Source organism: Actinoplanes lutulentus, assembly GCF_003259845.1.
In the GTDB taxonomy this organism is placed as follows: Bacteria; Actinomycetota; Actinomycetes; order Mycobacteriales; family Micromonosporaceae; genus Actinoplanes; species Actinoplanes lutulentus.
Genome location: NZ_QLMJ01000008.1, coordinates 1 through 228,202 on the forward strand (window position 1 = coordinate 1; position 228,202 = coordinate 228,202).

The 228,202-nt window shown below is 69.2% G+C and carries 206 protein-coding genes, 1 rRNA gene, 3 pseudogenes and 1 riboswitch (1 of these 211 cut by a window edge); of the genes and pseudogenes, 96 read left to right on the forward strand and 114 right to left on the reverse strand.

Features of this window, described 5'->3' with window-relative positions:
• Positions 1-64 (reverse strand): 16S ribosomal RNA (locus B0I29_RS18415); the annotation flags it as partial.
• A gap of 474 nt (positions 65-538) precedes the next feature.
• On the opposite strand from B0I29_RS18415, the gene B0I29_RS18420 reads away from it, so the two are divergent.
• The gene (locus B0I29_RS18420; RefSeq protein ID WP_220091340.1) at positions 539-3,181 is read left to right on the forward strand and encodes an ATP-binding protein; all 2,643 of its coding nucleotides are present in this window, start codon (positions 539-541) and stop codon (positions 3,179-3,181) included.
• 97 nt (positions 3,182-3,278) lie between these two features.
• Positions 3,279-4,061, forward strand: coding sequence for an alpha/beta hydrolase (locus B0I29_RS18425; protein ID WP_111650258.1), 783 nt, complete (start codon positions 3,279-3,281; stop codon positions 4,059-4,061).
• Positions 4,062-4,064: 3 nt separating this feature from the next.
• Here B0I29_RS18425 and B0I29_RS18430 read toward each other — a convergent pair whose 3' ends face one another.
• On the reverse strand, positions 4,065-4,496 hold the full coding sequence (locus B0I29_RS18430) for a universal stress protein (RefSeq protein WP_181557862.1): 432 nt from the start codon (positions 4,494-4,496) through the stop codon (positions 4,065-4,067).
• Between the two features lie 164 nt (positions 4,497-4,660).
• Here B0I29_RS18430 and B0I29_RS18435 point away from each other — a divergent pair, with 164 nt between their 5' ends.
• On the forward strand, positions 4,661-6,547 hold the full coding sequence (locus B0I29_RS18435) for an MFS transporter (RefSeq protein ID WP_111650260.1): 1,887 nt from the start codon (positions 4,661-4,663) through the stop codon (positions 6,545-6,547).
• Positions 6,548-6,634: 87 nt separating this feature from the next.
• Here B0I29_RS18435 and B0I29_RS47450 read toward each other — a convergent pair whose 3' ends face one another.
• The 3 genes from B0I29_RS47450 to B0I29_RS18455 form a co-directional block, all read right to left on the reverse strand.
• Positions 6,635-8,623, reverse strand: a complete 1,989-nt coding sequence (locus B0I29_RS47450; RefSeq protein ID WP_111650261.1) for a TPM domain-containing protein — start codon at positions 8,621-8,623, stop codon at positions 6,635-6,637.
• 195 nt (positions 8,624-8,818) lie between these two features.
• A complete protein-coding gene (locus B0I29_RS18450) occupies positions 8,819-9,541 on the reverse strand; it encodes a class F sortase (protein WP_111650263.1) in 723 nt (240 codons plus the stop codon).
• Entirely contained in the window at positions 9,541-10,377 is an 837-nt protein-coding gene (locus B0I29_RS18455) for a DUF4397 domain-containing protein (protein ID WP_111650529.1), read from the reverse strand. The genes B0I29_RS18450 and B0I29_RS18455 overlap by 1 nt, the downstream gene beginning before the upstream one ends.
• Before the next feature lie 184 nt (positions 10,378-10,561).
• Here B0I29_RS18455 and B0I29_RS18460 point away from each other — a divergent pair, with 184 nt between their 5' ends.
• On the forward strand, positions 10,562-11,140 hold the full coding sequence (locus tag B0I29_RS18460; protein ID WP_111650264.1) for an RNA polymerase sigma factor: 579 nt from the start codon (positions 10,562-10,564) through the stop codon (positions 11,138-11,140).
• Positions 11,094-11,822, forward strand: coding sequence for an anti-sigma factor (locus tag B0I29_RS18465; RefSeq protein ID WP_111650265.1), 729 nt, complete (start codon positions 11,094-11,096; stop codon positions 11,820-11,822). The genes B0I29_RS18460 and B0I29_RS18465 overlap by 47 nt, the downstream gene beginning before the upstream one ends.
• Before the next feature lie 97 nt (positions 11,823-11,919).
• Here the strand turns inward: B0I29_RS18465 and B0I29_RS18470 are convergent, their stop codons facing one another.
• Positions 11,920-13,128: a sensor domain-containing phosphodiesterase gene (locus tag B0I29_RS18470; protein ID WP_245972607.1), complete on the reverse strand. Its 1,209-nt coding sequence runs from the start codon at positions 13,126-13,128 to the stop codon at positions 11,920-11,922.
• Between the two features lie 44 nt (positions 13,129-13,172).
• On the reverse strand, positions 13,173-13,535 hold the full coding sequence (locus tag B0I29_RS18475) for a MerR family transcriptional regulator (RefSeq protein WP_111650266.1): 363 nt from the start codon (positions 13,533-13,535) through the stop codon (positions 13,173-13,175).
• A gap of 59 nt (positions 13,536-13,594) precedes the next feature.
• On the opposite strand from B0I29_RS18475, the gene B0I29_RS18480 reads away from it, so the two are divergent.
• Positions 13,595-14,302 carry an SDR family oxidoreductase gene (locus tag B0I29_RS18480; protein ID WP_111650267.1) on the forward strand — a complete coding sequence of 236 codons (708 nt, stop codon included), beginning with the start codon at positions 13,595-13,597 and terminating at the stop codon, positions 14,300-14,302.
• On the opposite strand, the gene B0I29_RS18485 is transcribed toward B0I29_RS18480, so the two are convergent.
• A complete protein-coding gene (locus tag B0I29_RS18485) occupies positions 14,299-15,393 on the reverse strand; it encodes a DNA alkylation repair protein (protein ID WP_111650268.1) in 1,095 nt (364 codons plus the stop codon). The genes B0I29_RS18480 and B0I29_RS18485 overlap by 4 nt on opposite strands.
• A gap of 275 nt (positions 15,394-15,668) precedes the next feature.
• On the opposite strand from B0I29_RS18485, the gene B0I29_RS18490 reads away from it, so the two are divergent.
• A complete protein-coding gene (locus B0I29_RS18490; protein ID WP_111650269.1) occupies positions 15,669-16,916 on the forward strand; it encodes a low temperature requirement protein A in 1,248 nt (415 codons plus the stop codon).
• Here the strand turns inward: B0I29_RS18490 and B0I29_RS18495 are convergent, their stop codons facing one another.
• Positions 16,917-17,405 (reverse strand): PRC-barrel domain-containing protein, encoded by a 489-nt coding sequence (locus tag B0I29_RS18495; protein WP_111650270.1) that lies wholly within the window; start codon positions 17,403-17,405, stop codon positions 16,917-16,919.
• A gap of 128 nt (positions 17,406-17,533) precedes the next feature.
• Here B0I29_RS18495 and B0I29_RS18500 point away from each other — a divergent pair, with 128 nt between their 5' ends.
• Positions 17,534-18,550 (forward strand): alpha/beta fold hydrolase, encoded by a 1,017-nt coding sequence (locus B0I29_RS18500; RefSeq protein WP_111650271.1) that lies wholly within the window; start codon positions 17,534-17,536, stop codon positions 18,548-18,550.
• Here B0I29_RS18500 and B0I29_RS18505 read toward each other — a convergent pair.
• The 3 genes from B0I29_RS18505 to B0I29_RS18515 all read right to left on the reverse strand — a co-directional run bounded on the left by B0I29_RS18505 (position 18,526) and on the right by B0I29_RS18515 (position 21,566).
• On the reverse strand, positions 18,526-19,332 hold the full coding sequence (locus B0I29_RS18505; RefSeq protein ID WP_111650272.1) for an alpha/beta fold hydrolase: 807 nt from the start codon (positions 19,330-19,332) through the stop codon (positions 18,526-18,528). The two genes, B0I29_RS18500 and B0I29_RS18505, sit on opposite strands and share 25 nt — an antisense overlap.
• A gap of 66 nt (positions 19,333-19,398) precedes the next feature.
• The gene (locus B0I29_RS18510; protein ID WP_111650273.1) at positions 19,399-20,901 is read right to left on the reverse strand and encodes a molybdopterin-dependent oxidoreductase; all 1,503 of its coding nucleotides are present in this window, start codon (positions 20,899-20,901) and stop codon (positions 19,399-19,401) included.
• 32 nt (positions 20,902-20,933) lie between these two features.
• On the reverse strand, positions 20,934-21,566 hold the full coding sequence (locus B0I29_RS18515) for a fasciclin domain-containing protein (protein ID WP_111650274.1): 633 nt from the start codon (positions 21,564-21,566) through the stop codon (positions 20,934-20,936).
• 187 nt (positions 21,567-21,753) lie between these two features.
• Here B0I29_RS18515 and B0I29_RS18520 point away from each other — a divergent pair, with 187 nt between their 5' ends.
• The 6 genes from B0I29_RS18520 to B0I29_RS18545 are packed head-to-tail and all read left to right on the forward strand — an operon-like array spanning position 21,754 to position 27,255.
• On the forward strand, positions 21,754-22,434 hold the full coding sequence (locus tag B0I29_RS18520) for a DUF1684 domain-containing protein (protein ID WP_111650275.1): 681 nt from the start codon (positions 21,754-21,756) through the stop codon (positions 22,432-22,434).
• Positions 22,435-22,466: 32 nt separating this feature from the next.
• Positions 22,467-23,981 (forward strand): ABC transporter substrate-binding protein, encoded by a 1,515-nt coding sequence (locus B0I29_RS18525; RefSeq protein ID WP_111650276.1) that lies wholly within the window; start codon positions 22,467-22,469, stop codon positions 23,979-23,981.
• Entirely contained in the window at positions 23,981-24,937 is a 957-nt protein-coding gene (locus tag B0I29_RS18530) for an ABC transporter permease (RefSeq protein WP_111650277.1), read from the forward strand. The genes B0I29_RS18525 and B0I29_RS18530 overlap by 1 nt, the downstream gene beginning before the upstream one ends.
• On the forward strand, positions 24,934-25,746 hold the full coding sequence (locus tag B0I29_RS18535; RefSeq protein WP_111650278.1) for an ABC transporter permease: 813 nt from the start codon (positions 24,934-24,936) through the stop codon (positions 25,744-25,746). Before B0I29_RS18530 ends, B0I29_RS18535 begins: the two co-directional genes overlap by 4 nt.
• A complete protein-coding gene (locus tag B0I29_RS18540; protein ID WP_111650279.1) occupies positions 25,743-26,531 on the forward strand; it encodes an ATP-binding cassette domain-containing protein in 789 nt (262 codons plus the stop codon). Before B0I29_RS18535 ends, B0I29_RS18540 begins: the two co-directional genes overlap by 4 nt.
• Positions 26,521-27,255, forward strand: coding sequence for an ABC transporter ATP-binding protein (locus tag B0I29_RS18545; RefSeq protein ID WP_111650280.1), 735 nt, complete (start codon positions 26,521-26,523; stop codon positions 27,253-27,255). The genes B0I29_RS18540 and B0I29_RS18545 overlap by 11 nt, the downstream gene beginning before the upstream one ends.
• Here the strand turns inward: B0I29_RS18545 and B0I29_RS18550 are convergent.
• From B0I29_RS18550 to B0I29_RS47455, 3 genes are all read right to left on the reverse strand, one after another.
• Positions 27,252-27,974 (reverse strand): tetratricopeptide repeat protein, encoded by a 723-nt coding sequence (locus B0I29_RS18550; RefSeq protein WP_111650281.1) that lies wholly within the window; start codon positions 27,972-27,974, stop codon positions 27,252-27,254. The two genes, B0I29_RS18545 and B0I29_RS18550, sit on opposite strands and share 4 nt — an antisense overlap.
• The gene (locus tag B0I29_RS18555; protein WP_111650282.1) at positions 27,971-28,762 is read right to left on the reverse strand and encodes an MBL fold metallo-hydrolase; all 792 of its coding nucleotides are present in this window, start codon (positions 28,760-28,762) and stop codon (positions 27,971-27,973) included. The genes B0I29_RS18550 and B0I29_RS18555 overlap by 4 nt, the downstream gene beginning before the upstream one ends.
• 116 nt (positions 28,763-28,878) lie before the next feature.
• Positions 28,879-29,400 carry a DUF6174 domain-containing protein gene (locus B0I29_RS47455; RefSeq protein WP_260329963.1) on the reverse strand — a complete coding sequence of 174 codons (522 nt, stop codon included), beginning with the start codon at positions 29,398-29,400 and terminating at the stop codon, positions 28,879-28,881.
• Between the two features lie 131 nt (positions 29,401-29,531).
• Between B0I29_RS47455 and B0I29_RS18565 the strand changes: the two genes are divergently transcribed.
• The gene (locus B0I29_RS18565) at positions 29,532-29,840 is read left to right on the forward strand and encodes a hypothetical protein (RefSeq protein ID WP_111650284.1); all 309 of its coding nucleotides are present in this window, start codon (positions 29,532-29,534) and stop codon (positions 29,838-29,840) included.
• A gap of 2 nt (positions 29,841-29,842) precedes the next feature.
• Here B0I29_RS18565 and B0I29_RS18570 read toward each other — a convergent pair whose 3' ends face one another.
• From B0I29_RS18570 to B0I29_RS18590, 4 genes are all read right to left on the reverse strand, one after another.
• Positions 29,843-30,298: an SRPBCC family protein gene (locus tag B0I29_RS18570; protein WP_111650285.1), complete on the reverse strand. Its 456-nt coding sequence runs from the start codon at positions 30,296-30,298 to the stop codon at positions 29,843-29,845.
• Positions 30,299-30,495: 197 nt separating this feature from the next.
• On the reverse strand, positions 30,496-31,179 hold the full coding sequence (locus B0I29_RS18575) for a hypothetical protein (RefSeq protein WP_146616811.1): 684 nt from the start codon (positions 31,177-31,179) through the stop codon (positions 30,496-30,498).
• A gap of 248 nt (positions 31,180-31,427) precedes the next feature.
• Complete coding sequence (locus B0I29_RS47725) at positions 31,428-31,964, reverse strand: STAS domain-containing protein (RefSeq protein WP_111650287.1); 537 nt, start codon at positions 31,962-31,964, stop codon at positions 31,428-31,430.
• A gap of 28 nt (positions 31,965-31,992) precedes the next feature.
• Entirely contained in the window at positions 31,993-32,175 is a 183-nt protein-coding gene (locus B0I29_RS18590) for an antitoxin (protein WP_111650288.1), read from the reverse strand.
• A 168-nt stretch (positions 32,176-32,343) separates the two neighbouring features.
• Here B0I29_RS18590 and B0I29_RS18595 point away from each other — a divergent pair, with 168 nt between their 5' ends.
• The 4 genes from B0I29_RS18595 (at position 32,344) to B0I29_RS18610 (ending at position 36,461) form a co-directional block, all read left to right on the forward strand.
• The gene (locus B0I29_RS18595) at positions 32,344-34,593 is read left to right on the forward strand and encodes a catalase (protein WP_111650289.1); all 2,250 of its coding nucleotides are present in this window, start codon (positions 32,344-32,346) and stop codon (positions 34,591-34,593) included.
• A 199-nt stretch (positions 34,594-34,792) separates the two neighbouring features.
• Positions 34,793-35,458, forward strand: a complete 666-nt coding sequence (locus B0I29_RS18600; RefSeq protein WP_181557864.1) for a hypothetical protein — start codon at positions 34,793-34,795, stop codon at positions 35,456-35,458.
• Entirely contained in the window at positions 35,455-35,871 is a 417-nt protein-coding gene (locus tag B0I29_RS18605) for a phage holin family protein (RefSeq protein WP_111650290.1), read from the forward strand. The genes B0I29_RS18600 and B0I29_RS18605 overlap by 4 nt, the downstream gene beginning before the upstream one ends.
• A complete protein-coding gene (locus B0I29_RS18610) occupies positions 35,847-36,461 on the forward strand; it encodes a DUF3618 domain-containing protein (RefSeq protein ID WP_111650291.1) in 615 nt (204 codons plus the stop codon). The genes B0I29_RS18605 and B0I29_RS18610 overlap by 25 nt, the downstream gene beginning before the upstream one ends.
• A gap of 89 nt (positions 36,462-36,550) precedes the next feature.
• Here the strand turns inward: B0I29_RS18610 and B0I29_RS18615 are convergent, their stop codons facing one another.
• The 7 genes from B0I29_RS18615 to B0I29_RS18645 form a co-directional block, all read right to left on the reverse strand.
• Complete coding sequence (locus tag B0I29_RS18615; protein ID WP_111650292.1) at positions 36,551-37,153, reverse strand: hypothetical protein; 603 nt, start codon at positions 37,151-37,153, stop codon at positions 36,551-36,553.
• Positions 37,150-38,022, reverse strand: coding sequence for an ATP-binding cassette domain-containing protein (locus B0I29_RS18620; RefSeq protein WP_111650293.1), 873 nt, complete (start codon positions 38,020-38,022; stop codon positions 37,150-37,152). Before B0I29_RS18620 ends, B0I29_RS18615 begins: the two co-directional genes overlap by 4 nt.
• 66 nt (positions 38,023-38,088) lie before the next feature.
• Positions 38,089-38,865, reverse strand: a complete 777-nt coding sequence (locus B0I29_RS18625) for an amino acid ABC transporter ATP-binding protein (protein ID WP_111650531.1) — start codon at positions 38,863-38,865, stop codon at positions 38,089-38,091.
• Between the two features lie 5 nt (positions 38,866-38,870).
• Entirely contained in the window at positions 38,871-39,665 is a 795-nt protein-coding gene (locus B0I29_RS18630) for an amino acid ABC transporter permease (protein ID WP_111650294.1), read from the reverse strand.
• Complete coding sequence (locus B0I29_RS18635) at positions 39,665-40,492, reverse strand: basic amino acid ABC transporter substrate-binding protein (RefSeq protein WP_111650295.1); 828 nt, start codon at positions 40,490-40,492, stop codon at positions 39,665-39,667. The genes B0I29_RS18630 and B0I29_RS18635 overlap by 1 nt, the downstream gene beginning before the upstream one ends.
• Before the next feature lie 80 nt (positions 40,493-40,572).
• Positions 40,573-40,944 (reverse strand): hypothetical protein, encoded by a 372-nt coding sequence (locus tag B0I29_RS18640; protein WP_146616813.1) that lies wholly within the window; start codon positions 40,942-40,944, stop codon positions 40,573-40,575.
• A gap of 167 nt (positions 40,945-41,111) precedes the next feature.
• On the reverse strand, positions 41,112-42,461 hold the full coding sequence (locus tag B0I29_RS18645) for an AI-2E family transporter (RefSeq protein WP_111650297.1): 1,350 nt from the start codon (positions 42,459-42,461) through the stop codon (positions 41,112-41,114).
• A 260-nt stretch (positions 42,462-42,721) separates the two neighbouring features.
• On the opposite strand from B0I29_RS18645, the gene B0I29_RS18650 reads away from it, so the two are divergent.
• The 8 genes from B0I29_RS18650 to B0I29_RS18685 all read left to right on the forward strand — a co-directional run bounded on the left by B0I29_RS18650 (position 42,722) and on the right by B0I29_RS18685 (position 47,723).
• Positions 42,722-42,976, forward strand: coding sequence for a hypothetical protein (locus B0I29_RS18650; protein WP_111650298.1), 255 nt, complete (start codon positions 42,722-42,724; stop codon positions 42,974-42,976).
• Positions 42,977-43,071: 95 nt separating this feature from the next.
• Positions 43,072-43,479: a DUF2752 domain-containing protein gene (locus tag B0I29_RS18655; protein ID WP_111650532.1), complete on the forward strand. Its 408-nt coding sequence runs from the start codon at positions 43,072-43,074 to the stop codon at positions 43,477-43,479.
• Positions 43,480-43,491: 12 nt separating this feature from the next.
• The gene (locus B0I29_RS18660; protein ID WP_111650299.1) at positions 43,492-43,962 is read left to right on the forward strand and encodes an RDD family protein; all 471 of its coding nucleotides are present in this window, start codon (positions 43,492-43,494) and stop codon (positions 43,960-43,962) included.
• 117 nt (positions 43,963-44,079) lie between these two features.
• The gene (locus B0I29_RS18665) at positions 44,080-44,652 is read left to right on the forward strand and encodes a Dps family protein (protein ID WP_111650300.1); all 573 of its coding nucleotides are present in this window, start codon (positions 44,080-44,082) and stop codon (positions 44,650-44,652) included.
• A gap of 32 nt (positions 44,653-44,684) precedes the next feature.
• Positions 44,685-45,605 carry an acyl-CoA/acyl-ACP dehydrogenase gene (locus tag B0I29_RS18670; RefSeq protein ID WP_181557865.1) on the forward strand — a complete coding sequence of 307 codons (921 nt, stop codon included), beginning with the start codon at positions 44,685-44,687 and terminating at the stop codon, positions 45,603-45,605.
• On the forward strand, positions 45,599-46,321 hold the full coding sequence (locus B0I29_RS18675) for a PIG-L deacetylase family protein (protein ID WP_111650302.1): 723 nt from the start codon (positions 45,599-45,601) through the stop codon (positions 46,319-46,321). Before B0I29_RS18670 ends, B0I29_RS18675 begins: the two co-directional genes overlap by 7 nt.
• Complete coding sequence (locus B0I29_RS18680; protein ID WP_111650303.1) at positions 46,318-46,941, forward strand: class I SAM-dependent DNA methyltransferase; 624 nt, start codon at positions 46,318-46,320, stop codon at positions 46,939-46,941. The genes B0I29_RS18675 and B0I29_RS18680 overlap by 4 nt, the downstream gene beginning before the upstream one ends.
• Complete coding sequence (locus B0I29_RS18685) at positions 46,938-47,723, forward strand: glycosyltransferase family 2 protein (protein WP_220091342.1); 786 nt, start codon at positions 46,938-46,940, stop codon at positions 47,721-47,723. The genes B0I29_RS18680 and B0I29_RS18685 overlap by 4 nt, the downstream gene beginning before the upstream one ends.
• Here B0I29_RS18685 and B0I29_RS18690 read toward each other — a convergent pair.
• Positions 47,649-48,422 carry a tyrosine-protein phosphatase gene (locus tag B0I29_RS18690; protein ID WP_111650305.1) on the reverse strand — a complete coding sequence of 258 codons (774 nt, stop codon included), beginning with the start codon at positions 48,420-48,422 and terminating at the stop codon, positions 47,649-47,651. The two genes, B0I29_RS18685 and B0I29_RS18690, sit on opposite strands and share 75 nt — an antisense overlap.
• Before the next feature lie 151 nt (positions 48,423-48,573).
• Between B0I29_RS18690 and B0I29_RS18695 the strand changes: the two genes are divergently transcribed.
• A complete protein-coding gene (locus B0I29_RS18695; RefSeq protein WP_111650306.1) occupies positions 48,574-49,191 on the forward strand; it encodes a TetR/AcrR family transcriptional regulator in 618 nt (205 codons plus the stop codon).
• Here the strand turns inward: B0I29_RS18695 and B0I29_RS18700 are convergent.
• A complete protein-coding gene (locus B0I29_RS18700) occupies positions 49,188-50,537 on the reverse strand; it encodes a ferredoxin reductase family protein (protein ID WP_111650307.1) in 1,350 nt (449 codons plus the stop codon). The two genes, B0I29_RS18695 and B0I29_RS18700, sit on opposite strands and share 4 nt — an antisense overlap.
• Before the next feature lie 84 nt (positions 50,538-50,621).
• Positions 50,622-52,022 (reverse strand): FAD-binding oxidoreductase, encoded by a 1,401-nt coding sequence (locus B0I29_RS18705; RefSeq protein ID WP_220091343.1) that lies wholly within the window; start codon positions 52,020-52,022, stop codon positions 50,622-50,624.
• A gap of 138 nt (positions 52,023-52,160) precedes the next feature.
• Here B0I29_RS18705 and B0I29_RS18710 point away from each other — a divergent pair, with 138 nt between their 5' ends.
• Together B0I29_RS18710 and B0I29_RS18715 are read left to right on the forward strand one after the other, a co-directional pair.
• The gene (locus B0I29_RS18710) at positions 52,161-54,089 is read left to right on the forward strand and encodes an AfsR/SARP family transcriptional regulator (RefSeq protein WP_111650309.1); all 1,929 of its coding nucleotides are present in this window, start codon (positions 52,161-52,163) and stop codon (positions 54,087-54,089) included.
• 280 nt (positions 54,090-54,369) lie between these two features.
• Positions 54,370-54,921, forward strand: coding sequence for a type 1 glutamine amidotransferase domain-containing protein (locus tag B0I29_RS18715; RefSeq protein ID WP_111650310.1), 552 nt, complete (start codon positions 54,370-54,372; stop codon positions 54,919-54,921).
• 52 nt (positions 54,922-54,973) lie between these two features.
• On the opposite strand, the gene B0I29_RS18720 is transcribed toward B0I29_RS18715, so the two are convergent.
• A complete protein-coding gene (locus tag B0I29_RS18720; RefSeq protein WP_111650533.1) occupies positions 54,974-55,888 on the reverse strand; it encodes an alpha/beta fold hydrolase in 915 nt (304 codons plus the stop codon).
• A gap of 81 nt (positions 55,889-55,969) precedes the next feature.
• Here B0I29_RS18720 and B0I29_RS18725 point away from each other — a divergent pair, with 81 nt between their 5' ends.
• The 6 genes from B0I29_RS18725 (at position 55,970) to B0I29_RS18750 (ending at position 61,486) form a co-directional block, all read left to right on the forward strand.
• On the forward strand, positions 55,970-56,917 hold the full coding sequence (locus B0I29_RS18725) for a helix-turn-helix transcriptional regulator (RefSeq protein WP_245972608.1): 948 nt from the start codon (positions 55,970-55,972) through the stop codon (positions 56,915-56,917).
• An 82-nt stretch (positions 56,918-56,999) separates the two neighbouring features.
• Positions 57,000-57,917, forward strand: a complete 918-nt coding sequence (locus tag B0I29_RS18730; RefSeq protein WP_111650312.1) for an ABC transporter ATP-binding protein — start codon at positions 57,000-57,002, stop codon at positions 57,915-57,917.
• On the forward strand, positions 57,914-58,675 hold the full coding sequence (locus B0I29_RS18735; RefSeq protein ID WP_111650313.1) for an ABC transporter permease: 762 nt from the start codon (positions 57,914-57,916) through the stop codon (positions 58,673-58,675). The genes B0I29_RS18730 and B0I29_RS18735 overlap by 4 nt, the downstream gene beginning before the upstream one ends.
• Positions 58,676-58,761: 86 nt before the next feature.
• Positions 58,762-59,373, forward strand: coding sequence for an HIT family protein (locus B0I29_RS18740; protein ID WP_111650314.1), 612 nt, complete (start codon positions 58,762-58,764; stop codon positions 59,371-59,373).
• 83 nt (positions 59,374-59,456) lie between these two features.
• On the forward strand, positions 59,457-60,677 hold the full coding sequence (locus B0I29_RS18745; RefSeq protein WP_111650534.1) for an MFS transporter: 1,221 nt from the start codon (positions 59,457-59,459) through the stop codon (positions 60,675-60,677).
• 50 nt (positions 60,678-60,727) lie between these two features.
• The gene (locus tag B0I29_RS18750) at positions 60,728-61,486 is read left to right on the forward strand and encodes a response regulator transcription factor (RefSeq protein WP_111650315.1); all 759 of its coding nucleotides are present in this window, start codon (positions 60,728-60,730) and stop codon (positions 61,484-61,486) included.
• A gap of 64 nt (positions 61,487-61,550) precedes the next feature.
• On the opposite strand, the gene B0I29_RS47730 is transcribed toward B0I29_RS18750, so the two are convergent.
• Complete coding sequence (locus tag B0I29_RS47730) at positions 61,551-62,654, reverse strand: cellulose binding domain-containing protein (RefSeq protein WP_220091345.1); 1,104 nt, start codon at positions 62,652-62,654, stop codon at positions 61,551-61,553.
• Between the two features lie 175 nt (positions 62,655-62,829).
• Between B0I29_RS47730 and B0I29_RS18760 the strand changes: the two genes are divergently transcribed.
• Positions 62,830-63,594: an alpha/beta hydrolase family protein gene (locus tag B0I29_RS18760; RefSeq protein WP_111650317.1), complete on the forward strand. Its 765-nt coding sequence runs from the start codon at positions 62,830-62,832 to the stop codon at positions 63,592-63,594.
• Positions 63,595-63,698: 104 nt separating this feature from the next.
• On the opposite strand, the gene B0I29_RS18765 is transcribed toward B0I29_RS18760, so the two are convergent.
• Genes B0I29_RS18765 through B0I29_RS18790 form a run of 6 tightly spaced genes read right to left on the reverse strand, consistent with a single transcriptional unit; the run spans position 63,699 to position 72,087 of the window.
• Positions 63,699-65,459, reverse strand: a complete 1,761-nt coding sequence (locus B0I29_RS18765) for an ABC transporter ATP-binding protein (protein WP_111650318.1) — start codon at positions 65,457-65,459, stop codon at positions 63,699-63,701.
• Positions 65,456-67,141: an ABC transporter transmembrane domain-containing protein gene (locus tag B0I29_RS18770; protein WP_220091346.1), complete on the reverse strand. Its 1,686-nt coding sequence runs from the start codon at positions 67,139-67,141 to the stop codon at positions 65,456-65,458. Before B0I29_RS18770 ends, B0I29_RS18765 begins: the two co-directional genes overlap by 4 nt.
• On the reverse strand, positions 67,138-68,172 hold the full coding sequence (locus tag B0I29_RS18775) for a FecCD family ABC transporter permease (RefSeq protein WP_111650319.1): 1,035 nt from the start codon (positions 68,170-68,172) through the stop codon (positions 67,138-67,140). The genes B0I29_RS18770 and B0I29_RS18775 overlap by 4 nt, the downstream gene beginning before the upstream one ends.
• Complete coding sequence (locus tag B0I29_RS18780; protein WP_245972609.1) at positions 68,169-69,212, reverse strand: FecCD family ABC transporter permease; 1,044 nt, start codon at positions 69,210-69,212, stop codon at positions 68,169-68,171. The genes B0I29_RS18775 and B0I29_RS18780 overlap by 4 nt, the downstream gene beginning before the upstream one ends.
• Positions 69,209-70,204, reverse strand: coding sequence for an ABC transporter substrate-binding protein (locus B0I29_RS18785; protein ID WP_111650320.1), 996 nt, complete (start codon positions 70,202-70,204; stop codon positions 69,209-69,211). The genes B0I29_RS18780 and B0I29_RS18785 overlap by 4 nt, the downstream gene beginning before the upstream one ends.
• 20 nt (positions 70,205-70,224) lie before the next feature.
• Positions 70,225-72,087 (reverse strand): siderophore-interacting protein, encoded by a 1,863-nt coding sequence (locus tag B0I29_RS18790; RefSeq protein ID WP_111650321.1) that lies wholly within the window; start codon positions 72,085-72,087, stop codon positions 70,225-70,227.
• An 80-nt stretch (positions 72,088-72,167) separates the two neighbouring features.
• Here B0I29_RS18790 and B0I29_RS18795 point away from each other — a divergent pair, with 80 nt between their 5' ends.
• Positions 72,168-73,790: an AraC family transcriptional regulator gene (locus B0I29_RS18795; RefSeq protein ID WP_111650322.1), complete on the forward strand. Its 1,623-nt coding sequence runs from the start codon at positions 72,168-72,170 to the stop codon at positions 73,788-73,790.
• Between the two features lie 64 nt (positions 73,791-73,854).
• Positions 73,855-74,787 (forward strand): SDR family oxidoreductase, encoded by a 933-nt coding sequence (locus tag B0I29_RS18800; protein ID WP_111650323.1) that lies wholly within the window; start codon positions 73,855-73,857, stop codon positions 74,785-74,787.
• A gap of 140 nt (positions 74,788-74,927) precedes the next feature.
• On the opposite strand, the gene B0I29_RS18805 is transcribed toward B0I29_RS18800, so the two are convergent.
• A complete protein-coding gene (locus B0I29_RS18805) occupies positions 74,928-75,719 on the reverse strand; it encodes a hypothetical protein (protein WP_111650324.1) in 792 nt (263 codons plus the stop codon).
• Positions 75,720-75,835: 116 nt separating this feature from the next.
• On the opposite strand from B0I29_RS18805, the gene B0I29_RS18810 reads away from it, so the two are divergent.
• Positions 75,836-76,390, forward strand: a complete 555-nt coding sequence (locus B0I29_RS18810) for a GNAT family N-acetyltransferase (RefSeq protein ID WP_111650325.1) — start codon at positions 75,836-75,838, stop codon at positions 76,388-76,390.
• Here the strand turns inward: B0I29_RS18810 and B0I29_RS18815 are convergent.
• From B0I29_RS18815 to B0I29_RS18865, 11 genes are all read right to left on the reverse strand, one after another.
• Positions 76,387-76,851, reverse strand: coding sequence for a hypothetical protein (locus B0I29_RS18815; protein ID WP_111650326.1), 465 nt, complete (start codon positions 76,849-76,851; stop codon positions 76,387-76,389). The genes B0I29_RS18810 and B0I29_RS18815 overlap by 4 nt on opposite strands.
• Before the next feature lie 67 nt (positions 76,852-76,918).
• The gene (locus B0I29_RS18820; RefSeq protein WP_111650327.1) at positions 76,919-77,911 is read right to left on the reverse strand and encodes an ornithine cyclodeaminase family protein; all 993 of its coding nucleotides are present in this window, start codon (positions 77,909-77,911) and stop codon (positions 76,919-76,921) included.
• On the reverse strand, positions 77,908-79,164 hold the full coding sequence (locus B0I29_RS18825; RefSeq protein WP_111650328.1) for a M24 family metallopeptidase: 1,257 nt from the start codon (positions 79,162-79,164) through the stop codon (positions 77,908-77,910). The genes B0I29_RS18820 and B0I29_RS18825 overlap by 4 nt, the downstream gene beginning before the upstream one ends.
• Positions 79,161-80,189: a sugar phosphate isomerase/epimerase family protein gene (locus B0I29_RS18830; RefSeq protein WP_111650329.1), complete on the reverse strand. Its 1,029-nt coding sequence runs from the start codon at positions 80,187-80,189 to the stop codon at positions 79,161-79,163. The genes B0I29_RS18825 and B0I29_RS18830 overlap by 4 nt, the downstream gene beginning before the upstream one ends.
• Entirely contained in the window at positions 80,186-81,607 is a 1,422-nt protein-coding gene (locus B0I29_RS18835; RefSeq protein WP_111650330.1) for an FAD-binding oxidoreductase, read from the reverse strand. Before B0I29_RS18835 ends, B0I29_RS18830 begins: the two co-directional genes overlap by 4 nt.
• Positions 81,604-82,635, reverse strand: a complete 1,032-nt coding sequence (locus B0I29_RS18840) for a sugar phosphate isomerase/epimerase family protein (protein ID WP_111650331.1) — start codon at positions 82,633-82,635, stop codon at positions 81,604-81,606. The genes B0I29_RS18835 and B0I29_RS18840 overlap by 4 nt, the downstream gene beginning before the upstream one ends.
• Positions 82,632-83,435: an ATP-binding cassette domain-containing protein gene (locus B0I29_RS18845; RefSeq protein ID WP_111650332.1), complete on the reverse strand. Its 804-nt coding sequence runs from the start codon at positions 83,433-83,435 to the stop codon at positions 82,632-82,634. Before B0I29_RS18845 ends, B0I29_RS18840 begins: the two co-directional genes overlap by 4 nt.
• The gene (locus B0I29_RS18850; protein ID WP_111650333.1) at positions 83,425-84,363 is read right to left on the reverse strand and encodes an ABC transporter ATP-binding protein; all 939 of its coding nucleotides are present in this window, start codon (positions 84,361-84,363) and stop codon (positions 83,425-83,427) included. Before B0I29_RS18850 ends, B0I29_RS18845 begins: the two co-directional genes overlap by 11 nt.
• The gene (locus tag B0I29_RS18855; RefSeq protein ID WP_111650334.1) at positions 84,360-85,205 is read right to left on the reverse strand and encodes an ABC transporter permease; all 846 of its coding nucleotides are present in this window, start codon (positions 85,203-85,205) and stop codon (positions 84,360-84,362) included. The genes B0I29_RS18850 and B0I29_RS18855 overlap by 4 nt, the downstream gene beginning before the upstream one ends.
• On the reverse strand, positions 85,202-86,215 hold the full coding sequence (locus tag B0I29_RS18860; RefSeq protein WP_220091347.1) for an ABC transporter permease: 1,014 nt from the start codon (positions 86,213-86,215) through the stop codon (positions 85,202-85,204). Before B0I29_RS18860 ends, B0I29_RS18855 begins: the two co-directional genes overlap by 4 nt.
• A 12-nt stretch (positions 86,216-86,227) precedes the next feature.
• Positions 86,228-87,790 (reverse strand): ABC transporter substrate-binding protein, encoded by a 1,563-nt coding sequence (locus B0I29_RS18865; RefSeq protein WP_111650335.1) that lies wholly within the window; start codon positions 87,788-87,790, stop codon positions 86,228-86,230.
• A gap of 196 nt (positions 87,791-87,986) precedes the next feature.
• Between B0I29_RS18865 and B0I29_RS18870 the strand changes: the two genes are divergently transcribed.
• Positions 87,987-88,667, forward strand: coding sequence for a GntR family transcriptional regulator (locus B0I29_RS18870; RefSeq protein WP_111650336.1), 681 nt, complete (start codon positions 87,987-87,989; stop codon positions 88,665-88,667).
• Here B0I29_RS18870 and B0I29_RS18875 read toward each other — a convergent pair whose 3' ends face one another.
• Entirely contained in the window at positions 88,668-89,753 is a 1,086-nt protein-coding gene (locus tag B0I29_RS18875) for an ROK family transcriptional regulator (RefSeq protein ID WP_111650337.1), read from the reverse strand. It lies immediately after the preceding gene.
• Between the two features lie 52 nt (positions 89,754-89,805).
• Here B0I29_RS18875 and B0I29_RS18880 point away from each other — a divergent pair, with 52 nt between their 5' ends.
• Together B0I29_RS18880 and B0I29_RS18885 are read left to right on the forward strand one after the other, a co-directional pair.
• Complete coding sequence (locus B0I29_RS18880; protein WP_111650338.1) at positions 89,806-91,056, forward strand: MFS transporter; 1,251 nt, start codon at positions 89,806-89,808, stop codon at positions 91,054-91,056.
• A 95-nt stretch (positions 91,057-91,151) separates the two neighbouring features.
• Entirely contained in the window at positions 91,152-92,813 is a 1,662-nt protein-coding gene (locus B0I29_RS18885) for a hypothetical protein (protein WP_111650339.1), read from the forward strand.
• A gap of 21 nt (positions 92,814-92,834) precedes the next feature.
• Here B0I29_RS18885 and B0I29_RS18890 read toward each other — a convergent pair whose 3' ends face one another.
• From B0I29_RS18890 to B0I29_RS18905, 4 genes are read right to left on the reverse strand one after another with little or no spacing between them, the layout of a single operon-like run.
• A complete protein-coding gene (locus tag B0I29_RS18890; RefSeq protein ID WP_111650340.1) occupies positions 92,835-93,683 on the reverse strand; it encodes a hypothetical protein in 849 nt (282 codons plus the stop codon).
• Between the two features lie 36 nt (positions 93,684-93,719).
• On the reverse strand, positions 93,720-94,847 hold the full coding sequence (locus B0I29_RS46295) for a WXG100 family type VII secretion target (RefSeq protein ID WP_111650341.1): 1,128 nt from the start codon (positions 94,845-94,847) through the stop codon (positions 93,720-93,722).
• Positions 94,847-95,125, reverse strand: coding sequence for a hypothetical protein (locus B0I29_RS18900; RefSeq protein WP_111650342.1), 279 nt, complete (start codon positions 95,123-95,125; stop codon positions 94,847-94,849). The genes B0I29_RS46295 and B0I29_RS18900 overlap by 1 nt, the downstream gene beginning before the upstream one ends.
• Entirely contained in the window at positions 95,122-95,337 is a 216-nt protein-coding gene (locus B0I29_RS18905) for an SAV_915 family protein (protein ID WP_245972610.1), read from the reverse strand. Before B0I29_RS18905 ends, B0I29_RS18900 begins: the two co-directional genes overlap by 4 nt.
• Positions 95,338-95,572: 235 nt before the next feature.
• Here B0I29_RS18905 and B0I29_RS18910 point away from each other — a divergent pair, with 235 nt between their 5' ends.
• Positions 95,573-97,510 (forward strand): ABC transporter ATP-binding protein, encoded by a 1,938-nt coding sequence (locus B0I29_RS18910; protein WP_111650344.1) that lies wholly within the window; start codon positions 95,573-95,575, stop codon positions 97,508-97,510.
• Between the two features lie 14 nt (positions 97,511-97,524).
• Here B0I29_RS18910 and B0I29_RS18915 read toward each other — a convergent pair whose 3' ends face one another.
• Positions 97,525-97,869, reverse strand: a complete 345-nt coding sequence (locus B0I29_RS18915; protein WP_146616814.1) for a hypothetical protein — start codon at positions 97,867-97,869, stop codon at positions 97,525-97,527.
• 92 nt (positions 97,870-97,961) lie between these two features.
• Entirely contained in the window at positions 97,962-98,720 is a 759-nt protein-coding gene (locus tag B0I29_RS18920) for a peptidoglycan-binding domain-containing protein (protein ID WP_220091348.1), read from the reverse strand.
• A 320-nt stretch (positions 98,721-99,040) separates the two neighbouring features.
• Between B0I29_RS18920 and B0I29_RS18930 the strand changes: the two genes are divergently transcribed.
• Positions 99,041-100,657 carry a cellulase family glycosylhydrolase gene (locus B0I29_RS18930; protein ID WP_111650346.1) on the forward strand — a complete coding sequence of 539 codons (1,617 nt, stop codon included), beginning with the start codon at positions 99,041-99,043 and terminating at the stop codon, positions 100,655-100,657.
• A 37-nt stretch (positions 100,658-100,694) separates the two neighbouring features.
• Here the strand turns inward: B0I29_RS18930 and B0I29_RS18935 are convergent, their stop codons facing one another.
• Positions 100,695-101,099 carry a winged helix-turn-helix transcriptional regulator gene (locus B0I29_RS18935; protein WP_111650347.1) on the reverse strand — a complete coding sequence of 135 codons (405 nt, stop codon included), beginning with the start codon at positions 101,097-101,099 and terminating at the stop codon, positions 100,695-100,697.
• 112 nt (positions 101,100-101,211) lie between these two features.
• Between B0I29_RS18935 and B0I29_RS18940 the strand changes: the two genes are divergently transcribed.
• The gene (locus B0I29_RS18940) at positions 101,212-102,114 is read left to right on the forward strand and encodes an NADP-dependent oxidoreductase (protein ID WP_111650348.1); all 903 of its coding nucleotides are present in this window, start codon (positions 101,212-101,214) and stop codon (positions 102,112-102,114) included.
• A 91-nt stretch (positions 102,115-102,205) separates the two neighbouring features.
• Positions 102,206-103,318, forward strand: coding sequence for an oxidoreductase (locus B0I29_RS18945; RefSeq protein WP_111650349.1), 1,113 nt, complete (start codon positions 102,206-102,208; stop codon positions 103,316-103,318).
• Between the two features lie 88 nt (positions 103,319-103,406).
• Here the strand turns inward: B0I29_RS18945 and B0I29_RS18950 are convergent, their stop codons facing one another.
• The 7 genes from B0I29_RS18950 to B0I29_RS18980 are packed head-to-tail and all read right to left on the reverse strand — an operon-like array spanning position 103,407 to position 114,852.
• Entirely contained in the window at positions 103,407-105,014 is a 1,608-nt protein-coding gene (locus tag B0I29_RS18950; RefSeq protein ID WP_111650350.1) for a carboxylesterase/lipase family protein, read from the reverse strand.
• A 2-nt stretch (positions 105,015-105,016) separates the two neighbouring features.
• A complete protein-coding gene (locus tag B0I29_RS18955; protein ID WP_111650351.1) occupies positions 105,017-106,171 on the reverse strand; it encodes a glycoside hydrolase family 1 protein in 1,155 nt (384 codons plus the stop codon).
• Between the two features lie 58 nt (positions 106,172-106,229).
• The gene (locus tag B0I29_RS18960; protein WP_111650352.1) at positions 106,230-109,304 is read right to left on the reverse strand and encodes an alpha-L-rhamnosidase; all 3,075 of its coding nucleotides are present in this window, start codon (positions 109,302-109,304) and stop codon (positions 106,230-106,232) included.
• On the reverse strand, positions 109,301-110,551 hold the full coding sequence (locus B0I29_RS18965; protein WP_111650353.1) for an ABC transporter substrate-binding protein: 1,251 nt from the start codon (positions 110,549-110,551) through the stop codon (positions 109,301-109,303). Before B0I29_RS18965 ends, B0I29_RS18960 begins: the two co-directional genes overlap by 4 nt.
• 25 nt (positions 110,552-110,576) lie before the next feature.
• Entirely contained in the window at positions 110,577-113,108 is a 2,532-nt protein-coding gene (locus B0I29_RS18970) for an alpha-L-rhamnosidase (protein WP_111650354.1), read from the reverse strand.
• Positions 113,105-113,926 carry a carbohydrate ABC transporter permease gene (locus B0I29_RS18975; protein WP_111650355.1) on the reverse strand — a complete coding sequence of 274 codons (822 nt, stop codon included), beginning with the start codon at positions 113,924-113,926 and terminating at the stop codon, positions 113,105-113,107. Before B0I29_RS18975 ends, B0I29_RS18970 begins: the two co-directional genes overlap by 4 nt.
• Positions 113,923-114,852 carry a carbohydrate ABC transporter permease gene (locus B0I29_RS18980; protein WP_111650356.1) on the reverse strand — a complete coding sequence of 310 codons (930 nt, stop codon included), beginning with the start codon at positions 114,850-114,852 and terminating at the stop codon, positions 113,923-113,925. The genes B0I29_RS18975 and B0I29_RS18980 overlap by 4 nt, the downstream gene beginning before the upstream one ends.
• Positions 114,853-115,118: 266 nt before the next feature.
• Here B0I29_RS18980 and B0I29_RS18985 point away from each other — a divergent pair, with 266 nt between their 5' ends.
• On the forward strand, positions 115,119-116,147 hold the full coding sequence (locus B0I29_RS18985) for a LacI family DNA-binding transcriptional regulator (protein WP_111650357.1): 1,029 nt from the start codon (positions 115,119-115,121) through the stop codon (positions 116,145-116,147).
• Positions 116,144-116,992, forward strand: coding sequence for an alpha/beta hydrolase (locus B0I29_RS18990; RefSeq protein ID WP_111650358.1), 849 nt, complete (start codon positions 116,144-116,146; stop codon positions 116,990-116,992). Before B0I29_RS18985 ends, B0I29_RS18990 begins: the two co-directional genes overlap by 4 nt.
• A gap of 18 nt (positions 116,993-117,010) precedes the next feature.
• On the opposite strand, the gene B0I29_RS18995 is transcribed toward B0I29_RS18990, so the two are convergent.
• Positions 117,011-117,721, reverse strand: coding sequence for a glycosyltransferase family 2 protein (locus tag B0I29_RS18995; protein ID WP_181557866.1), 711 nt, complete (start codon positions 117,719-117,721; stop codon positions 117,011-117,013).
• Between the two features lie 144 nt (positions 117,722-117,865).
• Between B0I29_RS18995 and B0I29_RS19000 the strand changes: the two genes are divergently transcribed.
• Entirely contained in the window at positions 117,866-118,258 is a 393-nt protein-coding gene (locus B0I29_RS19000) for a winged helix-turn-helix transcriptional regulator (RefSeq protein WP_111650360.1), read from the forward strand.
• A gap of 14 nt (positions 118,259-118,272) precedes the next feature.
• Here the strand turns inward: B0I29_RS19000 and B0I29_RS19005 are convergent.
• Both B0I29_RS19005 and B0I29_RS19010 read right to left on the reverse strand, forming a co-directional pair.
• A pseudogene (locus B0I29_RS19005) lies at positions 118,273-118,431 on the reverse strand (RidA family protein); the annotation flags it as partial.
• A 61-nt stretch (positions 118,432-118,492) separates the two neighbouring features.
• Entirely contained in the window at positions 118,493-122,137 is a 3,645-nt protein-coding gene (locus B0I29_RS19010; protein ID WP_220091349.1) for a S8 family serine peptidase, read from the reverse strand.
• 147 nt (positions 122,138-122,284) lie between these two features.
• Here B0I29_RS19010 and B0I29_RS19015 point away from each other — a divergent pair, with 147 nt between their 5' ends.
• Positions 122,285-124,576, forward strand: a complete 2,292-nt coding sequence (locus B0I29_RS19015) for an AAA family ATPase (RefSeq protein WP_181557867.1) — start codon at positions 122,285-122,287, stop codon at positions 124,574-124,576.
• On the opposite strand, the gene B0I29_RS19020 is transcribed toward B0I29_RS19015, so the two are convergent.
• Positions 124,540-125,286, reverse strand: a complete 747-nt coding sequence (locus tag B0I29_RS19020; RefSeq protein WP_245972611.1) for a hypothetical protein — start codon at positions 125,284-125,286, stop codon at positions 124,540-124,542. The two genes, B0I29_RS19015 and B0I29_RS19020, sit on opposite strands and share 37 nt — an antisense overlap.
• 81 nt (positions 125,287-125,367) lie before the next feature.
• Entirely contained in the window at positions 125,368-125,883 is a 516-nt protein-coding gene (locus B0I29_RS19025; RefSeq protein WP_220091350.1) for an SMI1/KNR4 family protein, read from the reverse strand.
• A 31-nt stretch (positions 125,884-125,914) separates the two neighbouring features.
• Here B0I29_RS19025 and B0I29_RS19030 point away from each other — a divergent pair.
• Positions 125,915-126,972, forward strand: a pseudogene (locus tag B0I29_RS19030) (alkaline phosphatase D family protein).
• Between the two features lie 42 nt (positions 126,973-127,014).
• Here B0I29_RS19030 and B0I29_RS19035 read toward each other — a convergent pair.
• A complete protein-coding gene (locus B0I29_RS19035; protein ID WP_111650362.1) occupies positions 127,015-127,887 on the reverse strand; it encodes an MBL fold metallo-hydrolase in 873 nt (290 codons plus the stop codon).
• An 11-nt stretch (positions 127,888-127,898) separates the two neighbouring features.
• A riboswitch (guanidine-III (ykkC-III) riboswitch) is annotated at positions 127,899-127,965 on the reverse strand.
• Positions 127,966-128,036: 71 nt separating this feature from the next.
• On the opposite strand from B0I29_RS19035, the gene B0I29_RS19040 reads away from it, so the two are divergent.
• The 5 genes from B0I29_RS19040 to B0I29_RS19060 all read left to right on the forward strand — a co-directional run bounded on the left by B0I29_RS19040 (position 128,037) and on the right by B0I29_RS19060 (position 132,496).
• On the forward strand, positions 128,037-128,597 hold the full coding sequence (locus tag B0I29_RS19040) for a DUF1345 domain-containing protein (protein ID WP_146616815.1): 561 nt from the start codon (positions 128,037-128,039) through the stop codon (positions 128,595-128,597).
• A gap of 304 nt (positions 128,598-128,901) precedes the next feature.
• On the forward strand, positions 128,902-129,783 hold the full coding sequence (locus B0I29_RS19045; protein ID WP_111650364.1) for a hypothetical protein: 882 nt from the start codon (positions 128,902-128,904) through the stop codon (positions 129,781-129,783).
• Between the two features lie 231 nt (positions 129,784-130,014).
• A complete protein-coding gene (locus tag B0I29_RS19050) occupies positions 130,015-130,479 on the forward strand; it encodes an SRPBCC family protein (RefSeq protein WP_181557868.1) in 465 nt (154 codons plus the stop codon).
• A gap of 259 nt (positions 130,480-130,738) precedes the next feature.
• Positions 130,739-131,533 carry an RNA polymerase sigma factor SigF gene (locus B0I29_RS19055; protein WP_111650365.1) on the forward strand — a complete coding sequence of 265 codons (795 nt, stop codon included), beginning with the start codon at positions 130,739-130,741 and terminating at the stop codon, positions 131,531-131,533.
• Between the two features lie 543 nt (positions 131,534-132,076).
• Positions 132,077-132,496 (forward strand): peptidase inhibitor family I36 protein, encoded by a 420-nt coding sequence (locus B0I29_RS19060; protein WP_181557869.1) that lies wholly within the window; start codon positions 132,077-132,079, stop codon positions 132,494-132,496.
• 299 nt (positions 132,497-132,795) lie between these two features.
• Here B0I29_RS19060 and B0I29_RS19065 read toward each other — a convergent pair whose 3' ends face one another.
• The 7 genes from B0I29_RS19065 to B0I29_RS19095 form a co-directional block, all read right to left on the reverse strand.
• Positions 132,796-133,830 carry an alcohol dehydrogenase catalytic domain-containing protein gene (locus B0I29_RS19065; protein ID WP_111650367.1) on the reverse strand — a complete coding sequence of 345 codons (1,035 nt, stop codon included), beginning with the start codon at positions 133,828-133,830 and terminating at the stop codon, positions 132,796-132,798.
• A 111-nt stretch (positions 133,831-133,941) separates the two neighbouring features.
• Entirely contained in the window at positions 133,942-134,295 is a 354-nt protein-coding gene (locus B0I29_RS46305; protein ID WP_220091353.1) for a Rossmann-fold NAD(P)-binding domain-containing protein, read from the reverse strand.
• Positions 134,292-135,797 (reverse strand): aldehyde dehydrogenase (NADP(+)), encoded by a 1,506-nt coding sequence (locus B0I29_RS19075; RefSeq protein WP_111650368.1) that lies wholly within the window; start codon positions 135,795-135,797, stop codon positions 134,292-134,294. Before B0I29_RS19075 ends, B0I29_RS46305 begins: the two co-directional genes overlap by 4 nt.
• Entirely contained in the window at positions 135,794-136,924 is a 1,131-nt protein-coding gene (locus B0I29_RS19080; RefSeq protein ID WP_111650369.1) for an L-talarate/galactarate dehydratase, read from the reverse strand. Before B0I29_RS19080 ends, B0I29_RS19075 begins: the two co-directional genes overlap by 4 nt.
• Positions 136,925-136,928: 4 nt before the next feature.
• A complete protein-coding gene (locus B0I29_RS19085; protein WP_111650370.1) occupies positions 136,929-138,251 on the reverse strand; it encodes an enolase C-terminal domain-like protein in 1,323 nt (440 codons plus the stop codon).
• On the reverse strand, positions 138,248-139,165 hold the full coding sequence (kdgD, locus tag B0I29_RS19090) for a 5-dehydro-4-deoxyglucarate dehydratase (protein WP_111650543.1): 918 nt from the start codon (positions 139,163-139,165) through the stop codon (positions 138,248-138,250). Before kdgD ends, B0I29_RS19085 begins: the two co-directional genes overlap by 4 nt.
• Before the next feature lie 63 nt (positions 139,166-139,228).
• Positions 139,229-140,116 carry a LysR family transcriptional regulator gene (locus B0I29_RS19095; protein ID WP_111650371.1) on the reverse strand — a complete coding sequence of 296 codons (888 nt, stop codon included), beginning with the start codon at positions 140,114-140,116 and terminating at the stop codon, positions 139,229-139,231.
• A gap of 102 nt (positions 140,117-140,218) precedes the next feature.
• On the opposite strand from B0I29_RS19095, the gene B0I29_RS19100 reads away from it, so the two are divergent.
• From B0I29_RS19100 to B0I29_RS19120, 5 genes are all read left to right on the forward strand, one after another.
• Positions 140,219-141,208, forward strand: a complete 990-nt coding sequence (locus B0I29_RS19100) for a Bug family tripartite tricarboxylate transporter substrate binding protein (protein WP_111650372.1) — start codon at positions 140,219-140,221, stop codon at positions 141,206-141,208.
• A gap of 77 nt (positions 141,209-141,285) precedes the next feature.
• The gene (locus tag B0I29_RS19105; RefSeq protein WP_220091354.1) at positions 141,286-141,747 is read left to right on the forward strand and encodes a tripartite tricarboxylate transporter TctB family protein; all 462 of its coding nucleotides are present in this window, start codon (positions 141,286-141,288) and stop codon (positions 141,745-141,747) included.
• Between the two features lie 18 nt (positions 141,748-141,765).
• Positions 141,766-143,391 (forward strand): tripartite tricarboxylate transporter permease, encoded by a 1,626-nt coding sequence (locus B0I29_RS19110; protein WP_111650374.1) that lies wholly within the window; start codon positions 141,766-141,768, stop codon positions 143,389-143,391.
• On the forward strand, positions 143,388-143,807 hold the full coding sequence (locus tag B0I29_RS19115; protein WP_111650375.1) for a universal stress protein: 420 nt from the start codon (positions 143,388-143,390) through the stop codon (positions 143,805-143,807). Before B0I29_RS19110 ends, B0I29_RS19115 begins: the two co-directional genes overlap by 4 nt.
• Positions 143,808-144,001: 194 nt before the next feature.
• Complete coding sequence (locus tag B0I29_RS19120; protein ID WP_111650376.1) at positions 144,002-144,286, forward strand: hypothetical protein; 285 nt, start codon at positions 144,002-144,004, stop codon at positions 144,284-144,286.
• A 90-nt stretch (positions 144,287-144,376) separates the two neighbouring features.
• On the opposite strand, the gene B0I29_RS19125 is transcribed toward B0I29_RS19120, so the two are convergent.
• Positions 144,377-144,880: a tetratricopeptide repeat protein gene (locus B0I29_RS19125; RefSeq protein ID WP_245972612.1), complete on the reverse strand. Its 504-nt coding sequence runs from the start codon at positions 144,878-144,880 to the stop codon at positions 144,377-144,379.
• A gap of 6 nt (positions 144,881-144,886) precedes the next feature.
• On the opposite strand from B0I29_RS19125, the gene B0I29_RS45230 reads away from it, so the two are divergent.
• Positions 144,887-145,069, forward strand: a complete 183-nt coding sequence (locus tag B0I29_RS45230) for a hypothetical protein (protein WP_146616816.1) — start codon at positions 144,887-144,889, stop codon at positions 145,067-145,069.
• Here B0I29_RS45230 and B0I29_RS19130 read toward each other — a convergent pair.
• From B0I29_RS19130 to B0I29_RS19150, 5 genes are all read right to left on the reverse strand, one after another.
• Complete coding sequence (locus B0I29_RS19130) at positions 145,029-146,483, reverse strand: pectate lyase family protein (protein ID WP_111650377.1); 1,455 nt, start codon at positions 146,481-146,483, stop codon at positions 145,029-145,031. The two genes, B0I29_RS45230 and B0I29_RS19130, sit on opposite strands and share 41 nt — an antisense overlap.
• Before the next feature lie 24 nt (positions 146,484-146,507).
• A complete protein-coding gene (locus B0I29_RS19135) occupies positions 146,508-147,959 on the reverse strand; it encodes a pectinesterase family protein (protein WP_111650378.1) in 1,452 nt (483 codons plus the stop codon).
• Positions 147,960-148,028: 69 nt separating this feature from the next.
• On the reverse strand, positions 148,029-148,916 hold the full coding sequence (locus B0I29_RS19140) for a carbohydrate ABC transporter permease (protein WP_111650379.1): 888 nt from the start codon (positions 148,914-148,916) through the stop codon (positions 148,029-148,031).
• Positions 148,917-148,927: 11 nt separating this feature from the next.
• On the reverse strand, positions 148,928-149,839 hold the full coding sequence (locus B0I29_RS19145; RefSeq protein ID WP_111650380.1) for a carbohydrate ABC transporter permease: 912 nt from the start codon (positions 149,837-149,839) through the stop codon (positions 148,928-148,930).
• A complete protein-coding gene (locus B0I29_RS19150) occupies positions 149,836-151,155 on the reverse strand; it encodes an ABC transporter substrate-binding protein (protein WP_111650381.1) in 1,320 nt (439 codons plus the stop codon). Before B0I29_RS19150 ends, B0I29_RS19145 begins: the two co-directional genes overlap by 4 nt.
• Positions 151,156-151,304: 149 nt before the next feature.
• Here B0I29_RS19150 and B0I29_RS19155 point away from each other — a divergent pair, with 149 nt between their 5' ends.
• Genes B0I29_RS19155 through B0I29_RS19175 form a run of 5 tightly spaced genes read left to right on the forward strand, consistent with a single transcriptional unit; the run spans position 151,305 to position 157,184 of the window.
• On the forward strand, positions 151,305-152,150 hold the full coding sequence (locus tag B0I29_RS19155) for a DUF6807 domain-containing protein (protein WP_111650382.1): 846 nt from the start codon (positions 151,305-151,307) through the stop codon (positions 152,148-152,150).
• Positions 152,147-153,628 carry a glycoside hydrolase family 43 protein gene (locus tag B0I29_RS19160; RefSeq protein WP_111650383.1) on the forward strand — a complete coding sequence of 494 codons (1,482 nt, stop codon included), beginning with the start codon at positions 152,147-152,149 and terminating at the stop codon, positions 153,626-153,628. The genes B0I29_RS19155 and B0I29_RS19160 overlap by 4 nt, the downstream gene beginning before the upstream one ends.
• Positions 153,625-155,097 carry a pectinesterase family protein gene (locus B0I29_RS19165; protein ID WP_111650384.1) on the forward strand — a complete coding sequence of 491 codons (1,473 nt, stop codon included), beginning with the start codon at positions 153,625-153,627 and terminating at the stop codon, positions 155,095-155,097. Before B0I29_RS19160 ends, B0I29_RS19165 begins: the two co-directional genes overlap by 4 nt.
• A gap of 15 nt (positions 155,098-155,112) precedes the next feature.
• Positions 155,113-155,952, forward strand: coding sequence for a DUF6807 domain-containing protein (locus B0I29_RS19170; protein ID WP_111650385.1), 840 nt, complete (start codon positions 155,113-155,115; stop codon positions 155,950-155,952).
• Entirely contained in the window at positions 155,949-157,184 is a 1,236-nt protein-coding gene (locus tag B0I29_RS19175) for an ROK family transcriptional regulator (RefSeq protein ID WP_111650386.1), read from the forward strand. The genes B0I29_RS19170 and B0I29_RS19175 overlap by 4 nt, the downstream gene beginning before the upstream one ends.
• A gap of 52 nt (positions 157,185-157,236) precedes the next feature.
• On the opposite strand, the gene B0I29_RS19180 is transcribed toward B0I29_RS19175, so the two are convergent.
• Together B0I29_RS19180 and B0I29_RS19185 are read right to left on the reverse strand one after the other, a co-directional pair.
• The gene (locus tag B0I29_RS19180) at positions 157,237-160,821 is read right to left on the reverse strand and encodes a glycoside hydrolase family 3 C-terminal domain-containing protein (RefSeq protein WP_245972613.1); all 3,585 of its coding nucleotides are present in this window, start codon (positions 160,819-160,821) and stop codon (positions 157,237-157,239) included.
• Between the two features lie 167 nt (positions 160,822-160,988).
• Complete coding sequence (locus tag B0I29_RS19185; protein ID WP_111650388.1) at positions 160,989-161,996, reverse strand: hydroxyacid dehydrogenase; 1,008 nt, start codon at positions 161,994-161,996, stop codon at positions 160,989-160,991.
• A 259-nt stretch (positions 161,997-162,255) separates the two neighbouring features.
• On the opposite strand from B0I29_RS19185, the gene B0I29_RS45770 reads away from it, so the two are divergent.
• Genes B0I29_RS45770 through B0I29_RS19195 form a run of 3 tightly spaced genes read left to right on the forward strand, consistent with a single transcriptional unit; the run spans position 162,256 to position 165,679 of the window.
• A complete protein-coding gene (locus B0I29_RS45770; RefSeq protein ID WP_245972614.1) occupies positions 162,256-163,143 on the forward strand; it encodes an ABC transporter permease in 888 nt (295 codons plus the stop codon).
• Positions 163,140-164,021: a carbohydrate ABC transporter permease gene (locus tag B0I29_RS45775; RefSeq protein WP_245972615.1), complete on the forward strand. Its 882-nt coding sequence runs from the start codon at positions 163,140-163,142 to the stop codon at positions 164,019-164,021. The genes B0I29_RS45770 and B0I29_RS45775 overlap by 4 nt, the downstream gene beginning before the upstream one ends.
• Before the next feature lie 20 nt (positions 164,022-164,041).
• A complete protein-coding gene (locus B0I29_RS19195; protein WP_111650389.1) occupies positions 164,042-165,679 on the forward strand; it encodes an extracellular solute-binding protein in 1,638 nt (545 codons plus the stop codon).
• Between the two features lie 3 nt (positions 165,680-165,682).
• Here B0I29_RS19195 and B0I29_RS19200 read toward each other — a convergent pair whose 3' ends face one another.
• Both B0I29_RS19200 and B0I29_RS19205 read right to left on the reverse strand, forming a co-directional pair.
• Positions 165,683-166,756, reverse strand: a complete 1,074-nt coding sequence (locus B0I29_RS19200) for a LacI family DNA-binding transcriptional regulator (RefSeq protein ID WP_111650390.1) — start codon at positions 166,754-166,756, stop codon at positions 165,683-165,685.
• Positions 166,757-166,801: 45 nt separating this feature from the next.
• A complete protein-coding gene (locus B0I29_RS19205; protein ID WP_181557871.1) occupies positions 166,802-168,592 on the reverse strand; it encodes a DUF2264 domain-containing protein in 1,791 nt (596 codons plus the stop codon).
• Positions 168,593-168,667: 75 nt separating this feature from the next.
• Here B0I29_RS19205 and B0I29_RS19210 point away from each other — a divergent pair, with 75 nt between their 5' ends.
• Entirely contained in the window at positions 168,668-171,436 is a 2,769-nt protein-coding gene (locus B0I29_RS19210) for an exo-rhamnogalacturonan lyase family protein (protein ID WP_220091355.1), read from the forward strand.
• A gap of 13 nt (positions 171,437-171,449) precedes the next feature.
• Positions 171,450-172,103, forward strand: coding sequence for a ThuA domain-containing protein (locus B0I29_RS19215; RefSeq protein ID WP_111650392.1), 654 nt, complete (start codon positions 171,450-171,452; stop codon positions 172,101-172,103).
• Positions 172,104-172,179: 76 nt separating this feature from the next.
• Here the strand turns inward: B0I29_RS19215 and B0I29_RS19220 are convergent, their stop codons facing one another.
• Positions 172,180-173,238, reverse strand: a complete 1,059-nt coding sequence (locus tag B0I29_RS19220) for a rhamnogalacturonan acetylesterase (protein ID WP_111650393.1) — start codon at positions 173,236-173,238, stop codon at positions 172,180-172,182.
• Between the two features lie 139 nt (positions 173,239-173,377).
• Positions 173,378-175,354, reverse strand: a complete 1,977-nt coding sequence (locus B0I29_RS19225; RefSeq protein WP_220091356.1) for a rhamnogalacturonan lyase family protein — start codon at positions 175,352-175,354, stop codon at positions 173,378-173,380.
• Positions 175,355-175,780: 426 nt separating this feature from the next.
• Between B0I29_RS19225 and B0I29_RS19230 the strand changes: the two genes are divergently transcribed.
• Positions 175,781-177,658 (forward strand): sigma-70 family RNA polymerase sigma factor, encoded by a 1,878-nt coding sequence (locus B0I29_RS19230; protein WP_181557872.1) that lies wholly within the window; start codon positions 175,781-175,783, stop codon positions 177,656-177,658.
• Positions 177,659-177,665: 7 nt separating this feature from the next.
• Here B0I29_RS19230 and dgoD read toward each other — a convergent pair whose 3' ends face one another.
• From dgoD to B0I29_RS19245, 3 genes are read right to left on the reverse strand one after another with little or no spacing between them, the layout of a single operon-like run.
• Positions 177,666-178,796, reverse strand: coding sequence for a galactonate dehydratase (dgoD, locus tag B0I29_RS19235; protein WP_221402936.1), 1,131 nt, complete (start codon positions 178,794-178,796; stop codon positions 177,666-177,668).
• A gap of 26 nt (positions 178,797-178,822) precedes the next feature.
• Entirely contained in the window at positions 178,823-179,575 is a 753-nt protein-coding gene (locus tag B0I29_RS19240; RefSeq protein ID WP_111650396.1) for an SDR family NAD(P)-dependent oxidoreductase, read from the reverse strand.
• A 4-nt stretch (positions 179,576-179,579) separates the two neighbouring features.
• A complete protein-coding gene (locus B0I29_RS19245; protein ID WP_111650397.1) occupies positions 179,580-180,854 on the reverse strand; it encodes a cellulase-like family protein in 1,275 nt (424 codons plus the stop codon).
• A gap of 166 nt (positions 180,855-181,020) precedes the next feature.
• Here B0I29_RS19245 and B0I29_RS19250 point away from each other — a divergent pair, with 166 nt between their 5' ends.
• Positions 181,021-181,722 (forward strand): FadR/GntR family transcriptional regulator, encoded by a 702-nt coding sequence (locus B0I29_RS19250; RefSeq protein WP_111650398.1) that lies wholly within the window; start codon positions 181,021-181,023, stop codon positions 181,720-181,722.
• On the opposite strand, the gene B0I29_RS19255 is transcribed toward B0I29_RS19250, so the two are convergent.
• The 3 genes from B0I29_RS19255 to B0I29_RS19265 are packed head-to-tail and all read right to left on the reverse strand — an operon-like array spanning position 181,719 to position 185,645.
• A complete protein-coding gene (locus B0I29_RS19255; RefSeq protein ID WP_111650399.1) occupies positions 181,719-182,654 on the reverse strand; it encodes a sugar kinase in 936 nt (311 codons plus the stop codon). The two genes, B0I29_RS19250 and B0I29_RS19255, sit on opposite strands and share 4 nt — an antisense overlap.
• Positions 182,647-183,291, reverse strand: coding sequence for a bifunctional 4-hydroxy-2-oxoglutarate aldolase/2-dehydro-3-deoxy-phosphogluconate aldolase (locus B0I29_RS19260; RefSeq protein WP_111650400.1), 645 nt, complete (start codon positions 183,289-183,291; stop codon positions 182,647-182,649). The genes B0I29_RS19255 and B0I29_RS19260 overlap by 8 nt, the downstream gene beginning before the upstream one ends.
• Complete coding sequence (locus B0I29_RS19265; RefSeq protein WP_220091357.1) at positions 183,288-185,645, reverse strand: beta-galactosidase; 2,358 nt, start codon at positions 185,643-185,645, stop codon at positions 183,288-183,290. Before B0I29_RS19265 ends, B0I29_RS19260 begins: the two co-directional genes overlap by 4 nt.
• Before the next feature lie 170 nt (positions 185,646-185,815).
• Here B0I29_RS19265 and B0I29_RS19270 point away from each other — a divergent pair, with 170 nt between their 5' ends.
• The 5 genes and pseudogenes from B0I29_RS19270 to B0I29_RS19290 all read left to right on the forward strand — a co-directional run bounded on the left by B0I29_RS19270 (position 185,816) and on the right by B0I29_RS19290 (position 192,731).
• Complete coding sequence (locus tag B0I29_RS19270) at positions 185,816-186,667, forward strand: SMP-30/gluconolactonase/LRE family protein (RefSeq protein WP_111650401.1); 852 nt, start codon at positions 185,816-185,818, stop codon at positions 186,665-186,667.
• Positions 186,668-186,683: 16 nt separating this feature from the next.
• Positions 186,684-189,308: a carbohydrate-binding protein gene (locus B0I29_RS19275; RefSeq protein WP_111650402.1), complete on the forward strand. Its 2,625-nt coding sequence runs from the start codon at positions 186,684-186,686 to the stop codon at positions 189,306-189,308.
• A 5-nt stretch (positions 189,309-189,313) separates the two neighbouring features.
• The gene (locus B0I29_RS19280) at positions 189,314-190,093 is read left to right on the forward strand and encodes a hypothetical protein (protein ID WP_245972627.1); all 780 of its coding nucleotides are present in this window, start codon (positions 189,314-189,316) and stop codon (positions 190,091-190,093) included.
• A gap of 407 nt (positions 190,094-190,500) precedes the next feature.
• Positions 190,501-190,656: pseudogene (locus B0I29_RS47795) on the forward strand (DapH/DapD/GlmU-related protein); the annotation flags it as partial.
• 1,088 nt (positions 190,657-191,744) lie between these two features.
• Positions 191,745-192,731 (forward strand): hydroxyacid dehydrogenase, encoded by a 987-nt coding sequence (locus B0I29_RS19290; RefSeq protein ID WP_111650548.1) that lies wholly within the window; start codon positions 191,745-191,747, stop codon positions 192,729-192,731.
• Positions 192,732-192,819: 88 nt separating this feature from the next.
• Here B0I29_RS19290 and B0I29_RS46310 read toward each other — a convergent pair whose 3' ends face one another.
• Positions 192,820-193,104 carry a hypothetical protein gene (locus B0I29_RS46310; RefSeq protein ID WP_220091358.1) on the reverse strand — a complete coding sequence of 95 codons (285 nt, stop codon included), beginning with the start codon at positions 193,102-193,104 and terminating at the stop codon, positions 192,820-192,822.
• Positions 193,105-193,191: 87 nt separating this feature from the next.
• Positions 193,192-194,280, reverse strand: coding sequence for a hypothetical protein (locus B0I29_RS19300; RefSeq protein WP_111650404.1), 1,089 nt, complete (start codon positions 194,278-194,280; stop codon positions 193,192-193,194).
• A gap of 462 nt (positions 194,281-194,742) precedes the next feature.
• Between B0I29_RS19300 and B0I29_RS19305 the strand changes: the two genes are divergently transcribed.
• The 11 genes from B0I29_RS19305 to B0I29_RS19355 all read left to right on the forward strand — a co-directional run bounded on the left by B0I29_RS19305 (position 194,743) and on the right by B0I29_RS19355 (position 208,001).
• Positions 194,743-195,783, forward strand: a complete 1,041-nt coding sequence (locus tag B0I29_RS19305; RefSeq protein WP_111650405.1) for a rhamnogalacturonan acetylesterase — start codon at positions 194,743-194,745, stop codon at positions 195,781-195,783.
• 10 nt (positions 195,784-195,793) lie between these two features.
• Entirely contained in the window at positions 195,794-197,113 is a 1,320-nt protein-coding gene (locus B0I29_RS19310) for a right-handed parallel beta-helix repeat-containing protein (protein ID WP_111650406.1), read from the forward strand.
• A 12-nt stretch (positions 197,114-197,125) separates the two neighbouring features.
• Entirely contained in the window at positions 197,126-198,961 is a 1,836-nt protein-coding gene (locus B0I29_RS19315; RefSeq protein ID WP_220091359.1) for a family 43 glycosylhydrolase, read from the forward strand.
• A 282-nt stretch (positions 198,962-199,243) separates the two neighbouring features.
• A complete protein-coding gene (locus B0I29_RS19320; RefSeq protein WP_111650407.1) occupies positions 199,244-200,596 on the forward strand; it encodes an extracellular solute-binding protein in 1,353 nt (450 codons plus the stop codon).
• Positions 200,593-201,540, forward strand: a complete 948-nt coding sequence (locus B0I29_RS19325) for a carbohydrate ABC transporter permease (RefSeq protein WP_111650408.1) — start codon at positions 200,593-200,595, stop codon at positions 201,538-201,540. Before B0I29_RS19320 ends, B0I29_RS19325 begins: the two co-directional genes overlap by 4 nt.
• 23 nt (positions 201,541-201,563) lie before the next feature.
• Entirely contained in the window at positions 201,564-202,457 is an 894-nt protein-coding gene (locus B0I29_RS19330; protein WP_245972628.1) for a carbohydrate ABC transporter permease, read from the forward strand.
• 6 nt (positions 202,458-202,463) lie between these two features.
• The gene (locus B0I29_RS19335; protein WP_111650409.1) at positions 202,464-204,326 is read left to right on the forward strand and encodes a glycoside hydrolase family 127 protein; all 1,863 of its coding nucleotides are present in this window, start codon (positions 202,464-202,466) and stop codon (positions 204,324-204,326) included.
• Positions 204,323-205,267, forward strand: a complete 945-nt coding sequence (locus B0I29_RS19340; protein WP_111650410.1) for a glycoside hydrolase family 43 protein — start codon at positions 204,323-204,325, stop codon at positions 205,265-205,267. Before B0I29_RS19335 ends, B0I29_RS19340 begins: the two co-directional genes overlap by 4 nt.
• Positions 205,268-205,321: 54 nt before the next feature.
• Positions 205,322-206,389, forward strand: coding sequence for a Gfo/Idh/MocA family protein (locus B0I29_RS19345; RefSeq protein ID WP_111650411.1), 1,068 nt, complete (start codon positions 205,322-205,324; stop codon positions 206,387-206,389).
• Positions 206,386-207,267, forward strand: coding sequence for a DUF6807 domain-containing protein (locus tag B0I29_RS19350; protein WP_111650412.1), 882 nt, complete (start codon positions 206,386-206,388; stop codon positions 207,265-207,267). Before B0I29_RS19345 ends, B0I29_RS19350 begins: the two co-directional genes overlap by 4 nt.
• Positions 207,267-208,001: a cupin domain-containing protein gene (locus B0I29_RS19355; protein WP_111650413.1), complete on the forward strand. Its 735-nt coding sequence runs from the start codon at positions 207,267-207,269 to the stop codon at positions 207,999-208,001. The genes B0I29_RS19350 and B0I29_RS19355 overlap by 1 nt, the downstream gene beginning before the upstream one ends.
• A gap of 109 nt (positions 208,002-208,110) precedes the next feature.
• On the opposite strand, the gene B0I29_RS19360 is transcribed toward B0I29_RS19355, so the two are convergent.
• Positions 208,111-208,719 carry a TetR/AcrR family transcriptional regulator gene (locus tag B0I29_RS19360; protein WP_181557873.1) on the reverse strand — a complete coding sequence of 203 codons (609 nt, stop codon included), beginning with the start codon at positions 208,717-208,719 and terminating at the stop codon, positions 208,111-208,113.
• Positions 208,720-208,877: 158 nt separating this feature from the next.
• Here B0I29_RS19360 and B0I29_RS19365 point away from each other — a divergent pair, with 158 nt between their 5' ends.
• Positions 208,878-210,023 carry an alpha/beta hydrolase gene (locus tag B0I29_RS19365; RefSeq protein ID WP_111650415.1) on the forward strand — a complete coding sequence of 382 codons (1,146 nt, stop codon included), beginning with the start codon at positions 208,878-208,880 and terminating at the stop codon, positions 210,021-210,023.
• Positions 210,020-210,178, forward strand: coding sequence for a hypothetical protein (locus B0I29_RS45780; RefSeq protein WP_181557874.1), 159 nt, complete (start codon positions 210,020-210,022; stop codon positions 210,176-210,178). The genes B0I29_RS19365 and B0I29_RS45780 overlap by 4 nt, the downstream gene beginning before the upstream one ends.
• Position 210,179: 1 nt before the next feature.
• On the opposite strand, the gene B0I29_RS19370 is transcribed toward B0I29_RS45780, so the two are convergent.
• Together B0I29_RS19370 and B0I29_RS19375 are read right to left on the reverse strand one after the other, a co-directional pair.
• Positions 210,180-211,688, reverse strand: coding sequence for a glycoside hydrolase family 43 protein (locus B0I29_RS19370; RefSeq protein ID WP_111650416.1), 1,509 nt, complete (start codon positions 211,686-211,688; stop codon positions 210,180-210,182).
• Positions 211,685-214,342 (reverse strand): alpha-L-rhamnosidase, encoded by a 2,658-nt coding sequence (locus B0I29_RS19375; RefSeq protein ID WP_111650417.1) that lies wholly within the window; start codon positions 214,340-214,342, stop codon positions 211,685-211,687. The genes B0I29_RS19370 and B0I29_RS19375 overlap by 4 nt, the downstream gene beginning before the upstream one ends.
• Positions 214,343-214,455: 113 nt before the next feature.
• Here B0I29_RS19375 and B0I29_RS19380 point away from each other — a divergent pair, with 113 nt between their 5' ends.
• Complete coding sequence (locus B0I29_RS19380; RefSeq protein ID WP_111650418.1) at positions 214,456-215,058, forward strand: TetR/AcrR family transcriptional regulator; 603 nt, start codon at positions 214,456-214,458, stop codon at positions 215,056-215,058.
• 9 nt (positions 215,059-215,067) lie between these two features.
• Here the strand turns inward: B0I29_RS19380 and B0I29_RS19385 are convergent, their stop codons facing one another.
• From B0I29_RS19385 to B0I29_RS19410, 5 genes are all read right to left on the reverse strand, one after another.
• The gene (locus B0I29_RS19385) at positions 215,068-215,979 is read right to left on the reverse strand and encodes an alpha/beta hydrolase (RefSeq protein ID WP_111650419.1); all 912 of its coding nucleotides are present in this window, start codon (positions 215,977-215,979) and stop codon (positions 215,068-215,070) included.
• A complete protein-coding gene (locus tag B0I29_RS19390; protein ID WP_111650420.1) occupies positions 215,979-217,190 on the reverse strand; it encodes a family 1 glycosylhydrolase in 1,212 nt (403 codons plus the stop codon). Before B0I29_RS19390 ends, B0I29_RS19385 begins: the two co-directional genes overlap by 1 nt.
• Before the next feature lie 28 nt (positions 217,191-217,218).
• On the reverse strand, positions 217,219-218,910 hold the full coding sequence (locus tag B0I29_RS19395) for an MFS transporter (RefSeq protein WP_245972616.1): 1,692 nt from the start codon (positions 218,908-218,910) through the stop codon (positions 217,219-217,221).
• The gene (locus B0I29_RS19400; protein ID WP_181557876.1) at positions 218,831-219,250 is read right to left on the reverse strand and encodes a penicillin acylase family protein; all 420 of its coding nucleotides are present in this window, start codon (positions 219,248-219,250) and stop codon (positions 218,831-218,833) included. Before B0I29_RS19400 ends, B0I29_RS19395 begins: the two co-directional genes overlap by 80 nt.
• A gap of 554 nt (positions 219,251-219,804) precedes the next feature.
• Complete coding sequence (locus B0I29_RS19410; protein WP_111650424.1) at positions 219,805-220,218, reverse strand: DUF6193 family natural product biosynthesis protein; 414 nt, start codon at positions 220,216-220,218, stop codon at positions 219,805-219,807.
• Positions 220,219-220,352: 134 nt separating this feature from the next.
• Here B0I29_RS19410 and B0I29_RS19415 point away from each other — a divergent pair, with 134 nt between their 5' ends.
• Entirely contained in the window at positions 220,353-221,096 is a 744-nt protein-coding gene (locus B0I29_RS19415) for a phosphotransferase (protein ID WP_111650425.1), read from the forward strand.
• A gap of 91 nt (positions 221,097-221,187) precedes the next feature.
• Here the strand turns inward: B0I29_RS19415 and B0I29_RS19420 are convergent, their stop codons facing one another.
• Positions 221,188-223,155 (reverse strand): penicillin acylase family protein, encoded by a 1,968-nt coding sequence (locus B0I29_RS19420; protein ID WP_425452327.1) that lies wholly within the window; start codon positions 223,153-223,155, stop codon positions 221,188-221,190.
• Between the two features lie 248 nt (positions 223,156-223,403).
• On the reverse strand, positions 223,404-223,565 hold the full coding sequence (locus B0I29_RS19425; protein WP_111650427.1) for a helix-turn-helix transcriptional regulator: 162 nt from the start codon (positions 223,563-223,565) through the stop codon (positions 223,404-223,406).
• Positions 223,566-223,834: 269 nt separating this feature from the next.
• Between B0I29_RS19425 and B0I29_RS19430 the strand changes: the two genes are divergently transcribed.
• Positions 223,835-224,080, forward strand: coding sequence for a hypothetical protein (locus B0I29_RS19430; protein WP_111650428.1), 246 nt, complete (start codon positions 223,835-223,837; stop codon positions 224,078-224,080).
• A gap of 109 nt (positions 224,081-224,189) precedes the next feature.
• On the opposite strand, the gene B0I29_RS45785 is transcribed toward B0I29_RS19430, so the two are convergent.
• From B0I29_RS45785 to B0I29_RS19460, 7 genes are all read right to left on the reverse strand, one after another.
• The gene (locus B0I29_RS45785; protein WP_181557877.1) at positions 224,190-224,336 is read right to left on the reverse strand and encodes a hypothetical protein; all 147 of its coding nucleotides are present in this window, start codon (positions 224,334-224,336) and stop codon (positions 224,190-224,192) included.
• Between the two features lie 46 nt (positions 224,337-224,382).
• Positions 224,383-225,126 (reverse strand): GAF and ANTAR domain-containing protein, encoded by a 744-nt coding sequence (locus tag B0I29_RS19435; protein WP_111650429.1) that lies wholly within the window; start codon positions 225,124-225,126, stop codon positions 224,383-224,385.
• 36 nt (positions 225,127-225,162) lie between these two features.
• The gene (locus tag B0I29_RS19440) at positions 225,163-225,846 is read right to left on the reverse strand and encodes a GAF and ANTAR domain-containing protein (protein ID WP_111650430.1); all 684 of its coding nucleotides are present in this window, start codon (positions 225,844-225,846) and stop codon (positions 225,163-225,165) included.
• A gap of 236 nt (positions 225,847-226,082) precedes the next feature.
• Positions 226,083-226,841, reverse strand: a complete 759-nt coding sequence (trhA, locus tag B0I29_RS19445; RefSeq protein ID WP_245972617.1) for a PAQR family membrane homeostasis protein TrhA — start codon at positions 226,839-226,841, stop codon at positions 226,083-226,085.
• Positions 226,842-226,852: 11 nt separating this feature from the next.
• Positions 226,853-227,101, reverse strand: a complete 249-nt coding sequence (locus B0I29_RS19450; RefSeq protein WP_146616817.1) for a hypothetical protein — start codon at positions 227,099-227,101, stop codon at positions 226,853-226,855.
• Positions 227,102-227,461: 360 nt separating this feature from the next.
• Positions 227,462-227,761 (reverse strand): hypothetical protein, encoded by a 300-nt coding sequence (locus B0I29_RS19455; RefSeq protein ID WP_111650432.1) that lies wholly within the window; start codon positions 227,759-227,761, stop codon positions 227,462-227,464.
• 148 nt (positions 227,762-227,909) lie between these two features.
• On the reverse strand, positions 227,910-228,202 hold the 3' portion of the coding sequence (locus B0I29_RS19460) for a SigB/SigF/SigG family RNA polymerase sigma factor (protein WP_111650433.1). Its footprint extends 529 nt past the window's final position; 293 of the gene's 822 nt are visible here — the last part of the coding sequence; its start codon lies beyond the right edge, outside the window; the stop codon is at positions 227,910-227,912.

Below are 228,202 nucleotides of genomic sequence, written 5' to 3' on the forward strand. Positions count from 1 at the left end.
CGACTTGCATGTGTTAAGCACGCCGCCAGCGTTCGTCCTGAGCCAGGATCAAACTCTCCAACAAAATCTTTGGAAAAGCGTCCCGGCAACAAAAAAGTTGCCAAAGGAATTTCCCTACCCATCCCAAAGGACAGGCCGGGGTAATGCCATAAATGGCACTGGCTTATCAAGCACCCTGTTGAGTTCTCAAAGAACAACCGCACACCATCGAAAGAACCACCGTTTCGGCGGCCCGTTCCCCGGGGCACTCGTTCAACTTTACTCTCTCGTTTTCCGCCCCGTCAAATCCGCGTTTTCAGCGAATCTGAAGAATGCGAGAAACCGTTCGAGCAACCTCCGGAACTGTACACGATGAAGCACCGTGACCATTTCGAAGGGTTCCTCCAGGACGGCCGCTCCGGGCCCCTTGCGGGTCCCGTTCGCTCGCCCGTCTCCCTGGCGGCTCGGAAAACATTACCCGGCCCTCCGCACGCTGCCAAATCGGGGTCCGGCGACCTGAGTCACAATGATCAGGACGCGAAAAGCCTAAGGAGCCGGCGTGGCACGCGAGCAGTCGAATTCCCTGGTCGGACGGGCGCATGAGCTGGGCGTACTCAAGGGGCTTGATGGGTCTTTGATCTTGCGTGGGCCTGCGGGAGTCGGGAAGAGCGCGCTGCTCGACGCTCTTGCCACCGACGCCCGGGCTAACAACGCGCGGGTGTTGCGCGCGGCGGGAGTGCAGGCGGAGACCGATTTTGCCTATGCCGGGCTGCATCAGCTGCTGCATCCGCTTCTCGGGCAGGCGTCGGAGATGGAACCGGCGCATCGGGCGACGCTGACCGCGGTGCTGGGTGGGATTCCGGAGCGGGCGCCGTCGGTGATGGCCCTGGGTGTGGCGGTGCTGGATCTGCTGTCGGTGGCGGGTGCCCGGACGCCGCTGCTGTTGATCGTTGATGACGGGCAGTGGTTCGACGTGCCGAGTGTGCGGGTGTGCGCGTTTGTAGCGCGGCGCCTCGACGACCTGCCGATCCGGGTGGTGGTGGCGGTTCGTGACACGGACCCGTCGGGGTTCGACGACGCCGGGTTCAACGAGCTCGCCGTCGCGCCGCTGTCGCCGGAGGATGCCGCCGAGCTGCTCGACAACCGATACCCCGGGCTGAGCGCGGATACCCGGAGGCAGACTCTGGAGTACGCCGACGGCATCCCTCTGGCCCTGGTCGAGCTACCCGGGAACGGGCCGGGCGCCGACCCTGGGACGCTGTCTCTGCCCCGCCGGTTGGAGAAGGTCTTCGCTGATCGGATCCGGGCGCTGCCCGACGCGGAACGCCGTGAGCTGCTGTTGATGGCTCTCGACGGCGCCGGCAGGCAGCAGGCTCACGGTCCGCACTACATACCGGAGATGACGACCGCGGCACAGGCCGCCGGCCTGCTCCTGGACGCCGAGCCGGCCTTCCGTCATCCCCTGGTCGCCTCCGCGGTCGTACAGACGGCGTCACCGAACGAACGCCGGGCCGCGCACGCGGTCCTCGCCGGGTTGTACGCCGCCGACCTGGAACGACGTGCTGCGCACCGGGCCGCCGCGGCCGTCGACCCGGATCCGGAGATCGCCGGTGAGCTGGAGCGTGCCGCGCGGTCAGCGGTACGCCGAGGTGGTGCGACCACAGCCGTGCAGTGGCTGACCCGCGCCGCCGAGCTGCATCCACGGCCCAAGGAGCGTGCCCGGCTGCTCGCCGACGCCGCCTATGTCGCCGGGCAGGCCGGTCTGCTGGAGCGCGCCGAGATCCTGGTGGCCGCTGCTGATCAGGCCGGCGGCCGGGTGTCGTCGCCGGATGCGGTGCTGACGGCCGCGTACATCGCGCTCTATCGCCACGGTGACGTGGCGATGCACGGTGTGGTCGCCGGGGTTGTCCGTGCCCGGCACGCGGAGCTCGACGATGTGATGCTGACCCGGCTGGTCAATCTGTTGCTGGCGCTCAGCCTGTTCGCCGGCGACCCGGCGGCGTGGATGATCACCGACGAGGTGACCGAGAAGGTTCAGGACCGTCTGCCGCCGACGACCCTGCTGTGCCGGGACGCCTGGAGTGACGTGGTCCGCAGAGGCGCCGGCCTGACAGACCGTCTTCGGGAGGCGGTGACCGATTTTGCCGAGCCCTGGGATCTCATGCGGCTGGGTGTCGCGGCGTTCTGGGTCGACACCCTCGCGGACTTCCGGCCCTATCTGCGGCGGACCGCCGAGCGGGAACGGGACTCCGGCGCGGCGTCGTCGCTGATGACGATCCTGCAGTTGGTGATGTTCGACGACATCGCCGCCGGACGATGGGACGAGGCGGTACGCGTCGGCGAGCAGGGTCTCGCGCTCACCGAGGAGCACGGGTACGACCTGTTCGGCCACCAGTTCCGGGTGTTCCTCGGCATCGTCGCCGCCCAGCGGGGTGACAGCGCGCGGGCCGCCGAGCTCCAGGCCGTCGTCGACGCGTGGGCGCGGCCCCGGCGGGTCGGATTCCTGATCCAGTTCGCCGAGGAGATCGGGCTGCTGGCCGCGTTGAGCAGCGGTGACTACGAGACCGCCTGGACGTACGCGATCGGCATCACCAGCCCCGGGACCTTCCCGCCGTACGTTCAGCACTCGTCGCGAACGCTGTTGGATCTCGTCGAGGCGGCGCTGCACACGGGGCGGGATGGCATTGCGCGTACCCATGTGATCGCCGCGAAGCGGGAGGGGTTCGCGGAGGTCTCGCCGCGCCTGGCCTTGCTCGTGGCCGGAGCGGAGGCGATGACCGATCCTTCCCAGGCGGCGTTCGCGGCCGCGGCGGAGTTGCCGGGCGGGCTGGACTTCCCGTTCGAGCGGGCGCGGATCCGGCTGGCCGAGGGTGCGTGGCTGCGACGGCAGAAAATGATCAGCGAGGCGCGGGTGGCGCTGAACGATGCGGCGGAGACGTTCGAGCGGCTCGGCGCGCACCGCTGGGCGGAGCGGGCGAGGCGCGAGCTAGGGTCGGGATCTCATTCGGGAAAGCCGGACCATCAGCAGCTCACCACGCAGGAACGGCTCATCGCCGAACTCGCCGCGACCGGGCTCAGCAACAAGCAGATCGGCGCGCAGTTGTTCCTGTCGCCGCGGACGGTCGGCGCCCATCTGTACCGGATTTTCCCGAAGCTGGGGATCACCTCCCGGGCCGCCCTGCGGGACGCGCTCGATGACTGAGTCACCGGGTTAGGTCGAACGACTGATTTCAAGGTCATGACTGTCGAGCGATGCTTTTGTCATCGGCGAACGCCGATCGACAAAGAGGAGCTTCACGATGACCACCCCCGTCGTTTTCATCCACGGTCTCTGGCTGCACGCGTCCTCATGGCAGCCGTGGAGCGACCTTTTCGCCGAGCGCGGTTACGACCCGATCGCGCCCGGCTGGCCCGGCGAGCCGGAAACCGTCGCCGCTGCCCGCAGCAACCCGGAAGCGGTCGCCGGATTCGGCATCGACGACGTGACCAACCATTACGCCGCCATCATCCGCGGCCTGCCCACTCCGCCGGTCATCATCGGCCATTCGTTCGGCGGGCTGATCACCCAGAAACTGCTCGGACTCGGCCTCGGCGCGGCCGGCATCGCGATCGACCCGGCGCAGATCAAGGGTGTCAAACCGCTGCCGTTCGCGCAGCTCCGCTCAGCATTCCCGGTCCTCTCCAACCCCGCGAACCGGCGCAAGGCCGTCTCACTCACCCTTCCGCAATTCCGGTACGGGTTCGGCAACGCGATTCCGGCCGCCGAGTCGGACGAACTGTTCGAGAAGTGGACCATTCCGTCGCCGGGCCGGCCGTTGTTCGAAGGTGCCCTCGCCAATTTCCAGAAGGACTCGGCGGCCGCGGTGAACACCGGCAACACCACGCGCGGCCCGTTGCTGCTGATCTCCGGGCAGCAGGACCACACCGTTCCGGACGTGGTGACCCGCGCGGCCTACAAGCTGTACGGCGACACGGCCGCGACCACCGACCTGAAGCAGTTCCCGGACCGCGGCCACTCACTGACCGTGGACTCGGGGTGGCGCGGGGTCGCGGATTACGCCCTGGAATGGCTGAAGCGGTAGCTGTCAGCGGACCACGGTGACGGTGCATTTGGCGTACGCGGAGACGTGCTGGCTGACCGAGCCCAGCACCAGGCCCGCGAAGCCGCCGTGGCCGCGCTGGCCGACCACCAGGAGTTCCGCGCCGGCGGACTCCTCGATCAGCACTTTCGCCGGGCTGCCCTGCTTGACCATCGGCTGGACCAGCACCGGCGGCTGTTCGCCGAGTTCGTCCTTGATGACCTGGAGCAGTTCGTCGGTGGTGCGCTGGCTCTCGTCCGGCACGAACCGCTCGGAGACGCTGACGCTGCCGGCCGGGGGCAGCAGCGTGTGCTCCCACACGTTGATCACGATCAGTTCGGTGCGGTGGGCCGCTGCCTCGGAAGCGGCCCAGTTCAGCGCCTTGCGGCTGCCGGGTGAACCGTCGACGCCGACCACGATGCTTCGCCAATCACTCACCGTCGTCCCCTCTCCTCCCCTCTCAGCCTCGTCCAGATCTTGGCCGGCCGCCATCCCCGGCGTTTCGCACGGATCAGCGCTTGTCGTCACGTCAAGTTGCGAGCGTGTTACAGCGGGCATAGCTTCCGCTCAATGGTCTGACGGCCAACAAGGGGGTCTCCCGTATGACCACCACGCTTACCGCCACCGTCACGACAGACGCCGAGCGCAAGCCGCTCATGTCGGGTCCCGCCCTGCTGATGATGAACCTCGGGTTCTTCGGGGTTCAGTTCAGCTTCGGCCTCACCCAGTCCGCGGTGAACCCGCTGTTCCTGCTCATCGGTGCCTCACCCGAGCAGTTGCCGATCCTGAACCTGGCCGGTCCGGTCACCGGTCTGATCATCCAGCCGCTGATCGGCGCGATCAGCGACCGGACCTGGCATCCGCGGTGGGGCCGGCGCCGCCCGTTCATCACGGCCGGGGCGCTGCTCTGCGCGGTGATCCTGTTCCTGTTCCCGTTCGTCGGCATCCTGTGGCTGGCCGTGGTCTGCTTCTGGTTGCTCGACGCCGGCAACAACACGTCGATGGAGCCGTACCGGGCGTTCATCTCCGACCGGCTTCCGAAATCACAGCTGGCGCGCGGCTTCCTGACCCAGAGCATGTTCACCGGGGCGGGCGCGGTCCTGGCGAACCTGTCGCTGTTCCTGCTCGAAAAGGTCGAGCCGCTCCAGAAGACCGCTGGCAACGGTATTCCCTACTGGATGTACGTGTGCTTCATGATCGGCACGTTCTGCATTCTGCTGACCGTGCTGACCGCGATGGCGCGTACCCAAGAATTGGTTCCTTCGGACGCGGACCTCGCGGAAATGCGGGCCGCACCGAAAGGGCTCCATCATGCGATCCGCGAGATCGCGGACGCGGTACGCGTCATGCCCGTCGCGATGCACAAGATCGGCGTGGTGTTCCTTTTCCAGTGGTACGCCATGTTCATCTACTGGCAGTTCGTGGCGGTGAGCCTCGGCGAGACAGTTTTCGGCACCACGCCTCAGGAGGGCGGGCCGGCCTGGGAAGAGGCGATCGGCTGGAGTGGACTCCAGAACGCCTCCTACAACTTCGTCACCATGGTCTCCGCGCTGTTCCTGGTCGGTTTCGCCCGGCGGATCGGCGCGAAACGGGTGCATGCCGTGGCGCTGGGAATGGCCGCGTTGTCGCTGGTGTGGCTGGCGCGGATCGACAATCAGTACGTCGCGCTCATTCCGATGATCGGACTCGGTGTGTTCTGGGCCAGCGCCGTCGGTGTGCCGTACCTGATGGTGGCCAGCATGGTCCCGGCCAAGCGCACCGGGGTCTACATGGGCATCCTGAACATGATGATCGTCGTCCCGATGCTGATCCAGACGGTGACTTTCGGCTGGATCTTCGAGCATCTGCTCGACGGCAAGGGCAGTAATGCGATTCTGCTGGCCGGGGTTCTGCTGGGCATCGGCGCCATTGCGATGCTGTGGGTGAATCCGCCTGACGAGGCTGACGAGTCGCCGATCGTGCCGTTGGGCAGCAAACGCAGCATCACGGTTTATGACCGGGTTGTCGTCGGGTCGGACGGGACTCCCACCAGTCTTTATGCCGTTGACCGGGCGGCCGAGGTGGCGCAGGCGGCGCAGGCTCGGCTGGTTGTCGTCACTGCTTATCGGGAAGGGTCGTCCGCTCCTACCGAGCCTGGGGCACATCAGGATCTGTACGGCGTTGACGTGGCTCGCGATGCCTTGTCCAAGTCGGTCACCGGCTTGACCAAGGAACGGGCCCGTTATATCGATCAGCGGCTGGTTGCCGGCGATCCGGCGCAGGCTTTGCTGGATGCGGTCGGGGCTGATCCGGCCAATCTGATCGTTGTCGGGAACCGCGGGCTGGGTGCCAGTCACGGGCAGTTGCTCGGATCGGTGCCGGCTGCGGTGGTGAAGAACGCCATCTGCGACGTGCTGGTGGTGCAGACGGCGGCACTGGACGAGGAACGGATGTTCTCCGCGGCCGATCGGGCCGATCGGGATGATCCGTCCGGGGACCAGTCGTCCTGAGCGTCACACCCACTGCGGGTGTAGTGACACCCGCAGTGGGTGTGGGCCGAAAAGACTTAGGCCTGGGAGCGCCCGCCCGGCTTTGGTCTAGAAGCGCCCGCCGCCCCCACGACGACCACCTCCGCCGCCACCACCGCCTCCGGTTCGGCGAGCCCTCGACCCGCTCCCCCCGAACCCGCCATGTCCGAAACCGCCACGGCTCCCGCCACCGGACCGCATCGCGCCGGAGAGGATTCCGCCGAGCACCGCGCCGGCGATCTGCCCGGCGTCGACACCTCCGCCGCGACCGCCGCCGCTGCTCCAGCTGTTCACATCCGCCTGGGCGGCATGCCCCGCCGCTGCGGCCAGTTGGCGGGCCTGCGCTACCTCCTGCGCAGCGGCGTGCGCGTCCGTGACGGCCAGCTGTTCGGCCAGCGCCAGATGCCGCAGCGCCTCGGACAGCCGGACACGAGCGTCCGGGCCGACCGCTCCGCGACGCGTACCGATGAAGTCGTTGGCGGCAGCGATCTCAGCGCGAGCGAGCGGCAGGGTCTGCGCGAGCACGGCCCGGACCCGGGCGTCCCGTTCCGCCTGGTCGACGGCTGCGGCGAGGGCGGCGTCCAGCACGGCGTCGGCGGCTTGAAGGCGAGCCACGACCACTACCGGGTCGGGCCGCGCCGCGCTCAATCCCGCCCGGGCCTCCGCCAGAGCCTGCTCACCACCGGCGACCGCGGCCGCAAGCCCGCCAGGAGAAACACCGGCCATCGCCGCCCGGCCGGCCGCGATCTCCGCCGTGATCTCGGCGATCAACGCGTCAGCGGCGGCCCGAGCGGCCGGCAGATCAACTGCCGCCTTGTTCACCGCGGCGACGAGTTGCTCCGCCTGGTCAATGGCCTGCTCCGCGGCCCGCACAGCGAGAGCGGCCTGAGCAGGCCCCGCCGGAACAGAACCTGAAGAAGACCCCGCCAAGGCCTCCCGCGCCCGGCCCAGCGCCTCCCCCGCGAACGTCAACCGCTCCCGCGCCTGCCCCACATTTCCGGCAACGCCGCTGACTGAGTCCCCGCTGTACCGCTCCCCCAGCTCCCCGACGACCCGGCCCGCCTCAGCCAGCCCCGCTTCCACCACGTCACGCTGCCGTGAAAGCGACTCAGCGACCTCCCCGGCCCGCCCTTCGAGGTCCCGGAGCTGGTCGAACGCCTCCGACTCGGCGTCGAGACGAGCATCGGCGGCCTCACAGAGTTCGATGATCCGTACCAAAGTGGACCGTCGCACTGCCGCGCCCGGCGCGGGCTCCTCCTCCAAGGTCATCCGCAACCGGAAGGCCTCGGCCACGTTCTCCCGCGCGAACGCCAAGGCCTCCTGGAACCGCCCGGTGGCAGCAGGGCCGTACTGCGCGCTGGCCAGCGAACCCTCCCGCTCGCTGGCCCGCAGATCATCGTCGAGCTCGATGAGCAGGGCGTTGGCCCGGGTGGCGAGCTCGTCCAGGCTGGGTCCGGCAACCTCTACCGGAGCCGGCTCCACCCGGCGGCCTCGCCGCCGCAGCATCACCCACACCAGCGCGCCCACCAGAATCAACGCGATGAACAGCACCGCCCAGACAAGCCCGCCCCCACCCTTCGCGGCGTCCTGGAAACCGGCCGCACCGGCAACCACCGCACCGGCCCAGTCCCCCTGCGCGAGCGCGGGCTCGATGTCGTCGCGCGCCACGTCCGCCAGCTCGCTGTCGCTCAGCCGCGAGTCGTCCGGAAACGAATAGGCGTAGGAACGGTCAACGGTCGCCACCGCCAGCAGCGCGTCCCGGTCACCCAGATCGCTGAGCTGCGCGGTCTCGTCGGTCCACTGCTGCGCCGGCACCCCGTCGAACGACTCGACGAACACCACCCACAGCTGAATCCCGGTCTCCCGCTGCAACTCCGCGAGCGCGTCGTCGATCGGGGCACGGTTGTCGACGGCATCAGCCCGGTCGATCACCTGCATCTCCAGCCGCAGCGGCGCATCAGCGCGTGCCACACCAGGCCCCACACCGGGCCCCACCAGCAGAGCGGCCACCAGCACCACGAACGGCGCGACCAGAGCCCGCCACCTCGAAACCGTCACTACCCCAACCTAGTGGGCGCGCTCTCCGCGCCACTCCAGCCCTTCCTTGCGTACGCACAAAGCTCTCACCGAGAGTGAGAGAAGGACCCTGGATTGAGTTTCGCGAACCCCTCTTGTCGCTGGTAGGGGAAGTAGGGGTACGGCGCGATGCGGTCACTGGCCGCATCCAGGCAGCGGCCCGGGCCGGCGCCTACATCACCGGGCCGTGATGACCACGTTGTCGCGGTAGTGCCGCGTCTTCGCGTCGAAGGTCCCGCCACACGTGATCAACGTGAGCCGCACCGAACCGTCCCGGGCGAAATACTGCTCCAGCGGAACAGCCACCTTCCGGTACCGCTCGCGCGCCACCACCTCGAAGTCCCTGGTCACACCACCGAGACCGGTCAGCGTGACGACATCGCCGGCTTTGAGCGAACCGAGCCGGAAGAACACCCCTTTGCCCTGGTCAGCGGCATCCACATGCCCGGCCACCACGATCGACCCGGCGACCGCCTCGAACCCCGGCCCGAACCGGTACCACCCGACCCGCCCCACATCCGCCGGCACCGCGAAGTCCCCGCTCCGCGCGTCGATGCCTACGGCCTCGACAGCAGCGTCCACCCCGAGCGCCGGGATGCGTAGCCGGCTGGGTGCCTCAGCCGCGGCAACTGCCAGGTCAAGGCCGTCATTGATGGGTACGCCCACCGAGCCCGACGGCCCCTGCGAGGCGGAACCGACCGAGGCCGAAGCAACCGAGGCCGAAGCAACCGAGGCCGAAGCAACCGAGGCGGATATCGGCGGCGCCCCGAAATCAGCGGCCGGCCGCGACCGCAGCATCACGACGGCGACCACCGCCACCAGAATCACCCCGGCAGCCACGATGAGCAGGGCACGCCCCGGCCGGAACCGGGACGCGCCCCCGTGCCCACTGATACTCATCAACGGCCGGCAACGACCCGGCGCCCGCGAGCGAACCGCGCCAGTCCGGCCATCATCAGCAGAATCCCGGCCGCTCCGACGCCGTACCACGGCAGCGCGACCCCCTGGTCGGCCTGCCCGCCGTCGCCACTGGGCACTCCGCCCGGCGCCGAGTGCAGCCCGCTGATCGTCTGCGCCACGATGTCGAGGGTCTTCGCCTCGGCCGAACCCACCGCGTACACGATCGTCGCGGTCCCCTCCTTCAGGTCGAGGTCGGCGGGCCCCAGGACTCGGGTGTCGGTCCCGGCCAGCACCACGTCCGCGGAGATCGAACCGGCGTCCACATCGGCCTTGGCCTCCTTAGGGTTGGTCAGCCCCTCGAACACCGGCGAACCGGCCGCCCGGACATCAACCGCCGGCGCCGCCGCGGTGTGCCGCACGATCAGCCGAGCCTTACCCGCCGCCAGCTTGGCGGTGTCGTTGACGAACGGCGTCAGCACCGGCTTGCCGTCCTCACCGAGGTGCGCCACCAGGCTGATGTTCGCGTCACCCGGCACGTCGGCGTCGTTGACGGTGAGCAGCGCGTCGCCGATGGCGTCACCGGGTTTGGTGAGCGCGATGTCGTACTGACCGGCCGCGAGACTGAGCGGACCGGCGACCTTGCCCGGCTCGAAGCCTTCGATCGTCTTCTCGCCGTTGACGTAGACGTCCACCGGCTGCCCCGGAATGCCGTGCACCACCGAGACTTTCGCATTTGCCCGTCCGGCGAACGCGAACGCTGGTGTGGCGGCCGTGCCGAGAGCGATCAGGACGACCGCTCCGGTTGCGGCCGCACGGCGAAGGTGAAGGATGCGCATCGGGACTCCCTCGAACACATGGTTGGGTGTTGTCCAGTCCTTCGCCGCGACAGCCCCATTTGGATGCGCCCAGAGAAAAGCCGGAGAAAACCTGGAGAAAACCCGGAACAACGGCAATCCGGTGCATCCAGCCGGGGTCCGCCGAACGAACCACTGGGAGAACCTCTGTGCGGAAGGGAGGTCGATGGGCTCCGACGACGAGCTCGCCGAACGGTTACGCGACGGCGACGAGAAGGCTTTACGGACGGCCTATGACCGACATGGATCAGCCGTGCTCTACCTCGCCCAGCGGATGCTGGGCAACCGGGCCGATGCCGAGGACGTCACCCAGGTGACGTTCGTGGCGGCGTGGGCGGGCCGGGACACGTTCGATCCGCAGCGTGGCACGATGCTGGGCTGGCTGCTCGGTATCGCACGGCGCAAGGCCGTCGATCGCTTGCGCTCCGCCGCGCGCGACGAGCGAGTGACCGAGACGGTACGCGCACAGCTCGCCCCGCCCGACGACAAGGAAACCCCGGAGCGGGTCGTCGACCGGCTCGTGGTCGCCGACGAGCTGGGCCGGCTGCCGGACGAGCAGCGGCGAACCCTGGAGCTGGCGTTCTTCGACGATCTCACCCACCCACAGATAGCCGCCGTCACCGGATTGCCTCTCGGTACGGTCAAGAGTCATATCCGCCGTGGAATGGCTGTCCTGCGACGTCGTTGGGAGGTGGACGGTGCAGCATCTGGATCCCGATCGGCTGGTCCTTCTCGCGCTCTCTGAGGAGCAGTTCGACCTCGACGAGTCGGATCATCTGGCTCAGTGCGCCGGCTGCCGGTACGAACTGGACGCGTTGCGCGACGTCGCCGAGATCGGCGCCGAGGTTCAGGGGATGCGTGATCTGCCGGCCCCGCCGGAACGGGTCTGGCGGGCAATCGAGGCCGAGGTCACCGTTGCTTCGACACGGCCACTGCGGTCGGTTTCGGACAGTGCTTTACGCGTACCGCAGGGGGTTGAAAGGCGGAAGCGGGCCGCCTGGCTCAAGCCGGTCCTGGCTGCGGCGGCAGCCGCAGTGCTTGCGGTGGCGGGGACGGTGACCGTGACGCGGTTGCTGGACCGGCCGGCGGCCGAACAGGTGACCGCGCGGGCGACGCTGAGTCCGCTGCCGGCGGTGAACGCAGCCGCAGGTGGGAGTGTGCGGGTGCTCTCCGACGGGGTGATGCGCATCGATGTACGGAACCTGCCGCTGACCACCGGTTTCCACGAGGTGTGGCTGATCGATCCGGACGATGTCACGAAGATGGTGGCTCTCGGCACGCTGCCGGACGCGGCCGACGTGGTGCTGCCGGTGCCGCCCGGGACTGATCTGAATCGGTATCGGCTTGTCGATGTCAGCGACGAGCCGCACGACGGCGACGCCACGCATTCGGGGCGAAGCCTGCTGCGGGGAACGTTGACCTATTAGCGGCAATGGCGGGGTGGGCGTTGTCAGTCCGCCCCGCCCAGGCCGCCCACCACGCCGACCGCATCTCGGCGGCACTGGTCAGGATGCTCAGCCGCCGTCAGGCCGCCGAAGGCGTGACAGGCAACTCCGCGGGCCGCGCGAAGTGATAGCCCTGGGCGCAGTCCACACCGATCTCGGCGAGCCGGGCGCTCTCCGATGGGGACTCCACACCCTCGGCGATCAGGGTCGCGCCGATCCGGACGGCGAAGTCGTTCAACGACCGGGCCAGCGCGATCTTCACGATGTCGGTGTCGACGTCACGGACCAGGCTGATGTCCAGCTTGATGATGTCGGGCCGCAGCTTGAGCACATGATGCAGACTCGCGTACCCCGCCCCCGCATCGTCGATGCTCAGCCGGATCCCGGCCCGGCGCAGCGAGTCCAGCGCGCCGGTCAGCAAGTCGTAGTTCTCCACCTGGGCGTGCTCGGTGATCTCCACGGTGAGCCCGGTGCCGGCATGCGCCAGAAGGGTGTCGCGGACCTCGGCGTCGAGCAGCGCCTCGGCGGATAGGTTCACCGCCAGCCACGTGCCGTCCGGCAGATCGGGCAGCCGGCGCACCGCCTGACGCAGCGCCAGCAGCTCCAGGGCCACGCCGAGTCCGCATCGCGCCGCCTCCGCGAACGCGATGTCCGGCCGCGCGAACACCTCCGGATCGAACCGCGCCAGCGCCTCGAAACCCACCGTCTCACGATCACGCAGCCTGACCACCGGCTGAAAAACCATCCGGACCGATTCACGATCAAGAACATTTTGTACGGTCCTGCGCGCCACCGCCGCGGCATGCCGTTCCTGCGCGACCGGGCTGCTCATGTGGTCACTGATCACGTCCGCGATCAGGCCCATGTACCGCACCGACTGGTCGTCGAGCGACGGATCGGGATACCGGCTGATGCAGCACAGCATGCCCGCGACGTCGCCGTCCGGCCCGCGCCACGGCACGCCGACGTAGGAGCCGATCCGCAGGTCACGGGTGGAGGCGAGGTCGCGGGCCACCGGATGCCGGCGGGCGTCGTTGACGACACCGGGAAGCGCGCCGGAGAGGACCCGCTCGCAGTACGAGTCCTTGAGATCCCGGCCCTGCCCGACCTGAACGCGCATCGCCTCGACCGCCCCGGTCGCCGCACAGATCATCTGCTGGTCGGCGACGAACGCCGAGACAAAAGCAACGTCAACCCCGAGATGCGTCCGTACGAGGTTCAGCAGGCGGTCGACCTCGGCGATGTCGGCGAGACCGGGCTGCCAGGGCGTGGTCTCGAGTGTTTGCACGGGTGCACTGTCGGCGGGGCCCGCACCGGTCTGAGGTTTTCCGGTCAGATCTTGACGCAGCCGCTCGCCGGGTTCTCCGACAGCTCGATCACCGCGTCCAGGCGGTCCCGGGTGCGCGTCAACCCGGCGATCTGCTCGTCGATCCGCGCCCGCTCGGCGGCCAGCCGAGCCCGCGACTCCGGCGTGTTGACCTGCGCCTCGACGCAGGGCAGCAGCTCGACGATGGTTTTGCTGGACAGTCCGGCCTCGTACAGCATCTGGATGAGTTTCACCCGCTCGATCGCGGGCGACCGATAGTGCCGCTGCCCGCTGTCACTGCGACCGGCGGTGATCAGGCCCTGCTCCTCGTAGTAGCGCAGCGCCCGCACGCTGACGCCGGCCTCTGCCGCCAACTCACCGATACGCACTGTGACCCCCACCATAGAACTTGCCTCTGACGTCAACGTCAGGTTCTAGCGTAGCTCCCATGCAGATCAACGGAGCAAACGTCCTGGTCACCGGCGCGAACCGCGGCCTCGGACGGCAGTTCGCCCAGTCCCTTCTCGCCCGCGGCGCCGCCAAGGTCTACGCCACCGCGCGCCGCCCGGAGCTCATCGACGTACCCGGAGTCATCCCGCTACGCCTCGACATCACCGACCCCGCGTCGGTGGCGGCCGCCGCGGCCGAGGCCACCGACGTCCAGATCCTGATCAACAACGCCGGCATCTCGACCGGCGCCAACCTGATCAGCGGCGACCTGGCGGTGATCCGCAGCGAGATGGACACCCACTTCTACGGCACGCTGAACATGATCCGCGCGTTCGCACCCCAGCTGGCCGGCGGCGCGATCCTCAACGTCCTGTCCGCGATCTCCTGGCTCGCCTACGACGGGGCCGGCGCCTACCACGCGGCGAAGGCTGCCGAGTGGGCGCTGACCAACGCCGCCCGCCTGGAGCTGGCGAAACAGCGAACCCTGGTGACCGGCCTGCACCTGGGCGCCGCCGACACCGACATGATGGCCTGGTACGAAGGCGACAAAACCGCCCCGGACGTGGTGGTGAAGGCCGCCCTGGACGGCATCGAGGAGGACCGGCCCGAGGTCCTCGCCGACGCGTGGAGCCGCCAGGTGAAGGCCTGGCAGTCCGAGGACCCGAGCGTCATCTACCGCGAGGCCGCGGCAGCCCTCACCGCTTAACCCGCGGTCAGCTCGAACTCGGCGCGCGCCGACACCACCCCGTTCACCTGCAACGCCACCCCGTGCGGCCCGGCGTAGTAGCGCCGCGTCGTGATCGGCCGGAACGAGTGCTCCCGCACGACGCGCAGCTCCTCGCCCGGCTCCAGCGTGCGGGTGGTCAGCTTGAACGTCTTCCCGCTCTGCGACCCGTCGGCCTTGCGGTGGTAGATCACGTAGTCCACCGCGATCCGCGCCGCCTCCGTACCCGTGTTGCGCAACACGACCGAGAAGCCCAGTACCCCGCCGACGGCCACGGTCGCCTCTTCCAGGACCGGTCCTTCGACGTCGATCGTGGCAGGAGCAAACCCGAGCGTCGCTAACGCTCCCGGGTGGCCCTTCTTCACGAGGGTACGCAGACCGCGCCGCACCACCGACGCCGTATGCGCGTCAGCCGCGGCCAGCCACCGGCCCGCCGTCTCCACGACGAGCTCAGGCTGGTCGCGGCTCAGATCGTTGAGGTGGTTGCCGACCGAGCGCCGCACGTATTCGCTGTCGTCGCGATACAGCGCGTCCAGGATCGGCACGGTCACCCCGGCCCGGCTGATCACCTCGGGCACCCGGATCGACCAGGGCAGATAGGGCCGCGTCCCCTCGGAGGCGAGCCGCCGCACGTCCAGGTCATCGGAAGCGGTCCAGCCCTGCACGATCTGCAGGGCCCGGTCCAGGTCGTGCCGCAGCAGCGTACGAATCGCGAACTCCGCCGTGAGCCGCCCGGTCAGCTCCGCCAGCAGAGCCATCGCGTCGTCGAAGGCGTCCTCGCCGCCGTCAGCGACGGCTTTCGCCGCGACCGCGCTGGTCACCGGCCAGACCATCCAGCCGGTCAGCAGCGGCGCACTGCCCCGGACGATCTCGGCGAACCGCGCGTAGTCCCCGGGCAGATCAGCGAGCAGGGCGTCCCGCAGCAGGTCGGCCCGCTCCCGCAGCGCCAGCCCGTCCAGCCCGCGACCGGCCTCGGCCAGATGCGTGAGCCCCGCCGACGGCACCACACTGCGGACAGCGCCGATCAACCCCTCAGCGGCCCGAGCATTGATCAGCTGATCTGCGAACGGCATGGCGAAACGTCCTCCCAGCTGGATTCCGGCGACACCGCCGGATGCCCACCATGATCTCCCCTCACCGCCCTGAAGAAAGGCACCACCCCGTAGTGCGACAGCCCCGGCGCCACCGCCGACTCGCCGGGTCCTCGCCGCTCCAGGATTCAACCCGGCTGGGTCCGGAACCGAGGCCCACGATCACGCAGGCCCGGCCAGTGTGTCGATTTCGGGTTCGATACGCGCCCCAACTCGACACACGGTTGGTGGCGGGCTCGCGGGGGTAGCCCAGTGCCGTGCCAGCCGAGCAGGAGTCTGAAACCGCGTCCGGACCGTCGTCCGAGGACCGTGAACGCCTTGACCGCGAGGATCGGGAGGAGCGGGAACTCGTCCGCGAACCGGATGAGAATCACGAGACGAATCGGTCGGCGACCCGGCTCGAGCTCTTCTTCGACCTGGCGTTCGTGCTGTTCGTGGCCGGCTGCGCCAACATGCTGGCCAAGGACGAGACGGCTGCCGGCGGGCTGAAGTTCGCGGCAGTGCTCGCGGTCGGCTGGTGGGCATGGGCCAGCGCCACGCTGTACGCCAACCGGTTCGACACCGACGACGCGATCTTCCGGCTGCTCACGCTGATCGGCATGGGCGGCGTGATCGTGATGGCCGCGTCGGCCGATCAGGTCACCGGATCGGCCGGCGCGTGGTTCGCCCTCGGGTACGTGACCCTGCGGATCGCGCTGGTCGTCGGCTATCTGCGCGTGTGGCGGACGCTGCCGGAAACGCGGTCGGGCATCAAGCCGTACCTGATCGGCCACGCGGCCGGCGCCGGCTTCTGGCTGGTCTCGCTGATGGTGGCGGCTCCGGGCCGGTACGCCCTCTGGGCGGTCGGGGTGCTGGTCGACGTGATCGGCCCGGCCGTGGCAGCGCGGCTGCCGGACGCACCGCCGCTGCACATGGAGCACCTGCCGGAACGGTTCGGCCTCTTCGTCATCCTGCTGCTCGGTGAGTCCATCGCCGCGACCGTGCACGGTCTGCACGACGGCAAGTGGGCGGCCGGTGTGGTGGGCACCGCCCTCGCCGCGTTCCTGCTGGCCGCCGCCCTGTGGTGGTCCTACTTCGACCTGTCCGGCGGCGCCGCGAAGCGCCGGCTCGTGCAGGAGGGCGATCGGACGCACGAGGGCGTACACGACTTCTACGTGTACGCCCATCTGCCGGTCGCGGTCAGCCTCGCCGCGGTGGCCGTCGGTCTGGAACACGCCATCGTGCACGGCGCGGAAGGCCACCTCAGTTCCGGCACCCGCTGGGTGCTCGGGGCGGGCCTGGCCGGCTATCTGCTCAGCGCCGCGTTGATCCAGGGCGTGCTCTCGCATCGGTACCGGGCTGTCCTGATCTGGCCGGGTCTCGGTGTCCCGGCCATCGCGGTGATCATGGTGCTCGATCTCGCGCCCGCCGTGCTGGTCGGACTCTGCGCGGCGGTGCTGATCGCCGGCGTCGCCACCGGTGTCCGCCAGCACCGGCACGGCGAGATCAAGGTCGCCAAGGTCTGATCAGCGGCGGTCGCGGCCCTCATCACCGGCGGTCTCCTCGCGGGCGACCGGCTCGCTGACCGGCTGCTGCTCGGTGACCACGTACTTGCGCAGGCGCGCCGTGCCACTGGCCGCGGAGCTGTCGTCGTAGCTGGCCCCGTACCCGGCGGCGGCGTGGCGGCCCGCGGTGGTGTCGCCGTCGCGCAGTCCGTAATAGGTGTAGAGCTCCGCCTCCTCGGCGGGCGAAACCGCACCGTCGGCGTCGATCCGCGGTGCGTCCTTGATCTTGCCCTTGGGGTACGACACGGTGATCCGGTCGCCGGAGTAACTCGCGGCCCGGAGCGGGACGAAGGTCTCCTTGGTGCCGAACAGCCCGGTCCTGACCGTGACCCACTGGGGGTCGCCGCCCTGGGCGTCGAGGTAGACCTCGCCGACCGAGCCGACCTTGTCGCCGTCGGTGTCGTACACGTCGGCGCCGGTGAGCCGGGCGATGTCATTCTGTGTGATCACGGCAATTCCTTTCGAGAGGGAAATGATCGTGAAACAATTCCTGATGCCTCGAAAATGCCCGTGCTTTTCGCCCACAAACGGTCGATCTCTGCCAGATTCGGAATTCACCTCTGCCGGGCCGAAATCGGATGACACCTATTTCAGGTTTGCGGGGTTCCGCTCAGGGTAGCCGAATATCGACAACTACAGATATTTGGAGATGTGTCATCACCCGAGCACCCATTGCCCCCGTCACCACCGGCCCTCGCGCGCGCCGCGAAGGGCATGCACAGGCTGGTGACGGCGTCATCGCGTACACCGTTGCCGGCTCCGGCGAGCCGCTGCTCCTGATCCACGGACTCGGAGGGACTCGCCGGACGTGGAATCGGATCATCGACGATCTCTCGGCGACGCACACCGTCATCGCGCCTGATCTGCCCGGCCATGGGGATTCGGACGCCCCGGCCGGCGATTATTCGCTCGGGGCGCTCGCCGCGGCGTTGCGGGATCTGCTCGTCGTTCTCGGGCATTCCTCGGCAACCGTGATCGGCCATAGTCTCGGCGGCGGTATCGCCCTGCAATTCGCCTATCAATTCCCGGAGCGCACCGAACGGCTCGTCCTGATCAGCAGCGGTGGCCTCGGACCGCAACTGACCCCGATGCTGCGCGCCGCGACCCTGCCCGGCGCGCAGACCGTGGTGGCGGGGCTGGCACTGATGCCGGAGCCGTTCACCCGGCGAGCATTGTCGGTGATGTCGACGGTCGCGCCTGGATTTCTGGCCCGGCCTGACGCGTACCCGGTGGCCGAAGGGCTGCGCCGGCTCACGCACACCGGTCAGCGCCGCACGTTCATCCGGACGGCACGGACCGTCATCAACTGGCGGGGACAGTCGGTCAGCGCCATTCAGCATCTGCGGCAGCTCACCGATCTGCCGGTGTTTCTCGCGTGGGGCAGCGACGACCGGACCATTCCGCCGCGTCACCACCGGGCCGTGGCCGAGCTGCTGACCACGCCGCAGCTGCTGGAGATCGACGGCGCCGGTCACTATCCGCACGAGACCGACGCCGGCACGCTGCTGCCCGCTCTGCAGGGCTTTCTCGGGTCGACGTCACCGTTCCGGTACACCGAGAGCCGGTGGCGTCACCTGCTGACCACGCCGCGGTGATTCACGAACGCAACGGCCTCGGCGGCCAGTGCCGGGCCGGCCGTGGTCACCGCGTTGTGAGCCGCGCGCGCCAGCGACATGCTCCGGCCGGTCGCGGCGAGCCCGGCGGCCCGCGCGATCCAGCTCGGCGGGGCGATCGGGTCGTGTTCGCCGCGCAGGACCAGGATCGGCGCTGCGACCAGGGGAAGCCGCTGTGCCATCGGATGCCGGGTGCTGTGCCGCAGCGTCCGTAGCACTCGCGGCACGCCGGCGTCGCGGACGTCACGGGCGATGATCTGGGCCTGTCGCGGATCCTCGTGGGCGAGGTCGCGTACCCATCGCCAGGCCTGACCCGCGGCGGTCGGCGCGTCCGGGTCGACGGTCGGCCCGACCAGGACCAGGGCGCAGGCCAGCTCCGGACGCCGGACGGCCAGCTCGACGGCGACCTGGCAGCCGAAGGAGTTGCCCAGCAGGACCGCCCCGGAGAGACCTTCGGCATCCATCCAGCCGGCCATCGCGGTCGCGTGCTCGATCACGTCGAAGGCGCCACGCGGGCTCTGGGACAGGCCGAATCCTGGCAGGTCCGGCACGTGGACGTCGCCGGGCAGCGCCAGCGCGGTCGGCATCAGGTACCGGTGCGACACCGCGAGTCCGTGCAGCAGCACCCAGGGAATGCCCGGTTCCGGCGAGCCGGTCCGGGATCGCACGTGCAGTTTCAGGCCGTCGACGGTGACTCGGCGACTGGTGAATCCTTGATCCGGCCGGGGCGCCGCCATGGCCGCCCGGGCCTCTGCCGCACTCATGCGGGCAATTCTTCGGATTCTCACCATCGGTGCTTACCCTCAGCGCGCCGTTCCACCGCTGGCGGCTCAGGCGACGGTCACCGAGATGGTGTGGAGGCCGGTCGCGCCGTCCGGGTAGGGCGTGGCCCGGTCGGCGATCTGCACCTGGCCGGTGCGGTCGGTCGCGCGGACCGACAGAGAGTGCGGGCCGGACGGGGCTGACCAGCGGTAGCGCCACTGTACCCAGGTGTCGATCGACGGGCTCGGGAGCAGCTCCGCCTCGGTCCAGCCCGCTCCGTCGATGTTGATCTCGACTTTGCTGATGCCGCGTTGCTGGGCCCAGGCCACGCCGGCGACGGTCACCGCTCCGGCCGCCAGTTGAGCGAACGGTTTGGGCTGGTCGATGCGGGACGCCGTCTTCACCGGGCCGCGGGCGGCCCAGCCGCGTTCCACCCAGTACGCGTCGAAGGCGTCGAACGTGGTCACCTCGAGTTCGGTGAGCCACTTGCAGGCGCCGGCATATCCGTACAGGCCCGGCGTGAGCATCCGCACCGGGAAGCCGTTGACCAGCGGCAGCGGTTCGCCGTTCATGCCGACCACCAGCATCGCGTCGCGACCGTCGAGCAGCAGGTCGATCGGGGTGCCGATGGTCATCCCCTCGACCGAACGGGCGACAACCTGATCGGCGCCGGCTCGGACGCCGGCTTCCCGCAACAGAGGGGCCAGGGGTACGCCCAGCCAGCGCGCCGTCCCGGCATAAGGACCGCCGACCTCGTTGGAGACGCAGTTGAGAGTGATGTCGCGTTCGATCAGCGGGCGGTCGAGGAGCTCGGCGAAGGAGAAGCCCATCTCGTTGTCGACCATGCCGTGGATCCGCAGACGCCAGGTGTCCAGGTTGATCCGGGGAATCGTGAGTGCCGTGTCGACGCGATAGAACGTGTCGGTCGCCGTATAGAAGCCGGCGCCGCCGGAGAAGGGTTTCGCCGGGTCGGCCGCCGCGGGGAGCCGCACCGCCGAGCGGCTGCTGCTCGCCGCGTTGCCGCGCACCTGACGCACCCCGTAAACACCGCCGGCAGCGGCAGCGGTGCTGCCGGCGAACAGCGTGGCCGCCCGCAGAAAAGCACGCCGATCGAATTCGGTCCCGGGCGAGTCCGCGACGGTAAACGGAGAACCGGATCGCAGCAGGACCCACAGGACCACGCCGGAAATAGCGGCTCCCATCAGGGCCGGCACCGCGTCGATCGCCGTGGCCGCCGGGCGGGTCAGTGCTGCTGTCGCGCCGACCACCCCGAGCAACGCGGCGCCAGCGATCCCGGCTGCCCGCCAGCGCACGGCCAGGACGCCGACCACTGCGGTGAGCAACGCCAGGACCAGCACGATCCCGGCCAGGAGCATGGGCTTGTCGTGGGTGCCGAATGTGCGTACCGCGAATTCTTTGATCGGAGTCGGCGCCGCGTCGATGAGCGCGCCCCCGACGGCGGTAAGCGGCCCGGCCTGGGGCCGGGTCGCGGCAGCGAGCAGTTCCGCCGCCGCGACCCCGAATGCCGCGGCGAGGATCCCGCTGGCCGCACCCATCGTGATTCCTCGCATGACAGTGCCCTCCGCTAGAAGTCCGAGATGGATCAGCTCTTCGGCATCAGGACGGAGTCGATGATGTAGACGTTGGCGTTGGCGGTCTGCACGTTGCCGCAGATCACGGCCGCGGAGCCGTCGACGGTGAAGTCCTCGCCGCTGCCGCTGACGGTCAGCTCGTCGCCTTCCAGGGTCTTGTGGGTTCCGGCCAGGTCGGCAGGTGTGAGCTTGCCCGGCACGACGTGGTAGGTCAGGACGCTGGTCAGGGTCTTCTTGTCGGCAAGGACCTTCTTCAGGTCAGCCTCCGGGATCTTGCCGAAGGCATCGTTGGTGGGTGCGAAGACGGTGACCGCCTCGGCGGTGTTCAGCGAGTCGACCAGGTCGGCCTGCTTCACGGCGGAGACCAGCGTGCTGAGCAGCGGGTTGCCGGAGGCGGCGGTGGCGACCGGCACCTGGGCCATCGCCTGGAAGCTGCCCGCGTTCGCCGGGTCGGTGGGGACCGCGGCGCAGCCTGGGCCGAAATTGGTCATGCTCGTCATGGCCGGGGCGCTGGACGCCGCCATCGTGGGCGCCATGGTCGCGGCCGGGGCCGCGTCGGCGTCGCTGTCACTGCTGCCGCAGGCCGTCATCGCGAGGGAGAAGAGAACAGTGGCGGAAACGGCAGCGATTTTGTACGTACGCATGATTGTGGTTCCTCTCGGTTTTTGTTCTGACACCTCCGATTCGGGGCTGCTCCAGCGGCGGATTGGTCGGATTGGCGAGAACTTCAAAAACTTCCCCGAGCGAGTGTGACCACCGTGACCATGGCTGTTACTCCTACTTGAGTTGTAGGGTTACGGCAGCCGTAGTCAAGATCAACTGTGGGGCACCATGACGCAGAACACAGCAGCTCAGCAGCATGCCGCGTGGCAGGAGGACCGTCGTCGTGCGGTCACGTCCGCGACCGGCAACCTCGCGTTGATCGAGACTCGATGGGGCGCCGACGATCCGGACGCCGCCCTCGCCGGTCAGCCCGCCAGCGTCACCGCCACCCGGCTGTCGCGCCGCGACCCCTTCAACGGCGAGATCCAGCACGGCGTGCGCCTCTGGGACGCCGCCTCGCCCGCGATCAAGAGCTTCGAGGGCATCGACACCTACCCGTATGACCCGGCCTGGGTGCTCGACGCGACGTACACGGACGTGCCCGGTGACCGCCGGGTGCCGTTCCAGCACGCGCAGGACGCCGGCTTCACCCGTGACCTGCCGGTCCCCGGCGACCTGCACCTCACCGTCGACGGACGCGATTACACGCTGAGCGCCTTCGACGACGACGGCCGGTTGCTGCTGGTCTTCGGCGACCCCACCAACGGCGGCGAGACCTATGGCGCCGGCCGGTTCCTGTTCGTCGACCGCGAGCCCGGCCAGACAAACGTGGTCCTCGACTTCAACCGCGCCTTCGTGCCGCCGTGCGGGTTCTCCGAGCACTACAACTGCCCGATGCCGCCCCCGCAGAACCGCCTGCATCTGCCGGTGCGCGCCGGCGAGAAGCTCGCGAAGTCCCGAACCAACTGAGCACCACCACACCCCCGAAGAAAAGACACACCGTGAATAGAAGAGCAGTCATCCGTACCCTCGCCGCTGTCACCGCGCTGAGCCTGACCGGCGGCCTCGCTGCCTGCGGCAGCGACGACGACAGCGGCGCGAGCGCCGCGGACAGCAGCAGCGCGATCATCCAGGTCGGCTCGGTCTACGAGCCGCAGAACCTGGACAACACCGCCGGCGGCGGCCAGGGCGTCACCGAGGCGCTGAACGGCAACGTGTACGAGGGCCTGTTCACGCTGACCGACACGGGCGCGGTCGAGCCGCTGCTCGCGAAGGACCAGAAGGTCAGCGACGACGGCCTCACCTACACGTTCACCCTGCAGCCGAACGTGAAGTTCCACTCCGGCGCGGCGCTGACCTCGAAGGACGTCAAGGCGAGCGTCGAGCGGGTGACCGCCGAGAACTCGAAGTCGGCCCGCAAGAGCAACCTCGCGGTGATCAAGTCGATCGACACCCCGGACGACGCGACGGTGGTCTTCACGCTGTCCAGCCGGTCGATCTCGTTCGTCTACAACCTCAGCTACATCTGGATCAGCAACGCGGCGGCGACCGACCTGACCACCACGGCTGACGGCACCGGGCCGTACAAGTTCGGCGAGTGGAAGCGCGGCTCGACGCTGTCGCTGACCAAGTTCGACGGGTACTGGGGCACCGCCGCGAAGAACGCCGGCGTGGTGTTCCACTACTTCACCGACGCCACGGCGCTGAACAACGCGCTGCTCACCAACGCGGTCGACATCGTCACCAGCGAGCAGAGCCCGGACGCGCTCGCGCAGTTCAGCGGGAACGCCAGCTACAAGGTCAACGACGGCAAGGGCACCACCAAGCTGCTGCTCGCGTTCAACGACAAGGTCGCCCCGTTCGACAAGGTGGCCGTGCGGCAGGCCGTCAGCCAGGCGATCGACGACAAGAAGCTGCTCACCTCGATCTGGGGCGAGTACGGCACCGAGATCGGCTCGATGGTCCCGCCGACCGACCCGTGGTACGAGGACCTGACCTCGGTCAACGCGTACAACGTGGAGAACGCCAAGAAGCTGCTGACCGACGCCGGTTTCCCGAACGGCTTCACGTTCTCGCTGGACACCCCGAGTTACGACCCGCACCCGACCGCTGCCACGTTCATCAAGAGCGAGCTGGCGAAGGTCGGCATCACGGTGAACATCAACACGATCACCGCCGACGAGTGGTACACGAAGGTCTACCAGAAGCGGGACTTCGCGGCGACGCTGCAGGAGCACGTGAACGATCGTGACGTGGTCTGGTACGGCAACCCCGACTTCTACTGGGGCTACAACAACACCCAGGTCACCGACCTGGTCAACAAGGCGGAGCAGGCCACCACGACCGACGAGCAGACCTCGCTGCTCAAGCAGGCCAACAAGATCATCGCGGAGGAGGCGGCCAGCGACTGGCTCTACCTCTACCCGCAGATCGTGGTCGCGTCGTCGAAGCTGACCGGGTACCCGGTCAACGGCCTCAACGCCCAGTTCTTCGCGTACGGGATCGTCAAGAGCTGATGATCCGCTACCTGCTGCGGCGGACCGCGATCCTTCTGGTGTCGCTGTCCGCCGCAGCAGTGGTGCTGTTCGTGCTGCTCCGGCTCCTGCCGGGCGACCCGGCCAACGCCCTGCTCCCGGTCGGAGCGACCGCCGAGCAGATCGAGGCCGCCCGCCGGGAGCTCGGCACGGACGCCCCACTGCTCTCCCAATTCTTCAGCTGGCTCGGCGACGTCGTCACGTTCGACCTCGGCAAGTCGCTGGTCAGCACGCTGCCGGTCGGTGACGAGATCGCCGCCCGGCTGCCGGTGACCGTGCCGCTGACCCTCGCCGCGTTCACCCTGGCCGTGCTGATCGCCGTGCCCGTCGGTGTGCTGGCCGCGGCCCGCGCCGACCGCTGGTACGGCCCGGTCATCAACGCTGTCGCCCAGCTCGGCATCGCGGTGCCCGCGTTCTGGGTCGGCCTGCTGCTGATCACCGTGTTCGCGCTGAACCTGCAGGTCCTGCCGGCCGGTGGTTTCCCGCCCGGCGGCTGGTCCGATCCCGGCGCCGCGATCGAGGCCCTGGTCCTGCCGGTGGTCACGGTCGCTCTGGTCATGTCGGCCTCACTGATCCGGTACGTCCGCAGCGCCACCCTCGACGTGCTCGGTGCCGACTATCTGCGTACCGCCCGTGCGCTCGGCGCCAGCTCGTCGCAGGCGATGTGGCGGCACGGGCTGCGCAACGCCGCCGTCCCGGTGATCGCCGTGCTCGCCATGGAGCTGGCCACCACGTTCCTCGGGGCGGTCGTGGTGGAGAGCGTCTTCGCCCTGCCCGGCCTCGGCGGCATGCTGGTCCGCGGCATCAGCCAGCACGACTACCCGGTCATCCAGGGGATCATGCTGGTCAGCACCGCCACCGTCCTGGTCGTCGGCTTCCTCGGCGACCTCGCCCAGCGCCTCGTCGACCCGCGCCTGCTGCACCGGAGCACCTCATGAGCCGGCGTCGTTCCCTGCACCTCGCGGCCGGTCTGCTCCTGGTCGCCGTCGTCGTGGGTGGGGTGCTGCTGTCGTACCTGTGGCTGCCGTTCGCCCCGGACGACACCTCCGGCGGCCGGCTCGCGCCGCCCGGCGGTGACCACCTGCTCGGCACCGACAAACTCGGCCGGGACCTGTTCACCCAGCTGCTGATCGGTGGCCGCATCGCGATCGGCACCGCGCTCGGCGCGGTCACCGTCGGCGGCGTACTCGGGGTGAGTTTCGGCCTGGTCGCCGGGTTCGCCACCCGCTGGCTCGACGACGCCGCCGCGGTGCTGCTCGACATCCTGATCGCGTTCCCGACGCTGCTGCTGGCGATGCTGATCGTGGCCGGCGCCGGTGCGTCGCTCGCCACCGCGGTGATCGCGATCGGTCTGGCGATGGCCGCCGTGGTGGCCCGGCTGACCCGGGTGCTGGTCAAGCAGATCCTGGCCCGCGACTACATCACCGCGGCCCGGGTGGCCGGCATCTCCTGGCCGCGGATCGTGGTCAGCCACGTGCTGCCGAACATCGCACCGACCGTCTCGGTCAACCTGGCCCTGCAGGCCGGACTCGCTGTGCTGGCCGAGGCGAGCCTGTCCTATCTCGGTCTCGGCACGCCGCCGCCGAACGCCTCGTGGGGGCGGATGCTCTACGAGGCGCAGGCCACCGTGCTGGTCGCGCCGGTGGCGGCGCTCGCACCGGGCATCGCGCTGGTCGCGCTGGTGATCGGCGTGAACCTGACCGCCGACGGGCTGCGCGACTTCACCGATCCGAGGAGATCCCGATGAGCCTGCTCACCGTCGACGGGCTCACCGTACGCAACGGGACCGGGACGGCTCTCGTCGACGACGTGTCGTTCAGCGTCGCGCCCGGTGACCGCACCGGCCTGATCGGCGAGTCCGGGTCCGGCAAGTCGCTGACCGCGCTCGCCGTCCTCGGCCTGCTGCCACCGGGCCTCACCGCGAGCGGCTCGATCCTTCTCGACGGCGCCGACATGATCCGTGCGCCACGCGGGCACGGCCAGGTCGCCGCGATCGTCTTCCAGGAGCCGCTGACCGCGCTCGACCCGCTGATGACCGCCGGACGCCAGATCGCCGCGCCGATCCGCCGGTTCCGGGGCCTGCGCGGCGCCGCGCTGCGGTCGGCCGTCGCGGAGGCCCTCGCCGAGGTCCACCTCACCGACGCCGACCGGATCGCCCGTTCCTATCCGCATCAGCTCTCCGGCGGGCAGCGCCAGCGGGTCGCGATTGCGATGGCCATCGCCTGCCGGCCGAAACTGCTGATCGCCGACGAGCCCACGACCGCCCTCGACGTCACCGTGCAGGCCGAGATCCTGGACCTGCTCGACCGGATCGTCACCACCCGCGGCACCGCGCTGCTGTTCATCACCCATGACCTGCCGGTCGCCGCGAAGGTCGTCCGCGACACCCATGTGATGCGCCACGGCCGGATCGTCGAGTCCGGGCCGATCTTGGACTTGGTCTCGCATCCGCAGCACGAATACACCCGCACGCTCGTCGACAGCGCCCGCCGCTTCGACGCCGCTCTGAAACGGACCGGCCGTGATTCTTGAGGCACGCAACATCGGTTTCGCGTACCGCTCCGGCGCCGCCGCGCTCACCGGCGTCTCCCTCGCCATCGAGCCCGGACGCAACGTCGCCCTGGTCGGCGAGTCCGGCGCGGGCAAAACCACGTTGTTGCGCATTCTGCTCGGTCTGGCTCAGCCTTCAACCGGAGAGCTTTGGTACGCCGGAAGCCCTCTCGCCCGTCCCCGGATGCGCGACTATCGGCGGAGCGTCCAAGCGGTCTTCCAGGATCCGTACTCGTCCCTGGACCCCCGGCACCGGATCGGCCGGATCGTCGCCGAACCCCTGCGCGGTCTCGGCCTCGGCGTCGACCAGTCCCGGGTCGCGGCAGCCCTCGACGCGGTCGGGCTGCCGGCCGACGCCGCCGGCCGTTATCCGCACGAGTTCTCCGGCGGGCAGCGCCAGCGCATCGCGATCGCCCGGGCCATCGTCGGCAACCCCCGGCTGCTGCTCGCCGACGAGCCGGTCAGCGCGCTCGACCTCACCACCCGGGTCCGCATCGTCGACCTGCTGGCGTCGCTGTGCGCCGAACGCGATCTGACCATCATGCTGGTCTCGCACGACCTCGGCGTGGTGGCCGAGTTGTGCCAGCACACCGCGGTCCTGGAGCACGGGCGCCTGGTCGAGCAGGGCGACACCGACCGGGTTCTCGGGGCGCCTTCCCACCCGTACACCAGGAAATTGATCGAAAGCGTGCCGCGCCTCCCCTAGCTCGGGAGGAACGCGGCTCGCGGTTCTTGGACCAGGCCTTTCGTGTGCTCCTGGGCGAAGGCGGCCGGGCCCAGCGCCTCGACGGCGGCGGCGCGGACCTTTGCCAGGTCGGCGGCGTCGTCGGGGTCGGGGACCTGGTAGACGGCGTGGAACGCGGCGTCGGTGACGCCGAGCATGCGGGCCGCGCGGGCGTGGTCACCCTCGGCGGAAGCGAGCGCGGCGCCGGCGAGGCAGACGTACGGCACGAAGTCGGCCCAGTCGTTGGCGAAGACCCGCTCGCGGCTCTGCGCGAACAGTTCGCGGGCGGCGTCCAGGTTGCCGAGGCCGAGTTCGCAGAAGGCCAGGTTGTGGTACTCCGAGTTCACCGTCTCCGGCCGGCCGAGGGACTCGTTGAGTGCGATGCTGTCGCGGTAGAGATCGCGGGCTTTGGCGAGGTCACCGGACATCCGGGCGACGGCGGCCAGGACGTGCCGGGGGCGTTCCTCCAGGGCCCGCTCCCCCGACTTGATCGCCACGTCCAAGGCTTCGCGGGCACGGGACTCGCCCAAGGTCAGGTCGCCGCCCCGGATGGCGACGCGGGCCAGGCTGTACCGAGCCTCGACCTCGCCTGCCGGGTCGCCGGCCTGCTGGGCCCGGACGATCTCGGCCTCACTCATCTGGACGACCGCGTCGGTCTCCCCACGCCGGAACGCCGACCGTACCCTGTCGCTGAACGTCATCCGACGACCTTACGGGCCTGCCGCAACAGCTCCGGATCGTGGGCGTTCACGATGGTCAGATCGGGAGCTCCGGAGGCCACGAGCCGGCGCAGGTTGTCGTGGTTGGCCTTGACCCGCCGGCGGTCGTGGGCGACGACCTGCTCCATCAGGGTGAGCAGGCGCGGTGCGTGGCCGTCTTCGCCGATCTGCGCGCGGTGGTAGAACGCGTCGCCGGTGTGCAGGATCCAGCGGTCGCCGGCGTCGACCGCGACGGCGGCGTGGCCGCGCGTGTGCCCGGACAGGCCGACCAGGACGACGCCGGGCAGGATCTCGGTGGCCGCCGCGAAACCCCGCCACACGTCGCCGCGTTCCGGGTCGTGTTCGACCAGGTGGGGGCGGTGCTCGCGCTGGGCGGGCAGGTACCGGCTGCGTTCGTTCGCGGTCCGCGGATGCTGGGCGGCCTGTGATTCCGCGGCGGTCAGGTGCACCCGCGCGTGCGGGAAGTCGGCGAGCCCACCGGCGTGGTCGACGTCGAAGTGGGTGAGCACGATGTCGCGCACGTTTGACGGCTGGTGCCCCAGCTTCTGGATCTGCCGGACCGCCGTCTCGGCGGGGTCGAGCACCGGCCGGATCAGGTGCCGCGCCGGCCCGAGGCGCCGGGCGGGCTCCTCGATGTCGCGCAGCCCGAACCCGGAGTCGACGAGCACGAGTCCGTCGCCGGTCTCCACCAGGAGGACGTGGGCGACCAGGCTGCCGCCGGTCGCCGGGGGCCGCATGGTGCCGCAGTTGAGGTGCTGAACCGTCGGCATGTGGCCCCCTGGGTGTCACGTCACGGGCCTGTCGCTGTCCGGCTCGCGCTTGCGGTCGTGTTTTCGGCCCACATCCGACCACAAGGACAAGCCGAACGCGACCACGGGAGGGCGTGTCAGGGCTGGTAGTCGGTTACGGCGTAGCAGGTGCCGCCGTCGTAGGCCATGGCCTGCTGGTCGAAGCCGAACGCGGTGGGGTGGCCGTCGTGCGGGTCGCGTTCGCGGCGGAGGCGGGTGTTGTGCGGCTCCTGCTTGTCGATCCAGGTGTTGATGTCGCCGAGGGTCGGGGCGGCGAAGTCGGCGTGGGACTCGGCCTGGTCGTTGAGCGGGGTGCTTGATCGCACCTTGCCGTTCTCCACCTCGACACGGAAACGGGCCTCGTAGAAGCCCCGGGTGCAGCCGGTGGTCAAGGTGAATGCGTAGTTTGGCGGCTCTGCCCACCTCGGCGTGCTCGGCACCGGTTTCGCGGGCGGCGTGGGCTCGGAGGACGACGGTACGGGCGTCGCGGGCTCGGAGGACGGTGCTGGTGGCGGGCTTGGAGGGTTCGCCGTTGCGCCTGCGGAGGTGCAGCCGGAGGCCACGGCCAGCAGTGTTGTGGCTGCCAGCAGGTGTGCTTTGGGCGTACCCAAGAAAGGCATGGAGTCCCCGCTTCCCGCAGCCGTTCGGCGGCGCTGAGGTTTGACGCTCTGATCGTCGAGGTGGTTCCTCGGGGAAGGGCTACGCGGGCGAAAGTGCGTCGCGGCGGGGCGGGGGCTGGGACGATCGGAGGGTGACAGTACGACAGTGGGACAACGCTGCCGACGCCCATGAGTTCGCCAGCATGATCAGGTCGATCGTCTCGGGCAACAACGACCTGTGGGATGCGGTGTACGGCACGAGCTATCGGCCGCACGGGGTGTCGGACGAGGTCGCCGACGAGTATCAGCTGCGGGTGAAACGGATGCTCGGTATCGCCGCGGGATTCTTCCTGGCGGCTGCTGAGCGGCTCGCGCCGCTGGAGAAGGCGTCGGTCGAGGACATCCTTGACGCCGCCGAGAATCGGGTGGCGTCGCATCCTCCGGCGCCGCCGGGAACCTGACCTCAGCGGCTCTCGACCTCGCGGGCCATCGCCCGCAGGGTCGCCGCGAAGGCCAGCTTGCCGGGCACCGACACCAGCGGCCCACCGTGCCGGGTGATCGCGTGGGGAACCACGGTGACGTCCTCGAACCAGAGGACGCGGCACGCGCCGCCCGGCAGCGGCGTCACCGAGAACCAGGCTCGGCCGCGCACGACCCGGCCGAGTTTGACGATGTCGCACCGTCCCGCGGTGCCGCCCTCCGGCGGAGCCCAGGCCGTCACCCGCATCGGGTCGTCGAATGCCAGCGGGCCCCATCCGGTACGCGCGACGAACTCGGCCCCGACCCCGTCCGGCCGGTCCGAGACGACGCGGATCGCGGTCAGTGGCACCCAGTTGCCGTGCCGGGGCCAGTCGACCAGGGTGTTCCAGACGTCGGCGGCGGGCGCGCGGACGTCGCGGGTAACGGTGAATCCAGCCATGGGTCGATTGTCCAGGCGGCGACGCACTACCGCCTCGTGGACACGGCGGATTCCGGAGACCACGACCCTGGGGTGCCCCGGCGGTACCTGTCACGACAGGAATTCCCCCGCCACCGGTGACCTGGTGGTCGAGCCGGGCACGATCGGCCTGGACGGTTACCGCGCCATGGACGACCGCACCGCGCTCACGGTGCTCATCAGAATTTCGACATGATCACCGTGTTCGCCGCCGCCGACAGCGAGACTCCGTCGCCGGCGGCGCGTACCCGGAGTTTGAGGTATGCGTCCTGGTCCTTGATCCCGTCGTTCGCCATGATCAGCGCGAGGGCGCACTGGATGGTGGCCCGCACCGACAGCGCCTCGGCGAAACCGGTGACCAGTTCCTCGCCGCCGGCGTCCATCGCCGCCACGTCCTCGGTGTCGCCGGGCCACGGCAGGTCCGGGTCGTAAGCGGCGCAGATCCCGGCGGTCAGCGGTGCCATCGCGGACACCTCACGCCCGTACAGGTCGAGGCTGGCGATGGCCGTGCCGCTGCCGGTGAACAGCGGCACCGACACCATGCCGAGGCCCATCTCGGCCGCGGTGTCGCGGAAGCCCGGCCACGCCATCGTCGTGTCACCGTCCGTCTCGTCGTCCTCGGACACGTCCTCGACGGCCTGGACCAGGTCGCCGCCGGCGGCGACGGTGCATGTCCCGTCACCGTGGCGGGAGGCGACGGCGGCGTAATCAACAGCGCCGATCCGGTCGGCGGCCAGCACGGCCACTCGTCGCAGGCGGTCGTCGACACCGGGCACGTCGTCCGGGGTGTCGGCAAGCGCGACGATGGCGTCGGCCAGCGGCTGCCGCATGCTGGCGGGAATCTCTGCGGGTCGCGGGGTCATCTCCCGTGCTCCCTCCGGTAGCAGGTGGCGTGGCCATGGAGGTACCCCGATGTTGACCTTTCACACGATTGTCATGTTCCGGGCAGTCCGCCGAAGAACGCCCGCAGGTCCGCCACCAGCAGATCAGACGTTTCCAGAGCCGGAAAATGGCCCCCGCGGGCAAGCTCCGACCACAATCTGATGTCCGGGAATCGCCGGGCCGCCCACCTTCGCGAAGGCCGCGGAAGATTACGCACCGCTCGGTCCGTTCACGCGCGCGGCGGCAGCTTGAACACCTCGACGAGGCCGCTGATTTCGATCACCTGGTAGACGTTTTCGTGGGCCGGGTCGATCCCGAACTCGCAGCCGGTCCGGGTGGCGTCACGGCGGCAGTGCAGGAGGGTGCGAATCCCTGCCGAATCGAGGAACGTCACCTCGGCCAAATCCATCCGGATGCGCAACGGAACGTTGCCGTCGCGAAGCACCTGACCGACCGATTGCAGCACCTTCGAGCAGGAATCGCGGTCGACCTCGCCGATCAAGGCGATGACGGTGCTGCTGGATGGGGTGTCCCTGCGAATCTCGACCGTGAGCGGAGTTCCGCCGAGAAAAATATCTGATGACATGCTGGGCCTTCGTGATGTGGGGTGGTCGTCAATTCGTACAGATCGCCCGTGTCCCTGAGCGATGCCGAGAATGAGACCCCACAAGCGCGGGAGGCCGGAACCCGACGATTTACCTCGTGCGTCGACCCTACGCCACTCTTGCCGATATCGATGCGAACCGGCCGTCCTCGAAAGTGTCATCCGAGAACGGCCGGGCTGCTCGATCCGATCACCGCTGCTGGGTGTCGCCTTCCCCGGTGTGCTGCTGGGCAGCGTCAACACCCTTGTCAATGTGCCCCGAGTACTTTTCCCCGGTCCGCTGATCGACCTGATCCCCGGCCTTTTCCAGGCCGGCGTCAACCTGCTCGTCGTGCTTGTTCGCAAGGTCTTTAGCTTTGTCCAGGAAACTCATGGAAAAAGCAGTGCCCTCTCGTCGCGGACCGAAACCGCATCCACGCAAGATCCCTCTTTCGGTCACCCTCATTCCCCGGTACGCACAACGGCCCGCCACTGAAGCGTTTGGCCGCCCGGACGCCGGGTAGCCGGATGGCCTCATTGCCGTTCTTGGAGGAAATCTCAGATGGATGCCAGCAAGCCCGTCAAGGCGGCCAAGAAGGCCGTGAAGGCGGCGGCCACCTCGGTCGCGGACGCCGTCACCGCCCAGGTACCTGGCTCCCCGGGGAGCGCTCCGGCAACGCTCGAGGAGCCGACCACGCCGCGCGAGCCGTTGCCGCCGAAGAAGGAACAGGGTGCGCCGGACACGCGTACGCCCACCGGTGCGGAGACCGGTCTGCCCGCTCCCGCGAACGGCCAGCAGGGCGCGTACCTGACCACGGCCACCGGGGTGCGGCTGCGCGACACCGACCACTCGCTGAAGGCCGGCCCCCGGGGCCCGTCGCTGCTGCAGGACCACCACCTGCGCGAGAAGATCACCCACTTCGACCACGAGCGCATCCCGGAGCGCGTGGTGCACGCACGCGGCACCGGGGCGCACGGCACGTTCACCGCGTACGGGACCGCCGAGTCGGTGACCAAGGCCGGGTTCCTGAAGAAGAACACCGAGACCGACGTCTTCGTCCGGTTCTCCACGGTTCTGGGCTCGCGCGGCTCGGCGGACACCGTCCGGGACACCCGTGGTTTCGCGGTGAAGTTCTACACCGACGAGGGCAACTTCGACCTGGTCGGCAACAACATCCCGGTCTTCTTCATCCAGGACGCGATCAAGTTCCCGGACATCATCCACGCCGCGAAGCCGCACCCGGACCGGGAGATCCCGCAGGCGCAGAGCGCGCACGACACGTTCTGGGACTTCGTCTCGTTGCACACCGAGGCGCAGCACCACACCATCTGGAACATGTCGGACCGGGGCATCCCGCGCTCGTACCGGACGATGGAGGGTTTCGGCGTCCACACGTTCCGGCTGGTCAACGACGCCGGCGCGACGACGCTCGTCAAGTTCCACTGGAAACCGAAGCTGGGCGTGCACTCCCTGACCTGGGAGGAGGCGCAGCTGCTCAGCGGCCTCGACCCGGACTTCCACCGCCGCGACCTGTACGACGCGATCGAGGCCGGCGCGTTCCCGGAGTACGAGCTGGGCATCCAGGTCTTCCCGGACACCGGCGAGGAGGCATTCGCCGGCATCGACCTGCTCGACCCGACCAAGATGGTCCCGGAGGAGCTCGCCCCGGTCCAGCCGATCGGCAAGCTCGTCATCGACCGGACGCCGACGAACTTCTTCGCCGAGTCCGAGCAGGTCGCCTTCCACCTGGGCACCATGCCGCCGGGCATCGACGTCACCAACGACCCGCTGCTGCAGGGCCGGCTGTTCTCGTACGTGGACACCCAGCTGTCCCGGCTGGGTGGCCCGAACTACAACCAGATCCCGATCAACCGGCCGCACGCGCCGGTCAACGACATGCTGCGCGACGGCTTCCACCAGCACGCCGTGCACGGCGGGGTGGCGCCGTACCGGCCGAACTCGCTGGACGGCGGCAACCCGTCGACCGCCGAGGACGGTTTCGTCGACGTGCCGGTGATCGTGGCGGAGGCGCCGAAGATCCGGCAGAACCCGGCGTCGTTCGACGACCACTACAGCCAGACCCGGCTGTTCTGGCTGAGCATGACGCCGACCGAGCAGGAACACATCATCAGCGCGTACACGTTCGAGCTGTCCAAGTGCTACGAGCAGGCGATCAAGGAACGGCAGCTGCAGGCGCTGGCGAACATCGACCCGGTGCTGTGCCGGCAGGTCGCGACCGGCCTGGGCCTGCCCGAGCCGAAGCCGACAGTGCCGCTCGCTGACGTCACGCCCAGCCCGACGCTGTCGCAGATCGGCCACACCTGGCCCACCGACGGCCGCACCATCGGCATCGTCGTGGACCCGGACGGCGACGTGGACGCGGCGCTCAAGGTCCGTGAGGTGGTGTTCGGCGCCGGCATGACGCCGCTGCTGATCGCCCCGCACGGCGGGATGGTCGGCGGCGCACCGGTGCAGCGGACGTTCGCCACCGCCCGCTCGGTGGAGTTCGACGCGATCCTGCTGGCCGGCGCGCCGGTACCGGCCCCGGACGCGCGCCCGGCCCGCGACGCGAAAGCCGGCCGCGCCTCGGCCACCGTGGACCCGCGGGTACTGCTGCTTGTCGACGAGTGCTGGCGGCACGCCAAGTCGATCGGCGCGTGGGGCGACGGCGTCACCGTTCTCCAGGAAGCCGGCGTCAGCGGCACACCGGGCGTGGTGACCGCGAATTCGGGCGAGGCCGTCTTCGGCGAGATCCAGGTTCTGCTGGGCGCTCACCGGGTCTGGGAGAGATTCCCGGCTCTGGTCGCCTGACGCGTACGAAATAAAGCCGAGGCTCTGTTCTGCCCCATCGGGCAGGACTGGGCCTCGGCTTTATTTCTGCTTTCCGATTTTATGTTTAGGTTAAAAAGAATCGATGGCCGATAAATTATCGAATATATTTCCATCCGACGGTTAGGAGCATTTATCGAGGAGATTCATTGAACGAACCCAGGACAATGTAGGAGGCACCATGAGTGACCGAACCATCGGCGCTTACTCGCCGGATCTTTCCGCTCCGGACGATACGTCCAAAGCCAAACAGGCCACCGCCCAGGCCGCCGTCGACGTGAAGGACACCGCGAAGGAGCAGGCCCAGCGCCTCGGCACCGAGGCCAAGACGCAGGCGCGCACCGTCGCCGCCGACGTGCGGAACAAGGTCAGCGAGCAGGCCCGTACGCAGAACGACAATCTGGTCAGCAGCATCCGCCAGACCGCCGGGCACCTCGACGAGATGCGCGGCGCCCGGCAGGACTCACCGGCCGCGGCCGTCGTGTCCCGGGTGGCTGACGGTGGCCGGCAACTCGCCGACTACCTGGACCGCAACGGTCCCGAAGGCGTGCTCCGGGAGGTGCAGGACTTCGCCCGGCGCCGGCCGGGAGCGTTCCTGGCCACCACCCTCGCCGCCGGATTCGTCATCGGACGCCTGGGCAAGAGCGTCGCCAAGGCCGACCCGAATGCGGGTAGCAGTGGCACCGGCAACGGATTCGTCGCCGCCGAGCCGCAGACCTATGCGGCACCGGCTCCCGCCCCGGTCAGCAACGGCGTGAGCGGCACCGAGTACGCGGCCGCCGGCACCGGAGTCCCGGTCGTGAACAACGACCCGTTCGGCTACCAGGACCCGGAGTCGCGCCCGTGACGATCCCTCGTCCCCATGACGCGCCTGATCACGTCGCCGACACGTCGATCGGTGACCTGATCGGCAACATCAGCAACGACCTGTCGCAGCTGTTCCGGCAGGAGGTCGACCTCGCCAAGGTCGAGATGAAACAGGAAGCGACGAAGGCCGGCAAGGCAGCCGGGATGCTCGGCGCCGCCGGTTTCGCCGGATACCTCGCTGTCGTGCTGCTCAGCTTCGCCGTCGTGTTCGGCCTCGCCAACGTGATGGACGCCGGCTGGGCCGCGCTCATCGTCGCCGTCGTCTGGGCGGCCGTCGGTGGCGTCCTGTTCGTGAACGGCCGCAACAAGCTCAAGACCGTCGATCCCGTGCCGCACCGCACCGTGGACACCCTCAAGGAGGATGCGCAATGGCTGAAGAACCCGACCGGCTGAAGCGGCAGATCGAGGACACCCGTGCCTCGCTGACCCGTGACGTCGACCTGCTGGCCGAGAAGACCAGTCCCGGCAAGGTCGCGCAGCGGCGCTGGAATTCAATGAGGGAGAAGGTCATGGGTACCACGGACCACGCACGGCACGCGGCCGGCGACACGACGTCGACGGCGGTACGCACCGTGCAGGACAAGGCATCGCAGGCCTCGGACGTGGCGGGCGAGAAGGCGCACGTCGCGGCCGACGCCGTCCGCAACGCCCCGCAGGCCGTCGCCGCGCAGGCCCAGGGCAACCCGCTCGCCGCCGGCATCATCGCGTTCGGTGTCGGCTTGCTCGCCGCCACCCTGATCCCGGTGACCGACGCGGAACGCCGCGCCGGCCAGCAGCTCAAGGACAACAGCGGCGAGCTCACCGACAAGGTGAAGGATGTTGCCGCGGAGGTCAAGGACGACCTCACCGGTCCGGTCCAGGACGCCGTCGCCTCGGTCAAGGGGACCGCGCAGGACGCCGCCCAGACCACCAAGGGTCAGGCACAGTCCTCGGCGCACGACGTGACCGACCAGGCTCGGCAGGCCGCACGGAACGCCTCCTGAGCGAGCTCTCGTGTGCCGGTCTCCTCACGGGGCCGGCACCAGCGTGTCCGCACGTCCCTCGGATCGTGAAAGGCCGTGGGCCCGGCGGGTCAGCCGGCGGCCACGTCGCGGCGGATCGACCAGGCTGCCAGGGGCAGTGATGCCGCCGTCCACGCCAGCAGCGACAGCAAGAACCGGGAGTCGCCGGTGCTGGCGTACAGAAAGCTGGTGAAGGGCAGTGGCTCTTCGAGTCGTCCGATCAGGCCCTCGGCGAACAACAGCCAGCCCAGATAGCCGGCGAACAACCACAGCGGATGGCGCACGATCGTCGCGTTGGCGGCGCCGAAGACGGCGATCAGCGGGACCACGGCGAGGGTCGACAGGTATTCGGAGCCGTAGCCTCCCCCGGCGACCGCGACGCCGCTGACCGCGGCCAGGACCAGCGCGAACAGGACCGACACCACGCATTGGGCGGCGAAGACCAGCAGCCGGTGCGGCTGGCCGAGGAACACCAGGATCGCGGTGCGGTGCTGGTAGTGCTGGGCGGTGATCATGATGGCGATGCCGAAGGCGCCGAGGCCGGCGAACAGGGTCCAGAACTCCTCGCTGAGCCAGCCGGTCAGCGCCGCGAGGGTGGCGAACCCGGCCAGGGCGATCCAGGAGGATCGGATGGTCAGGCTCCGGTGCAGCTCACTGCGCAGGACCGCGATCATTGTGCCTCCGCCATGCTCAGGAAGATGTCCTCGAGGTGCTGGGTGTACGCGACCAGCTCGTAGATCGGCACCTGGGCGTGCAGGGCCATGTCGCCGGCCTGTTCCGGGGTGAGCCCGGTGACCAGCAGCGCGTCGCCGTCGCTGGTGACGGTCGCGCCGTGCTCGGTGAAGGTGTCGAACAGCAGCTGGTGGTCGCCGCCGCGGACCCGGAGCTGGGTCATGCCGGTGAGCTCGGCCAGCGGCGCGGCCGCCTGGATCCGGCCGTCCGCAATGATCACCACGTCGTCGACCATGAGTTCCAGTTCGCCGAGCAGGTGGCTGGAGATCAGCACGGTGCCGCCGGCCGCGACGTGGTCACGCAGCAGTCCGCGCAGCCAGGCCATGCCTGAGGGGTCGAGGCCGTTGGCCGGTTCGTCGAGGACCAGCACCGGTGGCTCGCCGAGCAGCGCTGTCGCCACGGCGAGGCGCTGGCGCATGCCCAGGGAGTACTCGCCGGTGCGTTTGTGCGCGGCTTCGGACAGGCCGACGTACTCCAGCAGGTCGTCGACCCGTTTGCGGGAGGTGCCGCTGAGCAGCGCCTGGGTGATCAGGTGGCTGCGGCCGCTCTGTCCTGGATGGCTCAGCCCCTGTTCCAGGACCGCGCCGGCCTCACGCAGTGGCTGCTTGAGGTCGCGGTACCGCCGCCCGTTGATCAGCGCGGCGCCGCGGGTGGGGCGGCTGAGCCCGAGCAGGATCCGCAGCGTGGTGCTCTTGCCGGAGCCGTTGAGCCCGAGCAGGCCGGTGACCCGTCCTGGCGAGGCGGTGAAGGTGACGTCGTGTACCGCGTCGACGCCGCCGTAGGTCTTCGTCAATTCCCGGATCTCGATCATCGGGCGCGATTAAACCGGCCGCTGTCAAACCGGGTACGCCCCGATTACGGGGCGTACCCGGTCCTCTCAATCTTTCAGGTGTGCGCCGATCTCGGTCTCGCTGACCCGGGTCGGTTCCAGGACCCGGTGCAGGAACACCCGGGTGCGTTCCTCGCGGGGGCTGCCGAACACCTCCGCGGGCGGCCCCTGTTCGACGATCACGCCGCCGTCCATGAAGACGACCCGGTTGGCGACCTCGCGGGCGAAGGCCATCTCGTGGGTGACCACGAGCATCGTCATGCCTTCGGCGGCCAGGCCGCGCATGACCGCGAGGACCTCGCCGACCAGTTCGGGGTCGAGCGCGCTGGTCGGCTCGTCGAAGAGCATCAGCTGCGGGTCCATCGCCAGGGCCCGGGCGATGGCGACGCGTTGCTGCTGGCCGCCGGAGAGCTGCGCCGGGTACGCGTCAGCCTTCTCGGCGAGCCCGACGCGGTCCAGGTTCACCGAGGCGATCCGGTTGGCCTCGGCGCGGCTGCGTTTCAGGACCCGGCGCTGGGCGATGGTGATGTTCTCCCGCACGGTGAGGTGACCGAACAGGTTGAACTGCTGGAACACCATGCCGATGCCGCGCCGGACGGCGTCGATGTCGCAGTCCGGGTCGGTGACCTCCACGCCGGCCACCCGGATGGAGCCGGCGGTCGGCTCCTCCAGCAGGTTCACGCAGCGCAGCAGCGTGGACTTGCCGGAGCCGGACGGGCCGATGACGCAGACCACCTCGCCCGGCTCGACCGACAGGTTGATGCCGCGCAGCACCTCCAGCTTGCCGAACGACTTGTGCAGCTCGCTGATCTCGATGGTGGACATCGCGGTCACCTCTCCCTCGCGGCTCGGCGTTCCAGCCCCCGGACCAGCTGGGACAGCGGCAGGGTGATCACCAGGTAGAGCAGTCCGGCCACCACCAGCGGTGTCGGGTTGACCCGCGTGTTGAGCGTGTCACCGGCGAACTTGGTCAGCTCGATCGTCGTGGGGGTGACGCCGAGGACGTAAACCAGCGAGGTGTCCTTGGTCAGCAGGATGATCTCGTTGGTCAGCGGCGGGATGACGATCCGGAACGCCTGCGGCAGCACGATGGAGACCATCGCGCGGGTGTGCGACATGCCGAGGGTACGGGCCGCCTCCAGCTGCCCCTTCGGCACCGCCTGGATGCCGGCCCGGATGGTCTCGGCCATGTAGGCCGCGGCGGTCAGGCCGAGGCCGACCGCGACCGAGCCGTACACCCCGCCGGGAATCTCCCGGTCGGGAAACGCCAGGGGTACGCCGTACCCGACCATGAACAGCACCAGCAGCGCCGGCAGGCCACGAAAGAGTTCGATGTAGGCGGTGGCGAACCATCGGTACGGCGCGACCGACGACAACCGCAGCAGCGCGAGGATCAGCCCGAGCGTCAGGCCGAACACGAACGCGAGCAGGGTGTAGACGATGGTGTTGCGCAGCGCGACGGTGATCGCCTCGGGGAACATGCTCTCGGCGATGTCACGCCGGAAGAACGCCTCGGACAGGGTGCCCCAGTCGGCGGCGCTCACCACGAGCAGGATCAGAACGACGAATACGACGTAGCCGGCGACGCGGACGACCCGCCGCCGCCGGCGAGGGCTGAGCGTCATCAACTGGCCGGCTTCTCGCCGATCCAGGTCGCGTAGATCTTGTCGTAGGTGCCGTCACTCCGCGCCGCCGCGAGGGCGTCGTTGAGGGTCTTGAGCAGCTCGGCGTTGCCCTTCTTCACCGCGAAGCCGTACTGCTCGCCGGTGTCGAAGCCGGTCGCGACGACGACCTTGCCGGGGTTGGCCTTGATGTACTCGTTCCAGACCGGCAGGTCGTTGACGGCGGCCTCGATCTGGTTGGTCGCCAGGGCCTGCTGCAGAGCGGCGAGGTCCTTGTAGGAGACCACCTCGATATTCAGGCTCTTCTCCTTGACCTGGGCGTTGATGTACTCCTCGCCGGTGGTGCCGCCCTGCACGCCGAGGCGCTTGCCGGCGAGCTCGTCGAGGGTCTTGACCTCTTTGCCGGTGAGCACGGCGAGCGCCTGGGTGGCGTCGAAGTACGGCTCGGAGAAGTCCAGCACCTTCTTGCGCTCGTCGGTGATCGTCATGCCGGCCGCGGCGACGTCACACTTGCCGGAGTTGAGGTCGGCACCGGACTTGATGCCCTCGAACGGCGTGTCGACGATCTCCTGGGGCACGCTGAGTTTCGCGGCGACCAGGTCGATGAGCGCGACGTCGAAGCCGACCACCTTGCCGGTGTCGTCCTTCGACTGGAACGGTGCGTACGGCAGGTGTGTACACGTGGTCAGCGCGCCGGCTTTGACCAGGGCGACGCCGCCCTCGGTGGTGCCGCCGGTGTCTTCCTTGGCGCAGCCCGCGACGCCGGCGATCGCCAGTGTCGCGGCGGCCGCGAACGTGGCCGCTTTACGAGCAGGTCCCAGCTTGTTCATTCAACTCTCCCGGTCATGGCCCCCCGCCCACCGCGGGGCCATGCCAGGTTATTCCATTATCATCGATGTCTCGCGGCGACTCACCTACCGGTACGCCGGGAGTCGGGGCGCCGGGCCGGCGGTCCGGTGCGGCTGCGCGGACGCGCCGGCGGGAGCTCGGCCGGGCCGTCGACAGCGCCGGGGCTGGAGAACACCACGGGCGGGATCGCCGGGGCGGCCGGCGCCTGCGATGCGGGAGCGACCCAGTCCGGCTCGACGATCTGGGCACCGGTGACCGGCGACGCGGGCGCGGCGCGGTCCAGCAGCCGCTGTGCCAGGGCTGCGTCGACGTGGCCGTCAGCGCTGATGCGGACACCAGCGGTCTCGGCCAGTGCCACGACGTCGGTGGCGGCGAAGGCTTTGGCGCCGAGGGCGCTGAGCCTGCGGGCGAACTCGTGCACAGTGATCTGCAACGACGACCTCTCGTAGGGCTGTCCACGGCGGCGGGGGTGACCCGGCCGCGGAGAATCGCAACGCAGCGGTGCATTACCCCGCGCTGTCACGGTCATGCCGCGCCCCCCTCACGGTGATGCGAGACGCATCAGCAAGGGTGGGATGCACTATCTTACGTGACCCCCGATCACGGCGATCGACTTCCCGACACCGACACCGATGTGCTGGCCGGCGGCGGGTTGTCCGGGTCGCCCTGGCGCTGCTGGATCTGGTGCCGATCCTCGGCTTCGGCCTGGTCGTCGTCGGTGGGTTCGGTGCCGGGCGGCTGCCGGTTCGGGGTGGGCTCACCTTCCGGGTGACTGATCAGGTATCGGATCGCGGTGTTCAGCACGGCCAGCAGCGGGACCGCGATCAGGCCGCCGACGATGCCGGCCAGCACGATGCCGGCGGCGATCGCCAGGATCACGGCGAGCGGGTGCAGCGCCACCGCCCGGCCCATGATCAGCGGCTGCAGGACGTGGCCTTCGAGCTGCTGGACGCCGATCACGATGGCCAGCACGATCAGCGCGCTGACCGGCCCGTTGGCGACCAGCGCCACCAGGACCGCCGCCGCGCCGGCGATGGTGGCGCCGACGACCGGGATGAAGGCGCCGAGGAAGACCAGCGCGGCCAGGGGCAGCGCCAGCGGCACCTTGAGGATGAACAGGCCGATACCGATGCCGACCGCGTCGACGAAGGCGACCAGCACTGTCGCGTGCACGTACGAGACCAGGGTGTGCCAGGCGTAGTGGCCGGCGCGGGCGGTGGGCAGCCGCGCGTCACGGGGCAGCAGCCGGCACAGGAACGACCAGATCTGGCCGCCGTCGCGCAGGAAGAAGAAGAGCGTGAACAGCACCAGGAAGAACCCGGTGAGCACCTCGCCGAGGGTGGTCGCGGTGCTCAGCGCGCCGGAGGTGACCGCGCCCTGGTTCGCGGTGATGGCCGCGCGAGCCTGCTCGATGTACTGGTCGAGCTGACGGTCGGTGACGTGCAGCGGACTCTGCGCGAGCCAGGTCTGCACCTCGCCGAGGCCGTCGCCGACCTGGGCGGAGAGGTCGTCGAGCTGGGCGATGAAGGTCCGGATGATCAGGCCGAGGCCGCCGAAGACCAGCACCAGGGCGGCGAGCAGGACCATCCCGGCGGCGAGTGAGCGGTTCATCCCACGCCGGACCAGGGCGGCGCCGGCCGGCTGGAACAGCGCGGCGAGCAGCATCGCCACCATCACCGGGATGATCACCAGGCTGAGCAGTCCGACGACCCGCAGGAACAGATATCCGGCGAGCACGAAGAGGATGAAGCGCCACGCCCAGGCGCCGGCGGTGCGCACCGCCCGGGGCAGCACGTCGCTGTCGCGGTCCGCGCGCTGGCCGACCACCACGACCGGCGGCGAGCCCGGCTCCAGGCCCGGCCCGGCCGTGAACGGCGGTAACGGGTTGCGGCTCGCCGCCTCGGCGAACCTGGCCCGAGCGCGTTCCCGGGCCGTACGTGTCCATGCCATGTGTGCTCTCCTGATGCGCTGTGGACACTCCTGGCAGCGGTGGACCGGCCGGGTGTCACCGCGTGACTGCCCCGTCGCGCCCTGATTCACACACGTTCGACCAGGCCGACGCCGTGACCGATCGGGTGGCCGCGAGTTAGACGGACAGCCGACCCTGCACGGCGGAAGCTGACGATCTTCGCGGGCGTGCCGGCGCCCGCGCACCAACTGAACATTCAGACTGTCCTCACCGTCGCCAATACGGATCTGGAGTGCCATCGGTGTCACCTGAAACCACGCTCGCCCGCCTCGCGGACGAATTCCTCGCTGCGATGAACCGGCACGGTGTGCACATCGATCGGCCGGTCGTGGAGCAAGAGATGCGCGAGCGCATCGACGCGATCGCCGAGGTGCTCCGGCTCGACACCCAGACCGTCCTTCGCGATCACGCTCAGGACGGCTGGGGGCGGCAGATGGCCGCGGCCGCCATTGAGCAGATTCGCCAGGATCGTCTGCTCGACATCAACTGGCGCTGAACTGGCCACCACCTGGGATCACGCGTCGATAACGGGGTCGCGCAGGATCCGCTGGAACCTTATGATCTCGGGACCCAAGATCACGAGGTATGTCCATGCGTACGTTCTCCGTGCCTGAACGGCTGGGTGGCTTCGGCGTGCTCGTCGCCGTCGCAGCCACGGTCTGGCCGGCCGTCAGCGCCAGCACCGGAGCGGCTCTGCCGTGCCCGCTGCGAACGCTCACCGGCGTGCCCTGCCCGGCCTGCGGTCTGACGACCGCAGCAGTCGCGCTGGCGCACGGCGAGGCTGTCACCGCGTTGCAGGCCAATCCTCTGATCTTCGGGTTGGCGGCCCTCACGGCCGCCACCGTCCCGCTCGTGGCGCTGCGTGCCGCAGGCGTGCTCGGACCCCCACGCCCGTGGTCGTCGCAGCGACGGCGGCAGGCGGGATGGATCGCAGGACTGCTCGCGTTCGCGAGCTGGCTCTTTCAACTGCACCGGCTCGACGCGAGCCGGCCCTTCTAAAGGACCGGAACCATGACAGACCCCTACGCCCAGCAGTCCTACCCGGCTCCGGCCGGCTACAACGCCGCCACCCCGGCTTACGCCAGCTGGATCCAGCGTGTCGGCGCGTACCTGATCGACGCCATCATCGTGGCGCCGTTCTCGATCCTGGCCGCCACCATCGGCACCAGCACCGATGCCGCCGGCGTGCCCAGCTACAACGCGTTCTACTTCGTGTTCATCGTGCTGGCGATCGCCGTGCAGGGTTACAACCGCTGGTTCCAGGCCGGCAAGACCGGCCAGAGCTGGGGCCGCAAGGCGCTCGGCATCCGCCTGGTCGGCCTCGCCACCGGCCAGCCGATCGGTGCCGGCAAGGCGTTCCTGCGCGACCTGGCGCACTTCATCGACGGCATCATCTGCTACATCGGCTTCCTGTTCCCGCTCTGGGACGCCAAGAAGCAGACCATCGCCGACAAGATCGTCAGCACGGTCGTCGTTCGCTGATCTGAGCTTCACGAAGCCCTGCCGGTTCATTCTCGAACCGGCAGGGCTTTTCCATTGTTTGCGCCGATCTGACGGGGGCATGTGCTTCGAGGTATTTCCACGAAAGGAAACTCAACGATGGCACCCACTGCCCGCAAAAACGCCGCCACACCTCACTACACGGTTCCCGGATTGAAGCCGGACACCGCCGCCGAGGTCATCACGGTGCTCCAGGACCGGCTCAACGCGCTCAACGACCTCGCGCTGACGCTCAAGCACGTGCACTGGAACGTGGTGGGCCCGACCTTCATCGCCGTGCACACCATGCTCGACCCGCAGGTCGACGGTGTCCGGGAGATGGTCGACACGACCGCCGAGCGGATCGCCACCCTGGGCGGTTCCCCGGTCGGCACGCCGGGCGCCCTGGTCGCCCAGCGGAGCTGGGACGATTACTCGATCGGCCGGGCCGACGCCAACGCACACCTGGCCGCTCTCGATCTCGTCTACAGCGGCGTCATCGAGGACCACCGGGCGGCGATCGAGAAGACCGAGGAACTCGACCCGGTCACCGAGGACCTGCTCGTCACCCAGACGGGTGGCCTGGAGCAGTACCACTGGTTCGTCCGCGCTCACCTGGAGCGCCCGGACGGCACCCTGGTCACCGCGAACGCGCCCACCGAAAAGGCCGCCGCCCGCAAGGCGAAGCGCTGACCGGTTCTTTGCCGGAGGGAAAATACGTTCAGGTGAGAAACACTCCGGAATTGCCTTTTCCCGGTAGTGGCCGGACCGCGGAACGATTTCGCGGTCTGGCCGCTCTCGGCCGTACCGATCTGGTCACCGCCCGGCTCGGCGAGGGCCACGCGGACGCGATGGCGATCCGCGCGTCGCTTCGCGACGCTTCGCTTGATGAAACAAGGCAAACCCCGACGGACGAGCGCTGGGGCGTCTGGGCGGCGGCTCCTTCTTCGGTACGCGCGGAGCACACCAGCACGGGCTGGCAGCTGACCGGCGACCGCCCCTGGTGCTCCGGTGCCGTCTGGTGCACCCACGCGCTGGTGACCGCCGCGGCCGAGGACGGCACCCGGCTGTTCGCCGTCCGCAACACCGCCCCGCACGCCGTGCCCCTCGACGGCACCTGGCCGGCGATCGGCATGGCCGGCAGCGACAGCCGCACCGTCCGATTCACCGCCGCACCGGCCCGCCCGGTCGGCGAACCCGGCGACTACGTGAACCGGCCCGGCTTCTGGCACGGCGGCATCGGCGTGGCCGCCTGCTGGTACGGCGGCGCCCTCGGCATCGCCGACACCCTGCACGCCGCCGCCGGCCGCAAGGACCTCGACCCGCACGGCCTGGCCCACCTCGACGCCGTCGACGCGGCGATCGCCGCGGCCCGGGCCGTGCTGTTCGAGGCGGCCGCCATCATCGACGCCGACCCGGCAGCGCATGCCCACCGGCTGGCCCTGCGGGTCCGAGCCGTCGTGGAGAGGTCGGCGACCGAGGTACTCGACCGGGCCGGGCGGATGCTCGGCGCCGGGCCGCTCTGCCGCGACGTGCAGCACGCTCAGCGCGTCGCCGACCTGACCGTCTATCTGCGGCAGAGCCACGCGGAGGCCGACCTGGAACAACTCGGCCGCCTGGTCGCGGAGGCGGAGCAGCCATGGTGAAGCCGATCGTCGACGAGGGCACCCCGGAACAGCGGTGGCGGGCGTGGCCGGCGATGTCGGCCTGGCCGCCGCTCGCCCTCGACCCGGCCGAGCCGCCGCTGGTCGTCGCCCCGCACCCGGACGACGAGATCCTCGGCGTCGCCGGTCTGATGGCGATGCTCGGCCGCGCCGATCTGGTCGCGGTGACCGACGGCGAGGCCTCGCACCCGCACTCCACCGTCCACTCCCCCGCCGAGCTCGCGGAGATCCGGCGCGCCGAGACCACCGAGGCCCTGTCCCGGCTCGGCCTGCGCGACACGACCGTGCACCGCCTCGGCCAGCCCGACGGCGGCATCGACGAGAACATCGTCACCAAGGAACTGACCGCGCTGCTCACCCCGGGCCGCTGGTGCCTGGCCACCTGGCGCGAGGACGGCCACCCCGACCACGAGGCGGTCGGACGAGCAGCCGCGGCAGCCTGTGCGGCCACCGGGGCCCGGCTGCTGGAGTACCCGATCTGGACCTGGCACTGGGCTGCTCCCGGCGATCCGGCCGTACCCTGGGATCGGGCTCGCAGGATCGAGCTGACCGCGGCCGCGCGCTTTGCGAAAGCGGCGGCGATAGCCGCATTCCCCAGCCAGATCGCGGCACTCGGCCCCGCCGAGGCCGACGCGGCGATCCTGCCGCCGCACATCCTCGCCCGCTTCACCCGGCCGTTCGAGGTGGTCTTCACGTGACCACACCGGTGACCTACTTCGAGCGGATGTACGCCGGCAGCGCGGACCCGTGGAACTTCGAGACCCGCTGGTACGACGCCCGCAAACACGCCCTGACGGTGGCCGCGCTGACCCGGCCCCGATACCGGTCGGCGTTCGAACCCGGCTGCTCCACCGGACGGCTCACCGCGCTGCTCGCGGGCCGCTGCGATTCCCTGCTGGCCGTCGACGCGGTCGGCGCCGCTGTGCGCACCGCGGCGTCCCGGGCGGCCGGGCAGCCGCAGGTGACGGTCCGCGAGGCCGCGGTGCCGCACGAGTGGCCCGCGGAATCGTTCGACCTGATCGTGCTCTCCGAGATCGGCTACTACTTCAGCAACGCCGACCTTTCCACGCTCGTCGAGCGGACGGTGGCCTCGCTGGAGCCCGGCGGCGACCTGGTGGCGGTGCACTGGCGCTGGCCGGTCGAGGAGCACGCCCGCTCCGGCGACGAGGTCCACGCGGTCCTCGCGGCGACGGACGGCCTGACCCGCCAGTCGCGGCTGGAGGAAGCCGACTTCCTGCTGGAGGTCTACACCCGAGACCCCTCTTCGCTTTCGGTGTCTTCTTCGCTCTCCGTTGCCCAGCGTGAAGGTCTGGTGTGACCCGGATAGCTGTGGTGGTGCCCGCTCACGACGAAGCCGCCTCGATCACCGCCTGCCTGCACAGCATCGCGACCGCCGCCCTGGCGGTCGCACCCGTGCCGGTCGAGATCATCGTCGTCGCTGACGCGTGCGCCGACGACACCGCGGCCTTCGCTCGCGACGCGGGTGCCACCGTGCTGACCACGACGGCCCGCAACGTGGGCCGGGCCCGCGCCGCCGGGATGCGCCACGCACTGCGCCACGGTCCGGACGGACTGTGGCTGGCCACCACCGACGCGGACAGCCGAGTACCGCCCGGCTGGCTGACATGGCAGCTGCGCCACGCCGACGCCGGCGCCGGCCTGCTCGCCGGAACCGTCGTCGTGCACGACTGGCAGGGCTGGCCGGCCGACCTTCAGGCCGCCTACGACACCGGGTACCACGACGCGGTCCGTGGCACCGCGCACGATCACGCGCACGGCGCCAACCTGGGCATATCGGCAGACGCGTATCAATCAGCTGGCGGTTTTCGCCCGCTGCCGCACAGCGAGGACCGCGACCTCATCGACCGGATGAGCCACCGCGGCGCCCGGGTGGTCACCGACACCAGCTGCCCGGTCATCACCAGCAGCCGGCGCCTCGGCCGCGCCCCGCACGGCTTCGCCGCCCACCTGATCACCCTCGCCGCTGCCGCCCCTCCATACGGAAAGGCGGCAGCGAGGGATGTCTCAGCCGGCGATGCGCTCGCGCAGGGCACTGAGGTCGGCGTCGGACAGGCCGCCGCCGCGCAGATATTCGGCTGAGCCGCCGCGCTCGTCGAGCCAGGCGAAAGCGGCTTTGATCGCCTCTGGCGGTGTGGCGGTGACCAGGTCCGTGATCGCCGGGATGAGGGGTACTCCCCAGGCTTTCAGGCGTGCCAGCATGAGTTCGGCCCACTCGCCGGCGAGGTTCGTTTCACTGAGCACGTAATCGGCGATCACGGCGCCGCGGTCCGCGCCCGCCGCATCGAGCAGCAGGGCGACGGCCACGCCGGTCCGGTCCTTGCCGGCCGTGCAGTGCACGAGCACACCGCCGTGCGTTTCGTCGGAGGGCCTGGCGACGAGTCGTGCGACCTCGGCGAAGGTTTCGGCGGCCGAGCCGAGCATCTGGACGTAGATGTCGGCCAGCGAGGGGAGGCGCGCGAAGGCCGCTCGCATCGCGGCCTCGTCGAGGCCGGCCGCTGACGGCATGCCCGTGAACGACCCCTGGAGCAACGGCAGTTCCACGACGGCGAACTCACGTGCCGAGCCGATCCGGTTCGGCGCGCCGGTTTTCTCCAGGTCGCTGCGGAAGTCGACGATCGTACCGATCGGGCTCGCCGCCAGGGTGTCTACGCCGTTGCCGGTGGTGCCGGCGAGCGCGTCCGACCGGTAGAGCACCCCGGCGCGGGTCGAACTGCCCGCCGTGAGCGGGATGCCCCCGGTGTCCCTGGAGTTGTAGGTTCCGGCGATGATCGCGCTCACGCGACCTCCTGTTTCTCTGCGGGGGTGGAGTCATGCGTCTATGAGTACCTCAACCTAGTGGCGACTAAGTTAGCCGGTGGATCAGGTATCCGTCCAGGTCGGCGGCACCACCTGGTCGCCACCCGGGACGACGTCTCGTAGGGTTTCGGGGGTGGAGAGCTCAGAGCGTCCCCCCGACGGCGACCACCGGCTCGCCCGCGGCGACGCCCGGCGGACCCGGATCCTCACCGCCGCCACCAGCGAGTTCGGCCGCAAGGGTTACGAGAGCGCCCGCATCGCCGACATCGCCCGGTCAGCCGGGGTGACCGACGCGGGCGTGCTGCACCACTTCGCCACCAAGCACGACCTCTTCATGGCCGTCGTCGAGCGTCGCGAGGAGGTCTACCAGACGATCAAGCTGCCCACCGACTCGGTGCGTGCCCTGTTCGACGAGTTCATCGCGGTCGTCCGCCTCGCCGCGCAGGAGCCCGACCTGCTGCGATTCCGCGTCATGCTCACCGGTGCCTCGCGCGTCGAAGGCCATCCGGTGGAGGGCCGCGCCCGTCGCAACCTGGAGGCCGCGCTGGACACGCTGGTCCCGTTCGTGCGCGAGCGCATCGCTGCCGGAGAGCTCGCCGGGACGACGGATCCGCAGCAGCTCGTCCTCGAACTGCTGGCCCTCAACGAGGGCATCCGCGACCAGTGGTCCACGCTGCCCGACCGCATCGATTACGTCGCCGTGTTCACGGCCGCCGCCAACCGGCTTTACGAGAGCGCACGGGCGCGCTAGCCGGCCAGGCGGAACCGTTCCGCATGGATCTGGGTACGCGCGACGCCCAGCTCCCCCAGAGCTTTGAGCACCGCCACCGTCAGCGCCTCCGGGCCGCAGATGTAGATGTCGCGGTCACGGATGTCCGGGACCAGCCGCTCGAGGTTCTGCGGTGCGAACGGCGTGTTCGGCGGAGAGCCCTCGCCGGTGCGGCCGGTCAGCACGTGCAGCTCGGCGTCGCGCATGCCGGCCAGCGCGCGCAGCTCGGCGATCAGCACGGCGTGGCCCATGGTCGGCACTCGGTACAGCACGGTCATCGGACCGGTCAGTTCCTCCAGCAGGGCCCGGATCGGGGTGACGCCGATGCCGCCGGCGATCAGCACGCTCGACGGCTTGGTGCGGGCGAGGCTGGTCAGCGCGCCGTACGGGCCCTCGGCGAAGACCCGCGCGCCGACCGGCAGGTCACGCAGCCCCGCGCTGGTCCGGCCGATCGCCTTGGCGGTCAGCCGGAGCGACACCCCGTTCGGCGCGGCGGACAGCGACCACGGGTTGACCTGCCACCACGCGTTGTGCCCGGGGAAACGCCACAGCATGAACTGCCCGGCCAGCGCCGGAAGTTTGTCGAGGTGCCGGCCGGTGACGTGCACCGACACCACGTCGTCGGCCTCGGGAACCACGGCAGCGACCCGGAACTGGTGGCGCGCGTTGCGGACCAGCGGCATGACGATCCGGCCGATCAGCAGGGCGGCGATCGCCAGTGTCCACAGCAGCCACCAGTACGCCCGGGACAGCGACGACACGGTGAAGGTGGTGATCTCGAACATCTGGTGGATCAGCGCGAGCACGATCACCAGGTAGAGCAGGAAGTGGATGGCGTGCCAGGCCTCGTAGGACAGCCGGCGGCGCGCGTACCGGGCGGAGACCACGGCGACCAGGCCGACGATCAGGAACGCGATCATGCCGAGCAGGACCGGGAACGATCCGGCCAGGCTGATGATCTGCACCGGCACCGGGTTGCCGTCGAGCTGGGCGAAGCCGGTCACGATGAACGCCACGTGGGCGAGCAGCGTCCAGAACAGCGTGAAGCCGACCCAGCGGTGGATCGTGGTCAGCTGATCCATGCCGAGCCGGCGGTCCAGCCACGGCAGCCGGGCGATCAGCACCAGCTGAAAGATCATCACCAGCGCGACGTGCAGCCCGAGGAACCGGCCGATGGTGATCAGGGTGTTCTTCTGCGGCACGTCCGAGGTGAAGAACATCAGCCACACGAACACGAGATTCAGGCCGAGGACGCCGAACAGCACGAGCTTGGCGGCGGCTCTAGGGCGTACCAAAGATCGGGTTTTGATCTGGCTGGTGGCCGTCATGTGAGTCAGCGTGCACCAGCGGGCCTGCGCCGCGCCAGCCCCCGACCGTGGCGTGCGGCCGGAGCTCGCACGCCACGAGAGGCGTCAGTTCGCCGGCGGGATGTTGTGGTTGATGCGGAACAGGTTGGCCGGGTCGAACCGCCGCTTGATGCCGGCGAGGCGCTCATAGGACTCCGGCGCGTAGGCCAGCGCCGCCGTCTGCGGGTCGGCATCGTTCGCGAACATGAAGTTCAGGTACCGGCGACCGGTCGACCACGGCGCGAGCGCGTCGATCAGCTTCTGCTCGTAAGCGTGCAGCGCGGCCGCGTCCGGCGGCCCTCCGGCCGCCACCAGGAAGACGTTGTACAGCGTCTGGTCACGGTTGCCGACCGCGTTCGGCACCTCAGGGGTACGCGCGAGCGCCCCGCCCATGTGCCGTACCTCGGCCAGGACCAGCGGCGAGTCGGAGCCCGGACCGGCGTACCGGAGGATCGTGTCGACGGCCTCGGCCGGCAGCTCACGCAGCAGGGCGCCGTGCTCGTAGATCGGCAGCGGGTCGACCGGGTCGCTGTGCACGGCGGCGATCGCGGCGTACGGCATCGGCCCGACCGCGTCGATGATCGGCGTGCCCAGCTCGCGGAACGGCTGCACCAGGACAGCGCCGTCGGCCGGGCCGCCCAGGTAGGTGATGCGCAGGTGCGCGACGAGGCGGTCGCGCAGCGGCTCCGGCACGAACGGCGCCGGCGGCAGGTGCAGCAGGCCGACCGAGGCGGACATCTCCTCCGGCAGGTCCTTCGTCCACTCGCGGAACAGGTGCAGCACCTCACCGGCGAGCTCACCCGGGAAGAAGATGCCGCCGCCGTAGAACGCCTGGAGCGGGAAAACGGTGAACTCGATGGCGATGACGACGCCGAAGTTGCCCTTCGCGCCGCGCAGCGCCCAGAACAGGTCCGGCTCTGTCTCGGCGGTGACGTGGCGCAGCTCGCCGTCCGGGGTCACCACGTCCAGCGCGGTGACGTGGTCGGCGGCGTACCCGTACTTGCGGCCGAACGGGCCGAGGCCGCCGCCGAGGGTGTAGCTGACCACGGTCACGGTCGGCGATGAGCCGTTCAGCGCGGCCACGCCGAGCTTGGACGCCTGCTCGACGAACTCGCCCCAGCGCACACCGGCCTCGACCCGCGCGGTCTTCGCGGTCTCGTCGATGGCCAGGCCGGTCAGCCGGCGGGTGGTGATCAGCACCGAACCGGCCGACGACACCGAACTGCCGTGCCCGGCGCCGAGGACGGCCACCGGCAGGTCATGGGCGGCAGCGAACCGTACGGCTGCCTGCACGTCGGCGGCGCTGGTGGCGCCGACGACCACCGCGGGGGTGTGCACCACGGTCAGGTTGTAGGTGGGGATCTCCTCCGCGTAGCCCTCGTCTCCGGGCACGAGGACGGGACCGGCGACGGTCGCCGTCAGTGCGGCGATGTCGGCCGCGGAAAAAGTACCGGGAGTGCTGCTCACGTGGATCGGCCTCTCTGCAATGCCTGGCTGTTGTGCCGCCATTAAGCGCCGCACGATGTCGACGAAGAGTTGGCGAAAAGTAGATGCGCAGGTCAGCTCGGTGGCGACGGGTCGCAGCGACCGGCTTGAATAGGGGGCATGACAACACCTCTTCGGATCTCGGTACTCGGCCCGGTGCGGGCCTGGCGAGCAGACGAGGAGCTCGATCTCGGCACCCCGCAGCAGCGTGCCGTGCTGGCCACGCTGGTGCTGCGCGAGGGCCGGCAGGCCACCCTGGAAGCGCTGATCGACGCGGTCTGGGGTGACGATCCGCCGCGTACCAGTGCCTTGACCTTGCGTACCTACGTCTCCCGGCTGCGGCAGGTCCTCGGCGCCGATGTGATCGTCACGGCGGGCGGCGGTTATCTGCTGCGGCTGGAGCCCGGGACGCTGGACCTGGCGGACTTCACCGCGGCGGTGGCGCAGGCCCGCGCGTCGCGCGACCCCGGGGAGGCCGCCCAGCTGCTCCACGAGGCCGAAAGTTTGTGGCAGGGGCCGGCCCTGGCCGACGTTCCGGGTTCGTACGCCGCCGCCCAGCGTGTGCGGCTCGAGCGGGAACGGCAGACGGCCAGTGAGGAGCGGCTCGCCCTGGACGTGGCCTCGGATCGGGCGGGCGTGGCGGTGACGGAGTTGACCGCGCTGGTCGAGGAGCATCCGCTCGACGAGAATCTGAGCGGGCTGTACATGCTCGGGCTGTCCCGGACCGGGCGGCAGGCCGCGGCGATCGCCGAATACGGGCGGATCCGGGATCTGCTCGCCGACGAGCTGGGGCTCGACCCGGGTGCGGCGCTGCGCGACATCCACCAGCGGATCCTGGTCGGCGAGCTGTCGCCGGTTCTGCAGGCGGCTGGTTCTCTGGCGGCTGGTTCTTTGGCGGCCGGTTCGCAGCGGCCGGCTGCGGTTCTGCCGGCGGGCGGGATGCCGGCGCCGGCCGTGGTCGGTCCGGCGGCCGGGGTGCTGGTGCCGGAGCAGCTGCCGCTCGGCAACCGGGACTTCGTGGGGCGTGCCGCACTGCTCGACCAGCTCGCCGAGCTGCTGGTGACGCCGGGTGTCAGCGCCCCGGTCGTCGGCCTTGTCGGGCTCGGTGGCATGGGCACCAGCACCGTCGCCATCCACCTCGCTCACCGGGTTCGGCCGTCGTATCCGGACGGGCAGCTCTACGCCGACCTGCGCGCGGGCGGGGACGCCGGTGTGGTGCTGACCGGTTTCCTACGCTCGTTCGGTGTGCCGGCCACGGAGGTCCCGGACGCTTTGAGTGAGCGGGCGGCGTTATGGCGTACCGTCTCCTGCGGCCGCAGGCTGCTCATCATGCTGGACCATGTGGCAACCGCGGAGCAGTTGCGTCTGCTGCTGCCGGCCGGCACCGGCAGCGCCGCGATCATCACCGGCAGCCGGCGCATCCCCGACCTGCCGGTCACCCAGTGGGTCACCCTGCCGGCGTTCGAACCGGAGGAGTCCGTCGAACTGTTCCGCCGCATCGCCGGCCGCGACCGCGTCAACACCGAACACGACGCCGCCTTACGCTTCGCGGCGGCTTGCTCTCACCTGCCTTTAGCGGTACGCCTCGGCGCCGAACGCCTGGCCGCAAGGCCGACGTGGTCAGTGGCGTCAATCGGCGAACGCCTGCGGGTGGAGATGCGCCAGCCGGTCGCCCTGCACGAGGACTGCATCCGCGTCGAGGCCCCGTTCGAACGCGACCTGGCGTTGCTGCGCGCCGCCGACCCCTTGGCGGCGGTGGCGTTCGGCCTGGTCGCTCTCCCGGAGGCTGAGGAGATCACGGCCGCGGCGGCGGCCCGGCTGCTGGACCTGCCGGAGACCGAGGCAGAACGCCTGATGGAGTCACTGGTCGACGCGCACCTGGTCGAACCGGCCGGCTATCAGCGGTACCGGTATCACGAGATCGTCCGCTGGTTCGCCCGCCGCAAGGCCATCGCCGCCCACAGCCAGGCATATCGCGATGCGGTCCTGGCCAGACTCGGCGAGTCCGCCGAGTCGACGCTGCCGAAGCGAGCGCTGCGCGCCGTTTAACTAGGTGACAGGCTCGTTTGTCTAGATCTTGTGCACTTGAGCCGGCGGGGCAGCCCGAAAGGCACGAGAAGCCGCCTGGCGCCGGGAGTGGGCAGAGCGACGTACCGCGAAAAGTGGTTACACCTGCAGCGGGTGTAACACCACGCTGACCCTGGGCGCGCGGGGTGGCCGGCAGCATCCTGTTCATCGCGCAGCAGGGGGCCGGCCTGGGCGTCGGAGGCATGTTTTGGTGGGGCTGCGACGGGCATCGCAGTCGTATCGGATCGTGGAAAGGACAGTGATGACGATCTCCGTAGGTACACGAGTGGCTTTCCTTGTCTCCGAAGAGGGCATCGAGCAGGCCGAGCTGACCGAGCCCTGGCAGGCCGTCGAAAAAGCCGGGGCGACGCCGGCGCTGGTCTCGTTGAAGCCGGGCACCGTGCAGGGCTTCAACCACCTCGACAAGGCTGACACCTTCGACGTGGACGTGACTCTGGACGAGGCCCAGGCAGCGGACTACAGCGCGCTGGTCCTGCCGGGCGGTGTCCCCAACGGCGACCTCTTGCGTACGCAGAAACCGGCCGTCGAGTTCGTCAAAGCGTTCGCCGCCGCCGGTAAACCGATCGCCGTGATCTGCCACGGCGGATGGGTGCTCATCGAGGCAGGCGTGGTCGAGGGCCGCACCATCACGTCATGGCCGTCGCTGGCGACGGACTTCACCAACGCCGGCGCGACCTGGGTGGACCAGGAGATCGTGGTGGACACCGCCGGATTCCCCCTGATCAGCAGCCGCAACCCGGACGACCTGCCGGCCTTCACCGAGAAGCTGGTCGCCGCCCTGCCGCAGGCCTGATGCCGCACGGCAGAGGGTCCCGCTCATCACGAGCGGGACCCTCTGCCTTTCATCAGATCTGGTCCAGCCATTTCAGGATCGCCTGGGTCGTTTCTTCCGGCTTTTCCTGCTGGATCCAGTGGCCGCAGTCCAGGTTGACCACTTCCACGTTGGGCACGAAGTCGGCCAGCCGTTCGGATTTCGCGACCAGGTCGCGGTCGCCGTAGATCATGAGGGCGGGCTGCCGGATGACGGGGTCCACGTCGGCCAGCAGGTGCCAGTTGCGGTCCAGGTTGCGGTACCAGTTGATGCTGCCGGTGAAGCCTGTCGACGTGAAGGCGGCGGCGAAGACGGCCAGTTCGCTGTCGCTCATCACCGGCTCGCCGAGTGCTGTCTCCGCAGTGGCGAGGTCGAGCAACGACATCGGGGGCGCGTTCTTCCGGTACAGGTTGCGCAGGAACGGAACGGTGTTCTCGTCGAAGACGGCGTCCGCGACGCCGGGCTGCCGGTTGAAGTGGACGAAGTAGAAGTCGCCGCCGAGCACCTCTTCCATGACCTCGATCCAGGGTTTCGCACCACGCTCCTGGTACGGCAGGCTCAGGTTAACCACGGCGTTGACACGGTGGGGATGCAGCAGGGTCAGGCCCCAGACGACCATCGCACCCCAGTCATGGCCGACGAAGGTGGCGTCGTCGTATCCGAAGTGATCGAGGAGAGCGACGAGGTCACCTGACAGGTGCTCGATGTCGTAATCCGTCACGTCGGCCGGACGCGACGAGCTTCCATAACCCCGCTGGTTCGGGACGATGACGTGGTAACCCGCTGCGGCAAGGGCGGGTACCTGATGCCGCCATGAGTAGGCCAGCTCCGGCCAGCCGTGGCAGAGCACGATGGGTCTTCCCGCGTTGTGCCGACCGGCTTCGAAGACTTCGAGTTCCACACCGTTAACGGCGATGAGGGTGGGTTCGGGAAAATCCGGTGAGGTCATGCCGCCATCCTGCGGACCGAAACCGGTCATCCCCTGACCGCTTTCCTGGGGAGTCTTGTCAGTGTGCGAGCTGACCGGTTGATGGCCATCCTTCTTCTCCTGCAACAGCGGGAGCAGGTGACAGCGGCAGAGGTCGCCCGGGAGCTGGAGGTCTCCGAGCGCACCGCCCGGCGCGACCTCGACGCGCTGTCCACGGCCGGGGTGCCGGTGTACTCCCTGCAGGGCCGGGGCGGCGGCTGGCGTCTCGTGGGCGGTGCCCGTACCGACCTGTCCGGGCTGACCGCGGGTGAGGCCCGTGCCCTGTTCCTGGTCGCCGGCCCGGCCTCGGCGGCCACGCCGGCCGTGAAGGCCGCTCTGCGCAAGCTGGTCCGTGCCCTGCCGGAACCCTTCCGGCTGCAGGCCGAGGCAGCGGCGTCGTCGCTGGTCCTGGACCCGCAACGGTGGGGGTCGAGCCCGGTCGAGCCCCGGCCGCCACGCTTGCTCGACGACCTGCAGGACGCGGTGATCCGCGGCGTGCAGGTGCGGCTCGGCTACGTCGACCGCAGCGGCGCCGAGACCGAGAGAACCGTCCACCCGCTGGGCATCGTCGCCAAAGGGCCGTCGTGGTACCTGGTAGCCGGCACCGATGCCGGCCGGCGGACCTTCCGGATCGACCGGGTGTCGTCCGCCGGCCCGACCGGCGATCCCGTGCACCGGCCCGCGGACTTCGACCTCGCCGCCAGCTGGCGCGCGATCGCCGACGAGGTCGACCGCAAAAGAACACCCCTCGAAACCCAGGCCTTGTGTACGCCCGATGGCATAGGCGTGCTCCGGATGGCGTTCGGCGCCCGGCTCGAAGTGGGAGGCGCCACCACCGGCGGCCGCATCGAGGTCGTGATCCGCGGCAGCAACGAGTACGTCCTCGCCGGTGAGCTCGCCGGGCTGGGCGAATGGATCGAGGTGATCGGCCCCGCGACTGTGCGCGACCGCCTCGCCTCGATCGGCACCACACTCGTCGAGCGATACAGCCGGCTACCACCGTTGCAGTAGGGCGAAATGCCTGCGTACGGACGAGGCAGCGGGGCCTGCCGGCGAGCAACCATCGAATCCAGAAAGCGACAGGAGGCGCCTGATGATCCAGGTCAAGGAAGTCACGAAGCGGTACGGCGACAAGACCGTCGTCGACCAGCTGACGTTCACCGCCCACCCCGGCCAGGTGACCGGTTTCCTCGGGCCCAACGGCGCCGGCAAGTCGACGACGATGCGGATGATCGTCGGGCTGGACACGCCGACCACCGGTGAGGTGCTGGTCAACGGCCGCCGGTACGCCGAGCATGCCGCCCCGCTTCAGGAGATCGGTGTGCTGCTCGACGCCAAGGGTGTGCACCCGGGCCGCAGCGCCGCGAATCACCTGCTCGCCATGGCCCGCACCCACGGGATCCCGAAGAAGCGGGTCGACGAGGTCATCGAGCTCGCCGGGCTGACGAAGGTGGCCGGCAAGCGTGTCGGCAACTTCTCGCTCGGCATGGGCCAGCGGCTCGGCATCGCGGCGGCGCTGCTCGGCGACCCCGGCGTCGTCATGCTGGACGAGCCGGTCAACGGACTCGACCCCGAGGGTGTCCTGTGGGTGCGTAACCTGCTCGCCCGGCTGGCCGCCGAGGGCCGTACCGTCGTGCTCTCCTCGCACCTGATGAGCGAGACCTCGCTGATCGCCGATCATCTGGTCGTGATCGGCCGCGGGAAGCTGCTCGCCGACACCAGCGTCGCGAGCCTGGTGGCGCAGGCCGCGGGCGGTGGCGTGAAGGTCGGCACGCCCGCGACCACGCTGCTCGGCGTGCTGCTCGCCGGTCCGGACGTCACGGTCACCCCGGCCGGGCCGGAGGAACTGATCGTGTCGGGCCTCGACGCCCGCCAGATCGGTCAGATCGCCGCTGATCACGGGATTCCGCTGTTCGCACTCACCCCGCAGACGGTCTCCCTCGAAGAGGCGTTCATGGACCTGACCCGTGAGGCCGTCGAATACACCAGCAGTTTGGAGCTCGCGCGATGACGACGATGAGCCTCTCCCGCCGGGGTGTCCTCGCCGGAGAGTGGACGAAGTTCTCCACACTGCGCTCGACCTGGGTGACCACCGGCGTCTCGGCGCTGCTGGTGGTCGCTCTGGGCCTGATCGCAGCGACGGTCGGTGACTCCGCGACCGGGATGGACGCGGTGAGCCTCGCCCTGTCCGGGACGACCCTGGCCGCGCTCGCTGTCGGTGTCCTCGGGGTGCTGCTGTCGGCCGGCGAGTACTCCACCGGGATGATCCGGGCCACGTTCACCGCGGTTCCGGCCCGGCTGCCGGTGCTGTGGGCCAAGGCGCTGATCGCCGGCGGCACCGCGTTCGCGGTCATGACGATCGCCGCTGTCGTCGCGTTCCTGGCCGGGAACCCGCTGCTGGACAGCGGCCTGACCGCGCTCGGCCTCGGTGACGCGGGCGTGCTGCGGGCTCTGGCCGGTGCCGGCGCGTACCTGGGTCTGGTCGCCGTTCTCGGGGTGGCGCTGGGGATGCTGCTGCGGTCCAGCGCGGGCAGCATCGCGACGCTGGCCGGCGTCCTGCTGATCCTGCCGGGCCTGGTGATGCTGCTGCCCGGCTCGCTCGCCGAGTCCGTCTCGCCGTACCTGCCGAGCAACGCCGGCAGCGCGATCATGTCGGTGAACCCGTCGGACGGGTCGTTGTCACCCTGGGCCGGGCTGGCCGTCTTCACCGGTTACGTCGTCGTGACGCTCGGCGCGGCCGCGTACCGTCTGAGGAAGAGCGACGTCTGAGAAAGGCGCAACGCGCCGCACGCCGCCTGACGGATCCGTCAGGCGGCGTTCTTCATGGGGACAACGCTGATCGATAGCCTTCGCCTATGGCTTTGCGACCTGACGAGTTCCACGACCACGCCCTCGCCGCCGCGGACGATGAGCGCCGGCTTCCGCTGGCGCGGATGACGGGGTGGGAGATCAGCCCGTTCGAGCAGGAGGGGCTGCGGGTCACCCCGCTGCGCCCGCCGGTGCTGCCCGAGCCGCCTCGGCACGGTGAGGACCCGGCGGACTGCGGCAGCTGCGGCCGGCGCGACGAGGGCATCTGGTTCAACGAACGCTGGCGGCTGACCCGCATCGGTGGCCGCGGTGTGCCGCTCGCGTTGATGCTGATGCCCCGCGAGCACTACGACATGGCCGATCTCCCGGATGAGCTCGCCGCCGAGCTGGGGCTGCTCAGCGTCCGGATCGTGCGCCACGTCCAGGCGCTGGAGCACATCGCCCGCGCCCACGTGTATCGCCTCGGCGACGGTGGCGCGCATCTGCACATCTGGTTCTTCGGACGGCCGCAGGGCCAGTCGCAGATGCTGGGTTCGTGGCTGATGGTCTGGGACGACCTGCTGCCGGAATATCCCGAGCGGGTCGCCGACGCCGACGCGGATCTCGTGGTGGAGGCGCTGCTGGCGTCCTCCGGAGGCAGCCGCCAACCGCTATCGTGACCGTTGTGAATGCCTGCACACCCGGTTGCTGAGCACGCGCTGACGCATCAAGTCATCGCGTGCTGCCCCGGGAGGACTCCTCTGTGCTGCGTCATCGTGACTTCCGTTGCTTCTGGCTGGGCCAGACCGCATCCCAGTTCGGCGAGCACACCAGCCTGGTGATTCTGCCGCTGATCGCGGTCATGACGCTCGGCGTGAGCGCGAACCAGCTTGGCGTGCTGCGGGCGGCCGGGCAGGCCCCGTTGCTGCTGGTTGCGTTGTTCGCCGGGGTGTGGGTGGACGCCTGGCGTACGCGTACCGTCATGGCCTGCTCCGACCTGGCCCGAGCCGCGGTGATGGCGGTGATCGTCGCGGCCGCCCTCTGGGGCGGCCTCGGCGTGCCGGTGCTGGTGGCAGCCGCTGTCGTGGTCGGCACCCTGTCGGTGTTCTTCGATGTGGCCTATCAGGCGGCGCTGGTCCGGCTGGTGTCTCGCGACCAGTTGCTGCGGGGCAATAGCCTGGTGGAGGGAAGCCGGTCGGCGGCGCAGATGGGCGGCCCGGCGCTCGGTGCCGCGTTGGTGGCGTTGTCGGCGCCGGTCGCCGCGACCGTCAGCGCGGTGCTGTTCGCGGTCTCGGCGTGGTGGATCGGCCGGATCCGGGTCCGGGAGCCGATCGCGCGGCGGCCCCGGCTGCGCGAGGGCGTGCGTTTCATCACCGGCAGCCCGGTGCTGCGCGCGATCTGCCTGGCGTCGGCGGCGTTCCAGTTCGCGTTCGCCGCGACGATGACGGTCTACCTGCTCTTCCTGCCGCGCCAGCTGGGACTCCCCGGCCCGGTCATCGGCGTGGTGCTGGCCGCGACGGGTGCGGACGCGCTCGGTGGGTCACTGCTCGCGGCGCGGCTGCCGAGCCGTTTCGGGTACGGCCCGGTGCTGGTCACGGCCGCTTTCCTTGGCGACGGCGTGATGCTGATCGTGCCCGCGCTGCACGGCGATTCCGCCGCGACCGTGGCGATTCTGATCGCGGTCAACCTGGTCTTCGGGATCTTCGGCCAGCTGGTCAACGTCACGGTCATGGCGGTGCGCCAGGCGGTCACGCCGGCGGCGCTGCAGGGCCGGGTGGCCGCGACGATCACCTTCGCCGGCATGGGGACGACCCCGCTGGGGTCGCTCCTGGGCGGTCTTCTCGCTGCTCACACCGGCTTGGGTACGGCATTGGCACTCACCTCTGCGGCAATGCTGCTGTCGCCCGTGGTGATAGCAGCATCACCGCTGGCTCGTCTGGACCATGACCCTGCGCGATATCCGTTGGTAACAGTCCGCGATTAGCGTGCAGACCAGCGCAGCTCCACCGGCGCCGCCATGATCGGAAGGGTGCCATGAATCTCCTCCTGCTCACGGACAGCCAGCTCGATGTGCTGCCGGTACTCGACCTGCTCCCGCACGCCGTCAAGGTCGCGCCCCGCGACAGCTGGGCGGAGGCGATCAAGGAGCCTGATCTTGCCGTGGTCGTGATCGACGCCACCGGGCAGCTCAGCCAGGCCCGCGCGACCTGCCGCGCGCTCCGCGCCAGCGGCATCACCGCTCCGCTGATCGCTTTGGTACGCGACGCCGGCCTGGCCGCGATCGGTGTCGACTGGTGCATCGACGACTTCGTCCTGACCACGGCCGGCCCCGCCGAGGTGGCCGCCCGGCTGAGCCTCGTGGTGGGCCGGCGCGGGCTGGAGAGCACCGCCGGCGAGGAGCTGATCCAGATCGGCGACCTCACCATCGACCCGCACAGCTACGTCACCCGGCTGCGGGGCGAGAACCTCGCGCTGACGTACAAGGAGTTCGAGCTCCTGAAGTTCCTCGCCCAGCAGCCCGGCCGGGTGTTCAGCCGTGACCAGCTGCTGCGTGAGGTCTGGGGTTACGACTACTTCGGCGGTACTCGTACCGTGGACGTGCACGTGCGTCGCCTGCGGGCCAAGCTCGGGCCGCGCTGCGAGACGATGATCGGCACTGTCCGGCAGGTCGGCTACAAGTTCGTGATGCCGTCGAACGGGCGCGGTGCTCCGGCCCGGGCGTACAACGACGGGCTGACCGCTTCCGAGGTCGCGTGGGACGAGTCGCTGATCGCGATGACCGCGCAGCCTTGATCCTTTAGATGTGGTGGGCCGGGCGGTTCGCCCGGCCCACACTTCACCTCAGCTGTAGTTCATCTCAGCTGTAGTTGAGCGAGAAGCTGTTCACGGTGAAGTTCGACTGCCCGGCGGTGCCGGTGATCTCGAAGCCGAACTGGGCCTCGCCGACCGTCACGTCACCCCACCAGTTATTGGTGCGCAGCCAGTTCAGCACGGCCAGGACGTCGATCGTGCCGGCGTTGGTGTTGGTCCGCACGAACGAGAAGACCGCGTTCGCGCCGTTCGAGCCCCGGTACACGTTCCAGGTGTGCCCGCCGACCGACAGATTGCGGACGTTCGGGACCGCGCCGTTCGCGTCGTACTGCTCCGCGATCGGACCCACCGCGCCGGCCTGGTTCGTCCAGATCATCACTTCGTACGCGTGATTGTTGGCCCAGATGTCGTACGCGGTCGTGTAGTCGCCGCTGCTGGGCACACTCACGTTGAACGAGCTGCTCAGCGTGGACAGTGAGCTCAGCGTCCGGTTCAGCGTCTTACCGGTGTTCGGGTACGACTTCACGCCGCTGGTCCGCGGGTGGTTCGCGACGACACCCCAGTTGGTGCCGGTCCGGGCCCAGATCGTCTGCGTGCCGGCGCCGGAGCCCCAGATGTTGTTGTAGAGCGTGTACCCGTTGCTGGTCCACGACGCCCACTGCCCGGAGTCGACCCAGGCCGCGTCCGAGGGCACTCCGGTGCTGGGCTGAGTGGTGGCTGACGGGCTCGGATTCGTCACACCCCCGGTGCAGGCGGTTCCGTTGAGCGTGAAGGACGCCGGGACCGGGTTGCTGCTGCCGGTCGACACGCCGTTGAAGCCGAACGACGCGGTGCCGTTGGTCACGATCGACCCGTTGTACCCGGCGTTACGCGCGGTGACCGTCGATCCGGACTGGGTGAGCGTGGTGTTCCACGCCTGGGTCACGGTCTGTCCACCGGTGTAGGACCACACCAGCGCCCACGAGGTCAGCGGATCGCCGAGGTTCGTGATGGTGACGGAGGCGCCGAACCCGCCGGACCATTGGCTGGTCACGGCATAGTTGACGCGGCATCCGGCGGCCGCGGCGGCCGGCATGACCGCGACCAGGGCGGTGCTTGCGGTGATGGCCGCGGTCGCGGCCAGGGACAGGGCGAGGGTACGTCTGGACATGGCTGGTCCGATCTCGTGGGGATCACTCAGTGTTCGTCGAATCGCTTCGACTGCCCGGATGGGGATTTCCTGGACAAGGGTGCGAGATTGCGTAGATGTTACGCGGGAGCGCTCCCGGACATCAAGGAGCATCTATTCGTCGCCCGGCTCCGGATGGCGCCCTTAAAATCCAGGCGTGCCCGAACGCGTGCGATTCGCCAGTAGCCGAGGACCCGAGCTCGCCGGGCTCATCGACCCGCCCGCCGAGCCGGTTCGCGGCTGGGGCGTGTTCGCCCACGGGTTCGCGCTCAGCAAGGACTCGCCGGGCGCATCCCGCACGTGCAAGCAGCTGGCGTCCGAAGGCATCGGGATGCTCCGCTTCGACGCGCTCGGCCTCGGCGACTCGGACGGCGACTGGGGCGACGGCTCGTTCGACGTGAAGGTGGACGACGTCGTCCTGGCCGCCGAGTTCCTGACCGGACGCGGGACCCCGCCGGACATCCTGGTCGGCCACTCCCTCGGCGGCGCCTCGGTGATCGCCGCGGCAGGCCGGGCACCCAGCGTCCGGGCGGTCGCGACGATCGGCGCGCCGTTCGAGCCGAAAAACGTGGAACGCCACTACGAAGCCCTCGTCGACCGGGTCCTCGAGGACGGCCACGCCGAGTGGCTGGTCGGCGGCAAGGCGCTGATCCTCAAACGCAGTCTCGTGGAGGACTTCCGCCGTGCCGAGCTGCGCCATCACGTGGTGGAGCTCGGACTGCCCCTGCTGGTGATGCACTCCCCCACGGACAGCACGGTGGACGTCGCCAACGCCAGCCGGATCTTCCAGGCGGCACAGCATCCGCGCAGCTTCGTGTCGCTGGAGGGGTCGGACCACCTGCTGACCGCTCCCGGCCAGGCCCAGCGAGCCGCCCGGGTGATCAGCGCCTGGGCCGACCCTTATCTGCCAGGACAGAAATAGGCGGCGTCCGGCCGGGGCGAGCGCGCACGGCCAGGTTGCTGCCGGGTGCGCCCGGACCGGAAATGGTCGAACTGGCCCAGGTCATCGATTGACGCCGTTCCCGCTCAGGCGCTGCCTCGGCGGGAGTCCCAGGCCTCCCAGAGCCGTGCGTAGATGCCGTGTGCGGAGAGGAGTTCGTCGTGGGTGCCCTCCTCGGTGATCCGGCCGTGCTCCATGACCACGATCCGGTCGCAGGCGGCGGCCTGGGACAGCCGGTGGGCGATCACCAGCCCGGTGCGACCGGCCAGGGCTGCATCGGTGGCACGGTCGAGCAGGCCGGCGTGGGCGGATCCGGCCTCGGCGGTGGCTTCGTCGAGGATCGCCAGGTCCGGGTCGGCGAGCAGCAGGCGGGCGAGCGCGAGCTGTTGTGCCTGGGCGTCGGTGAGCGGATGTCCGCCGGCCCCGACCACGCTGTCGAGGCCGTCCGGCAACAGGTCGAACAGACCGGCTGATCCGGTCGTCTCCATGGCGTCCTCGATCTCGCGGTCGGTGGCATCCGGTGCGGCGAGCGTGAGGTTGTCCCGCAGGGAGCCGGCGAACACGTGCACCTCCTGGGTGATGACTGCCGTGCGCTCCGGCCGGGCCACGGTTCCGGCATCGGGTGGGTGGATGCCGGCGATCACGGTGGCGAGTGTCGTCTTACCCGCCCCGGAGGCGCCGACCACGGCTACGCGTTCACCGGAACCGATGTCGAGGGTGACAGCGTCGAGCACGAGCGGGCCGTCGTCGTAGCTGAACGCGACCTCGTGCAGCCGGACGGAGGTACCTGCGCCGGGCGCCGGGCTCGGGCCAGCCGCGGCACCCGCCGGGCTGGGGCCGGCCGCGGCATCCGCCGGGATCGTGGCGACGCCGATCATGCGGCTCAGCGAGGCGAGGGCGGACTGGAGGGTGTCGATGACGAACAGCAGTTGGTTGACCGGTCCGAGCAGGCGCAGCACGAGCAGCATCGCGGTGGTGGCGGCGCCGACGGTGGAGGTTCCACCCTCGATCAGGACGAACCCGACGACGAGCACGGCGGCCAGGCTCAGGCACTCGCCGACGTTGAGGCGGGCGTTGAGCATGCTCTGCACGGTCCGGGCGCGCAGCGACTGCACCGCGACACCCCAGGAGGCGGCCATCACTGCGCGGTGGCGTTGCTCGGTGAGCCCGAAGCCGAGCACGGTGGCGTATCCGCGCTGGGATTCGAGGATCTGCTGCGCGCGGGCGCTCATCGCCGCCCGCTCCGCGCGGTACACCGGCGGGCCGGTGCGCAGATACCACCGCATGGCCAGCACGTAGACCGGCAGCACGACGGCGAACGCGGCAGCGTAGGGCCATTCCAGCGCCGCGAGCCCGCCGAGCGACACGACGATGGTGAACGCGGTGACGGTGACCACCGGGATCACCGCCGGGGCGGCATCGGCGACGGCGGTCACGTCGTCGCTGGACCGCGAGATCAGGTCCCCGGTCCCGGCGCGTTCCACCCGGTGCTGCGGCAGCGTCAGAGCGCGGGCGACCAGCTGTTCGCGCAGCGCGGCGAGGATGGCGTGGTACGCGCGGGTGGCCAGGACGATCGTCGCCGCGGTGCCGGCGGCGCCGAGCACTGCCGCGACCGCCATCGTCGTGGCGACGGTCAATACGGTGCCGAGGCCGGCGGTACCCGTCTGGACCCGGTCGACGAGGAAACCGGCCGCGACCGGCCCGATCAGGTCGACGGCGGCGCTGACGATCCCCAGGCCGGCGACGGCGGCGAGCCGGAGCCGATGCCCGCGGCTGAGCCGCCACACCTCCCGCGCCGTCTCCCGGCCACTCGCCACCGGCAGTGCCTGCTGCGTCGTCGCGGTCATGGTGTCCCCGGCTTGTCGAACACGGATTTGTCGAGCGCGGTCCTGTCGAGTGCCGGCTCCTCCCCGAGCAGGTCGACGACGCGGTCGCAGGCAGCGAGCAGCGCCGGGGCCGAGGCGATCAGCAGCGTCGAGCGGCCCGCCCGGGCACCGCGCAGCCGGCCCGCGATCGCGTGCTCGGTGACCGCGTCGACAGCGGTGGTCGGGTCGTGCAGTACGAGCACCGGCGCGTCGCTCGCCAGAGCCCGGGCGAGCGCGATGCGCTGCCGCTGGCCGCCGGAGAGGCGGTTGCCACCCTCACCGGCCGGGACGTCGAGGTCGGGGGCGAAGTCGTCGCACGCCGCCGCGCGCACCGCGGCGTCCACCCGCTCGGGCGCTCCCGCGGTCACGGCGACGTTGTCGCGGAGCGTGCCGCTGAACAGCGTGGCGCGGTGCGGTGCGACGGTGACCCGGGAGCGGAACTCGGCCGGGGACAGCTCACGTGCCGCGACCCCGTCGAGCCGCGTCTCGCCGCCGCCGGCCCGCGGGTCCAGCAGCGCCTCGACGAGGCGGGCGGCGGTCTTGTCGCCGGCGCGCACTCCCACCAGTTCTCCGGGCTCCACCCGGATCGTCGCTCCTGATGCGGACACCTCCAGTGCCGGGAGCGCGGTGATCTCCCGTACCCCGGTGTTGGTGGTCTTGGGTGTTGAAGTGGCCTTGTCCCTCAGCACGTCGAGGATGTGTGCGGCAGCGGCGCGGGCGTTGGCCAGGTTGGGGATGGAAATGCTCGCGATCGCCTGGATCTGCGGCAACAGGGCCTGGGCGAGGCCGACGGCGGTGATCAGCCCGCCGATGCTCAGCTGCCCGTCCACGGCGAACCAGCCGGCCAGCCCCATCACCGCGGCGACGAACGTGCCGCTGACCACGCCCGAGCCCATGAGGAACCGTCCCAGCAGGCCCGCGTTGCGCGTGGCGCCGACGAGGGTCAGCCGGCTGGCCTGCCGGTACCGTCGGGTCGCCTCGGCCTCGGCGCGTACGCCTTTGACCACCCGGTATCCGGCGACCAGGTCGGTGGCCTGCCCGACGGTGGAGGCCAGCAGTGCCTGGTACTCGCGGGTGTCCCGGGAGAGCCGCCCGCTGAGCACGCCCATCAGCCAGACCGCGACCGGTGCCCCGATCAGCACCACGAGTCCGAGCAGCCAGTGCGTCACCAGCAGCGATGCGGCGATGAATCCGATGGCCATGATCCTCGAAACCGGGATGATCACCAGGATCACCGCGTTGGACAGGCGCGCGACGTCGTTCGTCATCACCGAGACCACGCCGCCGTCCGGCGCGTGGGCGGCGCCGCCGGACGGATGCAGCACGCCGATCGAGAGGGTGCCGCGGATCCGGTGCTGCAGCAGCTGCACCGCATGAGCGGTCAGCCGCAGTGAGAGCCCGGCCGCCGCCGTCAGCGCGATGTAGAGGGCGGCCAGCACACCGAGCCACAACCCCAGCTGTCCGGCGTTCCCGGTCGCCAGCGCCCGGTCGATCGCGAGTCCCATCACCACCGGGACCGCCGACTCGCCGACCTGCCACACGATCGCCAGCAGCATCGCGGGGATGGTGACCCGTGGCAGCGAGAAGATGACGCGAGCGACGAACCTCCGGGGACGCTCGTCCACCCCGACCTCGAACGGAGGGACCGCGGGCGGCGTGTTCACAGACGCCTCCTGGCTTCGACGAACAGCAGCCAGCCGAGGTAACCGCCGCCGAGCATGACGGTGATGATCCCCACCGGCAGCGGGGTCGGGGCGACGTGCTGGGCGATGTAGTCCGCCGCCAGGCACAGCAGCGCGCCGGCGAAGGCCGCGGGTGCGAGGGTGATCCCGGCGGTACGGGCCAGCCGGCGGGCGATCTGCGGCGCGACCAGCGAGATGAACGCGATCGGCCCGGCCGCGGCGGTGACCGTCGCGGTCAGCGCCACGCCCACCACGATCAGTCCGAGACGGGTCGGCGACACGCGTACCCCATGCGAGGCGGCCGCGTCGTCGCCCAGTTCCATCTGCCGCATCGGCCGGCTCAGCATCGCCGCCAGCAGCAGAAGTACGGCGATGCAGGCGCCGCCGATGACGACCTGGCCCCAGGACACACCGTTGAGCGAGCCGGCACCCCACGCGGCCGCGGCCATCGCCTGTTCCAGATCGGCTTGGAGGATCAGCCACGTGTTGATCGACCCCAGCATCGCGGAGACGCCGATACCGACGATGATCAGCCGGAATCCCCGCGCCCCTCCCCGGTAGGCGAGCAGGTACACCACGACGGCAGTGGCCATGCCGCCCAGCAGCGCCCCACCGACGAGCTGTAGGTAGCTGCCGTTGACGACCAGGATCACGATCAGCGCGCCGGTGTAGGAGCCCTGGGCGAACCCGATGATGCCGGGGTCGGCGAGCGGATTGCGCAGCATCGACTGGAACACCGCCCCGCTCACCCCCAGCGCGGCACCGAACACCACCGCCGCGGCGACCCGCGGCAGCCGCCACTCGACCACGATGTCGTGCACCAGCCCGCTCTCCCCACCGGCCAGCGCGGAGACCACCTGCCCCGGGCCGAGCTGATACGAGCCGGTCATCAGCGCGAGCACCGCCACGGCGGCGACCGCGGCCGCGAGGACCGCGCAGACGACGAGCGAGCGCCGGTCGAGGCGTACCGCGACTCGCCGGCGCCGCAGCACCAGCACACCGCGCGCGCTCAAAGCCCGCTCGCTTTCTTCCGCCGGACCAGCACGATGAGGACGGGGGCTCCGACGAAGGCGGTCACGATGCCGACCGGGATCTCACCGGGCCGCATGACGACGCGGCCGAGGATGTCGGAGGCCAGCAGCAGGCTCGGGGCGAGAAGGATGCTGTAGGCGAAGATCCAGCGTTGATGCGGGCCGACGATCCAGCGGGCCACGTGCGGGACCATGAGTCCGACGAAGCCGATGGGTCCGGCGAGCGCGGTGGCGCCGCCCGCGAGCAGCGTGAGCGCGATGATCGCGAGGACCCGGGTACGCGCCAGGCGGACGCCCTGCGCGGCGGCGAGGTCGTCGCCCAGGGCCATGGCGTTGAGCGAGCCCGACACCGCGAGGGCGAGAACGAGTGCCACCGCGAGGAACGGCAGGATCGGCCACACCAGATCGAGCGGGCGGCCCACGATCGAACCGGCGTTCCAGGATCGCATCGCGTCGAAGGCTGCCGGGTTGGTCAGCTGGAGCGCCTCCCGGGCGCCGCCGAGCACCGCGCCGACGCTGACCCCGGCGAGCACCATGACCACCGGCGACTGGCCCTGCCGGGTCGACCCGAGCGCGAGCACCAGGAGCGTGACGATCAGTGCTCCGGCGAACGCGAACCACATGTAGCCCTGAATGTCGGAGACGCCGAGCACACCCACGGCGACCGTCACCGCGAAGGACGCACCGGCATGGACACCGAGAATGCCCGGATCGGCCAGGGGATTGCGGGTGAGCGCCTGGATCAACGCGCCCGACAGGCCGAGCGCAACCCCCACGATCAAACCCACGACGGTACGCGGCAGCCGGTAGTCGCGGATCGCGAACTGATCGATGTCGGCCGCTGGATGGAACAGGGCGTCCCACACCGCAGACGGCGCGATCGACGTCGATCCGATCATGACGCTCAGCACCAGCAGAGCCAGAAGAGCCAGCAGTGCTGCCACCAGGCCGAGCAGACGGCGACGCGGTCCGGGCGCCGTGATGGTGCCCGGACCGTCCCGCCGGAGGGCGAGGGTTGTCACTCCTTGGCGGCCAGGGACGCCAGTGCGGTGTCGAGCGAGTCCAGGTACTGCAGGACGGGCCCGTAGGAGTTGTTGCCGGGGCAGAAGACGCCGAGCGCACGGCCGGAGGTCACGGTCGGCAGCGCTTTCCAGGTGTTGGATTCGGTCACCGTCGCGAAGGCCTTCTTCGGCTGTCCCGCGGCGTCGACCGGGTACAGGATCGCGTCGTACTTCGACAGTCCGGCGATCTGCTCGAACGGCAGGTCCGCCCAGCCCAGAGGATCGGCGCCGGCGGCCGCCTTGGGGGAGTTCAGGCCGATGTCGTCCGCGGCGATCTCGATGCAGCCGAAGTCGGTGATGACGAACGTACCGGGATCGGAGTTGTCCCAGCGGTCGACAGCGACGAACTTCGTGTCCGCGATGATCTGGGGGTAGGTCTCCTTGATCTTCGCGACCTTGCCCTGGAACGCCACCTTCTGCGTGCTCAGCGAGTCGGTCAGGTTGCCGGCCTCGGCGAGCGCGTCGGCGAAGGCCTTCCACTCGGTGTCGAGCCCCCAGAAGACCGTCGGGGCGATCGTCTCCAGCTGCTTCTTGATTCCCTCGAACTCGGCGTCCGGTACCTGAACCAGAATGAGGTCCGGCTTCAGGCCCGCGAGTTTCTCCAGGTCGATCTCGGCGGTGTCGGCACCGAGTCTGGTGGCCGCTTCGTACGTGGCCTTCTGGTCCGCGGGAATGGGGTCGAGCTCGGACGCGGAAAGCTCCGTGACGCCGATCGGCTTCCCGCCGATGTCGATGAACGGCTGACTCGTGTTGCCGAGCGCCACCACGCGCTGCGGGTCGGCGGGGATCGTGACGGTGCCGTTGCCGGCCGTGATGGTACGGGTCGTCGCGGCCGGGGCGGCGGTGCTGCCGGTGTCCTTGTCGTCGCTGCCGCAGCCGGTGAGTACCAGTGCGGCACTCAGCAAGGCGGCGGACAGGGCCTTGTTACGGCGTACCCAAGGGGTTGTGGTCATAGGGGTGTTCTCTTTCTTTTTCAACGGGGTGAGGGTGCGAGTTCGTGGATGGTGGTGCCCCAGCCGACGGTGTGCGTGGCGCTGCGAACCAGTCCGGCTCGGGTGATGACGGCGTCGAGTTCGGTGCCGGTACGCAGGCCGGAGCCGTGCACGGCGAGGGCGAGCAGATCCGCTTCGCCGTCGTGTTCGTCGAGGTCGCCGGTGTCGAAGAGGTCCTCGACCAGCAGCACCCGGCCACCCGGGAGGAGGTTCTCGGCGGCCCGGCGCAGGGCGTGGGCGGCATCGGCGTCGGCCAGGTTCTTGAAGGCGCGGATGACGAACACGGCGTCGGCGGCCGGGCTGGGCTCGAAGACGGACTGCTCGGCCACGCTGACCCGCGCGCGCTGCTGCTCGTCGGGAATGGTCGCGGGCAGGTCGCGGCGCAGCCAATCGGCCTGGGCGGGCAGCGCGCAGATCGTCACGTGCAGGTGCGGGTGCGCGGCGACGAACTCGCGTGCCTGGGCGCCCGCGCCGCCGGAGTGCAGCACCAGGTGCCGGACACCCTTGAGGATGTCGGACGCGGCGATCGGTTCGGCCAGCGTGGCCTGGAACAGCGCGAGACGTTCCAGGTAGCGGTCCTCGTAGTCCTGTTCGGCGCGCACCTCGGCGAAGGTCTGCCCGGTGACCGAGGCGTAGGAGGCGCGGCCGGTGCGGATCGACGCGGTGAGTCCGTGGATGCCGAGCATCTCGCGTCCCACCACGCCGGCCGGGTGCAGAGCGTTGATGACGAACTCGACGGTCAGGACCTCACCGACCGGCGTCAGGCGGTAGTGGTCCGGCTCGGCCGGGGTCAGGATGTCCAGGGTGTGCAGGTAGCGCAGCAGTTTGCCCAGCGCCCGCTCGTCGGCGCCCACCTTGACGGCCAGGTCCGCGACGCTGGTCACGCCCCGGGAGATCAGCTCGGGCACCCCGAGTTCGACGGCGGTGCGGATCGCCACCGGCGCGATCAGCTCGGTCAGATCGTGCAGCCGCTCGAACGGTGTTCTCGTCTTCTCGGGGTCGGGCACCGCGGCGTCCTGTTCCAGGGCGACGACCTCGCCGCGACGCCAGTACCCGATGAACTCGATGTCCTCCTTGGGCACCGCGCGGTCCTCGACCAGGTGGCGCCGGATGTCGCGGACCGCGGCCTGTTGCCCGGCGATCCAGGCGAACGGCCTGCCGTCCCACCAGCCGCAGTTCCGGACCGCGTCCAGCAGGTGGGTGGTCGTGCCGGCCTCGGCGCCGTCGCGGACTAGCCAGGTCACCTCGACGCCCGGCAGCTCCCGCAACTGCTGGCGGTCCTCGTTCGCGGCGATCTCGATGAGGACCTGGGCCCTCGTGTCCTCGGGCAGTTCTTCGAGCAGACGGGCGATCGCGGGGATCGTCGTGTCGTCGCCGGCGACCAGGAGCCAGTCCGCGTCGTGCGGGAGCGCACGGGACGCACTCGGGCCGAAGAAGTGGATGCGATCACCGACCTGGGCGCGGTACGCCCAGGTGGTGCCCACGCCGATGCCGTGCTTGACGACGTCGATGTCCAGCTCCCCCGCTGCGGCGTCCCAGCGCCGCACGGTGTAGATCCTCGACAGGGGCCGGGGGTCGCGCGGCAGGTCGACGCCCTTCTCCGTCTGCACGGGCAGCACCGGCTCGCTCTGGCCGGGGTAACAGAACACCAGCCGGATATCGTCGTCGAAGCCCGTCGAGTCGAACGCCGGCCGAGGGAAGCCGTTCGCCGAGGTGAACTCACCCAGCTGCGCACCGGCCAGCGTGATCCGCCGCATCCCCGGCGTCAGATCGGCCACCCGGACGACCTCGACCTCCCGCAGGGTCAAGGGGTGCACGGTGATCCGGCGTGAGGTCTTCGGCATGGTGAAGGCAATTCCTTTCGGGCTAAAGTTAGGTGAGCCTAACCTCCAACCGTGTGCGCAGATCGCCATATAGTTAGGACATGGTGCGTGTTGATCTACCGCCGCCGATCCCTCGCGTACGGTCGACCGGCCTCTGGGACCAGGCCGAGCATCTGCTGCTCTGGGTCCGCACCGGCTCGGCGTGCGTCCTGGTGGGGAACAATCCGGAGTTCCGGCTGACCTCTGGCCAGGGCGTCTGGATTCCGGCGGAGGCCGGCAATCATTGGACGATCGTCACTGAGCCGGGCACCGTCGCCTTCCCGCTGCTGACCCATCCGAGCATCGCGGCCGAGGCCTTGTCCGAGCCGAGGCGGTTCGTGGTTCCCGATGGCTGGCAGGACTGGCTGATCCAGAACTTCAACCTCATGATCACGCCGCTGGCCAGCCACGGACACTCCCAGGACGCGCTCGCCGATCTGCTGCGCCGCCCCGGGACACACTCTCCGGAACCGGTGCGAACCGGGAACACCCCGCCGTGCACGGTCGATCCGCCGATCATGCCGAAAGCCGGCGCGGCCCGAGAAGTGGCCGACGAACTGCTCCGGAATCCCGCGCTCGACCTCACCGTGGCGGAATGGGCGGAACGGGTGCTGTCCAGCCCGCGCACTCTGCTCCGCGACTTCCGCGCTGATACCGGGCTGAGCTTCGAGCAGTGGCGGCTGCGCTGCCGGCTGAACGCCGCTGTCGAGTACCTCGCGGCCGGATACGGCGCCGGTCGAGTGGCGGCACGCGTGGGTTTCGCCACTCCCAATGGTTTCGCTCGCGCGTTCAAGCAGCAATACGGTCAGACCCCTCACGAGTTCGGCCGGGACCTCTCCGTCCGGCCGGTCGCGAGTGGGCTGACACACCGCGCGGTGGCGGCACGCCAAGCCGACGACCTGATGCGCATCGTGCGCGCGGAGACCACCCCCGCCGTGCCCGACATGCTGCCCGCGGCCCGCACACCGTCACACACCAACAACGTCCACGTGCTGATCTGGACGTACCGCGGCAGCGGATACCTGGACATCGGCGATCACCGGTACGAGCAGGAGCGAGGCGTCGCGACCTGGATCCCCGCCGGCTCGGAGCACACCACGGGTGTCCGCGAGAACTCGATCTCGCTGCCGCTCGGCAACGCCGGCACCGGGGCCCTGCAGCTGACCGCACCGCTGCGGGCCCAGTTCTCGCCCGCCTGGGACGACTACCTGCTGTTCTGCTCCATCAGCGCCCGCACCCCGGTACGTCCGGACGACTACGACCCCGGCCACATCCTCGATCTGTTCGCCGATCAGGTCGCCGCACAACGAGCGCTGTCGGTACCGATGCCGGCTGACCCCCGGGCCCGGGCAGCGGCCATGAACTACCTGCGCAGCATCGGTACGTCCGGCGGTTCAGAGCTCGACGTGCCCGCCGGCACCCATCAGGCCTTCCGCGAACAGACCGGCATGAGCTTCGCCCGCTGGCGCTACGCCGCCCGCATGCGCATATCCCGCGACCTGCTCGCCGGCGGCGCCAAACCCAGCGCCGTCGCCCGCCGGGTCGGGTACGCCCACCTACCGACCTTCAGCGCCGCCTTCACCCGCTTCCACGGCCTCTCCCCACGGGACTACTTGGCACGCGAGTTCGACCGGCGCGGTGGCCACCATCCACTAGAGTCGGCAGGGTTGGATCCGCACCGATGATCCGGTGGAGTCCCGGCTCACCGATCACGCGCAAGATCCCCGCCATCACTGTGGAGGGTCTTGCATGTCTCAGAACGCGGGCGTCAAGCTACTGACCGTCGTCGCGCCGGCCAAAGACGAGGGCTGCAGCCCTACCGGCCTTGTCGGACGACGATTGGCACGCCAGCTGCTCGCCACCGGCGACCCGGTACGGGTGCTCGCGGAGCCGGACGAATGCGACGGCTGGCCGGACGGCGTACACGTGGTGGCAGGTTCCATCAGCCGGCCGCTGTCTTCCGGCGAGATTCTGGCCGGCGTCGACGCGATATTCCTGGCCGGTGCTCATCCCTCGACCGTCGCAGCGTCACTGACGCTCGCTCGTGACGCCGGCGTCCGGCGGATCGTGGTGCTGTCCTCCCACGGACCGGAGTTCGAGCAGTGGAACCCGCCGGAGACGTGGTACTGGCTCGCCATCGAACGAGCCGTGGAGCGGTCCGGCATCGCGTGGACACACATCCGGCCGTCGGCTGTGATGGGCTCGATGTTCAGCGGAACCTACCCCGCCACCGGTTCCACCTGGCCGGACTCCATCCGCGCCGAGGGGGTGGTCCGCGAGGCGTTCCTCGACGATGGGTGTTACCCGTTCATCCATGAGGACGACCTGGCCGCGGTCGCGGCAGCGGCGCTGTGTACGGACCGCTACGACGGTTCCATCCTTGAAGCGGTGGGCCTTCCGCTGGCCACGCGTTCACGCGTACGCAGCATCGCCGCCGCCCTGGGGCGTGACATCCGCGCTGTCGAGGTGCCGGCCGACGAGAGCCGCGCGGTCTGGCAGCGCGACGGCTGGCCGGACGGCGCCATCGACGTCACGTTGTACGGCCTGCAGGAGTACGGCTCCCGCCTGGCCGAACTGACCGAGTGGACCCACGCGCAACGCCCCTCCGTCGCCGACATCATCGGCCGCCCACTACGCACCTACGACGAATGGGCCGCCGAGAACGTCCACCTCTTCCGGTGAGGCATATCCGCTGATCCGCCTATGGCCCCAGTTGATCTAGTGAGTTTCTGGTCGGCATGACGGCCCAACGGCACAACATCGCGGTCGCGCCGAGCCTTCGATGCTGCCGGGAGTGCAACGGATCGCGACGGGCGGGACCGTCAGGCCTTGGCAGTGCGGGCCGCCTCCACCACCGTGCGCATGTCGGTCACCTGGTCTGCCGACGGCTCCTCAATCTTCGGGTAGCCGGCGCCGATCCCGGTCAACTCGACGTAGTCGCCCGCCCACGTGTCCCATCGGATCGGATAGGGCTCGCCGGACGTGGCCACGCGCGCGCTCATCCCACCCTGCTTCGTTGATCCCATCGTCAGAACCGGCACACCGTCGACCTCGGACGCCGCGCCCTTGATGACGGTTCCGGCCGGGACGTCGAAGTCCGCGACGAGTCCGTCCCTGCCGAACACGGCGCCGAAGGTCTTCGGTGACGAGGGAATCCGGATCCATTTGTCGCCGGCGGCTGCGATGGTCTCCTGCGGATCGTCGTTCTCGGTGAGGAGCTTCCAGTATTCGGTGCTGGGCTTCATGTACTGCGTTCCACCGACCATGAGGATCTCCGCGGTGGCCTTCTCCAGGCCGTTTTCGAAGCCGAGCCGCGTCATGCCGATGAGATCGTCGCCTACCGCCGTGAACTCGGCGTAGACCCGTAACTTGCCGGCCATCTGGTAGCCCGAGAACTGGAACGACGGCGCGCCGGCGAGCGCCTGCTGGGCGCGGTCCAGGATCAGTTCCGCGGTGAGCGCCTCGATACCGTTGGAGGCCGGCGCGACGGACGCCGGCGCGACGGACGCCGGCGGCTCCGGTGCGGCCAGGCCGGCCGGTTCGGCTTTCTGGCAGCCCGTGAGGAGAAGACTGGCGGTGGCCAAGGCGGCGACGCCCGCCCGGAATGCGGTCACTTGTTCCCCCATGATCAAGATGAAGCGGCCGAACCTTAGCAGTCCTCGATGGACCTACGGCGCTTCCCGGAGGTGAAAAGCTGTCGAGAGCTCCTCGACAGATCGGCGGAAACAGCATGACCGCACCCACCAGCGACGTGACCCTGCGCCACTCCGACGGCGAGGAAGCGCTCGACATGCGCGACCACATTGTCCCCATCTATGCCGCGACCCGCGCCCACCTGCGCGACAACCCCTTCTACCAGCCGGAGAACTTCTGGTCCCGGCTCATCGGCACGCACGCCAAAACCCGCGACTTCGACCTGGTCACGGCCTGGATCAACACCACATGCATCGGGTACGCCTTTGGCAGCCCCAGTGCCGCCGACAGCGCTCTCGAAAACCAGCTGAAAGCCGCGTTCCCCGGCACCGAGCCGGCCGGCCCGGTCTATGTCTTCCGCGAGTTCTCCGTCGACCCGGCCCATCAGCGGCACGGCCACGGCGCCCGCATCCACGACGAGCTCCTGCGCGGACGGCCCGAGCGATTCGCCCGTCTGCTGGTCCGCGCCGACAACGAGCCCGCACAGGCCGCCTACCGCCGATGGGGCTGGGTCACCATCGGCACGGAGCAGCCGTTCGAGAACTCGTCCCCCTTCGACGCGATGGCCCTCGAGATCCGGCAGAGGATCTAGGTGCCGTCCTCCGGCTGCGCCTGGCGTTCGGCGCGCAGTGCGTCCAGCCGGGCCTGGGCACGCTGGACCGCATCTCGTGACCGTTCCAGGAACGCGTCGCTGCGATCAAGGCGCGCGACCTCGCGCGTGAACGCCCCCTGGATCCGGTCCAGCGGATCAGGCTCGCCGGGGTGGCTGTCGCGCTCGTCCAGCAGACGCTCGCGGACGCTGGCGTTCGCCTCCCGGCCGTCCGCGATCGCCTCGCGCTCGTCGGCGCGGCGTCCGCGCTGCTCCGCCGAGACCTCGCGCTCCGCGACGAGCCGTTCCCGCTCCTCCACCGCTGAACGCCGGGCGCCCAGCGCCGTCTCCTGGCCGGCCAGCCGCTGTTCCCTGGCCTCCAGCAGCCGTTCCCGGGCATCGAGTTTCTGCTCGCGCTCGTTCAGGTGGCGGTCGCGCTCGTTCCAGCGGTCATCGGGAAACACCGTCTGATCGTAGTTCCGCCACCGCGGGGCCGGTGCCCTGGGACACCGGCCCCGCGACGCGAACTGATCAGGCGGCCAGGTCGATCGTCGTGCCGATTCCCTCCTCGCGGGCCCGCTTCAGCAGCAGGTCGGCGGTCACCAGGTCCTGCAGGCCGATGCCGACCGAGTTGAACAGCGTGATGTCCTGCGGCGTGGTGCGGCCGGGTGCGAGGCCGGCGATCACCTCGCCGAGTTCGACGCGCACGTCGGCCGTGGTGATGGCGTTCTCGGCGAGCGCCATCACCACCTCGCCGGACTTGCTCAGGGCGGTCGGCAGCGAGTCCACCACCAGGTACGCGCGGCGCATCCCGGAACCGTCGATCTCCCGGTGGTCGGTACGCGGTGGCGCACCGACGGCGTTGACGTGCAGGCCCGGCTCGAACCAGGCGCCGTGAACCAGGGGCTCCCGGGCGGGGGTCTGGGTGCACAGCACGTCGGCGGCGCGGACCACCTCCTCGACCGTGTCGACCGCCTTCACCGTCAGACCCAGCCCGGCGACCGCCTCCCGGTACGCGCTCACCCGTGCCGACGAGCGTGACCAGACGACGACGGTGTCGATGTCACGGACCGCGACGATGGCCCGGGTGTGCTCGATCGCGAGGTTGCCGGCGCCGACCAGGCCCAGCACCCGGCTGTCCGGCCGGGACAGGTGGGCGGTGGCGACGGCACTGACAGCGGCCGTGCGGACCGCGGTGACCAGGCGCCCGTCGATCAGGGCCTGGCACTCCCCCGTCGTGGCGGAGCTGACCAGGATCGCCGAGCGCTGCACCGGCAGTCCGGCGGCCCGGTTGCCGGGGATGTCGGCGAGCAGTTTCACCGCGGCCCGGCCGCTGGCGCCGTCCGCGGCGGCCATCGGGATGAGTGCCGCACCGTCGAGGGTCATCGCCGGTGGGGCCGGCACGACGGCGCGTCCGCGTGCCAGGTCGGCGTGTGCCCGTTCGACGGCGGCCCGCACCTCGGTGTGGTGCGGGTCGCCGCGCAGCAGCCGGGCGACGTCGGAGTGGGTCAGGACGAGTGTCATGCGACGACGAGCCGGTTGGGCAGTGTGTTGAGGACCTCGTTGCCGTCCTCGGTGCAGATGACCGTGCCGCCGACGCAGACCCGGCGGCCGTCGAGCAGCGCGTTGGGCTCGAACGCGAACGCGGTGCCGGGCTGGATGACGAAGTCGCCGTCCTGCGGCACCACCGGCGGCAGCGCGGGCAGGTGCGACAGGCCGGGGTCCTTCTCGGTGTTCATGTGGGTGGCGCTGTTGAAGATGACGCCGGAGACGGTCTGGATGTGCGGGCCGGTGTTCCAGCAGCCGGCGTCCAGGGCGGGCTGGTTCATCGCGGCGGCCAGCTCGCTGAACGTGATGCCCGGCTTCAGGACCTCGAGGCCGGCCTTCAGCGACGCCTGGCAGACCTCTTCGAGGAAGAGCAGTTCGGCGGACGGTTCGCCGAGGACCACGTCGATCTGCTGCTGGGACTCGTAGGTGCCGTAACAGGCGAAGATCTCCGAGGCGATCGAGTCGCCGGCCACCAGCGTGCGCGGCGCGCCACCCATCGACATCCACTCCGGCTGGCCCCACGCGAACCGCGAGGAACCGCTGCGCAGCAGCAGACTCGGCGGCAGCACCCAGCCACCACCACTGACGATGGCATTAAGAGCAGCAGACCCAACCACACTTTCCCGTACGCCCACCGCGCTGGCCTCGATGAACGCGGCACACGCCGCCTCGCCGAGCGCGGCCGCCTTGCGCAGCATCTGCCGCTCTTCCGGGCTCTTCACCAGGGCGAGCACCTCGAACGGCGTCGCGACGTCGACGAACGTCGCGTCCGGCAGCCCGTCGAGGACCCGCAGCCAGGTGCTGTAGGAGATGGAACCGGCCGCGCCGCCGACGGCCCGGCTGCTCAGGCCGACGATGCCGACCCGGCCGGTGTCGGCCTTGCGCTCCTTCACCGAGTTGATCATCCCGGCGATCGGGTCACCGACCCGGTAGTCCTCGACCCACCGGTCGTACGCCTGGCCGGGCTCGTCGTAGCGGTTCAGCGGGAAGCGGCCGAGCAGGTAGGTGGGCTCGCCCTCGGGGGTGAGCACCACGATGCCGTGCAGGGTCTCGTTGGTGAGGTAGCGGTCCCACAGGTCACGGCCGGAGCCGAAGACGACAAGCGCGTCCAGCTCGTTCTCGGCCATCAGCGCCCGCAGCGCCAGGTAGCGGCGGTCCCTCTCGGCACGGGAGAGAACGGGGAACTCGTCGGCACCGGGCAGCACGGGGGTCAGGACGGGGTGGGTCATGCGGGGCTCCCAAGGGTGGTGAGGACGGTGCGCAGGTACGCGACGCTGTCGGTGATGAAGGCGAGTTCCTCGTCGCTGCTGGTCGGTGCGCGCAGCGCGGCCAGGTCGGCCCGGCCGGCGTAGGACCGGGTCAGCCGGTGGACCTCGGCGAACTCGTCGAGGGTGAGGTCGGGGTGCCCGGCACGCCAGACCGGGTCGTCGACGAAGAGCGGCATCTCGGCGCGGCCGTGGATGATGCCCTCGATCGACAGGGTGGCGTCCGGTGCGTGCTCGACCAGGGGCGCGAGCAGCGCCGGCCAGTCGATGACGCCCTGGCCGGCCGGGGCGAGGAACCGGCCGATGCCGTCCTCGGTGAAGGCCAGGGCGACGTCGCGGACGTGGCTCTGCCGGGTGTACGGGGCCACACGGTGTGCCGCCGCCACCGGGTCCTCGCAGCGGACCAGCACGTTGGCGGTGTCGAAGGTGATGCCGAACGCGTCCGGCCCGGCCTCCTCGACGAGGCGGACCACCTCGAACGAGGTGATCTCCTCGTGCGTCTCGATGTTCAGGTGGCAGCCGTGGTCACGCAGGATCGGCGCCAGCGAGACCAGGACACCCGCCGTCGCGGCGAGCTGATCGGCCCAGGAGACATCGGTACGGAACCTGTCACACGCGTACAGTCCCTGGATTTTGAATTGGTAGTTGGCCGTCGCCGTCCAGAGCTCGCGGATGCCGGCGCCGGCCAGGGCCTCGATGATGCGGCGCATGCCGAGCAGGTAGTCGCCGTCGCCGAGCCGGCGGATCTCGGGTGCCTCCGGGGTGGCGAACGGGTTGACCTTGGCGGTGCCGACTTCGAGGTAGAGGCCCAGGCCGGTGGCGTGCGCGGCGATCTCGCCGAGCTCACCGGCGTCGAGGGTGGGGCTGAGTTCGAGTGCCGAGCGGAAGAACGCGCCGTCCAGGCCCAGCTCGGAAATCTTGTCGAGGGTCCAGTGCGGGCCGTTCTCCCGGGCGCCGGGGAACTTGCTGGTGTCGGTGCCGACTCTCATTTCGCGGTGCCGCCGGAAAGGTCGACCAGGCCGCGGCGGAAGATGTTCGCCGGGTCGTAGGACCGTTTCACCGCGACGAGGCGGTCGTAGTTGGCGCCGTAGACCGCCCGGGCCACGTCCTCGTCGCCCTGCACGCTGGCGAAGTTGATGTAGGTGCCGCCCTGGAACGGGCCCATCGCGTCGGCGAAGCTCTTGGCCCAGGCGACCAGTTCCGGCTTCTCCTCGGCGAACTCCCAGTCGGCGCCGATGTTGGCGCCCCAGGCCAGCCCGTGCGAGCTCATCGCGGTGGCGGTGGTGTCGCGCCGCGTCATCGCGCCGCCGCCGCCGATCACCTCGAACGGGCAGAGCACCTGGTGGGCGATGTTGGAGTGCGCCTGCAGCGGCCGGCCCGGGTATTTGTCGGACCAGTCGATCGCGGTGTCGATGACCTCGTCGGCGAAGCTCTCCAGGAAGATGTGCTTCCAGTAGTGGCCGATGCCGTACCGGAACTCGTCGTCGGTGGAGTGCTGCAGGGTGACGTGCGGGATGGTGCGCAGGCTCTCGTAGACCGGCCGGGCCTGGGCGAACATCGGCGCGGTCAGCGCTGGCTCGGCGGCCGGGTCGCCGTAGTGAACGGTGGCGATCGACAGCACCGGCTTGCCGCGGTGCTCGGCCTCGACCTGCGACCAGTACGGCGGGCAGGTCAGCAGCCGTGCGTACGTGGTGACGTTGTCCGGCGCGGTCGGCGCCCAGTCCCGGAAGAAGCGCAGGACCTCGCGGCGGTCGTCGGCGGCGTACAGGGCCTGGCGGATCGTCGCGAGTCCGGGCAGCGGCACGTACCGGAAGGTGAACGAGGTGACCACGCCGTAGTTGTGGCCGGCGCCGCGCAGCGCCCAGAACAGGTCGGCGTGCTCGGTGTCGGAGACCTGAAGGATCCGCCCGTCGGCGACCACGATCTCCGCGGCGACCAGGAAGTCTACGGTCGCGCCGTGCAGCCGGGCCAGGTATCCGGCGCCGCCGCCGAGGGTGAGCCCGGCGACGCCGGTGTGCGAGACGACGCCGGCCGGGACGGCCACGCCGTGTTCGGCGGCGGGCCGGTCCACGTCACCCCATCGGCAGCCGCCGCCGACGGTGACGGTTCCGGCTTCCAGGTCGAACACGACGTCGTTCATCGGGGCGGTGTCCAGCAGCACCGCGCCGTCAGCGACGGCGGTGCCGGCCAGGTTGTGCCCGCCGCCGCGCACGGTGACGTCGATGTCGCGCTGCACGCACCAGGTCAGGGCGGCGGAGACCTCCTTGGCGTCGCGGCAGCGCACGATGGCGGCCGGGCGGCGGTCGATGTCGGCGTTCCAGACCCGGCGGTGCCGGTCGTAGCCGTTCTCGCCGGGCAGGATGACCTCGGCGGAGGTGACGGAGCGGAGCTGGGCGAAGTCGGTCATGCGGATTCCTTACTGAGCAACGTGCGGAGCGCGTCGGCGCTGCGGGTGGCGAAGACGTCGAAGGTGAAGCCCGGGTCGGGGGTTCGCAGGGTTCGCAACGAGAGCCCGTCGTAGGCGTGGGCGAGCCGGTAGATCTGCGCGAGCTCGCCGGCGTCCAGGTCCGGGTGCCCGGCGAGCCAGACCGGGTCGTACGGGTGCAGGGTCATCTCGGCGCGGATCACCCCGATCGGCTCGATCGTGAGGTTGAGGTCCGGGTTGGCGCCGAGCAGGGCGTCGAGGACCGGCTGCCAGTCGATGACGCCCTCGCCGATCGGTGCGAGGAATCGGCTGATCCCGTCGTCGGTGACGACCAGCGCGGCGTCACGCAGCTGGGTGGAGTGCACGTACGGCGCGGCCCGCCGGGCGGCCTGCACGGCGTCCTCACCGCGGACGAACACGTTGGCGCTGTCGAAGCAGATGCCGAGCACGTCCGGGCCGACCGCCTCGACGAGGCGGACCAGCTCGTACGTGGTGATTTCCTCGTGGGTCTCCAGGTTGAGCCGGCAGCCGTATTCGCGCAGCGTGGGTGCGAGCAGTTTCAGGAACTTCTCGGTGGCGGCGAGCTGCTGCGGCCAGCTGGTGTCGGTACGGAACCGGTCGGTGCTGAAGTATCCGGGCAGCTCAGGCTTGAACCCGCCGGTGGCGCTCCACAGGTTCGTCACGCCGATCGCACCCGCGGCCGCGATCAGCTTCTGCATCCCGGCCAGATAACTGCCGTCGCCGAGCGCCCGGATGTACGGGAACTCGCCGGTCATGTACGGGTTGACCTTGCCGACACCGAGCTCCAGATAGAGGCCCAGCTCGTCGGCGCGGGCCCGGATCTCGCGCAGGTAACCGGGGTCGAGGGTGGGTGACACCTCGTACAGGGTGCGGACGTTCACCCCGTCCAGGCCGAGGTCCTTGATGTTGTCGAACGCCGCGAACAGGTCCGGCCAGGGCGGCGGGCCGTAGGTGGCTTCCAGTTTGATGTCGAGGCCGACGGCGGTCATCGGGCGCTCTCCTTCTGTCGATGACGGCGTTCGCGTTCGGCGGCCGGGTCGGGGATCGGCACGGCGGCGAGCAGCGAACGGGTGTAGGGGGCCTGCGGGTTGTCGTAGATCTGCTCGCGGGTGCCCTGCTCGGCGATGCGTCCCTGGTCGAGCACGACGAGGCGGTCGCAGAGGTAGCGCACGACGGCGAGGTCGTGGGCGATGAACAGGATGGACAGGCCGAGTTCGCGGCCCATGTCGCGCAGCACGTTGACGACCTGGGCCTGTACCGAGACGTCGAGGGCGGAGACCGGCTCGTCGCAGATCAGCACCCGAGGTTCGACGGCGATGGCCCGGGCGATGGCGATGCGCTGCCGTTGCCCGCCGGAGAACGAGCGGGGATAGCGGTCCAGGTCGCCGGCGTCGAGTCCGACCTGGCCGAGCAGCGTGGTGACACGGGCGCGCCGGCCGGCGGCGGTGCGTTCGATGCCGTGCACACGCAGGCCCTCGCCGACGATCTCGGCGACGGTCATCCGGGGGTTGAGGCTCGCGTACGGGTCCTGGAAGACCATCTGCGCCTCGCGCCGGAACCGGTGCCACGCGGCCCGGCCCTGCAGGGGCTCGCCGTCGTACGAGACGGTGCCGGCGTCCGGCTTGGTGAGCCCGACCAGGCAGCGGACCGTGGTGGATTTACCGGAACCGGATTCGCCGACCAGGCCGAGCACCTCGCCGGCCCGCAGGGTGAACGACACGTCCTCGATGGCGGTGAACCGGCCGTACCGTTTGGTGAGACCGTCGGCGGTCAGCAGGTCAGACCTCATGGCAGGCCACCTGACCGCTGCCGATCGTGACCAGCACCGGCGCCTCGGCAGAACACCGGGAGACCGCCGCCGAGCACCGCGGGTGGAAGGAACATCCCGGCGGCCGCGCCGACGGTTTCACCGCGGTTCCCGGGATCGTGTCGAGGCGTTCGGTCAGCGCCCGGTCCACCCGCGGCACGGAGTTGAGCAGGCCACGGCCGTACGGATGCGACGGGCCGGCGAAGAACGTCTCCACGCTGTTCTCCTCGACCTTGCGCCCGGCGTACATCACCGCGACCCGGTCGGCGAACCCGGCGACGATGCCGAGGTCGTGGGTGATCAGCAGGACCGCGATGCCGTCCTCGGCGGCGAGCTGTTCGATCAGGGCGAGGACCTTCTCCTGCACCCGGACGTCGAGGGCGGTGGTCGGCTCGTCGGCGATCAGCACCCGCGGGCCGGTGATCAGCGCGGCCGCGAGCATGACCCGCTGCCGCATGCCGCCGGAGAACTCGTGCGGATAGGCGTTGAGGCGCTCGGCGGCGCGGGGCACACCGAGCCGGTCGAGCATCTCGGCGGCCCGCCTGCGGGCGTCGCGGCGCGACACACCGCGGATGCGCAGTGGTTCGGCCACCTGGTCGCCGACGCGGCGCAGCGGGTTCAGCGCGGTGCTCGGGTCCTGGAAGACCATCGCGAGCTCGGTTCCGCGTACCCTCTGCATTTGTTTTTCGGAAAGGGTGACCAGGTCGCGGTCGCCCAGCCACACCTGACCGCCCACGGTGACCGACGGGTCGAGGCGCAGCAGCGCACGGGCGGTCATCGATTTGCCGGAACCGGACTCGCCGACCAGCGCGACCCGTTCACCGGCACGAAGTTCCAGGTCAAGGCCGTCGACGATGCGCAGATTGCCGACATCGACGGTCAGGTTCTCGACCCTCAGCACTGCTGTCATGCGTCCCCCAAGGTCGGGTCGAGCTTGGATCGCAGGGCGTCGCCGAACAGGCCGAACACCACGGCGGTGAGGGTGATCGCGATGCCGGGCACGGTCGCCACCCACCAGGCGGTGGTGACGAACTCGCGGCCGTCGGCGACCATGGCGCCCCAGTCGGCGCTGGGTGGCTGCGCGCCGACGCCGAGGAACGACAGGCCGGACATCAGGACGATCACGCCGGAGACGTCCAGGGCGGCCTGCACATAGAGGCTGTCGAGGGAGTTCGGCAGCACGTGACGGGCCATCAGCCGGCGGGCCGGCACGCCCATCACCCGGGCGCTCTCCACATAGGTGCTGGCCATGGTCTCGCGCAGCACCGCACGGACCAGCCGGGCGAACGGCGGCCAGAGCGCCACGACCAGCGCGATGATCGTCGAGCGCAGGCTCGGGCCGAGCGCCGCCGCGATGCCCAGCGCCAGGATCATGCCGGGGATCGACAGGAAGATGTCGCAGACGCGCATCAGGATCTCGTCGGCCCACCGGCCGCCGATCGCGGCGAGCGCGGCCACCACGATGCCGACGACAGCGGCGAAAACCACCACCACGATCGAGGACAACACCGTGGTACGGGCACCGGCGAGCAGCCTGCTCAGGATGTCGCGGCCGGCGGCGTCGGTGCCGAGCCAGTGGCCGGGGCCGGGCGCCTGCAGCGCCTGGGACAGATCCACCTGGTACGGGTCGTGCGGCGCGAGCCACGGCCCGACCAGCGCGATCAGCAGGAACAGGGCCGCCGCGGGGATGGCGAGGCGGTCGAGCAGCGGAATCCGGGGCAGCGCGATCCGGGGCAGGGTCATGGCCGTCATGCCGCCACCGCCTGACGCGTCCGCGGGTCCAGCCAGAGCTGGATCAGGTCGACGAACAGGTTGGCGAGCACGAACACCAGGCCCAGGACCAGCACCGCGCCGAGCACGGCGTAGGTGTCCTGGGAGGTCACCGCCGTGTTCAGGTAGGTGCCGACGCCGGGGATGCTGAACACCGACTCGACCAGCAGCGCGGCGCCCATCATCCAGCCGAACTGCATGCCGAGCAGCACCAGCGTCGGTACCAGGGCGTTGGGCAGCGCGTGGCGCCAGATGATCCGCGCGTTCGACGCGCCCTTGGCCCGGGCGAACGCGACGTGGTCGGCGCGCAGCGCGCCCACCATCGAGGAGCGGATGCTGCGGGCCACCACCGCCAAAAACGGCGCGGACAGGGCGAGCGCGGGCAGGATCAGATGTTGTACGGCGTCCCACAGGCCGGCGATGTTGCCGGCCAGCAGGGCGTCGACGGTGGCCAGCCCGGTGACCGGTGGTGATTCCAGGCCGAAGCCGTTGCGGCCGGAGATCGGTAGCCAGCCGAGCCGGGAGCCGATCAGGTACTGCAGCATCAGGGCCAGCCAGAACACCGGCACTCCCCCGCCGAGCACCATGATCAGCCGGCTGGCGGTGTCGCCGGAGCGGCCGTGGCGCAGCGCGGAGAAGACGCCGAGCGGCACCGCGATCGCGATGTTGAAGACCATGGTCAGGGCCACCAGTTCCAGCGTCGGCGGCAGCACGGTGGCCAGGTCGACGCGGATCGGCTGGAAGGTGACCACCGACGTGCCGAGGTCACCGTGCAGCAGGCGTTGCAGGTAGTCGCCGTACTGGACCAGCACGTTGTGGTCCAGTCCCAGGCGTTCACGGGCCTGGGCGATCTGTTCGGGGGTGGCGGTGCGGCCCGCCGCGATCTGGGCCTCGTCGCCCGGAATCGCCTTGATCATGAAGAAGACCGCGGTGGCCACGCCCCAGATCGTCAACACCGCCAGCGCCAGCCGGCGCACGATGAGCCTCAGCACGTCGGGTGCCCCTTACTGGAAGTGCAGAGCGGTCGTGTCGAGCAGGGTGTGGGTCGGCGCGTACGCGAACCCGGCCACCGTCGACTTGTGCAGGTAGTTGTAGGTCGAGTTGGCGATGTTCATCGAGACCGCGTCGTCGTTGACGATCTGCTGGACCTGTTTGGCGTACGCACAGCTCTGGTCCTGTGAGGTGGCCTTTGTCGCCTTGTCGAGCAGCGCGTCGACCTCGGGGTTGGAGTACTGGCCGTAGTTGGAGCCGGTGCCGATGAACTTCGAGTCGTAGACCCGGTAGAGCATCGAGGCGGCGTCCGGGTAGAGCGGGAAGTCCCAGAGCAGGCCCAGGTCCGGCGCCGTCTTCGGGTCGGAGACCGCCTTGACGAACTCGGGGTAGGTGACCGCCTTCAGCTCCAGCGTCACGCCGATGTCGCGCAGGTTCGACTGCAGCAGCGTCCCGGCCTTGTTGTGCTCCGGGATGACCGACTGGTAGTACATCGTGAGTTTCAGGTTGGTGGCGCCGGCCTCGGCCAGCAGCTTCTTGGCCTCGTCGACGTTCTGCGCCGACGGTGCGATCGCCGGTCGGCAGGACATCGTGCTGGGCAGCGGGCCGTCGGCGACGACGCCCTTGCCGGACAGGATGTTGTCGACGTGACCCTGGTAGTCGTAGGCGAGGCGTAGTGCCTTGCGGACCCGTACGTCGGCGGTCGGGCCCTGACTGGTGTTGAAGAACGTGTAGAGCTGCAGCGGGCCCTTCACGTCGGTGGAGGTGAAGCCGGTCGCGTTGGTGAACTGCGCCTGGTCGGTCGGGACCAGGCCGTACGCGACGTCGATGTTGCCCTGCTTGAGTTCGTCGCGCAGCGTCGCGCTCTCCGTGCTGTAGCGGTAGACCATGCTGGCCGGCCGCTTGCCGGGACCGTCCCAGTACTGGTCGTAACGGGTGAAGCGGGCCTGCTGGTTGGGGCGGTAGTCGGCCAGGGTGTACGCGCCGCTGCCGGCGTCGTGGGTGGCGAGCCAGGTCTGCCCGTCGTCGGTGCCGGCGTTGGCGGTGACCAGCGCCGAGTTGACGATGTAGACGCGGCTCAGCGCGCCGAGGAAGCCCGCGTTCGCCCTGCTCAGCGTCACGGTGACATGGGAGCCGTCGGTTGCCGAAGAAGACTTGTAGTCGGCGATCACGGTCGCGATGCCGAGGTTGAGCTTGCGGACCCGATCGAGGGTGTAGACCACGTCGGCGGCGGTCACCGGCGTCCCGTCGTGGAACTTCGCGCCCTCGCGGAGGGTGAAGGTGATCGAGGTGGCGTCGTCGGCCACTTTCCACTCGGTGGCGAGCTTGGGGACGAGCTTGTCGTCGCTGTCGTAGGTGAGCAGCGTGTCGTAGACGGCGACGCTGGTCAGATCGGTCTGCACATCGGACGAGAGCAGCGGGTCAAGAGTCTGCGGGGTCGCTCCGGTGCCGATGATCAGGGTGTCGGCGCGGCTGGATCCCGTGGTCGTCGTAGTGGATGAGGAGGAACCGCAGGCGGCCAGGGCGAGCGCCAGCGTGGCCGTGGCGGCCCCCGCCACCAAGGTTCGCAGCTTCATGATGTCTCCGGGGGTTAGTCGAGCATCTTGGTATACAAGATGCCAACTGAATGGAGTCAGTGTTGCGAACGCGAAGTAACAGGCTTGTCAACTGGACCGACATCTCCGGGCGTTCCCAGCCATGGCGGGTAGCGGCTATCTTTGGCGTGCTGTATTCCAAAGACATCGCTAAATCTTCGCCAGACAGGGGCATTTCATGACCACGCAGTGGACGGCCATCGGCACCGTGGACCGGTCGCTGTCCACCCAGGTCTACGACTTCCTGCGCGAGCGCATCATCTCCGGCGACCTCAAGCCCGGTCAGCGCCTGATCGAACGGGAGATCTGCGAGCAGCTCAACGTCTCCCGGATCCCGCTGCGCGAGGCCCTGCCCCAGCTGGAGGCCGACGGATTCATCCGTACGCTGCCCCGGCGCGGCGCGATGGTCACCCAGCTGACGCTGCGCGACATCGAGGAGCTCTTCGACGTGCGCGAGAGCCTCGAGGTGCTCGCCGCCAAACTGGCCGCCGGCAACCCGGACCCCGCCGGCCTCGCGGTCCTGGCGGAGAACATCCGCGAGGCCCGGGCTGCCCTGGACCGTGGCGCCGACCACGAGGCCGCCGCCGCCAACGTCGCCTTCCACGACGGCGTCCTCGCGCTGTCGCGCAACGCGCTGCTGGCCGGCCTGATGCAGCCGCTCAACGGGCGCATGCAATGGCTGTTCCGGATGACCGCCGACCGCGACATCCGCGTCCAGTGCGCCGAGCACGAGGGCCTGTTCGCCGCCATCCGCGACGGCAACACCGAACTCGCCGCGTCACTGGCCTTCGCCCACGTCGCCAGCGGCCGCACCCCGTCGCTCACCCTGCTCGCCGACGTCCTGCCCGCCGACCGCTGATCAGCCGGTGACGACGGCCAGACCGGGGACGCCGTAACGCGCGTCGAGGATCTGCATGGCGGCACCCGCGGCGATGCTGTTCTCCGCGAGCGTGGACACCGAGACGTCGACGGTGAGCCAGTCCGCGCGGGGCACCTCGGCGCTCACGGTCGCGGTGACCGCGTCGAGGTAGACACCGCTGTGCCGGATCAGGTCGGCGCCGGCCAGCACGACGTGCCCCAGGTCCAGGGTCTGCAGCAGGTTGACCACACCGACGCCCAGGACCCGGGCCGCCCGCTGGACGTCACCCGCGGCGAACGCCTGGTCGTGGACGGCTTCCAGGCACCCGCGCCGGCCGCACACGCAGGCGGGACCGTCGAGCTGGACGACCGTGTGGCCGAACTCGCCGGCGTTGGTGTGCGCGCCGCGATGCGCGGATCCGCCGAGCCACAGCCCGGCGCCGACCCCGGCCTCCACCATGATCAGGGCCGCGTCGCGGAACCCCGGGCCGCGCCGCCACGCCTCGGCGGTCACCCCGGCGGTGACGTCCTTGTCGACGTGCACCGGCAGGCCGAGCGCCTGCTGCGCCATCGACGCCAGGGGCACGTCGTGCCAGTGCCGCAGCCGGTGGGCGTCGCGGACGGTGCCGGCGGCGTGGTCGAGCGGGCCGATCATGCCGATGCCGACGCCGACGAGGCGGTCGCTGAGGTCCCTGGCGGCCCGCAGCTGCCGGACCTGCTCAACAAGGGCATCCAGGAGCTGGCCGGGCGTGAAGTCACCCGGTAGCACCGTCGCCGTGGATGCGAGAACGGCACCGGCGAGATCGGTCAGCGCCAGCCGCAGCATCCGCCGCGACACGTGCGCCCCGATCGCGAAGCGGCTGTCCGGCACCAGCTCGTAGACCCCGGCGGCGCGGCCGGTCGCCGGTCGGCGCACGCCGGCGGGTGCCACGACACCCTCGCCGAGCAGCCGGGCCAGGACCTTGGAGACCGCCTGCGGGGTGAGCCCGGTGGCGTCGGCGACGTCGCCGCGTTCGAAGGTCGCGCTGGCCCGGGCCAGCGCGATCACCAGGGCCTCGTTATAGCCGCGCAGGAAGGTCTGGTGCACCTGATCACCTTAGCTGGAGGGTTTCGCAAAAGCGTTGCTAAAGTCCGCGGCCATGGAACACCTGACCACCCGGCACCGTTGGACAGCCCTGCTGGCCCTCGCCCTCGGCGGCGCCGCGATCGGCCTCACCGAGTTCGCCGCCATGGGACTGCTCCCCGAGATCGCCCAAGACCTGCTCGGTGCCGGCTCCGCGACCGAGGTCGCGCACGCCGGTTGGACCATCACCGCGTACGCCCTGGGCGTCGTCGCCGGCGCCCCACTGATCGCCGCGCTCACCACCCGCTGGCACCGCAAACGCCTGGTCCTCGGCCTGCTCGTGCTCTTCGTCGCGGGAACGGCCGCCTCGGCGCTGGCGCCGACCTTCGGCCTGGTCCTGGTGGCACGTTTCGTCGCCGCACTGCCGCACGGCGCCTACTTCGGCGCCGCCGGCCTGCTCGCCGCCTCGCTGATGGGACCGGGCAGAGAAGCACGAGGGTACGCGGCCGTGCTCAGCGGTTTGACCATCGCCAACCTCGTCGGCGTCCCCGCGATGACCAGCCTCGGACAGGCCGCCGGGTGGCGCGCCTCCTACGCCGTCATCGCCGGCGTCTTCCTGCTCACCCTGCTGGCGGTGGCCGTCAGCGTCCCGGAGATCCCGGCGGTCGCTACCGGGTCGGCCCGCGCGGAACTGCGTACCCTCGCTCGTCCTCAGGTCTGGCTGGTCGCCGCGACCGTGGCGATCGGGTTTTCCGGTTTCTTCGCGGTGAACAGCTACATCGCGCCGGTGACGACCGAGGTCACCGGCCTGAGCAACGGCGCGGTGCCGTGGGTGCTGGTCGCTTTCGGACTCGGCATGACCGTCGGCAACGCCCTCGGCGGCTGGTTCGCCGACCGCGACCTGCGCCGCGCCCTGCTGCTCGGCTTCACCGCCGTGATCGCAGCGATCCTGTTCTTCGCCCTGTTCGCGGACACCACGCCGGGCCTGTTCGCTGGGGCGTTCCTGGTCGGCGCCACCAGCCTGTTCCTCGGCCCCGCCCTGCAAGCCCGGCTGATCACCGTCGCACCCGGCGCGCAACTGATGGGCGCCGCGATCAACCAGTCCGCGATGAACGTCGCCAACAGCATCGGCGCGGCGGTGGGCGGCCTGGTGATCGCTCGCGGTCTCGGTTATCTCGCTCCCGCGTGGACCGGTCTGGCGCTCAGCGTGGCCGGGTTGTTGATGGCCGCGCTGAGCTTCCGCCTGGACCGCGAACGCACCGCCCCCGGCGACGCTCAGCGATCCGCTGCGGTTCCTACACCTTCGGGGCAGCAACGAGCCGGCTGAACGGACCCACAATAGAAGGCGTGCGCATAGGTGGACGCCTGCCGAGAGGCAGCAAAGCGGAGCGGCGTCTCCTCCGTGGGGCAACAGATGAGCTGGTGATCGATGCGCGCGGCTGGCGTCCGTCCGACCGGCTGGTCCGCTCGCCGGTGCTGGCCCGCAGGCTCGCCGGGCCCGCGCCGGTGCGGCTGCTCGGCGTTCGGGTCACCGGCAAGCTGGACCTGAGCGGGCGGACCATGACCGCCCCGCTGTCCTTCGAGGACTGCGTGTTCGACGAGACGGTGGACCTCACCGGGCTGACCGTGCCGTCGGCGCAGTTCGTCGGCTGCCGGATGCCGGAACTTCACGCCGCCCGCCTCAAGACCGGTGAACTGCATGCGTCGAACGGTTTCGCGGCATCCGTGGTGCGTCTGCAGGGCGCGCAGATCGACGGCTCGGTGGTGTTCGACGGCGCCGTCCTGTCCCATGAAGGCAAGTGGGCGCTGCTCGGATACAGCATGAGCGTCGGGCGGTCTCTCAGCTTCAACAACGGCTTCTCCGCCCACGGCCAGATCAACCTGATCGACGCGCGCATCGGCGGCAGCCTCAGCTTCACCGGATCAGCTCTGCATCAGCCCGGTGGCACAGCTCTGGACCTGCAGAGCGCCACCATCGGGTTCGCCCTCTTCCTCGGCAGCAGCCTCGGTGATCCGGGTGGTTTCACCGCCGAGGGAATGATTCGGCTGGTCAGCGCTCGCATCGACGGGTTCGCATGCTTCTGGGGCGGCCGGATCAACAACCCGGGCGGATACGCCGTCGCCGCGCTGGGGCTCAAGGTGCGCACCGTGATCCACATGGACCGTGGATTCGTCGCGGTCGGCACCGTCGATCTCGATCGGGCTCAGATCGGCGGAACCGTTCACCTGGCCGGCGCGGTGCTCGACGGCGGGGACGCGGTGGCACTCCGCGCGCAACGGGCCGCGATCGGCGACTCACTGGAGATCACCAGCGGTGCCACCGTGCACGGAGAGGTGGTCCTGCACGGCGCTCGCGTGGACGCCCGGCTCGACTTCACCGACGCCGACCTCGGCGGCTGCCCTGCTCTCGATCTGTCCCATCTACGGGCGCAGTCGCTGGTCCTGCGGCCACAGACCGCTTCCGCCGCCGTCGACCTGAGCCACGCCTGGACGGGGGTCCTCGACGACGACGTTGACCGATGGCCGGCTTCGTATGCGCTGCAGGACTTCACCTACGACCAGATCACCGAGCAGGGCAACGTGCCGGTGGACCGGCGTATCGCCTGGCTGCGCCAGGAACGATATGGCTATACGCCGCAACCGTACGAACACCTGGCCGCCGTGTATCGCCGCACCGGCCACGAGCAAGCCGCCCGCCGCATCGCGGTCGCCAAGCTGCGGCATCAGCGCAGAGTGCTGAGCCTCGCCGGCCGCCTTTGGAACATACTGTTGCAGGTCACCGTCGGGTACGGGTACCGCCCCTGGCTGGTCAGCCTGTGGCTGCTCGCCCTGGTCCTGCTCGGCGGCACCGCCCTGATGTCAGCGGACCGCTCGGACATCGTGGCGATGCGGCAGCCGGCGCCCCCGTTCAACCCTTACCTGTACGCGCTGGACGCGTTGATCCCGGTGCTCAACCTGGGACTGAAGTCATCGTGGACGGTCGGTGGCCCGGTCGCCTACTGGTCGTGGGCACTGACCGTCGCGGGTTGGATCCTCACCACCGCCTTCGTAGCCGGCGTGGCGAAAGCCGCGAAGCGCGACTGACCGATTCCGCACAGCCTGCGATCAACGGTTGTCCGGGCGGAGCAGGAATCGGCGCTGGCGGACGCGGTCCAGCGCTGCCTCGCTCGACAGCTCGGCCCGGTGCTCCGGGTTCTCGTGGTAGTGGCGCAGGGTCTGGTAGACGGCCACCGGGTCGGAACTGAGCCACGGCACCTGGATCGCCAGGACCGGGAACAGGCGCTGCTCCCAGCCGGCGATGGCGTGCGGCGCCGCCCGGACGATGCGGGTCGCCTCGGACGGCATGGCCGCCACCGCGATCAGCGGTGTGCGGGCGAACTCGCTGGAGCCCACCTCGCGCACGGTGTCCCAGGGCGCGAAGTACGTGAAGGCGATACTGCTGTGGTAGATCCCGGCGGGAACCAGGGTCAGCCGGCCCGGCGCGTGCCGCAGCAGCGCGAACGCCATCAGTACGGGGAAGGCCGCGAGCAGCAGCAGGACGATCGCGATGACCATGGAGTCGGGCAGCAGGGCCAGGGCGATCGCGATCAGAGCGAGGGTCATCAGGACGCTGTTGGACGCCGTCCAGTAGTACATCGCCGTGCGGTACCGGAAGCTCACACCGGGCGTACCGTCATCGATTCTCGCGATCTGGGGGTTGATGTCGCGCGGATAGCGGCGGGAGGCGTAGAACCAGCCGGCGAAGTGGCCCATCACGATGGTGGCGCCCACCAGGAACGCCGCGCGGGGAAGGTCGCCGCCGATGGCCGTGACGACTGCCGTTACCAGGCCGATCGCGGCGAGCAGGGCGCAGAGGACGAAGGAGAAGCCGGGCCATCGTGACGGCCCGTCCTCGCCCCACGGCGACCCACCGGCTGCCGCCGCGGTGTCAAGGTTGGGAATGTCGTCTGGCATGCGGCCCCGCCCGGGTCTCGAAGGTGGTGAAAGGGACTAGCCGAACACTTTCTGGAAACCGCCGCTGATCGCCGAGCCGACGTCCTTGGCGCCGTCGCCGATCGCCGAGCCGACATCCTTGACCCCGTCGGTGATGGCCGTACCGGTTTCTTTGAGGCCGTCCTCGAAAGCCTTCGTCACGTTGTCCGGTAGGGCATCGTATGCGGCGTCGACGAGGCCGCTGCCGATCACACCGCCGACAATGCCGCCGATCGCGCCACCGACCACGATGCCGACCGGACCGCCGGAGATGCCGATCGCCGCACCGATCTTGGCGCCGACCAGGGCTCCGCCCACATTGCCCGCTCCGGAGAGGACGGACTTGCCGACCGGTTTGCCGTGCGCGATGTCGTATCCGACGCCGGCCGCGGTGATGACCGCGCCGGCCACCGGGATCTTGCTGAGGAACCGGCGTTCGAAGCCACGGGCCTGCAACTCGACCTTGCTGCTCTCCAGGTACTTGGCGTAGGCCGCCTCGTTGAGGGCCTTGGACGCGGGTGTGCCGCCGGGGGTCTTCAGGTAGTGGTCGACAAGCGCCTCCGAGGCTTTGCCGATGGCCTGGGACTCGGCGCGCAGAATGTCACGGTGGATGGTCGCCAGGCTGCCGATCAGGCCGCCGGTGATCACCTCGCTGGTGAACAGGTGCCATTTCTGGGTGATGTCGTCGCCCATGTTCTTCAGCACCGCCCGGCCGAACTCGATGGCCGCGTTCCCCCGATCGGCCTCGGCCTGGGCGAGCTGATAGGACTCGACCTGCTGCGGGGTGGGCGCGGCGACCGGTTCGAGAATGGTGTCGCCGGCCAGCGGCAGGCCACCGTCCGCGGCTATCTGCCGGGCACGGGCCATGTGGGCCTGAGCTTGAGCCAGCTGTCCGGCGTAGTGTTCGAGGCCGTCGGCCGTGCTGCGCAGACCGCCGTGCAGGCGGTCGGCCTGGCCGGCGGTCCCGTCGATCCGCTGGCCGAAAGCGGCTCCGGCCGCGCCGCGCCAGCTCTGGGCGGCGTCGGCGTGCGAGGACCGCATCGCGGCCGCACCACCGTCCACTTCGAAGGCGAGCCGGTCACGCAGCCAGCGGGCCGTCGCGTACACCTGCTCCGGCCGGCCGTCGAGACGGGTGTCGATGGGCATCAGTACCCACCGGCGATGTGCCCGGCCGCGGAGGCGTCCTCGCTCACGTACGCCCGGCTCGCCGCCGCGACCCGGGAGCCGGTCTCGTGCAGGACGGTGACCAGCTGCGCCGAGTTCGCGCAGAGGGCGGCGAGGATCGCGGCGATGGCGGCGGTGTCCTGGCCCGCGTCCGGGGTGCCCGGCGCGCCGTCGCCGGCCGCGTCGATCGCGTCACCGCGGTGCCGCAGCCGCTCGGCGATGCCGTCGAGCACGGCCGGGTCGACATGCAGATCGTTCATGGCTGCTCCCCGTCTCGTCTCAGCTGCTCGGGTATACGCATGTCCATGAAGATGAGTTCATAGCCGGTGAGCTGCTGAATCCGATCGAGGTCGGTCGCCGGCACGACCGTCCACGGCTGCTGTTCACCGCAGCAGTCGACGAGCCGGTCCAGAGCCGAGTAGATGAGCAGTGCCATCCGGCCGTCCTCGGTGCGCCGCAGCTCGATGGTCACCTCGCCGTCGCCGGGGCTGACCGGTGAGCACGGCAGGTAGACATAGGGCGGGATCGTTTCGGCAGACAGTCGCGCGGCCCTCCTCGATCGACGGAAGTTCGCAGGTTAGTGAGCCGCGCTGATCCCGTACCCATGGAAGTCCAAGATCTGACGGCAGCGGCGCACATCGCGTCGGCGATGAGGCCGCCGCCACCGCTGACACTGGGTCCAGGCGCGAGCTAGGAGGACCTGTCAGGTGAATGCCTCAACCCCAAGCACGGAGACCACTGCCGAGGAGTCGGTGCTGCCTGAGTTGCGGGACGCCTGGTGGGAGCACGGTGTCCGCCGGAGGGCTGAAGCCGGTGTCCTCGGTGTCTTCGCGGAGCTGCCGAAACTGGTCGGATCGGCGGTGTCGGTCGCCTGGCGGGCAGACCGTGTGCGTACGCTGGTCGTGGGTTTCGCCACGCTCGGATCGGGCCTGATGGCGACGTTCGGGTTGCTCTCCACCCAGCGGCTGCTCGTCGAACTCTTCGCTGGTGGGCCGACTCCTGACCGGGTGCGGGCGGCGCTGCCGGCGCTGGCGCTGCTCGCGGCGACGACGGCGGTCGCCGGAGGTTTGCGGATCACCATCGGGTACGCGCAGAACGGCCTCACCCCACGGGTCAACGAAGTGGCCGAACGCCGCCTGTTCGAGGCGACCACGGCGGTCCGGCTGGCCGCGTTCGACGAGGACGCGTTCGCCGACGACATGGAACGCGCAACCCGCGGCAGCGACGCGGCGATCGCGCTGGTGCAGAACACCGCGAACATGTTCGCCGGGCTGGTGAACCTGCTCGCCGTCGCGGTGGCCGTCATCGTGATCAACCCGCTGCTGCTGGTCGCGCTGATCGTCGCGACCCTGCCGAACGGTTACGCCGCGCTGCGCGCGGGCCACTTGCGCTATGCGACATTCCTGGCCGGTTCGGTACGCCGGCGCAGGCTCTGGGTCCTGCAAAGGCAGATGGCCGAACGGGACTCGGCGCCGGAGCTGCGATCGTACGGACTACGCGGCTTCCTGCTCGGCCAGTACGACATGGTGATGGGCGCGCAGACCCGGGAGGATCTGGCGCTGGCCCGCCGGGTCACCACGACGACGAGTGTCGGCGCGCTGGTCAGCGGTGTCGGGCTGGGCGGTGTGTGGGTGCTGGTGGGCGGGCTGCTGTGGGGCGGGCGCATCCCGCTGTCGAGTGCGGTGACCTGTGTCGTCGCCGTCCAGGCATCCCAGCGGGCTCTGGCGGTGGTGACGTTCCAGCTGGACCGGCTCTACACCGACGGGCAGTTCTTCAAGGAGTACATCGGCTTCCTCGAACGGGCGAAGCAGTACCTGCCGCCGGAGGGTCCGGACGGTGACCGTACCCAGCCGCAGGCGTTGCGGCAGCTGACGGTGCGGGGCGTGAGCCTGGCGTACCCCGACCGTGACCAACCGGCGGTCGACGACGTCACGCTGACCATTCAGGCCGGTCAGACGGTCGCGTTCGTCGGGGAGAACGGCTCCGGCAAGACCACGCTCGCCGCGATGATCGCCGGGTTGCGGTCGCCGAGCGCCGGGGTGATCGAGTGGAACGGTCATCCGATCGCCGATCTCGACGAGGGCACGCTGCTGCGGCGCATCTCGGTGGTCATGCAGGAGCACCACAAGTGGCCGTACACGGCGGCGACGAACATCGCGATGGGCGACATCGGCACTGCTCCGGCGCAGAAAGCGATCGAGCAGGCCGCGAACCGGGCCGCCGCTCACGAGACGATCCTGAACCTGCCGAACGGGTACCGGACGCTGCTCGACAAGACCTTCAAACACGGCCAGGACCTGTCCGGCGGGCAGTGGCAGCGCATCACCGCGGCGCGCGGCTTCTACCGCGACGCCGACCTGCTGATCATGGACGAGCCGTCGTCGGCGCTTGATCCGCGGGCGGAGGACGCGCTGTTCCGGGCGGTGCGCAGCAGGCAGGGCCACAAGACCACCATCCTGATCACCCACCGGCTGGCGAACGTCATCCACGCGGACCGGATCTTCGTGATGCACGACGGGGTCCTCACCGAGGAGGGCACCCATCGCGAGCTGGTGGCGGCACCGGGGCGGTACGCGGAGTTGTTCGCCATGCAGGCCAGCGGTTACGTAGCCGAGCCCGACGATGCCGGATCCCCGTCGGCGTGACGCTGACGCCGGTGTCACTCACCACCGCGTGCCTCCCAGCGCTCCAGAAATGACTCCATCGCCCCGGCAGTCCGCACTGTCTCCAGCCAGTCCCAGGCAGCGTCGCGGATCTCTCGTTGAGCGACCATCTCGGTCGCCTCCCCGTAACTGACCGGCCAGCCGTCGACGATGTCGCCGAGTTCGGCAAAGAGGCGGTACAGCCCACCGGCGTGTGCCACCTCGGCCCAGGACGGTTGCAGGAACTCCCCCGACACCTCGGCGACCAGCTCCACCGGATCCTCGTGTCCCTTCAGGATCCGCCACATCAGCGAATCGATGACCGAGATCAGAGCACCAGGGACGTCGTCGGCGGCAGACACATCATCATGATCGCTCATCGGCACGTTCAGTCGCCTGGAGCGCATCGATCAGTCGTGGCCGATCGGCGGCCACGACTGATCGTTGCGGACGGTCAGGAGCCGTCGCCGTCGATGCAGTGGCTCGACGAGTCGTCGACGCCGCTGCGGTACGGGATGATCTCGGCCCGGAACTTGACCTTCAGACAGTCGCCCTGCTCCACCGCTTTCTCCGCGTTGCCCTTCAGCAGCCAGGTCCCCCCGACGAGGGCCGCGGAGCAGGCGGCCGCAGCCATCTTTCGCTCTTGAACACACAATTTCACGTCAGCGGCGTAGGCCGCGAGATCGGCGTCTCGTTCGTTGAGGACTTGATGGATCTCCTGGGTGACGCGACGGCTGAAATAGAACGTGCAGTTACCGAAGTTCCCGCACTTGTAGACCCCGTTCTCCCCCGCCCGGGTGCCGTCCGGCACGCCGGAGACCGCGGAACCGGACGACGGTGGTTGCGGCGAGTTGGCCGCCTTGTCGAGCGCGGTGATGGTCGCGGCGTCCGCCACCCCGGTCACCGGCAGATTCACCGGCCCGCCCTGGAAGCCCCGTACCGCCAGCACGGTCTGTTCCCCGAAGTCGCCGTCCACCAGCACGTTGATGCCGACGGCGACCAGGGAGTTCTGCAACGAGAGCACGCAGGCTCCCGACGACCCCTTGGTCATGACCTCGTCGACGCAGGTGGTCAAGCTGACGACGTCGTCCTCGGCTCGAGCCGGGCCGGCCGTACCCAGAACCGAGACCGCCAACGCCGCGGCGACCAAACCGGAAAACCATTTCCCGCGCCGTTTATCGACCGCATGAATTTCCTCCGGGAAATAGCTCATAACTGCCACCCTGCGTCGTTTCGGCTGAGCCTCCACGATTCGTCATCGCGTCACGCAGGCGATAGAGGGGTAATCCGTTCGGGGCCGATTCCCGAGAGGACAGCAGCCGCCGGCTGCTCGACAGCCTCCGCCGTGAGAACGGTCAGACGCTCGGGCGACTCTGCGCCGGCCTCGCGATGACGCGGCAGACCGTGACCGAGCAGACGAAGAGCCACTAGACCTCCAGACTCACCTCAAATGTTTCGACGAGATGACAAGGCATCGATGCTTTGCAATGATGGGAGCGCTCCCAGCTGGTCTGTGCCACGAGAGGAACGTTCATGGGTCAGAAAACACGGAAGGCCGGGCTCGCCTTCATGGCCGCCGCCCTGGCCGTCACCGGAGCCGTCTACGGCGTGACACGGTCGGCGTCCGCCGACGTCGTGGCCCAGCTGAGCGGTCCCCAGCTGGTCGCCGACATGGGCGCCGGCTGGAATCTGGGCAACACCCTGGAGGCCAGCACCAACGGCATCCCCAGTGAGACCGCCTGGGGAAACCCCGCCGTGACGCAGGCTTTCATCGATCGGGTACGGGCGTCGGGCTTCAGGACGATCCGGATTCCCGTCTCCTACCTGGGACACATCGGAGCCGGCCCGGACTACACCGTCAACGCGGCATGGCTGAACCGCGTCCAGCAGGTCGTCGACTACGCGTACAGCCGGGGCCTGTATGTGCTGATCAACATGCACGGTGACGGTTACAAGACCGTCGCCGGCTCCTGGCTGATCTGCGACGCGTCCGATCAGACCACGATCCGGGCGAAGTACCAGAAGGTCTGGCAGCAGGTGGCGACCCGGTTCCAGAGCTACAACGAGCACCTGATCTTCGAGTCGATGAACGAGAACTTCGACGGGCAGTACGGCAATCCGACCCAGCCGTGTTACTCGAACATCAACGCGTACAACCAGCTCTTCGTGGACACCGTGCGCCGCACCGGCGGGACCAACGCCTCGCGGTGGTTGCTGGTGCCGGGCTGGAACACCAACATCGATTACACCGCGGGCAGCTACGGGTTCGTGATCCCCACCGACCAGTACCGCTCCTCCACGGTCCCGGCCGCCGAGCAACGGTTGATGATCTCGGTGCACTACTACGACCCCTGGGACTTCACCGGCACCGAGGACGGCACCATCACGCAGTGGGGCGCGGCAGCGACCAACCCGGCGAAGAAGTCGGTCTGGGGCCAGGAGGACTTCCTGGACGGGCAGCTCAAGAAGATGCACGACACGTTCGTCACGCGCGGATATCCGGTGTTCGTCGGTGAATACGGCTCGATCGACAAGACGACGTACGACTCGACAAACAACCGGTACCGCGCGGACTACGCACGCGCCCTGGTGACCGCCGCCACGAAGTACGGAGCGGCCACCGCGTACTGGGACAACGGCTGGAACGGACAGCACGGCTTCGGCCTGTTCGACCGCAGCGCCGCGACGGTGACCCAGCAGGGCATCATCGACGCGATCATGACCGGCATCGGCAGCCAGCCCAGCAACTCGCCCTCGGTGTCGCCGTCCGCCTCAGCTTCGGCGCCCCCGTCCGGGTCGCCTTCAGCGAGCCCTTCAACGAGCCCGTCAGCCACCGCCGGCGCCTGCCGGGTCACCAGCGCCGTGAGCGCCTGGAACACCGGCCTGACCAACAGCATCACCGTCACCAACACCGGCACCACCGCCGTCAACGGCTGGAAGCTGGCCTTCACCCTGGCCGCCGGACAGACCATCACCGCCGGCTGGAGCGCCACCTACTCCCCGACCAGCGGCACGGTGACCGCCACCAACGCGAGTTACAACGGCACCCTCGCACCGGGCGGCTCGGCCACCATCGGGTACCAGGCCGGCCACACCGGCAACGCCGCCGCCCCGACCGGATTCACCCTCAACGGAGCCACCTGCAGCTGACGGACCGGCGCCGCTTCGACGTCCTGTCGGAGCGGCGTCACGCTCCCGCGCGGGCGTCGAACTCGGCGCGGGCCATGAAGACGCGATCCATGTGCGCCTCCGCCCAGGTCTTGATCGCGGCCATCACCGGGACCAGTTCGTGCCCGAGCGGCGTCAGCGCGTAGTCCACCCGGACCGGCACCGACGCGGTCACCGTGCGGGTGATCAGGCCGTCGCGTTCGAGCGTACGCAAGGTCTGGGTCAGCATTTTCTGGCTGACACCCGCGATGCGGTGGGCGATCTCGCCGTGCCGCTGCGGGCCGCCGGAGAGTGCCGAGATCACCAGCGCGACCCATTTGTCGGTGAGCCTGCTCAGCAGCTCCCGGGTCGGGCAGCCGTCCAGGAACGCGTCGTAGTCGAGTTTCGCCTGATCACGGCGTTGTTCTGCGGTCGTCGTCGCCATCGTTGCCCCCTCCGGTGCCCTAGGCACTCCAAGGTACCTACTTTCTCACGGTGCCCAGGGATTCGTACCGTCGTGGTGTTCGCAAGAGCGACACCAAGCGAGGGAGACGGCGATGCGTGCAGTCAGTTATGCGGAGTTCGGCGGACCGGAGGTCCTGCGGGTGGCCGAGGTTCCGGTGCCGGCGCCCGGGCCGGGACAGGTGCGGGTGCGGGTCGCCGCGTCCGTGCTGCATCCGGTCGATCTGATGGTCCGCTCCGGCCGGTTCCCGGCGCCGCTGCCGACCGGCCTGCCCTACACACCCGGCTGGGACGTGGCCGGCGTGGTCGACGCGGCCGGCGATGCGGTCGAGCAGTTCGCCCCCGGCGACGAGGTCATCGGCTTCTCGCCGTGGCTGCAGACGACGAGCGGCGCCCACGCGGAGTACGTGGTGCTCGACGCCGCCTCGCTGACCGGCGCGCCCAGCGGCGTCCCGGCCACCGAGGCGGCGACGCTGCCGACGAACGGCCTCGCCGCCGCACAGGCCCTCGACCTGCTGGAGCTCCCGGAGGGTTCGACAGTGCTGGTCACCGGCGCGGCCGGGCAGGTCGGCGGATTCGTCCTGGCGCTGGCCCGGGCTGCCGGTCTGCGCGCCACCGGGCTCGCCGGAGACGGCGACCGCGAGTTCGTCGAGTCGCTGGGCGCGACGTTCCTGGCGCGCACCGAGGAGCCCGCGGGAGTGTTCGACGCGGTCATCGACCTCGCGGTGATCGGTTCCGCACTGCTTGATCGGGTACGGGACGGCGGCGGCTTCGTGGCCGCGTCGCCCCCGCTTCGCCCGGAACCGGTGCGCGGAATCCGCACCTTCGCGATGGAGGTGTCATCGGACGGATCCCGGCTGGAGGGGCTCGTCAAGCTCGTCACCAGCGGTGACATTCCGCTTCGCGTCGCGGGCGTCTACCGCTTCGACGACGCGGCGGCCGCCCACGACCGGCTGGCCCGGGGCGGCGTACGCGGCGCGGTGGTGATCGTTCCCTGACCCCGTACGGGGCGCTTGCGAAAGGCCGCGTCTGCAACTAATTTTACTTGCAGACACCGAAACAACGCGCCTGCAAGTACATTGGGGAACCATGCCGCTGCTGTTCACGCCACTCACTCTGCCCGCGCCCGACGGCGACGGTCTCACCCTGCGCAACCGGGCGATCGTCGCGCCGATGTGCCAGTACGTCATCGACGCCGAGGACGGCGTGCCGACCGATTGGCATCTGCAGCATCTCGGTTCCTTCGCCGCCGGCGGCTTCGGCCTGGTCACCACCGAGGCCACCGGCGTCGAAGCGCGCGGACGGATCAGCCCCCGTGACGTCGGCCTCTACACCGACGCCCAGCAGCAGGCACACCAGCGACTGGTCCGGTTCATCCACTCCCAGGGTGCCGCCGCCGCGGTGCAGCTCGCCCACGCCGGCGGCAAGGCCTCCACCTATCCGTGGCTGCCGGGCCAGCCGGACGGCACGGTGCCGGCCGCGGACGGCGGCTGGCAGACGGCCGGGGTCGCTGACGCGCCCGTGCTGCCGGGGCTGGACGCCGCGACCGCCCTGAGCGAGCAGGGCATCGCCGAGGTGGTCGCCGCTTTCGCCGCCGCGGCCCGGCGGGCGGACGCCGCGGGTTACGACGCCATCCAGCTGCACGCCGCCCACGGTTACCTCATGCACCAGTTCCTGTCGCCGCTGACCAACACCCGCATCGATGGCTACGGCGGGGATGAGGAAAGGCGTACGAGATTGGTCCGCGAGGTGGCCGCCGCGGTCCGCGCGGTCTGGCCGGCGCACAAGCCGCTCGGCATCCGGATCAGCGCGACCGACTGGGTGGACGGCGGCTGGGATGTGGCCGCCTCGGCGCGCCTGCTGCGCCGCCTCGCCACCGACCACGGTGTGACCTGGGTCGACGTGTCCTCCGGCGGCCTCGGTCGTGGCGCGGACATCGCGGTCGGCCCCGGATATCAGGTGACGCTGGCCGCGGAGCTGACCCGGGAGCTCGCCGGCACTCCCCTGGTGGTGAGCACGGTGGGACTCATCGACGAGGCGATCCAGGCGGAGACGATCCTGGCGTCGGGTCAGGCGCACGCGGTGTCGATCGGCCGCGCCGCGCTGCGCGACCCGCACTGGGCGGCATCCGCCGCGTCCCGGCTCGGCGTGCCCCGCACCGAGATCCCGTACCCACCGCAGTACTGGCGCGCCAACTGGTGAAGAGCATCGCCCACGGTATCCATATATCTACACGTATGTACGGAGGCGCCCGCGCAATGCGGGAACGTCCACACCTCGCGGACACGTCCTACGGGCGCTGGTCCTCCCAGTAGCGGCGTTCGATCCTGTCCGGGTCGTTGACGATGGTGCAGTCGGCGTCGATCCACATCGTGGCGCGGGTCTTCGGTGTGTAGGCGGGCCATCGCGGGACGCCGGGCGCGGCGGGGTGGCCGGTGCGGGCGAAGCCGGCCCACAGCGCGCTCATGTGCCGGGCGGTGGCTCGCCGTCCCGGCAATGCGTCGCCGCTCAGGGTGGCGAACTTGAGCGGGATGTCGGAGGCGTGTGGTGAGCCGAGCGGGAAGCGGGTGCCGGGTACGAGTGTCGGGTCGGGATAGGCGAGCTGGTACATGTACGCCGGCGCACGGTGCTGAGCGTGCTTCGCTTCGGCGATCTTGATGGCGTCCCGCCAGATCGGCGAGGTGGTGATGGCGAAGTAGAGCTGCGCCGGAGTCGCACCGGGGCGTGACCGGCGGAACGTGTCGATGATGCGGTCGAGTTCCGCACCCTGGTAGGTGCCGCTCAGCCGGCTGCGCAGCCCGGCGTCGTCGATGCTGAAGATGTCGGGCGGGCCGAACAGGCTGAAGAACACCGTCTCGTCGCGGGTGGTGCCGACCATCAGCGGTTTGCCGGCCGAGAACGGAGCGGCGCCGCCGGCGAACGGGTGCCGCGGAATGATCGTGCCGTCGACGAAGGCGCCGAAGCCGGGCAGCGGGTCCGGGTCACCCCAGGGCGCGACCCCGTTCGCGGCTTCTGACTGCTGGATCTCCAGCAGCCGGGCGGCCGGGATGTCGTGCAGCGTACGCACGTCACGCCGGGTCAGCCCGAGCAGGTGCAGGGTGCGCTCGGCACGGGCGGTGGCACCGTCCCGGGTCGGGAACCGCAGCGGCGCGGCGCTCTCGATCGACGCCTTGTGGAACAGCCGCGAAGCAGCCGGCATGGTGTACACGGCCGCGGTCTTGGCGCCGCCGCCGCTCTCGCCCCAGACCATGACGTTGTCCGGGTCTCCGCCGAAGTGCTCGATGTTCTCCGCCGTCCAGCGCAGCGCCGCGAGGATGTCGAGCATCCCCTGGTTGGCGGCGTAGTCGCCGAACGATCCGAGGTGGAGGTAGCCGAGCAGGCCGAGCCGGTGGTGGGACTCGACGACCACCACGTCGTGGCGACGAGCCAGGTAGGAGCCGTCCTGCCCGGTCGCGGACCCCGAGCCGATCATGTAGCCGCCGCCGTGGTTGTAGAACATCACCGGCCGGCGTTTGCGGTCGGCGGCCGGGGTCCAGACGTTGAGGTACAGGCAGTCCTCGGACGGCGCCGGCATCCGGCCGTTGCCGCCGGGTCCCATCTCGCCGCCGGCCGCCTGATAGGCGGGGTTGGGAAAGTCGACGGTGTCCCGCACGCCGCGCCAACCGCGAGGCGGCTTCGGCGCCTGGAAACGGAGCTTGCCGAGCGGCGGCGTGGCATAGGGGACGCCGAGAAACTTCACGATGCCGTCCTCGCGACGGCCACGCACCCGGCCATAACGGGTCACGGCCTCGTCTCGGGCGTGCCCATGACCCGCCTGAGCCGGCACCCCGGCCAACGACGAGGCGGCCACCGCCAGCGAACCGCCGATCAGCACTCTGCGAGTAACGGGACTGTCCATGATCAATCCTCCTGGATGATGTCGGCGAAGGCGTACGCGCTCGGTTTGGGCCGGCGGGTGAAGTCGTCGTCAACGGCGATCAGCCCGAACTTCGGCCGATAGCCCTCGCTCCACTCGAAGTTGTCGAACGCCGACAAGTGCAGATAGCCGCGCACGTCGGCACCTTCGGCGATCGCCTGCCGCACCGCCGCGACGTGCGAGCGCAGGTACGCGACCCGTTCGGTGTCGTCGGTGGTGGCGATGCCGTTCTCGGTGACAAATAGCGGCAGGCCAACGCGAGCGGCGCGGTGCAGCATCTCGCGCAGCCCGTCCGGGTGCACGGCCCAGCCCATCTGCGTGACCGGCACGTCCTGCGGTGGTGGTGCGAAGAAGAACGGCGACGAGGCGTCCACCCACTGTTTGCGGTAGTACTGCACGCCGAGCCAGTCGCCGCCGTCGACGCCGGTCAGGCCGTCGAGGTAGCGGTCGACGATCTCGTGCCGCATCACGTCCACAAACGAGCCGGAGCCGGCCAGCAGCGGCAGTTGCACGGCCAGGCCGATCCGCAGACCGCCGGCGGCACGGATCGCCGGGACGGCCGCGAGGTGGGCGTCGAGCAGGACACCACCGACCCGCCGCCACAGGGCAGGGTTGGTGACGCCGGGCGGGTGGTAGCCCTCGAGATAACCGTGCAGGGCGATCATCTGTGGTTCGTTGATGGTGCAGATGTACGGCATCAGGTCGCCGAACTCGGCCGTCACCCGAGCGCAGTAACGAGCAAAGAGAGAAACAGCGTCGGGCGCGAGCCACCCGCCCCGGGAGGCGAGCCAGCGCGGCAGGGTGAAGTGGTGCAGCGTGACGAAGGCGGTCATGCCGGTCTCGGCCAGGGCGGTGAGCACCCGCCGGTAGTGGTCGGCGGCGGCGCGGCTGAACTGGCCGGGCGCGGGTTCGATCCGGGACCACTCCAGCGACAGTCGATGCGCGGTGTGGCCCAGCGATGCCAGGAGCGCGAAGTCATCGGCGTACCGATGGAAGTGATCGATGCCGTCGCCGGACGACCACCTCGCGGCAGAGGCGGGATTTTGCTCGAAGTCCCACCAGTCGTTGTTGGTGTTGCCGCCTTCGACCTGGTGGGCGGAGGTGGCGCTGCCCCAGAGGAAGCCGTCGGGGAAGGTCACGCCGGTCCTTTCGAGAGCGGCCCGGCCGCCACCGGAGAGCGGCGGCCGGGCCGGGGAATCACCAGTGATAGGTGCCGGACGGCACCTGGTAGACGGCATAGCCACCGTCGAGGCGCAGGAACGTCGCCCGGCGCGGGGTGCGGGCCACCCGGCCGCCCAGGGTGGGCACCCAGACCTGAGCGGTGGTGTTCGGCGGGATGGTGGCGGTCAGTTTCAGCCGGTTGCCGTCCCGCTTCCATTCCGAGCGGGCGGTGCCCTGCGGCGTGACATAGGAACCGCGGACGAACGTCAGGTCGCCGACCACCTTGGGTTGGATGACCAGTTCGCGGTAGGCGACCGTGCCCTCGGCCGCCCGGATGCCGGCCAGGCCCGCGTGGAACCACTCCTCGATCTGGGCGAGGATCATGTGGTTCTTGGAGTCGCCGCGGTTCCACCGCTCCCCCATGGTGGTCATGCCGCCCGGGTTCGCGACGGTGGACTCCATGAAGTAGCCGTAACTGGGCTGTTCATCCTCCTGGATGAGGTCCCAGAGCACGTCGTCACGGCCACCGGCAGACAGCGCCCGCACGGTCGGCGCCATGCCGATGGTGCCGCCGCTGAAGTGCGGACCGTCGCCGTTCGGGTGGAACGCGTAGATCATCGCGATCAAACCGTCGAGGACTACCTGCCGCTCGGCGTCCGGCACCAGACCGGCGTCGAGCGCGAGCGCCTGGGCCGTCTGGGAGACAGCACCGTTGTCCGCGTAGAGCCGGCGAGCCGGATCCCAGAACGTGTTGTGGAAAGCTGCGGCGATTTCGGCTGACAGTTCCGAGTATTTCCGGGCGTCCGCCGATCGACCAAGATCAGAAGCCAGCGCCGCCAACGAAGAGATCATCGTGTAGTAACCCCAGGTCCCGGTGATCCGCCCGGAAACCGGCTCGGCCGACACCCAGTCGGCGAGGGCCGCGTCGACGATGTGACCGGCCGCCTTCTGCCGGGCGATGTAGTCGGCGAACGCCACCATCTGCGGGTAGTACCGCTCAGCGGTGGAGACGTCGCCGTAGAGCTGCCGGAGGAACCCCGGCACCAGGATGATCGCGTTACCCCAGTTGATCTCGTCGCCGAACCGCCCGGTGTAACCCCAGTCGTAGACCGGCGTCTTGAGCGCCACGTTGCCGGCCATCGGCGTGTCCGCGATTGATTGCCCCTCGACCAGATGGTGCTCGTGGGTGCGCAGATAAGCGGACAGGTCGAAGTTCCGGTGGATCGAGCCCATCGGCATCGTGTAGTCGGCCGGGTAGGACAGCTTCTCCCGCCCGGGACAGTCGGTGAACACCGACTGGATGTTGCCGGCGAACGAGTACCAGGCCATCTCGTGGATCCGGTTGACTCGCGCGTTCGACGTGGTCACCGCGCCGGCGACCGGCGTGTCGGCCTGCACCCGAAGCCCCGTGACCAGGTCCGGCGCAGGCACAAAGGACGACGGCAGCCCGCTGACCTGCACCCACTGCATGCCGAAGTAGTTGAAGTCCGGCCGCCAGGTCTCGCCACCGCGCAGCCCGGCCGTCGTATAGGTGTTGAACAGGTCAACACCCCGGCTTCCACCACCGCCCTTGAGCGATGCCTGATCGACAGTGCCGTCGGCCGCGAGGGATTCGGCCGGCGAGATCCGGATCGTGGTGCCGGCCGGCAGGCCCGTCACCCGCAGCTGCGGCAGGCCGACGATGTTCTGCCCGAAATCGAACACCCACGTGCCCGGCACCGGATTGGTGACCGCCACCGGCTTGAACGTTTCAGCGACGGTGATGGGCGGCGCAGTGCGGCCGACCAGCCGAGTGGCCAGGTTCGGCGGCGGCGCGATCCCGGCCGCGATCCATCCCATCGCGGTGCCGTCACGCCGCTTCGCGGCTGCCGACAGGTCGGATTTGGGCTGGTCCCAGCCGGGCTGCTCACGGCGCGCGTCATGATCGCTGCCGGAATACCAGGCATCGGTGATCAGTGGGCCCAGCGCCGCGCGCCACTCACGGTCCGAGACGATCACCGTCTCTTTCCCACCCGCGTACGCGATTTCGAGCCGCGCGATGAACCGAGGAGTGACCGCTGCTCCGGCGCTGGCGTCGCTGGCGGCGATGTTGTTGCCGGACCCGGTGACCGTGACGCCGGCCGCATGCGGCTTCGACAGCCCCGGCGTGACGGTGATGCTGTCGGCGCCGATCGCGGTGATGACCCGCGACTCCAGGTTGTCGCCGCCGTCGCCGGTGTCGACGTTGAGGGTGCCGCCGACGTGATAGCCGGTGACGCTGCTCAGCGTGACGGTGGTGGCCCCGGCTTCGACCGCGCCGGACAGGGTGCCGGTGCCCTTGAGCTGGCTCTGCCACCACGCGTACGGCGCGGTACGCCCGACCGCCGGGTTGGTGACGCTGCGCCGGACGTAGGCAGGACCGTTGCCGAGCCGCACACCGACGGTGTTGGAACCCTGCTTCACTGAGGAGGTGATGTCGTAGACCCGGTACTCGCTGGAGAGCTGGTAGTTGGAGTACCCCGGCGCCAGAACCTCATCGGTCAGGGATCGGCCGTTGACGGTGGCCAGGTGCAGGCCGACGCCGGAGAGGTAGAGCCGGGCCCGGATGACCTTGCGGTGCGGGTCGGTCCTGAACTGCCGGGCGAAGATCGGCATCGGCTGGGTCTCGGTGCGGCCGGGGTATTCGATCCAGCGCGCACCACCCCAGTCGCTCTGCTCCAGCAGGCCGTTCTCCCAGGTGGACGGCCGGCTCCAGTCGGTGGCGTGCCGGTTGGCGTCCCAGGCGCGGACCTGCCAGGTCACCCGCTGCCGGGAGGTAAGCGCCTTGCCGCCGTACCGGACGCCGGACTGGACGGCCGAGGTCACCCTGCCGGAGTCCCAGAGAAGCCGGCTGCCGTCGTGGACCCGGATCTGGTAGGCGGTCTGCCGGTCCGCGGCGGCCGATGTCGTCTCGGCGAATCGCCAGCTCAGCACCGGGTTCGGGGCGTCGAGGCCGAGCGGCTGGTCACCGCGTCCGTTGACGCGAAGTCCGACGACACGCAGGCCGGGTGCGTGGGCGGAGGCGGGGCTCGCGGTCAACAGGGTTGCGGAGGGGACGGCAAGGGACAGTCCCAGTGCTGTGCGGCGCTTCATGCTCCGGCCTTGTAGTCGGTGTCCATGTCCGCCAGGACGTCGGCGGCGGTGGCCTGGTTGCTGAAGACCTCCTGCAGGCCGCTGAGCATGGTCTGCTGCACCTTGGCGTTGGGCCAGAGCTGGTCCATGAACGGCACGGTCTTGTTGCCCTCGACGAACGAGGTCAGCTCGGCCAGACCCGGGTCGACGGTGGTGCCGGCGCCGGACAGGGTCGGCAGGCTGCCCTGCGCCTCGTTGAACGTCTTCATGCCTTCCGGCGACATCACGAAGTTGACGAACTTCAGCGCGAGATCGGGGTTCTTGGCCTTGGCGTTGACGCCGTACCCGGCGCCGGCGGCCGCGGGCATGATGAACTGCGCCGCGTCGTCGGTGGCCGGCAGCGCCTTCATGCTGAACGTCCCGGCCGGGTTCTTGCCCTTGAGCAGCCCGATGATCCAGTTGCCCTGGATGATGCCGAGCGTCTTGCCGGTGGCGGCAAGCGTCTGGCTGGCCTCGTAACTGGTGCCGAGCGGGTCCTTCTGGAAGCAGCCGGCACCCGACATTTCTTCATATTTTGCCATCGCAACCGTCCACGGCGAACCGGCGAAGGTGGCCTGCCCGGCCGCCATCTTGGTGTCGAAGTCCTTGTCGGCGCTGTAGACCGTGGTGGCGACCAGGGCGTACAGGGCGATCTGGGTGACCCAGTTGTCCTGGATGCCGAGCGCGAACGCCGGCGTGCCCTTGCCGGCGGCGGCCTTGCAGAACGCCAGCAGATCGGTCCAGGTGCCCGGCGCCGTGAGTCCGGACTTGGTCAGCGCCTCGTCGTTGTAGACCGCGCCGATGCCGTTGAGCCCGAACAGCGCGTTGTACGTCTTGCCGTCGTACTGGGCGACCTGCTTGAACGCGTCCGGCAGCTGGGCGGCCCACGGCTGGTCGGACAGGTCGCGCAGGTAACCGGGCTTGGCGATCACGTAGGTGGCGCCGGGGTTGCCGTTGCCGGGCCAGACGGTCATCACGTCCGGTGCCGTGCCGGACGACAGCTGGGTGCGGATCTGCTGCTGGTACTGGTCGGCGCCGCTGGTGGACAGGTTCACCGTGACGCCGGGGTTGGCGGCCTTGAACGCGTCGACGACCTTCTCGATCGAACCCTGATCCACCGAGGCGATGGTCAGGGTCTGGTCGTCGCCGCTGCCGGAGCTGGATCCGGTGCCGCTGGAACAGGCGGTGAGGAGGGTGGCGGCCGCGAAAGCGGCAAGGAATCGTTTCATGATCTTCTCCTGCGTTGGAGATGACTCAGACGGGGGTGGTGATGGTGTGGCGGCCGGACGTCAGCCGCCGAGGTTCGGCGTTCGGGAGGTGCACAATCGCGGTGCTTCCCGGCGGCACCGTGGCGGTCACGGTGAGCCGGTCGTCGTCGATGGACCAGCCGCAGGCCACCAGGCCGCGGGCGGTCTCCTGTTCGGCCCGCGCCCACCTCAGCCGGCCGGTCGGGTCCGGGGTGGGTCGCAGCAGCAGCTCGGAATAGGCGATCGAGGCAGGTGTCTGGTCGATGCCGGCGACCCGCCCGTAGAGCCAGTCGCCGACGCTGCCCAGGCTGTAGTGGTTGAAGGAGTTCATCGCAGCGGATTGGAAGCCGTGCTGTTCGGTCCAGCCGTCCCAGCGCTCCCAGATCGTGGTGGCGCCGTGCCGGATCGAGTAGTTCCAGGACGGGTACTCGTCCTGGTGCAGCAGGGCATAGGCGAGGTCGGCGCGGCCGAACTCGGTCAGCACCGGGCACAGCAGGGAGACGCCGACGAAGCCGGTGGTCAGCCGATTGCCGCGACTCTCGATGTCGGCCGCGAGATGCGCGGCCGCAAGCGGCCGGAGATGACCAGGGACAAGATCAAAGGCCAGACCCATGAGGTACGAGGTTTGCGTCGCACCCTTGATGCTGCCGTCGTCGCCGATGAACGCGCCGGCGAAGGCGTCCCGGATCGCCGCGTGCAGCTGCTTCCAGGGCTCGGCCGGCCGGCCGAGGACCTCCGCGGCCGCCGCGACGATCGCGGTGCTGTGCGCGAAGTACGCGGTGGCGAGCACGTCGCGCGGGGTCTCCGCGTCGATCTGCAGCCAGTCGCCATAGGAGTTGCCGGTGCGGTGCTCCCACAGCAGGTTCGGGTTGTGCCGGTGGATGTGCTCGACCCAGGCGGCCATCGCGTCGAAGCTGCGTTCCAGCACGCGCCGGTCGCCGTAGGTGCGCCACAGCAGCCACGGGATGATCACGCCGCCGTCGCCCCAGGCCGGTGCGCCCTCGCGGTCGAACGCGATGATCGGCGCGACGTCGCGGAACGCGCCGTCGGCGTTCTGGCCGCCGACGACGTCGCGCATCCAGCGGGCGAAGAACGCGGACACGTCGGCGTTGCGGGTCGCGGTGGGCGCGAACACCTGGGCGTCGGCGAGCCAGCCGAGGCGCTCGTCGCGCTGCGGGCAGTCGGTCGGTACCGCGACGAAGTTGCCGCGCTGTCCCCACGCGATGTTGGCGTGCAGCTGGTTGACGGTGGCGTCCGAACACTCGAACCGGCCGGTCCACGGGGTGTCGGAATGCAGAACCTGGGCGGTTACGTCATCGCGGGCCGGCAGGTAGCCGTGGACCTCGGCGTACCGGAAGCCGTGGAAGGTGAATCGCGGCTCGAAGACCTCGACCGACCGGCCGGCGCAGATATAGGTGTCGGTGGCAGCGGCCCGGCGCAGATTGTCGAGATAGAGCGTGCCGTCCTCGTTGAGAACTTCGGCGTGGCGCAGGGTGATCCGCTGCCCGGCCACGGCGTTGCGGATGGTGAGGCGGACCCGGCCGACCAGGTTCTGACCGAAGTCGGCGATGCCGCCCTCGACCGTGACGGCCGGGAGTTCGGCGGTGACCCGGATCGGCGCGTCGGGTTCGGCGACCAGCGGTCCGGGGGCGGTGTCCAGGACGATGACCGGGCGCGGGGCGGACAGTTCGCGGCGGCCATCGGTGAACTGGCCCATCATCAGGTCGGCGGAGCGGATCGGGCCGTCGTGCTCGGTCCAGTCACCGTCGGTGGCGATGATCTGCTGGGAGCCGTCGGCGAAGTCGAGGACCAGCTGGGCGAGCAGTCCGGGGGCGTCGCCGTAGTGGCGGGCCGGGCGGCGCGGGTCGAAGCCGACATAGCCGCTCCACCAGCCGTCGGCGACGACCGCTTCGAGACGGTTGCCGCCGTCGCGCAGCAGCGCCGTGACGTCGTAGGTCTGGTACTGGACGCGCTGGTGGTACTCGGTCCAGCCGGGTGCCAGCTCGTGATCACCGATGCGGGTGCCGTTGAGGCTCGCCTCGTAGATCCCGCGGGCGGTGGCGTAAAGCCGGGCCCGGGCCGGCGCGGCCGCCAGGTGGAAGGTGCGGCCCAGGTGGATCGGCGCCTCGGTCACTCCGGGAGTGACCAGGTCGTCGTCGGTGGGCGGGTCGACCGGTGGCAGGGCACGCTGGTCGCGGCCGATCCAGACGGCGGTCCACGCCGACGGGTCGAGGAGCCCGGTTTCGAACCAGGACTCGGCGGCTTCGCGCGTACCCTCGTCGTCCCAGATCTCGACTGACCAGCGATAGCGAGTCGCCGGCCGCAAGGCCGGTCCTTCCCATGGGATCAACAGGGTCTCGGCGGATTCCCGGCGGCCGGTGTCCCAGACCTGGTCGTCACCGTCAAAAGCGGTGATTCGGTACGCGATCTGCGTGGCGCCGTTGCGGTCGGAGCGAAGTTTCCAGGACAGCCGGGGCCGGGTCTCGTCGAGGCCGAGTGGTTCGGTGCGCTGTTCGGTCTGCAAGCCGTAAGGGGTCATCCCTTCAGCCCTCCCGCGAATCCGTTGATGATGCTGCGCTGCAGGGACAGGTAGACGGCGAGGACCGGCACGATGCTGATCAGCAGGGCGGCGAAGATGAGGTTCCAGTCGGAGACGAACTGGCCGACGAAGCCGGCGACCGCGACTGGCATGGTCTGCTGGTCGCTGCCGGACAGGTAGAGCAGTGGGGTGAAGAAGTCGTTCCAGACGCTGACGGTGTTGAGCACCAGCGCGGTGACGGTGATCGGTTTGAGCATCGGCAGCACGACGTAGCGGAACGCGGTCAGCGGGCCGCAGCCGTCGATGGTGGCGGCCTCCTCGAAGTCGCGCGGCAGCGCTCGCAGGAAGCCGACGTAGAGGAACGTGGTGAACGGGACCTGCAGGCCGGCGTAGAACAGCACCAGCGACCAGATCGAACCGAGAAGTCCGAGGTCGCGGATGGTCTGATAGAGCGGGAGCGCGGCCAGCTGGAACGGCAGGATCAGCCCGAGCATGATCAGCAGGAAGGTGCCGCGGGACCAGTGCGCGGTGGACCGCGCAAGAGGGTAGGCGGCCAGCGACGACACGATGAGCACGATCAGGACGCTGACCGCGGTGACGATCAGGCTGTTGATCAGGGCACCGCCGAGGCCGCCCTCCTGCCAGGCCTGGCTGAAGTTGGCCAGGGTCGGGCTCCGGGTGAGCGCGATCGGCGAGGAAGTGTCGCTCGGTGATCGGATCGCCAGGTTGACCAGGACGTAGACCGGGAAGGCGAAGACGATCGCCACCGCGACCATCGCCGTTTCCAGCAGGAACGTTCTCGTGGTGTAGCGGTTCATGACGCCGCCTTCTCGTTGCGGTTCAGGACGGCGTACTGGCCGGCGGAGACGACCGCGACGATGGCGGTCAGTACGACGGCGAGAGCGATGCTGTAGCCGAACTCACCGAGGGTGAACGCGTCCTTGTAGATGAGAGTGGAGATGGTGTCGGTGGCGTGCCCGGGACCGCCGCCGGTCAGCGCGTAGACCTGGTCGAACAGCTTGATCCCGCCGATGATCGACAGCATCAGGTTGATCGTGATGGCCGGTGCGAGCAGTGGCCGGACGATCGAGAAGAACCGGCGGACCGGCCCGGAGCCGTCGATGGCGGCTGCTTCGTAGATCTCCCGCGGGATCGACTGCAGGCCGGCCAGGAAGATCACCATCGAGTAGCCGGCGAACTGCCAGACCACGACCAGCACGATCATCCACAGGGCCAGGCCGGGGTCGCCGAGCCAGTTCTTGCCCTCGATGCCGAAGACGCCGAGCAGGCTGTTGACCGCGCCGTCCGGGCCGAGCAGGTTGCGCCACAGGTACGCGGTGACGATCGGCGTGACCACGGCCGGGGCGAACAGCAGGACCCGCAGGACGTTGCGGCTCTTGATCGTGGTGTTGACGCCGAGGGCCAGGAGCAGGCCGATGCCGTTCTGGATCACCGTGATCGCGACCGCGATGAGCAGGGTGTGCCAGATGGCGCCGAGCGCGTCGGGGTCGTCGGCCATCGCGGTGAAGTTGTCCAGGCCGATGACGGCGAAGGCCGGGTCGAGGCCGTCCCAGTCGGTGAAGGCGTAGTAGACCCCGCGGGCACTCGGGACGAGCACCACGAAGGCGAACAGCAGCAGCGCCGGGACGGTGAACCACCACGGCGGTGCGGCAGGTCCCCGCCGCCGGGGCCGGGCGGCCGCCACCGGCCGCTCGGAGCTTCGTTTCTGGAGATCGAGTGTCACGGAGAACCCACCTTGCTGAATCGTTTCATGTTCAGGTGGAACGACCGCGCCCGGCGCGGTGTCGCGGTGATGTGGGTAACGTTTTCCAAATGTTTCGCCGACCTTACGAGCGCGTGCCGAACAGCGTCAAGGGGTTGGTAGGCCGGATTATCGGCTCTTGCTTGGCGCGTGCTGGGCTTGAGAAGATCACCACCGTGGATAACGTTTCACATGACGTGCGACCTGATCAGTACGCTTTGCCCAACCCTCACGCTTTAGGAGACCCGGTGGACAAGCCCGCGCCCCGTCGCGTCACCATCGTCGACGTCGCGCGCCACGCCCAGGTGTCCACCACCGCGGTGTCCAAGGTGCTGCGTAACGCGTACGGCGCGAGCCCGGCCATGCGGACCAAGGTTCAGCAGGCCATCGCCGAGCTCGGTTACCGGCCGTCGGCCGCCGCCCGGGGACTGCGCGGGCAGACGTACACCATCGGCGTGATGCTCCCGGAGCTGCGCAACCTGTTCTTCGCCGACATCCTCGACGGGATCACCGCCCAGCTCGGCGACAGCGATTACCAGGTGCTGCTGGCGCCCGGCTGCAACGGCGAGAAGGCCGAGGCCCGGGTCATCGACGCGATGATCGACCGCAGCATGGACGGCCTCGTGCTGATCGCCCCGGTCTCGGCGAAGAAGCGCCTCAACGAGGTCGCCGGCAACGTGCCGACCGTGGTCGTCGGCCGGCACGGATCCTCCCCGAACCACGACAGCGTCACCGACGACGACATCGCCGGTGCCGCCCTGGTCGTCGACCATCTCGTCAGTCTCGGCCACCGCCGCATCGCGCACATCGAGCACCACGAGACCGACCGGGTCCGCCTCACCGAGATGCCCAACGCGCAGCGCGCCCGCGGATACCGCGACGCGATGATCGCCCACGGCCTCGAAGACGAGATCGACATCGCGTCGACCAGCTACACCCAGCAGGGCGGATACCTCGGCGCCCAACAGCTGCTGGCCCGCCCGGTCCGGCCCACCGCGATCTTCGCCGGCGCCGACGTCGTCGCCCTCGGCGCCCTCGAAGCGATAGCGGAAGCCGGTCTGACCGTGCCCGGCGACATCTCGGTGGCCGGTTACGACAACAGCGCTCTGGCCGCTTTCGGGCCGATCTCACTGACCAGCGTCGATCAGGACGGCCGGCAGATGGGCGCGAACGCCGCCCGGCTGCTGGTCGACCGGATCGGCCAGCGCGACCGGCGCACCGCCCAGATCACACTGTCACCCACCCTGGTCGTTCGGCGTACGACCGCTGCCCGATGAGCCTCACGATCGAGAACCGGCGGATCGACGGACCACACGGCAGCATCCCGGTTCGCGTCTACACCCCTGATCGTCAGGCGGATGCCGAAGCCGGGCTGGTCTGGGCGCACGGCGGCGCCTTCTTCGGCGGCGACCTGGACATGCCCGAGAGCGACGGGGTCGCCCGGCAGTTCGCCGGACGCGGCATCACCGTCGTCACCGTGGACTACCGGCTCGCCCCGGTCCTGGACTGGGCGACCGGCACGGCCGGGGAGTCAGCCGGCCGCGTCCGCTATCCGGTCGCCTCCGAGGAGGTCACCGCCGCGTTCCGGTGGGCGGCCGACGCCTTCCCGGTGGCCCGGGGCTGGGCGATCGGCGGAGCCAGCGCCGGCGGCAATCTCACCGCGGGCGCCACTCTCCGGCTGCGCGACCACGGCGGGCCACTCCCCCGCGCTGTGCTGCTCGTCTACCCGGTCCTGCACGCCGGGCTTCCACCGATGCCCGCCGAACTGGCCGCGAAGGTGGCGACCCTGCCGAACGCCGATCTGATCGGCGCCGAGGCCATCAGCAGGATGAACCTCAACTACGTACGAGAGCCGGCCGCCCTCCAGGAACCGTACGCGTTCCCTGGCGGCCACGACCTCACCGGCCTGCCGCCGACGTTCATCCTCAACTCCGACATCGACCCGCTGCGCGCCTCCGGACAGCGGTACGGCGCCGAACTCGCCGCCGCCGGAGTCGACCTCGTGATGATCCGCGAAAGCGGGACCCGGCACGGCCACCTCAACGAACCGGACAACCCGGCCGCCGTCCGCAGCGTCAGCCGGATGGCGGACTGGCTGCTGTCGCTGCCCGAGAACAGCTGATGTGTGCGGGCGGACCTGTCAGGGTTGGCGCCGGGTCATCAGGGAGGCGAGGGCGAACCGCAGCAACGGCCGGTAGACGCGGATCGAGTCGCTGAGGCCGCCGAAGTTCGAGCCCGCGTTGCCGTTGAGGTACACCGCCGGGATCACCACCTCCTCCATCGGCTGGCCGGTGCGAGCGGCGTCCAGCAGTACGTTCATCTCGTACTCGAAGCGCTCGCCCTCGACGGCGCCGAGGCGGCCGAGCAGCGCCGCGGGGTAGACCCGCAGGCCGGTCTGGGTGTCCGAGACAGCGCGGCCGGTCGCGTTGCGGAACAGGACCTGGGTCACGGTGTTGCCGAACCGGCTGCGTAACGGCATCGGGTCGAACCGGCGGACCCCGAGGATGATCAGGTCGCGGCCGGATCGCTCGCTCACCCGGCGGATGTCGTCGGCGCTGTGCTGGCCGTCGGCGTCGGCGGTGACGACATCCATGCCACTGAAGGTCGTTTCGGCGTACCGAAGGCCGGTTTTGATCGCGACGCCCTTGCCCTTGTTGACCGGGTGCCGCAGCACTTCGCAGCCCAGCGCGCGCACCGCCGCCAGGGCCGGCTCGAAGGCGGGGCCGCTGCCGTCGTCGACGATCACGATCCGGCAGGCGCCGTCGGCGAGCAGATCGGCGACGAGTTCGCGCAGGTGAGGGCCGGGGCGGTGGACCGGCAACAGCACGACGACCTCGGGGTACGCGCTCACAGTGTTCTCCTGACGTGGCCGGCGGCGGTCCCCTGTGTACCCCGGCGGGCGGTGACTCACCCGCGTCCGGCGTCGGCCGAACGGGTGACGCGACACCCCGGGTTACTCTCTGATGGTTACTCGGGAACTGAAGGAGAGTAAGGAATGGGAACGCGGCAGGAGATCAGCGCACTCCCTCCGGAGGCCGACCTGGCCCGGGCGGACTCCCTCGCGCGGGAGATCTTCTCGGACGTCGCCAACAAGTGGGCTTTCCTGATCATCGAGTTCCTGGGGCAGCGCACCATGCGCTTCAGCGAACTGCGCAACGAGATCGGCGGCATCAGCCACAAGATGCTCACTCAGAACCTGCGGATGCTGGAACGCAACGGGCTGGTGGAACGCACCGTCTACCCGACGATTCCGCCGCGCGTCGAGTACACGCTCACCGAGGCCGGCGACGGTCTGCGGGCGGTGGTCGACGGCATGTGCGGCTGGACCCAGCGTTACCTGGGCCACATCGAGAAGTCCCGCAGCAGCTTCCGTGCCTCCGCCGGCTAAATACGCCCGGCTGATCAGTCGAGGACGGCGACCGCCTCCACCTCGACCAGGTGCTCCGGCACGTCCAGCGCCACGATGCCGAACAGTGATGCCGGCGCGGCCGGGGTGACGCCGAGCTTCGCCGCCGCGCGGGCGATCCCGTCCAGCAGCAGCGGCATCCGCTCGGGTTGCCAGTGACCAGGTAACCAAAAGGTGACCGGGCCGCGACGAGAGTCGCCGCGGCCCGGCCGATGATCACTTCAGGCCGAAGGCCCGGGTGATCGTCTGCTCCACCTTGTTGCCGTAGGCATCCTTGGCGCTCGTCCGCAGTGTGACGTGCTGTGCGCTCCTCGGTGCCCGCAGCTCCGCGGTCCAGCCGCTCCTCCCCTGGGTCAGCCGACGGCTGACCCAGGTCACACCGTCGTCGAAGGACACATCCACTGTGACCGTCCTGATCGACTTGCTGCTCGGTGCGCCGGCCAGGTGCGACGGGATCACGGTGATCCCCGCCGACCGGGAAGCCTTGTGCGCCAGATCCGTGTCCACCACGTAGTCGAGCTGGATCAGCGGCAACCGTTTCGTCGTGGCGTCCGACACGAAGTCCCAGGCCGTCCGCGTCTTGATCGAGTACGGGAAGACCGCCGGGTCGCCCTCGGTCGTCGTGAGCAGCCGGTACGGCAGCCGCTTGGGGCTCAACCCGCTGTTCGAGTCGATCCAGCCCCACCCGTTCTGCTCCAGCACCGTCTTACCCTGCGACAGCGTCACGACCTGCCCCGACGAACCCTCCGGCACGGCATCCCCGGCATGGTCAGCTCCGGAGTCACCCCACCCGGGCACCTCGGCCACGATCCGGTCGCCGTCCCGGTAGGGCAGCGTGCCCGCATCGTTGATCCGTGGACGCTGAATCGCGGCCAGCCACTTCTCACTGGTCCGGCTGCCCGCCGTGAACGTCCGGCTGCCGCCGCGCTGGAACGACCGCAGATCGTTCATCTCCGCCGACCACCGGATGTCGCTGCCGGGCGTCACCCAGTCGGTACGGAACCGATCCACCTTGATCGTCGACAGCGAGCCCACCTTCACCGGCATGTCCGGGTTGTAGTCATACCGGCGCTCGGACAACTCCCGATCCGTCGTGCTCTGGAAGTCGACGTCGACCCGGGCCAGGTCACGCTCCGACGGACGGTAGACGACCGATTTCGGCACCCCGGCCGGCCAGTACCGCACCAGGTCGTACAGATAGTCGGTGGTCGGATCGGACGTGACCCGCAGATCCACCCGGCCCGCGCCGAGCTGGGTGATCAGCCGTTCGCCGCTGTCCTTGGTCAGCGACACCACGGCGAGTTTCGTCCGGCTGGTCGCGTCGTACCAACGCCCGGTTTCGTTCGTGACGATCAGCAGCAGTGCGGCGCCGGCCTGCTCAGCGGCTTCGACCTGCTCGTCGAGGTCGTCCTGGCGTACCAAAGCGATCTTGTCTTTGACTCCTGCGGCCTTGAGCTCCGCGGCGGTGCCGGTACCGGCGAAGACCGCCTGAGTCTGTTTCGTCCCCTCGGCCGGCACTGTCGATCCGGGCAGCACGATCAGGTCGTCATAGAGGATGCCGCCGTTGTTGATCGAGAGCGCCGGTTCGATCTTGCGCCAGCGGGCGGTCACCGACATCTTGCCGTCGCGGGCCTTCTGACCGGGAGTGATCCAGATGCTGTCGTAGTAGCGGTTCACCAGATAGGCGTCGGTGACCGAGGCCGTGCCCAGCTCGCGGTGGTAGTCGAGGCGGATCTCGGCGTTCGCGGTGAGCTTCGGAGTGATCGCCTGGATCTCGCGGGTCGAGGCGGCTTTCAACTCCACCGTCGTGTCCTTCTCGACGATCACGGTGGGCACGTTGACCAGCGCGACACCGCGCGAGTTCGGACCGTGACTGCCCTCGACGTCGCCCCACATCCACACCGAATACCGGCCCTGCGGCACGAGCACGTCGATGGCGTGGCCGTCGTCGGTGCGGAAGAAGTAGTAGGCGCCGGCCGGGTCGCCGTCGCGCAGCAACATGATCTCGCCGGGCATCGCCTCGCCGTTGCGCCCGGACGGCTTGAGCACCAGGTGCCGCGGCTGGTCCTCGGTGCTCAGCCCGACGACCGTGTCGGCCAGCCGGATGCCATCGGTGCTGGTCGCGACCACATTGCCGGTGTAGCGGCCCTTCTCCTGCGTCCGGCTCAGATCCGCCGCGACCGTCACCGTCGCCGTGCCGCCGGCCGGAACCGAAACCCGAGGAGCAGAGATCAAAATCAGACCATCGGGTACGCCCGGAGCAGCCAGCTCCAGATCAAGAGTGACGTCGGCAGCGCCGGTGTTGGTGTAGGTGATCTGCTTCTCGGTCGTGCCGGTGGGCTCGTCCTCCAGCGGGTGGATGCCGAGGTACGCGGTGCCGGTCGCGAAGACCGTGGCCGTGCTGGTAGCGGCGATGTCGACACGGCCACTGCCGCCCTCATAGGGGCCGTAGTCGGGTGTCTGCTTCGCCGTGCTGACCAGCGCGTCCTTGAGCTGCGCGCCGGTCCAGCCGGGGTGCTGTGCGGCGAGCAGCACGGCGGCGCCGGCCACGTGCGGGGTGGCCATCGAGGTGCCGCTCATCGTCCGATAGAGGCCTTCGCCCTCGGTGGAATACTGCGACCGGGCGGCGAGGATGTCGACGCCGGGCGCGGTGATCTCGGGCTTGAGAGCGCCGTCGACCAGTCGCGGTCCGCGGCTGGAGAACTCGGCGATGTGGTCGGCGGCGTCCACCGCTCCGACGGTCAGGGCAGCGTCGGCGGCGCCGGGCGTACCCACTGTCGTCTCGGTCGGGCCGCTGTTGCCGGCCGCGACGACGAACAGGGCGCCGGTCTCGGCGCTCAGCGCGTTGACGGCCGCGCTCATCGGGTCGGTGCCGTCGGTGGGGCTGCCGCCGAGGCTCATGCTGACGACCTTCGCCTTGCGGTCCCGGGCGGCCCACTCCATGCCGGCGATGATCCAGGAGTCCTGGCCGGAGCCGCCGTTGTCGAGGACCTTGCCGATCTCCAGGTCGGCGCCGGGTGCGACACCGCGTTCGGCGCCGCCGGATCCGGCTCCGGTGCCGGCGATCGTGGAGGCGACGTGCGTACCGTGGCCGTGGCCGTCGGTGACGTCCTCGCCGGGCACGAAGCTGGCGCTCGATTCGATCTGGCCGGCAAAGTCCGGGTGTCCGGCGTCGATGCCGGTGTCCAGGACGGCGACGTCGATGCCGGCGCCGGTGTTGCCGCCGGCCCAGACGGCGGGGGCGCCGATCTGGGCGACGCTGTCGGTGAGGGCGGCGTGCACCTTGCCGTCCAGCCACACCTTGGTGATGCCGTGCTCAAAAGCGGCCGGGGTTTCCCCGGTCAATGACGACCAGAAGTCCTCGGAACGGTCGCGGTCCGTGGTGACCACGCGGCCGTGGATGCTGGGCAGTGCGCGTACCTCGGTGCTGGCGTCCGGCAGCGCGGCGGCGCGGCGGCCGGCGGCGGCGTTCTGGTACCCGAGGATGACCGGCAGCCGATCGGTCGCGGTGTCGCTGTATCCCTCGCGCAGCAGGTAGGTGACGTTGAACAGCCGCTTGTCCAGGCTGCCGGCACTGACGTAGGGCTTGGCACTGTCGGGATAGACGTACGTGTCCGGGCCCACGGTGGTGATGTGCGCGCCGACCTGCTCGCCGTCCGGGCCCTGCACCGTGACGACACCGGGCCGGACGGTCACGACGTCACCGGTGATCAGGGTGATCGTGGTGCCTGTTGCTGGGCTCTTCTGAGTGATCGCGGTGGCGGCTGTTTGTGCGGTGGCGGGCGCCGGCGGGGTCACTGCCAGCGCGGTCACGGCCGCGACGATGAGCGGCGCGGACCTGCCGATGAAGGAGCGTGTCACGTAATACCTCGACTCGATCAGAGACCTGAAGTGGTGGTGACGCTACAAGCGAGTTGATCGATATCGCGGTCGTCGATCGATGTCGTTCACGGCATGGAAACCGAACGCGCGGTTGCCCGTAATCGGCCGCGCCGATCGTCGTTTCCGGTGTCTCCGCTGACTGCTTTCTTCGCCCTGCCCGCGCCCGGGCCGTTCGTCGGGCGCACCCGGCTGCTCGCCACCCTGCGTACCGAACTGGCCCGGCCCTCGGCGATGGTCCTGCTCAGCGGTGAGGCCGGCGTCGGCAAGAGCCGCCTGGCGGCCGAGTCGCTTCAGGACAGTGGGCTGCCGGTGGTGGTCGCGCACTGCGACGATCTGCGCGAGCCGCAGCCGCTCGGGCCGCTGATCGACGGGCTCCGGGTCGCGTACGCCACCGGGACCCTGCCGCCGTTGCGGACGACGGATCCGGAGGCGGGTGTACTGGCACGGCTGCTGCCGCCACTCGCTGACCAGCTTCCCAGTCCCCTGGCGGCGTTGCCTGATCCGGATGCTGAACGCGCGCGGCTGCTGCGGGCGGCGGCGGCTCTGCTGGCGGCGTTGACGCCGATGGCGCTTGCCGTGGAAGACCTGCAGATGGCCGACCCGGCGACGTTGCAGTTGCTCGACCATCTGGGTGCTTATCCCGTACCCGGGCTGAAGGTGGTGATCACGGTGCGTGAGGCCGAGTTGCCGGCCGGGTGGCAACCAGGTCCCGCGATCCGGCGGCTGCGGGTGCCGCCGCTGACCCGTGCGGAGGTCGGCCGGCTCGCGTCCGCGCTGCTGAAGGGTTCTGGCACCGGCCCGTTCGCCGTCTATTTCTACGAACGCACCGCCGGTATTCCGTTCCTCGTCGAAGAGGTCGTGCGGTCATTGACCGACGGTGACGTGGACACCATCCGTGAGCGTCCCGATGCCCTCGCCGACGTCGCCGTCCCGGCCCTGCTGCGCGACGTGCTGGTCACCCGGCTGCAGCACTTCGACGAGGCCGCCCGCGAGATCCTCGGCGCGGCCGCGGTGCTGGGTCAGGCCGCGGACCCGCGGCAGCTCGCCGCGATCACCCAGACCAGCGACGGTACGGTGACCGCGGCGTTGAACCAGGCCCGGACAGCCGGGCTGCTGCACCAGCGCGACGGGCGGCTGTGGTTCCGGCACACCCTCGCCCGCCAGGTCGTCCACGAGTTGCTGCCGCCGGTCACCCGCCGGCTGCTGCACCTGCGCGCGGCCCGGCTCCTGGAGGAACAGCAACCCCGTCCGTACGCCCGCCTCGCCCATCATTTCCGCGAGGCCGGCAGCCCCGCCGACCACGTCCGCAACGCCGAAGCCGCCGCTGATCTGGCCGCCGCCCGTGGTGACGACGCCACCGCCGCACGGTTCCTGCTCGACGCCGTCGGGCACACCGGCCTGCCCCGGCCGGTGCGCGTGCGGCTGGCCGCCAAACTCGGCCGCTCCGCCATCGAAAGCGTCGCCCAGGCCTCGGCCATCCCGGTGATGCGCGACCTGGTCGCCGACCGAGGGCTGCCGCCGGGCGCCCGGGGCGAACTGGGCCTGGCGCTGGGCCGGATGCTGCGTCAGCAGGGCGAGGCCCGCGCCGGATACGAGGAGATCGAACGGGCGGTGCCGTACCTGCGCCACCACGGCCGGCGAGCCCGCGCCCTCGCGGTGCTGTCCGCTCCGGACACCGTGATCGGCCGACACCTGAGTGAGCATCAGGCCCGCTGCGAGGAGGCCGCCCTGGCCGCCGAGAAGTCGGGCGAGCCGTCGGCGGTCCTGGCGGTCGAGATCGCCCGGCTGTCGCTGCTGCTGGAAAGCGGCGACCCGGCTGCCGTCCCGGCGATCACCGCGACGGCGGCGAGCCTCGCCGGGCATCCGCGTGAGCGTGCCCGCGCGTGTCTGAACTGGGCGCAGGGCGCGCTGCACGTCGGCGACATCGCCCTGGCCGCGACGATGCTGGCGACCGGCCGTCAGCTGGTCGACGACACGGACTATGAGCGGCTGCGCCCGGTGGTGGAGCTGACCACGTTCGGGCTGGATCTGGCGGTCGACCGGCGTGCCGGGCTGGAGGAGCGGCTGCTGCGGTTCCTCGCCAGGCCGTACCGGTTGCCGCTGGCCATGGCGGACGCCCGGCTGTATCTGGCCCGGCTGCGGTACCGGCAGGGCGACGTGGACGTCGCCGAGCAGGGCCTGCGCGAGGTGATCGCCGAGACCGAGCGGACCGGGGCGGCGTGGCCGCTGATTCCGGCGCGGACGGCGCTGGCGGAGTTGCTGCTCTCCAGCGGTTTCCAGGCCGCCGGACTGGCGGAGGCCGCGGCGGCGCTGGCCCTGGTGGAGGGCAAGGGGTTACCGGCGTGGGGCCGCGACGCCAGCCGGCTGACTGTCCCGCCGCGTCAGACGCAGTCCCAGAAGAACCGGCCCTCCCGGTGATCCTGACTCAGGAACGCGTAACCGGTGCCGCCGCCGAAGTTGAGCGCGAACGCGTCCTCACCCACACCCTCCGCGCCATCCAGCTGGAAGAAGAACCGCCACGAATCATCAATCGCAGGAGGCGTCCACGGCTGCCAGAACAAGGGTTCGCCACCCACGTAGCTGCGGCATTCCACGTCGGGCAGATCGTCGTCCTCCTCCATCACCCTGCCCTGCAGCGCCGCGTCACGGGAGACGAGCTGCCGCTCGAACGCCGCAGCCGCAGTCCCGTCCGGCGTCTTCAGGTCGAGTTGCAACTCCACGGGCTCCCGCGCGAACCAATCCACGCCTCGCCGCCACAACGCCGGGCCGGTACGCCGAGGCTCGCCGTCCACAAACGATGGCACGCGCCCATCCGGCTGCACCAGGAGCGCGTTCTCGCCACCCTCCAGGTCGAAGGTTCCGTCCTCGTCGCTGACGAACAGATACGCCAACCCCACACCCGGTCCCGGCAACGGGAACTGCCCGATGAACGTCATCAGCTCACCGGACCCCCGCGACACCGGCCAGAACGGCTCACCCAACCAGAACGGCTGCCCACCGAGCTTCGCGACCGGTCCGTCGATCGGCGTGCCACTGGGCCGCCACGACATCTCCAGGCGGGGCGTCAGCCACCTCTCGAACGGCCCAGCCGCCGAGGTCAACGCTTCGGACCGCTCCCACCCCGCCATTTGGCCAACCTCTCGCAGCGACGATTTCGCGCCGCTAAGGTACGGGATCTGGCTAAGTGCCGCGCAGTGAGGCCGCCGAGGTTATTCTGGGAAGCCCTCGGAGGGTGTCAGGCGCTCAATGAACCTGCGGAAGTCGGGTGCAAGCAGCAGTTCATGGTCCATCTCGTTGTCGATCCAGACGACCGGCGGATCTCCGGCAGGGCCGCAGTCCCGGTAATCGAGGGCAACCCAGTAATGCCCTTCCCCGCCAAGTAACACAATTGGCGAGGGAAGATCCCATTCCTGCACCAGATATGGGGTGTCGAGCAGCGTCGTCGTCTTGGCCTGCCCGGCCGGTCCGATCCCGCAGAGGTGCTCGAAGGGAACGTGATCATCCGCGTAGAAGTTCGCTTCGGCCGGACATGCGTCCCACGCCTCGGCGACGACACCACCGTTCTGAATCCGGAGTAAGCGGATGAGATCGAGTGGCAAGGTGACCCCGAGCTGAGCCTCTGCGTCGGCGACCAGGTCATCCGTCAGGGGAGGCAGCCGAAGATACTCACTATCCGGATGCCAGAAGCTGTTCACGACCCGATCGAACGACGCCATGCCGATCATGGTGCCATCCGCGGCTACGGCGGCATCTTGGATGCGCCCGCGTGCCGCGTACGCGTCCGCGCCGGCCGACCTGTTCCCCGTCGGTGTGGCCAGCGGTGACCCGTTGCCGGATGCCGTGATCCTCTGGACCCGCCTCATCAAGGACGGTGGCCTTCCACGCCGCCCGGCGTTGCAGGCGGCCCACGCGGCGTTCCCGTGGATCGTGACCTGGGATGACCACGAGACCGAGAACAACTACGCCACACTGATCGACGAGACCGATGACACCGGCGCCAAGCGCCAGACGCCGGCTGACTTCGCGAAGCAGCGGGCGGCCGCGTACCAGGCGTACTACGAGCACATGCCGATCCGCGCCGACCTGCGTCCTGGCAGCGCTGACCTGCGCATCTTCCGTCGCTTCGACTATGGGCGGCTGGTGCGCTTCAACGTGCTCGACACCCGGCAGTACCGTACCGACCAGCCCGGCGGTTTCTCCGGCGACTTCGGCCTGTTCGAGGCCGGGCTCGCCAACACGGCCGGCACGCTGACCGGCGAGGACCAGGAGCGCTGGCTACTCAAGGGCCTCGACCGCAGCCCCGCCCGGTGGAACGTCATCGCCCAGCAGGTGATGATGAGCCGCACCAGGTTCCCCAATCCGACCGGCGCCGGGCCCACCACCCTGGCCAACCTCGACCAATGGGACGGGTACGCCCGCAGCGCACCCGGCTGCTGCAGCACCTGCACGACGCGAAGATCGCTAACCCGGTGGTGCTCGCCGGCGACATCCACTCCAGCTGGTTCAGCGAGCTGAAACTCGACTTCGACCGGCCGGAGCAGGCCTCGGTGGCGGTCGAGTTCACGGCCACCTCGGTGAGCTCCGACTTCCCCGCCGCCTACGACGCGCCGATCAAGGCGCTCAACCCCATCCTCAACCCGCACGTACGGTATTTCGACGGTTCCCGCCGCGGATACCTGCGCTGCACGGTCGACCGCCATGAGTGGCGCACCGATGCACGCACGGTCGAGACGATCGCCGTGCGGAGGGCTCCGGTCAGCACCACCGCCTCGTACACCGTCGAGTCCGGCACGTCCACACTGGTCAAGAGCTGACGTGCCCGACCCGCTGGGGCTGTCTGCCTGCCGGCGCAGGCGTCAGGCCCCGTCGCGGCAGAGGATGAAGTCGTCGAAGACATGCCGGCCGGTCCGGTCACCCACCTCCGCGACGGCCGCCTGGATGTCCCGCAGATGACCGGCGGTCATCTGCAACGGCGTCTCGTCAGGCTGGAAGGAGGTCCGGACCGGATAGTCCACACCCGGCTCATCGGTCATCTCGATGTGGCAGCCCAGCACGTGGGTCACCGGCCGCGTCTCGCAGAACTCGACGAGCGTGTCGATCGTCTGCCGGAACGCCGTCCAGTCATCGATGTACAGCCGGCCCCGATAGACGGTGTCGCCGGTGAACAGCAGTCCGGTGAACGGGTCGTGGAAGGTGATCGCCGACTCGTGATGACCCGGCGTCGCCAAACAGTCGAGCACCCGACCGCCGAGATCAAGACGCACCACCTGGTTCGATCCGGTCAGACCCAGGTACGCCCACGCACTGGCGCGGTCGGCGCCCACCACAACGGTACGGGGACGGCCGGCGAACTGGGCGTCGGCAGCGACGTGGTCCCGATGGGCGTGAGTGTGCAGAACCACCAGCTCGTAACCTTCGCGGGGATGTGCTTCGAGCCAGCGCCGCACGAGGTCGTCAACGGTGCGCCGCAACGGAAAATGCTCCGCGGACGCGGTGGCACCGGTGTCGAGCAGGACCACCCGATCATTGCCGAACAACAGGAACATGAACGGCGCCTCGTAGTCGACCGCTTTGTTCTGCCGCAAGATGACGGTGTGCTCGTTGTAGGCGTGCACCTGAATGTCGGGATCGGTGTTGTGTTTCGCCGAACTCGACCCATGGATCCATCGCACGTCCAGCGTGCCGGCGCCCGGCGTCGCGGAGTTGAAGTCGATACGCGTGTCAGTCATGGCGCCTCCCGGATGCGTCGTCTTTGCAGGCCGGGTACGGCGCACATCTCGTCCGGGGAAGCGTCACCACGCCGCCACGAGGCAACGTATCAGAGCCGGCGCCGGCAGTAATTGACCGGTGGTAGCCGCACTCCGTCATGATCGGCGTTGTGCGGGCGATGTTTCTCCCCGGCCTTCTGATACGCCCGGAGGGGATCCGTGGTTCGCCGTCGCGCACAGATTTCGCGCTGACCGTGATCCTGGCCCTGGTCACGCTGTTCTGCGTCGGTTTCGCCGTCGTGATGGCCGGTGACGGCTCCGCAACGGGCTGGATCCTGGCGCTCGTCGCCGCCGTGTTCACCGTTGTCGTCGGCTGGTTCCTCATCGTCTTGCTGCGCCTCGCGCCCGGCACGCTCGTGCTGACACCGTCCGGTATCTATCACCGTTCTTTGGTCCTCGAACACTTTGTTCCCTGGGACACGGTCGTTGACGTCGAGGCCACCGACGCACCGCAGCCGTGGATCACCGTCAAGGCGCTGCCCAGCGATGGCACTCGCGAACGCCGCCACACCGGTCGGCTGCACGCCTTCGAAGGCCAGGCGCTGCCGTTCCTGGTCGCCCGAACCTCATGGCTGGGCACGAACGCGGTACCGGCGTACCAAGCGATCCGGTATTACTTCGACCATCCCGACCAGAGGTTCCAACTCCACCGACCACCCGGCCGACCGTGACCCAGTGATGCCAGGAAACGCGGCCTCGGCGGCCGGCCAGCGTGACGGCAAGCAGGCCGGGCCGGCACCCTCGATCCACCAGCAGCGTCGATGCGACTCGGTCAGAGCGGTCCGCAGAATCGCGCCGTCGCCGAGCTCGGCATAACGTGATGCCAGGTCTTCGTGCTCCGCTCCCAGGACGCCCCAACGCCCTGACCGGCGCAGCCGCCCGGCAAACCCGCCGCGTCGTTGTCGGCGTTCGATCCCGGCGGCGAGGCGCTGCTATCGTTCCGGCCCGGACGAGACCAGATCATGGGGAGCGGACATGCCAGAGAGCACCATCGAGCCAGTCACGGTAGACGTCGATGACCTCGCTCTGGAGCCGCTCGGCTGGTCACTGCAGGACGTCCGGGCCAGGCTTGTCACCGACGCGCCCTGCCACGGCAAGGTCAGCCAGCGCGTCGCCGTGTCAGGAACCGCGCATTTCACCGACACAGCGTGGACCGACCGGTTCGGCGCCGTCACCAGCCGGACCCCGCACGTGCTGGTCACTGTCACCCGCCGTGGAAGCGGTCTGCTGCCGTCGTATGCCAAGGTGGTTGCCGAAACCACTGCTGCGGCCGCCCGGCGCCCGGTCCGGTTCACCGAGACCAGCGAAGCGTGGCAGGTGCAGGAGCCCTTGACCCCGCAGGATCTGGAACTGCGGTTCACCGGCTACGACTTCGACAGCGTTCCCGGGACGTTCCGGCTGCCGGCCGGCACCGCCCGGCCCGTACCGGTCGGCATCGTCGACGAGAGCACCTGGCCGTCGCTGCAGATCAAGGCGATGACCAGCGCTGAATTGTCCCGCGGCCACTTCGGCGACCGGCTACGGATCAACCTCGACGGGATCGTCGAGCTCGGCACCGTCGAAGAGATCCTGGCCGACAGGGAACGACACGACGTGTCGCCCCTCGACCGGTTCCTCGACGTACCCCGGGTTGCCGTACCCGCCCTGGTCCTCGAGGTCACCGACGACACCGACTTCCTGCTCGCCCGCCACTCGCTCGCATTGCCCGGGACAGTCCCCGCCGACGCGAAAGCCGCCGCCCGGCGGCGCTCACCACGATTCGTCGCCGGATGGCAGCTCAGCACGTCGTCGCTGGCCGGAACGTCGGCCCAGGTAACCATCCGGATCCACGACGCCGCCGACATCAGCCTGATCTGACCGTCGGTGCCTCGATGAACTCGGGCATCCGTGCCGCACTGATCTGACTGCTTGAGCTCATACATTTTCGCGGGTAACACTGCAGGACATGGCCTGCCGATGCCGCTCCCAGAGACCGGCCTGGAGCGGAGCTGAACCACGCCGAAGAAAAACGACGCAGCAACCGACGCAACATGTTTTGTGCCGTCGACGGCGGGTAGGCCACAGATACCTGAATCTGAGGAGAAGATCATGAGCACCGTCACCGAGTCCGTGGACGTCAACGTGCCGATCGGCACGGTCTACAACCAGTGGACCCAGTTCGAGGACTTCCCGAAGTTCATGGATGGCGTCGAGTCGATCACGCAGCTCGACGACACCCACACCCACTGGGTGACCAAGATTGCCGGCCAGAGCCGCGAGTTCGATGCGGAGATCACCGAACAGCACCCCGATGAGCGGGTGGCATGGAAGAGCACCAGCGGTGACACCAAGCACGCCGGCGTCGTCACCTTCCACCGCCTCGGCGACGAGGAGACCCGGGTGACCATCCAGATGGACTGGGAACCCGAGGGGTTCGTCGAGAAGGTCGGCAGCGCGGTCGGCGTCGACAGCCACCAGGTGAAGGCCGACGCCAAGCGCTTCAAGGACTTCATTGAAGGCCGCAACCACTCCACCGGCGCCTGGCGCGGCGACGTCGAACGCCCCGGCGCCTGATCGGCAGCGCATCACCCTGCGGCAGCGGCCGGCGCACGATCGCCGGCCGCTGCGATGCAGCAAGGAGAGCACACTGACGCTCCGTCAAGCGTACGGACGCATCCCCTTTATAGTGCGACTACAGTGCCCAAACGGCTGGTTTTCCATGGCCGTGTGGGTGGGCACATTCAGTGCGTCGCAGTTGGCTCGGCCGCGGTGAGAAGTCGCGGGTCGCGCATAGCGCCGCTGTGGTATCGACTGAGCGCAAGGAGCACCCCGCATGACTGTCACCGTTGACACCGCCGCCCCGGCCGAGGCCTCCACCAGCACCGACCCGGCCAGCGAGCTGATCAACGCGATGGCTGCCATGCCCATCGGCCACCCGTCGCGGCCCGGCCTGCGCGACCGCGCGATCGAGGCCTGGCTGCCGCTGGCCCGGCACCTGGCCAACCGCTACGCCAACCGCGGCGAACCCCGCGACGACCTGCACCAGGTCGCCATGATGGGCCTGATCAAGGCGGTCGACCGGTTCGACGCCGACCGGGGAATCGACTTCGCCGGGTTCGCGATCCCGACCATCATCGGTGAACTCAAGCGGCACTTCCGCGACAAGACCTGGTCGATCCGGGTGCCGCGCCGGCTGCAGGAGCTGCGGCTGGCGATCACCGGCGCCAACAACGCGCTCAGCCACACCCTGGGCCGCTCCCCCACGGTCGCCGACATCGCCACCCACCTGGGCATCAGCGAGGACGAGGTGATCGAGGGCCTCGAGGGCGCCCGCGCCTACAACGCGACCAGCCTGTCCACCCCGATCAGCGAGAGCGGCGCCGAACTCGGTGACACCCTCGGCGGCGACGACGCCGGATACGAGCAGGCCGAGCTGCGCATCGCGCTCGGCCCGGCGATGGCCAGCCTCGACGAACGCGAGCAGAAGATCGTCAGCCTGCGCTTCTACGGCAACCTGACCCAGTCGCAGATCGCCGAGCAGATCGGAATCTCCCAGATGCACGTGTCCCGGCTGCTCACCAAGGCTCTCACCAAGCTGCGCCGCCAGCTCGACGGCGCCACCGTCTGAGATGCCCACGCTGCCGGTGCTGACCCGTTAAGCACCGGCAGCTTCGACCTACAGCAGCCCGGCGAGATTGTCGAGCACCAGCGATCCGGCAACCGCGACGTTGAGGCTCGACCCGGATCGCGGGCGTCATCGCTCGGGAGCAGGGGCACTCCAGCACGTGAAGATCATGTGTGTGGCGTGCTTCGTGGCGCACGCAAGCCATCGACGAGCGACATTTCGACTCCGGCAGGTCACCGACACCCAGGCGGCGTAAGCCACCGATTTCACTCGCCGGTCGTGCGGGATTTCGCGGACTCTGGCCGGATCCCGTGCCGTGGACCCAGCTCGGTCGATGCCGGCGGTGACCACCTCGTCGGATCGAAAAAGCGACAGCGCCCTTTGGTTACCATTCTTCGCGATTTGTTGCCTACGTCACCCGCCGCAATTTGCGAAATGGCTTCTACCTCGGAGATCAAGTCGATTTCCACTCGGATAAAGTGTGGGTCAACAAGCGTATGGCTACATTCGTCGAGCACATTCCGAGAAACTCGACAAAGAGGTGTCATGAACAAGCGAACCGCGGTCAAGGCCGCTATCGGCGCGGTCGTCGCCGTCGCCGGATCCCTCGTGGTGGCCCCGACTGCCGCGCTGGCTGTCTACACCTGCCGCTCCGGTGAGGTCTGCCTCTACCAGGACTACAACTACAAGGGCAGCGTCTCGGTCATCACCGAGATGGGACCGGGCGGCCAGGGCTACGTCGTCGACTTCCGGGGCCACCGCTACACCAACGGCGTGGACCTCAACGACTCCGCGTCGTTCGTCGTGAACAACACGAGCCAGTGGATCCGGCTCTACGAGCACGGCAACTTCAACAACTACAAGAGCGGCAGCTGGTTCGAGGTCGGCCCCAACGGCCAGCGCAACGCCCCGTCGAACATGAACGACAAGGCTTCGTCGATCAGCTGGGCGCCGGACCCGTACTGATCGAGCCTAGAACTGTGACTGTGCTCAGCAGGCGACACGTGTCGATGGTCGGCTCGTTGAGCGCCGTGTGACGGCGATCGGGGTTGATCAGTGACCGGGTGAGTTCGACCGGTTACATGCCCGGTTCACGGGTCGCTTCACGGAAGTCGGTCCGCGGTGGCCGGCCCGGCAGTATCTGTCCGGGCTGGTCACCGGCTTTCCATTACCCGGTCGCCGCCGAGGAGGTCACCGCTACGTTCCGGTGGGCGGCGGCATGAACCCTCAATTTCGTACGAGAGCAGGCCGCGCCTGAGGAGCCGTCAGAACTGGACGAGGACCTTGAGGGCTTCGCGGTCGTCCATCGCCTGGTAGCCGGCCGGGGTTTCCTCGATGCCGATGGTCCGGTCGAAGACCTTGCCGGGCTCGATCTTTCCGTCGAGGACGTCCGGCATCAGTTCCTCGATGTAGTGGCGCACCGGGGCCGGGCCGCCGGTCAGGGTGAGGTTACGGCCGAACAGGTTCCAGCCGATGTCACCATCGTTGTACTGCGGCACACCGACGCGGCTGATCACGCCGCCGACGCGCGCCACACCCAGGGCCTGCTGGTAGGCGGGCATGTGTCCCACGCACTCCAGGACGGTGTGGGTGCCGTCGCCGCCGGTGAGCGCGAGGACCTTCTCGATGCCTTCCTGACCGCGCTCGGCGACGACCTCGGTCGCGCCGAATTCCAGGCCCAGATCGGTACGCGCCTTGTGACGGCCCATCAGGATGATCCGCTCCGCGCCGAGCCGCTTGGCCGACAGCACCGCCATCAGGCCGACCGCGCCGTCACCGATCACGGTGACCGTGGTGCGCGCGTTCACCTTCGCCCGCACGGCCGCGTGGTGCCCGGTGGCGAACACGTCGGACAGCGTCAGAAGCGACGGCAGCAGCGCCGCGTCGACGCCGGCCGGGACCTTGACCAGGGTGCCGTCGGCCTGCGGTACCCGTACCGCCTCGGCCTGGCCGCCACCGATGCCGCCGGCGGCCCAGAAACCGCCGTGCCGGCACGAGGCCTGGAAGCCCTCCCGGCAGAAGTCGCAGGTGTTGTCCTGCCACGCGAACGGCGCCACCACCAGGTCACCCTTCTTGACCGACGTGACGTCTGTGCCGGTCTCCTCGACGACGCCGAGGAACTCGTGGCCCATCGGCGTGCCGTTCTCGTCGGCCGGCATCGAACGGTACGGGTGCAGGTCACTGCCGCAGATGCAGGCCTGTACGACCCGCACGACCGCGTCAGTGGGTTGTTGCAAGGTCGGGTCCGGCACGTCGATCACGCGCACGTCGCCGGCACCGTACATGAAAGTCGCACGCATCAGAGAAATTCCGTTTCCTAGAGGTTCCGTTCCGCTACCCAGGTAAACAGGCAGCTCAGCGATGTGGGAGTGCCTGTCGGAACAGGTACTGGCAGTACCTCCCACCCCCGGTCAGTGACCCGGCGGGAAGTCGGTCGAGGCGGCCAGCTCGGCCTGTGCCTCAAATCCGGCGATCCGCTTACGCAGCACGTCGACGGTTCTGGACAGGGCCTGCGAGCCCAGCACGATCCGCATCGGGGCCGGCTGCTGGTCCACGCTGGCGATCATGGCGGCCGCCATCCGGACAGGGTCGCCCGGCGCCAGGCCGTTGGCCGGGTCGAGCATCGCCTGGAACGCGTAGCCCTCCTTGTCGCCGTTGGTGTAGTCGGCCTGGCTCGGCGGGTCGTAGGGCATCTCGCTCTGGTAGAAGATGGTCCGTCCATGCTCGCCGTCCCAGACGACGAGATCGGGAAAACGGTGAGTCACCGGACCGGCTGGAACCGGCCGTCGATGCGGCGTGGGATGTTGTCGCAGTCGTCGCGTAGTTCGGCGGGTAGCAGTTCGGTGGGCGCGTTCTGCCAGGTGACCGGCCGCAGGAAGCGGCGGACGGCGGAGGCGCCGACCGAGGTGTGCTGGGTGTTGGTGGCCGGCCACGGTCCTCCGTGGTGCTGAGCCCAGGAGACGGCGACGCCGGTGGGGTATCCGTCGACAATGATCCGGCCGGCTTTCGGGCGCAGCCGCCGGGCGAGTTCGGCGGGGAGTTCGGTCTCACCCGGTCCACGCTGGACCGTGGCGGTCAGGGAGTTCGGCAGCGTGCCGAGGGCAGCGTAAAGGTCCGCCTCGTCGGTGTAACGGGCGATCACCGCGACCGGGCCGAAGCATTCCTCGGTGGCCTCGCGTGGCAGGTCGGCGGCGGTTGTCGTGAGCAGTATCGGCGTGCCCCGGAAGCCGCCCGAGGCGTCACCGGAACCGGCGGACGACGTCTCCAGGATCTTGCCGAGGGCTGCGGTCCCGCGGGCGAATGAGGCCGCGATGCCCTCGTTGAGCATCACCATCGGTGCGGTCTCGGCGATCGCGGATCGGGCGGCGTCGACCAGGGCGTCTCCGTCCGGGCCGGCCGGCACGAAGGCCAGCCCCGGCTTGGTGCAGAACTGCCCCGCCCCGAGCGTGAACGACCCGGCGAACTCCAATCCGATCCGCGTTGCCCGGTCGGCCGCTGCGGCCGGCGTCACCACCACCGGGTTGAGGCTGCTCAGCTCACCGAAGAACGGGATCGGCTCGGCGCGCGCCTCGATGATCGCCAGCAGCGCGCGGGCACCGCCCTGCGAACCGGTGAATCCCACCGCCCGGATCGCCGGGTGCGCCACCAGGTCGGCGCCGGCCTGCTGCCCGTACACGATCCCCAGGGTGCCTTCCGGTGCGCCCGCTTTGCGGGCGGCGTCGCTGAGGATGGTGAAGCACATCTGGGAGGTGGCCGGGTGCGACGGATGTGCCTTGAGGACGACCGGGCAGCCGGCGGCGATCGCGGAGGCGGTGTCCCCGCCGGGGACGGAGAAGGCGAGCGGGAAGTTGCTCGCCCCGAAGACGGCGACCGGTCCGACGGGTACGAGCATCCGCCGCAGATCCGGGCGGGGTCCCATGGCGGTGTCGCCCGCGTGGTCGATGGCCGCCTCCAGGTAGCCGCCGTCGGTGAGCACCGCGGCGAACAGCCGCAGCTGGTAGCAGGTGCGGGTCAGTTCGCCGTTGAGCCGGGTTTCGCCCAGCCCGGTCTCCCGATCGGCCACCTCCACGATCTGCGGCCGTGAGTCCTCCAGAGCGGCCGCCAGCGCTTCGAGCACGGCGGCTCGTTTGTCGCGCCCGAGTGCTTCGAGGGGGCCGGCCGCGGCCAGTGCCGCGTCGCAGATCTCCGCGACCGACGTCGTCTCGCCGGCGACGACCTGGACCACCTCACCGGTACGCGGATCGATACTCACAACCTGAGCGTTCACGGCGTTTCTCCTTGGATGTCGGCGCGGTCCCCGGTCCACTCGCGCAATTGGTCGCTGAGAGTCACTCCGAGCCCCGGGCGGTCCGACAGGTGGATCCGCCCGTCTCGGATCACGAGTCTTTCGTTGAACAGCGGGTGCAGCCAGTCGAAGTGCTCGACCCACGGCTCGTGCGGGTACGCCGCCGCCAGGTGCACGTGGATCTCCATGGCGAAGTGCGGCGCGAGGGTCAGGTTCCGGTGTTCCGCGAGTGCGGCCAGCCGCAGGAACTGGGTGATCCCGCCGATCCGGGGCGCGTCGGGCTGGATGATGTCGACGGCCTCGTGCTCGATCAGCTGGTAGTGCTCGGCGACGCTGGTCAGCATCTCCCCCGACGCGATCGCGGTGTCCAGGGTGCGGGCGAGCGCGGCGTGCCCGACGACGTCGTACGCGTCGAGCGGCTCCTCGATCCAGACCAGGCCGAACTCCTCCAGGGCGCGGCCGACGCGCTGGGCGGTGGGCCGGTCCCATTGCTGGTTGGCGTCGACCATCAGCGGTACGTCGTCACCGATGTGCTCGCGGACCGCCCGGACCCGGGCCAGGTCCACCGCCGGCGACGGATGCCCGACCTTGATCTTGATGCCGCCGATGCCGGCCGCGAGGGATGCGGTGGCGTTCGCGGTGATCTGCTCGATCGGCTCGTGCAGGAAGCCGCCCGAGGTGTCGTAGCACCGGACGGAGTCCCGGTGGGCGCCGAGCAGCTTGGCGAGCGGCAGACCGGCGCGTTTGGCCTTGAGGTCCCAGAGGGCGACGTCGATCGCCGCGATGGCCTGGGTGGCGGCGCCGCTGCGGCCGACCGAGGCGCCGGCCCAGACGAGTTTGGTCCAGAGCCGGCCGATGTCGCTGGGATCCTCGCCGATCAGGGTGGGTGCGACCTCGCGGGCGTGGGCGAACTGGGCGGGCCCGCCGGCGCGTTTGCTGTAGCTGAAGCCGACACCCTCGTGGCCGTCGGCGGTGTGGATCTCGGCGAACAGGAACGCGATCTCGGTCATCGGGCGCTGCCGGCCGGTGAGCACCTTGGCGTCGCTGATCGCGGTCTTCAGCGGCAGGGTGACCGAGGAGAGGGAGATTCCGGAGATGCGATCGGTCATGTGGTCACCGCACCAGACAGGGGCGCTTGGGATCGAAGCGCCAACCGGGGACGAGGAATTGCATGGCGGTGGCGTCGTCGCGGCCACCGAGGCCGTGCTCGCGATAGAGCTCGTGCGCGGCGGCCAGGGCGTCGCGGTCGAGTTCCACGCCGAGACCGGGTGTGGACGGCACGGCGATCGCGCCGTCACGGATCGTGAACGGGTTACGGGTGAGCCGCTGGCCGTCCTGCCAGATCCAGTGCGTGTCCAGGGCGGTGATGTCGCCGGGCGCGGCGGCGCCGACGTGGGTGAACATCGCCAGGGAGATGTCGAAGTGGTTGTTGGAGTGCGAACCCCAGGTCAGGCCGAAGTCGTGGCAGAGCTGGGCGACGCGGACGGAGCCGCGCATGGTCCAGAAGTGCGGGTCGGCGAGCGGGATGTCGACGGCATGGGAACGCACGGCGTGGGCCATCTGCCGCCAGTCGGTGGCGATCATGTTGGTCGCGGTGCGCAGCCCGGTGGCGCGGCGGAACTCGGCCATCGTCTCCCGGCCGGACAACTCACCTTCGGCACCGCAGGGGTCCTCGGCATATGCCAGTACGTCGCCGGCGTCGCGGCACAGCCGGATGGCGTCGGCGAGCAGCCAGCCGCCGTTGGGATCGAGGGTGATCCGCGCGTGCGGGAACGCGCAGGCGAGCGCCCGGACCGCCGCGATCTCGTGCTCGCCGGGGAGGACGCCGCCCTTGAGCTTGAAGTCGGCGAAGCCGTACCGTTGCTGGGCTGCCGTCGCCAACTCGACGATCGCCGGCGGGGTCAGCGCGGGCCGGCGGCGCAGCCGCTCCCACGCGTCGGCCGGCGACGGCTCCGAGACGTAGGGCAGGTCGGTGTGCGTGCTGTCCGCTACGTAGAACAGGTATCCCAGGACCGGCACGCTGTCGCGCTGGCGGCCCTCCCCGAGCAACTCGGCGACCGGCACACCCAGGTGCTGACCGAGCAGGTCCAGCAAGGCGCACTCCAGAGCGGTCACGGCGTGCACGGTGACGCGGAGGTCGTACGTCTGGAGGCCGCGACCCTGGACGTCCTGGCCCGCATGAGTCGCTGCGAAGCTGCGCAGCAGCGAGCCGTATTCGGCGACCGGCCGGCCGATGAGTGACTCCTGCGCGGTTTCGAGAACACGCCGGATGGCGTCGCCGCCGGGAACCTCGCCGACACCCTCGTTGCCCGCACTGTCGGTGATGATCACGACGGTGCGGGTGAAGAACGGCCCGTGGGCCCCGCTGAGGTTGAGCAGCATGCTGTCGTGACCGGCGACGGAAACGACTTCGATGCGCTCGATGACAGGGCTCATGGCCGGATCTTGTCGATCAGGGTGGACAGTTCAGCGCGTTCGTCCGTGCTCAGGTCGGTCAGCGGTGGCCGGACCCGGCCTCCGTCGCGGCCGACCGCGCTCAGCCCCGCCTTGATGATCGAGACGGCGTATCCGCGGGAGCGGTCGCGGATGTCGAGGTACGGGATGACGAAGTCGTTGAGCATCCCGTAAACGGCTGTACGGTCCTCGGCGCGCACCGCCGCATAGAAGCGCAGCGCGAACTCGGGCACGAAGTTGTACAGCGCCGAGGAGTAGGTGCTGACGCCGAGCTGCAGCAGCGGCAGCGCGAACGTCTCCGCGGTGGGCAGCCCGCCGATGTAGATCAGCCGGTCGCCGACCTTCGCAAAGGTGCGCGTCATCCGCTCGATGTCGCCGACGCCGTCCTTGAGGCCGATCAGGTTGGGGTTGCGGTCGGCGAGGGTGGCCACGGTTACGTCATCGAGCACGGCGTTGGCCCGGCTGTAGACGATGACGCCGAGGTCGGTGGCCCGGCAGACGGCGTCGACGTGAGCGATGAGACCGGCCTGGCTGGCCTCGGTCAGGTAGGGCGGCAGCAGCAGGACTCCGGCGGCGCCGGCATCCTGGGCGGCCCTGGCCTGCGCTGCGGCCAGGGCGGTGCCGCCGGTGGCCGGGGCGACGACCGGGACCTGATCGCCGACCTCGTCCACGGCGACCCGGACCACGGCGTCGATCTCGGCGGGGGTGAGGCTGAAGCCCTCCCCGGTGCCGCCTGCGGCGAAGAGACCGGCGACGCCGAAGCTCGCCTGCCACGCCAGGTGCTCGCGGTAGCGGGCTTCGTCGAAGGCGAGGTGCTCGTCGAAGTGGGTCACGGGGAACGACAGCAGGCCGGAACCGAGCCGGGCGGCGAGGTCGAGAGGGGGAATCTGCGTCACCAGGCCACCGTAGAAACCTTCGATGATGCCTGTCCAAGAGTGTTTCAGCATTGCTTGATACCTCTAGAGCATCAACCCGTCGAGGACCTGGAGGACCCGCTCCAGCGCCGGATTGTGCGAGTGGCGAGGCCAGAGCAGGTGCAGCTCGACCGGTTGGGGAATCGGTGTGCGAAGCGGCAGGTAGGTGACCGCCGGAACCCCGAGCAACTGCGCCGAGGCCGGCACGAAGGCCACGCCGCGCCCCGCCGAGACAAGCCACAGCATGGTCATCACCTGGCTCACGGTGTGCACGACACGCTCCTGGGCAAGCGGAACCATGCTCACCACCAGGTCGTAGAAGTACCGGGCCTTCTGCTGCGAGTGGAAGATCAGCGGCTCGCCGGCCAGGTCGGCCGGGACGACCGGACGGCTGAGCTCGGTGAGCGGGTGACTCTCGTGCACCGCGAGCAGCAGGGCCTCGCGGTGCAGCAGCCGGGAGTCGAACATCTCGGGGTCGAAGGGCGGCCGGGCCAGGCCCAGGTCGATGTCCTGGCCGGCCAGCGCGGCGATCTGCTCGCGGGTGACCATCTCGTACAACTCGACGTGCACCTCGGGCAGGTGCAGTTCCAGTTCGTTGAGCAACCGGCCGAGGATCCCGAAGGTGGAGGCGGAGGTGAAGCCCAGCCGGACCAGCCCGCTGAAGCCCGAGGAGACTCGCTGCGCCAACTCCGGCGCCGACTCGGCGATCGCCAGGATGCGGCGGGCCTCGGCGAGGAACGCCTCGCCGGCCGGCGTGAGCGCCACCCGGCGGTTGTCGCGGTCGAGCAACTGGGCGCCGACCGCGGCCTCGAGTTTCTGGATCTGGCGGCTCAGCGGAGGCTGGGTCATCCGTAACCGGGCCGCAGCACGCCCGAAATGCAGCTCCTCAGCTACCGCGACCAGGCCCCGCAGTTGCTCCAGGGTGTAGTTCATGCCGTGAAGGTATCAATCGATGCAGCAATTGGCTTGGACAGGCATGAAAGCAGGGTCATACGCTCGCTGGGCAAGTGACCCCCCTCACAGCGGGAGACCGCAATGACGAAGACCCTTCCCTCCCTAGGGCTCATAACCGTCCTCGCCCTCACCGGGTGCGGCGGCAACCTTGACTCCGACGACTCGGGCACCGCCGCAGCGGCCTATCCCGAACGCGCGGTCACGCTGCTCATCGGCCAGGACGCCGGCGGCAGCACCGACCTGATCGGACGCGCTCTCGCCGATCCGGCGAGCACCGACCTGAAGCAGCCCATCACCGTGCAGAACCGGCCCGGCGCCAACGGGGCGGTCGCGGCCAAGGAACTCGCCGCCGCGAAGCCCGACGGATACACGATCATGGTTTTCGTGGGATCCCTGGCATACATCACTCCCCTGGCGGTTCCGGCCGATCAGGCGGTCGACATCAACAACTACGAGGTCGTCACCGGCATCTCGCAGGATGACTTCGTGCTCATCGCGCACCCCCAGACCGGATTCACCACGGTCAAGGACATCGTCGACGCCAAACGGCCCATCAAGTTCGCCACCACCGGCGTCGGCACCGGCAGCCAGCTCACCCAGACGCTGCTGTTCAACCAAGCCGGCGTCGACGCCACGGCGGTGCCGTTCAACGGCGGCGCACCCGCGCTGACCGCGGTCCTCGGCGGTCAGGTCGACGTCGCGGCGGTGCAGCTCGGCGAGGCGAAGCAGCAGATCGAGGCGGGCAAGGCCACCCCGATCGTCACCTTCGCCACGCAACGGCCCACCTACATGCCGGACACCCCGACCGCCACCGAGGCCGGCTACAACGTTCCCGTCCAGCAGTCCCGGGCCATCGTCGCACCGAAGGGCACTCCGAAAGAGGTCATCGACCGGCTGCGCACCGCCTTCGGAAAGTCGTTCGCGGACCAGGACTATCAGACCTTCAACGCCGAGCGTCTGCTGACCGCCAACGAGGTGGACGGCGCTGCTCTGCTGCAGCAGTGGAACGGTTCCCTGAGCACCTACAAGGACCTGGTCGCCCAGCACAAGATCGACCTGAGCGGCAAGTGAACACCGGACCAGCGGCAGGCCCCGAACCGGCGGGGGGCACGGCGCCAACGGGCGGCTCCGCGCCGGCCGTGGGCGCCGTGCCCGTGGACGACCGGCCCCCGCCCGCGGGGCCGGCAGCCAACCTGATTGCCGCAGCTGTCGTGGTCGTCCTCGGCGTCACGGCGATCACCGGGTCCCTGGCGTTCGGCGCGGGCAGCCCGTCCCAGCCCGGCCCCGGCACCTGGCCGCTGATTATCGGGGTCGTTCTGGTCGTCTTAGGACTCGCCCTGGCGACGCAGGCCAGACAGCCCGGCCAGGCCGAGCGGTTCACCCGCGGCAGCCTGCTGGTGGTCGCCGCGGTGTCCAGCATGGTCGCCTACGTCGCGTGCATCGCCACCATCGGCTTCGAGATCCCGACCTTCCTGCTCGCCTTCGTCTGGCTGAAATTCCTCGGCAAAGAATCCTGGCGCCTGTCGATCCTCACCAGCCTCGGCATCGTCGTCGCCTTCTACGCCCTCTTCGTCGGCGCGCTCGACGTGACCATCCCCCACCTGTTCTGACCGTCCCCGGGAGGACCGTTGTCCGAGGTCATCGACGGCTTCGCCGTCGTCCTCGAGCCGACGAACCTGCTCTACTGCCTCGTCGGCGTCGTCATCGGCATGCTCATCGGCGTCCTACCCGGACTGGGACCCGCCGCGACCATCGCCATCCTGCTACCGCTCACCTTCGGGCTCGAACCGGTCACCGCGATCATCATGCTGGCCGGCATCTTCTACGGCGCCCAGTACGGCGGCACCATCACCTCGGTCCTGTTGCGCCTGCCCGGCGAGGCGTCCTCGGTCGTCACCGTCTTCGACGGCCACGCCCTCGCCCGGCAGGGCAGAGCGGGCACCGCGCTGGGCATCGCGGCGATCGGCTCCTTCGTCGGCGGCACCCTCGCCATCGTCGCGCTCACCTTCGTGGCCCCGCTCGTCGCCGAGTTCGCCCTCGACTTCGGCCCACCCGAATACACCGCGCTCGCCCTGCTCGGCATCCTGCTGGTGTCCACCATCAGCAGCGGCGGCCGGCTGCGCGCCCTCACCGCCGCCGCGATCGGCCTGCTGCTGGCCACCGTCGGCCGCGACGACTTCACCAGCGCCGAACGCTTCACCCTCGGCAACCTGTCGCTGGCCGACGGACTCGACTTCGTCCCGATCGCGATGGGCCTCTTCGGCCTCGGCGAGATCCTCTACAACCTCGAGGAACGCCACCGCACCGTGCACGCGCCGGCCACCGTCGCCAACGTCTGGCCCAGCCGCACCGACCTGAAACAGTCCGGCGGCGCCATCGGCCGCGGCTCCGTCCTCGGATTTTTCCTCGGCATCCTGCCCGGCGGCGGCGCCGTGCTCGCCTCCCTGGCCGCCTATGCCCTGGAGAAACGGCGCTCCAAGCACCCCGAGCGCTTCGGCAACGGCGCCATCGAAGGCGTCGCGGCACCCGAAACCGCCAACAACGCCGCCGCCACCTCGTCGTTCATCCCGCTGCTATCGCTCGGCATCCCCGCCAACGCCACCATGGCCGTCATCTTCGGCGCCCTGCTCATCCAGGGCGTCACCCCCGGCCCGCAGCTGATCACCGAGAACCCCGAACTGTTCTGGGGCGTCGTCAACTCGATGTACCTCGGCAACATCCTGCTACTGATCATGAGCATCCCGCTGGTCGGACTCTTCGTCCGCATCCTGCGGATCCGCGCCACCGTGCTCGCCCCCATCACCGTGCTGATCACCCTCGTCGGCGCCTACACCGTCAACAACAGCGTCTTCGACATCGGGCTGGTCATCGCGTTCGGCGTCCTCGGCTACCTGATGAAGAAAGCCGGTTTCGACCCCGGCCCGATGGTTCTCGCCTTCGTCCTCGGCTCGCTGCTGGAAACCTCGCTACGCCGCTCCCTGCTGCTCTTCGACGGCGACCCCACCGGCTTCGTCACCCGCCCGATCTCCGGCGTCCTGCTCGCCGTGCTGATCGCCGTGATCCTGCTGCCGGCAGCCCAGCTGCTGCGACGCCGCACCCAGGCCGCCCCGCCGGCCACCGCTGCCGCCTCCCTCACCGGAGCGACCCAGGAACCCGGTCCGGCCCCCGCCGCCGAGGCCGAGGCCGCAGCGACGACGCCGGCCACAACCACCACTGCGGACCGCACCATCAGACGCGAGGAGCCCCACCCATGACCGTTCTCGTTGGCTTCCTCCCCACCCCGCAAGGAGAGGCCGCCTTCGACGCGGCCATCACCGAGGCCCAGCGGCGCGCGGAGCCGCTACTGCTGGTCAACTCGCCCCGTGGCGGCGCGCCCATCAGCGCCGAAGCTGCCGACGAACGGACGATCGCCGACCTGACCGAACGCGCCCGGCGCGCTGGTGTCCAGCTGCACCTGCACACGAGCGCGCACACCGGTGAACTCGCCGATCACCTGCTCCGCACGGCCGAAGAAGTGACGGCGTCGGTCATCGTGATCGGCCTCCGCAAACGCAGCCCGGTCGGCAAACTCTTCCTGGGCAGTACAGCGCAGCGCATCCTGCTGGATGCCGACCGGCCGGTACTCGCGGTCAAACCACACACGGGCACGCCCGGCGCAACGCTGTCCTGAGCTCACACAGCCACCGTCCACCCTCCGCTGGTGGTCTCCGGTGCTACCGCGGCCGGGACCGCCATTTTCGAGACGGTGTTCGGCCCGATCGCCGGCTCCTGATCGATACTCGTAAGGATGGCGTTCTCATGGACAGCGGCATCGAACAAGATCCCTTGGTACGGGCACTCCAGTGCGGAGGCTGATGAGGCTCGATGACCACGCTGCGACGGTTACGGCTCGCACTGATCCTGGCCATGTTCTCGCTGGTGCCGCTCGCCGGAACGATCATCGGCGGAGTCGCGTTCTGGCAGCGCGAGAGCCTGGCGTTCAACCTCATCACGATCTTCTTGGTGCTCATGTTCGCCTTCTGTTTCGGCATCAGCCTGTCGATCGGCCTTGATAGCGGGCTCGCCGACATTCCATGGGCCAAGATCGGCGTCTTCTTCACCCTTCTTCTGCTGAGCGGCGGCGTAGCCTGGGTACGCGACATGACCTGACGTCGTGGTACTCCTCGTTCGCCTCGTCGAAGTGACCGGTCTCTCCGTGCCAGTTGGCCAAGGACGCTCGTACGCCGAGCGTGACCCGGGTCAGTCCGATCCGAGGATGCGGCGGCAGTCGCCGAGCAGCTCCTCGAAGCGGGCCACGGTCTGCTGAGGATTGTCGTGGTCGGCGTCCCGCTTCACGACTTCACAGCGAGTGACCAGGGTGTAGGAGTGTTCCGTGCCCATGATGCGCACGCAGTCATCGAGCAGCCTCTGGTAGGCCGCCGCGGCTTCGCGTGGACTGTTCTCTTCCAGGGCGTCGGCAAGGTTTCGGCGGGTGGTCAGTGAATCGGCATGGTCGGCGCCGATCAGGCGGGTCTGTTCGGCGAGAAGCTGTCGCAGGATGACGATCGCAGCATCGTGGTTCCCCGCTTCGACGACCGGGGCGATCCAGGAGGCACGTCCCAGCACGTCCCAGCTCGTCGCGGCCAGGGTGTTCGCCAGCGGATGCCGCCCCCACACCACCACCGCTACCAGGGCTGCGGCAACGGTCGCGGCAGCAGCCAGACGAGCTGGGCGGCGCCATCGAGCGCCGGAGAACCACACCATGCAGCCATGGTCGCAGTGACCTCCAAGACCCTGAACGCGACTTTTCACGCCCTCGCCGGTTACGGCGGCCTGTTCTGGCGCGGGCCGCGCTCCTTCGCCAACGGCCGGCTGCGCACCCACGTGGTGGTGGGCGCGCAGCCGGGATTGGCTAGAGCCCGATGGTGGCCTGCGGCCCGGCCCCGGCTTTGACGATGCCGGGGACGTTCGCCGCCGGATCGAGGGTGTAAGAGTAGAAGTCACTCGGTGCGAAGGCTGAGCCCGATGTCGTCGACGCTCCGGTGCAATTGACCAGGATGCTGCCGCTCTGTCTGAGCTGGGCACCGTTGGCCGTGTCCGGGGAGAACGGGTCGTTGACCTTCTCGAAGTAGCTGTTCTCGATCACCATCTTGGTGGCGCCGCGGGCGTAGTTGCCGTAGCCGGTGACGTTCTGCAGGTAGTTGTTGTAGAGGTGCGCGTATTGCAGGTTGTCCGCGCTGGGGTTGCGCTGATTGGTGTTGAAGATCCAGTTGTGGTGGATCGTCTCCCGGGCGGTCACGTTCGTCGTCCAGCCGATTCCGAAGGTCTTGTTGTGGTTGCCCATGATGTTCCAGGAGACGGTCACGAACGACGTGTCCTTGCGGGAGTCGATGTAGCCGTCGTTGATGTTCGCGAACGTGTTGTGGTCGATCCAGATGTGGTTGGCGGTGTCCATCTGGATGCCGTCGTAGTCGAAGTCCTTGTCGTCCGGGTCGTCGGAGGCCATCGCGGTCTCCCCGATGGTCAGATTCCGGATGATGACGTTGCTGATGCCGGAGCCGAGGAAGAAGCCGCCGTTCTTGATCCGCCCGTTCTTGCCTACTCCGACGATCGTCTTGTTCGACTTGACGGGGATCTCGTAGCCCATGGCCGGCACCGTGATGGTCGCATTGACTTTGATCACGTAGGCGGCCGTGGCGGTGGCGTACTTCAGCAGGTCGGCGTAGGTGGTGACGGTGACCGTGGTGCCGCCGGCGCCACCGGTGGTTCCGCCGTTGGTGGCCGCGAAACCGTCAGCTTTGTCGGACCAGGTGCCGCTGCTTCCTCCGGCGACGAGGGTGAAGCCCCACTGCTGGGTGCTGCTGGTGGCACAGGTGTCGACCACCACCGCGGCACCATTGGCGGTGGCGTCACGCACACTCAGACACAGCCCATAACGCACACTGGTGAGCTGATACGTACCGCTGCCACTGGCGGTGAACCTGAACTGCTGACCAGTCTTGGCCGCATCACCACACCCCCACTGCTGCAACCGGGTACCAGCAACCGCATCAGTAGGCACATCAACGCACTTACCGGAATTCACACTCACCAACGTGAAAACACCGGAACTGACCTGCTGCACCACGAACTGCTGCCACGCGTAATCAGCGTGACAACCCCACTGCTGCAACAACGCACCGTTGTCCTTCGAACCATCAGGGATGTCAATACACCGGCCGCTGCTGGCAGCCGCCAAGGTATAGGTACTGCCGGCTGCGGGGGCGACGGCGGCTGCGGACGGCAGCGACGAGACGGCGATGAAGGCGCTGGGTATGACCATGGCGAGGCCGGCGAGCAACGCCAGCCTTCGGCTCTTCTTCTTCATGGGGATTCCTTGGGGGAAGGAGGGTTACAGCGGGTTCCAGCCGTCGGAGCCGGCCAGGTACTTCTGCGGGGTGTAGTTCGCTGCCTGGGAGTCACTCATCTGCGGGGTGTTGCTGTTGACGGCCGCACCGGCGCCGGTGTTCTTGTAGGAGAAGAAGCGCGCGTTCTTCCACGAGTTGGAGGACATGTCCTGCCACGGCGCCGTGTATTTGATGCCGGCGCTGAGCGTGGACTCGCGGTACAGGACCTGGGCGGCAGGTCCCCAGGGGCGGCCGAGGGTGGTCACATTGGTACCGCCACCGTTGTTGACCGTGCACTTGTAGAACAGGTAGCCGTAGGTGTTCGCGGCGGCGGTGTTGGCAGCGGTCATCACGCCGCCGGTGGAGCTGACATTGTGGATCGTGCTGTTGTGGAACACCGCGATCGAGCCGCCGAAGATGAAGTCGGTGGTGCCCTCGATGTAGGAGTTCACGACGTAGGCACGGCCCGAGTTGGTCAGCAGCGTGTCCTGGTTGCCGAGCACCCGTACGTTCCTTAGGATGATCTTGTCAGCGTTCAGGTTCAGCGCGACGGCCTGGCTGCCCGTACCGTAGTCGTTTTTGATCGTCAGGTTGGCGGCGTTGAATTCCTTGCCGTTGGCGAAGAACGTGGCGCTGCCCGAGGTGCCGTAACCACCCGCGCTGCTGTGGTTGTTGACGATGACCACGCCGCTCGCGGCCGAACCGGCGCCCTGCAGGGTGATGTAGGGCTTGTTCGACGGGATGGTGACGATCTCCCGGTAGGTACCTGCTTTGATCGTGATCACCCGGCGCGATGTGTTGTTCGCCGGCACCGCGTCGATCGCCGCCTGCACCGTCTTGTACTGGCCGGTGCCGTCAGATGCCACCGTGCACGGGCACGTCGCACCACCTTCGGCGCCTCCGGTGACGAAGGTGAAGCCCCACTGCTGGGTACTGCTGGTGGCACAGGTGTCGACCACCACCGCGGCACCATTGGCGGTGGCGTCACGCACACTCAGACACAGCCCATAACGCACACTGGTGAGCTGATAGGTACCGCTGCCACTGGCGGTGAACCTGAACTGCTGACCAGTCTTGGCCGCATCACCACACCCCCACTGCTGCAACCGCGTCCCGGCAACCGCATCAGTAGGCACATCAACGCACTTACCGGAATTCACACTCACCAACGTGAAAACACCGGAACTGACCTGCTGCACCACGAACTGCTGCCACGCGTAATCAGCGTGACAACCCCACTGCTGCAACAACGCACCGTTGTCCTTCGAACCATCAGGGATGTCAACACACCGGCCGCTATTCGCAGCCGCCAAGGTATAGGTACTGCCGGGCACGGGCGCGACCGCCGCCTCGGCCTGCAAGGCGGAAGCCGCCACGACGGCGAGCGGCGCCACGAGCACCGTCAGCGCGCCGGCCCACCATCGCTTGGATCTGATGTTGCTGCCGAATCTGGACATGACGTCTCCTTCGACTGCCTACCTGTCGGGGTAGACACGGGGGATGGGGATGGGGATGGAGGCGGGAAGTCACCTCAATCCGGTGGTGGCGATTCCCTTGACCAGGTATTTCTGCCCGGCGATGAAGAAGCCGATCACCGGCGCGAGGGAGACGAACGACATCGCGAACATCTCGCCCCACATGCTCTGCCCCTCGGAGTCCATGAACTGCCGCACGGCCAGCGGAACGGTGTAGAGCTCGGGGTCGGTGAGGTACAGCAGTGGACTGAAGAACTCGTTCCACACCGAGATGAAGGTGAAAATGGCCGTGGTGGCGAAGGCCGGCAGGCACAACGGCATGATGACCTTCCAGAAGGTGCGGAACGGGCCACAGCCGTCGATGCGGGCAGCGTCGTCGAGTTCCTGCGGCAGCGAGCGCATGAACTGGACCATCAGGAAGATGTAGAAGCCGTTGGTGGCCAGGAAGTGCGGCACCAGCAGCGGGTAGTAGGTGTTGAGCCAGCCGAGCTTGTCGAACATGACGTACTGCGGGACGACCAGGACGTGACCGGGCAGCATCATGGTGCCGAGCATCAGCGCGAAGAACAGCTTGCGGCCGGCGAATCGCAGACGGGCGAAGGCATAGGCGGCCAGCGAGCAGGACAGTAGATTGCCGACGATACTGAGGGTGACGATGATCAGCGAGTTGGCGAGGTAGACCTCGAAGGGTGCGCTGAGCGCGGTCCAGCCGCGGGCGTAGTTGCCGAAGTCGAAGACCGCCGGCCACAGCGACTCGTCGGTGAAGACGCTGTTGCTGGGCTTGACCGAGCTCGAGATCATCCAGAGCAGTGGGTACATCATGACGATGCCGCCGCCGCTGAGCAGGACGTACCTGATGAACCGGGGACGCCTGCGGACGGGTGGCGCGGCGGCGGGGTCGATCGCCGCGGGCGGGGTACGGGTCTCGGTGAGCGTCATGGCACGGCCCGTCAGTTGTCGTAGAAGACCCAGAAGCGGGCCGTGAGGAAGTTGATCGCGGTGAACCCCGCGATGATCATCAGTAGGAGCCAGGCCATCGACGAGGCGTAGCCCATATCGAACTCGGCGAATCCCTTCTGGTAGAGGTACAGGTTGTAGAACAAGGTGGAGTCGGCCGGGCCGCCGCTGCCGTTACTGAGCACGTAACCCTGGGTGAAGGTCTGGAACGACGCGATCAGCGACTGGACGAGGTTGAAAAAGATGATCGGGCTCAGCAGCGGCAGCGTGATGGACCGGAACTGCCGCCACTTCGAGGCGCCGTCCATCGCGGAGGCCTCGTAATACATCGCCGGGATCTGCCGCAGCCCGGCCAGGAAGATCACCATCGGGGCGCCGAAGGTCCAGACGTGCAGCAGGATCAGAGTGCTCAGCGCGTAGTCCGGGTCGGTGGTCCAGGCCGGGCCGGTGATACCGAACCAGGCCAGGGCATCATTGACGATGCCGTCGTAGCCGAACAGGTACCGCCAGAGCATGACGATGGCGACGCTGCCGCCGAGCAGTGACGGCAGGTAATAGACGCTGCGGTAGACAGCCAGCCCGCGAACGCCGCGGTCGAGAACGATCGCCACCCCGAGCGCCACGGCCAGCGACAGCGGGACCGACACCAGCGTGTAGATGAAGGTCACCTTCAGCGATTGGTGCAGCAGCGCGTCGCCGAGCATCTCGCGGAAGTTGTCCAAACCGGCCCATCGCGGCGGGGTGAGCAGGTCGTATTCGGTGAACGCCAGGTACAGCGAGGCGAAGAACGGCACGATCATGAACAGCAGTCCGCCGAACCACGGCAGCAGGAAGAGGTAGCCGGCCCGGTCCTGGCGTCTGCGCCGGCGCGGGGCCGCTGCGAGAGCGCGGGCCGGCGCCGTCATGGTGCGATCGCCTTCTGCGCCTCGGCGATGAACTGCTTGCCGGCGTCGGCGGGGCTCATCCGGCCGAACTCGACCTCGGTGGTGAGCGTCTTGAGAATGTTGGTGAGCTTGCTGGCGCCGACCGGGTACGGGTAGGACTCCGGCAGTTTCTCCTTCTGCAGCGCGGCCAGGAATTCGCTGGAGCGCTTGTTGTCCGGTTCCAGCCCGGACGTGATCGTCTCGGCGACGGTTCGGCTGGCGGGCACACCCCGGGTGACCCCGGCGACCTTCGCGGCCTCCGTGTCGTTGATCAGGAAGTTGAGCAGCGTGACGGCTTCTGCCGGGTGCCGCGAGGACGCGGCGATCGACCACAGGGCCGGAGTGTCGATGGACTGCCCGCGTCGCGGACCCTGGGTCTCCCCCGGGACGCGCAACAGCTGGAGGTTGCCGCCACAGGCCTGGTTGTAGCCGAGCAGGTTGTTGGTCGGGATGATCTGCGATGCGATCGACTTCTTGGCCAGGTAGGACTGCGCGGGCGAGGTGCCGTTGTTCTGATCGATGAATCCGGCCGGTGGCACCCCACCGGCCTTTCGAAGGTCCGCGACGAGCTGGTACCAGGCGGTGACGGTGGCCGCGGTGGCGCCGAGCCTGCCGTCGGCGGTGAAGAAATCCTCGCCTCGCTGGCGGGCGAAGACCAGCAGGTTCGCCACTGTCCACGCGTCGATGCTGGCGCCGTACACCTTGCCGCCACTGGCCTTGGTGACCTGCTGCGCGAAGGCGGCGAAATCGTCCCAGCTCCACGTGTTGCCGTCGGGGATCGCCACGCCGAACTTGTCGGTGAGGCCTTTGTCCACGATGAAACCGATCGTGTTGAGGCCGGACGGTACGCCGAAGCTCTTGTCACCGACCGTACCGAGCGCACGGGCCGAGCTGGTGAGCCCGGACTGGTTCATCTCGGGATGCGGGGTCAGGTCGAGCAGGGTGCCGCGGTCGGCGTACTCGCGCAGGCTGTCGAAGCGCATCGCCATCAGGTCGGGTGGGTCGCCCGCCGCGAAGCGGGCGGCGAGTTTGTCCTTGTACGGGCTGCTGTCCTGATATTCGGTGCGGACGCGGATGCCGGGATGGGCGGCCTGGAACATGTCGAGGGCCTTCTGGGTGAGCTCGGCACGCTGGGCGTCGCCCCACCAGACCATGTTCAGTTCGATTTTGCCGTCATCACCGCCCTTGCCGCCGAACCCGCGGCTGCAGGCGGGCAGGGTCGCGGCGAGCCCGGTCAGGCCGGCGAGCCCGAGCAGGCGGCGCCGATCGAGCCGGGGGCCATCGTGGCGGTCGTCCACAAGATTTCCCTTCTGTCATCGATTTGTTTCAGTGTTTTATCTATCGTGAGGCGTGTATGTCAACAGCATCGCCACCTCGACTTTCACGAACAGCGGTAATTTGTTTCAGAGGTTGACTTAACTGCGGCGACCGCACTAGCTTGCCGTCCATGCCGACAGCACAGGCACATGACCTTTCCTGCGCCGGAAGGGTGGTGGCCCGGTACGTGTGGGATCCGCACCTGCCCCCCACCGTCTCGCCCCGGCCTTACCTGCATCCGGTCACCACCCTCGGCGGCACCACCGTCACGGGATTCATGCCGGACGACCATGTCCACCACCTCGGCGCGAGCATCGCGGTACCGGCCCTGAACGACGCCAACTTCTGGGGCGGGCGCACCTACGTCACCGGACACGGCTCCCTCGCTCTCGACAACCACGGCCGGCAGCGGCACGCCGGTTGGCTGCACCGCTCCGCCGACCGGCTCGTCCAGGAACTCGAGTGGCTGGACCGCGACGGGCAGCCGGTGGCTCTCGAACGACGCAGCCTGGCCGTGCGCCCGATCGACGGCACGGCATGGCTGCTCCGCGTGGAGTTCTCACTGCGCAGCGCCACCGGTGGTTCGCTCACCATCGACAGCCCCGCCGCTCGCGGACGCACCGGCGCCGGCTACGGCGGGTTCTTCTGGCGGGCCCCGGCAGGGCTCACCCGGGTACGCGCATACGGGGAGGGTTCCCACGGCGACGTGCACGGCAGCCGCGATCCCTGGGTGGTTCTCAGCGGCAGTCAACCCGGCGCCGCCGACTGGACCCTGGTCTTCCTCACCGACGCCATCTCCGCCGACCCCTGGTTCGTGCGCTTCGACGACTACGCCGGCGTGTGCTCGGCGCTCGCCTGGGACCAGCAACGGGTCGTTCCGGCCGACGGCGTGCTCACCCGGCAGTTGTCCGTACTGGTTGCCGACGGCTCCCCGACCGATCAGGTGCTGACCGCGGCCCGGCAGGCCCATCGATGACCGCGCCGTGGACCGCCGACACCGGCGACGGCCACTACCGCAACCCGATCCTTTACGCCGACTTCTCCGACCCCGACGTCATCGGAGTCGGCGACGACTTCTTCATGACCGCCTCCAGCTTCAACCGGGTGCCCGGCCTCCCCCTGCTGCACTCGACCGACCTGGTGAACTGGCGGCTCGTCGGGCACGCGCTCGAGCGGCTCCGGCCCGAGGACTTCTACCGCACCCCCCGGCACGGTTGCGGCGTCTGGGCTCCGGCACTACGCCACCACGACGGCCGATTCTGGATCGTCTACCCCGATCCCGATCACGGGATCTACGTCACCACCAGCGACGATCCGGCCGGCACGTGGACCGAACCGCGGTTGATCCTGCCCGGCAGCGGCCTGATCGACCCGTGCCCACTGTGGGACGACGACGGCAACACCTACCTGGTGCACGGCTGGGCCAAGAGCCGCTGCGGCTTCAACAACCGGCTCACCGCGTACCGGATGAGGCCCGACCTGACCGGACCCCTCGACACCGGAACCGTGATCGTCGACGGCGACTCCATCCCCGGCTGCCGCACCCTGGAGGGACCCAAGTGGTACCAGCACGACGGCTGGTACTGGATCTTCGCACCCGGCGGTGGGGTGCAACACGGCTGGCAGTACGCGATGCGATCCCGCGACGTTCTCGGACCCTACGAACCCCGCATCGTGCTCACCCAGGGCGACACCACCGTCAACGGCCCGCACCAGGGCGCGTGGGTCCAGACCCCGGCGGGCGAGTCCTGGTTCCTGCATTTCCAGGACCTTCATGCGTACGGAAGAGTCGTGCACCTGCAGCCGATGACCTGGGACGGCAACGGCTGGCCGGTGATCGGCGACCGCGGGGCCCCGGTTCGGCGGCACCGCAAACCCGCCACCACGACGCACACGCCCCGCCCGTTCGCCGGCACACCGGAGTGGACCTGGCCGGCCAACCCGGAGCCCGGCTGGAGCACCCGGCTCCCCGATGCGGACGGACTCCGGCTGCTCTGCCGTCCGGGCGACGACCTGCGCAAGGCTCCCGCCGTGCTCGGCCGCCGGTTACCCGGCCCCCGGGTCCGCGCCGAGACCACGGTTCACCTCGACGCCGGGATCGGGGCACGGGCCGGGCTCACGGTGCTCGGTCAGGCGTACTGCTGGATCGGTCTCGAACAACGGCCTGGCGGGCCCGTCCTGGTCTGCCGGACGGCCGACGCCGCAGGCGAGGCCGAACGCGACGTGAGCCCGCCGGTGCCGGTGGACAGGCCGGTGCGGCTCGCCGTCACCGTCGCCGACGGCGCGATCACCCGGTTCGCCGCCGACTCCGGGACCGGCTGGACGCAGTACGGGCCGCCGGTCCAGGCCACGCCGGGCCACTGGATCGGCGCCACCCTCGGATTGTTCGCGCTCGGCTCCCACGGCCACGCCGACTTCGGCCCACTCGTCATCGCCGCCTCGGAGGAACCATGAAACGCCCACTCGCCACTCTCGTCCTGGTAGCCGCCATGGTCACTGCTCCCGCCGCGTCCGCCGCTCCCCCGGCTGCCGTTCCGGACCCGTCCTGGACCGATCAGCCGACAGGCTTCGCCGCCGGCACCACCGGTGGCGCCGCGGGCCGGACCGTGCGGGCCGGCACCCTCGCCGAACTGCGCGCCTACGCCTCCGCACCGGAACCGCTGATCGTGCAGGTCACCGGGAGCATCCGGGTGGACCCGTTCGGCGACATGATCCGGGTCGGCCCGGACAAGAGCATCATCGGCGCGGGCCCGGGTGCCGAGCTGGTCGGTGGCGGGCTGTTCCTCGACCGCTCCCGCAACGTGATCATCCGGAATCTGACCATCCGGGATTCCTACATCCCCGGCGATTTCGACGGCAAGAGCGCCGACAACGACAACGACGGCATCCGCCTCGACACCGCCGACCACGTGTGGATCGACCACGTGAAGATCGAGCGGGTCGGCGACGGCGGTATCGACGTGCGCAAGGACAGCGACCACGTCACGCTCTCCTGGAACGTGATCAGCGACATCAACAAGGCACTCGGCGTCGGGTGGACCTCGAACACCGTGACGAAGCTGACCGCGCATCACAACTGGGTTCGCAACACCGTGCAGCGCAACTGGAGCCTGGACAACACCGAGGCCGCCCATCTCTACAACAACTACCTGACCGAGGTGACCCAGTACGGCACGATGAGTCGCAACAATGCGAAGGTGGTCGTCGAGGACAGCGTCTTCGATCAGGTCAACGATCCGCTCGTGGTGCATGGTCCGGCCGCGCAGCTGGTCCAGCGGCGCAATCTGTTCACCGGCACAGCCGGGCGCACCGACTCCGCCGGGACCGCTTTCGACCCCGCCGCCTTCTACGCCTACGTCCCCGATCCGGCGTCCAGGGTCAAGGACCTGGTGCGCCGGTACGCCGGCCCGCGGACCCCCGCGAACCGGACCCCGCGAACGGTGACCGTGGCCCTCGACGGCACCGGCGACTACGGCAGCCTGCTGGCCGCACTCGGCGCGACCCGCGACGCCCGCGGCCGCGTCGAGATCGTCATGAAGGCCGGCCACTACCGCGAACAGGTGCGGATCTGGCCACACCAGTCAGGCGTGACCGTCCGCGGCGACGGCGAGGTGGTGATTTCCTACGACATCGCGGCGAGCGCCACGAAGTTCTACGGCGGCGTCCAGGGCAACGCCGGGGCAGCCACGCTGGCCCTGCTCGGCGCCGGCACCGTGCTGCAGGACCTGACGGTGCAGGCGTCCTCCGCGCCGGCCGTCCGTGTGGCCGGCGACCGGGCGCTGCTGATCCGGGTGCGGCTGATCGGCGGCTACGACGCGGCCGCGGGGCGCGGGCACCTGCGCGACAGCGCCGTACAGGGCACGATCGACGGGCCGGGAACCACGGTCGTCGAAGCAACCGCGGTCACACCCGCGGCCGCGTGACACTATCCTGCAACCGTGACAAGTGACGCCGTCGAGGTCCTGCGTCTCGGCGACCATGCCGTCGCCGAGTACGCGTGGCGCCCATCCCTGCCGGCCTCACTGGCGCCCCGGCCCTACCTGCACCCCGTCCGTACGCTGGCCGGCACCACGGTGACGGAGCTGATGCCGGCGTCACACCGGCACCATCTCGGCGTCAGTGTCGCGGTCGCCGAAGTGGACAGGCACAACTTCTGGGGTGGGCGCACCTTCATCCCGGGTCACGGGCCGGCATGGCTGGACAACCAGGGCAGCCAGCAGCACGTGCGCTGGCTGCGGCGCACGCCCACCCAGCTCAGCCATACCCTGCGCTGGAGCACCATCGACGGCGACCCACTGCTGTCGGAACGCCGCGAGATCTCCGCCCGGTTGCTCAGCCCGGACGTCTGGGCCCTCGAGTTCGGTTTCACCCTCACCAACGTCGCCGGCCGGGAGCTGCCGATCCGCAGCCCGGCCGCGCACGGCCGGATCGGCGCCGGGTTCGGCGGCTTCTTCTGGCGGGCTCCGTTCGTCGACTGCCGGATCACCGCCGAGACCGGGACGGGCACTGACGCCGTGCACGGCCGGGCTGCCCGCTGGCTTTCCGTCGCCGGACCCGGTTGGACTCTGGTCTTCCTCGGCGCCGATGCCGCGACCCAGGCCGACCGATGGTTCGTGCGTACCCGCGACTACCTGGGCGTCGGGTCGTCGCTCGCCTGGGAACAACCGCTGCGACTGGAACCCGAGTCCGTCCTGAGCCGCCGCGTCATCACCGTCATCGCCGACGGTGACCTGCCCAGCGGGCAGGCCGCCGCATACGCCGACGACCTGGCCTCATGACCAAACCGGTGCATCGCGTCGCGCCCCACGTCGATATCCCGATCCGCCAGGACAGTCTCCGCGCCCACAACCTGGTCCTGACGTTCCGGCAGATCGTCGCGGCGCAGGACACGCCGATCTCGCGCAGCGAGCTGTCCACGGCCACCGGACTGACCCGGCCGACCATCTCGCGCATCGTCGACGACCTGCTCGCCGCCGAACTGATCATCGAGGCCGGCCCCGCCCGCTCCGGATCCAGCGGCCGGCCCCGGGTCGGACTGAGCCTGGCGCGTACCGGACCCGCCGGCCTCGGCCTCGACATCCGCGCGGACGTCCTGTCCGCCTGTGTCGTCGACCTCACCGGCGCGGTCCGGCACCTGGACTTCGTCCCGTACGACGGCACCGACCCGGCAACCGTGCTACCACGATTGGCCGCGATGGCGGACCGCGCCATCGAGGCCGCCGCCGCGGAGCACCTCACCGTCGTCGGCGCCACCATGGCCGCGCCAGGACCGGTGCAGGACAACTCGATCGTCAGGTTCGCGCCGACGCTCGGATGGCGCGACGTGGACGCCGGCGCCGCCCTGTCCGAATCTGTTTCCTCCGGATCGGCTGCCCTGCCGATCCTGGTCGGCAACGACGCCCGGCTTGCCGCCCTCGGCGAGTGGTACGCCTCCGGGCAGGCGATGCGCAACTTCGTCTGCGTCAGCGGCGAGTTCGACATCGGCGCCGGTCTGCTGCTCAACGGTGCGCAGCTGGGTGGTTGGGCGGGCGAGCTCGGACACGTCATGGTCCGCAGCGACGGACCGTCGTGCGCCTGCGGGGCGGTCGGCTGTCTGCAGTGTTACGCCGGGCTGACGGCGATCCTCGCAGCGGCCAACCATGACGGGCGCGACGGCGGTGGCTCTCCGGCCGTTGCCATCGACACGCTGGTCTCTGCCGGTGACCCTCGCATCCTGGACGCTCTCGACGAGGCTGCCACCGCCCTCGGCATTGCCGTCGCCGGCCTGGTCAACCTGGTGTCGGTCGACACGGTCCTGCTCGGCGGCAGCTACTCGCTGCTGGCGTCCTGGCTGGTCGACGGCATCAACCGGGAACTGCGCCGCCGTGTCCTGAGCGCGAACTGGGCACCGATCGAGGTCCGCCCGGCGCCGCTGGGCCCGGATGCCGCGGTGATCGGCGCCGCGCTCAGCGCTGTCGACCGCGTCCGCGAGGACCCGAACGGCTGGCTGGCCCGCGTCCAGTCACGCTGATACGGCCATGTCGCCGGCTCCCGGGACCTGCCCGGGAGCCGGCGCCGGTGTCTTACCCGATCGCAGTGGCGAAGATGTGCATGCTCGTCTGGGCGGCGCTCACACCCTGACTGATGTTGGGCAGCGTGAGATAGCGGACCGTTTTCGCAGGATCCAGCGCAGTCGATGTGGAGTAGAGGCTGACTTTCCTGACCCGCGGGTTGCTCACGGTGTTGTGGTAGGCCAGAGACGTGACAATGGCGCCGCCGGGCGCCGGATTGTTCGCGTACCAGTCGGTGAACGCGAGGGTGAAGCTCTGTGTGGTGCCGTCGGTATAGGTGACGGTGGCCGGGCCGGAGGCGGTGCCGCTGACGCCGGCACCGATCAGGCCGAGTTTCGTGCCGGAGCCCTGCAGTGCGATGGTCTGCCCACCCGCGACCACGTTGTCGGGGCTGCCCGCGCCGGCCGCCGGCCAGGTGAAGGTGAGACCGTCGTGCGTGACGGCGCCGCCGGGGACGATGGCCGGCGTCGCCGCGGCGAGCGCCTGCGCGGAATAGGAGTAGCCACCGCCGTCGATGTTGCCGGCTGCCGGTTGCGCGTCGTCGCTGATTCCCACGTTGCCGTAAGCCGAGGCGAGTGAGGGGAACGGCAACGAGACGGTCCGGGTCGCCGACGTGGTCGCCGGCCCGTTGACGCTGCGGAAGGTCGCTGCGGCCGTGAGTTCGGCGATTCCAGGCTTGTCCGGCGCCGTGACCGTCCACGAGGCCCGTACCGTCTGGCCGGGCGCGACCGACGTGAAGGTGGTTGGGCCGTCCGGGGTCGCCGTCCAGCCGTCCGGCGTGCCGAGAGTCAGGGTGACGCCGGTCAGCGCGACGGGGCCGGGGTTGGGCAGCGTGACCGTGGCGGTGAGGCTGCTCCCCGCCTCGGCCAGCGCCGGGGCGTCGAGCGAGAACGGCTGCTTGACCACGATCGGGGTGGTGCCGGTGACACCGCCGACGGTTACCGCGATGGTGGTGACGCCGGCCGAGATCGCGGTGATCCGGCCCCGCTGGTTCACCGTCGCCACGCGCGGGTTGCTGCTGCGGTAGGTCACTCGGGCTCGTTGGAGGTCGGCGAACGATTCATCGTTGTAGACCGCTTCGACGACTCGATCGGCACGCACATGCTGGCCGGCCTGAGTGGTGTCGTCGGCGATCCACGGGTTCCTGGCGTCGAGGTCGACCCTGTCACCCGGGGTGAGCTGCACCCGGTCGGGCTGCACACTGACGGACGAGATCCGCGGTGTGATGCGCCCGTGGATGCGGACCGTGTCGGAACCGACGACGTGGGCCGCGTCGGTGGCCACCTGGAACTGGTAACGCCCGTTGTAGACCACCTGTTTGCGCTGCTTCTCGTCGTAGAAGGCCAGGTCGCTCGCCGGGATCCGGACAGCGATGGCCTGGCGTTCGCCCGGCTGCAGGATTCTGGTCTTCTGGAAACCGGCCAGCCGCTTGGCCGGCAGGTCAAGACCGGCGACCTCGGGCATGGTGGCGTACACCTGGGCGACGGTGGCACCGGCCCTGGTGCCGGTGTTGGTCACGTCGACGTGGACCGTGACCCGGCCGTCCGGGGTCGTGCTGGAGCGGTCGGCGCGCACCTTGCCGTAGGCGAACGTGGTGTAGCTCAGCCCATGACCGAACGGATAGCTCGGCGTTCCGGTGAAGTACTGGTAGGTGCGGCCGAGCCCACCGGTCTGCGCCGGCGTGAGGCCGTAGTTCTGGATGTCGGGCAGCTGGGAGTCGTCCTTCTGCCACGTGAAGCTGAGCCGCCCGCTGGGGTTGTGCGCCCCGAAGAGAACGCTGGCCAGCGCCGTTCCCTGGCTCTGCCCGTTGTAGGCCCCGAAGACGACCGCCGGGAACGTGCGCTGCGCCTGTTCGATCGCCACCGGCCCGCTCGCCTGGACGGCCAGCACCGACCGCGGGTTGCCGGCCGCGCTGACCTGGTCGATCAGTGACTGGTAGTTGCCGGGCAACGCCAGCGTCGCGCGGTCCTTGCCTTCGGTCGCCACGTTCTGGTCGGTGCCGACGAACACCACGACCAGGTCCGCGGACGGCAGGTCGGCCAGTGTCTGCGGGTCGCAAGCGGCCGGTGCGGCGGCGGTCGTGGACGTGGCGCAGGCGTCGAAGGAGACGGTCGCCTGCGGCAACGCGTTCCTGATGCCCTGCACCGCGTTGACCTGTACGGTCGGGTCGCCCGAGTAGCCGCCCAGAGTGACCGTGTTCGCCAGGTTTCCCACCACGATCACTCGGTCGAGACTGTCCGGGTCGGCCGGCAGCACGGCGGCGCCGTCCACCGGGTCGTTCTTCAGCAGCACCAGCGAGTTGGCCGCCACCTGCTCGGCGAGCCGCTGGTGGGCCGGGCTCTCGATCTGATCCTTGGTGATCGCGGTGTAGCTCACCTGATCGGCGGGGTCGAACTCACCGGTGGCCATCCGGGTCGTGAAGACACGCACGAGCGCGTCGTCGAGCACGCCCTCGCTCAGCACACCGACGTCGAGGGCCTCCTGAACGTTGGCCAGGGTGTACTCGTCGCCGCGGCAGTTGAGTTGCGTACCGGCGCGCAGTGCCCATGCCTGGGCTCCGGCGGCGCCGGAGATCTTTCGCCCGGTCCCGGTCTCGGTCCAGGTGGTCCGGCCGTCGGCGGTGGCGGTCGTCCATCCCGGCGGGGCCCAGTTGTGGCGGTTGGGAGCCCAGATGTCGGTGATGGCGCCACAGTCGGACGTGGAGTAGCCGCCGAACCCGAAGGTGCGCTCGGCCAGCACATTGGTCATGTAGGTGTCGGCAGGCGCCGGCGTGCCGTTGACCCGGTTGTACGCCGTCATCAGGCCGGAGACGTGAGCGTCCTGGATCAGGCTGCGGAACTGCGGCGTGTAGTAGTTGCGGATGTTCGCCTCGGTGGTGTCCGAGCTGCCGGACTCCCGGTTGGCCTCGACGTTGTTCAACGCGAAGTGTTTGGCCGTGGCCGCGGTCTTCAGGTACGGCGTCAGCCGCTCACCGGTACGGCTCTGTCCCTGGAAACCGTTGACATAGGCCCCCGCGAGCGTCGAGACCAGCAGCGGGTCCTCGCCGAAGCCCTCGTCGTTGCGGCCCCACCGCGGATCGCGGGCCATGTTGACCGTCGGCGCCCAGTAACTCAGGTTGCCGTAGGCGCTGCGGTCGGGGCCGATGTTGTTCTGGCCGGTATTCCACAGGGATTTGTCGAGCAGCCCGCGTGCCTCGTCCGCGATCGCCGTGGTCTCCTGATAGATCAGTTCCGGGTCCCAGGACATCGACGTGGCCAGGTTGGTGGGGAAGCTGGTGGCGTGCACCCCGCCGCTGACGCTGCCGCGCCGGGCGTTGCCGCCGAGCCGGTTGACGCCGTGCTGGGCCTCGTTCCAGTACGTGTACTGCTGCACGCCCAGACGTGCGATGGGCGGCGCTGTGTTGGTGCGCAGCTGGGCCACCTTCTCCGCGAGCGTCATGCGCGATACCAGGTCGGCGGCTCGTTCGGCGAAGGTGTAGCGGGTGTCCAGGTAGATCGGATCGGCTGGCGTGGCCGCATGGGCCGGTGTGACGGGGGTGATCCCGGCTGCCAGCAATCCTGCGATCACCACAGCGGCTCGGGTCCTCAAGCGCGCCATTCGCATGTCCTCCTCGGGGCGGCGTCGCTGGCGAGGTTAGGGTGCCGCAGCCAATTAAGTCAATCGGTGTAACTAATCCTCGTAGCAGGTCAGACGATTTATTTACTGGCCTTGACGTAATCCGCCGAGCGGCCGTAGCCTCCGAGCTCCGGCGCGACCCGGGCGGGTCACGCGATCCGGGCCAGGTGGTCGAGGTGGACTTGCCCGTGCAGTGGCGCACCGTTGAGAAATCGGGCGATCTCCGCGGTGGCGAACTCGCCGAGCCGGCATACCTCGCGCCCCTCGGCGCCGGCCAGGTGCGGGGTCACGAAGACGTTGTCCAGCGCGAAGAGCGGATGGCCGGCGGGCAGCGGTTCGGGGTCGGTGACGTCGAGCACCGCGGAGATCCGGCCGGTGGCGCACTGCTGGATCAGAGCGCCGGTGTCGACCAGGGAACCACGGGCAGTGTTGATCAGCAACGCGCCGTCGGGCAGTAGCGCCAGCCTGCGGGCGTCGAGCAGGTGGCGGGTCTCCGGCAGTGCGGGCGCGTGCAGGCTGACCAGCTCACTGTTGCCGCAGAGCGCATCCAGGTCGGTCAGCTCGGCGCCGAGTGCACGTGCCTGATCGGCGGTGATGTACGGATCAGCGAGCAGCACGGTGATGTCGAGTTCGCGCAGGCGTTCCAGGACGAGGCGCCCGACACGGGAGGCGCCGATGATGCCGACGGTGGCGCCGAGCAGCCCGGGACCACGGCCGGCGGGCCATCCGTCGCCGGGCCGGGATCCGGCGTAGCGGCGAGCGCGGGCGAAGACGTCCTTGGCGCCGAGCGTCAGGGCTGCCACGGTGAACTCGGCGACCGGGGTGGCGTTGGCCTGCGCGGCCGAGGAGACGACGATTCCCTGTTCGAAGACGGCCTCGTCGAGGTGCAGCTTCACCGTGCCGGCGGCGTGCACGATCGCGCGGAGCCGGGGTGCGGCGGCGAGCACGTGACGGTCGATGCGCGGCGCACCCCATCCGCTGATCAGGATTTCCGCGTCAGCGAGGGCGGCGCGGGCCTGCGGCGAGGTGAACTCGGTGAAGGCGGTGGCCGGGTCGAGGTGAACCAGCCGGCACAACCGGTCGAGGACGGGCGCGGGGAATGCTTCCCGGCGCGCTCGATCGGATAGCGCGAAGACCGCGGCGGGTCGATGGGGCACGCTGGCACCTCCAGATGTTTAAACGTTTTCTAGCACAGTCCGGCACCGCTTCACAGCACTGGCTATCTAGCGCCGATGACCTCGGAACGTACTCTTGACCATCGATTGAAAGCGTTTTATCTTGTGACCACCTTGTTTCCGCGAGGTAAAGATCACAAGGAGTGATGCCCGGATGGTGACGACCCGGGTTCGAGAAACGCGGTCCACACCGCGCGGGCCGGTCACGGCGCCACCCGCTCGCGCGGGACGCTGGCAACGCTTGCGCGCGGACCGGATTCTGCTGCTGCTTCTGCTGCCGGGTCTGCTCTATTTCCTGGTGTTCCACTACGGCGCCCTGTTCGGCAACGTCCTGGCCTTCCAGGACTACGTGCCGTTCCTCGGCGTACGCGACAGCGAATGGGTCGGCCTGGCCCACTTCGAACGGATGTTCACCGACCCGCTGTTCTGGAGCGCGGTCACCAACACCGTCCTGATCGCGGTGCTGCAGCTCGCGTTCTTCTTCCCCGCTCCGCTGGCATTGGCCCTGCTGCTGCACAGCATCGCCGGCGACACCCTGCGCAAATTCGTGCAGAGCGTCGTCTACCTGCCGCACTTCTTGTCCTGGGTGATCGTCATCGCGTTGTTCCAGCACATGCTCGGCGGTGCCGGCGTGATCAACGGCTGGCTCGCCGATCTCGGTGTCGGCGGGATCTCGATCATCGGCAATCCGGACGCCTACAAACCCCTCGTGGTCGCGCAGGTGATCTGGAAGGAGTGCGGCTGGGCCACCATCATCTTCCTCGCCGCGCTGTCCCAGGTGGACGAGCAGATGTACGAGGCGGCCGCACTCGACGGCGCGTCCTGGTGGCGGCGGCTGTGGCACGTCACGCTGCCGGCCATCCGGCCCGTGATCATCCTGCTGCTGGTACTGCGCCTCGGCGAGTTCCTGTCGATCGGCTTCGAACAGTTCTTCCTGCAGCGCCAATCGGTCGGCGCCGAGGCCGGCGAGGTTCTCGACACCTTCGTCTACTACACCGGCTTCGCCTCCGGCGACTTCGGTTACGCGGCCGCGGTCGGCCTCTTCAAGGGCGTCATCGGCATCGCACTGATCTACACGGCCAACAAGGTCGCGCACCGTTTCGGCGAGCAGGGGGTGTACAAGTCTTGAGCAAGCACGCGTACCCGGCCTGGGCGGGCCGGCCGACTCTCGGGGTCCGGATCGCCAAAGGCATCGCCCTCGCCGTGATCGTGTCGCTGGTGCTGTTCCCAATGTGGGCGGTGGTGGCGACCAGCCTCGCCGACCCTCAGGAGATCATCAACAACGGCGGGTGGGTGATCTGGCCCGAGCGGCTTTCCGTCCAGGCGTACTCGGAGATCCTCGACGGCGGGATCGTCACCCGGGCCCTGCTGGTCAGCGCCGGAATCACCACGGCCGGCACCGCGCTGAGCCTGGTCTGCACGATCGGCCTGGCATACGCGCTGAGCCGCCCCCGGCTCTACGGCGGCAAACCGATCCTGCTGCTGGTGCTGTTCACGTTCCTGTTCCCGCCCGGCATGGTGCCGCTGTTCCTCGTGGTCAGCGAGCTCGGCCTGTTCGACCAGTACGCGGCGCTGGTCCTACCGTTCCTGATCAACGTGTTCAACCTGGTCGTGATGCGCGGCTTCTTCCAGTCCATCCCCGAGGAGCTGCTGGAGGCCGCCCGGCTCGACGGGGCCGGTGAGTTCGCCATGCTGCGCCGCATCGTGCTGCCGCTGTCCAAAGCGGTCGTCGCCGTGGTCGGACTCTTCTACGCGGTCGCGTACTGGAACCGGTTCTTCGAGGCGATCATCTACTTCAACGACCAGACGAAGTGGCCGATCGGCACCGTCCTGCGTCAGTACGTCACCGGTGGTGCCGCGCTCGCCGAAGGCGAGGCCGGCGCCTCGTCCCCGCAGTCCGTCCAGATGGCGGTCGTCGTTCTGGCGACCCTTCCCATCGTCTGCGTCTACCCGTTCCTGCAGCGCTATTTCGCCAAGGGCGTGCTGACCGGAGCGCTGAAAGCCTGACCCACCATGAAAGGTGCGACATGAAGAGACGCTCTTTGTTGCAGCTCACCGGCGCCGGCGCCCTCGGAATCGCCGCGGGGCCGGGACTCGCCGCGTGCAGCGGCGGCGGTTCCGGCGGCGGCAGCGTCGGCAATGCCGGAAAGGATCTGGCGCCCTGGCCGGCCTACCTGCCGTTCGCCGGACCACAACCGGACGCGCCCGGCGACGACTCCATCGGTGTGCAGCCGCTGTACCTCAACTATCCGGCACAACTCACCCAGTCCGTCGCGGAGACACCCGGCGACGGCTCCGAGGTGACCGCGATGGTCGTCACCTACGAGGCACCGCCGAAACCGCTGGCCGAGAACAGCTACTGGCAGGAGATCAGCAAGGCGCTGGGCGTCAAGCTCAACGTCATCGTGGTCCCCGACCCCGAGTACGCGCAGAAGATGACCACGCTGATGGCCAGTGGCGGCGACCTGCCCGACATCGTCATGTTCACCAATCTCAACCTGCCCCGGCGCGCCGAGTTCATCCAGCGCAGCTGCGCCGACCTGACCGACCTGATCGCCGGCGACGCGATCAAGCAGTTCCCGAACCTGGCGAACATCCCCGCCTACGCGTGGCAGGGCATGGGTCGCATCGGCGGCCGTTTCTTCGGCGTGCCGCTGGAGCGGCCGATGCCGGCGAACACGATGTTCGTCAACCGCACCCGGCTCGACGAGGTGGGCGCGCCGGTGGACTGGAACCACGACCAGTACATGTCTGCCATGCGGGACCTGAGTTCCGGCCGCCGCTGGGGCACCGGCTGGTACAAGACGCTGTTCACCAGTCTGAGCGGCATCACCTTCCACGCCTCGTCGGCCGGCGCGCCGAACAACTGGGCGGTACGCGACGGCGGCTTCGTGCACACCGGCACCACACCGCAGTTCGAGCAGGCGCTCGGCGTGATGCGCGAGGTGACAAAGGCCGCCGTGCACTACCCGGACAGCCTCACCGCCAGCTCCACCGACATGCAGAACAACTTCTACAACCAGACGGTCGCCTCGCTGCCCAACGGGTTCGGCTTCCTGGCGCTGTCCAATCTTCTGAAAGCCGGCAACCGGTTCGCCGTCGGGCTGGCCCGGCCGTACTCGCCGCAGGCCACCACCTGGCGCAGCATCGGCAACTTCGGCTTCGCCACGTTCAAGAAGGCCGATCCCAGCCGGATCACGATGCTGCTGCGCATCTGCGACTACCTGAGCGCGCCGTTCGGCAGCAAGGAGTACGAGCTGGTCAACTACGGCATCGAGGGCAAGCACTTCACCAAGGAGAACGGGGTCGTCACCACCACCGCGCTGTACGCCTCGGAGAACAGCGCGACCCTGCCGGTCCGCTACATCGGCACCGCACCGTCCGTACTGCATCTGCCCGGGTTCCCCGACGTCGCCAAGGCCGCCCACGAGTGGGAACGGGCGGTGATGCCGCGCAGCGTCGCCAACCCGCAGAACGGGCTCCAGTCGCCGATCGCATCCGCCAAGGGCGGGCAGCTCGACCAGATTCTCGGCGACGGCATCGCCGCGATCTCCTTCGGCCGCAAGCCGGTCTCCTCGTGGAAGGACACCATCAGTCAGTGGCGGGCCGCCGGTGGCGACCAGCTCGCCGAGGAACTCGCCAAGGAGTACCAGGCCAACGCATGACGGTCAGCGCCGGCGCACCGCCGGCCGCACCGTGTCACGCACCACGATGTGCGTGCCGAGCATGACATGCCGGGCCTCGGCCGTACCGCTGCCTCGCTCCAGCACGAGCCGGGCGGCGGTACGGCCGAGTTCCTCGTGCGGAACGTGCACCGTGGTCAACCCGATGTCCTCGGCCGGCGGCAGATCGTCGTACCCGATCAGGGAGATGTCCTGCGGGACCCGCAGGCCGTTCTCCCGCAGCGCCCGCAGGGCGCCGGCCGCGACCAGGTCGTTCGCGGCGAAGACGGCGGTGAAGTCGGGCGGGCCGTCCTGCAGGCGGCGCTTCATCAGGCGGTAGCCCTCGCTGCGTTCCAGGCTCGCCGCCTCGATCTCCAGTGCCGGGTCGTGCGCCACCCCGAACGCCGCGAGAGCCTCCCGGTAGCCGGCGATCCGCCCCTCCGAGGTGGTGTAACCGGCCCGGTGCCCGACGTAGAGGATGCGTTCGTGCCCGGCCGACAGCAGGTGGCTGGCGGCCGCACGGGCGCCACCGGTGTTGTCGAACTCGACGCCGATCGAGGGCGCGTCCGTGCCGAGCGGTGGCCGCCCGCAGAGCACCAGCTGCGAGCCGGCGGCGGCGAGCGCGTGTGCGTATTCGGTCATCCGCGCCTTGTATTCGGCGTCGTCGACGACGTTGCCGACCAGGATCACCGCGTCCGCGCCCTCCTCGCGCATGAGTCGCACGGTGGCCAGCTCGCGGGCCGCGTCGCCGGCGGTGGTGCCGATCAGGCAGAGCCGGTCGTGCCGGGCCGCCTCCGCCTGCACCCCCTGCGCGACGTGCGCATAGTAGGGCGAGATCACCGAGTTCAGCACGATGGCGATGGTCTTGCTACTCGCGCCGGACAATGCCCGGGCGTGCGGATTCGCCACGTAGTCCAGGTCCCGGACCGCCCGCAGCACCTTGCTGCGGGTGACCGGGGCCGGCGGGTAGGTGCCGCCGAGCACCCGCGAGACGGTGGCGATGGAAACCCCGGCCCGGGCGGCCACGTCACGGATGGTGACCCGTCGGGGGGCGGACTCCGGGCCGCTGGCCTGAGGCATGGGGATTCTCCGATCGACGGTTCGGGGTCCGGGCAGTTTAACCGCTTACAGCACCGTGGTCTGCGACCATCGGATGCTGCCGTCCGACCAGACAGGCGCTGGTCCGTCTGGGCCGCGGCCCAGACGGACCACACTCACATAGCGGCGCGTCCCGCCAGGATGACGGCTCATCAGGTACGGGGTGACCGAGTACGCCCCGAATGCGTCCCCCTCAGGCCCGTCCCGCAGGCCGGCCCCGGTGAACCCGGCCAGGGCTCTGATCGAGCTGGTGAGTCCGTCGGCGCGACTCACGATGCCCTCGCCACCGTCGGCGTGGCACGCCAACGGCCGGTCAGAGGCCAGGGCGTGACCACCGTCGCGGATCAAGTGCCCGGCGGGCGCGGAGACGTCGTGCACCCGTACCTCGAACGCGCCGTCCACGGTCGAGGTGGTGACCACCTCGACCTGGCCGGCACGCCAGCGTGATGCCGCGACGCGGCCGGTGACCGTCAGCGGCTCGATGTGCCGGCGTTCGGCTTCCCGGCCGTCCGGGGTGATCACCGCGAGCCGCCCATCGGCGGAGCCGTCGCCGAACTGCGGCGCCGTGTGGCTGCTGTAGGCCAGGCGCACGTAGAGCGGGTCGGGCGGGCCATCCGGCGAAGTCTTCGCAGCCCGGTCGCTGCCGTGGTTGAGAAGTCTGACCACACCGTCGGCGCGGGTGCCCTGCAACAGCCAGCCCGGCCCGGGCAGGGCCACCGTGACATCGCGAAGCTCGATCTCGGCGGGCTCCTCGACCGCGGTCCAGACCGGATGATCGGCGGGGAGGAGCAGGCCGAGGAACGCCTTGGACGCCCAGTAGGGCGACGCCGGACCGGAGTAGGACTGGATCATCGGCGAGTACGGCCGGTGCCAGCCCAGGGTGAGCAGGCCCCGATGGTCGGGTGCGCCGTTGCCGGTGAAGTGCCGCAGCGCCCCGGAAGCGATCCGCCGGATCCGCCCCGGCGCCAGGATCGGGTCCCCCGCCAGCGCGCCCAGCCACAGCGGCGCGACCGTCGCGAACCGGTAGGTCAGCGATCGTCCCTGGAAGATCGGGCTGCCGTCGGCGGCGAAGAAGTGCTGGTATCCGTCGAGGAACCGGGCGAGCCGGTCGTGCAGGCCGAACTCCCGGCCCGCCATCCGTGCCCACAGCACCGGGTACAGGTGCAGTGCCCACCCGCTGTAGTAGTCGAAGTTGCGCCCGTCCCCGTCGGTGTACCAGCCGTCGCCGGTGTGCCAGTCCTCGATCCGGTCCAGGCCGCCGGTGATCTCGGCGGGATCGTGGGGGCCGCCGACGGAGGCGAGGAATTGTTCGACGATGACCCGGAACAGTACCCAGTTGCTGTCCGGAGTGCGCTTGCCGACGAAACCGGCCAGCCATGCGACCACCTGTTCCTGCTCGGCCGGGGCCAGCCGGTCGAAGAGCCAGGGCCGGGTCTCGTGCAGGGCGACCGCGATGCTGGCGGCCTCGACCAGAGGCTGCGACATGTCGTCGAGGGGCGGCCACGCGTACGGATGGGTGGGGTTGGTTCCGGCGAGCAAGCCGGCGGCGTACCGCTCGAGCAACCCACCGGGTGCGCCGCCGCCGGCGCCGGCGATCCGGAAGGCCGCGAGCAGGAAGGTACGGGCGAAGCCTTCGAGCCCGTCGCTGACCATCCCGTTGCGGCTGGGTGGGCCGGGCAGCCGGTACTGAGCGAAACCGTCGGTGGCGTACGGCTCGACCGAGGCCAGCAAGTGGTCGGCGACGGCCTCCCAGTGCGCACGGGTCCAGCCGGTCAGCGGGGACAGGTCGCGGTCCTCAACAGGTAGGTCCAGGGCCATCGTTAAACCGTATCCCTCCATCTTGACAAGCTTCGATCAGTCATGTTCCGATCCAGATCTTAAAAGGTTTTAAGCATGGAATCCACATCGTCCTCCACCGATCCGATGGGAACCGTCATGCCTGAACTGACCCGCCGCAGCCTGCTGCGTGGCGCCGCCGCGGCCGGCACCGCCACCTACCTGTCGCACGCCGCACCCGCGCACAGCGCCCCCGTCACCGCCGTCCCGGTGACGCCCGCACAGGCCGCCGAGGGCACCCCGCTCGCCTGGCTGGAAGGCGGCACTCCGCCGGCTCTCGCCGCCGGCACCACCTTCGGCGTCGCCTGGCCGCGCGGCGCGTTCACCAAGGACCGGACGTTCGCGCTGTCGACCGACGCCGGCACCCCCGTCCCGGTGCAGACCTGGGCCACCGGTTTCTGGCCGGACGGCACCCTGAAGTGGACCGCACACGCCGTCGGCGCCGAGGTGCCTCCCGCCGCGGAATACCGGCTGACCCCCGGCATCCCGGCCACCGGGACCGTCGCCGTCACCGTCCACGAAAGCAGCGCCGGCGTCGAGGTCGACACCGGTGCGGTCCGCTGCGTGCTGCCCAGACGAGGCAGATATCTGATCAGCGCGATCAGCCGGGCCGGCACCGACGTCGTCCGCTCCGCCGAACTGGTGTGCCTGCGCCGGAGCGCACCCCTCGACGACGAGACCGGCACGGTCGGCACCAGCCGCTTCGACAGCGCCGTCGTGAAGGTCGCCGTCGAGCAGTCCGGGCCGGTCCGCGCGGTCGTCCGCGTCGACGGCAACCACCGTGACCGGCGCCGCCGGTGGCTGCCGTTCAGCATCCGCTTCTACTTCTACGCGGGTTCCGACGGCATCCGCGCCGTGCACTCGTTCACCTTCGACGGCGACCAGGACAGGGACTTCATCGCCGGGCTCGGCCTGCGGTTCCGGGTACCGATGACCGGCGAGCCCCACGACCGGCACGTGCGCTTCGCCGGCACGGGCAACGGCGTCCTCGGCGAAGCGGTGCGCGGCATCACCGGGTTGCGCCGCGATCCCGGCGCAGCGGTCCGTGCCGCGCAGCTCGCCGGCGACGCCACCCCGCCGACCGCCACCTGGGACAGCCGGGTCACCAGCCGGCTGCAGTACGTCCCGGCCTTCGGCGACTACAAGCTCACCCAGCTCAGCGCCGATGGCTTCCAGGTCAGCAAACGCACCTCGGCGGGTCACGGCTGGATCCCGGTCGACGCCGGCACCCGCGCCGGCGGCCTCGGTTACGTCGGTGGACCCGAGCGGGGCTGCGCCTTCGGGATGCGCAACTTCTGGCAGCTGCATCCGGCTCAGCTCGACATCCGCGCCGCCGCCTCCGCCGAAGCCGAGGTGACCGTCTGGTGGTGGTCGCCCGAGGCGCCCCCGATGGACCTGCGCTTCTACCACGACGGGATGGGCCAGGACACCTACCCCGAGCAGCTGGAAGGCCTCGAGATCACCTACGAGGACTACGAGCCGGGGTTCGGGTCGCCGTACGGCATCGCCCGCACCACCGAGCTGATGATCTGGGCGCTGGACGGCACTCCCCCGGCCCGGCGGCTCGCCGACCTGACCCAGGCGGTCCGCACGCCGCCGCTGCTCGTGGCGCCGCCCGCGCACCTGCACGCGGCCGGGGTGTTCGGCGACTGGAGTCCGGTGGACCGGTCGACGCCGGCCCGCGCGGAGATCGAGGACCGGCTCGACATGCTCTTCGACTACCACCGAGGCCAGGTCGAGCAGCGGTCCTGGTACGGGTTCTGGAACTACGGCGACATCATGCACACCTACGACAGCGACCGGCATGTCTGGCGTTATGACGTCGGCGGCTACGCCTGGGACAACTCGGAGCTGTCCACCGACCTGTGGCTCTGGTATCACTACCTGCGCACCGGAACGGCCGAGGCGTTCCGCTTCGCCGAGGCGATGACCCGGCACACCGGCGAAGTCGACGTCTACCACCTCGGAAAATACCGCGACCTCGGCACCCGGCACGGCGTGCAGCACTGGGCCGACAGCGCCAAGCAGCAGCGCATCAGCAACGCGGGCTACCGGCGCTTCTACTATTTCCTGACCGCCGACGAACGTGTCGGTGACCTGCTGCACGACCTGGTCGACGCGGATCGCACGTTCCTGGTGCTGGACCCATCCCGCAAGATCCGCACGGAGCCGTACACCCCGGACCCGCACGCGCTGAGCATCAGCACCGGCACCGACTGGGGTGCGCTCGCTCTGGCCTGGCTCACCGAATGGGAAAGGGGCGGCGATCCGATCGCACGGCACAAGCTGCTGGAGAGCGCACGTACCATCGCCGCCATGCCTAACGGATTCGTTCAGGGCAGTGGCCTCTACGACCTGGACACCGGCCGGTTCGCCCCGGCCCAGCCGGCCGTCAGTGTCGGCTCGCTCGGTGCCGTTTTCGGACTGGTCGAGGTCTGCAGCGAGATCATCGCGCTCACCGGCGATGCCGAGTTCACCGACGCCTGGCTGCAGTACTGCCGGCTCTACAACGGCACCGCCGCGCAACAACAGGCCGAGACGGGGGTCGCGTTCGGCACCCAGAACCTGCGGCAGGCGCATTCACGCCTCACCGCCTATGCGGCTGCCAGGCTCAGAGACCCGATCCTGGCCGCGCGGGCGTGGCAGGAGTTCCACACCGGGCACGCCGGGTACCCCCGAAACCGGAGCTGGGCGACCACCCGAGTCGACGGGCCCGCGGTGCTCAAGCCGGTCGACGAAGCCGACTTCTCCACCAACGCCTCCGCGCAGTACGGTCTCGCCGCCATCCAGTGCCTGGCACTGATCGGCGCGGAACTGCCTCACTGAGAAAGGACCCACCTTGCAAGCTCTGGTCGTACGCGGGGGATGGGACGGCCATGAGCCGGTCGCCTGCACCGAGTTGGTCATACCACGGCTGCGCGCGCACGGCTTCGCCGTGCGGATCGCCGAGACCCTCGAGGTGTACGACGATCCGGCCGTTCTGGCGGCCAGCGATCTGATCGTGCAGTGCTGGACCGGCGGACAGCTCACCGAGAAGCAGGAAACCCATCTGGTGGACCGGGTTCATGCCGGCGCCGGGTTCGCCGGCTGGCACGGCGGCATCGTCGCCACCGCCGACGCCGCCCGGCGGTACCAGTTCATGGTCGGCGGCCGGTTCCTGTGCCACCCCGGAGGTTTCATCGACTACAACGTGGACATCGTCGCCGAGCATCCCGTCGTGCGAGGCATCGACAGCTTCAGCGTGCACACCGAGCAGTACTTCTGCCACGTCGATCCCGGGTTGGAGGTGCTCGCGACCACCACCTTCACCGGTGATCACGGCGTACCCGAGACGGCGGGCGCGGTGATGCCGGTGGTGTGGTTGCGCCGCTACGGCAAGGGCCGGGTGTTCGTGTCGACGCTTGGGCACTCCGCTGCCGACCTGGCGCTGCCCCAGGTCGCGGACATCACCGAGCGCGGCCTGCTCTGGGCGGCTGACGCTCTGTCGCGTTGACGCTCGGGCCCGAGGAGACTCTCGGTCTCCTCGGGCCCGATCCGGTAAGGCGTCGATGACATTCATGGGGGTCGGTTCAGTCGCGGAAGGCGTGCGGGAGTAGCCGCAGCTCCTTGAGCCGGGCGAGCACGAGAAGACCGATCTGGTTGGCGCCGTACTCCGAAAAGTGGGTGTTGTCCCCCTCCTCGTTGTAGAGGTAGATCTGCTTGGACGCCTCGACACCGAGGCCCTCGACGAGCGCGGCGCTGTCAGCGGTCAGGTTGATGTAGGGAGCGGCCTGTTCCTCGGCGACGGCTGCCGTCTGCGCCGGCAGATCGACGCCGAGGCTGTTGATGTGCCATGCCACCGCGTTGAGGTGACCCGCGCTGTCGAAGCGGCGGCGCACCGGCGGGCTGACCAGGACGGGCCGGGCGCCCGCCGCGCGGACCTCGGTGATCATGCGGGTGAGGTTCGCCCGGAAGGTGTCGGCGGTCGTCGTCTTGTCGTTGTGGCCGAACTGCAGCAGCACCACGTCACCGCGGCGGACCAGCGGCAGCATGGTGGCCCACAGCTTGCCGTTGGCCAGGAAGGACGTGCTGCTCTCCCCGGAGTCGGCGTAGTTGGCCACCGTCACGTGGCGCCGCAGGTGCTGGGGGATGGCCTGGCCCCAGCCGGCGAAGGGAGCCCAGTCCTGATCACAGACCGTGGAGTCGCCGGCCAGGAAGAGCAGCGTGTTGCGCGGGCTCGCCGGGCGTACCGAAATGTTTTTGATTTTGGGGTTGGGGCCGGTGAAGGTGAGCGTCAGCCCGGGGGTGCCGTATTCGACCCGGGTCGGCTGGCCCTCGGGGTCGCGGACGTTGACGCTGAAGTCGCGCCGGGCGAACCGGCCCGCTGCGGTCGCGACCTCCCCGAGGACCATCCGGCGGGCCTCGGCCAGAACAGAGGCGGTGGCAGCCTCGTCGTCATCACCGAACAGCACCGAGACGTCGTAGTTGCCGGGAACGACGTCGAACTGGCAGACCACCGGCGCGACCCCTGCGCACTCCCCCGGGATCAGCGCGCCGCGGCGAGCACCTCCGGCCGACGCAGGACCGGAGATGCCACCAGCGATGGCGGTGACCAGCAACGTCACGGCGAGCGTTCGAGATCGTTTCAAGGCTGCTCCTCAGATAGGGCCGCAAAGTTAAAACGTTTACATCGATGTCATCGAATCACTGCTCCTTTCGATCGTCAAGAACGGATGAGCCAGACACGGCCTGCCACCTGGACTACGCAGGCGACAGGCCGCTTCGCTGCTACTCGCCGACGTAGTGGATCTTCGGGGCCGGTGGGGTGGTCATGCCGGTGCCGAGGTAGTAGTCAACCGCGTGGGACTGCATGTAGCCCTTGAGCGTCATGCCGTTGCGGTACGCCGGGTTCTGCGCGAGCGTGTAGAGCCGCGTGTCGGTGGCCTGGTCGGTGGTCAGGATGACCAGCTCGTCGTGGGCCCTGTTGCTCAGCACGACCTCCTCGCGCCAGTCGCCGAACAGGTCGCCGATCAGGTTCGGGTTGCGGGCGAAGTCGTACCCACCGGCCTTCCATGCGGTCAGCAGGCGCGGCAGGTGCTTGGAGTCCGCCGGCGCTGCCGGGTTCCACTTCTCGACCTTGCCGTCGTTGTAGAGCTCGGCGCCGAGATCACCGTCCCACCAGAGGGTGAACGACGGCCACGGGCTCTTCTTGGCGTCGGTGACCAGCCGCTTGTCCTTCGGGGTGCTGTACACGCCGGAGTACGACCAGGCCTCCAGGCCGGGTGCCGACGGATCGATGTCGCCGACCAGGCCGCGGCCGACGTCGACGATGCCGCCCTTGTGCTCCCAGATGACCTTGCCGGTGGCGGCGTCGTAGTAGTACTCCAGCAGGCCGCTGGTATTCATCTGCTGGATGCCGTAACCCTCCAGGCCCGGGCGGCTCGGGTCGATGTCGGCGATGTACCAGCGGTCGCCGTGGCCGATGCCCTGGTCGTCGAGGGTGTACCGCAGCGTGCCGTCACCGTTGAGGACGAACCCGATCTCGGCGACCTCATCCTTGCCGTCACCGTCCACATCGATGATCCGAGTGTTGTGCCCGTCGGGCGCGTGCACGCCCTCCCGCAGCCACTTCCACTGGTTGGTGACCGCGGACCCGTCGAACCGCCACGCGGTCATCATCAGGTTGAATCCGCCCTTGCCGACCCGGTTCTTCATGAACGCGACCAGGCTCGGCGTCTTCCCGTCGAGGTATCCGACGCCGAATCGGGCGTACATCGGCCCGTCAGCGAGGTAGTCGTCGGGCACCGGGGCGGTGGCCCGCTTGGCACCGGTCATCCCGTCCAGAATCGCGATGAACTGGTGGGTGTCGTCGGGGTACGAGAAGCGCGAGCCGTCGCCGAAGGTGACACCGTTCGCGATCCGGACCGCCACCTCGGCCTTGCCGTCGCTGTCGAGATCCTGGACGGTGACGCCGTCCCAGTTCCCCACGTCGATGGTCGACGAGCCGCCCTCGATGTTGTTCTGGTTCGTGCTGTTCTTCCCCATGCTCATCGACCACAGGAAGGTGCCGTCACCGGAGTACGCCTCAAGGGCCTGCGGGGTGGTCTGCCGGTCGATCACATAGTCGTACTCGCCGTCGCCGTCCAGATCGCCGGTCCAGACGAACTTGAACGCCGCACCCGCCCTGATCGGAATCGTGACCGCCGGGCCGAAGGCACCGGCCGCGAGAGTGTAGGCGGAGCTGGGCGCCTGCTCAGCGCCGTCGACGACCGCCCGGACCCGGTAACTGGCGGCTTTCGTCGTGGTGGCGGTGGTGTCGACGAGGTTGGTGCCCTTCGTCAGGACGGTGCCGTTGAGCTTGGTGTAGGCACCACCGGCGGTCGACCGATAGACGTTGAAGCCGATGGCGGCCGGGTCCAAGGCGAGCAACCGCCACGAGACCAGCACCTCACCGTTGGCGCGCCGGACGGCCACGACACCCCGGCCGAGGTTCTCCATGGCCCGGCCGGCCGGCGTCGCCGCCGCGGTCGCTGCGCCGGCGGAGGCCGGAGCCGTGGCCGAGGGGGCGGCCGATTTCGTCGCTGAGGTGGCGGCCGATGTCGTCGCGACGCTTCCGTCCGCGGCCGCGGTCACCGCCGAACTCGCCGCAGGGGCGGGCTGCGCGGCGCTCTTCTGCTCACGGCAACCGGCGGTCGCCAGACCCGCGACCAATATCAGTGACGTGACGGCCGCCTTTCGGCGAACCGATGAGCCTGTCCCGGCCATGGGTGTTCCTTCCTCGACAGATGCGGCAACAAGATTACGGAGGGTGACCATAAGGGGAGGTCGACCTCGCACCGCCGCCGAGGAGATTAGGGTCCGTGAATCGACGCGGTCAACTCAAACCCGGCCATTTTTAAGGTTCGCCAAAAGTAGCGGTCGGTGTGATGCGTCGAGGGCGACTCACATATCATTTATCCGCCCTACCTTGCTTTTATTGACTAGTTTTTGCTGCTGGGTGGCCCTGCTTTCGAGATGTGATGCGGGTCACTTCGGAAATACGATATGTCGGCCCCTGATTCTCCATCGCAGAATTATCAACGCGTATTTGACAGCTACTCACGTACATATTTACGCTGACCGCGACAACGCATGACGATGAACAGACCGATCACCATGAGTAGCGTTGCGCCAGGAAGGCCAAGCCAGCAGATGAGCAAGCACCGCGACACCGAACGGGAACGGGTCATCGCCGCCCAGCGCGGCGACCGGAGAGCCCAGGAGGAGCTCGCGCGCGCCTATCTGCCGCTGGTCTACAACGTCGCGGGCCGCGCCCTTTCCGTGCAGCCGGACGTCGAGGACGTGGTCCAGGAGACCATGCTCCAGGTGATCCGCGCCCTGCCCGGCCTGCGGCAACCGGAGAGCATCCGGGCCTGGATCCTCACCATCGCCATGCAGCAGGTCGGCGCGCATCAGCACCGAGCCGCCGGCACCACCGCCCTGGACGATCTCCCCGAGACCGGCACCGATTTCGAGGAGCTGGCCATCCTTCGCCTGCAACTGTCCGACCAGCGCCGCCAGGTCGCCGCGGCGAGCCGCTGGCTCGACGTCGAGGACCGCAACGTCCTCGCGCTCTGGTGGCAGGAGACCGCCGGCCACCTCGACCGCGCCGAAACCGCGGCCGCCCTGGAGACGACTCCGGCGTACGCGGCGGTTCGCGTCCAGCGGATGCGCGCCCAGCTGGACCGCAGCCGCTCACTGGTGGCCGCGCTGGACGCCCGGCCACGCTGCCCGGAACTGGTGGCGGCTGCCGCCGGTTGGGACGGCCGCCCCAGCCCGCTCTGGCGCAAACGCCTGGACCGGCACGTGCGCGACTGCGACCTGTGCCTCAGCAACTCTCGCGAGGAGGTCGCCGCCGAGCGGCTCCTGGTCGGCTGCGGCCTGCTGCCGGTCCCGGCCGCACTGACCAGCGCCGTGCTCGGCAAGATCTCCGCAACCGGCGGAACGGCGGGCGGAACGGCCACGGCTGCCCGCCCTCGCCTGGGGTCCCTGCTGCGGGGCAAGCCTCTCGCCGCCACGGCAGCGGCCGTTGTCGTGCTGGCCGGCGGTGCTCTGGCGTACACCGCGCAGTCAGAACCCGACCGGCCGCAGCCCGACGACCGCGTCGCCGCCGCTGCCGCGCCCAGCCCCGCGCCGGTCACGAGATCAGCACTGCCGAGCAGCGCCGCGCCCACGCCGTCCCGGACCACCGCCACCGCCACCGCAGCGAAGACGACCAGGGCCGCAGTGGCGACGCCCACTGCCAAGGGCTGCGGCGCGAAACTGACGACGATCTGGGCCGGCTGGCCGATGCGGGACACGGCGAAATACACCAACCTCGGCAACGGTACGGTCCGCGACACCACCACGTGCCTGGTGTGGCAGCGCGCCCACGCCCCCGACCGCTACACGTTCGCGGAAGCCAAGCAGTACTGCGCCGGCCTGACACTCGACGGCGGCGGCTGGCGCCTGCCCAGCCGGATCGAGCTGACCTCGATCGTCGACTACGGCGCCGACAACCCGGCCATCAACACCACCACGTTCACCGGCACCCCGCCCCGCTACTTCTGGACCTCCTCGCCCTGGGCGGTCACCAAGACGCCGTTGCGCGCCTGGATCATCAATTTTTATGAGGGCCTCGCCAGTAACGCCGCCGAGCAGAGCGGCGCGTTCAATGTGCGCTGCGTCCGGGCCGACGGCGGCTCGGGACGGCCTGCCTACAAGATCTCCTCAGGACGCGTCACCGACCCGGCGACCGGCCTGACCTGGCAGCGCGCGTCGTCGGCGGAGATGACGGTGGCGAAAGCCGACGCCTACTGCACCGACGGCTGGCGGCTGCCGACGCTCAAGGAACTGGCGACCACTGTCGACGAGACCCGGGTCTCCCCCGCCATCGACATCAAGGCGTTCCCCGACACACCCAAGACCGCCCGGTACTGGTCGTCGACCGTCGCGACGCCGCGCCCTGCCGACCGGTGGATGCTCGGCTACAACGACGGCGTCACCACCTACAAGCCGTACGAGACCGGACGTGTCCGGTGCGTCCGCTGACCGGCCGTCACCACTCGGTGAAGGAGCCGTCGGGGCGCCGCCAGACCGGGTTGCGCCACCGGTGACCGATCGCCGCCATCCGGATCACGGCCTCCTCGTCGACCTCGATGCCGAGCCCGGGGCTCTCGGTACGCTCGGCATGCCCGTTCACGAACCGGAACGGCGCCGGGTCGATCAGATAGTCGAGCAGCTCCCCGCCCTGGTTGTAGTGAATGCCGACGCTCTGCTCCTGGATCAGGAAGTTCGGGATCGCGAACGCCAGCTGCAGGCTCGCGGCCAGGGCGATCGGCCCCAGCGGGCAGTGCGGGGCCATGGTGACGTCGTACGTCTCGGCCATCGCCGCGATGCGGCGCACCTCGGAGATGCCGCCGGCATGGCTGACGTCCGGCTGCGCGACCGCCAGGCCGCTGCCGAGCACGTCGCGGAAGTCGTGCCGGGAGTACAGCCGCTCGCCGGTGGCCAGCGGGATGGCCGTCGACTGCGCCAGCGATCCCAGGTTGGCCGTGTGCTCGGGCAGGACCGGTTCTTCCACGAACAGCGGTAGGTACGGTTCGAGCAGCGGCAGCAGTCGCCGGGCCATCGCGGTGGAGGCGCGCCCGTGCAGGTCGACGACCAGGTCGTTGTCCGGTCCGATCGCTTCACGGACGGCTGCGACCCGGTCGATCACCTGATGGGTTCTCGCCGGTGTCTCGATGGGGCCGAGTTCACCGGAGCCGTTCATCTTCACCGCGGTGAAACCGGCCGCGATCTGCTCGCGGGCCAGGTCGGCGACCTCGTCGGGACGGTCACCGCCGATCCAGGCGTACATTCTGGCCCGCTCCCGTACCGGGCCGCCGAGCAGTGCGTGCACCGGCCTGTTGTACGCCTTGCCGGCGATGTCCCACAGCGCCTGGTCGATGCCGGCGACCGCGCTCGACAGGACCGGGCCGCCGCGGTAGAAGCCGCCCTTGGTCAGGACCTGCCAGTGGTCCTCGATGCGCAGTGGGTCTTCGCCGACAAGGTATTCGCAGAGTTCGGCGATCGCCGTGCGGACGGTGTCGGCTCGCCCTTCCACGACGGGTTCGCCCCAGCCGGTGATGCCTTCGTCGGTCTGGATCCGCAGGAAGAGCCAACGCGGGGGGACGAGGAAGGTATCCATCGAGATGATCTTCACGGATGAGCCAATCAGGAGGAGGAGGTGGAGATGCTCCAGCCGCCGTCGACGACGAGGCCGGTGCCGGTGATGAAGGAGGCCTCGGGGGAAGCCAGGAACGCGACGGCGGCGGCGACCTCGTCCGGGTCGCCGAGCCGCCCGGCCGGAGTCTCGGCCACGGTGGACGCCCGGCCGTCCGCACCGATCGCGTCCCAGGCAGCGGTGAGGATCGGGCCCGGGATGACCGCGTTCACCCGTACCTCGGGGGCGTAGTCGACGGCCAGCTGGCGGGTCAGGGACAGCAGCGCACCCTTCGTCGCGGCGTACGCGGCACAGCCCGCGACACCGGTGTTCGCATGCACCGACGAGGTGAGCACGAGGGATCCACGGTGCTCGGCGAGGAGCGGGCAGAAGAGCCGTGCCGCGTGGTAGGCGCTGGTCAGCGAGACACCGATCTGCCGGTCCCACTCGGCCTGCCGCAGCTCGTGGATCGGCACCGTGGGCACGACCCGGCCCGGGCCGTTGGCGTGCACCACGTCGACGCGTCCGTGCCGGTCGATCACCTCGGTGGCCAGTCGTTCCCAGTCCTCGCCACGAGCGACGTCGACGTGCAGGTACGTCGCGGTCTCGCCGATCTTCTCCGCGAGGGCGGATCCCTCCTCGTCGGCGATGTCGGTGAGAACCACCCGGGCGCCTTCGGCGGCGAGCCGGCCGGCGGTAGCCGCGCCGATGCCGGAGGCGGCTCCAGTGATGATCGCGACGCGGCCGGTGAATCTGCTGGTCATGGGTTCAGTCCTCGGGAGCGGTGGCCGCGAACGCGGCGTTGATCTCGGCTTGCAGTGCGACGTCGCTCCACATCGGGTGATGCGGAGCCGCGTTGGAGCAGACGACGGCGCCCCAGGCACCGGCCTGCCGGGCGGCAGTGGTCGCTTCCCGGCAGATCTGCGCGCCCACGGGACCGTCCTCGAAGGTTGCCCGCAGTGGCGTGTATCCGACCCAGCCTTCCCCGAAGACGAGCGGGACGTCGTGGTCGGCGGCCCAGTCCGCGGCGGCGGCGATCCACAGCGACAGGGTCTGAGCCATGCCACAGCGGTGGTGGGCATATCGCTCGTAGAGCCAGCGGTCCCAGCGGTCCGGGTCGCACCAGTCGTGGGCGTAGACCTCGCGGGCGCCGACCATGGTGGCGTCGAATTTCCATCGGCAGGCGGAATCCGGCGCCCATTCGGTGAGCAGCGGTGCATCGTCGAGCAGCAACTGCTCGGACACCTGCGCCTGCGGAAAGGGCCGGTCCGGGTCGCGCAGGGCGAAGGTGTCGATCAGTTCGCCGAGGACGCCGTAGACGTACGGATGGAAGACAGCCACATCGGCGTTGCGTGGCAGCCCGCGCATCTCGCCGACCGGAACCCCGGCATAGTTCGCGGTGATCAGCCGCGTCGGGTGACGGTTCCGGAACCGGTCGATGCCGCGTTCGAGCAGCGGGCGCAGGCCGAGGACGGCGGACTCACCGGCGGCGACCGCGGCGGTGAGTCCGCCGAGCTGCACCTCGTTGTGGATTTCGACGAACGCGATCCGGTCGTCGAGGCCGTTTTCGATCAGAAAGTCGACGCAGTCGGCCAGTGCGTCGGCGAGCACGTCGACGCGCATGTGCGGCGGCACCGCGGACAGCCCGCGGTGCCAGGAGTCGTCGGCGAGGAAGGCGGGGCTCTGCTGGTACTCCCAGCTGGAGAGGATGACGTGACAGTCATGCCGGTGGGCGGCCCGGAACAGGTCGAGCAGATGCTCGCGTCCGTCGAGGGTGGCGCTCGCGCCCAGGTCGTACCAGCGGGTGCCCTGCCCGTAGCCGTTGCCGAAACCGGTGAAGGTGAGGGCAGTGGTGTCCAGGCCGGAGCCGAAGAGCAGGTACGGCATGGCACAGATCCGGACCGTGTTGTAGCCGCGGTCGACGGCCTGTGCGAACGCGGTGTCGAGGTCGACGAACGGCTCACCCGGGCCGGTCCTGGTGTACCAGCTGAAGTCCCACAGACTGATGGTCAGCAAGCGAGGCAGATGATCGGGGATGGGCATCGGATCTCCTCGATGGAACAGGGCGCTCGCTGCATGCCGGGGATGCGAGCAGCATGCGCCCGCTGATTCGCGAGTGTCAACGAAAAGTAATATTAGTTTGTACTTTGGTAGGCTTAAAGGGTGGGCTAGTAACGATCCCCGGCTCGATATATGACATGATTCCGCCATGACCGACCACCCCCGATCCGGTGCGCACGACCGCCTCGTGACCAGCCTGGGCACTTCGATCGTCACCGGCGAGCTCCCGCCGGACTCCGACGTCGACCCGGTGGCGCTCGAGTCCCAGTTCGGCGTGAGCCGGACGGCGGTCCGCGAGGCCCTGCGCGTGCTGTCCGCCAAAGGGCTCGTCGGAGCCCGGCCTCGCCGTGGCACATTCGTGGCGCCGCGGGAGCAATGGGCGCTGCTGGACCCGGATGTACTGCGGTGGCGTTTCGCCGATCGGGTGGACGGCGTCTTCCTCGACGAGCTCGGCGAGGTCCGGCTGACCGTCGAGCCGACCGCCGCGCGACTGGCAGCGTCCCGCCGTACCGACCGGGATCTGGCCGACCTCGAGGATGCCCTCGCCGCGATGCGGTCGGCCGGCGAGAAAGACGCCGACGAGCAGGTCACCGCGGACCTCGCCTTCCACGACGCACTGCTGCGGGCCGCCCACAACGAACTGCTGCTGCAGATGTCGGTGGTTATCGAGGTCGGTCTGCGGCTGCGGGACCAGTTCGTGCACGGCGCTCTGACCACCGAGTCGGCCGACAAACACGCCGAAGTGTTGCTGGCAGTCCGCAAACAGCGGCCGAAAGCGGCCGAGACCGCGATGCGCGCGCTGATCGAGAAGTCGATCGCCGATGTCGAGATAGCCAAGAAAGCCATCTAACGGCGGACGTCGTCGTCGCTGAAGGACAGCAGCTCAGCACGGGTGGCGAGACCTTCCCAGTCACCCACCGTCGACGCGGCGAACGCACCGCAGACAGCCGCCTGGTGCAACCTCGCCCGGGGATCGAGACCGTCGAGCACTCCGGACAGATAGCCGGCCACGAACGCATCACCCGCCCCGATCGGATCGGCCTGGGTCACCGGAACCGCCGCCGTCTCGAACATCGCGTCCGCGGTCACCACGGTGGCTCCGGCCGCACCGTTCTTGATCACTGCCTCGCCCGGCCCCAGCTTCCGCAGGGCGGATCCGAGGTCGTCGCGCACACCTGTGATCAGCGCTGCCTCGTCAACCCCGGCGAAGATCAGGTCTGCCTTCTCCGCCAGCGCCCGCAGCTGCGGACCGGCTCGCTCGGGCGACCAGAGTCGCGACCGGTAGTTGACGTCGAAGCTGACGGTCACCCCGGCTGACCGGGCCCGCAGAATCGCCTCGTGCACGGCGTCGGCCGCGCTCGCGCTCAGCGCCGGCGTGATCCCGGTGACGTGCAGGATGCGCGCTGACTCGATCACCCCGTCCGGCAGCTGTTCCGGGGTGAGGCGGCTGCCCGCAAGGCCGTCACGGTAGTAGTCGACCACCACCCGGTCGGTGGTGCGCTGGTGGCGCATCAGCAGGCCGGTCGCGCGGGCCTGGTCCCGGGTCACGGCGGTGATGTCCACGCCGGCGCCCCGGAGTCCCTCCAGGACGAGGTCACCGCCGGTGTCAGCGCCGAGACGGCCGATCCATGTCGCGGTGTGGCCCAGCCGGGACGCGCCGATCGCGACGGTGGCCTCCGCTCCGGCGAACGACAGGACCGCGGGCGATCCGGGACCCAGCCGTCCCGGAACGCAGCCGCGGACCACGAGCATCGCCTCCCCGAGGGTCACCAGGTCAGGCATCGACGAACTCCTTCAGCCGGTCGGTGAGTTCCCGGGCGCGCCGGGCGAGTGCCCGCAGATCGCCACCGTCGTCCGCGGCGTCGCCGATCAGCGGTCCGCCGAGTGCCACCGCACGAGCGCCCGCCCGCAGGTAGTCGGCGGCCTGGCCGACGGCCACCCCTCCGGTCGGTACCAGCGGGATGTCTGGCAGCGGGCCGCGGACGGCCCGTAGATAGGCCGGCCCGCCCATGGCGTCCGCCGGGAAGACCTTCACCAGATGCGCACCGCCGGCATGAGCCGCGATGATCTCGGTGGGTGTCAGAGCACCACACACCACCGGTACGCCCAGAGCACCGGCCCGATCCAGCACGGCCGGCAGAACGGCAGGAGTGATCAGGAACGACGCACCGGCCTCGACGGCGTTCGTGGCGCCGGCCTCGTCGAGGACGGTTCCCGCCCCGAGGGCGAGTCCGTCCGGCAGCGAGCCGGCCAGGGCGGTGATCGCCTCCAGAGCTCCGGCGGTGGTGAGCGTCAGCTCGACGGCGGTGAGGCCCGCCTCGGCGAGGGTCTCGACGACCGCCGGCACACGATCCGAGGTACGGGCCCGGATGATGGCGATCGCCGGGCACCGCTGCAGCGCCTCGTTCAGCGTGGTCATCGCGGACCGGCAAGCACGGTGCGCGGCTGGCGGGCGAACTCGATGCGCCGGATGTCGAGCACCCCGCCCTCGACGTGGTCGGCGGGCCGCACCTGCGGAGATATGAAGATCGGCGCGTCCTGTGCCAGCGGAAGCAGCCGCAGTTCGATGCCGTGGGCGACCGCCTCCTTGCGCACGCGGCGCAGTGCGATCTCCCACACCGGCCCGTGCCAGAACTGGTCGGCGATCAACCGGCCGTCGATGTGGGCGCGGCCGACGTCGCCGGTCCAGTGGATCCGCAGGAGCACCTCGTCGTCGGTGTCGGCGAACAGGTCGTCGGACACCGGGACATGCAGCACGGCTGCCTCCTCGAAGTCGGCGTCCTGCGGGGCGGAGGCGCGCCCGGTGGCGGCGTCCAGGGCGAAGGGCCGCGCCGGGCCGGGCTCACGCAGCCAGGTGACTGCCGCGGGCACCGGCTCGGCGTCCGCGACCGACGGCTCGTGGACGCTGAACACGCCCTGCCTCGGGTGACCGTCCACCGCGGGGTGGACCAGCAGCGGTGCCGCCGGGCCGTAGACGACGGCGGTGCCCTCGTCGAGGACGACCGGCATCGCGCTGATCACCAGCCGATCGGTGCCCCACAGCTCACCGTGAGTGGCCTGCAGGGCCGAGGCCTCGTCGAGCAGCAGGATCGCGACGGAACTCCCGTCGGATCCGGTGACCCGCAGCCACGCGGCCGGTCCGGGTTCGATCCCGGTGACGACGATCCACTCGCCGTCGCGTTCAACGGTGGCCGGGCCTTCCACCGTGGCGACCGTCGCAGCATCGAGGACCAGTTCCACCGGGATGCCGGCGCTCGCGCTCAGCACCGCGGTGGGCACTCCCCCAACGGTCAGGTCACACAGCGGCTGGGCGGTCGCGGTCACGATCGATACCGGGCCCACCTGCTGGTTCAATGGCCACACGAAGTACGCGCCCGTAGGGATCGTCACCGGCTGGCGCGGCACGGTCAGGTCCCGGCCACCGAGCCGTACGGTGAACTGCACCCCGGCGTGCTCGGGCAGGCTCTCAACCGGCTGATGGTTGTTGACGAACAGGTATCCGCTGTCGCCGTCGGACCGCACGGACCAGCGCAGCGTCGCCCGGTCCGCGGTGTCGCCCGGCGCGTCCGCGGGCATGTGCAGAGTCATCGGCGCGAGGCGGGCGCCGTGGCCGGCGAGCCACACGTTCTGCCGGCGCAATGCGTTCCACGACGGCCGGAACTGGCCCGCATCACCGAGCGGCGCCTGGAAGTCATAGTTGATCACCGGGCAGTCGTTGGGATAGCCGGTGGCGTGTGACTCCTGCAGGGTCGACTTCGCACCGATCTTCTGGGATGCGCCGTGGTACAGGTAGTAGCCCTGCAGGGATGAGCCGCTGCCGATCTTCACCAGGCCCAGCGCGGCGACGTCGTCGGCCTCCACGATCGGCCGCCGGTGGTAGGAGGTGTACATGCCGCCGCCGAGTTCGCAGGTCGCGAAGGGGTACCGCGCGAGGTGGGACTCGTCGGCCGTGCCCTCGCCGGTGTCCTCGTCCTGTCGCAGGTCGGCACCGATGGAGTCGTCGTCACGGCCAGGACCGAAGAAGTAGTGGGCCCGGCTCTGCTGCGGCCAGCCGTCGTGCGCGGTGTCCCATGCGGCCTCGGAGTAACCGCCGAAGACCGGCAGCATTTCGTCGGCGGGAAGCTGGGCGTGGCCCCAGCCGGTGGCGGTCCACAGCGGCGCGTCCAGGCCCGTCGCGCGAATCATCCGCTTCAGGGTGAGCAGGTGCTCGGGCTGGTCGTAGAGCTCGTTCTCGACCTGGATGGCGACGATCGGACCGCCGTCGGCACGGGTCAGGCCGCGTAGTTGCTCAGCGATCTGCTCCAGGTAGGTGCGCACGATGTTCAGGTATCCGGGGTCGTCGGTGCGGGTTCGGACCGGTTCGGCGAGCAGCCAGTCCGGGAAACCGCCGTTGCGGGACTCGCCGTGTGCCCACGGGCCCAGCCGGGCCACGACGTCGAGCCCGGCCGCAGCGCACGCCTGCACGAAGGATCGCAGGTCACGGTCACCGGACCAGTCGAAGCGTCCGCGTTCCTCCTCGTGCAGGTTCCAGAAGACGTACGTGGCAACCGCGGTGATCCCGCCGGCCCTGATCTTGCGCAACTCCTCAGCCCACTCCGCGGCCGGGTAACGGCTGAAGTGGAACTCGCCCATGACCGGGAACCAGGGGCGGCCGGCCCTGGTCAGGTATCCCGAGGTCACCGTGATCGCATCGGGGTGGCTGTCCGGGTCGCCGATCGGCAGGTGCCCGGTCAGCGGCGGCGGGATCTGCGCCGGGACTTCCAGGAACGGCATGACGGCACTCCTTAGCTCGATGGCGGGAGCGAAATTATCATACTAATTACCAGCCGACCAGGCTTGTGCTACGGGGAATCAAGACTATCTTTGGTTTCGGAAATATTATTTTTAGCCGTCACGGGTGTTTCCACCGAACGGCACCCGACGGTCAAGGAGCCCCGCCGGAGATGCGCGCCGAACAGTTCACCGACCCGGTCGCCGAGCATGGCGAAGGCCCTGTCTGGAATCCACTGAAACAGACGTTGAACTGGGTGGACATGCTGGAAGGGGACATACTTGGCCGCGCGGCGGGCTCAACGGCCATCGAACGCCGGCATATCGATCCCATCGCCGCCGCCCTACGGCCCCGCCGGGACGGCGGAACGATCATCGCCGGCGAGAACAGCTTCCTGTTGCTCAACGGCGACGGCCGGATCGAACAGCGCATCACCGTCCCCGGCTGGCGTCCCGGCACCCGCATGAACGAGGGCGGCTGCGACCCGCACGGCGCCTTCTACGCCGGCTCCATGTCCTACGACGCGACCCCCGGCGCCGGCCGGCTGTATCGGCTGTCCCCCACCGGCGAGATAGACGTCGTCCTCGACGCGGTCACCATCTCCAACGGCCTGGCCTGGAGCCCCGACGGCGCACTCGCCTACTACGTCGACACCGCGACCGGGCGCATCGACGTCTTCGACTCGGATCCGACGACCGGCCTGACCGGCCGCCGGCCGCCCGTGGCGATCCCGCCCGAGCAGGGCTCACCGGACGGGCTCACCGTCGACGCCGAGGGACATCTATGGGTGGCCCTGTGGAACGGCGCCGCCGTACACCGATACACCCCGGACGGCCGGCTCGACGATGCCGTCGCACTGCCGGTGAGCCAGGTGACCGCCTGCACCTTCGGCGGCGCCGCCCTTGACGAGCTCTACATCACCACCTCGCGCCACGCACTGGACGACCCGGAACCGGCGGCCGGTGCGGTGTTCCGCGCCCGGGTCGGCGTCACCGGGCTCCCCGCCCTGTCCTACCACGCCTGAACCACGCGGAGGATCCATGGCTATAAAGGCATTCGCGGCTGTCCTGGTCGCTGCCGCCCTCACCCTGTTCGCGCCCGCGAGCCCGGCTTCGGCCGACGAGGCGGTCGTGTCCGTCGAGCACACCGCCGTCACCACCGAACGCGGCACCCCGCACCAGACCTACTACGACGGGACCTGGGACAGCAACTCCCGGATCCACTGGGCGAACACCGGCGCGTTCCTCGAGGTCGTCTTCGACGGGCACACGGCCGTGATCTACGGCAGCACCCGGACCGGCCACGGCCTCGGCCGCGTCTCCATCGACGACCAGGAGAAAGGCACCGTCACCTACGGAGCCGCCACCAACAACACCGTGCGGGCGCTGGCCACCTTCGGCGGCCTCACCGACGGCCGGCACACGCTGCGAATCGTCGCCGAAGGATGGGTCGACCACGGCCGGATCGAGGTCACCTCCGGTCAGCCGCACGTTCCGGACGCGCTGGAGACGCTGCACAGCTCGGTGTCAGGCTTCACCGCCGCCGACTACACCGCACCCACCTGGGACCCCTTCGCCGTGGCGCGCACAGCGGCCGGTGAGCTGGGCCGTAGCGAGGGCACGCCGGAGGTACGCGAGACGGCACGGGCCGCACTCCAGCAGGCAACCGACGCACTGGTGCTCCTGCGAGGAATCCGGGCCATCGTCGCCGACTATCAGAACCGCGTTCCCACCGACTTCACCCGGAGCTCGTGGACGCCGTTCGCCACGGCGCTCAACGACGCGAAAGACCTGCTGGACAGGGCCGACGCCACGAAAGCCGACGTCGTACGGGTCAAGAACGGGCTGCACACCACCGCCGGAGCCCTCGTGCCCGTCGCCGGCGGCAGCTTCCAGCCGATCACCAACAACACGTTCTGGCGCGACACCGACGGCAACCCGATCTACTCGCAGGGCGGCGGCATCTTCCGGTTCGGCGACACCTACTACTGGTACGGCGTGCGTTACGCCAACGCCGACGACTACCACGCCGACCCCTCACACACCTACCCGTCAGCTTTCCAGTCGATCCCGGTCTACTCCTCCAAGGACCTGGTGAACTGGACGTTCGAGAACGAGGTCGCCACAACCGGCACCGCCCTGAACATCCCGGCGTCGACCGGGCCGTACTGGGCCCGGCTGCAGAGCCTGGCGGAAGCCTCCTGGCTGGGCCGGCTCGGCGTCTCCTACAACGAGAACACCGGTAAGTACGTGCTGCTCGTCCAGATGTCGCAGCGGCTCGACCCCAGCGGCGCCGACAACGCCGGCGTCCTGTTCCTGCAGGGCGATTCACCGGCCGACGACTTCGCGTACGCCAACCTGCAGAAACAGATCGTCAACTCGCCCACCAGGTCCACCGGCGACCAGACCGTCTTCACCGACGACGACGGCTCCGACTACCTCGTCTTCTCCAACGCCGCCGGCCGCGCCCGCGCGTTCGTCAGCAAGATCTCCGCGGCGGACTCGCTCACCGTCGAACCCGGCGCCCAGATCGGCTGGTCCGCCGCCGGCCGCGAGGGCAACGCCATGTTCCGGCTGCACGACACCTATTACATGGCCGCTTCCGACCTGCACGGCTGGAACACCTCGGTCAACCACGTCATCCAGTCGCAGACCAGCGCCATCCAGGGCCCGTACAGCCCCGAGTACACCCTGCGCGGCACTGAGAAGGACTACAGCCACGTCACACAGACCGGCTTCTTCGTCACGATCAAAGGCACCAAACAGAACACCGTTCTGTACGCCGGAGACCGCTGGGCCGACTTCGCCTGGAACGGCCTCGGCTACAACCAGTGGACACCGCTGTCCGAGACCGGCGACGGACTGTTCTTCAACTCGCTCAGCCACTGGGAACTCAACGCGGTCACCGGGGAATGGCGGGTCGGCGACGACAACAACTACGTCCTCAACCCCGACTTCGCCGCCGACCGGATCGCCCGCTCCGAGCTGACCGGCTGGACCACCACCGTCGACACCGAATACTCGGCCAACACGTTCGTCAAGAACGTGACCCCCGGAGCGGACTCGAGCCGCTGGGCGCTGCAACTCGGCAACGCCGAAGCCTTCTCCGGCTCCGTGCGACAGGAGAACCCGGTCCCCGACGGGCTCTACACCTTCAAGGCAAAGATCAACACCGGAGGAGCCCTTGGGTACGCCCGAGTGGTCATCAGCGACGCATCCGGACACGAGTATCACCTCGACGTCAACCGCGCCACCTCCGGCTGGGAGCCCGTCGAACTCCGCGACATCGTCCTCACCGGCGGAACCGCGACCGTCCGCGTCGAGGCACGCAGCGCCGGCGGCAACCAATCGGTGAAACTCGACCTGCTCTCCCTGGTGAAACTGCCCGACTGGAGCCCTGACACCACCTACCTCGCCGGTGCGACCGTGCATCACCAGGGTTCACGCTGGCGGGCGACGTGGTGGACGCGGGGCCAGGCGCCGGGCGACCCGCACGGCCCCTGGCAGGAGATCAAGGAGTCCGCTGGCACCGCCGTCTGGACGCCGTCCCGGATCTTCGTGGCCGGTGACGTAGCCCTGCACCAAGGCGTCACCTACACCGCCAAGTGGTGGACCCGTAACCAGCAGCCCGGCAACCCGTACGGCCCGTGGCAGGTGACCGGTTGATCAGCGTGCCGCTCAGCGTCCGTTTCGACGCGGCGCTGGGCGGCCGCTGGACCAGCCTGTCCAGCGGCCACCGCGAATGGCTCTGGCAGCGCCGCGACCACGCCCGCTCGGCCGTGCGACCGGGTGACCCGTTCGTGGACGCCGGCGGCCTGGAGGAATGCCTGCCCACCGTCCGCGGAAACCCCGACCACGGCGACGCCTGGGCCCGCCGATGGAACATCGTGGCACCAGGAGAGTTCGCCGCCGAGACTCCCGCCTTCACCCTGAACCGCCGCATCACCGACCGCAACGGCGCGGTGGTGGCCGACTACCGGCTGGCCGCCGCACCGGGATACCGGTTCGTGTGGGCCGCCCACGCCCTGCTCGACCTGTCCCCGCACGCCCGGCTGGAAGCGCCGGCCGGCACCCTGACCCGCGTCTATCCCGATCCGGAACCCCCGGTCGAGGGACCATGGCCGGCACCGCTCGGCGCGGCGCTCGACGCCCTCGGCCCCGACGACGGCACCGCGATCGGTGCGGTGCTGCGCGATTGCCCGAGGGTCACCGTGGCCGACGGCCCCGACCGGCTCATCTGGGAACTCGAAGCCGACGGTCAGCCCCGGTCGGTGGCGCTGTGGCGCAACCTGCGCGGCTGGCCCTCCCCGGTGCCGTACCGCAGCATCGGCGTCGAACCCATGCTCGGCGGTGGCTTCGACGTCGAGGAGGATGTCCCGGCCGCGGTGGTGCCGGGCAGTGGTGAGGTGTCGTGGCGGCTGACCGTCTCCGCATTCCGAGAACAGAGGTGACCCCATTGCCCACCGATCAGCACGCCTTCAACTACTCGCCGTGGTACTTCTGGCGAGACGCCGGCCCCGAGGCGCAGAGCGACCAGATCGCCCTCCAACAGGACCTGTCCGAGCGGCTCGGGTACCGGTTCGGTGACCAGTGCTTCGTCTCCGTGCTGGCCGCGGTGGAGAACGACGACCTGGCCTTCGGCGATCGCACCTACGTCGCGGCGGGCGCCTACCTCAGCGGGTCACTACAGGCCGGGCGGGACTGCACCATCAACGCGTACGCCGTGGTCCGCGGACAGATCCGGCTCGGCGACGCTGTCCGCATCGGCGCCCATACCTCGATCCTGGGGTTCAACCACACATTCAGCGATCCGGACACCGAGGTGTTCCGGCAGCCGGTCTGGTCCCGCGGCATCACCATCGGCGACGACGTGTGGATCGGCTCGCACGTCGTCATCCTCGACGGGGTGACCGTCGGCGACCGCGCCGTTATCGCAGCCGGCGCGATCGTCACCAAGGACGTCCCCGCCGGGGCGGTAGTCGGCGGCAATCCGGCCCGAGTCATGCGATGGCGAGTGCCGCAACCGGTCCCGGCCGCGAGCGACCTGGCCGCTTTCGCGGATCGTGCCAGGGAACAGACCTCCGCCCTCCTGAACCGCAGCTGGGATCCGGACAGCCGAATGTTCACCGACCGGCCCGGCGCACCGCTCACCGACCCGGCCCGCAGCATCCGGGCCCAGTGCGACGCTGTCGAGATCGCCGACCTGCTGCTCGGGCGGGCGCCGGACCAACTGCCGGTCGAGGAGCAGATCCAGCGATTGCGTGCCCCGCAGGACCTGGACCTCTTCGACGGCGCGGACTCCTACCACGTCCTGTGCGCCGGCTATGCGCTCGACCTGCTGGGCAGCGAGTTCCCCGAGCCGATCCGGTTCCTGTCCACGGCGACCCCACAGGAGATCGCCGCCGGGCTGCGCAAGCTGCCGTGGGACGGTGGCGCCTGGCATGGCGGCCACATCGTCGACGGTCTCGGCACCGCCCTGCACTGGAACCTGCGCAAGGGTGAGCCGCCGCAGGACGGAGTGATCGAGACCCTGTTCGGCTGGCTGCAGCTGAACGCCGATCCACGTACCGGCATGTGGGGTGAAGGCGCGCCGGACACCGGCCTGCTGGAGATCGTCAACGGCTTCTACCGGGCCTCCCGCGGCACCTACGCCCAGTTCGGCCGGCCGCTGCCCTACCCGGAGCGTGTCATCGACACCGTGCTGGAACACGTACGCGACGCCCGCTTCTTCGCGCCCGCACGCCAGAACGCGTGCAACGTCCTGGACGTCGCGCACCCGCTGTGGCTGACCCGGCACACCGGTCACCGCACCGCCGAAGTGACGGCTGTGGCCGAGAAGTTGCTGCACCAGGCTCTCGGTCATTGGACCGACGGCGCCGGGTTCGGATTCCAGACACCGCACCCGTCGACGCGTGGTCTCGCCGCCACCGTCCCCGGGTTGCAGGGCACCGAGATGTGGCTCGCGATCATCTGGCTCCTCGCCGACCTGACCGGAACCTCATCCGAGCTGGGCTACAGACCGCGGGGCGTACACCGTCCGGAGCCGGCCGCCCGGCTGATCCCGGCGGCCCTCGCGTGACCCGGCCGGACACGCTCGTCCTGATGCCCGCGCAGAGCTGGGATCAGCAGTTCGACCAGGCCCGGCTCGACCGGCTGCGGTCACTGGCCCGGGTCGGCGACCCGGTGTGGCTACCCGACCTGGCCGCGCCGGAGCTGACCACGCGGCTGGCCGGAGTGGAGGTGCTGCTGACCGGCTGGGGCACTCCTCCGCTCGACGAGGCCGCCCTGGCCCGCCTGCCCCGGCTGCGCGCCGTGCTGCACTGCGCGGGCACGGTCCGGACGTTCGCGAGCACAGCGGTCTGGGAACGCGGCATCCTCGTCTCCAGCAGCGCCGAGATCAACGCCGAGCCGGTGGCCGAGTACACCCTCGCGGCCATCATCATGGCGGGTAAGAAGGCGCCCTTCCTGGCGGCGGATGCCCGCCTGCACCGTACCTACCAGGCACAGCCACACCACCGCGGCCCGCTCAGCAACACCGGGCTGACCATCGGGATCGTCGGCTTCTCCCGGATCGGCCGGCGGGTCGTGGAACTGGTGAACCAGGTCCTGCGGGACGCCCGCTGTCTGGTCGCCGACCCGTTCGCCGATCCGGACGACGTCCGCCGCTGCGGGGCCGAGCCCACCGAACTCGACGACATGCTGCCGCAGCTGGACATTTTGTCGATCCACGCCCCGGAGCTGCCGTCCACCCGGCACATGATCGGCGCCACCCAGCTGGCCGCGCTGCCCGACCACACCACCGTCGTCAACACCGCGCGCGGCAGCCTGATCGACACCACGGCCCTGGAGCGTGAGTGCCTCGCCGGGCGGCTGCACGCCATCCTCGACGTCACCGACCCCGAGCCGCTGCCGGCGGCCTCACCCCTCTACGACCTGCCAAACGTCATGATCACCCCGCACGTCGCGGGATCGGCCGGATCGGAGGTGCTGCGGATGACCGACGGCGCCCTGGACGAACTCGCCCGCTTCGCCGCCGGACAACCCCTGCGCAGACCGGTGCTCCTCGACCATCTGGAGCAGACCGCCTGAAACTCTCAGCCGGTGAGAGACGCGGGGCCGGGATTGATGCCGCGGCCTCTCACCAGTAGACCGTCAACCCCGGCGCCCTCGACGAAGGTCATGGCGACCTTCGTCGAGGCGATGTCCGATGCCGGGCCGCCGCACGGGTCGCGGTCCAGAACCACCAGGTCAGCGACGTTACCGGCACGGATGCTGTCGCTGTCGCCGCGCCGAGGAACGGGATGGTCAGCTGGTCCATCTGTGGCTCGTACGCGGCCCACAGCGGCCGCATGTGCGCGGCCGCCCCGAGCTGCCGGAAGCGCGCGATGTCGTCCGGGTGCACGACCTGCAGGTGGGCCAGGTGCGGCCGGGTGTCCCGGAAACCGTTTGTCCCGCGGGCCACCTCGATCGCGTCGAGGGCCTCGCGGGCGGCCCGGGCTCCGAGGCCCGGTGGACGGTGGCTGGCTCGCCCGCTGACCCTGCGGACACGTCACGCTTCCAGCTGCAGGAGGTAGACGTCGGAGCGCCCGTCCTGGTAACCGCGGTTGTAGCTCAGGTAGCGCCCGTCAGCTGACATCACGGGGTGCGGGTCGAACTGCTGGCCCGGCTTCCAGTAGGTGCCGTGCCGGCCCAGGATCTCGGTTCGCGGCAGCCCGAGCGAGTCGAGGTCCTGCCAGTGGATCGCGGTGATCAGGTCCGGCGTGAGGAGCCCGTCGGCGATGATCGCCGGCAGGGTGGCGTGGGAGCTCGTGTGACCGTAGTGGAAGAACGGATAGTCCGCCTCCCACACCACGTTGCCCTCAAGGTCGGACACCCCGATGTAGTGGTCCACCCCGCGCATCGGCAGCAGCCAGTCGCGGTCGGTGTAGTCGTACCGAAGGCCGCGTTTCTCGTCTCGTGGCAGCTGGTCCGGGTTGCCCGACAGGCCGTGGTAGTAGATGAAGCGCCCGTCGGCACTCCAGTTGCTGTGGATCTGGAAGTTGTTGGCGTTGCGGGGCCGGCATTCGGTCAGCGAGCCGGTACGCGCGTCGAGCAGCCAGGCCCGGGTGGTCGTGCCGTCGCTGCCGCCGTGCCAGCCCGGCGCGTAGTTGCGGTCGATGAGGAGCAGGTCCGGATCGGTGGGGTGGGCGAGGATGTGCACGTTGGCGGAGCCTTCGTCGCGGAGGAGTTCGTCGACGGCACCGGTCGTCAGGTCGATCCGCAGGTAGATCGTGTGAGTGGTCTCGTCCTTCGGCAGATGATGCTTCGCGATGAACAGGTGCCTCCCGTCGGCCGAGCCGGCCGGGTGGCCGTACAGGTATCCGGGCTCGAATCGCTCGATCAGTTCCCGCTTCTCCACGGTCCGCACGTCGTAGGCCAGCAGCGCGACCTCGGCCTTCTTGGTGACGATCAGACCGGCTTGCGCCCACAAGGTGAGGTCGTTGCCCTCGACGAAGTGGTCCGCCGATCCCGGCTCGGTGACATCGACGACCGTCAGGTCACCGGTCGCCGTGTCGGCGCGCAGGATCGCCGAGCCACCGCCGTGGTTCTGCGTCATCAGTGCCAGGTAGCGCCCGTCCGCGGAGAACGCATTGTTCACGTGGTAGGTCGGTGTCTGATTCCGATCGCGTGACCGGGTCAGCCGCCGGGTGGGCCGCAGCGTGACCTCGTCGGGGAAGACGGCCGACTCGTTGAAGGTGGTTCCGATCGGCGGGATGCCGGCACTCGCGATGGCGTTCAGGACAGGCTCCCTCGGCGTGACCGCACGGCAGCTCCAATAAATATGCTTAATACACCATAGAAGTCACACTTTAGGACGTCAACCGCCTGCGGCGGACCTGATGCAAGCGCTTCACGTCCACACCCCCATCCCCGGCATGACGCGCCACTGCCGGCAGCTGAAAGCTCGGTTAAAACGTTTTATTGACTTCCCGGAAACACGGCGGCAAACTTACGGAATTCGATAGGAGCCTGTCGATCTATGACGTGCCCGGCGAGCCGCCGGCACCGGCAGGCACTGGCTACCGGCATCCCCCAGATCGCCGTCCCAAGGGAGTCAGGAATGAGATCAGCTCAGCACCAGGCCATCCCCGTCCGGCACCGCCTGCGGGCGGCCGGACTCACCTGCGCGGCCACCGCCGCGAGTGTCGGCCTGTTCGCCCTGCCCGCTGACGCCGCAGCACTGCCGGCCGGGTGCACCGGCACCGCACCCGTCGTGTGCCACTTCGACGTCGCCCCGGGCAACTACCTGGTCACCACCGCTACCGGCAGCGGCACCGGCCTCTGGGTCGAGGCCCGCCGCCGGATCTTCAACCCTGCCGCCGCGGGCACCCGCACCGCCACCGTGAACGTCCGCGAACCGGAGGGCCAGCCGTCCTCGTGGGGAACCGGCACGCCCGGCCTCACCCTCACTTTCGACGGCGCCACGCCGGCGGTCACCTCGGTGACGGTGTCGGCGGCGGCCAGCCCGCTCGTGGCCTTCCTCTTCGGTGACTCGACGGTCTGCGACCAGTCCGTCGCCCCGTACGCCGGCTGGGGTCAGCAACTCACCGCGTCGGTGAACAAGAGCGCCGTGATCGCCAACTACGCCGACACCGGCGAGAGCTCGGAAAGCTTCCGGTACAAGTCCTACCTGTTCCCCGCCATCAAGCCCCTGATCAAGCCGGGAAACCTGGTGTTCCTTCAGTTCGGCCACAACGACAAGACCACGACCGCGGCCGCGTACCGGGACAATCTCACCGCGATGATCACCGGAATCCGCGACCAAGGCGGGGTTCCGGTGCTGGTCACCCCGCCGGTGCGCCGGCGGTTCGACGGCGCCGTGCTGGATGCCGTCGCTCAGCACGTCAACTCGACCGGAGCGAACCTGCCGGCCGAGATGAGGACGGTGTCCACCGCGACCCGGACGCCGCTGATCGATCTCACCGCCAAGAGCAAAGCGCTCGTGGAAGGGCTCGGCCCGGCCGGCTCCGCCCCGATATACCTCACCGCGGAGAAGGGGGACAACACCCACTTCTCCGAGTACGGGGCCGCGCGGGTTGCCGCCCTCGTCATCGACGGCATCCGTGAACAGAACCTGCCGCTCGAGTCGTTCCTGCGGTGAGGCGGCAGCGATGAGTCCCCGAATTCTGCTCCGCGCCCTCATGGCCGTCACCGCCGGCGTCGTGGCCGGCACGGCAGGCACCGCCTCGGCCGCAGCCGTCTACTACATCTCCCCGAACGGCAGCGACAGCGCGGCCGGGACCGCCTCGGCCCCGTGGAAGTCGATCGCGAAAGCCCAATCCGTCGCGACGGCAGGCGACACGGTCTACCTCCGGGGCGGCACCTACGCCTACACCCGCGCGACCAGCAGCTGCGCAGGTCAGACGGCGCGGGTCGACGCGATCACCCTGAACAAGAGCGGCGCGGCTGGCAACCCGATCCGCTACTGGGCCTACCCCGGAGAGAAGCCGATCTTCGACTTCCACGGCATGACCGATGACTGCCGGATCAAAGGCTTCAACGTCACCGCCAGCCACCTTCACCTCAGAGGCCTGGAGGTTCGGGGCGTACCGCAGAACAACGACCTGAACGCCGAGTCCTGGGGGCTGTGGATCTCCGGCAGCGGCAACACCTTCGAACAGATCAACACCCACCACCACATGGGGACCGGACTGTTCATCAACGGCGGCGGTGGCAACCTCGTCGTCAACAGCGACTCGCACGACAACTACGACCCGCTCAGTTCGGACTCGCCCGGCGAGAACGCCGACGGCTTCGGGTCGCACTACGCGGTGGCCGGGCGTGCCGCGAACGTGTTCCGGGGATGCCGTGCCTGGTGGAACGCCGATGACGGTTTCGACCTCATCTCCACCTATGCGCCGGTGACGATCGAGAACTCCTGGGCCTGGCGCAACGGGTACGTGCCGGGCACGACGACGGCCGCCGGAAACGGCAACGGCTACAAGGTCGGTGGCTTCGGCGGCGACTACGACGCCGGCGCGGTCAGACACACCGTCCGATTCTCCGTCGCCTTCCTCAACCGGGCGGCCGGCTTCTACTCCAACCACCACCCGGTCGCCAACGACTACGTCAACAACACCGGGTACGCGAACGCCACCAACTTCAACATGCTCGGCGTCGACTCCGGCGGCGCCGCCGCCGGCCGGGGCAATCTGCGCAACAACCTCGCCTACAGCGGCACCCTGACCTCGAACATGACCGGCACCAGCGCCACGAACAACTCCTGGAACCTGCCAATCAGCCTCGCGAACAGCCAATTCCAGAGCGTGTCGACCAGTGGCTGGGACACTGCACGCCAGTCCGACGGCAGCCTGCCCATCCTGCCCCACCTGCGGCCCGCCACGACCAGCTCGCTGATCGACCGGGGCGTCGACACGGGCCTGCCCTACCAAGGCCGGGCCCCCGACCTCGGCGCTTTCGAGACCTCCTGAGGAGAGCACCCCATGACGCGTTCAATACGCTCCGCCTGCAAGCGCCGGGTCTCCGTCGTCGCCACGGTGCTGATGGCAGCGTCGACCGTACCGTCGGCCGCAGGCCTCGCATCGGCGGCGACCGACCGGGTTTCCCTATACGAGGCCGCCGACTACACCGCCGGCTCGTGGGCGGCGTTCTCAACAGCCAGGGACACCCGCGCCCTGGTGATGGTTCGCGGCCTGCGGAGCCTGGTCGCGGACTACACGACACGGGTCCCGAGCAAATACACCGCCGGATCGTGGGCGCCCTTCGCCAAGGCGTTGACCGTCGCGGAGGATGTCGCCGCTGACGGGGCGGCGACCGCGGCGCAGGTCGCCGCGGCGAAGACCGCTCTGACGGCTGCCGCCGGCGACCTGGTGGCCGCGGCCGCCGGCACGTTCCAGACCATCACGAACGACACGTTCTGGCGGGACACCAGCGGCAATCCCATCTATTCGCAGGGCGGCGGTGTCTTCAGGTTCGGCGATACCTACTACTGGTATGGCGTGCACTATCTCGGCGCCGAGCACTATCTGGCCAACCCGACGAGGAAGTACAACACCGAGACCACCTTTGTCGCGATCCCGGTGTACTCGTCGCAGGACCTGGTGAACTGGACGTTCGAGCGGAACGTCGCCACGGCCGCCACCACATTCCCGGACGGGTCCAACCTCAGCAGCGGCTGGGTGGGCCGCCTCGGCGTGTCCTACAACGAGACCACCGGCAAGTACGTGCTCGTCTCGCAGGGTAAGGGCGGCATCATGTTCCTGCGGGGCGACTCGCCCACCGACACCTTCGACGGCGCCGCGGTCCAGGCACAGATCACCAACTCACCGACGCCCGCCACCGGCGACCAGACCGTCTTCACCGACGACGACGGAACGGACTATCTGATCTTCTCCAACGCGTCCGGACGCGCTCGCGCTTTCGTCTCCCGGCTCCGGCCGTCCGACTCGCTGTACGCCGAACCCGCGGTACAGATCGGCTACAGCTCCGCGGGCCGCGAGGGCAACGCCATGTTCAAGCTCGACGGCAAGTACTACCACGCGGCCTCCGACCTGCACGGCTGGAATTCCTCGGTCGCCTACGTCCTCGAGTCGGCGACCAGCAACATCCAGGGCACCTACTCCGCCGAATACGTGCTCCCGGGCACCGAGATGGACTACAGCCACGTCAGCCAGACCGGGTTCTTCGTGACGGTCAAGGGCACCGTGAAGAACACGGTGATCTTCGCCGGCGACCGGTGGGCCGACTTCGCCTGGAACGGCATCGGATACAACCAGTGGATGCCGGTGGACAAGACCGGCACCCGCCCGCAGTTCCACTCGCTGAGTCAGTGGCAGCTCAACGCCACCACCGGGGAGTGGCGGGTCGCGGCAGGCAACAACTACGTTCTCAACCCCGATTTCCAGGCCGACCGCGTCATCGTCAGCTCGGTACGAGGCTGGACCAGCTTCGTCGAGTCGGGCGCAACCGCGATCGTGAGCAACACCAGCGGTGGGGCGAATGGCAGCAGCTTCTCGCTGCGGGTCGGCGCCACGTCCGCCTTCGCCGGCGGCGTACGGCAGGAGATCACCGTGCCGGCCGGGACATACTGGCTGGCGGCGAACACACTCACCTCCGGCACCGTCAGCAGCGCCCGGATAACGGTGACCGACGCCGGCGGCGCTGTTCGGACCCTGACCATCCCCGCGGGTAGCAGCTGGAGTCCGCAGCAGCTGGCGGGCTTCACCCTTGCAGCCGGCAAAGCCTGGGTCACGATCCGGGCAACCGGCACCAACGGGAACCTCCGGGTCGACGGGCTCTCGCTGGTCAAGACGTCCTGAACACGGACGACGGCGGTGGCACGGCGCGCGAGCGCGGTGCCACCGCCGCATGCTGTCACCATCGACGGCGATCTTGGCGGACGCCACGGCTCGGCAGGTTCGCGCAAGCCAGCGCGCACCTCGACCGCACCCCTAGATAAATATGCTTAATAGACCTTGACAGTAATACTTTAGAGGGTGCACCGTAGCAGCTGTAATCGCCTTGACATCGCCCCGAAACGTCTTGTTCGGCCTGCTGGCAGGTCCGTAGCACCACCCTTATTTGAGAAGAGGTCTGGTCCCATGACGTCCTTTCCTTCATCGGCGCCGCTGAGCCGGCGCTCGTTTCTCGGCGCCACCCTACTGACGGCCGGCGCCGTCGGCGCACCGTCGCTTTCGGGCTGCAGCACCGGAGGCGGCTCGAGTTCCGGCTCGGCCTCGAAGACGGTCACGGTGATGTACAAGAGCGCCGAGTTCACCAAGGAGCACATCGCCGAGTTCGAGAAACTGAACCCGGGCATCACGATCGAGTTCATCGAGTACGACATCACCCGGATCAACGCGATGATGTCCGCCGGCAGCCCGCCCGACTTCGTCCGGGGCAAGGCGGAGCCGCTGAACGTGTTCCGCGGGTTGGTCGAGCCGCTGGACCAGTACCTGGACGCCAGTTCGGTGATCAAGCGGGACGACCTGGTCGTCATCAACGACGGGCACCGGTGGGACGGCGCGAAGAACGGGACCGGGAAGTACTACTCGCTGGTCAAGGACTTCAGCCCGGACGCCAGCGTCTGGCATAACAGGGCTCTGTTCGAGAAGGCGAAGGTCGATCCGCTGAGCCTGACCGAGCCAATCTCCTGGGACGAACTGCTCGAGGTGGCGAAGAAGCTCACGGTGCGCAGCGGCGACAAGATCGTCCAGCACGGACTCGGCGTCGAATGGGCCTGGTCGGTCATCTCGCCGATCCGTCTGATGATCGCCCAGCAGAACACCGATCTGTACAACGCCGATCTGACGGAAGCCGATTTCACCAGCCCGGCGGCGGTCCGGGCGGTGCAGTGGTATGCCGATTTCGGCAAGGCCGGAGTGGGGCCCACCGTGCTGAACCCGCTGCCCGACAACTCCGACCAGTCGACCTTCTCCGCCGCCAAGATGGCCATGACCACGGACGGCTACTGGTTCGGCGCGAACTTCGTCAAGGGCCCCGCCGAGCTGCAGAAAACGATCCGGATGGCACCGGCGGCGACGTTCGGCGCGCGCATGAACGCCAGCTACAACGGCGGCATCGGAGCGTGGATCCCCGCCAAGGCCAAGAACAAGGAGGCGGCCTGGAAGGTGATGGAGTACTTCCTGGCCGGGCCGGCGGCCGTCGAGCGGGCCAAGAGCGGCTGGGGCCTGCCGTCGCTGAAGTCGCTGTGGCAGTACCTTCCGCAGGAGCTCGACTACCAGAAGGAAGCGCTCAAGACGGCCCAGACGGAACTGGAGCACCTGGTCACCCTGCCCGTCTCCCCGTACGCCACCTTCGACCAGATGCAGGCCGCCGTCGACGCGCAGCTGACCGAGCTGCTCAAGGGGAAGATTACTGTCGCCGATGCGTGCGGGCGCATCCATGACCAGGTCAACAAGGACCTCAAGCGGGGCAAGGAACTGGCCGGATGACGGTCCTGTCCACCCCTCCGGCTAAGGCACGCCCTTGGCGGCGGTACCCCGCCTCCACGTTCTACCTGTTCGCCGCGCCCTGGATTCTCGGCTTCCTGGCTCTGACCGTCCTTCCGCTCGCGTGGGCTCTCATGATCAGCCTGACGAACTTCGACGGGATGGCGCCGACCTACCGGTTCGTCGGATTCCGCAACTACGTCGAGTTGTTCACCGACTATCCGCAGGCGCTGCGGAGCCTGTGGCAGACACTGCTCTACACCGCCGTGGTGGTGCCGCTGAGCGTCGCCGGCGGCCTCGGCCTGGCGATCCTGGTCAATCGCCGGATCCGTGCCGTGGGCCTGATCCGGGCGGTCTTCTTCCTGCCGTCGGTGGTGCCGGTGGTGGCCACGGCGATCATGTGGCGGCTCGTTCTGAACCCCGATGCGGGCATGCTCAACGGCATCCTGGGTCTGGTCGGCATACCGTCGGTCTCCTGGCTCATCGACCCGTACGCCTTCTACTCGCTCGTGATGGTGTCGTTGTGGGGCCTCGGCGGCGGCATGGTCATCACCTTGGCCGCCCTGCAGGACGTGCCCGCCGAGTTGAACGAGGCCGCCACCCTCGACGGCGCCAACGGCTGGCAGGTCATCCGCAACGTCACCATCCCGATGATCTCGCCGGTGCTGTACTTCCAGATCGTCACCGGCGTCATCGCCGCCCTGCAGGTCCTGGTCCAGCCGCTGCTGCTCGCCCAGACCAGCAGCATCGCGATGGCCTCGGCGGTGCCCCCGAGCACGCACGTCTACATGGTGCAGGTCTACCAGGAGTTCTTCACCAACAACCGGTTCGGATTCGGGTCCGCGATGCTGTGGGTGTTCTTCCTGGTGATCATGCTGTTCACCGTCGTGCTCCAGCGCAGCAGCCGGCGCTGGGTGCACTACCAAGCTTCCAGCAACGAGGACTGAGAGGAGGATCTCCGGTGACCACCATGCTCACCCGGCAACCAGCCGCCCCCACGGAGAACGGGGCCGGCGGCTCGGCACGGTCTCGCGAGAAGAGGCAGCGCCAGTCGGCGTTCGTCTACATCGCGATCGTCGTCTGTCTCGCCCTGTTCGGCGCACCGTTCCTGTGGATCCTGCTCACCGCGCTGGCCACTCCCCAACAACTCGGCGAGGGCGCCGGCGGGCTCCTGCGGTTCGACAACCTGCAATGGAACAACTTCGTCGAAGCCGTCACCCGCGTCGAACTCGGCGCCTACTTCGGCAACTCGCTGTTCCTGGCCACCCTCACCGCGGTGCTCACCACCGCGTCCAGCGCGATCGTCGGGTTCGCCTTCGCCCGGATCCGTGCACGGGGCAGCAAAGCACTGTTCACCATCGTGCTGGCCACCATGATGATCCCGCAGATCGCCACGCTGATCCCGACGTACATGATGTTCTCCCAGGTCGGCTTGGTCGGCACCTATTGGCCGTGGGTGCTGTGGGGGCTCAGCGGTTCGGCGTACATGATCTTCCTGTTCCGGCAGTTCTTCGCCGCCATCCCGCTGGAGCTCGAGGACGCAGCGATCATCGACGGCTGCGGCTGGTTCCGGACCTTCGTGCAGATCTTCCTGCCCCTGTCCCGGCCGATCATCCTGACCTCGCTGCTGCTGCAGTTCACCTGGGCATGGGGCGACTACCTGACCCCGGCCCTGCTGCTCAACCAGGACAACACCACTCTCGCGGTCGCCGTGACCAACGCCTACCTCGACCCGCAGGGCAACGGCATCACCACCCTGCAGGCGGCCGGATCGATCCTCTACATCCTGCCGGCGCTGGTGATCTTCCTGTTCTTCCAGCGTTACTTCATCAGTTCCGCGCTCAGCTCCGGCGTCAAAGGCTGACCGGACATGTCCTACGGCGCGGCCGTACCCAGTTCCGGCGCCGTCACGGTGTTGCAGCCCCTGCCCCGAGACGGCATCGCGCTACGGCCGGACGGGCTGCTCGCGAGCTGGCAACGACGCAATGCCACAACCACCCTGCCGCACAACGTCGAACAGCTGGAAACCCACGGCAATGTCGACAACCTGCGCCGGGTCACCGGTGACGTCACGGGCGCGTTCACCGGCTTCTGGTTCGGCGACACCGACGTGCACAAGACCCTCGAGGCGGCGTTCTGGGAGCTCGGCCGCTCCGGCACCCGGTCGCCGTTCCTCGACGGCACCACCGCGCTGCTGGAGAAGGCCCAGGACCCGGACGGCTACCTGAACTCGTACTTCCAGGTGGACCACCGCGACCGGCAGTGGGCCGAGCTGGACAACAGCCACGAGATGTACTGCGCGGGCCATCTCATTCAGGCGGCGGTCGCCGCGGCGCGTTCCGCGCCCGGCGACGCCGCAGCCCAGCAGGTGGTCACGGTCGCGCGCCGGTTCGCCGATCTTCTGGTACGCCGGTACGGGCCGGACGGCGAGGACGGGATCGACGGACATCCCGAGGTGGAGACGGCCCTCGTCGAGCTCTACCGGATCACCGGGCACCGGCCGTACCTCGCCCTCGCCGCCCGTCTCGTCGAGCTTCGCGGACACGACCTGCTCGGCGGTGGCCCTCGCCGCCGGCGCTACTACCAGGACCACTCCCCGGTCCGGGAGGCCACCGAGGTCACCGGTCATGTGGTCCGTCAGCTCTATCTGCTCGCCGGCGCCGTCGACGTGGCCGTCGAAACCGGCGACTCACCCCTGCTCGCCGCCGTGGAACGCCTGTGGGATTCGGCTCACGACAGCCGGACGTACATCACCGGCGGGCAGGGTTCACGGCACACCGACGAGGCATACGGCGACGCGTACGAGCTTCCGCCCGACCGCGCCTACACCGAGACCTGTGCCGCGATCGGCAGCTTCCAGCTCGCCTGGCGCCTGCTGCTCGCCACCGGCCACGCCCGGTACGCCGACGAGATGGAACGCGTGCTGCTCAACGGCCTCGCCGCCGGGATCAGCCTCGACGGCACCGCGTTCTTCTACACCAACCCGCTGCAGATCCGCACCGGCCGCGACGGCTCGAACGAATACGCCCCGTCACAGCGTCTCCCCTGGCACTCCTGCGCCTGCTGCCCACCGAACCTGGCCCGGCTGATGGCGTCGCTGCACACCTACACCGCCACCGGTGACGCCCACGGCCTGCAGTTGCATCTCTACGCCCCGGGCTCCTTCCGCACCGGAGATCACGCCGTCCAGGTCGACACCGGCTACCCGTGGGACGGACGGATCACCGTGACGGTCTCGCTGGCCTCCGCCGCGCCCTGGACCCTCTCGCTGCGGATTCCGGCCTGGTGCACCGGCGCCCGGCTCGCCGTCAACGGCGAACCGGTCGAGGCCACCACCGGATACATGCGGCTCACCAGGACATGGCGGCCCGGGGACCGGGTGGAACTCACCCTGCCGATGCCGGCGAAGACCGTCACCGCGCACCCGCGGGTCGACGCGGTCCGCGGCACCGTGGCCCTCACCCGCGGACCGTTGGTCTACTGCCTCGAACACGCCGGCCTTCCATCAGCGCTGAAGGGCCTGGTCTTCGAGGACCTGTATCTCGACCCCGCGGCAGTGCCCGAGGTGGTGCGTGACAGCGAGGCGATCGCCCCGGTGCTTCTGCGCATCGGGCTCCGGAGCCGAACCGGCGAGCCCGCCACTGCTGTTCCGTACTTTCTCTGGGCCAACCGGGGTCCCGGGCCCATGCGGGTCTGGATCCCGCTGGCGAACACCGAAAGCGAGAAACGATGAGCGGCGCCTACCTCCTGGTCTACTTCAAACCGGAGTTCACCCCCGACGGTGAGCAGGTGCGCTTCGCCGTCAGCGGCATCGACGACCCGACCACCTGGACCGAGCTCAACGGCGGACAGCCCATCCTCGTCAGTGACGTCGGCGAACGCGGCGTACGCGATCCGTTCCTCATCCGCGACACCAGGACCGGCCGGTTCATCGTCATCGGCACTGACCTGCGAGTCTTCCCCGACCAGGACTGGAAACGAGCGACGCGCTCCGGCAGCCGCTCGGTCGTCGTCTGGGAGTCGGCCGACCTGATCTCCTGGTCGCGGCCGGCTCTCGTCGAGGTCTCCCCACCGGGGGCCGGCAACACGTGGGCGCCGAAGGCGTTCTGGTCGCCGGCACGCGCCGCCTGGCTCATGATCTGGGCATCAGCGCTGTATGACGACGCGGAGAGTCCCGAACAGCACCAGCGACTACTCGCCGCGCAGACCGGCGACTTCCGTGCCTTCACCCCGGCCGAGATCTATCACGACCCCGGGCACACCGTCATCGACGCGACCTTCCTCGCCGACGGCGACGACTGGTACCGCTTCTCCGCCGATTCGCTGGGCGCCGGCCCCACGGAGGGACGCGGTGAGCACATCCTCATGGAACGCGGAACCGCACTCGAGGATCCGGCCTACGTGACCGTCGTCGAAGACATCGGCAAGCCCGAACTTCGGCATGCCGAAGGGCCGGCGGTGTTCGCTGGCCCTTCGGGTGACTGCTGGTACCTGCTGATCGACGAGAACGGGCACCGTGGCTATCAGCTGTACCGGACCGATGTTCTCGCATCGGGGCGGTGGGAGCGCCAGACGTCCGCGGTGCTGCCGGTTGATGCACGGCACGGCTCCGTCCTGCCCATCACCCTGGCCGAACGGGAACGGCTCCTGCACGCATTCACCGCACAGCCTTGACCTGCGCCGCCCAACCTCGGCGGGACATCCGTATTTTACGAGGAGTGACACTGCATGCCTAGCTACCGGGCAGCGATCGTGGGGACCGGCGGTATCGCCGCCGGTCATGTCGAAGCGCTGCGAGCCCATGCCGATCGTGTCGAACTCGTCGCGATCACTGACGTCGATGCCGACCGGGCCACCGCTTTCGCGCGGGACTGGACTGTTCCCGCCGTGTACAACGACCTCGCCAGCCTGCTGGAAGCGCAGAAACCGGACCTGGTGCACCTGTGCACTCCGCCGTCGACGCACGCGCCGCTGGCCGAGCAGTGCCTGCGTGCCGGTGTGAACGTACTGGTCGAGAAGCCGCCGACGTTGTCGCTGGCCGAACTCGACACGCTGGCCGCCGTGTCCGGCGAGACGGGCGCACAGATGGCGACCGTCTTCCAGCATCGGTTCGGCGCCGGCGCCATCAGGCTGCGCAACCTCATGGCCTCCGGTGAACTCGGCCGGTCGCTGCTGGCCTCCTGCCACACCCTCTGGTACCGCGACGACGACTACTACCAGGTGCCGTGGCGCGGGCGCTGGGAGACCGAAGGCGGCGGCCCGACCATGGGTCACGGCATCCACCAGTTCGATCTACTGCTGTCCATCCTCGGCCCATGGCAGCGGGTGATCGCGATGACGGCCCGCCGGGCCCGGCCGGTGCAGACCGAGGATGTGTCGACGGCACTGGTCGAGTTCGCCGACGGAACCCTGGCCACTGTCGTCAACTCGGTGGTGTCGCCACGGCAGGTCTCGGCGCTGCGCTTCGACTTCGAACACGCCACCGTCGAACTCGACCATCTGTACGGCTACACCGACGATGACTGGACCATCACCGCCGCGCCCGGCCACGAGGAACTGGCCCGGCGGTGGCCGGCGGCGAGCACACCGGCGCGCAGCGGGCACGCCGACCAGATCGCCGCGCTGCTGGACACCCTCGACGCCGGGCAACCGCTGCCGGTCGGTCTCGCCGAGACCCGCCAGACGATGGAGTTCATCGCGGCTCTGTATGCCTCCGCCGCCACCGGGGCGCCGGTACAGCGCGGCGAGATAACGCCCGATCACCCCTTCGCCGCTCACATGAACGGACACCGATGAGCCTCCGAGTCGACCACACGCTGGATCAGTCGGTCACGGTCACTGCGGGCGACGTCCCGCTGTTCACCTACGTCTACCGGCCCGACACCGTACAGCTGGAATCACCGAAGCCGTACCTGCACCCGATCCGGACTCTCGCCGGGGATGTGGTGTCGCTGTTCCGCCCGCACGACCACGTCTGGCACAAAGGCATCGCCTGGTCCCTGCCACACGTCGGCGAGCACAACTTCTGGGGCGGGCCCACCTATGTGCACGGCCAGTCCTACGTTCAACAGGAGAACAACGGCAGTGCTGTACACCGCACGATGATCGCTCTCACCCCGTCATCGCTGACGCACCGGCTCGACTGGCTCGCGCAGGACGGCACCCCGGTGCTGACCGAGGAACGGACTCTCGGCTTCGCGGTGATCGACGACCTGAGCTGGGTGCTCACCTTCTCGACCGCGATGACCAACGTGTCCGGCGGCACGCTGGCGTTCGGCTCACCGACCACGAAGGGCCGGGAGAACGCGGGCTACGGCGGCCTGTTCTGGCGAGGACCGCGCTCGTTCACCGGTGGCACCCTGATCCACGACGGCGGCACCGGCGGTGACGAACTGCGAGGCACCCGCGCCGCATGGTTCGGATTCCGCGGCCGGCACGACGATGTGGACCGCTCGTCAACCGTCGTGGTGGTCGACGACGCCGCGAACCCGCATCACCCGCCGCAGTGGTTCGCCCGCAGCGAGCAGTTCGCCTGTCTGAACCCCGCCCCGTTCTTCAGCGAGGAACAGGACCTGCACGCCGGCGCCGAGACACGGTTCCGCTATGCGGTGGTGGTCGCGACCGGCGACGCCGACGCCGGCAAACTCGCCGCGCACGGCAGGGCTGCCCTGTGATGAGCTCGGCGAGTTTCCCCGGCGGCACGTCCATCACCCGGCTACAGGTGTATTCCGACACCTGCGCCGACGGCCTTGCCGGCGGCACACCGCACGTGCACACCGTCTCGACCGAGGCGTACGTCGTGGTCGGCGGCACCGGAGTTCTGCACACCCTCGACCCGGCCGGTCTGCGGGAGACACCGCTGGAAGTCGGCAGCGCGATCTGGTTCACCCCCGGAGTCATCCACCGGGCGGTGAACCACGGCGACCTGCGCGTCGTCGTGGTGATGTCCAACGCCGGGCTGCCCGAGGCCGGCGACGCCGTGATGACCTTCCCACCGGAGATCGTGGCTGATCCCGAGCGGTACCGAGCGGCCGCCTCGCTGCCCGCTGACGAGGCCGGCAAAGCCGACGCGGTACGCCGGCGCCGCGATCTCGCCGTCGAAGGTTTCCACCGGCTGGCCGCCGACCCGGTCGCCCTGGCCGCCTTCTACGACCATGCCGTCGCGCTCGTCCGGCCCGCAGCGGACGGCTGGCGCGAGATCTGGGCGCAGAGCGTCGAGGCGCAGACCCGGCGTACCGCAGCGCTGATCGACGCCATCGCCGGCGGCGACGGCCACCACCTGCGCGAGGCCGCACTGTTCAGCGCTCCTCAGAGCGAATCCACCGGCTGGGGTATGTGCGGCCGGTTGCGCACCCACGACGTGCGCAATCCACGAGGTGGTCACACAGTGGACGTTCCGAGGGTCTAGTTCGTTTGAGGAACCTGCCGGTGAACACCCGGCAGGGCGCCCTCCTTGCCCATCGCCCTGGACGAACACCGACAGCTGCGTCGGAGCAATGCCCCGGCTGCCCCGGCCGCTATGCGGTGGTGGACTCACCAGCCGACCGGCGGCGGATCTGCAGCAGACGGCGGCCGCTGTCGAGGAACTGCTCCCGCAGCACGGCGTCGTCGAGAGCGGCCACTGCCGGGTCGCCGAGCGGGGAGGCCAGCCCGCCGATAAAGACCATCAGCGGGATTCGATCGGCGGGGTCCGACGCCACCCTTACGATGAAGGAGCCGACCCGGCTCTCCCATCCGGGACGTTCCTCATGCCGCGCCAGGAGCCGGGACACGTAGGGATCATTCATCAGCACGGCGTACTGTGATCGAAACTCCAGCACGAGGTCCACACATCCAGTCAGGATCTCGTTCAGCTGCGCCTGCCGGCCACGGCGGAATTCAGCCTTGGTGAGAACGGCAGCGAGTTTCTCGAAGATCGGCGCGACGACACCCAGGACGAGATCGTCCTTGCTCTTGTAGTGGTAGAAGAGGGCGGCCTTCGTGACCCCCATTTCGTCGGCGATCGCCTGCATGGTGGTGCCTGCCACGCCGGTGTGGGCGAACAACCGAAGCGCCGTGGCGTGCAGCTGCTGCTTGCCCGCGCCGTGCGGCCGCAGACGTGTTTCCGGCGCCATGGGCACCCCCATCTTCGTCTCCCCGTCTCCGGCCATCGTACGGAGATGGTGTGAAACTTACCGCACGGTCAGATAGAAACTATCCACGCGGTAAGTTTAAGACGTACGGTTTTGCTGCCGAACACACCGCAGCGAGCCCCGTCCCAGCACTGGAAACGAGTACCGACGTCATGAACAAGTGGGTTGAGCGAACACTCTTCACCGCGCTTTACGTGGTCGCGACCGTGGCATTCCTTCTCGTCGCCTCGACCTTCCTGCCCACCCCGGTGAACGTTGTCGGCGCCATCCTGTCCTCGCTCCCGGCGTACGTCATCACCATCGCGCTACTTCTGACCGCAGGTGCGGGATGGCTGTGGTGGTGCCGCCGTACCCGGGCCCGGCAGGTCCTGGTCGTCCTCACCGCCCTGACCCTGCTCGGTGGCATCGTGGTCTTCGGGCAACAGCTGTCGCTGGCACACCGTGAGAACACCGACCTCGACGTGACCAAGATGTTCGCCCTCTCAGACGGCGACACCGCACCTGATGAAACCGTCACCTACCTGCGCTTCAACGGCGAGGACGTGCCGTTGTCGGTGTGGCGCCCGGTCGGCGGCAGCCAGGCCGGCGCCCCGGTCATCGTGATGGTGCACGGCGGAGGCTGGGTCTCCGGCTCCCGGCTGGAAGGCACCCCGCCCGGTCACGCCCGATGGTTCGCCGAGCACGGGTACCTCGTCATCAGCGCCGACTACACCCTGTCCAACCAGCAGCGCCACCTCTGGGACGTCACCGAGAGCCAGATCGGCTGCGCCCTGGCCTGGACCGGAGCCAACGCGCAGCGCTTCGGCGGCGATCTCAGCCGGCTCTCCATGGTCGGCGACTCCGCCGGCGGCAACCTGGCGCTCCAGGCCGCCTACAAAGGGAACGCAGGCACACTCTCCCCGGCCTGCGAGGGCACCCTCCCCCGAGTCCGAGCCGTCAGCGTCCTGTATCCCGGGGCCGACATGGCAGATCTCTACGAGAACAGCTCCTCCCGGACCTTCCTCGAGCAGTATCTCGGTGGCAGCCCTCAGCAGTACCCCGACCGATACGCCGCCACCACCGTCACCAACCACATCAGTACCCAGGCCCCGCCCACTCTGATCACCGTGGGAACCTCCGACGGCCTCGTACCCCCGAAAGGCTCCTACAAGCTGTACGCCAAGCTCCAGGACAGCGGCGTAACCAGCGAACTGATCAAAATCCCCCACGGCCAGCATGTTTTCGACCTGCCCAGCGCCGTCGGCACCCAGGTCTGGCGTCAGGCCACCCTGCGCTGGTTCACCGGCCACGTGGCATGACACTCGCCGATCAAGCCGAGGCTGCCGGCGTCGCCGTGACAAGGGTGGTGTCCCCCTGGGCGGATCACACCATCACCCTTCAGTTCGGCGGCGCCCCGAACCAGATGGCGTTGCAGCTCATGCTCAAGCACTTCCAGGGCCACGACACCGCGTAGGTCAGGGGGTGTCCCATCCCTGGTAGGTGTACGACCGGAAGGTGACGGTGCCGGACGTGGCGTACAGACCGAGCACTCTTCCGACGAAGGGAAACGCGACCTCCGCCGACAGGTAGCGGCCGTCAAGGTCAGCGACGAGGACGGTGGAGCGTGGTTCGTCGCGGGGCATGGCGCTCAACCGTACGCGGTCGGGTGCCATGCCGGCGTCGAGGCGTGGTGTGACCGGCACGGTCTCCACCAACAGAACGACAGGTCCAGCAGGCAGGATCGTCTCCCACTCCTGCCGGATGCCGGCCACGCGGGCTCGTCCGACGACGCGGGTGCCGCCGGGAATCGCGCTCGCTTCGAGGTCGTAATGGTGGTGCTGATCGAACAGAACGGTGCATCCCCCAGTCCCCCGCGTGACGTCGACCTCGACCGAGACCGTGGCGGCGACGCTGACCTGCCGGCGGCCGATCAGACAAGGCCGCAGGTCGTCCGGCGTCGTTCCGTCACCGGTGATGGCGAGCGCTCCGTCAGCGAGCGAGGCGACCTCTGCCGGACGGCGTCGTACGGCGATCCAGCCGTCGTCGAGGGTCGCGGTGCTGAACGTGTCGTGGTACTCGATCGGTTCCGGGCGAAGGTTCACGGTCACCGGGTCAGCGACCGGCCATGCGTCGACCCAGGAGACCCGGGTGGCGAACGTTTCCCGGCCCAACGGCGAGAAGCCGTGGGTGAGCCCGCGGGGCCGCATACCGAGCAGGACCATGCCGGTGCTGCCGTCGGGTAGTTCGACCAGGTCACCGTGGCCGGTGTTCTGGATCGGGCGGTCGGTGCTGCGGGCGCTGAGGAAGGGATTCGAAGGGCCAGGCTCGAACGGCCCTTGCGGCGAGCAGGACCGGGCGACGCTCACGCCGTGGCCACGTTCGGTGCCACCCTCGGCGATGATCAAATACCAGTACTCGCCACGGCGGTACAGATGCGGCGCCTCCGGGAATTTGAGGCCCGTTCCGCTCCACAGCGTTCGCGGCTCGTCGAGGATGCGGCCACCGGTCAGATCGACGCGTACCTGCTGGATCCCGCGGTGGGTCTGCTGGGCGCCCAGCGGGGCGGCGGAATACGTGACGAACGCGTTGCCGTCGTCGTCCCAGGCGAGGTCGGGGTCGATGCCGTCGAGTCCTTCGACAACGATCCCGTCGCTCCACTGTCCCGCCGGGTCGATGGCGGTGAAGAGCAGGCAGCCCCTGCCGCCCAGCACCGTGACGATGAGATAGAAGAGATCGTCGTGGTGGCGGATTGTCGGAGCGTAGACCCCGCCTCCCGCGGGGACGTCGCTGATGCCCAGCTGTTCGGCGCGGGTGGCGACGTTGCCGACCTGCTTCCAGGTGACGAAGTCGGTGCTGTGGTAGATCGGCAGGCCGGGCAGGTATTCGAACGTCGACGTCACGAGATAGTAGTCGCCACCAGCCTTCGTCACGCTCGGGTCAGGGTTGAAACCGGGGATCAACGGGTTATACAACTCGGTGCTCATGCGATGACCTGCTTCCACTCGAAGACATGGGTTCCGGAGCCGACATGGTGGATGCCGTCGCGGCCGGTGCGGACGCGGGCAGTGGCGCCGGGTGGCACGGTCACTTCGAGGTGGACCTGGTCGGCATCGCGTGTCCAGCCGCTGGTGGCGGTGCCGAACGGGGTTCGCAGGGTGGCACAGGCGTGGGTGAGCCCGCCGCCGATCAGCGGTTGAATGTCGATGACCCGGTACCCGGGTTCGCCTGGTGTGAGGCCGGCGACGCGTTCGGTGAGAAAACCGGCGACGGCGCCGAGCGCGTAGTGGTTGTGGCTCAGGTGGGCGCGGCCGTCGGGTTTGTGGCCCTCCCACGATTCCCACACGGTGGTGGCTCCGCACTCGACCTGGTAAAGCCAGGACGGGCTGGTGTTCTGCAACAGAAGCCGCCAGACGACGTCGGGACGGCCGCCGTCGGCGAGTGCCGGCAGCAGCATCGGGGTGCTGAGGAAGCCGGTGCCGAGGTGGTCACCCGCTTGCTCGATGAGCGTGACAAGGCGGGCGACGGCGGCAGGGCGCTCGCCGGGCTCGAGCAGGTCGAAAGCGAGTGCGCGGACGTAGTCGTCCTGCCGGTCGCTCCCGATGCGTCCGTCGGCCGCGAGAAAGACGGTCCTCCATGCGTGGCGGGTACGGTCCGCCAGCCGCCGATATCGGGCCGCGTCGGGATCGTGGCCGAGCAGTGCGGCGATGGTGGACAGCGTCCGGGCGGAGTGTTCGAGGTAGGCGGTGTTGACCACGCTGCCGCGCCGGTAACTGTCGACGACCGAGCCGAGGGCGCCGGTCCCTGGGCGCAGCCATTCGCCGAAGTGAAAACCGGTGTCGAGGATGTGCTGCTCGATGTCGGAGCGTCCGGTTCCGCGCAGCCGTCGCCGGAGGCTGCGGTGTTCGTATGCTTTGCTGGCGAGGTGGTCGACCCAGGCGGTCATCGCCGGATACCCGCGTTCCAGGACGGTGCGGTCGCCGTAGTAGCGATACAGCGTCCAGGGAAGAAGGACCGCGGCGTCGCCCCAGCCGATGGATCCGCCGCCGGCCCGGACAGCACGTTGCAGGCCGCCGGAGAAGGTGGAGCCCTCGGCGGGGATGAAGATCGGGATGCGACCGTCGGGTAGTTGCTCGGTGGCCAGGTTGCGCAGGTAACGGCGCAGGTAGCTCTGGGCGTCGACGTAGGTGGTGGCGGTCGGGGCGAAGACTTGGATGTCGCCGGTCCAGCCGGAGCGTTCCCGGGTCGGGCAGTCGGTAGGGGTGTCGACGAAGTTGGAGCGCAGCGACCACCCGACGTTGCCGTACAGCTGGTTCAGCCGCGGGTCGGAGCAATCGAAGCTGCCTGAGGCGGGCAGGTCTGACGACAAGACGATGCCGTCGACGGATGTGGGATCGAGGTCACCGGGCAGGCCGTCGACCTCGAGGTAGCGGAAACCGTGGATGGTGAACCACGGCTGGTAGGTGGTGGTCGCGGAGCCGAGGAGGACCTCGTCGCGCTGCTGGAACTTGCCGATGGCCCCTTCGAACAAGTAGTCGACGTCGAGTTCACCGTCGTCGCGCAGGACTTCGCTGTGGGTCAGTCCGATCCGGGCGCCGGCTGGTCCGGTGAGCCGGATCCGTACGACACCGGCGAAGTTCTGTCCGAAGTCAACGATCTGTTTGCCCGATGGGGTCCGGGTCACGGTGCGGGCCGGCAACAGGTGCACCTGCTGGACCCGAGCCACCTCCTCAGCGATCAGGGTGCGTGGCTGGTCGAGTACCCACGCCGCAGAGAACCGGGCCGGCGTCGTCTCGCCGGTATGCCAGTCGTCGTCGGAAATGCGCTGGTCGGCTTGTTCTCCGAACTTCGGGTCGGCGGTGCGGATGCGGCCGGCGCCTGCTTTCCAGGTCTCGTCGGTGGTCAGCAGCAACCTGCTGCCGTCGGCGAGGTCGAGTTCGATCTGGGCGAAACCGGCGAGCCGGTCGCCGTACACGGCGGGAACGTTGTGGCCGCCGTTTCTCCCGCGGAAACGCCCGTCAGCGACGGCCATCGCGAGCACGTTGCGGCCGGTGGTGACGGCGTCAGTGATGTCGTACGTCTGGTATTCCACCGCGGTGTCGAACGGTGTCCACCGTGGGACCAGCGCCGGGCCGGTCAGATCGACGCCGTTGACGAAGAACCGGTACCAGCCGAGCGCCGACACATAGGCACGTCCCCGGACGACAGCGGACGGCACCTCCACGACCGTACGCAGGTACACCACCTGGTAGTCGGCCGTGCTCGCCGGAGCCGGGCCGCTGATCCATCGGGCCCGCCACCTGGCCGGGTCGAGGATGCCGGTCTCGAACGTGGCCGGTTCGCTCCACAGGCCGGCGCGGTCCTGGTCGTCCCAGGTCCGGACTCGCCAGCGGTAGGCGTGGGCGGATGCGAGTGCAGGCCCGCCGTGGACGATGCCGAACGGCTGCGCACCGGCCGCCGGGCCGCTGTCCCAGATGAGGTCACCGGGGCCGAAGCCGGCTCCGGCCGACACCTGCACCGCGTATTTCGTCTGTGGTCCGGCTCCGGGAGCCGGCCGCCAGGCGAACTCCGGCCGCGGGTTGTCGATACCCACCGGGGCGACCCGGGTGTCGGTACGCAGATCGATCGGCGCGCCGGTCATCGGACACTCCTCACATGTGGGGCCGGCCACCGGAGAGGCTCAGCGACAACAGTCGAATTCCCTACTGCGGTAAGGTTTTCGTGGCCCGCAGTGGTCACGTTCCGGAGGTCTCGATGTCGGCGAAGACGGGCACGCGTGGCCCCTACGCGAAAACAGCGAAGGTACGGGCGCGGGCGATCGACGCCGGTATCGCGTTGTTCAGCTCGGCCGGTTACAACGGCGCCACCCTGACGGTGATCGCCGAAACCCTCGGCATGACCTTGACCGGGTTGCAGCATCATTTCCCGACCAAGGAGAGCCTCCTCACGGCGGTGCTGGAGGAACGTGATCGGCGCGCCGAGGAGGCGTTGCCGAGCAGCGGTTCGCACACCGACGCGTTCGAGAATCTCGCAGCGATGCTCAGCGAGAGTCAGAAGACTCCCGGGCTGATGGAGCTGCAGTGCGTGCTCTCCGCGGAGGCGACCTCCGCCGATCACCCCGCGCACGAGTACTTCCAGCGGCGATATGCCAGGCTTCGCGGCGAAGCGACCGAGGCCTTCCGCCAGATGGCCGAGGACGGGCAGCTCACGTCGGCGTACGAGCCGGCCAGCCTGGCGGCAATGCTCATCGCCGTGGTCGACGGCCTGCAGCTGCAGTGGCTGCTCGAACGCGGGTCGGTGGACATCGAGGCGGAGACCCGGCGGTTCCTGCGGACGTTCATTCCTGCCATCCATTGACGTCGCCGGTCACCCGGCCCGCGGTGGCAGCGCGGCGTCGATCAGCGCGCGGGCACGTCCGTTGCACTGGCGCCCCTGCGCGAGCGGTACCGCGTTGAAGCCGTGCGGCGCGTCGTCGAAGATGTCGAGATGTACGTCGACGTCGTCAGCGCGCATCCGTTCGGCCAGCCGGCGGGCGTCGTCCAGGATGAGGTCCCGGGTGCCGATCGCCATGTAGGTCGGCGGGAAGCCGTGGAACGAGCCGAACAGCGGTGAGATCGCCGGGTCGTCCAGTCGCCGGTCACCGGCGTACCAGGTGGCCGCTTGAGCCACCTGGGAATGCACGAGGATGTCCCGGCCCCGGTTCGCGGTCGCCGAGTTCCCGCTGAGCGACAGGTCGCCCCACGGGTAGATGGCCACCAGCGCCGCGGGCATGGGCAGGTGCTCGGCTGCGGCGGCCTGGAGCAGGGTCAGAGCGAGCCCGCCACCTGCGGAATCGCCCGTGACGACAAGCCGGTCCGCCCCGACGGTGTCGAGCAGAGCTCGGTACACGGCCAGCGCGTCGTCCTTGGCGGCCGGGTACGGATGCTCGGGGGCGAGCCGATAGTCGACGCTGACCACATCCGGTCCGCCGTGCTTCCACGCCTGAATCGAGAGGGAGTCCGGAACGCCGAGAACGTAGGCTCCGCCGTGCAGGGCCAGCACTGTTCCTCGCGTGCTGTTGCCGGACGAGAACCGCACGACCCGTACCCCGGCGATGTGCTCTTCGGTCTTGCTGATGCCTTTCGGCAGGCGGAAGCGGCCCGCCATCCGGATCGCCGAGTCGCGTGCCGCGGCGAGGTCGTACGGTGTGCCTTCTTCATCGCGAAGCGCCCTGACCACCAGGCGAGTGATGAACCGTCCGAGCGGCCCGGATCGTTTCGTCGTCGCAGGGAACCGCATCAGATCGTCTCCTTGAGGCAGGCACGGGCGTGGGCGCCGAGCCACGCGAGGCTGGGGCGCGGCTGGCGTTCGAGGGTGGACCGGTCGACGGCGATGAGCCCGAACGTCGGCCCCCAGTGGCCCCACTCGTAGTTGTCCACGGCGCTCCAATGCAGGTAGCCGCGCACGTCGAGCCCGTCGGCGACGGCATGGGCGAGACCGTCGAGGGCGGCTTCGGTGTACCGGATCCGGACCTCGTCGTCTGCGGTGGCGATGCCGTTCTCGGTGACCAGCATCGGCGTTCCCCCGGTGATCTCCCAGGCGTGCCGTAACCCCATCTCGAGGGCGTCAGGCCGGTACGCCCAGCCCGATAGAGTGTTGTCGGGATGCTGCGGGTGCGCGACGATGCCGTTCTCGTCCACGCTCTGACTGGTGTAAGCCTGGACACCGATGAAGTCGTCGACGCGCGACACCTCCAGGAAGCGGTCCTCCCACGCCCACCGGGTACGCGCGAAGATCTCCTCGTTGCCGGGCGTGACTACAAACTGCTGACCGGCGACCGTCCATCCGGCCTTCGCCGACGTGTTGGCTCGCACGATCTCGACCGCGCGCCGGTGCGCGGCGGTCAGGATGTCTGCGACCTCGCCGTCCGGGGTCGGCAGGCTCAGGCTCGTCACCGCCTCGACCGAAGCCCTGCCATCCAGGGCAGGGGCACCGCCGCGCAGCAGTGCCGTCATCGACGCCACGATATTGGGCTCGTTGATGGTGCACACCCATTCGACGTCCTGCAGGATCGTCGTCGCCTGCCGCACATATCGAGCGAACAGCTCGACCGCGTCCGGGTTCAGCCAGCCACCCATCGCGGCGAACCAGAGCGGCGAGGTGAAGTGATGCAGCGTGACGACCGGGGTTAGCCCCAGGCCGATCGCGGTGTCGATCATGCGGCGGTAGTGGTCGAGTTCGCGCTGGGAGAATTCCCCCGGATTCGGCTCGATGCGCGCCCACTCGATGCCGAACCGGTAGGCGGTCAGGCCTGCACCGGCGAGCAGCCGCATGTCCTCGCCGTAACGGCGGTAGCTGTCGACGGCGTCGCCGCTGCGTTCGCTGATGAACGAGGCCGGGTCGTTCTCAAGGTGCCACCAGTCAGAGTTGGTGTTGGCGCCCTCGGTCTGGTGCGGCGACGTGGACGCGCCCCAGAGGAAACCGTGGCGAACATTGGAGGGTGTCGACATTGAGGCAGTTCCTTCGATGTGGAGGCTGTCAGCGCACGCGCTTGATCGGCAGGATGAAGACGATGCTCGCCATGGCGATCGCGATGGCGCCGATGAATACGGCCGGGTAGCCGCCCGCGGCAACGAGCACTGCGGCGAGGCCCGGGGCGAAGATGCCGGGGGCCGTGTTTGCCACGGTGAGGAAGCCGAGGTCTTTGGCGGCGGCGTCGTGGTCGGGCAACACTTCGACCATGAGGGCCTGGTCAACCGAGATGTAGGTGCCGTATGCGAGCGAGGCGACAGCGGCGAAGAGCAGGAACGCCAAGGGCTCCCGCGACGTCAGCAGCAGACCGAGCGCGACGGCAAGGACGATCGCGGCACCGATGATGAACGGCCGGCGCCGTTGGAGCCGGTCGGAGAGTACGCCGAACACGACGGTGCTCACGCCGGCTCCGGCAGCGAGGATCACCCCGGCGAGGGCGAGAATCCGCCCGGCCTCGTCGTCGGCGGCACCGAAGTGGTCAGTGAGGATGAACAGCTGGTACCCGATGACCGTGACCAGTGCCAGCAGAAATGCCAGCCGGCCGCCGAAGACCAGCCAGAAGTCCCGATCGGCAGGCGGCCGCAGAGCGATCAGCAGATTCTTCACGCTCGCGTGTTCCGGCCGCCGGTCCAGGGTGGACGACGTGGGGATGATGAACCAGCCGACGACAGCGGCGAGCACCATCAGCCACGGCACGACTGCCAGGCCTACCCTGGGGACGGAGATGAAAGCCGAGGCAACCACCCCGCCGACGGCGATGCCGAGCAGGCTGCCGATGCCGATCAGCGAGGACACCCGGCCGAGCCGGTCCGCGGGAATATGGTCCGGGAGCAGCGCCGACAGCGCCACGACCATCGATGCCAGACCCACCTGGAAGCCGACGAAACTCACCAAGATCAGCAAGAAGCTGTCGGCGGCCGGCACGAGCAACAGACTCACCGCGCTGAACAGCGCCGTGCCGAGGATCCATGGCTTACGGGCACCGAATCGGCTGCGGGTGCGGTCGGACAGAGCACCGACCGTGAACGCCGCGATCACACTGAGAATCGCGCTGACGGTCGAGATGATCGCGGCAAGCCGGACCTTCTGAGCATCGTCGACCTGCGCCAGCAGCGCCTGCAACAAGGTGGGCGCGCTGGACGAGGGAATGCCCCAGGCGAGCGTCGCGAACAGCAGATAGAGGCCGAGAGCCCGAGCTTCATGCTGCGTTGAGCGGCTGGACGCTGAGGGCGGGTCAGCGGGGAGCGGTGCCGCAGGGTTGCTGTTTATCGCCATCCCATGACCTCCTTGAACGGCGCCAGCCACTCCGGCGCGAATTTCTGACTCGACTTCGAAATTTAACTTGCGGGGACTGTAACAGGAAATTTGAAGTCCAGTAAGAAATTCGTTGACCCGCTTCGAGCCCAACTCTGCGAGCAATATCGGGACCTGGTTGAACACGCCTGCTCCGGTGCAGCGCTGCGGCCGACGCCAGCCGGCCATCCCGAAGCCGAAGCCGAGTTCCTGCAGGCGCAGCCGGACCGTCCGCGGTCCCGGCCGCTTCGAGCGTTCCTGCTGGGCGACCACATCTATCCGGATCCGCTGCGCTATCCGCACTGGGCGCGGTGGGCAGCCGGAATCATCTCCGCCGGCGCCGTCCTCTACTTCCTGCTGTCCCTGATCTACGACGTCGGCGCCCCACGCCGGTACCTCGCCCACCGGGACGGGACCGGCCGGCCGTGTCCCAGCCCTTGCCGGAGTAGAGCCGCGTCTGGTCGGCATACCAGGGTGAATTCGGGTTCGTCGACTGCGAGTAGGTCAGGATCTGCCGGCCGGCCGGCCGGGCGGGCCGTGCCGGCCGAGCTCGACGGCCATGACGAACGACCGATCCATGTACGACCTGCGGGTACCCGACACCCGGCACCAGCGGGTTCGTGATCACGTTGAACACGCCCGCCTCACCGCGGCCGCCGTGAATGGGGATGCGCTGGCCGCCGCGGGCATCGGTGTGGATGTCCCCGAACTTCGCGTCGAGCAGGATCCCGGCGAGGCGCTGCACGGCATCGGCGAGCGCGGTGCTTATCCGAGGATCTGCGGCGTTGAGAAGGCATCGACAAGCAGCCTGGACAGCGATTCAGACGCCCAGACATAGCGGCTGTGCTGGTACGCATGACGAACAGCCGTCAGCTGGTCGGTGAGGTCGCCGACCTCAGGCCGCACGACACGCTCGGGAGTCGCCATACGACCCGTGCCAACGGTAATGATCGCCGTCACGAGCGCCGTGGAGTGGGATGCCATCACGCCTGGGACGCCGCCCTAGTCGTGAGCGCCTTCGATACCTGGCTAGCAATAGAAAACATCCAGGCCGTAGTGGGAACAGAACGCGGTCCAGCGTTGGGTCTCGATCCGCTGCCGGCTGGAAGCCAAGACCGTGGCGACCGGCGAGCGCAGATTGTCGTAGCGGATCTCGCCCGTCGGTACCCGGGGGTTTTCAGGGCGTGGACGTGTCCCTCCAAGAACGCCTCCTGACCGCCGGAGGCAGACCCGAAGATCTTTTCCGCACCAGCAAGCGTCGGTCTCGGCCTTCGGTGGTGCGGCACCGCCGCCAGGGGCCTACGGCTGTGACTCGATGCTGCCGATCCAAACCGTGCCGTAGTGCGGCGGCAGGGCCTGGACTGCGGCGGCGACTGCCGCGGCGGGGTCGTCGGTGTCCAGGAGCACGGGCGGTTGTGAGTCAGCGAGGTTTCCCTGGATGCCGGTGGGATGAGGAGCGTAGGCGACGAAGTGGGGTTCGGGGGCGAACCAGATCCAGGGGCAGTCTTGCGTGAACGGGTAATGGGAGCAGCGGCTGAAATGCAGGCTGTTGTGGCTGGTGTAGGGGAACAGGTTCCGTAGCGGGGTGCCTTGCGCTGCGGCAGCCAGTTGACGAAGCCGCATAGCGACCCAGTCATCGCCGGTGCAGGCCAGCGTGCCGTCCCACGTTGCGTCGCGGATCTCGTCGAGGGAGGGCGTGGATTCGGCTGGCATGAGCCCATTGTGGCCTTCATCGGCAGAGGATGTCCTCCGGCCTACTCTCTACAGCTTGACGCTGGAGCCGCTCAGCCTGCTGTTTCTTGGTAGCGATCGGGCACGGCGCCGGCCAGTGCGCATAGGCTGAGCGAGTGGTCGCCGATGAGGAGGCGGAACCGTCCGAGATGATTCTAGGCGGCGGGCGGTTGACTCCCGGCGTCGTCAAGATCGGTGAGACGGTGAGGCGACCAAAATCGGCTTTCACAAGAACACTATTACGGCACCTTGCTCAGGCAGGCTTCGACGGTGCCCCGAAGTATCTCGGCCGCGACGAGCTCGACCGGGACATCCTGGCCTTCTTACCGGGTGATGTCCCTGCGAAGTGGCGCGCACTAACAGATGACCAGGTCGCGGCGGGCGGATCACTACTGCGCCGTTTTCATGAGGCGAGCCGGGCTCTCGCCGAACGCCTCGGCGACGGGCCAGTAATCTGCCACAACGACGCAGGGCCGAACAACACCGTCTTCCGTCACGCTCGACCGATCGCCTTCATCGACTTCGACTTCGCCGCCGTCGGTGACCCCCTCGAAGACGTCGCTTATATGGCCTGGTCATGGTGTATCTCGTCAAAGCCGGCACGAGGAGACGCGGCCAGCCAAGCGCTTCAAGTCCGAGTCTTGGCCGACGCCTACGAGCTCTCCACAGCTCAGCGCACTCGACTCATGGACGCCGTCCACGAACGTCTCGTACGCAACGAGCGCTTCTGGACCTCACGCGCCTCCAACGGGCCGCCGGTGATCTCCGGACCACCGCCGGCCGAGGTGTTGGCGTGGACATCCACGGAGAAGGATTTCGTGATCCGCTTCCACCGCATATTCACCGCCGCCCTGGCGTAGACACCCACCCGAGCACGCGGAGTCGAAATCGCCGTTGAAACGCGGTCGATAGGCGGTCCACTGCCACCTCGCACAGGAATTCCCTCGTGCATCAGCGTCCCCGCTGGGCCACCCGGTAGGTGCGCAGGTTCGGGTCGGCCGCGATCTGCGCCTCGGTGTACTTGATCGTGTCCCAGCCCTTGCCGGAGTAGAGCCGCGTCTGGTCGGCGTACCAGGGTGAATTCGGGTTCGTCGACTGCGAGTAGGTCAGGATCTGGCGGCCGGACGGACCGTGCCGGCCGAGCTCTACGGCCATGACGAACGACGATCCGTGTACGACCTGCGGGTACCCGACACCCGGCACCAGCGGGTTCGTGATCACGTTGAACACGCCCGCCTCACCGCGGCCGCCGTGAATAGGAATGCGCTGGCCGTCGCGGGTATCGGTGTGGATGTCCCCGAGCTTCGCGTCGAGCGGGATCCCGGCGAGGCGCTGCACGGCATCGGCGAGCGCCATGCGTACCCGAGGGTCTTCGGCGTTGAGAAGGCGCGGAGTGCGCACCGGGTCGGTGACGTCGAAGGTGTCGGCGAACCGGATCCCGCCGGCCAGCGCGAACTCGGTGAACAGGTGCGCGCCCCGGCTGTCCAGATCGGCCCGCAGGTCGAAGCCGGCCAGCGCCTCGCAGGCCGCGGTGAGGTCGACGGCCGCGCCGTTCGAGGCGGTCGCGGCCGGCTGCCGGCGGCAGAGCGCGACCAGGTCGTCGCGGACGAGTTCGGCGCCGTGCACGCGGTTGCCGAACGTGACCTGCCAGAGCCGGCCGGTGGTGAAACCCTTGCCGGGCAGCCCGTCGGTGCCGGCCAGGCGCTGCTGGATCTGGTCAAGCCCCAATCTGGTACGCAGACTGCGCTGTGCGCGTTCGTTACCCAGAATCCGCGGGAAGCCCTCCAGCGGTGCGGCCGGGTTGGCCAGCCAGTGACTGTCGTTGGAGTTGGTGACGAAGTCGTCGCGGAACCGCACCGGCAGGTTGGCCGGGCCGAGGATGCCCGGCACCACGGCGACCGGGCCGTAGCGGGTGTCGTAGAAAGTGCGGCTGACCGCGCCGTCACCGGTCCGCACCGTGACCGTGCGGGCGCGCATGTTCTCGGGCCGGCCGTCGACGTAGTAGGAGGTGGGGTCGCCCGGCACGAGGCTCAGGCGGTTCCAGACGAACCGGCGCGCCGTGGAGACGGTGTGGCTCCAGGCGATCGTACGGTTGTGCCCGATCTCGATGATCGGGTCGCCGATCAGTGCCGCGCCCTCGACGTCGTAGCGGCCGGGCACCTTGAGATGCATCCGGTAGAAACGCTCGGCGCCCTGCCACGGGAAGTGCGGGTTGGCCAGCACCATCCCGCTACCGCTCGTGGTGGCCTGCGCGCCGAGGCCGTAGGCGTTGCTGCCGATGCCCGCGGTCGTCCCGTCCAGGGCGGCGACGACAGCGGCGGCGTCGGGAGCCGCCGCGGCAGAGGCGGCGTCGGTGGCGGCGGCAGGGGGCGCCGCGGTCACGATGCCGTCGAGCAGAGCGCGCGAGCCGGCCCGGACCATGCTGGCCCACGACGTCCGCCAGACATCCAGCTCGGTCAGCGGGCGTACCCATGCCTTGCCCTTGCATGCCGGGTCGGTCAGACCGTGCACGCCGGCGCGCCGCAGGAAGTGGTTATAACCGGCGACGAAGCCGCGGACCTGGTCACGGACATCGCCGGACGGCGACCGCACACCGTCGCGGCGGCCTTGCAACAGCCGTTCGGCCACCCGCTCGTCGATCGCCTTGCGGTAGAACAGGTCGCTGCGCACATTGGCATCGTCCGGCCCGGCCGCCCCGAACCACCGGGCCCGCTCACCGCTGACGGTCACCACCTTCTCGGCGATGACGCAGATGTTGTCCTCGGCCTGCACGTAACCGACGCCGAAACCGAGGCCGGCGAAGTTACCGGCGGTGATGTGCGGGACGCCGTAGGAGGCCCGGCGGATCACCGCCGCATAGCCGCCATCACGCTCGATACCGAAGGCAGGTGACGGCACGGCTGCGCTCGCCACGACCACGCCGACGGCGATCACTGCTGCGGTGAGGCGTACGGACAAGGTGGTCACGGCAGCATCTCCCCCTCGATACGGCATCCATCGCCGTGATTCTCTCATCGTCGGCGGGACGGGTGGGGGCAGCGGATCAGGGGGTGACGAGAGCGTCGGCGAGCGCCCCCGCCAGCGGCGCACGATTCCGCCGGCGCCGACCAGCAGCGCGGCGAGCAGCGGGCCCACCGCGCCGACGCAAGCGCGAAAACGCTCCACACCTAACGGCGCAGAGCGATCCACGCCTCGACATCCGACGTCAGCCACACCTTGCCCTGCGCCAGATTGGCAACCGGAGCCGGAAAGTCAGCACGACTGGCGAGCTGATAAACGCGTTGCCGGGAGATCCCCCCAAGCCGAACCCGGATCTCGTGAGCACCCATCAACACACTCGCACGCCGTTCCACACCCATGACTATATTCCTACGACAAGTAGTCTCACGATTCTTGTAACCCGACAGAGTGCTCGCAACCCGCACTCGCCACGCAGAGGCCTGTAGGCGTCCGGTGGTGGGTCAACGCCGCTGCGATCGGCGCGCACCTGGCCGGCAGCGTCGGCGAGCTCGTCGGCAACCGGTCCCGGCTGGCGATCCAGCGCGGCGCCGGATCGACCGCACTGACCAAGACCGGCCTGACTCTGGCGGCGCTGGCCGTGACGGGGTACAGCCGGCTACTCGGCCGTAAAGTCGCGGCGCAGCCCTCGGTGCCGGCGCTGGCAGGCACCGAGCCCGCCGCCAGCACACCGGATGAGGTGGCCAAGGCGCAGAAGCAACTGTCCGTGTTGCAGTGGATCGTCCCGGCGCTGACCGGCGCGTTGATCGTGGTCACCTCGCTGGCCGGTGAGCAGCAGCGGGCGAGCGAGGTAAAGAAGGGTTTCGTGGCCCGGTTCACCGGCTGAGCCGCCGGTCTCCCGTGTCGGGCCGCCACGACTCTGCCGCGAGATCACACCTGCGGTGGCGGGCGCCCGGATCCCGGCTTTCACCGGATCCGGGCGACTCCCGGCGGGATTACGGTGGCCCGTCGGGATCTGACCCGTCGGCCTGGCGGCCCTGGACCTCGGTGTCGCCGTCGCCGTTGTCCTGTTCGACCTCGGTCGACTCGTGCTCCTCGGCGAAGTCGCCGGCTGTCTCGTCAGGGTCACCAATGGGTTCCATACAGGGCATCTGCCCGTCTCGCCGACACGCAAACGAGCGGATCCGATCAGCGAGAACCGGGCGCAGCGAGTTCCGGCAGACTGGCCAGGTCGGTCACCACAGTCTGTGCGACGTCGCCGAGCCGGCGGTTGGTGCGGCGGGCGTAACCGCGGATCATCTGGAACGCCGCGTCGACGCTGATGCCGTGAGTTTGCGCAATGGCGCCCTTGGCCTGCTCGATGACGATGCGACTGTTCAATGCGCCCTGCAGCTGTTCGGTCAGGATCTCGGCGCGTTGGATCGTGCGTTCCTGCAGAACGCTGATTGCGGCGACGTCAGCGAGGGCCTGCACAATCTGCACGTCGCTGTCACCGAGGTCACCGACGGTGTTGCCGAACAATCCCATCACGCCGATGATTTCTTGACGCAGCCGCAGCGGGAACGCGTGCACTGACCGGAACCCGGCGGTGACGGCGTGCGGGGCGAACTGCGGCCACCGCGCGGTCGCGGCGGTGGCGGTGAGGTCGGTGTTGATGACCGGTTTGCCGCCGTGGAAAGCATCGACGCATGGACCGTCCTGCTCCCGCAGCTGAAACAGTTCGAGGAATTTGGTGGTCTCGTCGGAGGCGGCCATGAAGTGCAGTTGCCGTTTGGGGTCGGCGAGCAGAATCCCCACGGTGGCGTCGTCGGCCAGTCCGGCGACGCGGTCGGCGAGCATTTGCAGGAACTCGATCAGGTCGAACTCGTCGACGAGGGAGTCGGCGACTTCGACGAAGACTTTCGCAAGGCGTTCAGCGGATACGGTGGTCATGGCTGCCTCCCGGCCTGGCTGCCCTGTGGTGGGCGTTCACGAGTGATCACGTTTGAGATGCAGCCGGCCGGCGACGATGTCCGCGGCTACCTCGGACAGGTGACGGTCGGTGGTGTATGCGTGGGCACGCAGCCGGACCAGCGCTTCGGCGAGGGTGACGCCCAGCATCACCATCACCATCCCCTGCGCCTGCCACAGCGGCGCGCCCTGGTCGATGGCGTCGTCGATGTCGCGCTCGCCGTGGGCTTGGTCCTGCCCGTCCAGCAGCGTTGTCACCGCGCGTTCGCTGATCGTGATCGCTTGGCCGAGTTCGTCTCTGGACAGCGGTCCGGCATGGGTGCGGAACACGTCGAGGACGCCGAGCCGGGCCGCGCCGACCTGCAGGGGGAACGCAAACACCGCCCGGATCCCTGCCTCGTGCACGGCCGGGGTGTAGGCCGGCCACCGCAGCATCGCCTCGTGGTCGAGGTCGGTGATCAGCACGGGGCGCCGAGAGGCGAAAGCGTCTACGCAAGGGCCTTCACCGAAGGTGAACTGCAGCTCTTCGATGCGTTCGGTAGCAGGATCGGACGCGGCGGCCATCCCGTGCACCCCGTCGGCGGCCATCACGCTCACCCCGACGCCCGCGGCGGACAGCTTCCGGGTCGCGTCAGCACACAACACCTGCAGCCGGCTAACCGCACCACGACCCGGCCGCGCTCCGTTGGCCTCATGATCCATGCCGGTTTATCCCCGCCGGTCCGGAACAGATGGCGGCACGACCTGCACTCCTACGCATGACGGCACCCCTTACAAGCAATGAGCACTGCCGGGGTCCGGGGCAGTCGGTAACGACCAGAACGCGCTTCACCAGAGTAGTCGCGCGGCATGGACAGCCACTCATGGGGCCCGGAACACGAGCGCCGACAATGCATTGCTTGAAGATGTGCAGCGGCCGGAACGCTGGTGGAGAAGGTTCAGGCGGTGACGGTGCGCATGGCGATGAAGATGCCGATGCAATGGGCGGCGAAGGCCACGACGGTCAGGGCGTGGAACACCTCGTGGAAGCCGAACCATCGCGGGTTGGGATCGGGGCGTCGGATGCCGTAGACCACAGCGCCGAGAGTGTAGAGCGCGCCGCCGATCAGCAGGAACGTGACGACGGGTGCACCGCCGGACCGCCAGAACGCGGGAAGGTAGATCACGGCGACCCAGCCCAGGGCAATGTAGACCGGCACGTACAGCCAACGTGGGGCGCCGATCCAGATGACTCGGAAGGCGACACCGGCCAGCGCGCCGCTCCACACGATCCACAACAGGGTTCGGGCTTGCCCGGCAGGCAACGCGAGTACGCAGAACGGCGTATAGCTGCCGGCGATGATCAAGAAGATGTTGGCGTGGTCGAATCGCCGCAATATGCCTTCCGCGCGACCTGCCCAGTCACGGCGGTGATACAACGCGCTGATACCGAACAGCAGCGCCGCCGACAGCGTGAACAACGTCAAAGCCAGCCGGGAGCCGGTATCCGGGGACAACACGGTCAACAGCGCCCCCACAGTCACCGCGAAGGGGAAAGCACCGGCGTGCAGCCATCCCCGCAGCCGGGGCTTGATCACGGCGCTGAGGTGATCGAGCCCGTGCTCGACCCGGTTAAGTCCGGCGTCCCGGCGATCGTCGGCTTCGCCCTGTCGCAAACGGCCCGCACTCGTTTCGCTCTGCACGTCAACGGGGTCCACGACTGTCATCCTCATAGGCTGGCGTGAGCACGGACGGATGGGGAGCTGATCATCAGAATCTGCGCCATGCCGCTCGCATCGAGTACCGACCGGTGCATGAGCCGGGGCCGGCACACCCTCACTGCCAGCACCTGGGGTACGACGCCGACGAGTCTGGCGAGAAAGTTGGGGAGGGCGGATCCCGCGAAGGCAACCTCGGCGAGGTCGACGGAGACGCTGTCGGGCGACAGGGCAGCGACCTGGGCGATGGCGTCGCTCAACGCCGGTTCCGCATCTCTATCGAGGTCCCCAGCGAGACGGACTTCCACGTGCCGTTGCCCGGGCACTGCTGCGACCATGACGATGCAGCCCGATGTTGAATACTGCGTCATGTGGCCCATCCCTTGTGGCGCTGTTACGCGCGCCGGGGTCTGGGGCGACGGTCGATACGAACCGTGTTGACGACGGTACACATAGAGCGTCTCCGGCGCATCTATCTGTCACGCAGCGGGAGAAACGGCGATGTCCCGAGTGATTGGTGGGCACGCCTCGTCCACGCGATGAGGTGCTGGCTCGGCCCGGACAGGGCAACGCTGCCCTGTCCGGGCCAGTAATACCCGCTGGCCGGCAGGATCGGAAGGTCAGGCGTCGGCGGAGTCGCGGCTGCCGGCCTTGGCCAGGCCGCGGCTGGCCATGTATCCGATGGTCAGGAGCACGACGTAGAACCAGGCGCGGTCGGCGCGGAAGTAGTCGCCACCGGCACCGTTGTCGCCGTTACCGTTGCCGTCCACGATCAAAGACGCAATGAGTACGCCCAGGACGGCGACCACGTAGGCAATGAACTCCGTTGTCTTGAAGGCCGGCTTCGTCTCGAGTGAGCGGCGGGTTCGGTCCTGGCTCACGGCGGCGTCGTGACGAGCTGTTCCAGTAGTACTGGACATGAAGGACTCCTGAGGGTGGGTTCGCGGGGAGACGGTGGAAAGCCGCAGGAGTCTGGACGGCTTGTATCCGGTTGCGTCGAGCCGAATACCCGTGCCCTACAGCAACAAACAGTGAACGGCCACCTTTCGGATTCGTCACCCGGGATTGCTATCCGGCGGAGTCGAGCCGGTGCCGGAGTTTGACGAGAGCTTGCGCGATCAGCCGGGAGACGTGCATCTGCGAGATGCCGATCTGCTGGGCGATGTCGGACTGGGTGAGGTTGCCGTAAAAGCGCAAGGTCAGGATCTGACGTTCCCGCTCGTCCAGGCTTGCCATCGCCGGGGCGAGTGCGATCTGAGCCTCGGCCTGTGCGAACGCGTCATCGTCCGCGCCCAGGATGTCACTCAGTTCGCCGCTGCCATCAGAGTGGATCGGCGTCGACAACGACACCGTTCGGTACG

Excerpts from the sequence above, each read along its gene's own strand:
- B0I29_RS18425 (WP_111650258.1), top strand. The coding sequence starts at position 3,279 with ATGACCACCCCCGTCGTTTTCATCCACGGTCTCTGGCTGCACGCGTCC.
- B0I29_RS18435 (WP_111650260.1), top strand. The coding sequence starts at position 4,661 with ATGACCACCACGCTTACCGCCACCGTCACGACAGACGCCGAGCGCAAG.
- B0I29_RS18450 (WP_111650263.1), bottom strand. The coding sequence starts at position 9,541 with ATGAGTATCAGTGGGCACGGGGGCGCGTCCCGGTTCCGGCCGGGGCGT.
- B0I29_RS18455 (WP_111650529.1), bottom strand. The coding sequence starts at position 10,377 with ATGCGCATCCTTCACCTTCGCCGTGCGGCCGCAACCGGAGCGGTCGTC.
- B0I29_RS18460 (WP_111650264.1), top strand. The coding sequence starts at position 10,562 with ATGGGCTCCGACGACGAGCTCGCCGAACGGTTACGCGACGGCGACGAG.
- B0I29_RS18480 (WP_111650267.1), top strand. The coding sequence starts at position 13,595 with ATGCAGATCAACGGAGCAAACGTCCTGGTCACCGGCGCGAACCGCGGC.
- B0I29_RS18485 (WP_111650268.1), bottom strand. The coding sequence starts at position 15,393 with ATGCCGTTCGCAGATCAGCTGATCAATGCTCGGGCCGCTGAGGGGTTG.
- B0I29_RS18500 (WP_111650271.1), top strand. The coding sequence starts at position 17,534 with ATGACACCTATTTCAGGTTTGCGGGGTTCCGCTCAGGGTAGCCGAATA.
- B0I29_RS18505 (WP_111650272.1), bottom strand. The coding sequence starts at position 19,332 with ATGAGTGCGGCAGAGGCCCGGGCGGCCATGGCGGCGCCCCGGCCGGAT.
- B0I29_RS18510 (WP_111650273.1), bottom strand. The coding sequence starts at position 20,901 with ATGCGAGGAATCACGATGGGTGCGGCCAGCGGGATCCTCGCCGCGGCA.
- B0I29_RS18515 (WP_111650274.1), bottom strand. The coding sequence starts at position 21,566 with ATGCGTACGTACAAAATCGCTGCCGTTTCCGCCACTGTTCTCTTCTCC.
- B0I29_RS18520 (WP_111650275.1), top strand. The coding sequence starts at position 21,754 with ATGACGCAGAACACAGCAGCTCAGCAGCATGCCGCGTGGCAGGAGGAC.
- B0I29_RS18530 (WP_111650277.1), top strand. The coding sequence starts at position 23,981 with ATGATCCGCTACCTGCTGCGGCGGACCGCGATCCTTCTGGTGTCGCTG.
- B0I29_RS18535 (WP_111650278.1), top strand. The coding sequence starts at position 24,934 with ATGAGCCGGCGTCGTTCCCTGCACCTCGCGGCCGGTCTGCTCCTGGTC.
- B0I29_RS18540 (WP_111650279.1), top strand. The coding sequence starts at position 25,743 with ATGAGCCTGCTCACCGTCGACGGGCTCACCGTACGCAACGGGACCGGG.
- B0I29_RS18550 (WP_111650281.1), bottom strand. The coding sequence starts at position 27,974 with ATGACGTTCAGCGACAGGGTACGGTCGGCGTTCCGGCGTGGGGAGACC.
- B0I29_RS18555 (WP_111650282.1), bottom strand. The coding sequence starts at position 28,762 with ATGCCGACGGTTCAGCACCTCAACTGCGGCACCATGCGGCCCCCGGCG.
- B0I29_RS47455 (WP_260329963.1), bottom strand. The coding sequence starts at position 29,400 with ATGCCTTTCTTGGGTACGCCCAAAGCACACCTGCTGGCAGCCACAACA.
- B0I29_RS18570 (WP_111650285.1), bottom strand. The coding sequence starts at position 30,298 with ATGGCTGGATTCACCGTTACCCGCGACGTCCGCGCGCCCGCCGCCGAC.
- B0I29_RS18575 (WP_146616811.1), bottom strand. The coding sequence starts at position 31,179 with ATGACCCCGCGACCCGCAGAGATTCCCGCCAGCATGCGGCAGCCGCTG.
- B0I29_RS47725 (WP_111650287.1), bottom strand. The coding sequence starts at position 31,964 with ATGACACTTTCGAGGACGGCCGGTTCGCATCGATATCGGCAAGAGTGG.
- B0I29_RS18590 (WP_111650288.1), bottom strand. The coding sequence starts at position 32,175 with ATGAGTTTCCTGGACAAAGCTAAAGACCTTGCGAACAAGCACGACGAG.
- B0I29_RS18595 (WP_111650289.1), top strand. The coding sequence starts at position 32,344 with ATGGATGCCAGCAAGCCCGTCAAGGCGGCCAAGAAGGCCGTGAAGGCG.
- B0I29_RS18600 (WP_181557864.1), top strand. The coding sequence starts at position 34,793 with ATGAGTGACCGAACCATCGGCGCTTACTCGCCGGATCTTTCCGCTCCG.
- B0I29_RS18610 (WP_111650291.1), top strand. The coding sequence starts at position 35,847 with ATGGCTGAAGAACCCGACCGGCTGAAGCGGCAGATCGAGGACACCCGT.
- B0I29_RS18615 (WP_111650292.1), bottom strand. The coding sequence starts at position 37,153 with ATGATCGCGGTCCTGCGCAGTGAGCTGCACCGGAGCCTGACCATCCGA.
- B0I29_RS18620 (WP_111650293.1), bottom strand. The coding sequence starts at position 38,022 with ATGATCGAGATCCGGGAATTGACGAAGACCTACGGCGGCGTCGACGCG.
- B0I29_RS18625 (WP_111650531.1), bottom strand. The coding sequence starts at position 38,865 with ATGTCCACCATCGAGATCAGCGAGCTGCACAAGTCGTTCGGCAAGCTG.
- B0I29_RS18630 (WP_111650294.1), bottom strand. The coding sequence starts at position 39,665 with ATGACGCTCAGCCCTCGCCGGCGGCGGCGGGTCGTCCGCGTCGCCGGC.
- B0I29_RS18635 (WP_111650295.1), bottom strand. The coding sequence starts at position 40,492 with ATGAACAAGCTGGGACCTGCTCGTAAAGCGGCCACGTTCGCGGCCGCC.
- B0I29_RS18645 (WP_111650297.1), bottom strand. The coding sequence starts at position 42,461 with ATGGCATGGACACGTACGGCCCGGGAACGCGCTCGGGCCAGGTTCGCC.
- B0I29_RS18655 (WP_111650532.1), top strand. The coding sequence starts at position 43,072 with ATGCGTACGTTCTCCGTGCCTGAACGGCTGGGTGGCTTCGGCGTGCTC.
- B0I29_RS18660 (WP_111650299.1), top strand. The coding sequence starts at position 43,492 with ATGACAGACCCCTACGCCCAGCAGTCCTACCCGGCTCCGGCCGGCTAC.
- B0I29_RS18665 (WP_111650300.1), top strand. The coding sequence starts at position 44,080 with ATGGCACCCACTGCCCGCAAAAACGCCGCCACACCTCACTACACGGTT.
- B0I29_RS18675 (WP_111650302.1), top strand. The coding sequence starts at position 45,599 with ATGGTGAAGCCGATCGTCGACGAGGGCACCCCGGAACAGCGGTGGCGG.
- B0I29_RS18700 (WP_111650307.1), bottom strand. The coding sequence starts at position 50,537 with ATGACGGCCACCAGCCAGATCAAAACCCGATCTTTGGTACGCCCTAGA.
- B0I29_RS18710 (WP_111650309.1), top strand. The coding sequence starts at position 52,161 with ATGACAACACCTCTTCGGATCTCGGTACTCGGCCCGGTGCGGGCCTGG.
- B0I29_RS18715 (WP_111650310.1), top strand. The coding sequence starts at position 54,370 with ATGACGATCTCCGTAGGTACACGAGTGGCTTTCCTTGTCTCCGAAGAG.
- B0I29_RS18720 (WP_111650533.1), bottom strand. The coding sequence starts at position 55,888 with ATGACCTCACCGGATTTTCCCGAACCCACCCTCATCGCCGTTAACGGT.
- B0I29_RS18725 (WP_245972608.1), top strand. The coding sequence starts at position 55,970 with ATGGCCATCCTTCTTCTCCTGCAACAGCGGGAGCAGGTGACAGCGGCA.
- B0I29_RS18730 (WP_111650312.1), top strand. The coding sequence starts at position 57,000 with ATGATCCAGGTCAAGGAAGTCACGAAGCGGTACGGCGACAAGACCGTC.
- B0I29_RS18735 (WP_111650313.1), top strand. The coding sequence starts at position 57,914 with ATGACGACGATGAGCCTCTCCCGCCGGGGTGTCCTCGCCGGAGAGTGG.
- B0I29_RS18740 (WP_111650314.1), top strand. The coding sequence starts at position 58,762 with ATGGCTTTGCGACCTGACGAGTTCCACGACCACGCCCTCGCCGCCGCG.
- B0I29_RS18750 (WP_111650315.1), top strand. The coding sequence starts at position 60,728 with ATGAATCTCCTCCTGCTCACGGACAGCCAGCTCGATGTGCTGCCGGTA.
- B0I29_RS47730 (WP_220091345.1), bottom strand. The coding sequence starts at position 62,654 with ATGTCCAGACGTACCCTCGCCCTGTCCCTGGCCGCGACCGCGGCCATC.
- B0I29_RS18765 (WP_111650318.1), bottom strand. The coding sequence starts at position 65,459 with ATGACCGCGACGACGCAGCAGGCACTGCCGGTGGCGAGTGGCCGGGAG.
- B0I29_RS18785 (WP_111650320.1), bottom strand. The coding sequence starts at position 70,204 with ATGACCACAACCCCTTGGGTACGCCGTAACAAGGCCCTGTCCGCCGCC.
- B0I29_RS18790 (WP_111650321.1), bottom strand. The coding sequence starts at position 72,087 with ATGCCGAAGACCTCACGCCGGATCACCGTGCACCCCTTGACCCTGCGG.
- B0I29_RS18795 (WP_111650322.1), top strand. The coding sequence starts at position 72,168 with ATGGTGCGTGTTGATCTACCGCCGCCGATCCCTCGCGTACGGTCGACC.
- B0I29_RS18800 (WP_111650323.1), top strand. The coding sequence starts at position 73,855 with ATGTCTCAGAACGCGGGCGTCAAGCTACTGACCGTCGTCGCGCCGGCC.
- B0I29_RS18810 (WP_111650325.1), top strand. The coding sequence starts at position 75,836 with ATGACCGCACCCACCAGCGACGTGACCCTGCGCCACTCCGACGGCGAG.
- B0I29_RS18820 (WP_111650327.1), bottom strand. The coding sequence starts at position 77,911 with ATGACACTCGTCCTGACCCACTCCGACGTCGCCCGGCTGCTGCGCGGC.
- B0I29_RS18825 (WP_111650328.1), bottom strand. The coding sequence starts at position 79,164 with ATGACCCACCCCGTCCTGACCCCCGTGCTGCCCGGTGCCGACGAGTTC.
- B0I29_RS18830 (WP_111650329.1), bottom strand. The coding sequence starts at position 80,189 with ATGAGAGTCGGCACCGACACCAGCAAGTTCCCCGGCGCCCGGGAGAAC.
- B0I29_RS18835 (WP_111650330.1), bottom strand. The coding sequence starts at position 81,607 with ATGACCGACTTCGCCCAGCTCCGCTCCGTCACCTCCGCCGAGGTCATC.
- B0I29_RS18840 (WP_111650331.1), bottom strand. The coding sequence starts at position 82,635 with ATGACCGCCGTCGGCCTCGACATCAAACTGGAAGCCACCTACGGCCCG.
- B0I29_RS18845 (WP_111650332.1), bottom strand. The coding sequence starts at position 83,435 with ATGAGGTCTGACCTGCTGACCGCCGACGGTCTCACCAAACGGTACGGC.
- B0I29_RS18850 (WP_111650333.1), bottom strand. The coding sequence starts at position 84,363 with ATGACAGCAGTGCTGAGGGTCGAGAACCTGACCGTCGATGTCGGCAAT.
- B0I29_RS18855 (WP_111650334.1), bottom strand. The coding sequence starts at position 85,205 with ATGACGGCCATGACCCTGCCCCGGATCGCGCTGCCCCGGATTCCGCTG.
- B0I29_RS18865 (WP_111650335.1), bottom strand. The coding sequence starts at position 87,790 with ATGAAGCTGCGAACCTTGGTGGCGGGGGCCGCCACGGCCACGCTGGCG.
- B0I29_RS18870 (WP_111650336.1), top strand. The coding sequence starts at position 87,987 with ATGACCACGCAGTGGACGGCCATCGGCACCGTGGACCGGTCGCTGTCC.
- B0I29_RS18880 (WP_111650338.1), top strand. The coding sequence starts at position 89,806 with ATGGAACACCTGACCACCCGGCACCGTTGGACAGCCCTGCTGGCCCTC.
- B0I29_RS18890 (WP_111650340.1), bottom strand. The coding sequence starts at position 93,683 with ATGCCAGACGACATTCCCAACCTTGACACCGCGGCGGCAGCCGGTGGG.
- B0I29_RS46295 (WP_111650341.1), bottom strand. The coding sequence starts at position 94,847 with ATGCCCATCGACACCCGTCTCGACGGCCGGCCGGAGCAGGTGTACGCG.
- B0I29_RS18900 (WP_111650342.1), bottom strand. The coding sequence starts at position 95,125 with ATGAACGATCTGCATGTCGACCCGGCCGTGCTCGACGGCATCGCCGAG.
- B0I29_RS18920 (WP_220091348.1), bottom strand. The coding sequence starts at position 98,720 with ATGAGCTATTTCCCGGAGGAAATTCATGCGGTCGATAAACGGCGCGGG.
- B0I29_RS18930 (WP_111650346.1), top strand. The coding sequence starts at position 99,041 with ATGGGTCAGAAAACACGGAAGGCCGGGCTCGCCTTCATGGCCGCCGCC.
- B0I29_RS18935 (WP_111650347.1), bottom strand. The coding sequence starts at position 101,099 with ATGGCGACGACGACCGCAGAACAACGCCGTGATCAGGCGAAACTCGAC.
- B0I29_RS18940 (WP_111650348.1), top strand. The coding sequence starts at position 101,212 with ATGCGTGCAGTCAGTTATGCGGAGTTCGGCGGACCGGAGGTCCTGCGG.
- B0I29_RS18945 (WP_111650349.1), top strand. The coding sequence starts at position 102,206 with ATGCCGCTGCTGTTCACGCCACTCACTCTGCCCGCGCCCGACGGCGAC.
- B0I29_RS18950 (WP_111650350.1), bottom strand. The coding sequence starts at position 105,014 with ATGGACAGTCCCGTTACTCGCAGAGTGCTGATCGGCGGTTCGCTGGCG.
- B0I29_RS18960 (WP_111650352.1), bottom strand. The coding sequence starts at position 109,304 with ATGAAGCGCCGCACAGCACTGGGACTGTCCCTTGCCGTCCCCTCCGCA.
- B0I29_RS18965 (WP_111650353.1), bottom strand. The coding sequence starts at position 110,551 with ATGAAACGATTCCTTGCCGCTTTCGCGGCCGCCACCCTCCTCACCGCC.
- B0I29_RS18970 (WP_111650354.1), bottom strand. The coding sequence starts at position 113,108 with ATGACCCCTTACGGCTTGCAGACCGAACAGCGCACCGAACCACTCGGC.
- B0I29_RS18975 (WP_111650355.1), bottom strand. The coding sequence starts at position 113,926 with ATGAACCGCTACACCACGAGAACGTTCCTGCTGGAAACGGCGATGGTC.
- B0I29_RS18990 (WP_111650358.1), top strand. The coding sequence starts at position 116,144 with ATGAGCCTCACGATCGAGAACCGGCGGATCGACGGACCACACGGCAGC.
- B0I29_RS19000 (WP_111650360.1), top strand. The coding sequence starts at position 117,866 with ATGGGAACGCGGCAGGAGATCAGCGCACTCCCTCCGGAGGCCGACCTG.
- B0I29_RS19020 (WP_245972611.1), bottom strand. The coding sequence starts at position 125,286 with ATGGCGGGGTGGGAGCGGTCCGAAGCGTTGACCTCGGCGGCTGGGCCG.
- B0I29_RS19025 (WP_220091350.1), bottom strand. The coding sequence starts at position 125,883 with ATGATCGGCATGGCGTCGTTCGATCGGGTCGTGAACAGCTTCTGGCAT.
- B0I29_RS19035 (WP_111650362.1), bottom strand. The coding sequence starts at position 127,887 with ATGACTGACACGCGTATCGACTTCAACTCCGCGACGCCGGGCGCCGGC.
- B0I29_RS19045 (WP_111650364.1), top strand. The coding sequence starts at position 128,902 with ATGCCAGAGAGCACCATCGAGCCAGTCACGGTAGACGTCGATGACCTC.
- B0I29_RS19050 (WP_181557868.1), top strand. The coding sequence starts at position 130,015 with ATGAGCACCGTCACCGAGTCCGTGGACGTCAACGTGCCGATCGGCACG.
- B0I29_RS19055 (WP_111650365.1), top strand. The coding sequence starts at position 130,739 with ATGACTGTCACCGTTGACACCGCCGCCCCGGCCGAGGCCTCCACCAGC.
- B0I29_RS19060 (WP_181557869.1), top strand. The coding sequence starts at position 132,077 with ATGAACAAGCGAACCGCGGTCAAGGCCGCTATCGGCGCGGTCGTCGCC.
- B0I29_RS19065 (WP_111650367.1), bottom strand. The coding sequence starts at position 133,830 with ATGCGTGCGACTTTCATGTACGGTGCCGGCGACGTGCGCGTGATCGAC.
- B0I29_RS19080 (WP_111650369.1), bottom strand. The coding sequence starts at position 136,924 with ATGACCGATCGCATCTCCGGAATCTCCCTCTCCTCGGTCACCCTGCCG.
- B0I29_RS19085 (WP_111650370.1), bottom strand. The coding sequence starts at position 138,251 with ATGAGCCCTGTCATCGAGCGCATCGAAGTCGTTTCCGTCGCCGGTCAC.
- B0I29_RS19095 (WP_111650371.1), bottom strand. The coding sequence starts at position 140,116 with ATGAACTACACCCTGGAGCAACTGCGGGGCCTGGTCGCGGTAGCTGAG.
- B0I29_RS19100 (WP_111650372.1), top strand. The coding sequence starts at position 140,219 with ATGACGAAGACCCTTCCCTCCCTAGGGCTCATAACCGTCCTCGCCCTC.
- B0I29_RS19115 (WP_111650375.1), top strand. The coding sequence starts at position 143,388 with ATGACCGTTCTCGTTGGCTTCCTCCCCACCCCGCAAGGAGAGGCCGCC.
- B0I29_RS19120 (WP_111650376.1), top strand. The coding sequence starts at position 144,002 with ATGACCACGCTGCGACGGTTACGGCTCGCACTGATCCTGGCCATGTTC.
- B0I29_RS19125 (WP_245972612.1), bottom strand. The coding sequence starts at position 144,880 with ATGGTGTGGTTCTCCGGCGCTCGATGGCGCCGCCCAGCTCGTCTGGCT.
- B0I29_RS45230 (WP_146616816.1), top strand. The coding sequence starts at position 144,887 with ATGGTCGCAGTGACCTCCAAGACCCTGAACGCGACTTTTCACGCCCTC.
- B0I29_RS19130 (WP_111650377.1), bottom strand. The coding sequence starts at position 146,483 with ATGAAGAAGAAGAGCCGAAGGCTGGCGTTGCTCGCCGGCCTCGCCATG.
- B0I29_RS19135 (WP_111650378.1), bottom strand. The coding sequence starts at position 147,959 with ATGTCCAGATTCGGCAGCAACATCAGATCCAAGCGATGGTGGGCCGGC.
- B0I29_RS19140 (WP_111650379.1), bottom strand. The coding sequence starts at position 148,916 with ATGACGCTCACCGAGACCCGTACCCCGCCCGCGGCGATCGACCCCGCC.
- B0I29_RS19145 (WP_111650380.1), bottom strand. The coding sequence starts at position 149,839 with ATGACGGCGCCGGCCCGCGCTCTCGCAGCGGCCCCGCGCCGGCGCAGA.
- B0I29_RS19155 (WP_111650382.1), top strand. The coding sequence starts at position 151,305 with ATGCCGACAGCACAGGCACATGACCTTTCCTGCGCCGGAAGGGTGGTG.
- B0I29_RS19160 (WP_111650383.1), top strand. The coding sequence starts at position 152,147 with ATGACCGCGCCGTGGACCGCCGACACCGGCGACGGCCACTACCGCAAC.
- B0I29_RS19165 (WP_111650384.1), top strand. The coding sequence starts at position 153,625 with ATGAAACGCCCACTCGCCACTCTCGTCCTGGTAGCCGCCATGGTCACT.
- B0I29_RS19175 (WP_111650386.1), top strand. The coding sequence starts at position 155,949 with ATGACCAAACCGGTGCATCGCGTCGCGCCCCACGTCGATATCCCGATC.
- B0I29_RS19180 (WP_245972613.1), bottom strand. The coding sequence starts at position 160,821 with ATGGCGCGCTTGAGGACCCGAGCCGCTGTGGTGATCGCAGGATTGCTG.
- B0I29_RS19195 (WP_111650389.1), top strand. The coding sequence starts at position 164,042 with ATGAAGAGACGCTCTTTGTTGCAGCTCACCGGCGCCGGCGCCCTCGGA.
- B0I29_RS19200 (WP_111650390.1), bottom strand. The coding sequence starts at position 166,756 with ATGCCTCAGGCCAGCGGCCCGGAGTCCGCCCCCCGACGGGTCACCATC.
- B0I29_RS19205 (WP_181557871.1), bottom strand. The coding sequence starts at position 168,592 with ATGGCCCTGGACCTACCTGTTGAGGACCGCGACCTGTCCCCGCTGACC.
- B0I29_RS19210 (WP_220091355.1), top strand. The coding sequence starts at position 168,668 with ATGGAATCCACATCGTCCTCCACCGATCCGATGGGAACCGTCATGCCT.
- B0I29_RS19225 (WP_220091356.1), bottom strand. The coding sequence starts at position 175,354 with ATGGCCGGGACAGGCTCATCGGTTCGCCGAAAGGCGGCCGTCACGTCA.
- B0I29_RS19230 (WP_181557872.1), top strand. The coding sequence starts at position 175,781 with ATGAGCAAGCACCGCGACACCGAACGGGAACGGGTCATCGCCGCCCAG.
- dgoD (WP_221402936.1), bottom strand. The coding sequence starts at position 178,796 with ATGGATACCTTCCTCGTCCCCCCGCGTTGGCTCTTCCTGCGGATCCAG.
- B0I29_RS19240 (WP_111650396.1), bottom strand. The coding sequence starts at position 179,575 with ATGACCAGCAGATTCACCGGCCGCGTCGCGATCATCACTGGAGCCGCC.
- B0I29_RS19245 (WP_111650397.1), bottom strand. The coding sequence starts at position 180,854 with ATGCCCATCCCCGATCATCTGCCTCGCTTGCTGACCATCAGTCTGTGG.
- B0I29_RS19250 (WP_111650398.1), top strand. The coding sequence starts at position 181,021 with ATGACCGACCACCCCCGATCCGGTGCGCACGACCGCCTCGTGACCAGC.
- B0I29_RS19255 (WP_111650399.1), bottom strand. The coding sequence starts at position 182,654 with ATGCCTGACCTGGTGACCCTCGGGGAGGCGATGCTCGTGGTCCGCGGC.
- B0I29_RS19260 (WP_111650400.1), bottom strand. The coding sequence starts at position 183,291 with ATGACCACGCTGAACGAGGCGCTGCAGCGGTGCCCGGCGATCGCCATC.
- B0I29_RS19265 (WP_220091357.1), bottom strand. The coding sequence starts at position 185,645 with ATGCCGTTCCTGGAAGTCCCGGCGCAGATCCCGCCGCCGCTGACCGGG.
- B0I29_RS19270 (WP_111650401.1), top strand. The coding sequence starts at position 185,816 with ATGCGCGCCGAACAGTTCACCGACCCGGTCGCCGAGCATGGCGAAGGC.
- B0I29_RS19275 (WP_111650402.1), top strand. The coding sequence starts at position 186,684 with ATGGCTATAAAGGCATTCGCGGCTGTCCTGGTCGCTGCCGCCCTCACC.
- B0I29_RS19290 (WP_111650548.1), top strand. The coding sequence starts at position 191,745 with ATGCCCGCGCAGAGCTGGGATCAGCAGTTCGACCAGGCCCGGCTCGAC.
- B0I29_RS19305 (WP_111650405.1), top strand. The coding sequence starts at position 194,743 with ATGAGATCAGCTCAGCACCAGGCCATCCCCGTCCGGCACCGCCTGCGG.
- B0I29_RS19310 (WP_111650406.1), top strand. The coding sequence starts at position 195,794 with ATGAGTCCCCGAATTCTGCTCCGCGCCCTCATGGCCGTCACCGCCGGC.
- B0I29_RS19315 (WP_220091359.1), top strand. The coding sequence starts at position 197,126 with ATGACGCGTTCAATACGCTCCGCCTGCAAGCGCCGGGTCTCCGTCGTC.
- B0I29_RS19320 (WP_111650407.1), top strand. The coding sequence starts at position 199,244 with ATGACGTCCTTTCCTTCATCGGCGCCGCTGAGCCGGCGCTCGTTTCTC.
- B0I29_RS19325 (WP_111650408.1), top strand. The coding sequence starts at position 200,593 with ATGACGGTCCTGTCCACCCCTCCGGCTAAGGCACGCCCTTGGCGGCGG.
- B0I29_RS19330 (WP_245972628.1), top strand. The coding sequence starts at position 201,564 with ATGCTCACCCGGCAACCAGCCGCCCCCACGGAGAACGGGGCCGGCGGC.
- B0I29_RS19335 (WP_111650409.1), top strand. The coding sequence starts at position 202,464 with ATGTCCTACGGCGCGGCCGTACCCAGTTCCGGCGCCGTCACGGTGTTG.
- B0I29_RS19340 (WP_111650410.1), top strand. The coding sequence starts at position 204,323 with ATGAGCGGCGCCTACCTCCTGGTCTACTTCAAACCGGAGTTCACCCCC.
- B0I29_RS19345 (WP_111650411.1), top strand. The coding sequence starts at position 205,322 with ATGCCTAGCTACCGGGCAGCGATCGTGGGGACCGGCGGTATCGCCGCC.
- B0I29_RS19350 (WP_111650412.1), top strand. The coding sequence starts at position 206,386 with ATGAGCCTCCGAGTCGACCACACGCTGGATCAGTCGGTCACGGTCACT.
- B0I29_RS19355 (WP_111650413.1), top strand. The coding sequence starts at position 207,267 with ATGAGCTCGGCGAGTTTCCCCGGCGGCACGTCCATCACCCGGCTACAG.
- B0I29_RS19360 (WP_181557873.1), bottom strand. The coding sequence starts at position 208,719 with ATGGGGGTGCCCATGGCGCCGGAAACACGTCTGCGGCCGCACGGCGCG.
- B0I29_RS19365 (WP_111650415.1), top strand. The coding sequence starts at position 208,878 with ATGAACAAGTGGGTTGAGCGAACACTCTTCACCGCGCTTTACGTGGTC.
- B0I29_RS45780 (WP_181557874.1), top strand. The coding sequence starts at position 210,020 with ATGACACTCGCCGATCAAGCCGAGGCTGCCGGCGTCGCCGTGACAAGG.
- B0I29_RS19370 (WP_111650416.1), bottom strand. The coding sequence starts at position 211,688 with ATGAGCACCGAGTTGTATAACCCGTTGATCCCCGGTTTCAACCCTGAC.
- B0I29_RS19375 (WP_111650417.1), bottom strand. The coding sequence starts at position 214,342 with ATGACCGGCGCGCCGATCGATCTGCGTACCGACACCCGGGTCGCCCCG.
- B0I29_RS19380 (WP_111650418.1), top strand. The coding sequence starts at position 214,456 with ATGTCGGCGAAGACGGGCACGCGTGGCCCCTACGCGAAAACAGCGAAG.
- B0I29_RS19385 (WP_111650419.1), bottom strand. The coding sequence starts at position 215,979 with ATGCGGTTCCCTGCGACGACGAAACGATCCGGGCCGCTCGGACGGTTC.
- B0I29_RS19390 (WP_111650420.1), bottom strand. The coding sequence starts at position 217,190 with ATGTCGACACCCTCCAATGTTCGCCACGGTTTCCTCTGGGGCGCGTCC.
- B0I29_RS19410 (WP_111650424.1), bottom strand. The coding sequence starts at position 220,218 with ATGCCAGCCGAATCCACGCCCTCCCTCGACGAGATCCGCGACGCAACG.
- B0I29_RS19425 (WP_111650427.1), bottom strand. The coding sequence starts at position 223,565 with ATGGGTGCTCACGAGATCCGGGTTCGGCTTGGGGGGATCTCCCGGCAA.
- B0I29_RS45785 (WP_181557877.1), bottom strand. The coding sequence starts at position 224,336 with ATGGAACCCATTGGTGACCCTGACGAGACAGCCGGCGACTTCGCCGAG.
- B0I29_RS19435 (WP_111650429.1), bottom strand. The coding sequence starts at position 225,126 with ATGACCACCGTATCCGCTGAACGCCTTGCGAAAGTCTTCGTCGAAGTC.
- B0I29_RS19440 (WP_111650430.1), bottom strand. The coding sequence starts at position 225,846 with ATGGATCATGAGGCCAACGGAGCGCGGCCGGGTCGTGGTGCGGTTAGC.
- B0I29_RS19455 (WP_111650432.1), bottom strand. The coding sequence starts at position 227,761 with ATGTCCAGTACTACTGGAACAGCTCGTCACGACGCCGCCGTGAGCCAG.